This window comes from Caproicibacter fermentans (assembly GCF_014303955.1).
Taxonomy (GTDB): domain Bacteria; phylum Bacillota; class Clostridia; order Oscillospirales; family Acutalibacteraceae; genus Caproicibacter; species Caproicibacter fermentans.
Genome location: NZ_CP060286.1, coordinates 1,207,151 through 1,431,108 on the forward strand (window position 1 = coordinate 1,207,151; position 223,958 = coordinate 1,431,108).

The window sequence follows — 223,958 nt, forward strand, 5'->3', positions numbered from 1 at the left end:
GAATACGATCGGAAAGATCACCGTGGCCGCCAATATCTTTTTCGGCAAAGAAGCCTTGTTCGCAAAAGCGGGCTTTCTCAATGTCAAGAAAATGAACCAGGAGGCGCAGAAAGCCCTTGAATCCGTCGGTGTTTTCCACATTAAGCCGCGGGAAAATATTGACAAGCTGACTTTTGAAGACAGAAAACTGGTGGAACTGGCCCGCGCGTTTTATACCACGCCGAAGCTTTGGATCGTTGACGAAACCTCAACCGCCTTAACCGTCAACGGGCGTGACATTCTGTATAAATTGATGGAGAAACAGCGGGAAAGCGGCGGATCGGTGCTGTTTATTTCTCACGATATCGATGAGATTATGCGGATCTGCGATTCTCTTACCATCCTTCGCGACGGCGTCGTCACCGCGAAACTGGAGAAAAAAGATTTCAGCTCCGACACCATCAAGACTCTCATGATCGGACGTGACGTTTCAGGGCATTATTACCGGGAAGACAGTGGGGATGAAAGCTGCGGGGATATCGTGCTGGAAGCTGAGAATGTTTCGACGAAAGTCCTGAAAAACATATCGCTCTCCCTCCACAAGGGAGAGATTCTGGGGGTCGGAGGCCTGAGCGACTGTGGAATGCATGACTTGGGGAAAGTGCTGTTCGGATTAATAAAGCCGGATTCCGGGCGGGTCCTCAAGGGCGGAAGGCTCAAGGTTAGAAACGCGGCGTGGGCGGTGAAGGAAGGGATCGCCTATGTGTCGAAAAACCGAGACCGAGAATCCCTGATGACCATCTGCAGCATTAAGGATAATATCTGCCTGCCTTCTCTCAGGGATATCTCAAAGCATTATTTAATAACCAAAAAGAGCGAGAATGAACTAGCCGAAAAATGGTCCGGAAATCTCGAGGTCAAAGCCGGATCCATCAATGAGTACTGCAATGAGCTGAGCGGCGGAAACAAGCAAAAGGTCGTCCTCGCGAAATGGCTCGCAAAGGGATCGGACATCATGATTCTTGACTGCCCGACGCGCGGAATTGACGTTGGCGCAAAAGCCTCCATTTATCATCTGATCGAAGAGCTGAAAAAAAGTGGAAAATCCATTGTGCTGATTTCGGAAGAGCTCCCAGAACTGATCGGCATGAGCGACCGCATCGTGACGCTGCAGGACGGGAAAATTTCGGGTGAGTTTTACAGGACTGAGGGCTTGTCGGAAGCGAAATTGATTAAAAAAATGATATGAGGAAAGACTGATGGATAAAATTGTTGCTCAATTCAGCAGAAAAAAGAAATTGAACATGAGGGAAACCGTACGAAATTACTTCTCCTTAATCGGGCTTCTCATTGTAGCTGTGGTTTTTGAGATTCTGACAGAGGGCAACCTGCTCCAACCGCGAAACCTGATGAACATCTTCAACAATTTTTTCAGCATAGGTCTGGGAGCAATGGGCGTCGTTTTTCTCATGTCGCTTGGAGAGCTGGACCTCTCGGTGGGCGCAATCGCCGGTTTGTCCGCCGCGCTTGCCGCCTATGCGGCTCAGATCAGCCTGGTCCTGATCCTGCCCGTCGCCATTCTGACAGGAATCGCAATTGGATTGCTTAACGGCGTGATGATCGCGAGACTTCGGGTGGAATCCTTCATCGGCACATTGGCAATGTCCTTTGTGGCAAGAGGAATTACGACCTGGCTGTTAAACGGCTCGGTCGGCATCCCCATATCCCTGCGCGTCTTTGACCAGAATTCCGTCAAGATTTTCGTTTTCGTCGCGCTTCTTGCCGTATTGTTCCTTCTTTTCGAGTTTTCTCCTTACGGCAAACAATGCAGGTCCGTGGGCGCGTCGGTGGATGCGGCAAGGCAATCCGGCGTCAAAGTTGAAAAAGTTCGCACCATGGCGTTTATGATCTCCGGTCTGATGTGCGGTCTGGTCGGCTTTTTCAGTCTTGTCCGCACCTGCACGGCTTCTTCAAAAACGGGCAACGCCTTTGAATTTGATGTGCTTCTGGCCGTCCTTTTCGGGGGAATGCCTTTGACGGGCGGCTGGCCGGTCAAGTTCAGAGCCGCGATTTTAGGAAGCATCGCCATGTCGGTTATGAAAAACGGAATGTCCCTCATGGGAATCGACGGACTGACCCAGCAGATTGTCGAAGGCGTGATCCTGATCGCGATCGTCGTCATCGCATTCGACCGCAAGAGCGCGAACGTAATTAAGTAATCAACAAGATTAATATCTTGTTGATGATAAATGCTAATTGGATGATTAACGGGAGGTAAAAAATGAAAAAGGTACTGTCAATGATCCTGGCGCTTACTCTGACCGTCAGCATGTTTGCCGGCTGCTCAAGCAATACGGGAACTTCCAGCGGAGCTTCCTCCGCACCGGGCACGGCCTCATCCGGACAAGCCCCAAAGGAATTCAAGATCGGGTTTCCTTGGGCGACTTCATCAACAGACCCAACCTTTGTTTCCATTGTAACCAACGTCAAAGCCGCCGTTGAATCGGCGGGCGGCGAACTGGTCCTTGTTGAAAGCGACCTTACCGCCGATTCCCTTGTAAACAACGTTTCCGACCTCATCAGCCGCGGAGTCAACGGCATCATATTCATGCCGGCATCCGACTCGATGCTCCCGACGGTGGACCGCATGTGCTCCGACGCCGGCGTATATTATTCGACGATGTTCCGCACGATCAGCGACTCGACGATCCGCGATCAGATCTACAGCTCCAAGTATTTCGCCGGCGGATGCAATGAGGACGACGAAGAATGTGCTTACAACATCACAAAGACCCTCGCAAGCCAGGGTGTCAAAAATCTTTGCGTCATCAACATTGCAAAGGGCGACACCTCCTCTGACCTGCGTGACAGCGGCGTCGCCAAGGGGATCAAGGAAACCGGAATCAAGCTGCTCAACACCACCTACGGCATCACGGTCCAGACCGATATGACAAAGACCATCGAAAGCTATATTGCCGCGTACCCCGAGATGGACGGAATCCTGATTGCGGGAACTTACTGCCCTGCGGCTCTTCCGACCATTGAAAAAGCCCTGTCGGACCATAAGCTCGCAGGGAAAATCAAGGTGGGCAGAATCGACTTTGATTTTACCATGGGCCAATACTTCGCGGACAAGTCCTTCAACGTCGCATATGGAGGCCAGCAGCAAATCGACCCTCTGCTATCAACCGTGATCCTGGTCAACTCGGTCATCGGAACTCCGATTGTCAAGGACAAGCCGTTTAACCTTGTCACGAACTACCTCGAACTCACTTCCAAGTCGGAGGCAGACGATTTCCTCACCTATTTCCTGGGCGACACCCCTGTTTATACGTCCGATGAAATCAAGAAAAGCCTGATCAAATTTTACGATCCCAGCATTAGCGAAGACACATTCAAGAAAACAGTCGACAGCTTTACGGTGGCCGACGTGGCGGCAAGGCACAAGGATCTTGTAAAGAAATAAAGCATCTTTCGCCGATAAAAACGGTTTCACGCAGGGCGGGGCGCCGCAAAACGCCTTTGCCCTGTCTGAAAACCGGAAAGCCTTTTGCACCGAACTACTTTATGAGGATACGAACTGAGATGAAAACGACTCTGTTAAAAGATTTGAAAGCTTTACTTCTGCCCATCATCGTATATTGCGTGTTCCTGGCAATCTCTTTTGAAAGATTCAGCAATCTCAACGGTATTTATACGATTTTTCTTCAATCTATTATTCCGACCATGACCGCATACGCGGTCGCCTTTGGCTATATGTGCGGTATTTTTGACTTTACAATCGGTTCGCGTATTATCATAAGCGGTCTGATTGGAGGAATTATGTCTTCCTGGTTTGGACTGCCGGGACTGATTATCGGCTGCCTGGTTGCAAGCTTGGTCCTTTCTGCGGTTACAGGCATTTTAAACTGGGTCTGCAGAATCCCTTCCCTGATTTTGACGATGGCCCTGACAATGATCTATGAGATCGTCGGGAAAAATATTGCTGGAAAATTCAGCTTTATCAGCATCGACTACCAGCACGCCGTGCTGGGAGCTTCTCCCTATATTGTTTATGTACTTATTTTTGCAACGATTATATTTTATTTCCTGTTCAGTTTTACAAAATTCAGTTACCATATGAGAGCTGTCGGAAGTGACGAGGCCGTTGCGAAAAACACGGGGATCAAAACCCAATTTGTCAAATTTATGTCGTTTGTGATAGGTGGTATTTTTATAGCAATCGCGGCCATCCTGACCATCAGCCAGTCCGGCTCAATGGGAGCCCAGACTGGTCTTGGCAGTGCGACCCTGATCTTTAAGCCGCTGATGGGCATTATGATTGCGATCGTTCTGCAGCCACTTTGCAATATAACCTTTGGAATCCTGATCAGCCAGCTGACGCTCAACACGATCTTTATCGGACTGATTGCAGCCGGTCTGCCGGATACGTTCCAGAATATCTCTCTCGGCTTCTTCCTGCTTGTGGTTATGATTATTTCCAACAACGTCGGAGGCTCCAAAAATCTGCTGACAAAGCTTCACGCTCCGTTTGTAACCCGTGCAGAGACAGCAGCCGCGGGGTCGCAAACGAAAGGAGAATAAACAATGACTTTTCCCAAACTTTCAAAAGAAGAAATGACAGCGCGTCTTGCGCCTCCCTCGGGCAAGATCCGAATGGTTCTCGACACCGATACCTATAACGAAGTGGACGACCAGTTCGCTTTGTCATATGCATTAATGTCACCCGAAAAGCTTTCAGTGGAAGCGGTTTATGCGGCCCCGTTCTCCGGCACGTTCTTTGCCAGACTTCTGAACAAAGACGATGTCACAGTCCCTATGACTTTTGACCTTGCAGAAGGTTTGGAGCAGAGTTATCAGGAGATCATTAAAATTTTTGGAATGCTTGACCAGTCTCCGGAGGGCAAGGTATTCCGCGGCTCTTCGGAGTATATGAAAAACCCCGATCAGCCTGTTTACAGCGATGCGGCACGCGACCTGGTTAAAAGAGCTATGGCAAGCGATGATATTCTCTATGTCGTTGCAATCGGTGAAATCACTAACATCGCATCCGCAATCCTCATGGAACCGGAAATTATCAAAAAAATTATTATCGTCTGGCTGGGCGGCCATCCTCTTTACTGGCCTCACACTGTCGAATTCAACATTGGTCAGGACCCGATCGCTTCCCAAATTATTTTTAACAGTGGCGTTCCGCTTGTTCTGGTTCCCTGTATGGCGGTAGCATCCAACCTTACAACCACCGCAGCGGAACTTAGAGAAAACCTGATGGGAAAAAGCAGAATAGGCTCTTATTTATCCGATATCGTCATCCGTCAACTCAGTCCGCAGAATGCCGCTAACATGCTCAATCTTTTTCGGCTCACTTATCTGAAGGGCACGGACGATTACAGGCAGAGTACCGAAGAAGGTGTTCCGTTTGGCGCGATGTCTCCATCCAGGATCATCTGGGACATTTCTACAATCGGATATATGATCAATCCCATTTGGTGCCCTTCAACGCTTGTACCATCCCCGATCCTGACCGATGATCTTAGATGGGAAATGGATCCGTGCCGACACCTCATGCGAATCTGTAACTTTGTGTATCGTGACGGAGTCTTTGGGGACATGTTTGCAAAACTTAGTAAGGCGCCGAAATAAATAAGGACTAAGGATACACTGAAAAAATATCCTTTTGAAAACTGGTCTTTTCGGGCCTTCGGCGTGCCTAAAAGTTAAAAGCTTTCTGATTTGGGCGCAGTTCACCCGCAAACAGCGCCGGTTGGCCTGCGCCATCCGCCCGATGTGGAAACACCGATATCTTCGACCGGTTGGAAGTGGAACGGAAATTCAGCCTTGCCAACCGTAAACGCGGATTGGGGCTGAATTTCCTTTTTGATTGCTTTTACTTCCCCCTTCCGGAAAAAACGGTCCTTGTTCAGTTGACGTTATATAGCCATGATCAATTTACTGCTTTTCTTCCAATTTTTTGTTTTAGCACTGTTACTCCGGAGTATATTCCGATCAGCACAATGAAGATTTCCAGCCGCCCCAGCAGCATACCAAACATTTCGACGACCAATGTTCCCGTACCTGTGGCAGGTGTGGTTAAGCCGATAGAAAGTCCTACTGTGCCAAGAGCGGATGCAAACTCAAACATTGCCTCGACCAGCGAACACTTGGCCGTCACAGTGAGAAGCAATGTTCCGGAGATAAAAAGCCCGAGATAACAGGCTACAAAACCGGTTGTGTCAGATATCAAAGCGGAATCGATGGGCGTTTTTCCCTGGGCTCTGGTATAATAAGACGCTTCTACGCTTCTTGGCGGCAGGAGACGTTTTTTGATGTTTTGCGTGGTAATACGCAGCATAAGATAGACGCGGGACATCTTGATTCCTCCGGCTGTGGAACCGATTCCGCCTCCGATCAGCATCATCAGAATAAGGACGCCAACGGCAAGAGAGGGCCAGGATGTGTAACTCATGGTGGAGTATCCCGTTGTGGAAAGTGCGGAGGAGACATCAAACAGAGCGTGGCGCAGTCCCTCTCCAAGCCCCATATGGAGTCCGTTCATCAGGGAAAAAGCGGTGATCGGAATAAAAAGCAGGAGCAGCAGGAACATAAACTTTAACTCGCTGACCCGGAAAGCCCGTTTCCATTTGCCCGTTACCATCAACTGAAGAACCGCAAAATTTGTTGTTCCAATCAGCATAAGAACGACGGTGATAATCTCAATGGGAAAGCTGTTATATTCTCCAATGCTGTTCAGTTTTGTTGAAAAACCGCCGGTCGACAGCGCGCACATCGTATGGTTGATTGCATCGAACAATCCCATTCCGGCGATGACGTAAGCCGCCGTGCCTATAAATAAAAAAGCGTTATACATCAGGCAAATCGTTTGTGCCGTTTTTTTCAGGTTAGGCATAAGCTTGTCGGGATGGCCCTCGGCATTGTAAAGATTCATGGACTGTTTATCCTGAACGAGCATAATCATCATCATCACAAAGCCCAGGCCGCCGCAGAATTGCATAAAGCTCCGGTGAAACAGAAAAATATGCGGGGGTTGCCGACACGTCCATCACGGAAAGGCCGGTGGTTGTCCATCCGCTGACCGCTTCAAACAACGCCTGAACGAGTGCCAACTGCTTGCTGATAACAAAGGGAAACGCGCCAAACACAATGCCCCACCCCCATGCGAAAAGCACAGTCAGGCTACTGCGCTGCATGGAGGAGCGCCATTCAAATTTTGCGTCGTTCTTTTTCCCGATCAGACAGGCTGTTATGCCTGCCGCGATGGAGGCAAGAGAAGGCAGCGCAAACGAAGCTGCGTAGACCGCATCCTGCGGATAAAACGGCAGAACAATTAACGGCGCGGCAACGAGCAGGCCAATCAAAAGCATGAGTTTTCCGATACTGCTGCGATTTGAAAATTTGCGAATCAAGCTGCTTCACCGTCCCGTCAATTCCTGAATTGCCGCCATTTCCTGCTTGTCTGAGGAAATCAGGACGAGCATATCACCTGCCAGAATGCGAGTGTCTCCTCTTGGCACCATGGTCATATCCCCCCGAAGGATACAGCCGATAACGACCTGTTTCGGGAGGTTAATTTCCCATAGCTTTTTACCCACGGCCGGCGCAGTACCCGGAATGGGTACTTCGGCAATACTGACACGTCCTTCTCCGATGGGAACCAGGGTCGCGATTTTGTCCATGAAAGTCTGCTGTTCAATAATACCGGTAATGGCGGAAATCGCGCAGACGACGCTGTCAATCCCCATTTTGTAAAAGAAATCTGTCTTTTTCGGATCTGTGAGAAGCGCAACGGTTTTCTTTACATGGAATTTCTTTTTACAAAGCTCACAGACGACCAGATTATCCTCGTCCTTCGAGGTCAGCGCAATTGCAATATCAGCGTCGCCTGCATTGGCGTCTTCCAGAACAAACGGCCTTGTGCCGTCTCCGTTGATGACCGTCAGCTTTTCAACTTCAGCCAGTTTCATACAATCCTCATATGTATCGTTAATCACCGTTACATGATATCCCTTATTGATTAGAGAAGAAGCCAGGGATTTTGCCTTGTTTCTTCCTCCAATCAGCAACACTCTTGTTTTCATGCTTCTCCCTCCTGAGAATTGGCCGTAGACAGATCTGTTTTTGCTAAAATCTTATCAATTTCCTTGGCGGACAAAATAGCAGGGCAGATTGTATCGATCTCGAACTCACGATAAACGCATTCTCGTTCAGGATCATAAAGTCTGGCTATCACACGATCAATCTGAAATAATTCACGGGCTATTTGCGCTACCATGATGTTTGCGTTGTCATTATTTGTTACAGCAACAACAACGTCCGCTTTATTGATCTGGGCTTCCTGTAAGACTCCAAGATCCGTGGCGTCTCCGACTACTGTAAGCCCTCCATAGGAAGGCGACAGTTTGCGGAATGCGTCCTTGTTTTTATCAATAATCAGGACGTTACCGTCTTCGTCAGAGAGCGCATTCGCAAGATTTGCACCCAGCCTGCCGCAGCCGATCACGACGGTATAACGCTTGTTTACCTCTGTGTTTCCAAACGGTTTCATTTGCAATCTCTCCTGTCTACATGGCCAATGCCACGTTCATCATAATGGATCCTATACTGATCGTGCATTTCCTCCGGACAATCGCTTTCATCATACGCATAACTGCCATGTGAGAAGAAGGTCCCGAAGCTGTCGAGGTTTTGCCTTGCCGGCAGGTATGTGGGGTCAAGCGCCCAGGCGGCGCGAAACTGCTTCATTGCCGCAGGATGATCCCCCTGCTTTTCAAGCACTATGCCAAGCAGATTGTGTGGCTCCGGAGCATTCGGATATTTTTCCGCAGCACCGAAAATCAGCGTTTTGCATTTTTGAAACTCGCCATTATCTGCAAATGCTTTGACCGCATGACAAAGCGCTGTCAGTTCTTTTTTGCGCTCTGTTAGTTCCTGAGTCTTCATCGCAGCCAAGACCTCCTTCTCTTTTATTAAAACCAGCCCATAATGAATCCCAGCGGCAGCGCGATCAAATACACTGCCGCAGCGACGGCCAGAAGAGTGAAAAGCGGACCTCCAACAAAAACCGTGAGGAATGCGGCAAATGGGTGCAGCTTCATAAAATTTGAAATGTATGTATCTACTTTAGACTTGCTTCGGGCAGTTGCCTCAAATGTTTTCATAAATCAAAGCCTCCTTTGAAGCCTCATGGTTTCGTTGCAGTGTTATCTTAGCGCTTATCCTGTGACTTGGGTGTGAGAGGATACCGTTTTCTGTGAGAAAGCTGTGAGAAACAGAAAGGCCGCCTTGGGAATATCCCAAAGCGGCTGCTGTATTCCATCTACTCATCCACGAGCCGATAACCTACGCCTATCTCAGTTAATATATACCGTGGCCTGGCAGGGTTTTTCTCAATTTTTCTCCTGAGCCCCGCCATCAGCGCCCGAAGCGCCTGCGTATCCGTACCATATCCAACGCCATAAATCTCCTTTAAAATATATTTTGTCGTCAGTACTTTCCCGATGTTGTTAAAAAACAGGGCCAAAAGATCATATTCCATCGGTGTAACATGTAATTCCGCATCATCCAGATAAATCAATCGCTTGTCAAAGTCGATCTTCAGCTTTCCCACAGAAAGAATTGACTGCGTTTTGCTGCTTTCAATTTTATGCAGATGGCGAAGCGCAACGCGGATACGGGCCATAAGTTCCATGGCTGAAAACGGTTTTGTCAGATAGTCGTCCGCTCCACCGTCCAATGCCGCGGCCTTCTCTTTATCCTGATCGCGAGCCGAAACAACGATAATCGGCATCTCGGACCATTCGCGGACTTTTTTGATTACTTCCATGCCATCGAAATCCGGTAAGCCGAGGTCTAGCAGCATCAAATCAATCTGTCCGGATACAAGCTGAGAAAGTGCGTTCTGCGCTGTACCGGCCGTTGTGTAGGAAAAGCCCTCCTGCTTCAGCGCATAGCAGATGAAATTCCGGATTTGCGTGTCATCCTCCACAACGAGAATCTGTTCATTTCTGTTCAACACTGTTTTTCACCTCCATAGGCAGCGTAAACACAAACTCCGCGCCCGGTCCGTCATGCCTGTTATGGGCCGTAATCATTCCCCCGTGCGCCGATATGACAGATTTGCAAATGGCAAGCCCCAGGCCGACGCCGCGCAGTGCGTCGGCCCCTTTTGTGCGAGTCGTGTAAAACATTTCAAAGATATGAGGCAGATCTTCCTCCGCAATTCCTGTTCCACGATCCGCGACAGTAAAAACGGCAGATGCCTTATTTCTATCTTCTTGAACGCAAACCTCGACCTCTCCATTTGGCGGTGTGTGCTTTATGGCATTATCAATGAGGTTGACCAATGTCTGCTCAATCAGCCTTGCATCCATCGGAACAAGCAACACCTCGTCGGGAATCCGCACAACGATCTCATGCTCCGGTTCTCTCTTTGAAAAGGCCGCAACCGCAACTCCTACTACTTCCTCGACCGCTTCCGGTTGCTTATCCAGGATGAGCTTACCATCCTGAAGGCGTGTCAAATTGAGGATGTTTTCCACCATGGAGTGAAGCCAATCGGCATCCTTATAGATGTCTAAAGCCAGAGTGTAGCGTTCATCCTCTTTTTCGGTCATACCCATCAGCATTTCAGATGTGCCCATAATGCCGGAAAGAGGAGTGCGGAGATCATGAGAAATTGCGCGCAGAAGGTTCCCGCGATACCGCTCCTGCTCCGTTTCTTCCCTTGACTTCTGTTGCTCCTGCGCACTGCGGAAACGATCCATGGCAAGCGCGGCGCTTTCAATCATAGAGCGCAAAAGGCGCTTCTGCGGCTCGCTCATGGAAACGGCGATTTCTACAGGTATTCTCAGAACGCCCAGGATGGCTTCTCTGCCGTAAATCGGCCAATCATAAAACTCATCGCCTACATCATAAGCGGTTCGCAAACCTTCCATACGGTGTTTTAGTTCAGCGGTGTCCTCCACCTTACGCCGAACCTGTTTTCCCGCACACTGCTGTTGAACAAAGCTCTGTTCGGGTTGGCCTCTTTCGTCAAAGCAAAGGCAGGCGGCGCGGCAGTTCATAATGCTGCTGATCGTATCCGTAGTAATGCTGGCGATATCGGATACGTCTGAGGCGTCGGTCAGCCGATTGGTCAGCTGAAACAAAGCGCTCGTTTCAGCTTCTTTTTCCTGTGCTTCCAGAGCATTTTTCTTCACCTTGGAAGTCAGGGTGCTGGTAATAAATGCAGTTATTGTCATAATTACAAAAGTGATTAAGTAACTTGGATCATTAACGGAAAGCGTGTAGTATGGTTTGGTAAAAAAATAGTTGAATGTGCAGGTGGCAATGACTGATGCAACAATTCCATAAACGTATCCCCGAGTCAATCGAGCGGTTAACAGGATCGACAGAAGATAAACAATCACCACGTTTGTTTCAGGAAAGCCGGCATAGCGGAATAGCCATCCGATCCCTGTTGCGGAGGCAATTGTTCCAATTGTGATCAGCACGTAGCGAAAGCTGTTGATTAGTTCTCTACTTTTGAAGGTTGTCACTTTTCCTGTCTCCCCGCGTGCGGCAGTCAATCGGTTTTTCCGCTTTGATTGGAACAAGCCAAAGATTTCCTTTTTTTATAGCGCCGAGAATCCGCCCGGCTGTGCAGTAATAATTTACCATCCGGCTTGTGATTCCCCATTTTTCTCCTGCTTCCTTAACCGTCATATAATCCATGATCCATCACCTCATGAGAATTTGCAATCATTATATTTCATTTTCTCGAAATATGCAAGCAAACAAATGAGATTTGAGGATTTCGGTCAGCCGGGTACCAAGAGGCAAAGTGGTCTGCCGACGGAAATTGTTCCAGGACAATTCCAACTTCGGCGACGACAGAATTTCCGGCTGATGACATATTCGGTACTGTGCTCATGAAAAAAGACTTCCTTCCAGACTTGATTCATTCTTGTCTGAAAGAAAGTCTCCTGTAAAGTCTTGCTGCATTTTATTGATTTCCCTCTTGACTTTGCTAAGCAGGCTTTGTTTGGCGGGAAGTACGCATCTAAATAACATTTAGCTGTTGTATTTTCTGTTTAACCTGTCAAGTATCAAAAGTGACAAACATGCGCAGATAAACAGACTCAAAATACTTGTTATCATCTGAGGCAAGGTCGATTCATAATAGCCGGACACGCAAAAAGCAGCGGTTACGGGATAGATAAAGCGGGCCGTGTTCTGCATCCCGACGAACAGCCCTGCGAAAGAGTAAACCTCCGCAAATATCAGGGCAATCCAATATCCTTTTTTTAAGACCGCAACAATGGCAATAATCGGTGATATGGCGAAAAACAGGCAGATACCCTGCAAAAGATAAATTTTCAGGAAATTCAAGACAGCTGCCGATTTCAGCAGAGAAAAGTGCAGAGCTGCTTCTGTCGAAAAAGTAATGATAAACAAAAACGCATAAAGCAGCACGCTCATGAACGCGGCTAGAACCAGTTTCGCGCCGACAAGTCTTGAGAGCTTGACCGGAATCAATCGAAGAGATTTCATTGTATCGCCCTGTTCCTCCCGGCAAATCATATAGCTTCCCATGAGGGCGATGATTGCCGGCAGGACGAATATGCTTCCCAGTGACTGCGCGGCAGTCATGAACCATCCGGGTTCGTCCACGTATCTATGGCCCTGAAACAGAAACTGGCCCTGCATATACACAATCACGGATACCATGACCGCCGAAAACAGAGCGATCCATATTATTTTTGAACGGCGGAGTTTCATCCTTTCCGCCCATAATAATGTTTTCATATTGTCCGCCTCACTGTCTTTTCCTAAGAGTGACATCCGCGCAGATGATCGAAGCAATGCTCCATATTCCAATGCACAGAAACGCACTTTTTAGATCAATCGGCTGTTTCATCACGATGTCGGGCATATCCTTTATAACAATAGCCGTCATGCCCGACAGCGGATGAACGTACATATTCACCATCAGCAGAATAAAACCGAGAAACGTATAAACCAAGGTTACGCATATCGGCAGGATATACCCCTTCTGTGAAGCGGCGACCGCGAGGACGGGAAGCATCGCAAAGGGGGCCAGCGCACCGATTTCAAAGCACTTCAGAAATAGATAAGAAACACTGTCGGCGGTTAACGGTATCGTTCCGGGCAGTATTCCTGCCAGAATGGAACATACCGCCGTTATCATCATAAAGAGGACGGAATACAGAAATACGATCACGAATTTACTCAGGAAATACCCCAATTTGCTGATGGGAATAATCCATAGCTGTTTGAGCATATCGTTTTGATTTTCATCGTATAGAAGCATTGTTCCGAGAATTCCCAACACAGCCGGCAGAATGATCCACGACGTATAAGAGTAAGCCGACCACTTGTAAAACTGCATTGGAGTGATATCGGCCTTTTTTGCCGCGCCAAAATAAAATACCGCCAGCAGTGGCATCAGCAGGGAGGAAATCAACATAAGAAAGATGAAATTCTTCCGCCGGAGTTTCAGAAATTCCGTTTGAATTAAATTAAGCAATGCCTTCCCCTCCGGTAACTCTTTTGAAATAATCCTCCAGGGTGTCGTTGCAGAGCTGGGAACTGATCACCGAAATGTCTTCAAGCATCAGCGCTTTGTTGACTGCCGCCATATCAAGAAAAGTATCAAAAAGATGCAGCGTGTGGGCGTCCTGCACCGAATAGTTTTTGGTATGAAATTTGCGTTCCAATATTAAGGAAGCTTTGGCGGTATCGGAAACCTGAAGCAGAATGTATTTCCCATTCTTCTTTTTTAGTGCGGCCATGCTGTTTTCTTCCAGTAAAACGCCGTTGTTGATGATTCCAATGTCATCCGCAAGCAGTGAAATTTCCGAGAGAATATGGCTGGAAATTAAAATCGTCTTCCCACGCTCCACACTCAGGTCTTTGATAAAACTTCGAACTTCGGCTATGCCAATCGGATCAAGACCGTTTGTAGGTTCGTCCAGTATCAGCAATTCGGGATCATGCAGAATGGCATTTGCAATACCGAGGCGCTGTTTCATGCCGAGCGAATATTTGCTGAAAGTCTTTTTATCCCGATAGGGCAACCCTACGACTTCAAGGGCTTCTTGTACCGCACGGGGCTTCGTCGTCCCGCGCAGCTTTGCAAATATCTCCAGATTCTCCGTTCCCGTAAGATTCGGATAAAATCCTGGCGTTTCGATGATCGCTCCGATCCGGGGATAAATTTGTTTCTCGTTTCCCTTGACGTTCTTGCCAAATAGATCCGCTTCACCGGAAGTGATGGACACAAGGCCCAAAATCATTTTCATAATTGTGGTTTTGCCCGCGCCGTTGCGACCCAAAAGGCCGTAGATACGGCCCTTGCGGACATGAAGGTCAACACGGTTGACGGCCGTCTGCTCGCCGTAAACTTTCGTAATCTGCTTTGTTTCAATAACAGCATCGTTCATATGAAACCTCACTCTCCTCAATTGTTTTGCCTTTGCGTCTTCTGCGCTTGAGTTTTTGTAATTCAGTCTGGATTGTCGTTCCCATGGCTTGTCTCCCTTCCGTCTTCCAGTATATCGCTGAAACCTTGCCAAAACCTTGCCGGAACCTTGTTCTTTTCTTGTTTTAGGTAGAAGGAAAGCCCTGCGCGTCACAGGGCTTTCGGAAATACTATTGTGAATTTTGCGCCGCCTTCCGGTGGTCTATCCGCTTCTATTTTCCCGCCATGGATCATGACAAGTTCTTTTACAATGGACAGGCCAAGACCATTGCCACCCGCTGTACGGGATTCATCACACTGATAAAGCCTTTCAAAAATATGCGGCAGATCTTTTGGAGAAATCCCTTTTCCGTTATCCTGAACGATAATTAGCGCCTGTTTGTCATTTTCCAGAATGCTGACGGTCACATTGCTTGCTTCGCTGTGAACCAGCGTGTTCTGAAGAAGGTTATTGAGAATCCGGGTATAAGCATTCCTGTCAAGCCGGAGGATATACTCCGTTTCGGGAATCGAAATTTCATATCCGATTTTCCTGTCTTCCAACGCCGGTATCCAGTCGGCCAGAATATCTCGGGAAAGCTCGTTTAAATCGCAGTTCTCAAATTGAAATTTCTGTTCCTTTGCGTCCAGTTTTACCCACTCGAATAAATCTTCCACAAAGTCCTTCAAGTGATGGGCTTTATCCAAGGCCACGCCGATATATTCTTCTTTTTCTTCCCCAATTACCACTTTTCCCTGAATGGCTTCCAGATAACCAACCAGTGAGGTCAACGGGGTTTTGACGTCGTGGGACAAACCTGTCATCAGGCGTTTGTATGCTTGTTCCGCTTCCTTTAACCGGATAAGCTGTGCCTGATCGTTTGCGGCAATTTCGTTGATACTGTAGCAGATGGATTTCGTCATATCGTTCTTTCTTGTGAGAATCCGTCGGTTCAGATTTCCGGTTTGAATGTCTTTTAGAGCGTTTTCAATGATGTTTAATTGTTCCTGCACACGACATAGCCTTGTAACAAGGAAGATGACAGCGCAGCCAAAGGTGCAGGAGAGAACAAGAAAAAACAATGTCCAGTTCATGGACTACGCCTCCTTGTTGAACCGATAGCCGACGCCGTGGACGGTCAGAATATAAAAAGGATGATCGGCGTCAGGCTCGATTTTTTTACGCAGCTTACTAATAAAGGACATGATGTTGTTGTCATCATAAGCATATTCGCCGTTCCAAACCTGTGTATAAATCTGCTTTTTGGTAAAGACGCGGCCTTTGCTGGTCGCAAGGAAAAGAAGCAAGTCAAACTCTTTGCCGGTCAGGTCAATCTGTTCTCCATTCACACAGACCGTTCGGTTGCTTTTGTCGATGACCATATTTTTAAGATTCATCGTATCTTCCTGCAAAGGCTGATTGAATACGGTGTAACGCCGTATCAGAGAATCAATCCGCGCCATCAGTTCATGAATGCTGAACGGTTTTGTCAAATAATCGTCCGCTCCGAGTCGCAGCCCCGTTACTTTGTCAATTTCGTCGCCTTTTGCGGTCAGCATGAGAACCGGGACCGTACTGCTTTTCCGAATTTCAGACAAAACATCCAAGCCGCTCATTTCCGGCAGCATGACGTCCAGAACAATCAGTTGATGGTTCCCTTGCTTGACCATATTTAAGCCGTCAATACCCGAATGGGCAAGTTCGGCTGATACGTTTTCTTTTTCGGCGCACTTTTTTATCAACCGGCACAGTTCCTTGTCATCATCGACAACCAAAATAGAGTGTTCCATGCTTTCACCGCCTTTCCTTCAATTATATTTCCATAGATTCTATCATTCAAGTTACAAAGATAGCTGGATTCATGAAAATTCTCCGCTTTGTATGGGATACTCTGCCGTTCCATTCTTCATTGGTTGATTCATATGGTCTCATGTGTTCCAGTTTACAAAATTCCTCTTTTTTATGCAACTTTTAATTTACAACAACGCCTTACAAACTAAAGTTTGATACAATTGAACGACTTTTGAGTGCTACATTTGACTGCAAGAGTTTCAATTTGGAAAAATTTCAGATTACAACAGTTCAGGCACCGCGGGCTTATGCTGCTTGCTTTTTGCCCTTGTTTTTGGACGTCGCAACTCCATCTTTATAGCCTTTTGTGCAAAGCAGCATAGCAACTGACAAAGCTGTCATAAGAAGCAGAATACCGATTTCCGCCGAAAGATTAAAGTTGTGCGAGCCATCTCCCGTAAATTTAATAATTCCAAGTCCAGCGGTAATAGGGTAGTAATCCGTCAACGCTCTGCCTGCGATAAAAATGCCGCAAAAGCCGTAAACGAACGCTAATCCAGTCCCGGCAAGATACCCGTTTTGTTTTCGGCTGAAAAATATAATAATTGGTAACACGGCCAGATAACAACAAAGTCCTAACCCAACGAGTTGAAAGAGCGATTTTACTACAAGCGCCGGCAACATGTTTTCATGACAGAATAGCATTCCCAGGACAAATGTACATAGAAAGCTAAATAAGCCGTACAGAACGGTAACAATACCAACCACAATCACTTTTCCCGTCAGCAATTTACGGAATGGAATAGGTACCGTCAACATATTTTTCAACGTATGGTCAACGTACTCACGGTTTATGATATAACCTCCTATCAGAACAATCATAAACGGGAAAGCTAAACTGAAGTTGTTCCATATGACACTGTTCGTATAACTCTCATACGTAAGCGTTCCATTACCGCCGGTTTGCTGAAAAGCTGCTAAAAGTGCTGAAAATGCCACCGCCACAATGCCGATCCAACGAACACTGTAGCGTTTGAGCTTTTGAAGTTCCGTGATAATAATATTAATCATTGTGTAAGTTCCCTCCTAATCTTCCTGCTTTTTGTATGAAATTGAAATAAGCGGCATTGATATTGCCGCTATTAAAAACAATATGCCCGCACAGACAGGTGTGGATAACATATATGGTTTTCTTATTGCAAAGTATTCCGGAGAAAGTCCACTCCAATAGGACGACCACCAACGCATAATAACCGGGCCGGGCAAAATGTTAATAAATATACTGTTTGGGGCAAAACTCATCATATTCAGCGCTATGCCAAAATTGAGCACAGAGTAAAGGAATGCAATTATGATGGAGAAAATATAGCTTTTGTTAAAACAGACAATAAGAATCACCACGGGAAGGACTGAAACAAACAGCATAATGCCAAGAATGACACTTAGTCCTAACTTAAAAGCAACTCCTTCCACAGCGCCCACAACCAGTCCCCCGATGATTGTAGCTCCTAAGCCGGCCATGGAATATAATACGGCAACAATCAAAAGCACAGCCAGCTTTGCTGCTGCAAGTTTGGTTTTGGGAACCGGAACGGTCATCAGGTTTTTCAGCATGTCGCTGTCCCTTTCCATAAAGAACAGGACGCATGCCGCTACACTCAGTACGCATGGCAAAAGCAGAAAATTTCCGAACGTAACGACCAGCTTAAAAAGCTGTTCAAAATGCAGACTGTCTTTTGCTACCAATACGGTCAGGGGGATAGGAAAGAGACAGGCTGCCAATATAGAAAGCAGAATAAATCGCTGCCGTTTGATTTTGGCAAATTCGCATAGGATTAAATCAAGCAATTCCCTCACCTCCGGTGACCTGTTTGAAGTAATCTTCCAAGGTATCGTTTTGGGTATGCGCTTCTGAAACATTAAGACCGCTTTCTATCCATTTACGTGTAATAGCAGCTACGTCTATCTCTGTATCATAAAGCCGCAAATTACGGTCGTCATCAATATGAAAATTGGAAGTATGAAAGTCAGCCTCTAAAATCCGAGAGGCCTGGGACGTGTCCGTAACAATGAAATGAACATATCTGCTGTTTTTCTTCTCTAGTTCTTCCAATCCCTCTTCTTCCAGTAAAACACCGTGATCGATGATGCCAATGTCATCCGCTAACAAAGCCATTTCTGATAGGATATGACTGGAAATTAAAATCGTTTTACCCTGTTCTGCGCTAAGCCGTTTTATGAAATCACGGACTTCCACAATACCGATTGGGTCAAGTCCGTTGATGGGTTCATCCAAAATTAGAAGCTCCGGATCATGCAAAATGGCATTTGCGATGCCAAGCCGTTGTTTCATACCAAGCGAATACTGTGAGAACAGTTTTTTGTCCATATACGGCAGCCCCACCACAGCCAATGCGTTCTTAACGGCATTTGGGTTGGGCACTCCACGGAGTCTCGCCATAATCTTAAGATTTTCCGTCCCTGTGAGGTTAGGATAAAAGCCCGGTGATTCAATCAGGTTGCCAATTCGGGAAAGAATTTTCTTTTCATTCGTACAAATACTTTTCCCGAAAATACGCACTTCGCCAGATGTAGGACTTGTCAGCCCCAACAGCATTTTCATAGTTGTAGTTTTTCCTGCGCCGTTGCGTCCTAACAGACCGTAAATTCTGCCTTTCTTTACATGGATGCTTAAATTGGCAACACTTTTTTGTTCCCCATACTGCTTTGTCAAATTATTAGTTTCAATTACAAAATCACTCAAGATGTAAAACCCTCCTGTCATTTTTATAAATCCAATGTTATCCCCTCAACCTTGCATAAACCTTGAATGAACCTTGAATGAACCTTGAATGAACCTTGAATCTTATAGAGAAGTAAAAAAACCTGCCTTTCAGCAGGTTTTCTCATGAGCCAGCGGGAATTGCACGATAAATTCTGTTTGTTGATACGGTTCGCTTTGAACTGAAATCGAACCGCCCATCTTTTCCACAAGCTGCTGCACAATGGACAGCCCTAAGCCGCTCCCTTTTTTGAGAGCGTGCCGTATCACATTTATAAAGCCGCTCAAAAACATGCGGCAAATCCTGTTTGGAAATCCCCTTACCATCGTCTGCAACAGCGACCATTACATTGGCAGCAAGGAGAGAAACTTTAATTTTGACGTGGGTTGCTCTACTATGGGAGATTACATTCTGAATTAGATTATTTATAATACGGGTATAGGCATCTGTATCCAAATTGACTTTGATGCGTTTTTCCGGGATCTTTATATCGAAATCAAGTCGGTTGTTCTCAAAAATTGGGATCCAGTCTTTCAGTAGGTTTCTGGTAAGTTCTGCAAGCTCTACCTCCCGAATAGTAAAAGTTTCTTCATTGGAGTTCAGTTTAAACCATTCAAACAACACATCTACATAGTCTTTCATATCATGTGCCCTCAATCGGGCCGTTTCTATATATTCTTCCCGTTCCGCACCGACTACAATGCCTTTCTGCGCCGCGTCTAAATATCCAATCAGAGTTGTCAGCGGAGTACGCACATCATGGGAAAGACTTGTCATCAATTGACTGTTGGTTTTCTCCGCTTTTTTTAATTCAATGACCTGTTCTCGAAACTCATGAACAATATCATTCATTTTATAACAGATCATAGAAGTCATATCGCTGGGTTTTGCCAGTATTTTTCGATTACTGTTGCCTTGTGCAATGTCGTCCAGTGTTTCTGAGATATCATTCAGCTTCAACTTGACATTGTGTGCTTTGCGATAGAGTAGCATCGTTGAAATGACAGCAGCAACGGCAATAACCAACACGGCCACAAACAACGGAAACTTTATATCGATTCCGTCCATCATTATACCTCCTGACTAAAGCGGTAGCCTACGCCTTTCACTGTTTGAATATAAGTTGGATTATTGGGGTCAGGCTCTATCTGTTTTCGCAATTTGCTAATATATCCCATGATATTATTATCATCATAGGCATATGGCTCCTGCCATATTTCTTCATATATTTGCTGTTTGGTCAAAATCCTTCCTTGATTTCTGGCAAGGTAGCAGAGAATGTCAAATTCCTTTGCATGAAGCTCAACTTGCGAATCTCCAATGTGAACAATCCGGGCGTCCAAGTCGATCGTAAGCTTCTGAAAGGAAAGCAGGTGAGATTCTTTATCGGAGCCATTGAAAGTGGTATATCTGCGAATTAAAGATAAGACACGGGCAATAAATTCTTCGACATCAAAAGGCTTCGTCAGATAATCGTCAGCTCCGGAACGCAGACCGTTTACTTTGTCGGTATTGGCAGCTTTCGCTGTAAGCATCAGTACGGGGACGGCGCTCATTTCCCTTATTTTTTCAAGTACCTGAAATCCGTCCATTCCAGGCAGCATAACATCCAGAACAATAAGCTGATAGCTGCCTTTTGCCGCCATGTCCAAACCAGCCGTGCCAGTATAAGCAAGATCAGCTATGAGTCTTTCCTTTTCCACACATTTTTTAAGTAAATGACATAATCCCATGTCATCATCAATAATTAATATATTATTTTGCATTTTACGACCCCTATCATTTATCGCTTTATGGCTTTCTTCTTGCAGCAGAAGGCTTTTCTGCATCTTTTGGTATCGTCCATGCATGACCGAACCGGACAACTCCTTTTATTCGATTTTCCCCACAAAGATCCGTATCCTGCGTTCTGAGATACCCCATTTACCGCTGCCTGAAAACGGAATCAGTTCCGCTTTTTATCTTCCGTCAAATTTATTTCTTGTGAGGGATATATTGAGGAGAAAATGAATTTTAAATCTACTGGTTTTGGCTGTTCAGATACAACAAGTTCGACCCAACGGTTCGTCTATTATTGCATATTTGCTTTTCTGAATTTCGTCGGAGAAATTTTATAATGCCTGCTGAATAACCGATTGAAGTAACTGATACTGTCGAAGCCGCATTTCAGGGCGGTTTCAGTGATGTTCAGGTCTGTTTGTTTCAAAAAGCAGGCAGCCTTTTCAAGTCGAATTTCATTTACGTAATTGGTCAGTGTTTTCCCTGTGATCTGTTTGAATGTTCTGCAGAAATGACATGCACTGAGATTCGCCGAATCCGCGAGCTCTTTTAAGCGGATTTTTTTATCGTAGTTATCCTCAATGAATTGAAGAACCGTATTGAAGTGTTTCAGGGAGCGGGTCTTCTCCTCAAATTCTTTCTCCGACAGGATTTTGCAGACATAGCCCCGCAACAGCAACACAATCAACTGATAAATCGATGCCTTCACGGCAAGCTCGTACCCAACTTTCTTCGAATAATATTCCTGAAGGATCTTTGTTACACATTCCAACACCCCTGTGTCATTTTCGATCAGATTCCGGAAAGAAATCCGGTTGGAAGCCAGAGGGGCAAGATATTTTGTCTGCAACAAGTCAACCTGATTGCTGAACAAGAATGTCGGGTCTATGCGGATCACGTCAAATTCAAGGTCATTCGAAAGGCTTTCCAAGTAGTGCAGTTCGTTGCTGTTGATGACCACGATACTTCCGGGCGATACTTCGAAACGGTTGTGACCGCATTCAAGAAGCGCCTCACCTTTTACAAAGTAATAGAACTGCAGGTGCTCATGCCAATGTAACCAAATGTTTTCTCCGCGTTTTACATGATTCTTTTTAAAAATATCAACGCAAAAATCAGAATCCGGCATTTCTCGGAGCCAATAGGTATTTAAATTTTTCATTTAACCGCTCCATATCAATACAGTGCAAATATCAAGCAATATCATTCTTGTGAAACAGCGACATTTTCTCTATTATAGAACTTACGGTTGGCAATGTAAACCGCAAAATAATACATGATAGAGTAAAGAGGTCGACTTAAAAGATGTCAGAACAAATTGAAATCGATAGCGGCAAAAAAGGAATCACCCTGTTTGTCGTAATCGCCATGACCTTTATGGCCACTCTGGATTCCAGCATCGTGAATGTTGCTATGCCTGTGATGTCCGGTAAAATGAATGTACCGTTATCTTCCATAGAATGGGTGGTCGCCAGCTATTCCATCATCATATGTGCCACTCTGCTTTTTTTTGGACGGTTGGGAGATATCGTCGGCAAACCAAGAGTTTTTCAGTGCGGAACGGTTTTATTCACTGCCGGTTCCCTGCTTTGCGGACTGTGTCACTCATTCATACCTCTGATTATCTGCCGCTTCCTTCAGGGGATTGGCGCCTCCGCTTATATGGCAAACAATCAAGGGATTATTACCGAGCTGTACCCGAAAGAGGGACGCGGCAAAGCTCTGGGTATTCTGGCAACAGCGGTTGCGCTTGGGAACATGATCGGACCATCCGCCGGGGGATTCATTTTATCATTTGTGAACTGGAATTTTATCTTCTTGGTTAACGTTCCGATTGGTATTGCTGTTTTTCTGCTTGGCCTCAAGCATCTGCCCCGAAGCCTCAAAAACAGCGAACCAATGGATAAGACCGGAGCCGCGCTTCAATTCGGGGGAACGGTTTTATTGTTTGGAGCGCTCATTGAAGCACAGACTTCAGGGTTTGCCAATCTGTACATCCTGATGGCACTTCTTTTGGCAGCCATTTTTATTGTGGTGTTTAATGGGTTCGAGAAAAAATACAGGCAGCCGCTTCTGGACCTGACTATTTTTGAAAATCCGCAGTTCTCTTTAAATTTAATTTGTGCGTTTATATCTTTCGTCTGTATTGCTGCGTCCGCCATTTTGCTCCCATTTTATCTTCAGGATACCCTAAAATTGACTCCGGCGCAAGCCGGACTATTTATGATGCTGTCGCCGCTGATTCTTGCTGTTCTCTCCCCTATATGCGGCACACTTTCCGACAAAACCGGAGCGGAAGGACTGACTCTGTCAGGACTGCTTTTAATGGCGTCCGGTTTCTTTCTCATGTCGAGACTTACCGAGCATTCCTGGATTAATATCTGTGCGGTTTTTGTGTCCATTATGGCGGTGGGACAGGCTTTCTTCCAACCGGCGAATAATTCTCTGATTATGTCCACCTGCTCCAAAAACAAACTCGGAATCGTCGGCAGCGTCAATTCGCTGGTGCGGAATCTGGGGCAAATTGTGGGAATCACGCTTTCAACAACCTTGCTGTACAGTTTTATGAGTCGGAAGTTAAACATTCATGTTTCCGATTATATCAGAGGGAGAGGCGACGTCTTCGTCTATGGAATGAACCGTGTTTATCTGATTCTGGTTGCAATCTGCCTTTTGGGAGCTATGCTGACTGCAATTAGGCTTTTTCTGCCAAAGAAAAAAGGAATTCAATCCGGTGTTCACTGCGTTTAGCTTCGGGCTTTCCTCTATGATCTTACCCAGAACAATCAGACAAAGTTGACATTATTTTTTGAAGAGTGTAATATGTATAATTGCATAACATAGCATTTTTTGCTATGTTATGTGTTATATTAGCTGTTTTTCATAAAACTGGCACATCGAATTTATTTTGGGGTTGCTGGTGGAAGAGGTTTGGCAGGATAACCTGGTTACGATGCTGCAAAATTTTTACACAGATATTTGGCAGCTCATGGAGCGGGGAAAATTTATCGCTCCGGAACAGGAAATTTATTAAAAGGTGGTCAATTTTCATGAAAATTTTATTAACCGGTTTTGACCCGTTCGGAGGGGATAAGGTCAACCCAGCGTATGAAGCGGTAAAGCTTCTGCCGAAGAACATTGCAGGTGCTGATATCGTTACAATCGAAATTCCCACCGTCTATCAGAAAAGCGGCGAAGCTGTGGAAAAGGGAATTCGGCAATTTCAGCCTGACGTGGTTATCTGCATCGGCCAGGCCGGCGGGCGCTCAGGCATAACAGTGGAGATGGTTGCTGTCAACATAGCAGATTTCAGAATTGCGGATAACGAGGGAAATCAACCTCTGAACCAATCTATTTTGGAAGACGGCGAAAACGCGTACTTTGCCACAGTTCCGGTAAAGGCCATGGTGGAAAACATTAAAAAACACGGGATTCCCGCGCGGATTTCCTATACAGCCGGAACCTTCGTTTGCAATGACGTCTTGTACGAACTGCTCTACATGATTTCTAAAAAATATCCGAAGATCAAGGGCGGATTTATTCATGTGCCGTTTGCCCCGGAGCAGGTGCTGGAGCGCCCCGATGGCACAGCCAGCATGCCGGTGGAAACCTCTGCGAAAGCGCTGGAACATGCCATTGAAGCAGTTGTGCGGGAAGAAAGTAAGTAAGCAGGGTCTGTACCGGACATCGCCGTCCCCCGAAATGCGGGAACGGCGGGCAGGACTCTGCCTGGACGGTTTGCAACATTAAAGTGGTAAACTTTTATGAAGATAGAGTGAGCTATACTATGAAAATGAGGGATAGAGAATGGAATTTATCAAGCTATTAGGGATTTTAATTGTGATTGTTGGCTTTGCCATCAAGCTTGACCCAATTCTGATTGTTGTTTTGGCCTCGGTCGTTACAGCTCTGGTTGGCGGACTCGGAGCCGGTGGAATGCTAAGCACGCTGGGAACCAGCTTTGTTTCGAATCGCAGTATGGCAATTTTTATACTGATTATGATCGTTGTCGGAACACTGGAACGGAACGGAATGAAGGAAGCGGCAACTAAATTGATCAGCAAGGTTACAAGCGCGACCGCCGGTACCGTTATCGGTGCTTATGGTGTGATGCGTTCCTTCTTTGCCGCCTTTAATATCAGCTTCGGCGGTGTGGCTGGATTCGTGCGGCCGATCATTATGCCGATGGCCGTTGGTACGGTAGAATCCGCCGGCAAAAAAATTGATAAGAATTATGAGGAGAAAATCAAGGGGATGGCTTCCGGCATGGAGAACGTGGCATGGTTCTTTTTCCAGGTTCTGTTCGTCGGCGGGCCGGGCGCCCTGCTGGTACAGTCTTCGCTGAAGCCGCTTGGTTATCAGGTGGATTTGCTTGGTTTAGCGAAGGTGGAGATTCCGGTGGCTGTATTTGCTCTGATTGTGGCAATTGTGTATTACTATCTTGTGGATCGGAGATATTTAAAAAATCACCACAACGGTATTGCAGTCGGCGGTTCTCAGACTTCTTCAGATGAGGCTTCGTCTGAAGATAACATTGTAAGGGAATAAAGAGGAGGACGTCCTTTATGTCGTTTTTTATGGATCCCGATGTTTTGTTGGGACAGAAATTATTGGAAATTATTTATATCATCATTGGTTTGATTTGCCTCTACACGGCAGTGAAAAACGCAAAGGACCCGAAGAATCCGTCCCGTCTGGGAACTTCAATTTTCTGGGGCCTTCTGGGCATTGTAATAGCTTTCGGCAGATGGATTCCGGCTATGGTCAACGGTGCCCTTATCCTTGCCATGACGATCCCGGCCATTTTCAAAAGAGTGAAAATAGGCGGGCAGAATATTCCCAGCGTAGAATCAACCCGGAAAAAATTTGAACAAATTGGCATGAAAATTTTTATTCCGGCCCTTTCCATGGGTGTGTCCGCCATTCTTTTTGCCGTCTTTCTGCCAAAGCTTGGCGCCATTGTCGGTATTGGCGTCGGCGTGATTGTGTCAGTCATCCTCCTGATGACCTATTCGAAGGACAATACCCCGAAGGTCTTTTTGCAGGATTCTGAGCGCCTGCTTTCGGCAGTCGGGCCTCTCAGCATGCTTCCCATGCTGCTTGCCAGTCTCGGCGCCATCTTCACAGCGGCGGGTGTCGGGAAAGTCATTGCCGGCATGGTCGGCAGCATTATTCCAAAGGGGAATGTCAATGCCGGCATTGTTGTCTTTGCTGTCGGTATGATGTTGTTCACCATGATTATGGGCAATGCGTTTGCTGCTATTACGGTTCTGACCGTCGGCATTGGGGCACCGTTTGTTCTGGCGTTTGGCGCAGACCCCACGCTGATTGGAATGACTGCGCTTACATGCGGTTACTGCGGCACGCTGTGCACACCGATGGCAGCCAATTTCAACGTGGTACCTGTTGCCCTGCTGGACATGAAGGACCGGTTCGGTGTCATCAAAAATCAGATCGTGATTGCCCTGATCATGCTGGTGTTCCAGATTGGATATATGATTCTGATGAAATAATTCTGCACCGGCAAAGGCGAGAAAGACCGGTTGCCTTTTCCCGTGAGTAATATGCTCCCTTTATGGTAGACAGGGAAAAAAACACTGTTGAACATGAAGGGAGCATTGCTATGTCAAACGGACCGGAATGGACGCTGGGAGGTAAACCTTTTCTTTACGGCCTTATATCTGGCTGATCTGCACCGCAGCTCTGCTTTTCTGCCTGATTGTGGTCTGCGTGGTGTACTTTGGCGGATAAAATGAAAATAGAGCTGTAAAAAATAAGCCCCCCGGTTCCGAACCAACCGGGAGAGCTAAAAAGAGCTTTTATTACCATACCGTTATGGCCGTGCACAGCCACCCCCACTATAAAAGCCCTGATGAAATTATTATAACGGATTTTTAGAAAAAAGCAAGCCCACCGGAAAATTAATCCGATGGGCTCTAGCAGGAGCAGGAGAAGTGCAAAAACCTGCCCCCTGCATCAGAAGAGTGACTCCATACACAACTGAATATAATTAATATAGTCCGGTTTTAGGAGCTTGTCAAGGCTTAATTTTGTTTCAAATTGAATCCCACGAGCAGAGAGACAATTTTTTGCCCGAAGGTATAAAAACAGCTCAGAAATTTTAAATCTCTTCTTTTCTTTTTCTATCGGTTTTTGGAGTTCCTTTGGATTCCAATAATAAATATTCGTTTAATATTTTTATTCTGTGAAAGAGTCTTACTTATATGCCGACCATTTTCAACACTATATCCGAAGATGTCAATTTCATCTGCTGGCACTGTCCTCAATTCATCCAAATATTGATCAAAAAGCTGCCCGTCTGCTGAAACGCGCACGATACGTCCGGGCCTCCGGCAAGCGTCGCCGCCGCAAACACATACAGCCGGTAATCGCCATAATAACTCACCGCCTCGTTTCGAGAATAAGCATTCCTCGCAAAAGCGGTTTTGCTTTTTGTCATTAGTATCCTCCACTCAATTCTGTCCCGGCCGCTTTTCAATTTTTCGATCCGGGAGAGTTCAGGACGTTCGTTCTTCCAAGCAAATAATCAGTAGACACATGAAAATAGTCGGCTATCTTGCACAGCATCATTAAGCTTGGTTCACTAACTCCATTTTCCCATTTGTTATATCTGGTCCGCTCAACTCCAAGTCTCTCAGAAAGTTCTTCCTGCGTAAGCCTTCTTAATTCCCGCAATAATCTAAGCCGTCTGCCAAACATAGAACTACCACCTTTCATCAACTCATTTGTTTTCTTCGATGATGAATATTGTAGTGGCCTTTATTACAAACTGCTATTAAAAATTGCTGATCGTAACCGCCATTCATGATGCTTTCCAAGCCGTCCACTAATGGGCGATAAAGTTCTGGCGTCCATCCTTCATCGGGTGAGCGACTTTTCGTTTGCTCTAATATTTCTGCGCGCGTGCCTCTGCCGGGCCGTATATTGCCGCGTGGAATGCCGGTAATAACAACCCCCGCATGGATACCACCTCGTTTGGGGCATAAAAAGGACGGCCCGTAGGCCGTCCCGTAGAAATGCGTCCGCCTATGCAGACGCAAATTTTTAGTCATTTTTGTAGGCTTCAATAAGCTTTTTTAAGATCTCTGGAGTATAAGTTAATATTTCATTGGCATCACAAAAACATCCATCTGCTTTAGCTCTGCTCCAATACATTCTCGCTTCTTCATATTATGGTATTTGCACTCTTCTAAAAAACTCGTTTGCTATTTCCAACTTCCTGACCCGCCGCCGGTTCCTCCGACCGACGGTGCACCTCCATATGCTTGAAAGTGGCCAAGGAGTTTACTCTTCTCGCCGAGAAAATAAATGGAATAATACACAATTTCAGCGGAAAACCAATAAAAGGTTTTTGTCTCTCGAAATAATTTTTCAATATCATCAGTATAGAGATAACCACTGCCACAGCCAAAACCCAATCCGGCTATGCCTCCGGCGTCTCCAGAAAAGTATTGTTTAAAATCATGAATATGCACCTTCCATTGCTGATAAAAAATTACATCTATGATCGAAAAGTCCCCTGGGTACTTAGTGCTGGTAAATTTTATATCCTGCATAAAATAATCAATTTCTATGGTGCTCATCTTAGGCCGTAGTGCTTTCCTAAGATCAGATAATATTCTGCCCTGCGTTTCATGCTCATTCAATGTTTTAATTCTCCTTTTTTCTTCTTATTGTTGCTTTATTTGTTTATAATATACAAACGGAAAATATACGCACAAAGAATGGAAGGCCGACGTTTGCGCCCACCAATTTCGTCATGAGTACGTCTGCATGTTGGCCGAAGCTGAAATACCGGAGGCAATCGCGATCCAAATTGTTGGTCACGCAAACGAAAAATGATCCACGAAGTCTATAGGAGTCTCTAGCCTAAAATGATGGAGGATGCGCGGGCGAAATTAAACGCGCTTATTTTTTCGCCTACAACGCCTACCAAAACGCCTACTTAAAATGTTGCTTTTTGATTCCGATTCGTTCCGGCAGATTCTAAAGCAATATATAGTAAAACCCGCATAAATACTGGATTTTTCAGCACTCATGCGGGTCTAATTTATGGTGGAGATAACCGCGCGAAATCCGAACACATCTATTTCCTCGGCGGTATGCTCGTGCTGATGCTTAATCTCGCCGGCAGGAAGCGGTAAACTGAAAAAAAGAAAAAGGCCCGGCTCCCCAAAAGAGGAACCGGGCCTTTGCCGTTGTATCTGATTTACTGTTTATTATCCTGTTGCTGGACAATCTCTGCCGTTTTCTCTGCTGTCTCCTGCGCGGCTTCTTTCGGCTGCTCGACACTCGGGGAGGTAATGTTCAATGTGTCTGCGTTTACCGTTGATCCTGCCGCCGCTGCGTCAATCAGGCCCTCACCGACGATGTACGCAACGACGGTTGCGCCCGCCATGATGATAGCCGTGATCTGCGTCGCCTGCTCCTGGCCGCCCCCGAAGGTGATTACAAGCATTGCCGCGAACGACGCAACCGCCGCCCAAAATTTCCGAGAAGTTAATTTGCTTTTCCAATCCATAATTTATCTACCTTTCTGCCGGTTTTCCGGCTATCACGCCGTCACTTTTTGCGGCGGCTCTGTTGGCATTTGTTTGACACGCTCAAAGAGTACCGTTCCCGTTCCATTGCCTCCCAGCTTATGGTACGGGCCGTATAGGTATTCGAGGTTCTTTATGTCGTCTACCGAGGCGTAGCCTTTGCGCTCACAATCTCCGTAGTCGCGGTATATTTCAGCATGGAGCAGGGCGAGCATCCCTTCCTTTATGGCCGCCTGTTCTTCCTCCTGCTCCTTCTGCTTCCGTCGCAATCGGTTAAAAGCCCACCCCAATGCACCCGTTGCGGCACCAAATAAGGCGCCGAGCCAATATTTCATAATCCAGTCCCGCACAATCAACGCCCCTTACTCGATTTTTGCGACAAACTGTCGCGGGCCGCCGTTAATATAGATTCCGGTTTCGCTCCCCGAATTCCCGAACGGAACAAAGTAGTAAAACCAGTCGTTCCCGCTGTTGTAACGAGGCAGCACAGCGACGACGTTCGGCGTCCCCGCCACTACGTGCGGAGCAGACGGCGCGGTGATCTTTGCCTGATATGCCGACCCGCGCGCTATTTTTACGGTTCCCGACGTGTCGCAAGTGTACGGCGGGTTCGGAGTTTGTACGGCGGCGGCTTTTCCCCAGCCGTTCAGCCCGGCATTTTTGATGATCGACGGGAAATCGGTATAACAAATGTCGGTATCGCACGTTTTGGGAGCATTGCCCTTTACCCCCGGCCAATGGCCGCCTGTCTCTCCGATCTGATCCTGCCACATCGGAACGTCAAACTCCGGTTTGCTCACGCCGGGCCGTGCGTACCAAAACGTCCATTGTACAAGCTGATCCGGGAATAGGCGGTTAGCTCTCCAGTCTTTGTTGGAATACCAACCGGCAAAATATCCGGCTGCCTCCATGCCTTTGCAATAGGCTTTTATGATGTCCGTGATCGTCTGCTTCGGTGGAATCCCGCCGTGCCGTGCCTTGTATCCGTCTGCATCCTCCATATCGAAATAGATCGGATAAGATGGGCGCTTGCCTTTCAGGAGCCGGAGCGTATGCTGAATTTCGCTCGGCACTTCTCCGACCGTCATTGCATAGCTGTAAAGGTATGCGCCCCACGGTATGCCGAGACGTTCGCACTCTGAAACGTTCCTGCCGAATTGTCCGTCGTCCTGAGACTGGATGTCGTCTCCATATCCGCATCTGAGGATAGCATAATTGAGCCCTGCGGCTTTCGCCGCGGCCCAATCTACCGTCCCGTTATTGCTGGAAACGTCAATCCCTCTGTTTGTAGCCATTGCTATTCCTCCTCGTATAATAAGTTTTGTAGGGCGAAAACGCCCCAAAAATAGAATACCGGCAGGCTTTGAGATGCCCGTGATATAATGCTGTCAAGTCGGCAGGGACAAGCTCTAATTCCTCCTGTTGGGCCGTAAGGCTGCTTCACAGATAGTCTGTTCCCCTGAGCCGGAAGTTAGCTGCAAACTCATTAGCTGTTTGCCGGAAGCAAGGCCGCCCTTTTAGCAGTGAGGGATATCGCATTGGCCTTTTCCGGAATGATTCTAATACGCGAGGTTGCTGATGCTCCGGTTATCATGGGTATCTTAAAACCTGCCGACTTGAAAATCCCACTGTGGGGGAGGTGATATTTTTGAATCCACTTTACGTTGGCATTGATGTGAGCAGCAAAAATAACGTCGCTTACCTCATGAAGCCGGATGGAGCCAAACACAGCAGCTTTTCCGTGCAGAACAACCGTGGTGGTGCTAAACTGATGTCTGAGAGAATTGTGTCCGCACTTACCGCGATGCAGCTCAGCGACGTGATGATTGGCCTTGAGGCCACCTCCATCTATGGGGACTGCCTCGTTTATGCGCTCCGGGAAGATGGCAGATTGGGACGGTTTCAACGGAAGATCCATGTTCTCAATCCCAAGCAGGTCAGAAAGTTCAAGGAAGCCTATTCCGATCTGCCCAAGAACGATTTCGTGGATGCCTTCGTGATTGCCGACCATCTCAGATTCGGCAGAATTGCCTCAGAGGTTTACATGGACGATTATCGCTACAAGGCCCTTCAAACACTAACCAGAGCACGCTTTTTCTCTGTCCAGAACCTAACGCGGGAAAAGCAGCGTTTTGCGAATTACCTGTTTCTCAAGTGCTCTGGGTTGGCTCAGGAAAAAGTCCTTTCCCAAAATACCAGCGCCACCACCATTGCCCTGATGGAACGATTTGAGACAGTGGATGCACTGGCTTACGCCGACATAAAAGAGTTGACCGACTTCATCGTGAAATCTGGACGAGGGAGGTTTGCCAATCCAGAAGCTACCGCGAAGGCGGTGCAAACCGCCGCCAAAGGCTCCTACCGGCTTCCCAAAACCGTGAACGATTCTGTCAACCAGGCCATGTCGGTCTCGATCGCTGCCATGCGGGCATTGGAAAGCCAGATCAAGACGCTGGACAAGGCTATCGAGCAGCAGTTCGAGATCATCCCCAATACGCTGACCTCTGTCCCCGGTATTGGTAAGGTGTATTCAGCGGGTATTATTGCTGAGATCGGTGACATTCACCGCTTTCAGTCTCAGGCCTCTCTGGCTAAGTTTGCTGGCCTCGTTTGGTCTCAGCACCAGTCCGGAGACTATGAGGCTGAGAATACCCATCTAATCAAGTCCGGAAACCGATTCCTTCGGTACTATCTGCTGGAAGCTGCCAACTCTATGAGAAGATGCGACTCGGAGTTCCGGCGCTACTATGACCTCAAGTTCAAAGAGGTCAACAAGTTCCAGCATAAACGCGCACTCGCTTTAACTGCCAGAAAACTGGTTCGGTTGGTCTTTCGGCTGCTGAAAGACAACCGCCTGTACATTCCACCGGAAGAGTATTAAACTCTGATGGTATTGTTACCCTGTTTTTTAAATTGCAAGGGCAGGGCTTGAAAAGGTTTGCCTTTTTTATCCAGCCAGTACGTTTATGGTGGCTTTTTTATCCGTTCCATTTGCACTTACCCTCTTGACTTCATACCATTAGACTGTTCTTCCGGAAGCACCGGCCAATTGATGATATAAGGGAAGCCTTCCTGCGCCGGTACGTCCCGTAACGCCTGTTTGTATGCCTTCCATTCTGCGGTGATACAATACTGTGCGTCGCATTGATCCAGCAGGCCGTTCCGGTATTTTCGTACCTTCTCGGCCTCAGCCGCAAGCTCCGCGTCTTTTGCCTTTTTGAGCCATACGGCATAATTGTTTTCGATTTCTGCCGCAAGACCTGGGGAGCACGGAACGGTCAACACGTACTTTTCGCAACGCCATACCGTGACTTTTTGGCCGGTTCTTTCGTCAATTCCGGATTCCGCCCTTGCATTGTCGAAAAATTCAACGACGCTGTTTTCCCCTGCGTAAAGGATTTGGAATGCTTTTTCTGGCATTGCTCCGCTTTTAATTTCCATGCCCTCAATCTCCGATCATGTCGTGAAGTTCTTTGTACTGATCCTGCGTGATCCGGTCGAATGTCAGGAAAACGTCCATCTTATTCAAGACGTCCGTCTTGTCAAAGCCTCCGTTTTGGATCACCCGTTTCAGCAGATTGTAGGTTAAATCTGTCATTCAAGGTCGCTCTCCTTTACTCCGTTCTCCGTCAGTGTCATCCGGTAATCGAGGTCAAGGAGCATCATGGCGTTTGCTGCTTCCTGATCCCTTGCCTCCTGATCCACGACGGGTAATATTTCTTGACGCTCAATAACGAACCAGTAATAATATTTTTCGCCCTGCTGTTCCGTTTTGAATATATCCCCATCCGTGAAGTAGAGCACGGCCCCGTCTGCTATGCAGCCCGGATTTGTAAAAGTCACCGGCGCGTCACTCTGAACAATCAGGATGTCCCGCCATTCGTCATTTATTTGCAGTTTGTTTGTTGCGCAGGTCATTTTCTCCCTCCTTTAGGATGAAAACTTTCCGATATAGAACATCCATATCGTCTATGAGCTTGTGACAATCTCCATGTTTCGCATACGAGCGCCACGCCGTATAAATTTCGAGAACCTTTTCTTTGCTGATTTTCCCGGTCCAATAGAGATCGTGGAATTCGTGCAGCTTCCGGCGCATCTTCTGCACGCTCCGGCGACGCAATTTCTTTACGACCTTCCCGGTCCCCGTCAGGTATGTATGGAATCCGAGGAAGTCGATCCCGTTTGAAATAGGGAATATCTGCGTTTTCCCATTAAGCTCCAGCTTTTGGGTCCGCAGATATTCCCTGATTTTTGATAGGTAGAATTGTGCCTCCGGTTTCGAGCGGCAGATAATATAAAAATCGTCCATGTACCTGCCGTAAAATTTCGCTCCGAGCTGATCCTTTATCATGTGATCCATGCCATTCAAGGCGAGCAGCGCGAAAAACTGGCTTGTTTGGTTGCCTATGGGTACTCCCGGATTGCCCGTGCTGTCGATGATTTTATTCAGGATCTGCCGTATGTCCGGGTCCTTGACGATTTTCCAAAGCGTGGCTTTCAGTGGCCCATGTTGAATGCTCGCAAAATAATGGTGGATGTCTCCTTTTAGGATGAATCCGTCAGAACCATACATCCGATAAAACCGCCGCAAAAATCCCGTCATCCGGTCGAGCGCGAAGAAAATTCCTTTGTTCGTTTGGCTCGCGTAATTGTCCAGAATAAAATGCGGCTCTACTTTCGGTGCAAGAACATTATCACAAAGATCGTGCTGGATCACTTTGTCACGGAAGGAATTTGTCTCGATCAGCCTTTCCTTCGGTTCGTAAACCTTAAACGAATGGTATCCTGACGGCTGATACTTCCCCGTGCGGAGCTCCAGCGCAATAAGCTGAATCGCTTCGAGCAAATTCAGCTCGAATTTTTTGACCGCCTCCTTGCCTCCCTTACTCCGGCGTGCCTGCCGGTATGCGTTGTAGATATTGTTGAAATTGCAAAGCAAATCTAAATTTTCCATAAAAAGATATTCTCCGTCGCTCGATAGCCTCGGCCTGTTCCCACGCTTCGGCGTCGGCGGTCTTGTGTTTACCTGTGAACAGGAGGGATGCGGCTTCCTTTGGTGGCGGTGCACTGCTTTCGGTCTTTTGACTTACTCGATCTCGCTTTCCGCCAAATCGGGCGGACCCCGTTGTTGCCGTTGTAGGCGTTGTTGTTGTTCAGCGTGCCATCGGAGTTGACGATCCGGACGTTGTTCGCGTTAGTAGCTACAAGCCGCACCCCGTTATTTTCTCTGCATTACCTGCCTGTCGTGTTTTCTCCATGCAAGCAGCATATATTTGACATCAAGGACCTTCGTGTTCCATCCTCGTTTCGTCTCCTTTCCCTCTGCGTTGAAGCGGCCCGCAACCTGCTCCGATGTAACCAAGCCAATTTTGAGCGCGGTTTTAATATAAAACTCCATGAGCTTTATATTTGTCAAAGCGGAATTTTGTAGTCGCCGCCGTTCCTCCGCCTCTTGCGGAATTTTTAGATTCAAGTCGTTTGCCGTGACGATGTTCGCGTAAATTTCAAGGGCGGTGTCCTGCAAGCGGTTTAGGAGAGTAAACCGGTATTTCTTCGGCATCTTCGAGCTCCCGGTGATTTGAAAGGTCTCCTGAACCATTTCCTCGCATTTTGTAAGAAGATCAAAATTCGTCATGCGAGCGTATACGCCCCCGACCCATCCGGATTTAAAGATAACAAGACCGAAGAATCAAGAACACAAAGCGGGCGGACCCCGTAGTAGCCGTTGTAGGCGTAGTTGCCGTACAGCGTGCCATCGGAGTAGACGATCCGCGCGTTGTTCGCGTCAGTAGCGTATGGAGTGCGAAGCCAATAATATTGTGCTGCTCCCGCTGTGCCGCCGGTATGTGCTGCACAATCCGCTGTCTCATATGCGATTCTGGAATTATTGTCCGAAAATGCTTGAAGCTGCGAGCCTTCCGCAAAATCGGTTGACAGTCCGACCTCCGTCCCGCTCGGCAGCCATATCCTTGCGTTGAGCGTTTCTGTCCCGCTTCCGTCTGTTGAAGATTTCCCTACCGTGATTGTTTTGGTTTTGAGGTAGTTCTTTTCTTTTACCGAGAATCCGTTCAGGAATCCCGCCGCTGATTTGTACGGGTTTGCCGAAACAACGCTTGTGCTGTCCGGGGCCTGATCTACCGAGTGCTGCGCGACGTACCATGAACCGGCCCCCGCCTCTGAGTTGAGCCATTGATGAATATTGGAAAGCACATATCGGTTGTTCCCGTAATTTTTCCGGTCCGTGATGCTGTTCGATGGTTCTTTCGCGTCAAACGCATACCGAGCCAATACCCCATCGGCTACCAAGGTAATATCGCTTCCTGATTTGTTGGCGATCTTCATCACAATCGGATTCCCGAAGATGGTCCCGAATTTCAGCTTTGTGCCGACCGGGAAGGTCCCGAGCTGGTATCCATGCAGAGGCGTCATTGTGGCTACGCAATACTCGGTTTGATATTCCTTTTTCGAGTTATAAGAGAACGCCCGGTAATAATACTGCGTGCCATTCGTCAGGCCGGTATCTGTAAATGAGGTCCCAGCCCCGTCATAGATTTTCGTCCCGTCCAGCACCTTTGACGGATAGCCCCCGGTCTTGCGGATAATCACGACGCCTGCGTAATTGCTGTCGGAAGGTTTGCTCCACGTCAACCTTACCGAGGCGTCCCCGATGGTCGCATAGAAATTGTTGATTTGGGCGGCCAAGGTTCCATAGCCGCCCTGCTTAAAAAAAGCAGTTCCGCATCCGTTCGCTGCGCCCCACCCAAGCGGCGCATCATTTGACAAAGTGACTGTTACGGTTGCACCTACGACCCATGCGTCACTCGGCAAGGTCCCGCGCTTTGTGTCAAGGAGGCAGTATCCCTTCTCGTTTATAATGATCCTTGTTCCGTCCGGCGTGCTATCGTCTTTCGGGGTCTGAACCGCCTTAAACGTTACCTGGCATCCTTCGGAGAATATAAAATTTGGTATTGTCAATGTTTGTGACCACGCATCGGTTGACGTTACCGCTGTCGCACGATAAGAGGCCGTATTTCCTTTTACGGCCCCCGCCTGCGCTGCCGTCACTCCGTGAGGGTTTACTGCGGCCACGTGCGCGGCGAAGGCGTCAGCGTTGCCTTTGACCGTCTCCGTCGTCCTGCCGTCTCCTGCAAGATCGTTAATTTTGGCGAGCAGGTTTCCGGCTTCATCCGTTCCGAGGATTCCTTTCACGCTGTCGAACCATGCGGTGAAATCAGCCTCGTTTTCCGTCCTGAAACGCTGCAAATCCGCCTGAATCTGCTGGTATAGGGCCGCTGTGTCAACCTGATTTACAACACCCGTCACGATCCCGCATACGTCATTGTTCAGGCGGACGTCGGTAATCAAGTCCTGCGTGATTTCGGTTGTACCTGCTGGAATGCTGATCTCCGCGAGCTCCAGATCGTACAGCTCCGCGCTGCGTGTGAACGTCGGCGCTGTCGGATTGCTTGCGGGCGTCCCCTGAATCACCTGCGCGGTTATGGTGCGGGCGTTTATGTCTCGCCTGAGTACCACAATGTCCTTGCGGTGAAGAACGCCGTCAGCGTTGGCTACGGTCAGCAGTAGGGGACTATCATTGTAATATTTCTTCACCTTCCACGGCTGCCCGACAAACGCACGCCCGGCAGGTATCATAACCTGCATATTTCCGCCCGCTTGCACCGCGAGATCCCCATTGTAGACGCCGTGCGTCACGAAACCGCCCGCGTATTCGTCAAGGTCATCCTCGTTGTATTGGCGGTCGCCGTTGACGTCCGGCCAAAAATAACTGTGTTCTGCCATTTAGTCAATCACTCCCGAAATCCAATTTTTCCGGCAGCGGAGTACCGCATACCGGCGTTATTGTTTCAATGCCGTTTTCGTACACTTCTTCGACCTCCGTAACCCGTTGGTCGAGGCGGATTCCCCATTTTTCCATTGACACGACGTCGCCCAGGTCCCAATCCGTAAGGTATTGATAGTTCAGTGTGTCAACTGCATCGGCGCTGAAATTTTCCGCTTTGCTTGCCTCTGCGAGCTTTTCAAGCCCGCGCTGCCGGAGCTGTTCCCGGTACTGATCGTCGGTCATGTCCTCGCCCTTCTGGAGGTCGCGGGCGTCTACCCATAGCTCGCGCCGCGGCTCGCCGTTTGTTTGATCCACTTCGACGATCACCCGATCCGCTCCCTCGCCTTCACCGGCGACGTAAGCGTAATTTGCATAGCCCGTCGTATTGATTTCATACTTCGGGGCCTTTATGTTGGAATATTCGTCTGAAAAGAGCACTCGGGGAAGGGCGTGCTGTGCTATGCTCCGGTCTACTCCCTGATATACTTCAAACGCCCACGCCCTGCCCGGCACATCCAGTCTTGCCCGAAAGCCGAGTGTGGACGCCTTACTGAGCGCCGTGCAGACCGTCAGAGCGGTTTTTCCGGTTGCCTGAAAACTACACGTCGGCGCATATCCGGCAGCGGAGCCGAGCGTCAGGTGCGGCAGCGGACGCGCTGAAATCGCGTTGTCGGATACCGCCTTACGCATGGCGTCTTCTACCGCTCCGCTAAAAATTAGCGTTGGCGTGACGACGCGCTGATCCAGCATGGAGGACCCCATCCTCCCGGTCGCCGTAATTTCTTCGCTTGTGCTGCCTTCCGGCGTCTCTATCGACACGCCCTCGATTATTCCGGCTTCCTTCCTGTCCAGTCTGTGGATAATGTTTCCCGGCCATATGAGCGACAAATTGTTGAACGGTTCCGTTTCTCCCTTCTGGAGCTTTTGATAAACCGGACAATGGAGCTCGAATTCCCCCGGTTCAAAATACCTTCGCCTCCACCGAAGGGAGGCGAAGCTGTCGAGAACGCCCAACTGCTCTATGTCCGGACCATAAATGTATAAATCCATGTCACGCCCCCCAATATGCCTCTGTGCTCAATATGGATACGTTAAGGCTGTCGATTCCCTGATCGGCATTATACCGATACAAATTGTCCCCCTGCTGGGCCTGTAACCAGCGAGGGGGATATGCCATCATGTTATTGATATTAGTTGTCGCACCGCCGCTTATCAAGCGCACCCGCTTGTTTCCATCGCCGGTTGTAATTATGATTACGTCCCCGATGTGCATAGTCATAGGCTGATCCGCCGTCCCGATCTGCATCAGGTCGTGACGGTTCACATCGTACAACGACGGGTTCACGACCTCCCCGGAAGCAGAAAAGCGCACGGTCAAGCCCATAGGTACGGCGCTTCCGTTGTGGACGTTCCCGATCAGAGTATTCATTTTTTCAGCGACGACGAAAGGCGGATGAATTCTCAGAGGAAACGTAATTCTGCCTTGCCAAGTGGCAAGCTGCGTCAATTGGTCCTCTAAATCGTAAAATTTCGGGTCCGGGCATATAAGGGAAATCGTCGCCGCCCGGACCGTCCCGGATTCCTCAACCTCCACTTTTTCAACGTAGTATTCCGCCTTCCTTCCGACGTCGTTATCGTAATAATAGACCGTCCCCGCGGTCCTCGGCTGGAAAAAGCTATACAGCTTTTCCCGCTGTGCCTGATAGTCTCGAAAGATTTCTGCGGTGATTATCGGATTCCGCTTCTGCGCGGTCGCTCCGTTGTACGATTCTCCGTCCTGCCCGCTGTTCTTGCTGGTCGATACTTCATAATCGGCGGCGGAAAAGCCGCTTGTGTCAGCGAGGCGGAGCGGGTATCCGTCATATTTGAATTCGATTTTTGCTCCGAGCTGATTTTCACAGATTACCCGCTTCATGTCATCCCTTCCTTAACTTCAAAACTACCTGCTGCAATTCGTTCCGGGTTTTTCGCGCATGTTCAGCAGGAGACGGGACCTTACCCTGAAAATACTGGTTCACTTCGATTTTCTCCGTCCTGCCTCCGTCTTCTCCAGAGGCTCCGCCTGCCGTGCCGCCCGGATAGTCTGCGGGTATTGGATAATCCCCATATGCCGCGGCCATTGCCGCCCGCACCTGCGGGCCTGTGTCTACCGATGGAATCGCCGCCGTCATTGCCTGCATAACCGCTGAAATATTATCAGTGAAGCCTTGCCCGATTCCGAGCGCAATATTTTTCCCGATGACATCGGCAAACAACTGTGATGGGGAATGAATCTTCAAATGTGATTTGAAGCCGTCAACGATCCCCTGACAGAAACTCGAAATCCGATCATGAAGCCAATCGACAGCTCCCGTTATGCCATCCCAGATACCGTGAACAATGTTCTTTCCGATGTCCAGCATCTTTCCTGGGAGCTCCGACACGAATTCAATCACTTTACTTACGAACTTTGGGATCTCTGTCTGCGCTGTCGTAACCAAATTCCCAGCCCATTGAACGACTTTTGAAACCACGTCTGTTAAGAACGTCCAAATTTTGCCCGGAAGTTCAGAAAAGAACGTGCCGATATTACTAATCAAAATTGGTATTTGCGTGCGTACCGTATTAAGCATGTTTGCGCACCATTGCCCGATATTCGTTACCACCTGCACAAGAAACGCCCAAATTTTGCCCGGAAGCTGTTGGAACCACTGGATAATCCCGTTGATTATTTTCGGCAGTTCCGTTGTGACCCAGTTCCACGCATCCACCCCAAAATTGACAATCGACGCGAGCAACTGACCGATTGCGTAGCCGATCCGGTATGGGAGTTCATTGAACCACTGGATCACTGACTGAATCCATTGCGGGATTGTCGTCGTGAAGAACGAAATTATCCCATTCCATAGGTCTGTGAAGAACTGCCCTACCTGCGTCCATAGATTTGACCACCACGCCGGAATACCCTGAAAGAATGAGACAAGGCCATTCCACGCTTGAGGAATGGTGACGGTAAAAAATCCTACTATCGCATTCACTACTGTAGAAATAACGGTCTGTATCCCGTTCCAGATATTCGTTACTGCTATCCGGAAGCCTTCGTTTGTGTCCCAAAGGTGTTTTATGCCTAATACTAATAGGACAATGGCCGCTATGATTGCTAACACCAGTGCAACCATCGGATGTGCCATTAGAAGGCCTACGCCTTTTGTGATCCCCCCTATGCCTTGTGTTATTTTTCCTATTAAGATTAGAAGGGGACCAATTGCGGCAACTACTCCGGCCACGATTAGAATTACTTTTTGAGTAGCCGGTGAAAGTGCTGAGAATTTGCTGACAAGCTCCGAAACACTTTTTGCTATCTTTGTGATGGTCGGCGCAAGTATCTGCTGAATTTTAATGGCTGCTGTTTCAAGAGCACCTTTCATTTGCTCAATTGCGCCCTTTGTGTTTCCCTGCATGGTATCAGCCATTTTTTGGGCCGCTCCATCGGAATTTTGCAGGGAGGTCGTCATCTCGTCAAGGTTCCCCTTCCCATCTTTCAGGAGTACCTGCATCCCGGAAAGGGCATTCGTCCCCATAATCGTAGCGATGACCTGATCTCGCTGCTGTCCCGTCATTCCCGCGGTTTTCTCTCCAAGTTCACCAACAATTTGAGACAGCGGCTTCATTTTGCCCTGCGCGTCGTATGCGTTGAATCCGATCTCCTTCATGGCCGCCGCCTGTTCTTTTGACGGGTTCATGAGGTTAGTCAGCGCGCCGCGCAAGGTAGTACCGGCCTGTTCGCCTTTGATCCCTGCGTCCGCCATTTCGCCTATTGCCGCTGTGACAGATTCCAAGGACCACCCAGCGTTTTGCGCAACAGGCGCAATGTATTTCATGGCGTCGCCGGTATCCGCGACGGCGGCATTGGTATTCGCTGCGTTTTTTGCGAGGACGTCCGCGACGTGCCCGGCGTCGCCTGCGGCAAGGTTGAATCCGCGAAGCGTTGAGGCCGCAATATCCGACGATGTGGCAAGGTCTTCTCCGGAGGATGCCGCCAAGTCAAGCATACCTGGCATAGCCTCCGTAATTTCCTTTGTCGAGAAACCAGCGGAAGCAAGGTTTTCCATGCCTTCCGCAACCTCTGAGGCGCTGAAAGCCGTGTCCTGTCCGAGTTGAAGCGCCTGATCGTTCAATGATTTCAGGTCGCTTCCCGTCGCTCCTGAAATTGCCGAAACCCTCGACATCTGCGCTTCATAGTCGTCCCCGGTTTTAACTGCTGCGGCCCCAATTCCAGCTATAGCACCGGTTACAGGCAGGAGCTTTTGCCCTACTCCGCTGATTGTACTCCCGGCGCTGCTGATTTTTGATCCGGCTTCCTGTAAATGTATTCCGAGGACGCTGCCCGTTTCCTTTGCCTGCTTCTCCAAATCCTTTAGCTGGGATTCAGTCTTTTCAACTTCCCGCTGGAGTGCCCGGTATTTATCCTCTCCGAGCGTGCCGTTCTGCATCTGCTCCTGTGTTTGCTTTTCTGCTTCCTTCAAAGTAGTAAGTTTATCTTTTGTATTTGAAATTTCCTTCGCAAGCAGCGTTTGTTTTTGCCTCAGCAGATCGGTATTCGTCGGATCGAATTTTAGTTGCTTATTGACTTCTTTTAGCTCGCTTTGCAGGCTGCGCCCTGTTTTTTCAACGTCTTTCAGAGCGGTTGTCAGGGGCCCGGTATTCCCTCCGAGTTCAATAGTGATACCCTTTATGTTGTTCGCCATATTTTTTCACCACCTAAAAATGGGCGCAAAAAAGCAGCTACCGCAAAGCGGCAACTGCTTTATGAGGTTAATTTTTTTTACTTATTCAGCCTTTTGGTTCAGTTTCTCAATATTTTTGTTCAGCCGGTTCAACTGGTTCATGATGATCCAGTTTTGTTCAACAAGTGCGGAAAGATACGTGACTTTCGCCTGCTCTCCTGCATTTGCAAAACTAAGAGCCATTCCTGCCTTTAGAAGGCCGTTACCGGCTAAATCAGATGCGACCTGCTTCACGGTTTCAAGGTCTTTTGGATCGAGCTCATCAATGTGATATTTTTCCTGAAACTTCTGTAATTGTTCTTGCTGTTTTTCTTCTTTCGGCTTCCCACCAAACATGATTCACACACGCCCCTTTCAAATCTTAGTTCTATTATAGGCTAATCGTGTGTTATGTCAATGTTTTCCGAAGTGCTTGAGAAGGGCGTTCCTGTCCGGCTCCGTTTGATCGTGTAGCCAACAATCGTTTAGATATTTTCTACCGCTTTCGGTCTGCTGGCAATTATAGACTACGGCGTCATGCAAAAGCGCCCAAAACTCAAATACCGTCAGGTTCTCCAGCCTGTCAAAATCGTATCCGGTATAATCCCTAACTGTTTTTTCCTCTAATGTATTTGCTTCATAGTGCCCCTTACTTTCCCCTGTTGGAGCGTAAGGGATTTTCAGTTTGGGTCGTTCTGTTTGGTCTGGTTCATCCAGTCAAAAAAAGCATTTAGCAGCCCGATCATTTCATCAAAGTCCATTGCTTCCACATATTCGTTTGGTACTTTGTACCCTGATTTGTTTTTATTTAGCATTTTTCTGATGATGTCTCGGAGTTCTGCAATTACATTTTCGACTGTCTTTGTTTCTCCACTCTCAGCCTCTTTTGTTGCTTTTACCGCAATGTCCATCATTTCGCGCAACATTTTAAGCCGAGGCGGTCCTACCTCAACAACCGTGGTGTGTTCTTTCCCGTCTTCATCTTCTGCCGTGAGTTTTACCGAAAAATACCTTCTTGCGATATTTGTAATGTCATACATTTTCGTCCACCTTACGCTTTCGCCGTGACGGTTGCTGTCCCGGCCTTTTTGACCTTGCCGCTCCCGTCAACCTCTGCAATAACGATTCCGTCCCCGGTCGTTGCCGTGATTTCAGCCGTTCCGTCCCACGCCGTATATGCGCTCACCGTCGAGTTCAGGGACGGCATAGACACGGTTTCCGCTGTGTAATACTTATAACTGTTTCCGGACGTCAGGGCAGGGGATACGGTAATTTTCGTCTTTCCCGATGTCGTCCCCGCTGCCGATGTAACAGTCAGGACGCCCAGCGTTTCGCCTGTCGGATCGGTGACGTCCAGCAGGCAGAGCGTTCCTTCCGTGTCGTTCGGTTCTGCCGTAATCTCCGGCTCCAGCGTTGTTGCGTCATCCGGCGCATACTGCAACGATAGGCCGCCCGTGTTGGTGCCGACGATAGTAATTCGCACGTCCCCCAACTGCTTATCCGGATGGACAAAGCGGAAAAGGTGCTTTTTCCCGTCGTCGTTTTCGATTCCGCCGATCTTAATCGTCCGGCCGCCGTCCCTTTCCGTTATGCGGCAGGTCGAGCATAATGCGCTCAGTTTGCTATACGCCCATGCGATCAGCCCGAGTTTGAACGTGACTTCCTCCTCGGTCAATGTCGTGCGTTTCACTTTCCCCATATCATCAGTGAAACTTTTGGTTGTGGCCTTATAGGTCAGCGTCGCGCCTTTTTGGATAAAACCGAGACGATTCTCCGGCGTCTCTATCGCGTCGTCTTCCGGGATTTCTCCGGTATATGCAGTTTCGTAAATGAAGCCCGATCCTACCGGAATCCCAAATTTTTCAGAAGCAGCCATCTAAATAACCTCTCTTTCCAAAATGTCAAAATTGTAGACCGTCATGAAGCATTCTTCATCGGTCAACCATTGCTTTTCCTTTGTGTACTTGATCGCCTGCGTATCCAGCAGCGCCTCCAGCATCTTATTGTCTTCGCTGGTTTCGGAATACCGCTCCACGCTCAGGGAATGATTTCGGGAAAGGTTTTTCATATCCCCGCCGCCTCGCTCCGAATCGTCCAGATACACAATGTAAGGCATTTCCGGCACATCTTCACCCGGAGGAAACGCCGTTTCTGCCACCGGCTCCCCGGCCTGCTCCAGCCATGTTTTAATGTCCATTCTGCACTACCTCCAGCACCCGGAGCTCAAACGCCGCGTTTGCCTTTTTCTCGTTCTTTTCGATGTGCGGGAACGCCCGTGTTCTCCCGCCTCCGCGTTTCGCATGGCCTCTTTCCAGCAGATGTGTTAAGCGGTATTCCTGATTGTGGATCACCGTTCGCTTTTCCACCGGGTTTTCAAACGCCACGGTTACGCGCCATCCTTTTTGGTATTTACCAGTTGGCCCTACCGGACTATCCGCTTGCAGGCTTTCCCGGCACTCTTTTGCCGTAATGTCTTCCGCCTGTTTAATCCCTTCGGTGACTTCCTGAGTGTATTCCTGCAAATTGCGGACGATTTCGGCGGCGAGGTCGTCAACCGGAATCGTTGACATCGGACATCACCCCAATCTTTCGGAGCGTCAGAACCGTAGCGGGCGGGTTCGTGTCGTTCAAGTTCTGGAGCTGTTCAATTTTGTAACGCACGCCGGAGATTACCACATTGTGTTCCGGCGTAATTGAAAATTGCCTGGGGACCTGAATCAGCCGGTTGATTTCGGTACTGGCCGCGCGGGCAGCGAAAAATCGCTTGAATCCGGCCACCCGATCCCCAAAGCATAGTGTCATGATCTTTTTGTCAGGTTTGTTTCCCTTGACTGTATAAACTTCGCAATAACCGTTGTTGAATGTTAAAAACTCTGTCGGCGTCTGAATTTTCATTCCGGAACCACGGCCTTTCCCGCGCGTACCGCCTGAAATCCCTCGTTGATTTCAACAATCAGAATCTCCCGCCCGGCCCCTGCCGGGATGGTTTCGCCGTTCCATGCGGTCCAGCCGCTCCCCGGCGCACAAACATCCATTTGTTCCGGCAATTCTAATTCCGCTCCAACTGCATAGACATAGCTGTCCCCACTGTCCGGCATCGGCGTCACTTTCGCAACAACTCCGCTGTCGGAAGCTGATAACTGTACCGTCAGATCGTCGATAATCGCCGCCTGCGTCCTGAGATAAAGGTCTGTGAGCTCCGCCTGAAAATTCTTTTCAAAGACTTCCAATGCCTGCGAATTGGCATACCGGCAATAATCATAAAGCAAGGACCGCGGAAGGTCCTCAACCGTAAAATCGAGTGAAGCGCCCGCAATATTTTGTAGGCGCTTCATCCCGCGGTCGATGTATCCTTTGACCCTTGCATCCGTTTTGTCGTCCTGCCATGTAATGCTTAGATAGTCCTTTATAGCCTCCAGCAGAGCGTCAGGGGGCCCTGTGCCCGTCTCTGCCATAGTTCAACGCTCCTTTACGACGCCTGCTCTTTCGTCTTAACCACGCCGTCCACGGTCCCGACGTTGACTTTAAGGTTTGTCGGCGTCAACCCGGAAATGTCCGCAACAACAAAGGCGTTATTGTCGAGCGGGCGGCCATTGCCATACAACTTCGTAAGATAGGTGCGTTCGTCGTCAAGGAAGCGAAATTCGTCGGAATATTCGATCCGGCCTCCGCTGCCTCCTTTGCCGACGCCCATGAAATAGCGCGCGGCAAGCCCGAAAATTGCCTTGCCGTCCGGTACGTTTTCGTCCTGCACAATCTTAGAAGGATAGGGGAGGACGTTGTTTACATACGTTCCGTTCGGCGTCAGGAAGGTTGTAGCAGGCATGATTTTGTCGAAATACTCTTTCGAGTTCACGACAACAAGAAGCTGCTGGACCGCGCGCGATCTTCCGTTCGGGCCTGTTGCGATTGTTTTCGCAATGCCGCCGATGGTCTTCGGAAGCAGATCGGTAATTACAACGGCCTCCTTATCCGGATATACGCCGTCCACGACCGGAGCGTCGTCTGCTACATTTTTCAGCATCCCGATAGGCTGATCTTTCCCCGTGCCTGCAACAATTCCCTGGCAGAGGCCCGCGCCGTTGGCCTCAACCAACACCGCGCGGACATAAGCGTCCATCCACGCCGGGCCTGCGTCGAGCATGTCTTTGGAAATAACCATGTACGCGGTCAGTTTGTTTGTTCCGAGGTCGATTTTCCCGATTGCTCCATCCAGTTCTTTAGTGATCGCGGAGCCGAGCGGCCCCCATACGGCAAGCTGGATTCCCTTTTTGTTGACAATGAATTTCGTCAGTGTGGCCGTATTCTGCATGTTGATTGCTTCCAGAAGCGGGAACTGCGTCTTGATGTCCGAAAGCACGGAATCTATTACGGTCTGCGGGAAAGCATTTTCCTCCCCTTCAAATGCCTGCCGGACATCCGCTGTTTCGGCGCGGACCGCTTTTGCAAGCCGCTGGTAGAATTTTGTCTCCTTCTCCGTCAACTGGCGAACGCCGCGCTGCGCGAGGATGGATGTATCCTGCGTCTGCTGGAAGGACTTGAAGTCATTCAGCATATCCTCCTGAATCCCGACCGCAAATTCTGTAAGCGCCTGCGTAATGGCGGAAGGGTCTTCACTTTTCAGGGCATCCTCAAATTTAGTTTTGAGTTCCTGAGAAACAACATCTTTCGATTTCATAATTATTCTTTACCTCCATTTTTTCTAAACGCCGTCATCAGTTTTTCGGCGTTCGTTTTTTGTGCTGCGAATTGTTTCGGCACTTCCGGGATTGCTTTTCCTCTCAAAAATGCCATCATGGTTTGCTTCGCCTGTTCAAGGTGCTGATTTGCGGCTTCTGTTGCCGGGTCTTCTTTGCTGGCGATTTCATCCGCAAGCCCATACTGCACGCACTGTTCCGCTGTCAGCCAAGTTTGGTTATCCAGCAGTTGATTCAGCGTTTCCTCGGTGAGCTTGTTTCCAGCCTTTTCAAGGTAGCTGGAGCAGCTTGCTTTGTCGATCACGTCAACATCATTTGCGGCTTTTCTCAGTTCGTCCGAAGTCCCATACGCGCCCATAGAGGCGTGATGAATCATCATGAGGGTATTTGTCCCCATTATGACCTTATCCCCGCACATGGCTATAACGCTCGCAATAGAGCAGGCAAATCCGTCAACATAAACGGTTTTGTATGCCTTGCTGCGTTTTAGCAAATTGTAAATCCCGAGGCCCTCTTTGACTTCACCGCCATAGGAATTGATGTAGATATTGATTGCATCGACATTCCCCGCGGCCTCCAGAATTTCGCGGATATGGTTTGCTGATGTATCGCTCGGCTGCTTCTCTCCCGTCCACCAGTTTTCGCTATCGCCCTCGACATCATCGTAAAGATAAATATCAAGGGTATTTGCTTCCTGTTTTGCCGCCCAAATAGTCCTAATCGGTTTCGTCGTTTTCACCCCCTGTTTTAGCTGGCGGACTGTCCGCCAATGCTTCATAGTTCTTAGTCCGGACATACTGCTTACTCCACCACGTGTTTAATGGCGCATCTCCGATCTTCTCCCTGATTTCGTCCACATTGTAAATGCTGTCTGAGATCAGTTTGTCGGCCTGATTTGCAATTGAGAATATATCAATGTGCTTAATGCACGTAGTGTCAACTCTGAGATAGGTTCCGGCGAGAAAAGCGGTTTTTCCATACCGTTTGCGGTTGATCTCCGTCTGAATCAGATCGACAAGAGGATCAACGCATACGGTCAGGAGTTCATCTACCACCTTTTCCATATCGGCAATGTCTCCCTGCAATAGGGCAGGAGGCATCCGGAAAGCCTGTGCTGTCCGCGACATGGCTTCCTTTGTTATGTCTGATATGTCTTTAACCTCGCTCGTTGATTTTTTACTACCTTCGCCTGTGATTTCCTGATACTCTATACCTTTCGGCAGATCAACGACGGCGTTTTCAGCCTCGAAATAAGCCTTGAATTTGTGATTGAAAAGGTTTTTTAACTGTTCCTGAAACTTTTTATCTCCGCCGTTTGTACGGTCAATTTTTGCAACACCTTTGCGGCCACCTGCTCGCTTGTATTTTCCAACCGCCATGTTGAGCAGATCGGAGTAACCGTCCATGAGTTGCGAAAGCAACGCCCGGATGTCCTGATTATTCAGCTTAAAATACAGGACGTCCGGCATGTAAAAGGTCTTGTCGAATTTCAATGTCCCGCGGGTAACTCCGGTAAAACTGTTAGGGTAAACGGCGTACTCGTTTTGTGTAAAATCTTCTGCAATGATAAGCTGGCCGCCTACTTCGACAACCAATGCCTCATTAAAAAACAAGAGCCGAGAAATCAGCTCTTGCATAAATTGGCTGCTGTTTTGGTTGACGTTCGGCTCGACATTCCAGAGGTAATATTCATCCGCTTTTTTCTTTTTGCCCTTAATGTAAGTGCAAAACTCGCACTTAGCGATAAGTCCGGCAAGCATGTTTATTGCCATCTGGATTGAAAAATCTTCAATTGCGAGCTTGCATTTCTCCGCTTCCAGTTTTTGGTTGATATAGACCGTCGATTTGTCCCCGAAAAAGTCCCGGAGGAAATGTATAATGTTCAATCGCTCGCCCCCTCTCAGTAGGTATGAACTTCAAAGTCCCCGTCGTAATATTCTTCTCCGCTGTCCTCCAGATCGTCACTGGCGCTTACTGCGGCGACAAAGGCCATGAAGCCATCTGTTTTTCTGGATACTGCCTCTTTTTTCTGGAATATCATGTTTCCGTCTTTGTCTTTTGAAATACAGGCGTTGTATGTGTACCAGTTCATCAGGGGATTGTCTCCCCACTGAACTTCCTGTTTGTTGAATGCGCTGATAATAACCGGCGCATACCGCATTTGCGTGACGCGCTTCATCAGCAGAATGTTATTTGCTCCGCCTTTGTCAGTGTCGAATCCGACGTCTTTTAAGGCTTTTGTCATCAGCGTAAACCGGAAGTTATCCATTCCGATTTTCGTAATGTTGTAAATTTGGCCCATTTGCTGGAGCCATTCCGCTGGCATACTCGGCGGTACTTCCGGACCATCGACATACTCTAAAAGATTTTGCTGCTCCCATTCTTGCAGCGGAGCCTTTATTCTCGGAAGGTCCTTACTGGATTTGCAAATCCATGTATGCGTGATCCAGAGGTATTTCCCTTTGTATCTGAAAAGGAGCCCTGCCGCGATAAAGTCCCGCGTATCGGCGTAGTCAATGGCTCCCACGCAATCATAGCCGGTCAGATCCGGAAGCGGCTTATTTGCCGCCTTTATGTTTTCCCAATCGGTTACGCTCGCGTCTTCATAGGTCTGCGGCAGGTTCATCCGCTTTGTGACAAAATCGGAATTTGCAGTAGGATTTATTTTGTAGTCGGCATATTCGATCTCCATTTCCTGCTGGAGCGTTGGAAGGAACACATAGGACGGGTTTGCTTTCGGCCACATTGCCGGATTGTCAACTTCTTTGCGGTCATCCAACCTGCAAATAAACGGCAGCATCCCATTGTCTCCGATCCCGCCGTAAAGGATCTGCTCCGCCCGGACCTTCATGTCGTCGAGTGGACCACCGCGGACGTTTCCGTCCGTCGTTATGATCGTCTGACGCGGCATTGCCTTTTTCCCGAGGCCGGTTTTCGCCGTTCCAATCAGTTTGTAATTTTCATAGGCGTGCAGTTCGTCAAATACAACCGCTCCCGGCCTGCCGCCATCTTTCGTTTTTACGCCTGACGTCCGGTAACGGATTTTAGAGCCTGTTTTTAGGTTTGTAATACATTCGAGGTTCCAGTAAAAATAACGCTCCAGTTCCGCCTTGTTGTTCTCCAGAACCGCCCGCACGTCATCCGGACTGGTCCTCGCCTGATCTTCCGACGTTGCGAAAATATCCACATGGTAATCTTTTATCCCGTTGATCGGAGTGATCCAGCAGAAGGATTCAAACGATAGATAGCCATTCTTCCCAGCTCCGCGTCCGACGAGGATAAATAAAAGCGGCCACCTGAGAATACCAGGTGCCCGGTATGTGCAATTGTGAAGTGCGAAAACAAATTTTTCCCACTTTAATAACTCAAATGGAAAATACTTTTGCTGGTTCAAATATCGCTTTAGCTGCTGTTCGTCAACATATATTTTTTCCTCTCTGAAACATTTTTCAACATAATCGCAAAGGGCGAGCTGATCCTTGCATACTGGAATTTCCCCGGAGCGTACAAAATCAATATACTGCTGTATCTCAGCCGAGATCGTGATCGACATTATCCCCGGCACCGCCCACAACCGTTTCCGTGCTCAGGCCCAGCGTATCCAGTATGGCGATCATCTGCCTACTGTAAAGCAAAGCGTTCTTTACGGACGGATTATCTTTTTCGTAATCCTTCCCCGCCGCGGAAACTGCCGTGTAAGTTCTGCCCTTTTTCCGGATGTCTGCCTGCATTGCCCGCTCCTGTTTCCACATCCAGCAGTAATCATCAACGAGGCTGCGGTAAAGATCGACATCGGCCCCCTTTGCTTGAAGCTGTTTTAACAAGGAATCTTTAATTTTGGTGACGCTTGCCATGTCTGTACCGCTCCCTTTTTTGCTCAATTTTTCCCTCACGCGCGCGAGCGCCCGGTTTTGTTGACCCTGTTGCCCGTTCTCCCGTGTGCCGACCGCTTTTCAAATTTTCCGACCGGGGGGATTACCACCGTTCGTCATTCCACCTATATTTTTTCGTGTGGTGAATTTCGTAATGACAATTATCACATAGTGCCATGCAATTACTTTTCGTCAGCGCAAGCCACGGACATTGACGTACTGTCTTCACATGATGCACCGTTGTTGCTGGGACATAAAGACCTTTGGCCTTGCATAACTGGCACTCATGATGCTGTTCCTTTAGGACCTCTGCTCTCAGGTGTAACCACGCATGGCTGATATAGAAAGCGTGAAGGTCGTCCTTCGCTATTAACTGAGGAATCCATATCATAAGCTCTGCTGGCGTGTATGTTCTGTAACTGCATGACATTGTTATCAACCCTGAAATGATATAAGAAAAGCGCCCGCTCTAAAGCATGGCGCTTGTTCTTTCGTGACTTATTCGATTGCTTTTGTAAGCTCTCTTGACCTCGATTTTATTTCTTCTTTGCGTGCATTATATTCATGCACCTTTTCGGTGTACTCTTTATCCGTCAGATCCTTAGTGAATTCTGCTGGATACATTTCCTTTTGCCTGCGTATCAGCTTCCGGATTGTGGTATCCGTTGTTAATATTACATATTTCTTTCCACACTTCGGGCAGCGGAAATACGTCTGCTCTATGTCGTCCTTCACCTTTTGCTTTTTTATTTTTATTTTGGAATCATTGAAATTGAACCCGCATATATCGCACTTGATTCTTGTGCCTTTGCTCATAATACTACCTCACGTCTTATACGGAAGGCCGCACCACCGGAAGCAGCGCGGCCTTATTTCCCTGAACCCATATTCTTACGCTATCAGTATAACACGGCTTTTCGTTCTTGTCTGTCTACTTTTTTTTCAAATTGCATATAAAGCTGGTGCTCCGAAAGATAGAACCGCAAACTCTCCGATTGCTTTATTCCGTTTGTCGTATAGTGTTTGCCGAGTTGAGCAGCCGAAGATTTCACACATTTCATCTTTTCCCTTTTCTTCGATGTACCAAAGGGACAATATTTTTTTGCTTTCTTCTGGCAATTGGTTTATTACGTCGTCGATCTCTTTAATTTTAGCTTTAGTAATTGCTATGTCCTTTTGGATTTCAACGAGGTCCAGACAGTCAGTCATTGTGTTATTTACCATCCCGCCCGAAACATAAGGCTTTGCCGGATCAATGGCTGATGGAGGTTTCGGAGCCCCGGAATCAAGCAACCGGTTTTGCCTTTGGTTGAGATTGTGCAATGCTTTGTCGAGGTTCTTCCGGTTTGATAGGTTTTTTTCAGCCTCTTTGAAATAATTCATTCTTTCAGCCTCCCTTCTAATTCAGCTATGAGATCGGCGGCCTCGCGGCAAACCCCGCAAATATCGAAAGAGGAACCATCATTGCCCTGCTCGAAATCGGTAGCTATGGCCCTTAACTGCCTAATAATTTCCTGCTCCGGTTCCGCCTGTTGCCGCTGTGCTTGTTCTGGTTCTCTCTGCTCAGGCTGTGGTTCCCATTCCGGATGCCTTGCTTTATATTCCGCCGATTCCGCAAGTTCCTCCATGCCGTCTGGAAGATCGCTAATTGTCTGTTCCTCTTTGGCCTTTTCCCGATGCTCCTTTACGTCTTTTATCTCAATCGAACCTGATTCCCGGTATTTCTGCATTTCTCGGCCCTGCTCCTGCTCCGGCAGCCTTGAAAGCTCATATGCCGCCGTCGCGTTGATTTTACCGGCTTTAAATTCTTCCTTGAAATCCGGGGAAAGGTTTTTGTTTATGCTTTCCATGCGGCCCATCTGAGCAGGCGACACTTTCAGCATGTCGGCAACGATTTCCCGCATCCGCCCTTTGAATTTATACCCGTTCTGTTTAAGCTGGAGCAACAATTCCTTGATCCGCTTTGCCTGATACGTTTTTTCGTAATCCGTCAAATCACGCGCTGTCGAATTGGCAAAGAGCAACTGCAATTCCGAAATGATCGGATCGTTTGTCTTCTCGATTTTGCACGGAGCCGAGGCATATTCCGTTTTGCCTTGCTGTACCAGCAGTTTCAGCGCCTCCAGCCGACGTTCACCGCTGACGAGCTCATATGTTCCCGGTTCTGTTCCTTCCTTGACGACCAAATTATGCAGCAGCCCCACCGTCTCGATTGTGGCCGCCAAATCTTCAATATCCCGAATTCCGTATTTGTTATTTTCCGAAGGAATTATTTTATCAATCGGAATATTTCTGATTTCATCGTCCCGCTCCGTTTTTGGAGCTTTCGGCGCTTCTGCCTTTGATTGACTGTTCAAAAGGTCCGCCATACTGAATTTTGACATCGTATCCGCTCCTTTCGATTTGTGCTCTTTTCGGTCACGTTTCGCTTGCCCGGACGGAATCCGGAATATTACTGAATCGCTGAATAGCCGTGTCGTAGGTATTGTACTTCATTTCATCTTCCGCCTGCTGCCAAAGGGCCCGGTACTGCTTTTCGGGGATCGCCTCTTTTACCAGCCGCACGAAAATTTCCGTCTCCTGATTTTTTGCGATCTGATTTGCGGTTTTCCGGAATCCCTTTAGCTCGCTGATCTGCTTCTGCTTGATTGCTAATGCCTGCGTCGCCTGAATCCGCCATTTGTTCGTTTTGAAGTCCGGCCTGTACTCTGATTTGAAAATTTCAAGCTGTTTCATAATGTCCGTGATTTCTGCTTTTAGGTCCGCTATCTTGCGGTCGTAATAGCAAACGTCATACTCAAATTCGTAATGACACTTCGGGCAGACAAGATGAACCGGCTTCGGGTTTCTCCGGCTATCCAATCGCTCCGCCTCTTTTCTCCAGCCCCAGGTATTCATCAACCAGCGAGACGTAATCCCGTGCCGCTGTGCTGTTTTTGGAATATTCCTGCAATGGTTCCCCTGAGAAGGTCGTTTCTCCGACCTTTACCGTGTTCCGGATCACCGTCTGAAATACCGGGTATTTTGCTTCCCGCCGCAAAAGCTCTAATCCCTGCGTATTGATGTTGTTCCGCTGAAACATCGTGATAAAGCAGCCCGCGAAGTTTAGCCGCTCGTTTGCCTCTTTCACTTCCTCGACCTGCTCCGCGAGGACGTCGAGCCCGTCAAATGCGAATTTGTCGATCTTCACCGGCACTAACACGTCATCCGTAATCATCAGCGCGTTTATGACGCTGATGTTGACGTCCGGAGCATTGTCAATAAGGCAGTAATCATAACGACCGGTTACGGATTTCAGAGCCCTTTTGAGGCGCGTCTGCTGCGGTCGCGTCGTATCAATCAGGGCCTCTTTATTCGCTCTGAGCAGGCTCATGTTCGCGGGCAGGACGTCTAATCCGCTGTATTGCGTATGCTTGATAACGTCCGCTGCGTCAATGCCCTTGACCGTCAGAATCTCCGCCATGCTGGGATCGTCGTCGCTATGGAGGCTGAAAAACTTCGTACTGTTTGCTTGTTTGTCATTGTCGATCAGAAGGACCCGCTGTCCATGCAGGGAAGAAAGCACGAAAGCGATATTGATCGCGCTGACGGTCTTCCCGACGCCGCCTTTCAGGTTAATTATGCTGATCGTTGTCATTGCCCGCTGGCCTCCTTCTGTTTTTCGGCCTCTTGTGGCTCTGGCAGTTCCACAATTCGCCCTTCCTCCGCCTCTCTGATGATCTTCGGAACCAGCTTGTAGAGAATCACGGCATACTCTTTCGCCGCGAGCGCGTCCCGTAGGCGCTGGAAAATGTCATCCATCCTTTTCACGCTCCATTTCGTCCCGCAAATCCTGTTTGATGTAATAATCCCGGTTGAACCGTCTGCAAAGCATTTCGCATGTCTCCCCGAATTCTTTCCAGTCGATTTCAGAAGGCATGTAATTCAATTTCCCGATTTTGAAAAAGTCGATGAAATCGGCCTTTTCGATTGCTTCATACACCGTCTGAGGGTCGAATACCGGCTCGAAGCTCGCCCAGGTCCTTATTCCGCGCTTTTTGGCATCGTAAAGAGATATTACCCTGTCTATGTAGGCGCTCGCGCCCGGCTCGTTTTGGAGCGTCTGCCTTGCATTTCCCGCAATCGTAACGCCGAACCGGTCCCCGCTGTCCAGTAAATCAAAATCCCGCTCCGCCCGAATTCCGCCTTTCGTCAGAATTTGGACATGGTTCCCGCTGTCCTTGATCGCTTTGATAACCTCCCGCGTCGGCGTCGTGTCCAGCAGCAGGGGATAAGGGTCGCATGAAAAGCAAAGATGAATCGTTCGTCCCTTCATTTCTTTTCGCTCCAACTGCCGTCTTACCGCTTCGACGATTCCGGGGCGGGCCGCTGGGTTGTTGAATGTGCAAATACAGCCTTTCGGCGTGTATCGCTCTTTCATTTTTCGTGCGAAGCAGTAAACGCATCCATGATTGCAGCCGGTATAAATATTCACGGCCAATTCCCCATACTCGCGGGCGCGGCCTTTTGGCTCATAAATTGGATTATTCATCGTGAACCTCCTGCAATTTCTCCGCGAAATACTTTTCCCAGCACTCGAAGGCGTCGCGTTCGTCCCCGCACCTTTCGGCCTCTCCATTGCATTCCGGCCACTCCGGATCGTCCGGTCCCTCGGCAGGGCATCCGATTTCCGAAAAGAGCCTCTGACAGGCTATATCCAGCAGTTTTTTATTTCGGTCGCGTTCTTCGACGGCCTGATTGTATTTCTCCAGCAGACAATCAATTTTGCACCCGTCGCGGCACTTCTGGAGCTTGTGAATCTCTGCCGCCGCTCCCGTCAGGATAACCCGGATGATTCCGCGGAGCGTGTCTTTGTTTACGCTCATGAGCGTAGCGCCGTTGACGATCAGGTTCATCAGCCGCGGAGATTTCAGCGCATCTTCACCGAGTTTGTCAAGCCGTTTCAGGTCCTCGCGGTTTCGCTCGATCTTAACCTTTTGCATCACTTGTCAACCTCCTTATAATTTTCGCGGTCGAACTTTATTCCGAGCTGGTCAATCAGCAGCCGGTCCATGTGCTCCCAAAATATCGGATCGCCCTTTTGGTCGTCGGAAAGTCTGCTGATCCCGTCGATTACTGCGTCCAGCCTTCCCGCTCCGAATCCAAAATCGTTGTGAAGCACCGCGCAAAGCAGTTTGAACCACCGGCGCATTTCTGCCAAGCTGCGTCTGTCGCTGCCCGCTATGACATGCGCTTTCATGGTCTGCCTCCCAAATACTGCAAAATTACCTTTGACGCTGCCTCCCAGCCGTAGCAAACCGCTGTGAAATATCCTTGCCGTTTCAGAGCGCCCAGCCAATGCTTTTGATTTTCTGTCGGTTTGTTCCGGTCAACCTTCATTTCGATGTAAAGCCCGTGATAATCGCTGCGGGGAACCGGCAGGCAAACGTCCGGCACACCCGGCTTTAGGCCCTCTTGTTTCATCCGTGCGCCCGCGCTGCGGGACCGTTTGCCTTCGTTCGGAATGTGATACATCAATTCCAGTTCCGGGTATTGTCCCTCCATGAATTTAGCCCAGCGGAAAAGGCATATCTGCGTTACGCTCTCGCTTTGGTGTGTCGGATACAGCATGTTCCGCTCTCCTTTCATTGCCCGCCGCCTCGAACGCATAGACAAACGCATCCACCGCATCATTGCGGCGCGGCGGTCTTATGTCGCATAATGCGGAATGATCCGGCGCTGAGGCAAGGTCTATTCCCCAATCTGTTGCCGTGCTTTCAAAGCCTTTCCAATGAGCCAATATGTAAGATAGGCGTTTCAGCCGTTCCGCCTTTCCCCATTGCAGTATTCTTTGAAAATGGTTTGTCACCGTGCATTCCTTTACTACCTTTTGCATGATCGCTGCCCTGTTTCTCCAAGGGTACGGCTCCATGCGCTGAAAAGCGTCATAGGCTTTTTCATAAGATTTCAAAACACATTTACTTGCCGCCCATGTTGCGGCGGCGGCTTCATTCCTCTGTATGCCCTGCGCCATGAGTAGACGCATGAATCGCTTTTTCTTCATCTCCGCTCGCTTCCTATTACGGTAATCCCGTTTATGATTTCTTTTCCGGTCGCAACCGTGCGGCCAAACTCGCGGAGTGCTCCGTCGCTGTCTTTCCAGTCCGGCAGGAAGTACACGGCGTCGCAAGCGTCCAGCATGGCGCACGATATTTTCAAGTAGCTTTCGTGTGAGAACCCGCGCGGCGGCAGAATGGCAGGGGACATAACGATAAATCCCGCCGCCTCTAATTTCCGCTGTGCGCGTTCAAATTTTTCCCGATACTTTGGATCGCCTGTGATTTTCCCCGAAATGAATACCGTCTTGATCTGCTTCATGCCCTTTTGTCTCCCTTCAAAATGTCAAATATTGATTCCTGCCCGTCTATTTCCTCGCTCTCCGCTGGCAATGTGGCAGGCGCTCCTTCCTCCGGGGCCTGATTGCCCCAACAGTCCCAGCCCTCGGCGGTTTGCCGTGCAAATAGCTCTATACGTGTACCCCCCCCCCATGAGATCGACAATCTTTTTCCGGACTATGGGAGGCTTTGCCGAGTGTCTGGCGAGTGGTGCGAGGACCAACTGACTTACGCCCGCGCTGATCCGTTTTGGTTTCCCTTTTACGGCGATAAGGCACGGCTCCGTATTCCCGCGCGTCCAGCGTCCCAGCCCAAAGAAAAAGCCCTTTCCGGTCCGGTTTTCCTTCACCCATTGGAAACCTATCGTTTTGTAGGCAAACCCCCACGCTGAAATGACCTCCAGCGCCTCACGGAGCATCGGATATGTAGTCCATAGAAACAGGACGCAATTTTCGTCCGCGATCCGCTCGACCGGCAGGCTGCATATATCGTCTAATTTCATAGTCGGATAATGCCACTCGCACGCGCCGTGACATTTTTTGTCCTGATAACTCCACGGAGGATCGGCGTATATGATTTTGTACTTTTTGTCTGTTTTGAAAATATCAACGTACAAGAGTGTTACCCCCCCCCGCCATAAGCAGAGCTGTCCTTGAATTTCTTCCTCTTTTTTCGCCGGTCCATCATCAAAGGCGTGCTCAATCCGCCGCTGTGACATTTCCGCGTATTGAGGATTTATTTCGATCCCGATGTAGCCCCTTCCCGAGAGGACCGCGGCCTTTCCGGTCGTTCCCGCTCCGAAGAATGGATCAAGCACGGTCCCGCCCGCTGGACTTCCGGCCAATATGCACGGAGTAATAAGCTCGACCGGGAACGTTGCGAAATGTGCGCCTTTGAATGGCCGTGTCGATACGGTCCAGACATCCCGCTTGTTCCTTTTGGCGTGCAAAGCATAGGCGTTTCCGGATTTGGTACGGTAAAACGATTCCGGATCTGCCGTGTACTTATTCCCGCCATATCTCGGCGCTGCGGCCTTCATGGTCCCGTTGGTCTTTCCAGGCACCCGCGAGCTTCCAACCTGATTTTGTACGTCCTGATTCAGCCTTTCAATCGTGCTCTCCGCGACCGGCTCCGCTATGGCCTCGGCGTCGAAATAGTACCGCTGTCGTTTGCTCAGGAGAAATATGTACTCATGGGATTTCGTGCAGCGGTCCCGGACGCTTTCCGGCATCGGGTTTGGTTTCTCCCATACGATGTCCTGCCGGAGATACCAGCCGTCCGCGCGCAAGGCAAATGCAAGCATCCACGGAATCCCGATCATGTCTTTCGGTTTGCAATTTCCCCAGCCGACGCGAGCGGTCGCGCCCTGGCCGATCATTCCTCGATTTGTTCCCTGCTTGTAATGGCCTGCATTTTCCGGATACTCCGCGCCGCCTTTCCTGCTGCCCGCGTAACTGTCTCCGATATTGAGCCATAATGTCCCGTCGTCACGAAGAACGCGCCATACCTCGCGGAATACCATCACCAACCGCGAAACATATTCCTCCGGGGACGCCTCCAAACCGATTTGACCGGCAATCCCATAATCACGTAATCCGTAATAGGGCGGGGAAGTGACGCAACAATTTACTGTCCCGTCCGGAATTTGCCTCAGCCCCTCCGCTGCATCCGCCACTATGATTTTTTGGATCATCTGTTTTCACCAGTTTTCTTTTAGGTCATCCTGTCCGCTGTCCGAAATGCTTTCGATACATTCGGCAGTAAAGGTAATAACCGCCGATCTGTTCGTTGTATTTGATTTCGCAAGGGTAATCTTCGCTGTACGCATAGCCCTTGTATTTCCGCTCGAATATCTCTTTTAGGCGGTTCCGGTCGCGTACCATTCTTTCCACCATTGACCTTGTAAATTTTGAGTAGCTTCCTGTCGGCTTGTGCGTCCACGGTTTTAGGCCCTGACTTTGGCCCCATCGTTTTTTCCCTTTTGGATTTTTGATTATGTACGTCGCAAGTCCCGTCAGTCCACCAAAGTCTTTGATTACCAGTCTTCGCGTTTGCGGATATTCTCCGCCGTGCCATAGTTCTTCAATTTCATCACGATCAACGTCTCCGCCCATGATAATGTGCAAATGGTATTTTACTTCTGGTTCTCCTTTTTCGGCGCGGCCCGGTTTTGATTCAATAACGTAAATATATTTCAATGGTTTTTCCCCGCGCTTTTTTCGGCGGTAATTGATCCGCGCTATGAAGTTTGTCACCTGCCGTTTTGCGTCTTCCTCTGACGGCGGCTGCCGTTCATTGTCCCACCCGAAAGTTCCCCAAATGTCATTCATTGTAAAATTCGCATTTATCAGTCTGACGATCTTCTTTTTTGCATTCTTCTCATTAAGGTTTTGCTGTTCCTCCCTGCTGGGTCTGTGCTTCTTTGCCCGAATAAAGTCCTTGCGATTCAAAAATGATAGGAACGATTGAATTTCAATCATTTCCCCGGCTTTTGTTGAAACCGTCTTTTGCAGGCATTTAATGTCCCTTCCGATCAGCTCCGCATCCTCCGGTACGTCCTCAGAATAGACGGCTTCATAATCGTAATTGTCATAAGGCACCTTCGACGTCTCCTTCGCGCTTTTCTCAGGTTTCAAGGAAAAGATAATACCGATTACAAGCCCGACAAGCGCCACATACCGGCGCTTTTTTTGATTGACTTTCAACGCCGCGGTGATATAATATAAATGAAAAGGAAATATCCCGGCGCGGCGAATTTCTTAGAAAGCGGCGGCCTGCTTCACGGGCAGGCCGCTTTTTTCTACCCATTTCTGCATTGGATCAGCTTTGTTTCGTCTCAATTGGCATAATGAGGCCGACAAGATCGTCAAAATAGAAAACAAAAACAGTCGGCACTTGCATGACATCCTCTTTCAGTGGGGAATAGAGCTTGTAAATGAATTTGTCTCCGAACAATTTGAGATAATCGTTGTTCACCATCAGGCGGCATCCAGTTTTGTCTTCCAATACGGCACCGAGGCGATCCCCGGAAGGTTTGTAATACTTTACGTGCGCCTCCGGCTTGTTCACGCATTGCCTGCCGCATTCGACGATCTCGTTGATAGCTTGCGTCTTCTGCATCTTTTCCTCGGAAAGGTTTACGTCGTCTGAATCGTAAAGGACGGCTGCGATCCCGTTAGTCAGCCAAAGCTCGGTTGTGTCTGAAACGCTTTCGCGTATGTATCCGCCGTTGTGGAGCAGGCCGAGCAATAATTTATCCATGCGCTTGCGAAGTGCAACAATGTCTTTATTCCGGTTGTCGATCATTATTTCTGCGCTCCTTTCTGCCTATCGGTGCTGCGGATGCACACCGCGCAATGCTGATTTCATCCGACATCCGCCCGCACTCCCGGCAATGTGACATACAGATTAACGCTCTGTGAATTGGACAATGGACCCACGAATTAACTTCCTGAACCGATTTCCCGCATACCGGGCACGTTGTGTTATTGTAGATTGCCATATCTAAGAGACTGAGATTGAAGAATTAAGAGTGCAAAGCGGGCGGACCCCGCCGTTGCCGTAGCAGGCGTCGTAGCCGTACAGCGCGCCATCGGAGTAGACGATCCGGACGTTGTACGCGTATCCGTTCGCCGCTGTGGACCATGGCGTGATCGTCCACCACCAGTCATTCAACGAAGCAATCAGCTTCCGGTATTTCCGGTACTGCTCGCAACTGATAAGGCCGATCCTATCCGTGCTCTTGCCGTAATCGTCGAGGCCGTCGTCCGCTGTCAGGTCAAGCTCCATCGGCAGGAGGGCATCTTTATCCGCTCCGGCCTTAACGAGCTTTTCCAGAAACTTTTCATTCAGGAACTTCCGAAGGGAGCTTTCCTTCCAGTCGTTGTGATTGTCCTTGTCAAAGGCTTTGTCTCCAATGCTTCCGACCGCCAAGCAGAGCGCCCGGCCCTCCGCCTGTTCAAGTACCTGCCAATTCACGCCGCCATAGGTAAATGTTTTCCCCGGTTGAACCTCTTTGAGCTCATTCATTGTTTTTTCTCCTTTATAAAAATTTTGGTTTACTGACATAACGCCAACTTTGCGGGGCCCGTATCAATCCAAAGTCTGAAATCGGCTTCGGGGCGCTGTACCGGACCACCTGCGCGAGAAACCACGCATAGACTTTCCGCCCTTTTGCGTAATCGGTGATCTCCTGCACGCTTAAAAGGCTGAAACCCGTTACGGCGCTGAAATCGTGCAGGTAATCCACGCAATAACAGACGCATTCTCCGGTTACTGCGCCGCATCCTCCCTCGGATTTCGTTTCGTAAAGGAACGTGTGAAACGGGCATCCTCGGCGCGGCATACTCTTTCGGATGTCCGCCGTCTTTTCACCGTTCAGGATCTTCCGGTTCCAGTAAGGGTTTAGGCTCAATATTACATTTTCCGTCGTTTATCACCTCCCCCGTGTAGCGGTTCCGGCCCTGTCGCTCCAGCGTGTCGCCAATGCTGCGGCGGCCCTTCGCGTCCAGCCGGTCGATAAACCGCGTCCATGCTTCCAGCGGATTTTCAGTTTCGCATCCTGCGAGGCTTTCATCCACCGCGGCGTCTATGTATCCCGCGAGTTCCGCCCTTTTCATGGCCTCCGCCTCCTTCAAAATGTCATTTGCTCGCCCGCTGTGGCGTCTTTCAACAGTTCCTTCTTGACTTCCAGCCTTTGCAAGATCTTTTCTTCATCCTCATTGGTAAACCACTTTTTGTAATGGTGCATTTCCAAATCATCCAGACCATCAAAGCCAATTTCCAAGATTCTCTTTTCAAGGCGGCACTTTTTGTCGTCTAAGGCTTTATTCCGCCTTTCGTGCTTTTTAGCTTTTGCGGCCTTTTGCTGGTCACTGGCATGGATAACCTCTATACCTTCCTGAATATCTGCTAAGTCCTGCCTCAGATCGCGCACGTCGCGGCTCTCCGCCCTGAAATTCAAAAGCTGGATTGAAAAGTTCTGGTCATTGCGAAAGTCCCAGCGCTGCTTAAAATTAAATGATTCCGTCTTTTCTTTGATAATTCTCCATTTTGCATATTTGATGATTGCCTCGCAAATCGTCAAAGAAGCCGGATGGTCGAGCAACTTGATCCCTTTAGTTGCCGTTGTAATGACCTTATCCGGGAATAAGCCTTCGCCTTTTTCTGTGCGAGTAACTATTCGGTCGTAATAAACATTTCCCTTCTGAGGCAAAATTTCAGTCTGAAGGATAGGGCAGCGCCCGTCTTGCGAATAGCACGTCCTGGCACAGCCCACCGGGTCGTACTGGATATACCATTCTTTGGTTGTACGGCAATACCAACAGCAGTTTTTGCAGACACGACCATGATGGAGATCAAAAAAATTTGCAAATAACCGCTCTGATTCGTCCCATACCTCCCGGCTTGCTTTTTCTATGCTGCGTTCGTAGGAATAGGGTTCATTAGTTGAACGGCAGGCGCACATATACAGTTTTTCGGTTGCACGGCTACTCATGGGATGATCCCTGAGTAATTCATGGTTCAACTCGCATGGCTCCGGTCTGCAATATGGACATGTAATTTCTGGATTTCCATTTTCTGGCGTCCAGTCCACACCTGCAAAAGAGGTTGTTCCGTTCATAAAATGGCTTCCCTGAACCAGTAGACCGCACGGCGTCTTAAAAACCAAATTTTTCAGGTATTCTGGAGCGTATGTAAATCCTCCGTAGAACCAATTGTAAGGTTTTACATAATCAGGGAACCTCTCTCTGGTGTATCCCTCCGAGAAAAGCCGTTTCGTCAGTTCATTAGGTTCATGCTCTGGCTCCGTCCACATGTTTCATATCCCCTGACATGGAATCATGCCGAAATGCTCTTTCATGGTGTCTCTCAACCCGTCAGCGGTCAGATCGTACTCTTTGCAGATGCAGGATTCACAGACAGGGAATTTGTATTTCAGCGCCTTGCTGCATCGTTGATCCCATGTGTTGATCTGCTTCCCGCAAGAATGGCAATGCAGATCAAGCAGTCTGAAAATTCTTTGCCCTTCGACCGGATTGTCGATAATTTCGTAATCTTTAAGTCTGTGCGTTTCCTCTGGCGTCATTTCTGCACTACCTCCTTTTCAAACTTTAATTTCATCTGCTCTGGATATAGGTCAACTGACGGTTTCCTTTTTCCCGTCCAGCGCAAGCCTCCAGCCTCTCCGACGCATTTATAACCCGCCGCCTTGACGCTTGCCCCGTTTTCAGATTTCAGAATGTAGGTGATAACCTTTTTGTATCCCATTGCCCGCGCTGCTCTCCATGCCGCGGCGTAAAGCATACTGCAAGCATTCCGCGTTCCATCTGTGCAGAGCCGGGTAACTTCCAGCGTCCACCCATCATCAAGGTATCTGGATACGGGGCGTCCAACAATTGCCACTCCGACGATCTTTTCGCCGTCCGTACAACCTATTGAAAATTTGTGCCCTACGACCGGCCTATGGTGCCGATGGTATCTGCGAACGAATTCATTTGCTTCCGCAAGAGAAACGGGTACGATGTCAAGGCTCATTCGGACCCGACCTGAAACTCACATCCTGCGATTTTAGACATGAACTTCCGCGCCTTTTCCTGCCCGGCCTCTGTGTATTCGGGATAGCGGATACGGGCCGCTTCAAACATGTACTCCATCAGACCGGAGGCGAAAAGCTCATAGGGCGTATAGGCGGTATGGAAGTCCGACCGGTTCCCGTCGTACCCGTTGTATAGATTGAATGCAAGGCGCGTCACCCGCGCGCTGGTGCTGGTCTGCCACGGCTTGCGAATCGCATTGAACCGCGGGCAATGCTCCGCAAAATTGTAAATGTCCTTGATATTGTGGCGCGTCGTAGCCGTCAGGCCGAGCGCGTAAAACATGGCCTCGCGGTACGGATCGTCTTTCGTGCGGGTTTCCGAGATCATCCGCTCATAGAAAGCCTTGTGTTCATTGTCGAGGAAGTTCATAATTACCCTTCTTTCCGCCCGCTGACCTTACGTCGCGCTTTTAAGCGAGCCGATCAAATCGTTAGCCTCTTGCAGCAGACTTTTCAACCGCTCCGCCTTTTCTATTGCGTCATCCAGTCCGGAGGTATCTGCTCCGATTTCGATTGTGATTCCTCTTATGGTCCCTTTTTCCTCCTGATCTTCGCCGTCCTCGCCGTCGAAAGAAACCAAGATTGAAGAATCAAAATTGCAAAGCGGGCGGACCCCGCTGCTGCCGTAGTAGGCGTTGCCGTTGTACAGCGTCCCATCGGAGATGACGATCCGGACGTCGCACGCGTAGGAAGCAATCGTTGAGTACGGCGTGATCGTCCACCACCAGCCGTTCACCGGCGAAATAAGTTTCCTGAACTTTCGATACTGGTTGCAGCTTAAAAGGCCCACTCTGTCGATGCTGATCCCGTAATCATTGAGCCCGTCTTCTGAAACGAGGTCAAATTTCGTCTGGTGAATCGCATCCTCAGAAGCGCCGTTTTCGGTAAGGCTTTCCAGAAACTCGCCGTTGAGGTATTCCCGGAGTGAACTTTCCCTCCAATCGTTGTGATTTTCTTTGTCAAACGCCTTGTTTCCGATGCTTTCGGCTGCCAAGCAGAGCGCCCGGCCTGCCTCCTGTTCAAGTACCTGCCAATTCACGCCGCCATAGGCGAATTTTCCGCCCGGCTTGATTGTTCTAAGAGCTTTCATATATTTGTCCTTTCCGCCTTTCGGCTTAGATTTTTCGGCCTTCCGCGATTTTCCCGGCTGCGGAAGGTGAGCGCCGGTTATCCTAATTGCGCGCTGCTCCCGACGCGGATTATTTAATACCACAAATTGCTTTGGCGGCATATAAGGCGTTCGGGTTCCTGAGCCTTACCCAAGCTCGTTCTGACCGCGCCCAATGGAACCCGTTGCTTTTGAGCGCCTGAATTACCGTGCTGTCCGGCTTCTCATCGTGCCGGACCATAACACGGTTTGTGTCTGCGTCGCTGATTATTTCGCCGCCGTCGAATTTGATTGTTTCGGCTGGCATCTGATCCACCCGCTCCAAATGAGCGATCCGGTCTTTTATTCGCTTGATGTCCTTGCCGAGATAGGGGAGCGTGTACCACGGGGCCGGTTCTTTCCCTGCCGCCCGCGCCGCCTTGTTGCTGGCTTTCACCCGTTCCCGCTCCGCTTCCAGATCGGCAAGTTTGCTTTTGAGCTTTTCGATAGCCTCCGGATCGTCGCTGGAAATGGTGCTGTTGCTCTCCGCCGCCTCCGCCCGGCCTGCATAATAGGCGGCCTTTTCGTCTGCCTCAACCGCTTTTCCCAATGCGTTCCAGCTTTTTTCACGCAAGCGAGGAAGCGCCGGACGTCCTTCAATATTCGGCTGCCCGAAAGGAATATCCTTAACGAGATCATGGCTGCGCTTATATTGCCGGTCCGATTCCTCCGTTGCCTTCCGCGCCGCGCCGTTCAGCCGGTCGATCCGCGCCTGACGGCGTTCCTCATAATCTGCTCTGCCTGACATATGTAATCCTCCTTTGCCGCTGTGCGGCTATGAATTTCGGATATTCGGCAGGCAACCATACGTTTTCAAGTGCCACGCCTCATATTTTTTTACATTCTCAGGGTCCGAAAAATAGCGCCTCGCCATTTCAAGTACCTGCTCGGCTACATGGTCGCTTACCACGCATTTTTCGCCTTTTCTGTTCATTTGTGGTCAACCCTTCCTATTCGCTGAATCGTGCGGCGGGCATTTAGCCCGCCCTTTTCGCTTCGCTGACGAGCCGCGCGCCCTCAATCATATACAGAATCTTCATCTGCACCGATTCAGGGAGCTTTGCAATCTCCGCGGCCAATTCCCGGAGCTTTGCCATGCTGTCCGCCTCGGTGACGGCCTTTTCCCTGATTTCTTCCGCCATGTGTTTTCACCCCCTGTTTTCTGCCTCTGTTCCTACGCTGCAATATCATAATAATTCAGCGTAGGATATTTGTCAATACTTTTTGCAAAAAAATATTGCAACGTCGTATTTTATATGCTATTATTGGCTTAATGAAAGAAGGTGTGATTTTGGAAATTGGTAGTAGAGTAAAAATACTCCGCAAAGAGCTCGGTTTGAATCAAACTGAATTCGGAGAAAAAATTGGGTTTAAGCAAGCTGCTATTGGTCTTTGGGAAAACGGGCAGCGAGCGATTTCCGACAGCGCAATTTTGCTAATATGTGAGAAGTACAATGTTTCTGAAACCTGGCTACGAACCGGGAAAGGCGAAATGTTCAAGCGAGACGAGGACGCCGCTGTTTCCCAGCTTGCACACGAATTCTCATTAAGCACGTTAGGACAGGCAATCATTAAAGGCTATCTTCATTTAGGGGAACCTGAGAAGGCCGTAATCGGGGAATACATAAAATCAGTAGCGCAAGAGTACGAAAGGGCCGACACTGTTCACATCAGCGGGGATGAAGACATTGATCCTGACATAAAAAAAGAGCTTGACAGCTATCGTCAGGAGCTCGAACAGGAAAAAAAGTACCCAAACGTCGTCAGTTTCACAAGATACAGGAAAAGACGTCGTTTGAACGGCGGCGGGGGGAGCCAAAATAGTCAATAAAAAACCCTCTCAGCGTTGGTAACGCTGAGAGGGCAAATTGCAGTAAACCTTTATTATTTATTGGGAGGGTAGATTATGGGAAAATCACTTCAAAGTACGGCCTGCGCTGTTTCTGCGATAGTTACAATACCGCCGCTCGGTATATTTTTGATTTACAAATATCCTAAATGGTCCGTTCCCGTTAGAATCACGATCACAATCATAGCCGCCATTTGGTCTATATTTTGGGCGGTTATTATGGTGTTTGGATTTCCTTTCATTGACTTACTCTTTTTCCTGCTTTTTGCCTTTATTGTTTTTTTAGTCAATTCGCGCTCCACAAAATCCGATCCTTCGCCAATCGAGGATAAGCCTTATTTTGATAAGGAAAATCAACATCTTAATGTCCCTGCTCGTTACGGCGGCAACGAACTTGCATATCATTATGAAAACGTCGATGTTGCTGGTGCAAAGTACCGCAATCAGACTGTTGACGAATCATTACTCGGTAAAGAAATTTCATTTCTTCCTGAACCTGAGAACGAGCATGATTCCAGTGCATTAAAAATTATGTGTGGCAGCGCAATGTTGGGGTATGTGCATAAAGGCAAAATCCGCGATATGATTTTTGACTGGAAGAAACGAAACAATATGATCTTTTCCGTTGTAAGTCAAATCGATACTGAAAATAAAAGCATAAAATATTTCATTGCGTTTTATAAGCCGATTGATGTGTCTGCAATTTTGGACGCTTGCAAAGAAGAACTGAAAGATTCCAATAATGAATATTCTGATGATGAGGGGACGCTATGAAAACCGTAATCTATGCCCGGTACAGTCCGGGCGGCGGGCAGACCGAGCAATCCATTGAAGGGCAGATCCGGGAATGCAAGGATTATGCAAAGCTCCACGACCTGACTATCGTTGACAAGTACGTTGATCGGCATATCACCGGGAAAACGGACCATAGGCCCAATTTCCAGCGGATGATAAAAGACAGTGAAAAACACCTTTTTGACGCTGTGCTTGTCTGGAAAACGGACCGCTTTGCCCGCAATAGGTATGACAGCGCGATTTATAAAAACCGTCTGAAAAAGAACGGCGTCAAAGTCTTTTACGCAAAGGAAAACATACCGGACGGCCCGGAGGGAATCATCCTTGAAAGTATGCTGGAAGGCATGGCCGAATATTACAGCGCGGAGCTGTCTCAAAAGATCAAGCGCGGTATGCGGGAAAGCGCCCATAAGTGCCATGTTACGGGCGGATACCTTGCCCTGGGATATAAGATAGGGGAGGACAAGTCCTTTGAAATCGACGAGAAGCAGGCCCCTATCGTCAAAAAAATATTTGAAATGTATGACGGCGGCTCCACGGTTACGGACATTTGTCAGGAGCTAAATTCCATCGGTGTCAAAACCGCTCGCGGCGCGAAGTTCAATAAAAACAGTCTTCGCACGATTCTTAAAAATGAAAAATATATCGGCGTCTATGAGGCTCAGGGAGTACGCGTCGAAGGGGGAGTGCCCGCCATTATCGACAAAGAATTATTTGCGCGTGTGCAGGGCCGCATTGCCGAAAATCATCAATTCGGCGCGAGAAAAAAGGCCAAGGTCAATTACTATCTTTCCGGAAAACTCTATTGTGGCTCCTGCGGTGCGGGCATGGCCGGGGAGTATGGCACCGGCAAGCACGGCGAAAGGCACTATTATTATATCTGCACCAATAAAAAGCGTCTGAAAACATGTGACAGGCGAGCCGTCCGGAAAGACTGGCTCGAAAATCTCATTGTTGACGCTACCGAGGAATATATTGTGAATCCGGAGAAGCTGGACGCTATCGCCAAAAAGTGCGCGGAGATTCAGGCGCGCGACACGTCGCAAAGTGACGAGCTCCGTTATCTGAACAAGCAGCTTTCCGAAACGAAAGGCCGTATTGAAAATCTAATGGCCGCCATTGAGCAGGGCGTTGTTACAAAGACAACGAAAAAGCGGCTCTCCGAACTGGAGGCCGCTCAGGAAAAGATAGAGTACAACATCGAGGAATGCAGCATAAAACAACCGCATGTAGGCGAGCGGGAAATTCGTTACCTGCTTTCCCAATTTCAGCGGGAAACAGATGAGCCGCTGGAGGAATACAAGGAAAACCTGATCGAGTGCTTTGTAAATTCCGTTCAGTTATTCGACGATCACCTTGTCGTATTCTATAACCTCACAAATGAAAAGAACGAGCTCGAAAGCTCGTTCGTGAAGTTCTTCTCCGACCCCGGAAATCCAGATAATCCGGGCGTTTCCGGGGGTTCGGATATTGAACTGTTTGGTGGAGATGACGAGAGTCGAACTCGTGTCCGAGAATTGCTTGCCAGGGCCTTCTACGAGTGTAGCCGGTGATTTAACATTCCCTCAGCGCGGCGCCCAACGGCAGGCTTCGCGCTTTGGTAGCCTTTCAACCGTGACCGGGGTAAAGGCGTTCCCCGGTTCACGTTCACCGCTAATCGACGCTCTTATCCGGGCCGCGGTGCTCCCGGTAAGAACGGCAGTCTAATTAGGCTGCGTACGCCATCCCATAATTGTAGTTATAGTTAGCGTTTTCAGTTTTGTCATTTATTATTGCTTTGCGAAAATAAAGCATTCCGCATCGCTACTCGCTTACCCTGGTTGACAATCCCCGTCGAAGCCTTTACATCCCCATGTTATCGGATTAACGGTTACGATCCTTTATGGCGCGCTCCATATCACGTTTGGCCGCTCTTGCCGCCATATCGGCACGTTTATCATACAGCTTTTTGCCCTTGCAAAGACCAACCTGAACCTTAACCATTGAACCCTTCAAATAGACGGACAAAGGAATCAGCGCATACCCATCCTGCTTTACCAGTCCGAACAGTCTTAGGATTTCCTTTTTATGCATCAGCAAACGGCGAACCCGCATCGGATCCCGGTTAAAGATATTCCCGTGTTCATACGGGCTGATATGCATTCCTCTGATCTGCAGTTCCCCGTTGTCGACCGCGCACCAGGCATCCTTCAGGTTCACCTGACCATTGCGGATGGATTTCACCTCTGTCCCGCAAAGCTCGATGCCGGCCTCCATGCTCTCCTCTACAAAGTAGTCATGATAGGCTTTTTTATTTTTCGCAATCGTTTTAAAAGAATCCTTCTGCATAAAAAGCCCCTTTTCCCCGGGAATTAGAGAATATCATATTTCCCGCCGGTTGTCAAGAGTTATGTAAACCGGCGGAATTCAGATTTCGCTTCGGCCCTCCAGCGCGCGGGTCAGCGTAAATTCGTCCGCGTATTCCAGGTCTCCCCCGACGGGAATTCCGTAGGCCAGGCGCGTAACCTTCACGCCGAGCGGCTTTAAAAGCCGTGAAATGTACATGGCGGTAGCCTCGCCTTCAACGGTCGGATTGGTCGCCATGATAACCTCTGTGACTTTCGGGCCTGTCTCCCCGATTCTGGCCAGCAGTTCTTTCACACACAGCTGATCGGGTCCGATTCCGTTCAGCGGGGAGATGACGCCGTGAAGGACATGATAGACCGCGTTAAACTCGTGGGTGCGCTCCAGAGCGATCACGTCGCGGGGATCCTCCACAACACAGATCACGGAATGATCGCGCGCGGCATTGCGGCAAATCGGGCAAAGCTCCTCATCCGTCAGATTGCAGCATACTTTACAGTAATGGATTTTTTTGTGCGCTTCCAGAATCGCGTCCGACAATTCCTTGACGCCGTCGTCGGAAAGGCCGAGCACATAGTAGGCAAGCCGCTGCGCGCTTTTGCCGCCGATGCCCGGCAGCCGCTCAAACTGGTCGATCAGACGTGACAGGGGCGGAATATGATAGGCCGGCATCGCTTAAAAGAGCCCCGGGACATTCAGTCCGCCCGAGATTTTTTCCATTTGTTCCGTTTTGTCGTTCGCGGCGGAACGCAGCGCTTCGTTCACCGCGGCAAGAATCAGGTCGGAAAGCATTTCAACATCTTCCGGGTCCACAACCTCCGGTTTGATCTCCACCGATTTCACTTCCATCTTCCCCGTCACGGTCGCGCGCACCGCGTCCCCGCCGGAAGAGGCCGTGTATTCCTTTTCTTCCAATTCCTGAGTCGTCTGTGCCATTTGCTCCTGCAGCTTTTGCGCCTGACGCGCGATCTGCTGCAGATTGGACGCGCCGCCTCCGCCGTATCCCTGTGGCAGTCTTGCTTTCATCGTGATCTCCTCCTGTTATTTCGTTTCAACCGGAATCCCCTGATCCTCCGCCTTCTGCGCCAGCTGCGCGAGCGGGTCGTCCTCCGGGCTGTCCTTCTTCGGCTTCCGGTATGGGCCGAGATTGTAAGTCCGGCCCGTCACCTGCTGGATCGCCTTACGCATATTTTCGCGCTGTTCGGGCTTCCGAAGCAGCTTGAATGCAATTTCATTCGGGGCGTCGATCAGAACGTACTCCCCGCTGAGATAGGCGGTGGAACCGGTGAACGCCGCCGCGACCGTGTGAGAATAGCTTTTCAGGGCCTGTACGATTTCCGGCCATTCGGCCAGTTGTTCCGCGTCCGCTTTCAGTTCGCCGATCAGCTGCTCCGGCTCCGGCGAAGAGGCGGACCTCTTTTGGGGCGTTTCCGTGTCCCCCGGCGCCGGTGCTTCAGGGCAGCCGCCCGCGTCGGGCGGTTCCGGCTCTTTTCTTTGCGCCGCCGGGGCCGCCGCGCGCCGGGACGGCATCGCCGCTGTCCGCTGAGGGGGCGCTCCATGCTCCAGCGCCTCGATTCGCCGCAGCAGCGCCTGTGCGGAAGTATCCAGCCGCGGCGAACAAAGACGTATCATCGCAAGTTCGAATTCAACCCCGCCGGTCTCCGCCGCGAAACATTTTTTCAAGCGTCGCCTGCAGCGCGTCGATCGCGTGCAGGATTGTTTCAATCGAAATTGCCCTGGACTGCTCCGTCAGCTCGCCGTATTCCGAATCAGTCACCGCGAGAAGCGACCGGGGCTCTTTCATCGTTTTGATCAGCATCAGGCTGCGAAAATGGGAGGACAATTCCTCGCACAGCCTAGCCATATCCTTGGAAGAAGCGTGCAGGCGGTCGATCATCTCAAGCGCGGCGGCGGAATCCTGACGGCGAACCGCGTCGGCCAGCTCAAACAGATGATTCCGGCCGACAAGTCCGGCCGTTTCCACCACAACGTCCTCCGTCACCGTTTTGGCGCGGCCGAAGCACTGGTCCAGAATCGAAAGCGCGTCGCGCAGCGCGCCGTCGGCCAGACGGGCGATCAGAAGCGCCGCCTGCGGTTCAATGGAAGCGTCCTCGTGCTCCGCGACATAGGTGAGCCGTTCGGCAATCTCCTGCGGCGGTATTCTGTGAAAATCAAAGCGCTGACACCTTGACAGAATCGTCGCCGGCAGCTTGTGAACCTCGGTGGTGGCGAGGATAAAAATCACATGCGCCGGCGGTTCCTCCAGCGTTTTGAGCAGCGCGTTAAACGCGCCGACGGAAAGCATGTGCACTTCGTCAATAATATAAACCCGGTATTTCGCCGCGGCGGGCGTAAAATTCGCTTCTTCGCGCAGGGTGCGGATGCTGTCGACTCCGTTATTGGAGGCCGCGTCGATTTCGACGATGTCCATGACCGACCCGTCGTCGATCCCGCGGCAGATTTCACATTCCCCGCAGGGATCCCCGTCCTTCGGGTTCAGGCAGTTGACCGCCTTTGCCAGAATTTTCGCGCAGGTGGTTTTACCGGTTCCGCGGGAACCGGTAAAAAGATACGCGTGAGCGACACGACCGGACGTCAGTTCGTTTTTCAGCGTCTCGGTGACCTGCGGCTGGCCGACTACGTCGGAAAAGGACTTCGGCCTCCATTTTCTGTACAGCACCTGATACATGCCAAATCACCGCCCTCCAAAAACGGAAAGCAAGACAGGCCGCGATGCCGCGGCGCTCATGCGATTGGATATGCGGACGAACAGACTTAACTGCGTCGCACGGAGCAACTCCGCTTAATGCTGCTCGGTTCCCCGCCTGACATGGTTCACGGCGCCCCGCCGCACAGAGCCCGCCCGGCCGCATATCCCATCGCACGCATTTCTGCCTTGCTTTATTCTGCGTGTGTAAAGATCACGTTGTTATTATACCCTATTCTTCCCGAAAAGACAACCCGTATTTTATGTTTTCGGGTCATCCGGGGTGCCGGCCCCAATCATCTTCAAGGAACGTTCTGCCGCCTCCTTGGAAAAAACATCCGGGAGTTCCTCTTCCGGATTCCCAGGAGCCTCCGCCGCTCTTTTTCCGCGAGCTGCCCCCGCTTTCTCAGTGCTTGAGCATCGTTTTTCATAGATCCCCCTGCAGGGATGCGTACTGTTTTCCGCTATCATACCACATTGGAATCCAACCGGCAAGTTTGCGCGGAAAGACGTGACTCATGGCAGCATGCAGCATATGGATCTTGACAAGCTGATAAGCACATGGTATTGTTTCATTTAGATGAACGTCTAAACGATAGGAAATGACCGCTTGGCTCTTGCAAACACCTTCAAAGCACTTTCTGACCCAACGCGACGCGAAATTCTGAATCTTTTGGGGGTACGGCCGCTGTCTGCGGGAGAAATCGGCGCTCATTTCTCCATGACGGGGGCAACGGTTTCCCATCACCTGGCAATTTTGAAAGACGCGGGACTTGTTTTCGACCGGCACGAGGGAAAGTATATTTTTTATGAGCTGAACCTCTCCGTCTTTGAAGAAGTCTTGAACTGGTTTCAAACATTTTTGGATCAAAAAGGAGATTCCCATGAAGAAGCTGAAAAAAAGTGATTTGTTTTACTGGTTTTTCGCCGTTCTGCCATTTTTGATTTCAGCTGCGTTTTATCCCTATCTGCCGGATCAGATCGCGGATCACTGGAACAGCGCCGGCGCTGCGGACGGTTACAGTTCCAAAGCATTCGCTTTGTTTTTTACACCCGCGTTTTTGATGGCAGTCACCTTGTTCGTGGGACTGATGTTCCGCATTGACCCTCAGAAAGAAAATATTAATCGATCCGTAAAGCTTAAGACAACCGTACTCTGGTTCTTGGTTCTTTTGAACAACGCCGTCAATCTTCTTACGATTGCATATGCGTTTCACAAGCGGCTGAACACCACTGCGATTATTTTCTCCTTTTTGGGCGCGGGCCTTGCCGTCGCAGGCAATTATTTACCCAAATGCAAATATAACTATACGATGGGGATCCGGGTCCCGTGGACGCTTGCCAGCGAAAGCAACTGGGAAAAAACGCACCGCATGGCGGGGCCCATCTGGGTGGCGGGCGGTGTACTGATTGCGCCGATGATTTATTCCTACGCGATTTTCAGGCGCGGCAACTGAGAGGATTGAAAATTTTAAAGAACCAGAGATGATATTCATGATTTCTTTGTCCGTTTTATTGGCGTTTGCCTTTGCGGCGGTCTGCACGCTGATTGTTCCCGCAATCCTGCTTTTCGTACTTTGCCTGAAGCACAAAATCAGCCAAAAGCCCATGTGGATCGGCGCTGCGGCGTTTTTTGTCTCTCAAATCTGCCTGCGCCTGCCGATTCTGTCCGCACTGGGCAAGCAGGAGTGGTTTCAAGCCTTTGCGAAAAACAATTTTATCCCCTATGTGATTGCGCTCGCATTCACCGCCGGGCTGTTTGAAGAGGGCGCGCGTTATCTCGGCGCTCGTTATCTTTTGAAAAAGCAGCGGGCCTTCCGGGACGCGGTCGCGTTCGGGTTGGGCCATGGTCTGTGCGAAACCGTGCTGCTGGTCGGTCTGACGGAGGTTTCCAACCTGATTTTCTGTCTGATGCTGAACAACGGCACTCTTCCCGCATCCGCCCCGGCTCTAAAGCCGGCTGTCGACGCGCTTTTGGCCGTTGCGCCGTACACCGTTTACATGGCTGTCTGGGAACGTATCTTTACCGTCCTGTTTCATGTTTTCGCGTCCGTCCTGGTGTTTCTCGGCGTCAGAGAAGGAAAATTCCGCTTCTGGCTGTATGCGCTCGCCGCTCATACCCTGACGGATTCGGTCATCCCGCTTCTCTCGAAATACGGAACTGCCTGGGCCAGCGAATTTGCCGTCGGCATTGTCGGCGCTGCCGGCCTGTGGCTTGTATTTCAAATGCGTCCGGCGTTTCAGAAGAAAGAATTGACAGACGAAAGCGCATGATCCGCCCTTTTCCAAGGCCTTTTCGTATGTTATAATAGAGACAGGAAACGACAAAAAGGGCGGCGATTACAGTTGTATCAAACATGGGAAGAACTGGAGCACGCGTGTCTGAACTGCACCAAATGCGGACTGTGCGAAGGGCGTACCAACGTCGTATTCGGAATGGGAAACCGGGATGCAAAAGTCCTGTTTGTCGGCGAGGGGCCGGGCGAGCAGGAGGACCTGCAGGGCAGACCGTTCGTCGGGCGCAGCGGACAGCTTCTTGACAAAATGCTTGACGCGGTGGATCTCAGCCGTGACAAAAACATTTATATCGGCAACATCGTCAAATGCAGGCCGCCGAAGAACCGCGACCCGATGCCGGAGGAGCAGGAGCAGTGCATCGGCTGGCTTCGGAATCAGGTTGCGCTGATGAGGCCGAAAATTATCGTCTGTCTGGGGCGCATCGCCGCGATGAAACTGATTCGTCCGGATTTTAAAATCACGAAGGAACACGGATTGTTCACCGAAAAAAGCGGAGTCTTGATGACCGCGACGCTCCACCCCCGCAGCGCTTTTGCGCAACCCGAACAACAAGCCGGGCGCCTTCGAGGATTTTCTAAAGCTGCGGGATAAAATGAACGAGCTTGGAATTGAGTAATGTTTTCGTGAACCCGACAACAGAAAAGGGACAGGCATTTAGCCCGTCCCTTTTCTGTTCAGCTTTCCGTAATCACGCCGCCGTTCACGTGAATGACCTGACCGGTTACGCAGGCCGAGTCTTCGCAGGCCAGATAGACGTAAGCCGGCGCAAGCTCAAACGGCTGCGCCGCCCGACCGAGCGGCACATCCTTGCCGAAGGCTGAAACCCTCTGCTCATCGAAGCTGGATGGAATCAGCGGAGTCCATACCGGCCCCGGCGCCACGGCATTGACGCGGATGCCTTTGGACGCAATTGACTGGGACAGCGACCTTGTAAATGAAACGATCGCGCCTTTGGTTGCGGAGTAGTCAATCAGAGATGGATTTCCCTGATACGCGGTGACGGAAGCGGTACTGATGATGGAACCGCCCTGGTTCATATGAGGCAAGGCGGCTTTCGTCATATAAAAACAGCTGAACACATTTGTTTCAAAGGTGTTATAGAGCTGTTCGCAAGAAATCTGTTCCATACCGTTCTGCGGAAACTGCACCGCAATGTTATTGACAAGAACATCTATTTTTCCGAAAACGGACATGGCTTTGTCAATGACCTGAATCGCGCCGGATTCCTTGCGCAGGTCGCATTTCACCGCGGTGCACTGTCTTCCCGCCGCCTTTACCATTTGAAAAGTCTTGTCCGCATCCTCCTGCTCTTCCAAATAGGCAAATACAATGTCCGCGCCTTCCTTGGCAAAAGCGACCGCCACCGCCTGCCCGATCCCGCTGTCTCCGCCCGTAATGACGGCAACGCGGTTCTGCAGCTTCTGGCAGCCCCGGTAGGCGGGATTGTCGGTGACCGGCTGCGGATTCATCTGCTGCTGACAGCCCGGCTGTTTGCCCTGATGCTGGGCCGGAAAATCCATCGGCGTTGCCGCCGGGGCATTCTGATATGTGCTTTTGATGTCTGCCAAAATCATCAATCCTTTCACTTGTTTTTCCGGACAGAATCTGCCGGCTTAACGTCTAAAATAGTTTAGCCTTTTTTGCAAGCCCTATCCCGAAAAATAATGCCGCCCCTTTCGGGGCGGCAAGTGGAGAGAAAGTATTATGAAAAAAATTGGTTAATCCCCTTCGCGGGGAGACTTATAATCCATATTGATCTTATGTTCTCTTCTCTTTCGGAATAATCTTAGTATAAGGCCCCAATATGTCCGTGAAGTGAATCGAATATAAATGAAATAAGAAATATCTGTGAAGAAAGTAAGAATGAATGACTGATGAACATTTGAATGCTGCTCCCGTATATCGGGAAAAGGTATCGCGAATTGGAGGTTGCACATGGACAGAATTGCAGTATTGATCCCCTGTTACAACGAAGTGCGGACCGTGGCAAAGGTGATCTCGGATTTCCGGCGCACACTGCCGCAGGCTGTTGTTTACGTTTACGATAACAACTCGACGGACGGAACGGACCTTGCCGCCCGAGAAGCGGGCGCGGTTGTGCGGTACGAATACCGCCAGGGGAAAGGTCAGGTCATCCGCAGCATGTTCCGTGACATCGATGCCGAGTGTTATATTATCGCCGATGGGGACGACACCTATCCTGCCGAATGTGCCCGGCAGATGGCAAACATTATTTTAAATGAAAAAGCAGATATGGTAATCGGAGACCGGCTCTCCGCTACTTATTTTCAGGAGAATTCAAGGCCGTTCCACAGTGTTGGCAATACGCTGGTGAAAAGATCCATCAACTTCCTGTTTCACACGGACATCAGCGACATTTTGACCGGGTACCGCGCTTTCAGTTATGAGTTCGTCAAAACATTTCCGGTTTTATCAAAGGGATTCGAGATCGAAACGGAAATGACCATTCACGCTCTGGATAAAAATTTGGGAATTGAAAATGTCGTCGTGCCCTACCGGGACCGTCCGGCGGGCAGCGAATCCAAGCTGAACACGTATTCCGACGGGATCAAAGTACTGCGAACCGTGGTACGGCTGTATAAAAACTGCCGTCCGTTTCAATTCTTCGGATTTCTCGGCGGGCTGATGTTTTTGCTCGGCGCCGTCCTGATCGCACCCGTTTTCATCGAATATCTCAGAACAAGCCTGGTCCCGCGGATTCCCACCCTGATTGTCAGCGGTTTTCTGACGCTGGGCGCGCTGCTTTCCATTTTCTGCGGAGTAATACTGGACGTTCTGGCTCAGCAAAACCGACAGGACTTTGAACTTCGTTTGAATGAGTTTCACGAGATTCGCAGAATGAAGCACCACAAGACGAATCATGAAAATTGATCCTGACGGCCCGAAAACATCAAAAAAGCCGTCTCCCGAAGGAGGCGGCTTTTTTGAGTTCGATCTTACTCGATCACCTGGACATTGGCAGCGCGCAGCTTGCCGTTACGGGAATCCGTTTCAGTGTCATAGGAAACCTTCTGACCTTCGGAAAGAGTTTTATATCCGTCAGCCTGGATAGCGGAAAAATGTACAAACACATCTTCGCCGCCGTCGTCGTTGGAAATAAATCCATAGCCCTTTTCCGCATTAAACCATTTTACCGTGCCTTTATTCATTTCGAAAAGCACCTCCGATATTAGTATGTCCTAATGTGAAACTAAAAACTCACATCCAGCGCAAATCATTAAACGTTCAATGACTTACATAAAGATGTGAGTTCCATTGGCACATTTAGAAGACGGTACTCATTTTAACATAGAACCCGTTCTTTGTCAAACTGAATCTTATTAAAGCCTTAATTAAAAATTCCGTTTAATGTGCGGCAAGCCGGAGAAACTAACGAAAAAGAAAGGAGTATAAAATGGAACAGAATAAATCAAGCAAAGAAAACGAAGAACCAAGGCTGAAACTGAAAGACGATGTTTCTTTCATGGATGAACAGCCGGCTGCTTCCGCCATGGAATGTACCGGCCTGATGCCGTCTCTTCCCGCGACGGAAGACGAAGCCGAAAACTATTCCAATATCTATTCAGTCCCCGCGCCAAGGCAGATAGACGACCCGGAAATCCGAAGGAAGCCTCTTCGTCACCATAAAATCGGCGGAAAAAAATCCTAAGCCGAATTTTCCAAGCCGGTCCCGCAAAAACGGAACCGGCTTTTTAAAAAAGCGCAAAAAGAAGCCGCCTCGCCATAGCCTTACCAGCTATTTTGAGACGGCCCTAGAATTTACAACGTCAGCCCCAATGGGTGACGGTCAAAGTACGGGATGAAGAATTGCGGAAAGTTATTTCATGCTTTCCTCGTATTTCTTGACCATGTTCTTTACCATCTGGCCGCCGACAGAACCGGCTTCCTTCGTGGAAAGATCTCCGTTGTAACCCTGTTTCAGGTTCACACCGACTTCGGACGCAGCTTCCATCTTAAACTTATCCAGAGCTTCACGAGCTTCCGGAACAACATGTTTGTTACTGGACATAAAAGCAACACTCCTTCATTCAATCTTATTTCATTTCCCTTGCGTTTGCTTTACTATTTTGCGTTGTGATTTCTTTTTTATGAATGTAAATTTTTTCAATATCTAAAGATTATATTCCTTGAATGAATCCACGCCCGCAATCAGCAAAGCGGCGCATACCATAAGCAGCTGGTGGGGACTGATGAGCGTGTTGAATTTTGCGTTAAAATCGTGCGGCTCCAGCACCTGCCCGTCCAGCGTGTTCAGTGTTCTCTGAAGACTCAGAGTCGCCGTCCCGTCCTCCAGCCCCGCTATACTCAGGGTGTCCTTTGGGCTTGTGCCGCAGGTAACCGCGGTAGCTTCGGATCCTTTCAGCAGTGCTGCCGCATTGACGTTTTTTGATTCCAAAACATAAAGGAACCCCGGAGGGCATGGCAGCGGTTTTTGGGGTGGAAACCCATTTTTGAAAAGCACCATCCCTCTTTTCAGGCCGATTTCAGGTAATTTTTCGTATTCATATAAAAAATATTCCGGGGAAGAACCGTATTCCGAAACACGGTTCGGGCCGGAATATCTTACCCCTCCGTATTGTGGAAGTGCAGAAATCAGCGCCTGCGATACGGACGTGTCGTTCAGGTCTCCGCATAAAAAAATGTTTACCATGAATCATACGCCCCTGTTTTCAAAATTCTGAAAACAGTATTTACCTGCTCCGCTGAAATATGTAAGGTAATTGCCCCCAAATCGTTTTGGAGGTACTTATTTTTTTGACGGGGAATTTGGAATCTGCATTCCGGCCGGGTCAATCGTGTAATGATCCTTTGCAATCAGCTGGGAAACCGGAACAATGGTATATCCCTCCGACTGCAGTGTTTTTAAAACAGCCGGCAGCGCCGCGGGCGTGTTTTTGGCTCCGTTATGAAACAGAACAATGGAACCGGGTTTTACCTTTTTCGTTACGCGGTCAATAATCTGTTGCGGAGTGGGGTTTTTCCAGTCAAGAGAATCAACAAAAGATATAAAATTAACATTTGGGCTCTTCTAGGAATTTTCTGCAAATCCGCAGACGCGGCTGTCATTGTCCTGTTCCTGTTTTCCAGATTCAACGTCCAGCGTTTTATCCTATTCCTTTTCCTGCTGCTCCGCGGCTTTGCGGGCCGCCTCCCTTTCGTGAAACTCCTTGTAAATTTCGCAGATCCGCCGGTACGCGACCCGGTCGTCCTCCGGAGTTCGGTTCGGATTATGTACAACCTCACATTTCAGCGGCAACCCTATCACCCCCGAATCATTTTTATGTCCATCTGGTTGTACATCTTTCCGATAAATTTAATCCGGCTTTGCTTTGGCAAAGACGCCATGATCGATGCTGAAGAGTACTGTCATTGAAAAAATAATAAAAAATCGCAAAATATTCTCGTTTAACCACGCCGTTAATGATAAGATAAAGCCATTAAAAGTCTGTGCGAAATCGCAGCTTTCGTAACAGTTGATTCCCTGTTAGGAAATGAGCAAAAAAGAGCCCGTCACCACAGATCGTGACAGGCTGTTGGAAGATAACATAGAGCTTTTTAAAAAGTTGCCGATGGACAGAAAAAGCAGGCGCCCGACTCCCTTCGCTATCTGGTCGAGCATCAAGGGAAACCTACCGAAACAGCGTCTTAAACCGTTACTATGTATAAACCAGGGCCCCACCCTTTCAGCGGCCGCCTGAGAGGGCGATCCCATATCGGAGGATTTCAGAAATAGCGATAAAAAAACCCGCGCCGCAAACCCGGCGCGGGGGATTACTGCTCTGATTATTTGCTCTTCTTGAACAACGGAACTATTTGAATGCTGGCATCATCGGCCCATTCAATCAGGTCATTTACCGCGTTGCGGGTTACTTTCGTGTCTTCTTCCACGCTGGAAAGGCGCTCATCTATGGAACCCAACCGTTTTTCCATGGAACCCAACCGTTTTTCCATGGAATCCAACCTTTTTTCCATCGAATCCAAACGATTCCCCATAAAATCGAAACGTTTTCCCATAGAATCCAGTTGCCCGTTAATAGGCTGCAATTTCAAGTCCATAAGTTGGGCAATTGAATGCAAATCATTTTTGTCCAGCATGATAACACCGCCTTGTTCGTAAAGTATATCATTCACTCCTGCAAATTTCAAGATAAAAAAGGATTGAGATTGCTTATGATCGCCATTTACGCCCGCCAGTCCGTCGACAAAAAAGATTCGCTGAGCATCGACGGCCAGATTGAGCTATGCCGCAAAGAATGCAGCGAAGAGCCGGAGGTTTTTGCCGACCGCGGATATTCCGGCAAAAACACGGACAGACCGGCGTTCCAGAAAATGATGAAAGCCGTCAAGCGGGGAGAAGTTGACAAAATCATCGTTTACCGCCTGGACCGGATCAGCCGTTCCATCACCGACTTTGGGGCAGTATGGGATATGCTGAAAGAACACGGAACGGAATTTGTGTCGGTCAATGAAAAATTCGATACCTCCACCCCCGTCGGCCGAGCAATGGTTTATATCATCATGGTATTCGCCCAGCTTGAGCGTGAAACGATCGCGGAGCGAATCAAGGATAATTACTACCAGCGCGCAAAACGCGGCGTATACCCCGGAGGGCCGGCTCCGTTCGGATTCTCCGTAAAACGCACCGTATTGGGTGGAAAAGCCGCCTCCGTCCTCGTTCCCAACGAACACATCAAGACGGTCGAAGAAATTTTTGAGCGTTACGCTTATTCCGGGGTTTCGCTCGGCAGCATCGCCGCCCTGCTGGTCAAGCAGGGGATCACCGGAATCGGGCGCAAAACATGGGACAATGTGTCCATCAGCAGGATTCTTCACAATCCCGTTTACGTCAAGGCTGACGCCGACGTGTATTACTTTTACCGCGAAAAGGGCCTTGTCCTCTTTAATGAAATCGACGACTTTACCGGTAAAAAAGCGCTGTTCATCTGGGGCAGGCGGGACCGCGGCGCGAATAAGTACGCAAATCTGGACGAACAGCTTATCGCCCTTACCGCGCATGACGGAATCATTGATTCACGGACTTTCCTCGCCTGCCAGCGGAAGTTGGACAGCAATCGGCAGCTGAAGCGAACCGGATGCGGGAAATATACCTGGCTTTCCGGTCTGGTCAAGTGCGACCAATGCGGCTATTCGCTCAGGGTGATTCATACGCGCGGATATCTATATTTTTATTGCTCCGGTAAATCCAATCTGCACCTATGCGACGCAAAGCACACGGAGAGCGTCCGGGAAGTCGAAAATGAAGCCGCTGCACAAATTCAGGCGGAACTGGATCGCCTTGCAGACGCGCCTGAAAAGGATGAGCCGGTCGACAGCCATAACGCTGAAAAAATTGAAGTCGCCAAAATCGACGGTCAGATTGAAAACCTGATCGACCGTTTGGAAGAGTCTAATGAAATTACCATGCGTTATATGAACCAGCGTATCGCGGCTCTGGACTCCCGGAGAAGCGAGCTGCTGAACCTCATCAATACCGTTTCGAACCGCCCCCGTCCGAGTGTTCCGGATGTGCCGTTCGCAGAGCTGGACTTCGACGCGAAGAAAGCTATTGCTCACATGCTTGTCTCCCGTGTGGAGGCGGGACCTGAGCACGTGAAAGTCATATTTAAATAGTTAAGTACAACCTTTCCTTCCCTAAAAACAGGCGCGAAAAAGGCATCCGTTCAAAACGGATGCCCCATAATATTTTGTCCCGTGTTACGCCCGGGTTATCGACTGCTATCCCTGCTTTTGTTGTTTAGTCCTTAAAACAGTTTAAAATGACTCCAACGCCGAAATTAAAGCCTTCGGTTTGGCATGAAAAGTTAGGCTTGTTGAATATTTCCAACTTTTGTAGTGTAGCACGATTCATTGCTTTTGTCAAATAAAAAAAGAAACGGACGAAGGCTGTCCACATGATATTGATCAATTTCAATCTTTGAATACTATATGTTGATAACTCGGTTGAAATTGTGGATAGGAAAGAATGGCATTAAAATTTGCATTTTAACAAAAACCAACTTAAAGTTTACATAATCTTGCTTGCATTTGCACGTGTTTCAGCATATGATGGATTATAGAAAGGAGGAAAACCATGGGCGTTATATATGAAGTTATAAAACTTCCGGAAAAAGATAAGAAAAAATTTCTTGAAGGGATCATCAATCAGGAGGCATTTAAAAAATTTAATCCTGAAAAAATCAAGAGCCCAAAAGCAGGGGCCGGCAAATAGTACAAGAAACCGTGACGATAAAGTTACGGATATTTTTTTGCTCTTATTTCCTTTTATAGCTCAGCGCTGACCCGGGCGCGCCCTCAGCTGCAAACGAAAGTTTTTTATTTCCATATAATGTCATTGATTTTTTCACAGGGCTGTGGTATACTCTAGGAGTATTCTAAAATGTACGAAATGTCTCACATTTTTTGTAAGTCATTCACATTGTTGAAGATTTACAAAAAATGTGAGTTTTTTTTACGCGGCGGATACAATTTAATTTAATGGAGGTACCTGTTTATGAATAACGGTACAGTAAAATGGTTTAACGCAGATAAAGGCTATGGCTTTATTTCCAACGATGATGGCGGCGAGGATGTTTTCGTGCATTTCTCCGCTATCCAGTCTGACGGTTATAAATCATTGGAAGAAGGCCAGAAAGTAGTTTACGATACTGAAACGGATTCCCGCAACGGAAAGCTGCGCGCGTCAAACGTACGTATCGCATAAACCTCCGTTCCGCCCTATACGGGCGGTTCTTTTTCTTATTTTAGGTCGTCTAATTTTCGCCAAAACCGTTTGCTGTTTTGTTTGATGTAAACAGTGAATCTTTACGGAGGTCGAACATGAATCAAAACAACATCGTGGTTCTTAAAAGCAAACTTACCGTGTATACGGTCTGTTATCAAGAAGCGAAAAGAACCAAAGACCTAAAACGTATGATTCTTCTTGCGCCTATCATAAGCGACCTCCAAAACGAGATCGGAATTTTGGAAGAGTAACCTACGGGGGTGTTGCAAAATGAAAATTTTGCAACACCCCCGTTCATGTTGAAAAGTGATCTAAATACGAAGCTTTTGTTGAAAACTTTGCGAGACAAATCGTCGAAATAGGAATAGCAATGCTAAGCTCCGCCGTAAAGCGAAGCTGAAAAATCAATCATTTTCTGTTTTTCTGGAATCTACTCTTTTTGAAGGCAAAACAAATGTGTTTTTAACCTTCCTGTGTTGCATTTCGCACAGAGCTTGTTCAAGTTGTAGCCCATGCACAAAAGGTAAAGCTCCGTTGAAATGTTTGCCCGGCCCCGGGTAAGAAAGCGCTTGAATTTGCGGTTGCTTTTCAGAACGCCGAAGGCCCCTTCCACCTGGATAGAGCGGTTCATCCGAAGCGTAATTCCACGTTCGGTTTTAATGTTTTTCCGGGAATCGTCACTCAGGCGAACCAAATCCGTTTTCACTCTCAGTTCTTTCGGCGTGCCGCTTTTTGCCTTGCAGCAAGCTTCACGGCACGGGCAGCCGACGCAGCTATCGCACCGGTAATACGCCGTCGTTGGGAAATATCCCTGCCGATTCCGCTGCGTACTTTCGTGATGGAAAAGAAGCTTTCTGCCGGCCGCGCAGACATAGCAGTCTTGCTGTTTGTCATATTGCATATTCTCCCGGCGGCCGATCTGCTGCCTGAACTTTTTGCTTTTTTGTGCTTCGTAGTTGATGGGTTTGATGAAGCTGGTCTGCCCGTTTCCCTCCAGATACAGGTAGTTGTCCAGACTTTCATAGCCCGCGTCCGCCACAATATCCCGGTAGCGTTCCCCATGCTGCTGTTCGAGTCTGCGCAAAAAGGGTCGCAGCGTCCCGCTGTCCGTCCGGTTCGAAAAAGCCGCGGCGCCTGTGATGTACTCGCTGTTCACGGCAATCTGCACATTGTAGCCCGGTTTGAGCTGCCCGTTGCGCATATGGTCTTCCTTCATATGCATAAAGGTGGCATCCGGATCTGTTTTGGCATAACTGTTACGACTGTTTCCCATTAAAAACAGCTTCTTCTCATAGCCCTCCCACTTTTCCAGCAATGTAAAAATCTTCTCATACGCCCGCTGCCGGGGCGGCTTGCGGCGACCGGCTCCATGTACAAAATGAATTCCGTTTTTCTCACAGGCCGCCTTTTCCGATTTTACCAATTCACGGAACTTTTTCAGGGTCACATTGCCGGAAATTCCACGGCTTTCAAATTCCTCACGCACGGCATCCTTCACTTTGGCCAAATATTTCTCCGTCGTCTTGCGCCAGACAAACGTGTAGCGGTTCGCCCGGCTCTCCAGCTTGGTGCCGTCGATGAATACCTCGTCGTGCTCCGTCTCGCCCATCTGTTCCAGGCGCCGGACAAATTGGTAAAACAAATCTTCCACCGCTTCTTTGGTGCGTCCGGTGCGAAACCTCGCAAACGTGCTGTAGTCCGGCACCGGTTCTCCATTGAGCAGCCACATGAAGTCCACGCGTTTCCGGCAGGCCTCCTCCAGCTTTCGCGTCGAGTAGATGCCGCACATGTAACCGTACACCAATACCTCAAAGATGATCCGGGGTTCAGCCGCCGATTTCCTTCCCTGTGAAGAATAGGCGCGATACAGTTCCCTGTAATCCAGTTCCTCAAGCTGCGCGCTGGCAAGCCGTACCGGATCATCCTGCGGTATTGTTATTTCCATATCCATTGGGAGCGTCAACTGTTGATTTTTTCGCTCAAATCTGTTATGCTCTAAGAGCTTTTTATTTTCTTTCACAACTAAATTTTAAAGCAAAAAGCCGGAGCTGCCAATACCTTTTCGTATGGTTGCTCCGACTTTTTTTCGTGCCGTTTTGCAACACCCCCTTGTTTGTTTATGCTCTGCTTTGGCTGAAAGGGAAATATCTCCATGAAAATCAAAAGTTATAAAAAGGACTCGCCTGACTTTAAAAAAATTCAAGAAACGCTCGCCGCTGAATGGCAAGAGCGGCTCAAAAACGACTCACCAGAAAATCCTTTGAAAAGTAAAAATACAGAATGCAACGATTCCGACTGATCAGCCGCCCGTTTCGGGCGGCTGATTTTACATTTCGGACGAAAGGCTGCTGCATAAACATATTTATTCTTATATCATATGGTTCAACGTCCCATTGAACCGGATACATATTTAAATCCTGGGTGGATTTTACCACTGCATTATTGTAATCGCCGTATGGAGGCCTGAAAAGAATCGGGCTGACGCCTGTAACCGCTTTAATTTTATCATTGCAGGAAACAATCTGCTTTTTCATATCGGTTTCAGACAGCTTCGGCATATGGGGATGCGTATCGGAGTGGTTGCAGACTTCATGCCCCGCCGCCGCCAAAGCTTTTACAGAGTCCGGATATTTATCGACCCATGCGCCGACTACAAAAAAGGTCGTTTTCACATTGTATTGCTTTAAAATATCAATCAGGGTCTGTGTTTCCTCATTTCCCCACGCCGCGTCGAATGATATGGCGATTTTCTTTTCCTCCGTCTTTACATTGTAAATCGGAAGCAGCCGCTTGGCAGACGAGGCCTGTACGGCCTGCACGCTGCGAACTCCTACGGCGGCTGCCACTACGACGGCCAAAGCGCAGAACAGAACGGTGAGAATCCTTTTACGGGTAAAAGTAATGACACGCATAGTCTATTTCCCCTTTCTGTTTCAAAATATATGCGTATTAAGATAACATAAAACCGGTTTATCCGAAAATCCGTATTCTGTAAGGCGCGTTAAGATCCAGAAGGTCGTTTTCAAGCCATTGCAGGAACATGTTTCCGCCAAGCATATTGACGGTGATAGCTGCCGATCTGTTCCGGATCCGTCACCATACCGCCGAAAACGGCTTCCAGCGATCCCCGGATCACCATAACGATAGTTCGCAGCTCGTGGGAAATATTTGCCGTGAAATCCTGCCTGAGGCGATACAGTTTCTGGCTTTCCCGTCTGGCCGCCATGAAAAAGGCAGAGGCTCCGTTTGGGTTTCCCAAACGGAGCCTCTGCCTGCTTATTCCGTATTTTTAATTTCTTCCCGGAGGTCTTCAATATATGGTTCCAGCTTGTCCTTGCGTTCCTGATCATTTTCCTTCTCGGCCGTGTGATAATAAGCCAGGAACACCCTTAACTTGCTTTGCAGCGCAATCTTAGAGTTCACTTTCATTTTAGACCTCCCGTAATTCAATTTGATCTTAAAGTATTGTTTACATAATAACATAAAATTATGAATTTTTTATGAACAATTTAAGAGCTAACCACCCAGTGTTACATCACAATTCTGATACCACCGCAGAGCCTCATAAAAATGTGAAGGCTTAAAATCAGGCCAAAAATCGTCTATGATGTAAAAATCCGCATAAACCGACTGCGCAGGCAAAAAGCCGCTTAAACGTCTCCGCCCGCCCCACCTGATGATCAGATCCATTCTTGGAATTCCGGACGATTTGATCCGCCCGTTTTGTGCAAGGCCGTTTATATCCCACTCCCAGTCATAATTCACCAGAAAATTCAGATTGATCGTTCCCTTGCCGAAGCAAACCCTTCGGTTTGCGTATTTTTTCAGCTCCGTTGGGAAAGCAGGCGATTCCGCGTTTCCCACGACCAGCAAATTGGCGTCTTTGCCGCTTAAAAGTTCGACGGCATCCACACAGGCCTTCGTAAATGAGTCGCGCTGCTCTTTCGCCCTTTTATTATTGTCTTTGGTGAAGCCGTAAAAGGTCGCCTCTTTCACGCCGCATTCCAGCAGCAGACGATAAAGCTCAAATCCCGGCTGAATGCCGTGCCCATACCCGTCTTCTTTCCTTAATCCGTTTCTTTGGGCCCATCTTCTGTTTCCGTCCGGAATGATGCCGATGTGGGCGGGTATTCTTTTAAACTGTTCCATAAAAATCCCTTTAATTAAATCAGGAAATTATTACCAATCTGATTAATTCCTTATAATTCCTTTCAACTGATAACATTTTCCAGGAAATGATAAAATAGTGTAAAAAGGGGATGGACTTGTGATTAAGCTTCTGGACCATGAAAAAATTGATTTAAAGGCATTGGAAATCACAGACATTGTGGACATTGTCCTGTTGCAAAAATTTCAGGATAATTTCGCCAAAGGGATGAATTGCGCGAGCGTCACGGTTGACCGCGGCGGGAATCCGGTCACCCAACCCAGCTCTTACACAAAGTTCTGCACCGAATTTATACATAAATCCACAATCGGAGACAGACGCTGTGCGGAATCCCATCATCAAATGGGCTTAGAAGCCGCCAAAACCGGACGCCCCTGTATCGGCAACTGCCACGCCGGTCTGATCGATTTTGCGGCTCCCGTCATGGTGGGCGGCGAGCTTGTCGGCACCGTGCTCGGAGGGCAGTGCCTTGCCGGCAGCCCGGATGAAGAAATATACCGAAAGACCGCGCAGGAAATCGGAGTTAGCGAAGACGGGCTGGTGAACGCCGTTCATGAAATCGAAGCGACCAAATCCGAACGCATCTCGGCGGCGGCAGAAGTACTCTTTATTGTCGTAAATTCCCTCGCGCAAAGCGGCTACACAAGGCTGCAGCTGGAAACGATCGCAAAAAGACTTGCCGGCAAATTTGTTGAAATTTCCGCCACCTTGGAAGAACTCGCATCGTCTTCACAAAGTATTATGGGCGAGCAGGAAGATTTAAATCAGGAAATTGCACAGATAGGAAAATTTAATGCCGAAATCGGAAATATTCTTACGCTGATCAACAAAATAGCGATGAATACGAAAATCCTCGGCATCAACTCTTCCATCGAGGCGGCCCACGCGGGCGAATCGGGCGTAGGCTTTGCGGTCGTAGCCAGAGAGATCAAAAATCTTTCGGATAATTCCAAAGAAACAGCCAATGAAATTTCTTTGCTGACGGAAAAAATCAAAAAATCCATCAGCGAAACGGTAACCCATTCCGAAGTGACCCTGAGCACATCTCACGAGCAGGCAAAAGCGCTGGAGGACGTCTCCAACGCGGTCCAGCAGATCGTCCATCTTGCGGATGAACTGGACAACATGCTGAAAGACAAGGACGAACTCTAAATTTCCATAAAACAAGGATGCGCCGCACGGCCAAACAGCCGCGCGGCGTTCTTTTCGTCAGCCTTCTTTTACAATTTTCTCAAGGCAGTGAATCAGATCCTGAAGGCTGCGGATCTGAACATTCTGCTTCATGATCTCCGATTTCAAATCCTCTGACAGAGAATTAAATCGATCCTTCATTTTTGGGTCAATTTCAGTCATAAACACGATCACCCCGTCGATTAGCATTTCCCTTTCTTCAGAGAAAAACCATAAATCGGAGCGATCGCCTCCCAAAATAAAAATATTACATCCCGTGCTTTACGCGATCCCGCTCCTCGGCGCGTTTGGCGTTGTTCCAGCGGTCCATGGTCCCGACCAGATACCCTGTGATCCGGCGGATCCTCTCAAACGGAACCTGCTCCAGCTCATAGGACAGGTTCACATAGTCGCCGTCCGGCTCAATCCGCAGGGATTTGATGACTCTGCCCGGATTCTTCTGATTGACATACTGAATATAGTTATTGACCTCTGATTCTGCCAATCCATTCCCGGTAACCGTTACATTCGTCTGCATCTTCAAACAGCCTTCTTTCTTAATCTGTTTTCATATCATACAATATATTGACTGAATCGTCAATAGTAAATCTATATATAGTTTAACAATCTGCCGTACAAGCCCAAGGCTCCGGTCCATCCTGCCGGCCTTCGCCTAAAATTTACGAAAACTTAACGTTGTGAAACAAAATTTATGGTATGATATGGCTCTATGATTAGCCCAACTGACGCAAACTGTAACGACGATCCAATGATCAGCATCATAGTGAATTACATCCGGCCAAATTACAAAGCCCCGCGAGGTTTTGCTCTCGTCGTCGAGACGGACAGCCAAAGCTTGCTGATAACAACCGAAACGGGCAATTTTACTGAGGAGGGATTTGGTGGTCAAAAGAGCCCTGAAATCCGCCATCGGCGTCAGCCTTGGGGTAGCGATTGGCGGCACCGTTCTGCCCAGGCTTTTGCGCCCATGGTTTTACAACAATACCTATCCGCCCCTGTGGATTCATGCACTGCTAAATTTCAGTTTCGCTTACGCCACATGTTTTTTGATAGATCTTTTCGCTGAGTGGATCAAATCAAAAAGGAAAAGCTGAGGTTGAGGCTGCATCAAAAGGAGGGCCGTACCCGTTTATGCGGGTACGGCCCTCTCGCTGCATTGTTATGGAAATCAGTCTTTTGCTTTTGTCGCAACTTCTTCCGAAGCCTTTTTCACGAATTCAGAGAGGCTCATGGCGCCCAGGTCGCCGCTCTTGCGGCTGCGAACGGAAATTTCCCCGGTCTGAGCTTCCTTTTCGCCGATTACGAGCATGTAAGGAATTTTTTGAAGCTGCGCTTCGCGAATCTTGTAGCCGATTTTTTCATTGCGCGTGTCAAGTTCCATCCGCAGGCCCGCCGCGGCCAGCTCATCGGCCACCTTCCGGGCATATTCCTGCGTGCCGTCCGAAATCGGAAGCACCTTGACCTGAACCGGAGCGAGCCACAGCGGGAACGCTCCTGCATAATGCTCCGTCAAAATTCCGATAAACCGCTCGATACTTCCGAAAATAACGCGATGAATCATAACCGGGCGGTGCTTTTCGCCGTCGGCGCCGGTATAGGTCAGGTCGAACCGCTCTGGCATCTGGAAATCAAGCTGAATCGTGCCGCACTGCCAGGTTCTTCCGATGGAGTCACGCAGATGGAAGTCGATCTTCGGGCCGTAGAACGCGCCGTCGCCCTCGTTGACAACATAGGGCTTTCCGTTCGCTTTCAGAGCGTGAATCAGCGCGTCCGTCGCCATATTCCACTGTTCGTCGGTTCCCATGGAATCTTTCGGGCGCGTGGAAAGCTCAAGGTTGTATTCGAAGCCGAATACTTTGTAAAAACTGTCGATCAGGTCCATCACGCCGAGAATTTCGCCTTCGATCTGTTCCGGCGTCATAAAGATGTGAGCGTCGTCCTGGGTAAAGCAGCGAACGCGCATCAGGCCGTGCAAAGCGCCGGAAAGCTCGTGCCGATGCACCAGTCCCAGCTCCGCCACGCGCTCCGGAAGGTCGCGGTAGGAATGCAGCTTGCGCTTATAAACCAGCATTCCGCCGGGGCAGTTCATCGGCTTGATGCAGTAATCCCCGTCGTCGATCTTTGTCGTGTACATGTTGTCCTTATAATGATCCCAGTGCCCGGAGCGAAGCCAGAGGTCTTTGCTCAGGATGATCGGGGTGCGAATCTCCTGATACCCGTGCTTCGCGTGCTCCTCGCGCCAGAAGTTTTCAAGCAAGTTGCGCAGGACCATGCCCTTCGGCAGAAAGAACGGGAAGCCGGGGCCCTCGTCGTAAATATCGAACAGATCAAGGTCGCGTCCCAGCTTGCGGTGGTCACGCTTTTTCGCTTCCTCCATCATCGTCAGGTACGCGTCGAGTTCGGAGGCTTTCGGGAACGAAATGCCGTAAACCCTTTGCAGCATCTTATTGTTTTTGTCCGCGCGCCAGTAGGCGCCGGTGCAGTTGGTCAGCTTGACCGCCTTGACCTGACCGGTTGTCATCAGGTGCGGGCCGGCGCACAGGTCGACGTAATCGCCCTGCCGGTAAAAACTGATTTTTTCTCCCTTACCGGAATGTTCCCTGATCAGCTCCACCTTGTAAATCTGGTTTTCCTTTTCCATCAGTTCGATCGCTTCATCCGGGTCCAGCTCGAACCTCTCAAGCGGCAAATTCTGCTTGATGATTTTTTTCATTTCGGCCTCAATGGCGGTGAGATCCTCCGGGGTCAGCGTGCGGGGCAGATCAAAATCATAGTAAAAGCCGTTTTCAATCGCGGGGCCGATGGCAAAGCCCGCCTCCGGGAACAGGTGCTTCACCGCCTGCGCCATGATGTGGGAGGTGGTGTGCCAGTAAGCGCGTTTTCCCTCGGCGTCGTCAAACGTCAGAATCTCCAGGCTGCAGTCTTCGTTCAGCGGCGTGCGCAGATCAACCGTTTTTCCGTCGATTTTTCCGGCGCACGCGGCCTTATAAAGCCCGGCGCCGATGGATTTCGCAACCTCAGCAACGGTTGTTCCGCTTTCATAGTCGCGAAGGTCGCCTTTTAAACTGACATGAATCATCGTGTTACACTCCTTTGAAAAATAAAAAAAGCCCCGCCCCAAATCCTGGGGCAGGGTATTGATCCTGCGGTTCCACCCAATTCGGCAAAAGTCATGCTCCTGCCCTCCTTGCGGCCCGATAACGGCGGCAGCCGGCGCACCTTTTGCTATTTTCGCTTCGGTGTACACTCGGAGGCGGTAGTCTTCGTCCATCCTGCTGCATACGCTTTCAGCTCATAGCGCACGCTCTCTGAAGCGGGGTCCCGGACGAGGCTTCCTCGTCAACATTTTCGGCTTTTTCAGTTTTCATAAATCTATGAATAAAAGATCTTTTGTAATGATTATTATAGTAACACCTTATGCATAAAATGTCAACGTGGCATCCGCATTTCCGAATGATACTGCGATCATTTTGCAGCATGTCCTAAATTATGAAAACCCAGGAAGCATTTCTAAGCAAATTTCTTGACAGACCGGCATGGAAAGTAATACAATTATTTTCATGATGCAATATTTTGCATTTTATGGGATAACGCACCCATGATACCCAATTTCTATGATTTATTAAATTTTTATTATGAAGAAAAGGAAAAGGAGGTGCCAAAATTTGACTGTTACTCTCATTACCTGTATTATCGCTGTCGTCGCAGCCGCCGCCGTGGCCGCGGTTATTTCCTTCCTCGGGGGGTCGCTCACCGCAAAAAGATTGCGGAATATACCATCGGTTCGGCGGAACAGGAAGCAAAGCGGATAGTAAGCGATGCGATCAAGACGGCGGAAGCGAAGAAAAAGGAAGCAATTCTGGAGGGGAAAGATGAAATCCACCGCCAAAGGACGGAATCCGAGCGCGAACTGAATGAGCGCCGGAAAGAAATACAGCGGCAGGAACGCCGCATTCAGCAAAAGGAAGAGACACTTGACAAAAAGACGGAAAGTCTGGAGGCCAAGGATGAAATCCTGAACAATAAGCTGAAACACGCGGAGGAACGCCTCGGCGAAGCGGAAGCTTTGAAAAAGAGTCAGTTTGAAATGCTGGAACGGATTTCGGGTTTCACCAAGGATCAGGCAAAGGATTATCTTCTGAACAATCTTGAAAATGAGTTAACTCATGAAAAGGCTGTCAAATTGATGGAATTCGATCAGCAGACGAGGGAAGAATCGGAAAAAACCGCACGGGAGATTATTTCGACCGCAATTCAGCGCTGCGCCGCGGACCATGTAGCGGAAGCCACCATCTCCGTCGTACCGCTGCCGAATGACGAAATGAAGGGCAGGATTATCGGCCGCGAGGGAAGGAATATCCGCGCGATCGAGACCATGACCGGCGTTGACCTGATTATTGACGACACGCCGGAAGCGATTACTTTGTCCTGTTTCGAACCGGTCCGCCGCGAAGTGGCGCGCATCGCCCTGGAACACCTGATCGCAGACGGAAGAATCCATCCCGCGCGGATTGAAGAAACAATCGAAAAGGCTCGTCGAGAGGTGGACGCCACCATTAAGCAGGAAGGCGAGCACGCCGTGATTGAAGCCGGCGTCAACGGCGTACACCCTGAACTTGTTAAGCTGCTGGGACGGCTGCGTTACCGCACCAGCTACGGCCAGAATGTTTTGAACCATTCCCTTGAAGTCGCCTATCTTGCCGGCATGATGGCAAGCGAACTCGGGCTGGACCCAACCGTTGCGCGCAGAGCCGGTCTGCTGCATGATATCGGCAAAGCGCTGGATCATGAAATCGAAGGTTCCCATGTCGACATCGGCGTCGATATGGCTCGCAAATATAAGGAAAGCGACGCGGTGGTACACGCGATACAGGCCCATCACGGAGATGTTGAAGCCAAAACGATCGTCGCCTGTCTGGTTCAGGCCGCCGACGCAATCAGCGCGGCCCGCCCGGGGGCAAGGCGTGAAAACCTGGAGAACTACATTAAGCGCCTGGAAAAACTGGAGGCCGTTGCCTCCTCGTTTGACGGGGTCGACCGGAGTTACGCCATTCAGGCGGGCCGCGAAATCAGAATCATGGTAAAACCGGAATCCGTCGGCGATGACAAAATGGTGCTTCTGGCACGGGATATCTGTAAAAAAATCGAAAGTGATTTGGAATATCCGGGCCAGATAAAGGTTACCATAATCCGTGAGAGCAGAGCGATTGAATACGCAAAATGAAATTTCATCCGTCAGCTGAAGCTGCGGTGCAGACTCTGGCACAGGAGGAACGTCTCTCCTGTTCAAACATTTGGAACGAAAGGGGAACAGAGTGCTGTTCCCTCTTTTTTATCCATCTTTGGGGGTAATCAAGTGAATATATTGGCAATCGGAGACGTGGTCGGCAGCATCGGCTGCAATTTTCTGCGCAGTCATCTGCCGGCCGTCAAAAAGATGAAAGGGATCGATCTGGTCATCGCGAACGGGGAAAACTCCGCCGACGGCAACGGACTGACCCCCGCGTCCGTTCATCATCTGTTCGACAGCGGCGTGGATGTCATTACATCAGGCAACCACAGCTTCCGCCGCAGGGAGAGCTACGATCTTTACGATTCCTGCCCGGCCCTGCTCCGCCCCGCGAATTTCCCCTCGTCCGCGCCCGGAAAAGGTTTTGAAGTCATCGATCTCGGGCGGATTCAGGTAGGCGTTCTGAATCTGATCGGCGTTGTTTACATGGAAAGCATGGAATCCCCCTTCGACGCGGCCGACCGGATTCTCTCGGCGGGCGTGCCGAAAATCACACTGGTTGATTTTCATGCCGAGGCGACCGGAGAAAAACGTTCTCTTGCCTATTACCTAGACGGCCGCGTTACGGCGGTTTTCGGCACGCATACCCATGTGCAAACCGCAGATGAAACCATTCTCCCCGGCGGCACGGGGTATCTTTCGGATCTGGGAATGACCGGTCCGATTCAATCCGTGCTGGGGGTCAAACCGGAACTTATTATTCAGAAAATGAGGACGAAAATGCCGGTTCGTTTTGATCTGGCGGACGGCGACTGCCGGATTGACGGTGCTGTTTTTTCCATCGATGAAAAGACAGGAAAGACGATTTCCATCGAAAGGCTACAAATCTTATGATAAAGTTTGGCTATATTGCTGTCTAAATTTAGATTTTATAATTATTTTTTATAAAATATCTTGCAAAAACTTTTTTTTCGATTTATGATGTTACTATTAAAAAAGTTGGAGGATAGCTTATGGAAATCTTAAAAGTGTCGTCAAAATCGGCGCCTAATTCCGTTGCCGGCGCGGTTGCGGGGGTCATCCGGGAATCCGGCGCGGTGGAAATCCAGGCCGTCGGCGCCGGCGCCACCAATCAGGCTATCAAAGCCATAGCTATCGCGCGCGGTTATCTGGCACCATCGGGAATTGACGCAGTATGCACCCCGGCTTTTGCAAGCGTCACAATCGACGGCGAGGAACGCACCGCAATCAAGCTCATCGTAGAACCCCGGTAATACATGCCGATATCCTCACTTTACGTGGGGATATCTTTATTTTTTGCTTTCATTCCGGCAAATTATTAAGATTGAATCCAATGGAAGTGTATGGTATAATAGACGATATGAAACCGGATCGAACCGGCTTTTAACCGCTGTTAGAATTGAGGGAGTGCTGCCAAAGTGATAAACGGGATTGATTTAAAAAACGCTATCATATCCGGTGCAAATAATATAATCCGCTATAAAACATCGGTCGATGAGCTTAACATTTTCCCTGTCCCGGATGGAGATACGGGAACCAATATGTCCATGACGATGGGCTCCGCCGCCGCGGAGCTGGCTAAAACAACGCCGAGTTCCGTCGGGGAAGTCGCAAAGATCGCCTCCGGCGCCCTTCTGCGCGGCGCGAGGGGAAATTCGGGCGTCATTCTTTCCCTGCTGTTCCGCGGATTCGCGAAGGGCGTGGAGGGGATGGAGGAAGTCGGCGGCTCCGACCTTGCCACGGCTCTCGGCATTGGCGTGGAGGCCGCGTATAAAGCGGTCATGAAGCCGACCGAAGGCACGATTCTGACCGTTTCACGGATCGCATGCGAAGCGGGAAAGGCCGCCGCGCTTGACGGCGATGACCCCGTAGCGGTATGGGAAGCCATTTGCAGAGGAGCACAGGAAGCGCTTGCCAAAACTCCGGAGCTCCTTCCCGTTCTGAAACGCGCCGGCGTTGTCGACGCCGGGGGCAAAGGCTTGTGCCATATTTTTGACGGTATGCTGAGCGTGTTCCGCGACCACACCGTGATTTCAAACGAAACGCCGGAGGCGGAAGGCGATCAGCCCGGCAGGGACAGGACGTTGGACAGCGACTTTTTCCGCAATGCGGCCGCCGAATTCGACGAAGTGATTCATTTCACCTACTGCACTGAGTTCATTATCGGAAGGAACTCCGAATGCGCGAAAGACCCCCAGGACCTTCGCACCTACCTTGAGAGCATGGGCGACTGCGTCCTTGTTGTGGACGATGATGAAATCATCAAGGTTCACGTACACACGGAGGATCCCGGCAACGCGCTGGAAGCGGGCCTTGCCTACGGGCAGCTGCTGACGGTAAAGATTGATAATATGAAAGAGCAGCACCGGAAAAACGCCGAGGAAAACGAAGCCGCCAAAGCAAGGTCAGCGGCTCCGGAACCGGCGGAGCCGGTGGAAGAAGTCGGTTTTGTGGCGGTCGCCGCGGGCGAAGGGCTGCAAACGCTTTTTTCCGACCTTGGCTGCACTCAGGTGGTCAGCGGCGGGCAGACCATGAATCCAAGCACCGAGGAACTGATGGCCGCAGTTCTTGCGACTCCGGCGAAGACCGTCATCATTCTGCCAAATAACAAAAACATCATTCTGGCTGCTGAGCAGACCATTCCTCTGATTCAGGACCGGAAGGTGATTGTACTGCCGACCCGGACGATTCCGCAGGGCCTTTCCGCACTGCTGGCCTATAATCCGGACGGAAGCGTCGAAGTCAACACCGTCGGCATGATGGAAGCCGCGTCCGGCGTTGAGACCGGCACCGTGACGTTCGCGGCCCGCGACTCCGAATTCGGGGGAAAAAGAATCCGCGAAGGGGACACGCTGGGGTTGGTGAACGGCAAATTAAGCCTGATTGAAAAAAGCAAGGACGTGGTTCACGCCTGTTCCAAGCTGACACGCTCCATGGTGGGACGCGGAACCTCGTTTATCACGCTGATTTACGGCGCGGACGTGACGGAGGAAATGGCGAACGACGCGTATAACCGCATCAAGGCCAAAGTCAGCGGCGATATTGAAATCACCCTTGTCAACGGCGGACAGCCGGTCTACTACTTTATTGTTTCGGTTGAATGACAGCCATGCCCGCCTGATTCGGCAAAAAACGTTTTGCAGGTGGTAAAATGGCCAGCTTATACGGACAGGAAATACAAACACTGAAAGGCGTCGGCAAACGGCGCGCGGAGCTTTTTCGAAAGCTCGGCGCGCCGTCGGTCGGCGCTTTGCTGCGTCTGTACCCCCGAGCCTATGAGGACCTGAGCCACCCCTCACCCATCCGTACCGCTCCGCTGGGAACGCCCTGCGCCATCCGGGCAACCGTGATTCAGGCGCCCCGCGAGACTCGAATCCGCGGGGGAATGACGCTCTACAAGGCCCGTGCGGATGACGGGGAAAGCACTCTGGAACTAACCTTTTTCAACAACCGTTTCGTCATGAACCTGCTGCGGGAAAACGAAACCTATCTTTTTTACGGCAAAGTTACCGCTAATTTCCTCAAACGGGAGATGGCTTCGCCGGAGTTTTATCCGGCTGAATCCTGCCCCCAGGTTCTGCCCGTCTACCGCCGGACAAACGGCCTTTCCAGCCGGATGATCGGAAACGCGGTCCGCGAAGCGCTCCGTTTGCTGCCGGACCCGATCCGCGACCCGATTCCGCCGATGCTGCGAAAAGAGCATTCCCTTCCCCGCCTGGATTTCGCTCTGAAAAACATTCATTTTCCGGGCGACATGGAGTCGCTTGCGCTGGCAAGAAGGCGGTTGATTTTCGAAGAGCTTTTGGTTTTGCAGCTCGGTCTTTTGAAAATCGGGGGCCGTTCCCGCTCCAGAAGCCGGTTTCAGCTTCAGAAAGACTTCACAGCGGAATTTTACAGTCTGCTGCCTTTTTCGCCCACGGAAGCCCAGAAAAGGGCCGTTCGCGAAGCAATGGCGGACCTGCTCGGCGGTTTCCCGATGAACCGCCTGATTCAGGGGGACGTCGGTTCCGGCAAGACGGCCGTGGCCGCCGCCCTGTGCCACTCCGCGATTCGAAACGGCATGCAGGCGGCGCTGATGGCCCCGACGGAAATTCTCGCGCGGCAGCACGCGCAAACGCTTTCGGCACTGCTGTCCCCCGCGGGAATCCGGGTCGGCCTTCTGACCGGCTCTCTCCCCGCCGCCGAAAAGAAGAAGCTGCGCGCCGCGCTTGCCTGCGGTGAAATCGACCTGCTGATCGGCACGCACGCGCTGATTTCGGCCGAGGTAAAATTTCTTCGGCTGGGTCTTGTGGTTACAGACGAACAGCACCGGTTCGGAGTCACCCAGCGGGCGGCGCTCGCCGCGAAAGGCGGCCGCCCCCATATGCTGATTATGAGCGCGACGCCGATTCCCCGAACGCTCGCCCTGATGATTTACGGCGATCTGGATCTTTCCGTACTGGACGAGCTGCCGCCGGGCAGGCAGAAAACGGAGACCTACGCCGTAACGCCGGATTACCGCACTCGCGTTTTCAGCTTTGTTAAAAAGCAGATTCAAAAAGGCAGGCAGTCCTACATCATCTGCCCCACGATTGAGGAGGGCGGCAGCGATATGGCAAGCGTGACGGCTTATACGGAGCTTCTGAAGAACAAATGGCTGCCGGACTGCAGAATCGCCATGCTGCACGGAAAAATGAAGCCAAAGGAAAAAGAAGCGGTGATGGATCGGTTTTCCCGGGGGGAAACCGACGTTTTGGTTTCCACCACGGTCGTGGAGGTCGGGGTCGACGTGCCGAACGCCACGGTCATGCTGGTCGAGAACGCGGAACGCTACGGCCTTTCCCAACTGCATCAGCTGCGGGGGCGCATCGGGCGCGGGACCCACGCGTCAGCCTGCATCCTGATTTCCGCGGCACAGAATGACGAGGCTCTCGCACGGCTGAAAATTATGTGCTCCACCTCCGACGGGTTCCGCATCGCGGAGGAGGACCTGAAACTCCGCGGACCCGGAGACTTTTTCGGAAACCGGCAGCACGGACTTCCCGATTTGAGAATCGCGGATATGATGGCGGATATGGGCCCTTTGCAGGAAGCTCAGTCGGTCGCGAAAGAAATATTCGATTCGGATCCGGAGCTCTCCCTGCCGGAGCACCGGGGGCTGCGGGCAGAAGTAAGGCAGCTCTTTGAAAACTGGACGGATTGATATTTTTAGGCTGCGTTCGAAAAAACGCGGCCTTTTTTGATAGATTTGCACGGGCGCGTGCGAATTGTAAAGATGAGCGCGCCAATTTTGCAGGGAACGGCAGAAAAGGAGATAACATGTTTGATGCAAAAAGGATTAACCGTGAAAACTTTGTGGACCGACTGAAAGCGCGGGACGAACGGGCACTGGATTACGTGATCGATTCCTACGGCGGCATGATACGGTCCATTGTGCGAAAACGCCTGTCTGCTCTGCCGAACCAGTGGGAAGAGTGCGAAAACGACATTCTACTCGCGGTCTGGAACGAGATCAGCCATTTTGACAGCACAAAAAGCAGTTTCTCCGGCTGGCTGGCGGCGGTGTGCCGGTACAAGGCCATCGACTGCCTGCGCAGAAGCATAAAATACCGGAACGAGCTTCCTCTGAATTACGAGGAACTGGATTGCTCCGCCGCACCGCAGTCGGAATCCTGCAGTGAGGTACGCGAAGCGGTCCTGGATTTGCTCCGGGAACTGCCGGAAGAGGACCGCAGGCTGTTCTGGGACTGCTATGTCTGCGAAAAACCGGCCGACCAGCTCGCGCGGGAGCGGAACATCAAGGTATCCGCCTTATATAACCGTTTGTCCCGCGGAAGAAAAAAACTGAGACAAGTTAGGGAGGTAAAACCATGAAAAACATTTACGACCTGCTTAATGATGTGCAGGAGGGAACAGAAGGATATGAAAACCCGAAGCTGAACCGTTTTGAGAAAAATAAAATGAAGAACGGGTTTCGCCGCGCGGCGGGATTCTCCGCTTCAAGGTCGAGAACCCGTTGGACGGCTGCGGCGGCGTGTCTTGTCTGCCTGATCGGATTTTCCCAGACGGCTTTCGCGAAAACCGCGGTCAGCGGAATTCTTCAGACCATCAATCTGGGGCACAATATCGTTTACCAGGAGGACCCGAACGCGGAACCTTCGAATCCGGAAATCTATGACAAAAACGGGAACCTGATCACCAGCATGCCGGAGGGCAAAAGCGTTGATATCTATGATAAAAGCGGCAAAAAGCTCGGCACTATTTCAAACGGTGACCAATCGGACAATCGCGTCACCGAAAAAGACTTAAGTAAAGCCACCGCTCAGCTTTCTTTTCAGCCTCTTCTGCCCGCGGCAATGCCCTCCGGCTACTCGTTTGATTGTGCGAAACTTTATTCAGATGAGAACGGAAAAATCAGCGGCGACTATATCGATCTGTATTATAAAAACGGAAAAAAGCAAATTTTTGTACAGGAAAGATCCAACACCCCTGAAAACGGCACGGCAACCGCCGGCACGAACGTGAAACAGCTGAAAATTAACGGACATGACGCAGCTCTGGTCGACGGTGGTTCCATTGAGTGGGAAGCCGGAAAGGCAAGTGTTTTCATTGCTACGCAAAAAAATATCTCCGAGCAGGATTTGATTTCGTTCGCGGAATCCTTTCAGCAGTCAAAGTAATTCCTGCGTTACGGAAATCGCGATGTAAGCTTAATCGAGTAGGAGGGGGCGAATAGCCCCCGGGCTCTCACACCACCGTGCGTACCGTTCGGTACACGGCGGTTCCCAGGTTTACACCTTTACAGAAGCATAGCAGTCAAGGAAGAACGTGTAGCCTGCTTTCTTAAGGCGTTCCTTTGATATAGCAAGCTTCACGATGGGGCTGTCGGCGGCACGCCGATAGCCTTTTCTCGTGTTTGCCATGATTCCTGCGTTTCTTTGGGTTACCCCGAGTTTTCGCAGGTTGCGGTATTTGTTCTTTATCGTTTTCCAGCATTTCCAGATGTACGTCCGGGGCCTCACTCGCAGCCATTCATCGATGGCTGTGAGCAGGGTTTTCATATCCGCCAGTTTGAAGTAATTCACCCATCCCGTTACGAACCGCCGGATTCGTACTTTCTTCCACTCATATCCCTTGCCGTTCAGCTGTGCGCTTCCCGCCACCGGGCGCGTTCGGGTCTTTCACCCGCTTGAGTCTGCCCATGCCGGGCACACTATTAAATGCTCCGGTTCTGCGGACCGCAGAACCGGAGCATTGCATTATTTTCTGAAGTGACGTTTTAACGGAGCTTCCCAAGCAGGAAGGATCTGCTGAAATACCGCATAATTTTTGTAGGTGACCTTTCGGTCGATATGTAAGGAGCCGAAAAACCACTTTTCGTAGCCGACCTGCTTTGTAATCTGCTCAAAAAACGCTTCGAGCTGGTTTTTCCCGCCCGCTCCGGGTTCTGCGGGAGCGGCGCCCATTCTGGGCGGCGGAGTATGCGTCACAATATAATCCACCCTTTTTCCGGCGGCCTTCAGGTTTTCCGCGCCCTCGCGCATCTCCTCCATGGTCGGCATTTCCCTCGCCCACCATCTGCCCGCTTCCATGCGGAACTGCTTCTCGGTGCTCTCGCCGCCGCCGAACGCAAAAACCTTTTTCCCCTCGATTTCATAGACCTGGCCGCGGAGAAGGTGGTACAGATTTCCGCTGATCTGCCGGACTTTTCCTCCGTTCCACTCGGAAATCGGGTAGCTTTCCAGCAGGTCGAAATTTTCATGCGCTCCGTCCAAAAACAGGATGCGGTATTTCTTTTTGCCAAGCTTTTTCAGGGCCTTCTCCTCCCGTGCTCCCCCGTCCCAAAGAAAGCCGAAGTCCCCGCAGACGATCAGCGTATCACCCGCCCTTAATCTGCGCATCTGCGGGGAATCGAAACGGCTCATTTCCCCGTGCGTATCGGCGGTTAAATAGATCATACCGGTCTCCTCCATTATTTTATTCCCAAAGGGAACGCAAAGAATCGTTTTTTATGTGGCTTAGTTCTTTATCTTTTCGGAATTGGCTGTTATACTAAAGATAAGATCAACTAAAATAAATACGCGCCTAACCGGCTTTATTATCATATCACATCGGAGGCAAAATTTCCATGAAAAAAAGCTAGCGTCCCTGTTTTCCGTTCTGCTCGTCTGCTGCGTTCTGTTCACCGCCGTTCCCGCTCAAGCCGCGAGTTTTCCCGTCGACTTCGACACCTCCTGCGCGGCGATCGCCCTGGTGAATCTTGACACGGGAACCACCGTTTACCAGAAAAATGCGGACACCCGCAGGGAGCCGGCTTCCCTGACTAAAATTATGACCTACATCATCGTCAGCGAACATGTGAAAGATTTGCAGGGAACTCGGGTAACGGTATCCAAAGAAGTGGTCGACCGGCTGCTGGGAACAGGCAGCTCGATGTCGAACATCAGAGTGGGCAATGTGCTGACGGTTTATCAGCTGCTCAACTGCATGATGGTTCCCTCCGGAAACGACGCGGCTCTGGTCCTGGCCGATTATGTCGGAAACGGGAGCGTTGATAAATTCGTCGAGCTGATGAATGAAAAGGCGAAGGCTCTGGGCTGTAAGGGTACGCGTTTTGCAAACCCGCACGGGCTGCATAACGACCAGCACTACACAACCGCGAACGATCTGGTGAAAATTACCCGCTGCGCGATGAGCCTGCCCTACTTTATGCAGATCTGCTCCCAGACACGCTATACCTACAAGCCTGTCGGCGGGCCGGACGCGGGGAAGCAGATGCCGACGCTTTCCACGACAAACCTTCTCATCGACAAGAACGCCCTCGGCGGGAAATATTTCTACACCTACGCAAAAGGCATCAAAACCGGACATACGGACGAGGCGGGCTACTGCCTGATTTCGACCGCTTCCGCCTATGGCTACACCTATCTCTGCGTAGCGCTGGGGGCGCCTTCCGTCGACGCCAACGGCAAAGCGGTCACGGCGCGCGGCGAAATGCTCGACAGCGCGGCCCTCTACCGTTGGGCGCTGACAAAGCTGGAACTGAAAAAAATCGTCGGAACCGACCAGTCCCTGGGGGAAGTCAAGCTGAACTACGCCTGGCAAAAGGACAGCCTGCTGCTTTCAGCGGAAAAAAGCTTTTCCGCTATCCTGCCGAAGGACGTCTCTTCGAGCAGCATTATCATCAATAAAACCGTCCCGGACCATGTGGACGCGCCGGTGAAAAAGGGAGATGTCATCGGCAAGGCGACGCTCAAATACGCCGACCAGACGCTTGCCACCATCAACCTGGTCGCGTCCGAGTCCGCCGAGCGAAGCGAACTGCTGCACATGACCGACGTGGTGAAGTCGATTTTCACCTCCATTTGGTTCCTGATAATCGCCGCCCTGATTATTCTCCTTGTGGTCATTTATATTATCCTGACACTGATTTATAACCGAAAAAAGAAAAACATGCGCAAAGTGAAGAAATACAGAAAAATGTAATCCGCCTCATCGGTACCCAAAAGAACCGGACGCAGAAACGCCTATTCAGGCGCCTCTGTGTCCGGTTCTTTTTCCGCTTCCGCCGCGGGCAGAACAAGGGAAATTCTCGTTCCGATTTTTTCGCGGCTCAGGACCTCCATGTGTCCGCCGTGACGCTCGACGATCCACTTTGCGATAGAAAGCCCAAGCCCCGCGCCGCCGGTGGCACGGGCTCTGGATTCGTCGGTGCGGAAAAAGCGATCGAAAACCCTTGGAACCGCGTCCGGCTCAATGCCGATTCCATCGTCCTGAACCGTCAGGCGGACCTCCCGGTCCCGGCTCGCGACGGAAATTCGGATTGCGCCCCCGGCAGGCGTATATTTCACCGCATTGTCCACTAAAATCCGCATTGCCTGCTTAATCAGCGCCTCGTCCGCTTCGATCGGCGCAGGCTCCGCCTGAAGCAGGTAATCGTGCCCTTTGTCAATCATCTTCGTTTCGCGAAATACCCGTTTTGCAAGGACGGAAACGTCAAACCGCTCTTTCTGCAAAAGCATCGTATTGTTGTCTCCACGAGCCAGAAAGAGCAGCTGCTCCACCAGCTGCTTCATATTGTCCGTTTCGCTTTTGATTGCCTCTATGGACTCCTGAAGGGCTTTTTCGTCGTTCTTCCCCCAGCGGTCCAGCAGGCTGACGTACCCCTGAATCACGGCGATCGGAGTGCGAAGCTCATGGGAGGCGTCCGAGACAAAGCGCACCTGAGCGCGGTAGGATTCGTTGATCCTGTCCAGCATCGAGTTGATGGCACCCGCAAGGTTTTTGAGTTCATCCTGCGTGCTGTTTACCGCAATGCGGGTGTCCAGGCGCGACGCGTTGATCCCGTTGATTTTCCCGGCGAGCGTCTCGATCTCCTCAGGCGTAAACGGCCGGGACTGGTTCAGTCTGCGGGCCGTTTCGGCAAGCTCGGCAATCGGACGCAGCGTTTTTCGGATTCTTCCCGCGCGCGACCGCAGACCGAAAAAAAGCAGCAGCAGCTCGGCGGCCAGGAGAAGGATTAAAACCGTTTTCCCCTGATGAACCTCGCCGCTTAAATCGACCGTGACGACGCAGTCCCGCCCGTTTTTCCGAAGAGCAAGCGCGTAAGCCATTCCGTCAAGCCGGTGAAGCAGGGAAGCGCCGCTGCTTTCCGGGTAGGTCAAATAGCGCTCCCCCGACAGCGACGGGTCATAAAACAGCCTGCCGAGAAAAGCCGGTATCGCCGTGCCGTCCGGCTTTGTGCCGCCTTCCCTCACCGTCACTCCGCCGCTCTGGAAAACGTCCGGTTCATTGCGTTCAAAGGCGGAAACCGCGAGGACGGCGGCGCGCTCCGCCTGACCGGCCGAAACAAGGAACAGAGAAGCGGTAAACAGCAGATCGAGCGCCAGAAAAATTCCGATCATTTCGAAGAAAAAAACCGTGTTCAGCCGAAATACGATCGACCGTCTGGCGCGGTCCTCGGGAGGCTCTTTTCCGGTTTTCGGCGTATCATTCTTCATCTTTTATCACATAACCGACGCCGCGTACCGTGGAAATCAGCCTGATTCCGTATACGTCGTCGATTTTGGAACGTAAAAAACGGACAAAAACGTCCACGGCGTTGGTCTCCCCTTCATACTCATAGCCCCAGACATTTTCCAGCAGGACTTCCCGCGACAAAACCACGCCTTTGTTTTTCATCAGGTAACAGAGCAGATCGAATTCGCGCTTGGTCAGCGGAACGGAATTTCCGTTCACGGTTACTTTCCGGCGCGCAGGATCCAGTACAACGCCGAAAGCGGAAAGCTGTTCGCTTTCCGCCGGTGAGCTTTTTCGCAGGGCGCTGCGAATTCTGGCAAGGAGCTCTTCTGTTGCGAACGGCTTTGTAATGTAATCATCCGCGCCGCCGTCGAGTCCGGAAACTTTATCCATCGTACTATCCCTTGCGGTCAGCACGATCACCGGAACATCGAAAGAGCGGCGGATCCTTCGCAGGACCTCCATACCGCTCATTCCGGGAAGCATCAGATCCAGCAGGATCAAGTCAAAGCCGCCTGTCTCGGCAAGCTCCAGCCCGGTGCGTCCGTCCGCCGCCTTTTCAGTCGCATAGCCCTCGTAATTCAGCTCCATTTCGATAAACCGCGCGATCTTCTGCTCGTCTTCCACAATCAGAATTTTCCTGCCCAACCGATTCACCACCCGGCACTCAATTATTTTTTGTCATCGCAGATCGATTTTTTCAAATCGTCCGTCGCGTTCGCCACGCTGTCCATGGCGTGATTGACGGAATCCTTGCCAAGGTCCGGCCCCTGAAAGCGATAGCGCAGACCGAAGAACAACCCGACTATCATCAGCGGAAGCGAAACCCAGAATGCGAAAACAAGCAGCAGCACAAGAACCGTTACCGGAATGGAAGCCTTGCACTCGTTTCCCTTCAAAACCTCAAACGTGTTGCTGTTTCCCTTTTGGATCAATTTGAGGCAAAACCTGCCGATCCGTTTCAGCAGCCCGGAAAAGCTCTCTCCCCTGTCCGCTCCACGGAATTCACCCCCGCGCCTGTTTTTCGCTGTCGCGCGGAATCTCTTCCGCGCTGCTGTAAAACCCATTTCCCCGGGGAGCTTTCACTTTGCCCTGCTTCTCCAGATAAATCAGCGCTTCCAAAAGATCGCCGCCGGTAGCTTCCAGCGCCGCCTTCGCCTCATCATAGCTTACATTCGCCCGTTCCTTCAATTTTTCAACCTGCTCCAAAGTAACCATTTGATTTGTTCCTCCTTCGTTTCTGTATCTCTAGAGTAACAGGAACGACTTTAAGGACAATTTGAGGATCATTAAAATAGGATTAAAAACATTGTACGAAAACTTTTATTATTTTGCAAGACCAAACAGAAAAAGGCCGCCCCAAACAATCCACAGGATTGCCGGGGCGGTTCTTTTTTCCCGTTTTATGGTACAGGAGAACAACAGATGAACGAAACTTACTTTACTTCTACTTCTGCGCCTGCGCCTGTAAGTTTTTCCTTCATTGCTTCCGCGTCGTCTTTGGAAACGCCTTCCTTGACAGCTTTCGGAGCGCCGTCAACGAGTTCTTTCGCTTCCTTCAGGCCAAGGCCCGTAATCTCACGAACAGCCTTGATAACCTGAATCTTCTGCGCACCGGCGGACTTCAGGATAACATCAAATTCGGTCTTCTCTTCTGCGGCGGCAGCGGCGGCAGCCGGAGCGGCGGCAACAGCAACCGGAGCGGCGGCGGATACGCCGAATTCTTCTTCAAGAGCTTTGACGAGCTCGGAGAGCTCAAGAACCGTAAGGGATTTTACATCTTCAATCAGCTTTGCAACTTTATCAGACATAAGATAGAAACCTCCAAATTAATATATTTTTTTAAGCGGATGCCTGTTGTTTTTCGGCGATTGCGTTCAGAGCAACCACCAGTCCCTTGATCGTACCGTTGAGAACGGTGACCAAACCGGTAATCGGTGCGTTCAAGCCGCGAAGAGCCTGAGCGACCAGTTCCTCTTTCGAGGGCAGGGATGCAAGAGTTTTGATTTCGTCAGCGGTCGCGGCCTTCCCGTCAATAAAACCGGCCTTGATTTTAAAAGTGTCGCTCTTATCGGCGTAGCCCGCAAGGATCTTGGCCGGTGCGACATAATCTTCCGAATGTACGGCAATGGCGGTTGTCCCTTCCAGAACACCTTCAAGACCGGAAATACCGGAATCCTGCAGCGCCAGACGCAGAAGAGTATTCTTGACGACCTTGTACTGGCAGCCTGCTTCACGCAGTTCCTTGCGAAGCTTGGTGTCAGCTTCCACCGTAATCCCTTTATAGTTTACGATAACGCCCGTATGGGCTGCTTTCAGGCTTTCAGAAAGCTGGGAGACAGCCTGCTTTTTCCCTTCCAAAATCTTTTCACTTGGCAAATAGATTCACCTCCGTTGTTTCAGATCAACACGCAACGTAAAAGGCCTTTCCCGCTGCCGCAGAAAAGGCCTTCAACACACAAATGCATATCGAACCTTATTCTCGGCAGGCCGGAAAATCCATTAAGCATACAGCGCCTGCTGTCTTTGAATAAAGAAAAAACTATTGTTTTCAATTATTATAACAGAGAAAACAGTGAATGTCAATAAAAATCAAACGCCGAATTTGTTCGGGTTAATTTTCACGCCGGGGCCCATCGTGGACGCGACAACGCAGGACTTAATATACTGGCCCTTTGCGGCCGCCGGCTTCGCCTTGACAATCGCGCCGAGCAGGGCGTCGAAATTCTCGCGGAGCTTCTCGCTGCCGAAAGAAACCTTGCCGATTACGCAGTGAATAATATTGGACTTGTCGAGCCGGTACTCGATCTTACCGGCTTTCGCTTCGGTAATTGCCTTTCCAATCTCGCGGGTAACGGTTCCGGCCTTCGGGTTCGGCATCAGTCCGCGGGGACCGAGAATTTTACCCAAGCGCCCGACCTGGCCCATCATGTCGGGCGTGGTGATCAGGACGTCAAAATCCATCCAGTTCTCGCTCTGAATCTTCTGAACCATTTCCTCGGCCCCGACGTACTCGGCTCCGGCCGCTTCGGCTTCTTTCGCCGCATCGCCTTTGCAGAGCGCGAGCACGCGCACGGTTTTGCCGGTTCCGTTCGGAAGAACGATGGCGCCGCGCACCTGCTGGTCCGCATGGCGGCTGTCAACGCCGAGCTTTACGTGAATTTCGACGCTCTCGTCAAATTTTGCCGTGCCGGTCTTTACGCAAAGATCAAGGGCCTCATTCGCGTCATAAAGGCTGGAACGATCAATCAGCTTTGCGCTGTTGTTGTATTTTTTTCCGTGTTTCATTGGTTATCCTCCCTGTGAAGTGGTAAAATCGGATTCATACTTCCTCCCACCTGGGCCTTTGATCAGTCCGCGACTTCAACACCCATGCTGCGCGCGGTTCCGGCGACCATGCTCATGGCCGATTCAATGGAAGACGCGTTCAGATCGGGCATCTTGGTCTCGGCGATCTTACGGATCTGCTCACGGGTAATTTTAGCCACCTTGGTTTTGTTCGGCTGACCGGAAGCCGTTTCGATTCCGCAGGCCTTTTTGATCAGGACCGCGGCGGGCGGCGTCTTGGTGATAAACGTAAACGAGCGGTCGGCGTATACCGTGATGACAACCGGGATGATCATTCCCGCTTCGCCTTTTGTGCGCTCGTTGAATTCCTTTGTAAACGCCATGATATTAACGCCGTGCTGACCAAGCGCAGGTCCTACCGGCGGCGCCGGCGTAGCTTTGCCGGCAGGTATCTGGAGCTTAATAAAGCCCGTAACCTTCTGAGCCATTTTACTGCACCTCCAAAATTCGTGGTTGATGGCGGAACGGCTGCGCCGTCCCTCCCACAGGGGCGATGCCCCTCATAACAGGCGGGGAATCCGCCGTATTACCGAAAAATAAAATCATTCCATCGCCTGAGCCTGGTTCAGCTCAAGCTCAACCGGCGTTTCGCGCCCAAACATGGACACCGTAACGTGAACCCGGTTCTTTTCCTTGTCGACTTCTTCCACAACACCGACAAACCCTTCCAGCGGGCCGTCGATAATCTGGACCGAATCGCCGACATCGTAGGAAACCTCAATCTCTCTTTTCTCAACGCCAAGCCTTGCCACTTCCTCATCCGTTAAGGGAATCGGTTTTGAGGATGGGCCTACGAATCCGGTGCAGCCGCGGATATTCCGCACCACATACCAGGACTCGTCGGTTAAAATCATTTTTACAAGGACATAGCCGGGGAAGATCTTCCGCTCCACATCGCGTTTTTTGTCATCTTTGATTTCGGTGACGGTTTCGGTCGGAACCAGAATCTGCTGGATCAGGTCGTGAAGCTGGCGGTTTTCCACCGTTTTTTCAAGATTGGAGGCTACCTTGTTTTCATAGCCGGAATAGGTGTGGACCACATACCATCTTGCTTCCTCTGGCAAAGAAAACCCTCCGCTTCTTCAGATTATTTTGCGACGTTCATAATCAGCCCGAGCAGGTTGACCAGCAGCGTGTCCAGTCCGAAAACAAACAATCCGATTACGATAATGGTCGCCAGAACGACGCCGGTGTTTTTGAATACCGACCGCGGGGGTGGGCCAGACCATTTTCTTGGCTTCGCTTTTGGTTTCGCGAAAGAATTTAGAAATACTTTTGCCAGCTTTGGTAAAGAAGTTTTCTTTCTTTCCACTTTTATCGGCCATAATTTCTTTTGTCCCTCCGTCCGGATTACTTCGTTTCTCTGTGAAGCGTATGTTTCCTGCAGAACCTGCAGTACTTGGTCATCTCAAGCCTGTCCGGATCATTCTTTTTGTTCTTCATCGTGTCATAGTTGCGCTGTTTGCATTCTGTGCAGGCTAATGTTACCTTGGTTCTCATGACGGCACCTCCCGCTGTACGGAAAAAATTTTTAAGCCCCTGAAAGAAGCTTCGGCCTCCCTCAAAATAAACGGGCACAAAAAAATAACCCCTTTATCGAGGTATAGACATCATAGCACAATCGTTTTTTTCTGTCAAGTTTTTTTTAGTAATCATTTTATATTTTTTACACATTTTCCCATTTTGGACCGATTCTGAAAAAGGCGCGCAGCCGCAAAACGTTGAACCTTCTTTACGGCTGTGCTTTCCTTGTTTCGGAGTCATAGGAATCGTCAGCGGTTGAGCAAGGAATCCGCCGTGAATTTTTTCGGCTTCTTTTTCTTTTCCGGCTTTACTTTTTTCCCCTTCATCTTCAGGGCGGATTTGTAGCTTTTCAGCAGATCCTCGTTCATCTGGGCACGAACGCCCTCAACGGCCCTTTCCCCTTCGATCCCATTGAGGACGACAATCGTGATGATGGACCTCACGTCCATATCGCCCGCGATATAGAGGTCGTTCAAGAGCTGGCAGCAGCGCGCAATGCGGTCTTTTTCCGCCGGGTTGTTCACCAGGGCGTTGATCTTCGGAAGAAGCCGTTCCCTTGCAAACGTAACCGACCGGACGTCGCCGTAAACGGCTTTTTCTTCATTCAGCTCATCCTTCAGTTCGGGAAACAGCCCGACAAACCGATTGAAAAAGAACAGCGGATCGACGTTATTGTCGTCGTCCTTTTTGCGTTTTTTTCTCGCTTTAACCGCCGCCGTCTGCTTTGGGCCGGTGAGGGTTTCCGTAAAATCCTCCACAATACTCTGTGCCTGAGCCGGCGTGTCGGTATCCGGGTCGTAAAGCCACATGGAAAGGGTTTTCCACTGGCCGTTCGGCTCCTCGCCGTCCATGTCGCAGGTACGCAGCGTAAAGCGCTTGCCGTTCTCCTGATACAGAACGCTGTAGGCGGCTCCTTCCCCGAGGAATAGGACCTCGCGCCCTTCTTCCTTTTTTACTTCGCCTTCCGTTTTGCGGAACCCCTGGCCGTTCAGGGCCGTTTCAACACTGCCCGTCACCATTTCAAATACTTTTTGATCCATATGGTTCGTTCACTCCCGAATCTCAACTTTAACCTAACTTTTTATCTAAACTTTCCGTTCCATTTCCGTTCAATTTTTTGCTTACAGACAGTAATTATACTTGATTATACTACATAAACATTTTTTTGTCACCATACAATTTATAAGGTCCGTATTTCCGGAAATAAGCGATTGCGTGCGCGGCGGCGTTGTGCTATCATATATATTTGTAGAATTCTGTTTGCACAAAGCCTGCTTTTTTAAAAATGCTGCTCTGCAGGACTGTTTGCGGAATTGCAAAGCAGGTGCTGCAATGGAGGATGAAGGAATGAACCGTAAAAAAATTGCCGTCCTGTTTGGCGGCTGTTCTTCTGAACACGAGGTTTCCCGCGTTTCCGCGTATTCTGTGATCAGCAATCTTTCCAAGGAGAAATACGAAATCTACCGTATCGGAATTACCAAGGACGGGCGGTGGTATCTTTATGAGGGACCGCTGGATTCCATTCCCGACGGAAGCTGGGAACAAAGCGAACAAAAGCGTCCCGCTTACCTGACCCCGGACCGGGGAGCTGCCGGTTTCGCCGTGTGCGGGCCGGACCGAACCGAAATTCTGAAAGTCGACTGTGTGTTCCCCGTTCTGCACGGCAGAAACGGAGAGGACGGAACCGTCCAGGGCCTTCTGCAGCTTTCCGGACTTCCGTTTGTCGGCTGCGGAACCCTCAGCTCCGCCGTGTGCATGGATAAGGCGGTCACCCACACGCTTTTAGCCGGCGTCGGCATCAAACAGGCACAGTACCTATGGTTCTATTATTCCAGATATTTAAAGAACCCTGATAAAGTTCGCATTAAAATCGGCGCGAGGCTCGGTTACCCGGTTTTTGTAAAACCCGCGGGTTCCGGGTCCTCCGTCGGAGTCAGCCGCGTAAACAGCGAAGAGGAACTGGACGCCGCAGTCAGACTGGCTGCGACGGAAGGTGAAAAAATTCTGGTGGAGGAAGCCGTATCCGGGCAGGAAGTGGAATGCGCGGTACTGGGCAACGAAGAGCCGGAGGCCGCCGCGCTGATCGGCGAGATTGCCGCTTCCGCCGCTTTCTATGATTATGACGACAAATACAAATCCGGAAAATCGAGGCTGTATATCCCGGCGCGCCTTTCCGACGAAGTGACTCAGGAACTGCGCGCAATCGCCGTCAGAGCCTACCGTACTCTGGGCTGCCGCGGGTTTGCCCGAGTGGATTTCTTTGTGCGGGGCAAGACGGAGATTCTGCTCAACGAATTGAACACGATCCCCGGCTTCACCCCAATCAGCATGTATCCGAAGCTTTGGGAGGCCTCCGGTCTCTCCTACGGCGGACTTCTCGACCGGCTGATCGAACTGGCTCTGGAAAAAGCCTAAACCGTTCCTCATGGAACGAAACGGGCGGGAACGGAATCACCAATTACTTATCTATAGGAGTATAGAATGCAGGAGAACTATTTGATATCGATCAAAGGACGCCAGAGAGTCGACGACGAGACCGGAGAAGTGGAACTGACCACGTTCGGTTCCTATGTCCGACGAGGCGACAGCCGTTATATCGTGTATAAGGAATACACATCCGAGGATAAAAACACAACGAGAACGTCCATCCTGAAAGTAGACGGAGGAAACAAGGTGACGCTGATGCGCGGCGGTGAAGACAGCACCCGCCTGATTCTGGAACGCGGCAAGCGCCACCTTTGCCAGTACGACACCGAGTTCGGCAACATGATGATCGGCGTTTTTACCAGCCGGGTTCAGTCCGAACTCAATGATCTGGGCGGAAAACTGGAAGTCAGCTACACGCTGGACATCAACTCCAGCCTCTCCAGCCAGAACGAGATTTTCATCACCATCAAGGAGGCAAACAACAAGGATGTCGAAATTAGCGCTGCAGGCAACTGAACAACTGAGGGGCGCCATCCGCGAGGCCATGCAGAAGGCGATGGAGAGCGGGACCCTGCCCAAAGCTCCCCTGCCCGAATTTACCGTTGAAATCCCCGCGGACCGCACGCATGGGGACTGGGCAACCAACGCCGCCATGGTCGGCGCGAAAAGCTTTCGCTTCCCCCCGCGTAAAATTGCTCAGGCCATCGCGGACCATATCGACCTTTCCGGCACCTATTTCGACCGTTCGGAAATTGCCGGACCCGGCTTTCTGAATTTCTTTTTTAAAAGTCAATTTTACTCCGATGTTTTAAAAGACGTAATCGCCCTCGGCGACGGCTACGGCCGCAGCGATTTCGGTCAAAAGGAAAGAATCATGGTGGAATTTGTTTCCGCCAACCCCACCGGACCGATGCACATGGGCAACGCCCGCGGCGGAGCGCTGGGCGACTGCCTCGCCTCCGTTCTGGACGCCGCCGGATACGACGTCACCCGGGAGTTCTATGTAAACGACGCCGGAAACCAGATTGAAAAATTCGGGGCTTCGCTGGAAGCGCGCTATCTTCAGATTTATCTGGGGGAAGAAACCGTGGAGTTTCCGGAAGACGGCTACCAGGGGGACGATATCCGCGAGCGCGCAAAAGAGTTCGCCGGCGAAAACGGCGACCGCTTTGTCAAGGCGGATTCCGCTGAACGCCGCCGGGCACTGGTCGATTTCGCCCTTCCGAAAAATATCGGCAAGATGAAAACAGACCTGGAAAAATACCGCATTCGTTACGACGTCTGGTTCCGCGAAAGCACGATTCACGAAGACGGTGAGCTGCAGGAGACAATCGATCTTCTGAAAAACCGCGGCATGACCTATGAAAAGGACGGCGCGCTGTGGTACCGCGCGACGGCGCTCGGCGCAGAAAAGGACGAGGTCCTGATCCGCCAGAACGGAAACCCGACTTATTTTGCGGCGGACATCGCCTATCACCGCAACAAATTCTCAAAACGGGGCTTTGACCGCTGCATCGACGTATGGGGCGCGGACCACCACGGCCACGTCGCGCGGATGAAAGGCGCGATGGACGCCGTCGGGCTGGACGGCGGCAAACTGGACGTCGTTCTGATCCAACTGGTCCGGCTGGTGCGCGGCGGCGAAGTCGTCCGTATGAGCAAGCGCACCGGCAAGGCAATCGGGCTTGCCGATCTTCTGGACGAGGTTCCCGTGGACGCGGCGCGTTTCTACTTCAACCTGCGCGAAGCCACCTCCCAGATGGAATTCGATCTGGACCTCGCCGTACAGCAGGATTCCCAGAACCCGGTTTATTACGTCCAGTACGCGCACGCGAGAATCTGCAGCATCCTGAAAAATCTGGCGGCGGAAGGAATCTTTCCGCGCGACTGCACGGACGAGGAGCTGGCTCTGCTGAATTCGCCCGAAGAAATCGAGCTGATCCGCCATATTGCTTCGTTTACTTCCGAAATCGTCGCCGCGGCGCAGAATTACGATCCGGCGCGGATCACGCGGTATGTCATCGAGCTTGCGACATTGTTCCATAAATTTTACAACATGCGCAGAGTCAAGGGCGAAGAGGAGCCTTTAACCGCGGCGCGGCTTTTCTTGTGCCGCGCAACCATGACGGTCCTTCGCAATGTGCTTTCCATGTTTAAAATCACGGCTCCCGAAAGCATGTGAGCCGTTCAGAAATGCAGGTGTAAAGAAAGAAAAATGGAATTACTTGATCGGCTTCCTCTTCTTCTGGACCCGATTCCCGATTTTCACGCCGCCGGAATGCCGGCCGGCGCCGAACCAGAACTCTGGCTTACGGAGCACCCGGACGCGGCAAGGGATCTGCTGCGCGGATTTCTTGCCGCCGGGGCTCAGGTTCTGCGCGCGCCCACGCTGGCGGCGAACCGGTTCTGCCTGCCCGACTGCGACATCTCCGGACTGAACCGGCAGCTGCTTGACCTCGCCCGCAGCGCCGCCCGGCCCGGAATCCCCGTGGGCGGAGCAATCGGCCCCAGCGGTCTGTTTGTGCCGCCGCACGGCGAATCCGACTTTGACGATATTTTTGACGGATACCGGGAACAGATCAGGGCCCTGGACGAAGGCGGAGCCGATTTCCTTCTTTTGGAAGGATTTCACGCTCTTTCGGATCTTCGCGCCGCCCTGCTTGCCGCCCGAACCACCGGCCTTCCGGTGATCGCGCTGATGTCCGTTGATTCCGACGGGAATACCATGACCGGCGGAAGCCTTCTGCCTGGGCTGATCACCCTTCAGTCCATGGGGGCGGACGCGGTCGGACTCTGCTGCACCGCAGAGCCGGACCTTGCCGAACAGTTTGGGCGCGCACGGCAGCACGCGGCGGTGCCGTTTGCCGTCCGGCTTGAAGCCGCGGGTCTGTCTCCCCGGCAGCTGGCCGAGGCGGCCGTTTCGTTTTTAGACGCGGGCGTCGGATTCTTGGGAACGGGGACCGGGGCCGAGCCGGAACACCTGAAAGCCCTTGCGGAAATCCTAAAAGATTCCAGCCCCCCCATGCTGCCGGAAGAGCCAGACTGCGACGCCGCCGCCATTGAACAGGAAGCCTTTTTCCTGGGCGACGATATTATTCTAAGCGAACCGATCCGCTGCACCAGTTCGCTTGAAGACGACCTGATTGATCTGGACGACGAACAGGTCACCGCCGCGCTGGTAGAAATAACCGGCATGGACGACGCGGTTCTGCTCGGCACCGTCGGCGGCATGACCCGGCTGCCGATTGCGGTTCATGCAGATACTCCGACGGTTCTGGACGCAGCGCTGCGGTATTTTCAGGGCAGGCTGATCGTTGACTCCGACTGCCAGATTGAACGCGAAATATTGGAGCCGCTGGCCGCGAAATACGGCGCGATCATCTACTGAGCATCGTGCCTCCGCATCAATGCTCCGCCGTTTCCCCAGGCTCGGCTGAGTCCGGGCCGGAAGAGGGCCGCTCCGGCTCCATCCACTCGTCCCAGCTCAGGAAACCGAGGCACAGGGACGCAATCCCGAAAAAGCAGGCGACCACGCCGGTCGTCAGCGCCCAGTTTGTAATTCCGAACGGCCCGATCACCATGGAGATCATCGCGAGGACAAGCCCGATGTCGAAAAAAAGCATTGCGAGTCTTTCATTGCTCATTTCAGTTCCTCCAGTCCGTTTGCAAAATCAGCCAGCTGCGGAAGGGTCAGCCGCTCCGCCCGCGTTGCGGGGGGAATTCCGACATCCTGAAGCACCCGGAGCACCTGCTCCTTTTCAAGCCCCAGCCCAGAGGACACGGAGTTTAAAATCGTTTTTCTCCGTTTGCCGAACGCCGCGCGGACAAGGGCAAAAAAGCCTTTTTCACTGAGTACCCGAACCGCCGGTCCGCCGAGCACGTCCAGCCGGATCACGGCGGAATCCACATTCGGCCGCGGATAGAACGAAGTTCTGGGCACTTCGAACAGAATCTGCGGTTTCGCATAGTAGCTGACCGCCGCGCTCACGGCTCCGCAGTCCCGGCTGCCCGGCGGAGCACACAGCCGCCGCGCCGCTTCCTTCTGCACCATGACCGTCAGCGAGGACACGGGCAGCCGTTCCTCCAGAAACCGCATCAGCACGGGCGACGTGATATAATACGGCAGATTGGCGCAAACCGAAATTTTCATTGTGCCGAATTTTTCCTTCAACAGCTCCGCGAGGTCCAGTTTCAGCACGTCCCCCTGAACAATCTCCACATTCCGGCAGGAGCCCAGCGTTTCCCCAAGGACCGGCAGCAGGCCTTTATCCAGCTCCACCGCGACCACCCGGCCGGCCCGCGCGGAAAGCTCGCGGGTTAATACCCCGAAACCGGGGCCGACTTCCAGCACCCCTGTGGTTTCATCCGCTCCGCACTCCCGCGCCATGCGCGGGCAGACGGCCGGGTCGATCAGGAAATTCTGGCCCAGGGACTTTGAAAAGCGGAAGCCGTGCCGTTTCAGCACCGCCTGTATGGTTGAAAGGTCCGTCAACTCCATGCTGCTGATCCTCCGATCTCTCTTCTGCCTTTATTATAGCATACCCTGATCCGAATTTCCATTTCAAGCATTTCTGCGATTTACTGGGAGGACTTTTTATGAAGCGCACCGACAAGGCAAATTATTATCTCGACATTGCGGAGACCGTTCTGGAACGGGGGACCTGCCTGAGGCGCAATTTCGGCGCGATCATCGTCAAAAACGACGAAATTGTGTCCACCGGCTACACCGGCGCGCCGCGCGGCCGAAAAAACTGCATCGATACCGGAATCTGCGTACGGGAATCCTTAAAAGTTCCGCGCGGAGAACGTTATGAGCTGTGTCGTTCCGTCCACGCGGAAATGAACGCGATCATCAGCGCTTCGCGCGGGGACATGATCGGCGCCACGCTTTACCTGGTCGGCCGGGAGGCAGACTCCGGCGACTACGTTGCCCACCCCGCTCCGTGTTCGCTGTGCAAGCGGATGATCATTAACGCGGGCATCACCCGTGTCGTGGCGAGAAACACAGCCTCCGACTTCACCGTGACGGACGTGCAGGATTGGGTGGAAAACGACGAGTCCCTCGCCGGAACGTTCGGGTACTGACCCGCAATCGAAATCATCGGGGCTGTTGCAAAATGAATTTGCGATAGCAAATCGCACAACGGAATAGCCCTCAAAGCAAGAAAATGCGTCCTGAAACGGCTGACAAAGCCCGATCAAGGCGCATTTTTTGTGCATTATTTTTTATCAAAGCTGTTTTGCAACAGCCCCTTTTCCAAATGACGGTTATTTGCAAAACGGAGGCGTCTGCGCAAGTTCGGAATACAGCCTGCTGTATAGATCCGGCCGGAAATCCGGATAACCTGCTTCGTTATTCTGCACCAGGAACCGGGTCGCGAGCCCCAGATCAATCGTCGCGGTATACATTCCCTCTTCGTCGCAGCCGTCCTCATAGAACGGGATGCCCGCATAATAGTGCGGCTCCCGCTTATTTCTTGAGGGGCCGACGATACTGCTTCCGCCCCAGAACCAGTTTGTGAGGTCCGGGCCTCCCAGATTCGAGGAAGCGATGAACACGCCGTTCATGACCGAGGCAACTTCCAGCGAAGCCTTTGCCATAAAACGCCCGTGGCAGTGGGCGTGCGCCGTGCAGTTGACAATCAGCCTGGCGCCTTTTGCCACATAATAGCGCATCAGCTCCGGAAAATAGTAGGAATCAAAACAGATGGACACGCCGACGGGTCCCCAGGGAGTTTCCACCAGCACCGGTTCTTCGCCGCGCAGCGCCCAATTCGGCTCTGGCTGCGGAAGGTGAATCTTGCGGTACACGGCGCACAGTCCCTCCGGTGAAAAAATCGCCATGGAATTATAGAGTCCCTCCGGGGACCTCTCCGGCATGCCAAGAAACGCATACACGCCGTACCTGCGGGTCATCTCCGCGATTTCATCCGTAGCGGGGCCCGGAATTGTTTCCGCCAGACGGGCCTGCATCTTTTCTTCCTTCGGCGTCTCAGCCACGTCGTCATAACCGGTCAACACCATCTCAGGCAGGATGACCATGTCGGATCCCCGTTTGCCGGCGCATTCGATAAAACCTTTGATCCGGTTCAGATTTTGTTCTTTCTGCCCCCAAGCGGCGTTCATCGTGACAACCGATACCGTCAGCACATCCCCGTTCATTCTTCTTTTTCCTCCCGGTTGCCGGCCCTGTCCGCTTCGTCCCGCTTCCCAAACGCGCGGTCGGCCGCCTCCCGCGCAAGGTCAACCAGAATTCTTTCATTGTCGTCCCCGTCCTTTTGCGGTCTGGGCGGAATCTCCGCATAGACCTCCCCCACTCTGGACCGCATCCACAAGCCCGGGATGATCCTCATGGAATATCCGCAGCCCGGCTCGGTGATCCAGTCGTAAAACTCCGCGCGCGGAAGCCCGTACGCCGCAAGGATGCTCATCAGCACCCCGCCGTGCGCCACAAGGACCGCGGAAGTCATGCCGGAACGCATCAGACCTTCCGCAATCTTTTCAAAGGCCGCGCAGACCCGCCGGGAAAACGCCGCGCCGTCCTCTCCGTTCGGCGGCGTGACCGGCTCCCCGTTTCCGGCGATCCATTGGCGGAAACGGCTGTCTTCCCGCGCGATTTCTTCGGCCGTTTTTCCCTCCCAGTCCCCAAAATCACATTCCCGCAGATCGGGGATCAAAATCGGCTTGGCGTCCGGATATAAAATTTTCATTGTTTCGGTGCAGCGGCGCAGCGGACTGCAGAGATACGCCTGAGCCTGAGGGTATGAATGTTTTTCCCGCAAAGCGCGAAGATGCTCCGCCCCCTGTTCGGATAGAGGCAGGTCCGTTGAACCAATATACCTGCCCTGCTCGTTTCCTTCTGTCGTTCCATGGCGGATCAGATGAACGGTATAGGATTTCATAAAACTCTCCTTCAGCGCCGCCCCTGCCGTCCTGCTCAAGATACGGAAAGTATCAAAAGTCCCGGCACGATATCTAGCGGCTTTACAAATTGTTATATCTATTGTATACTTTACATTGCGTTTATTATACAGGATTCGACAGGGGATAGTCAAATGAACAACAATTTTGCCCGGATTATTACTTTGCTGCGCAAGGAACGAGGATACAGCCAGAAAAGAGCCGCCGGGGACCTCGGCGTTTCTCAGGCGCTGCTTTCCCATTACGAAAAGGGAATCCGTGAATGCGGACTTGACTTTGTAGTCCGGGTCGCGGACTACTACAGCGTATCCTGCGACTACCTGCTGGGCAGGACGCCGCACCGCAGCGGAGCAACGATTTCGGTGGAGGATATCCCCGAGCCGGACGCAGTGGGCAAGGAAAACACCCTGCGCGGGAGCCTGCTGCCGGTACTGAATAAAAAGCTGATCGCAAATTCCCTGAATATTATTTTCGGAATTTTGCAGAAATGCGGAAACAAGGCTTTGACCATGGAAATTTCCGCCTACCTGAATCTTTCCGTTTACAAGGTGTTCCGCATGCTGTATTCCGCGAACCTTAAAAATCCGCAGGGGCTCTTCTCGGTGCCCTTAAAGCTTGGCGCAGGACGGTCCGCGGCGGCGCAGCAGATCTCGCTGTCCAACGCGGAATGCCTGATTTCCGGCGATAAGGTGGATGAGATGGAGGGTGTGGATAAAAACGCGCTGCCTTCCCTTTCCCCCGAAAAGCTGTCCTCGGAATATCCCCTGTTTGCCTCTTCGCTCTTCAACCTGATTCAGAATTCGGAAGTTCGGATGGGAGCAAAAAAACAAACCAAATAAAATTATAGCACGGCCTTTGCCGTTTGAAAACGGCAAAGGCCAAAATCGGGCAAATGGAAGCCGGAGCGCGCAGCGCCCCGGCTTTTTTCAGGCCTTTACGAAAGCATTCCCATGCTGTATTTCCACGCAAGGATGCGCAGCACGGAATCGTTAAGCCTGTCCACACTGATCGTGCCGTCCTCCACGGCGGCGTACAGGGTGTTGAAGCTGTCTTTGATATCCGGTGTCAGTAAAAGATCGTTTCCCGCCTGAAACGCCTTCACAGCCGCGTTTTTACCGCCCAGAAAGTTCGTGACTCCCTTCATGGAGAGGTCGTCCGTCATGACAACCCCGGAAAAGCCGAGCGTCTCCCTCAGAATCCTGTGCACCTGCGGCGAAAGCGACGCGGGATTTCTGGAATCCATGCACTCAACGATATTGTGGCAGACCATCACACAGGGCGCGCCCGCCTGAATTCCCGCCTGAAACGGAAGAAAATCATACTGCTGAAAGGTCTGATAACTGCGCTTGTCCGTCGCAACGCCGGTATGAGTGTCCGCATTGTTTCCGTACCCCGGAAAATGCTTGAGCGTACAGGCAAGCCCCTGGGCTCGGTAGGCTTTCACAGAAGCCGTGACAAACTCCGCGGTCTGTTCGGCGTTCTGCCCGAAGGAGCGCGCATAGATAAAATCGGACGGATTGACGGAAACGTCGCAGACCGGCGCCAGGTTCAGATTCAGTCCAAGCGATTCCATCAGCCGGGACTTCTTCTCCGTGTCCTGTTTGATTCCGTCCAGTCCGCTTTGATGAAAAATCTGCTGGGGGGAACGGAATTTCTGCTCTGAAAGAGCGGGAAACTTGCTGATGCGCACCACCGTGCCGCCCTCTTCATCGCAGCAGAGAATCATCTTGATTTTACTGGAATTCTGATAGGAGGCAAGCGTTTTGCGGACCTGGTCGGCCGTTTTGCCTTCAAAGTCCCGTGCCGTCAGGCAGTATCCGCACGGCTGATAATCGTCGATCACCTTAACCTGGCCCGCGGCGGGACAGGTCACCAGGAAAACCTGGCCCACCTTTTCCCTGGTTGTCATTTTTGCCAGGCGCCGCTGCGCCGCCTCGCTGTAAGCCGAGAAAAGCCCTTTCACCGGGTTGTACTGCGTTCCCGAGGCCGCGGATAGGGAAGAAAGCGCCGCCGAGGAGGAAGGGAGAGAGGACGGCTGAGACACCTTGATTCCGCCGGCGGGGGGAAACATGCGGTCTAAAGCTTTGTCGGCAATCCTGTAAAAGCCGAAAGCCGCGGCGCCCACACAGAGAAAGAGCAATAGAAAAAGTATGGTCTTCCCCGCGATGCGCAGGCCTTTGGCACGCCGCTTTTTCATCGCTTTCCCTCCCCGCCGAGTGCATTAACCATTTTTCAGAAGGCCCCGGTACAGACGAATATACTCGTTCGCGGAACGGCCCCAACTGTAATCGCATTCCATAGCGCGCCGCATCAGGATTTCCCAGCCCTCCGGATTTTGGTAACCCTGAAGCGCCCGGCCAAGCGCGTGAAGCATATCGCCGGCGTCATAGGTCTGGAAGGTAAAACCGTTGCCTTCCCCGTCGCCGCTGTCGGTAACGGAATCCTTCAGGCCGCCGGTTTCCCTCACGACGGGAATCGAACCGTAACGTAACGCGATCATTTGAGAAAGTCCGCAAGGCTCGCTCTTGGACGGCATCAGGAAAATGTCGGACGCCGCGTAGATTTTGTGAGAAAGCTCCGGCACAAACCCGAAGCACGCGCACACGCGCCCGGGAAACCGTTCCTGAAGCTGCCGGAAAAAGGTTTCGTATTCCCAATCGCCGGAGCCGAGAATGACAAATTGGCAGTCCGTCGAGTTCAGCAGCTGATCCAACGAATCGCGCACCAGATCCAGTCCCTTGTGGGAAACCATGCGCGTCACCATGCCGATGAGCGGCGTCCGCTCGGATTCTGAAAGGCCTAACCTCTTTTGCAGTTGAGTCTTGTTCGCCGCTTTCCCGGACAAATCATCCGCGGAATAATTGGAATAAATCTCCGGGTCCGTCTCCGGATTATAAACCCCGGTGTCAATTCCGTTCAGGATTCCGCTCAGCTTCCAGTTCCGTTCCAGAAGAATGCTGTCCAGCCCATGGGAATACCACGGATCCAGGATTTCCGAAGCATAGGTTGGGCTGACCGTTGTGACGCGGTTTGCGCATTCGATCGCGCCCTTCAGAAAATTGATGCACTCACCGAACTGCAGCAGCGGAAGGGAGCTCTTCGGCAGCCCGAGAACATCTTCGAGAAGTTCTTCCCCGTATTTGCCCTGATATTGAATATTATGGATCGTCAGAACCGTTTTCATTCCGCGGAACCAGTCGGTATCCGCATAAAATGTGCTGTAATAAACCGGCACCAGCGCGGTCTGCCAGTCGTTTGCGTGAATGACGTCCGGCTTAAAGTCGATGTAGGGCAGCATTTCAAGCACGGCGCGGGAAAAAAAGGCGAAGCGCTCCGCATCATCGAAATGGCCGTACAGGCCGTGACGTTTAAAATAATACTGGTTGTCGATCAGGTAGTAAATCACGCCGCCGACATGAGTTTCAAAAACACCGCAGTATTGCCTGCGCCATGCGACCGGCACGGAGAGGCTGGTCAAAAATTTCATCCCGTCGCGCAGCTCCTGCGGAATGTCCTCGTAAAGCGGCATCACCACACGGCAGCCGATCAGGCGAAGCCTGAGCGCCTGCGGCAATGAACCGGCAACCTCCGCCAATCCGCCCGTCGAAGCAAATGGCAGTGCTTCGCTTGTACAGTACAGTACCTTCATTTCTAATACCCCCTTGCGTGAAATCGTTTATTCAAACAACGCTGCCCTTGCTGATAAAAATCGGGTAGGATTCAAACCCCAGCAGAGAGCGGTCGCTTTGGATCAGGACGTCTTTATCCGTGATGACGTACTTCATTTTGCACCCGGGCCGGATTTGTCCGTCCTGTAAAACGACGCAGTTTTCCACAACGGCACCCTTGCCGACCCGCACGCCGCGGAACAGGACACTGTTGCGCACCTCCCCGTCAATCACACAGCCGTCGGCGACCAGGGAATTCGAAACCTCCGAGCCAAGGCCGTACCGCGCGGGCATGTCGTCACGCACTTTCGTGTAGACCGGCCGGTTCGGATTAAACAGCTGCGCTCTGACATTCGGCTGCATCAGCTCCATATTTGCAGCAAAATAGGAAACGGGGGAACTGATGATGCGGGCATAGCCGCTGAACTCATAGGAATACATCCGCAGAGAGGACAGATTCCGCTGGAGCAGATCCCGCTTAAAGTTGTAAAGGTTGCGGCTGACGCAGTCGTCCACCAGGCGAATCAGGAGCTCTCGCCTGAGCAAAATCATTCCGATTCCATAACAGCATTCTCCATCGGTTCTCGGGTCGATCAGCAGATCGATCACGCGGCCGTCCGGGTCGGTTGTCAGCACCAGCGGTTCGACCAGTTTCCGGGGCAGCGGCCCGAAGCGGCAGACCAGCGTGACATCCGCATTTTTTCCGATATGGCTGGAAACCACATCGGAGTAATCGATGTTGCAGACAACATCGCTGTCCGTGATCAGCACCAGGTCCTCCTTGGAATTGGTCAGAAATCTCTTAATGGAAGCTAGCGATTCGACCCTGTTATTCACAAGACGGGTGTCGCCGAACGGCGGCAGAATGTACAGCCCCTCCCTTTTTTCTGGAGAGGTCCCAGGCCTTGCCGGAACCGAGATGATCCATCAGGGACTGATAATTGCTTTTTGTGACGACGCCGACTTTACTGATCCCGGAATTGACCATATTGGAAAGCGGAAAATCGATGAGACGATACCTGCCGCCGAACGGCACTGAGCCCATGGTCCGGATTTCCGTCAAATCGCGGAGCTTTTCTTCGTGCGTGTTGGAAAAGATCAGTCCCAGCACATTATTTCCTCGCATTTTTCACCGCCTCCTGTGCGAAAGATTCAGAATCAATCATGGACTTTGGCGCAACGACGGAGCCGGGCGGGATGGCGCAGCCGTTTCCCACAACCGCGACTCCCCATTCCTCCTTGTTGACAATATCCTCCGGACGCGCGCCGATCTTCGCACCGCCGCCGATGACGCATTCTTCCGCGACGATCGCGTACTGCACAACGGCCCCTTCCTCTATCCGCGTGTTCGGCATAATGATCGAGTCGCGCACCACCGCGCCGGGCGCGATGTAGACTCCGGAAAAAAGCACGGCAAAATCGATTTCGCCGTAAACGGTGCAGCCCTCCGCGACAAGCGAGTTCTGCACCCGGGCGCCCTTGGCGACATAATGCGGCGGCATGACCGGATTGCGCGTGAAAATCTTCCAGCTTTCTTCATTCAGGTCCATTGGAATATTCGGGTCCAGAAGATCCATGTTGGATTCCCACAGGCTGTCAATCGTACCGACGTCCTTCCAGTATCCTTCGAAGCGATAGGCAAAGATACGCTCGCCCGCGTTCAACATGGCAGGCAGAACATCCTTGCCGAAATCATTCGAGGACTTCGGCGCCGCCTCGTCCTCCTCCAGATAGCTTCTCAGCTTATTCCAGCTGAATACGTAAATTCCCATGGAAGCTTGGTTGCTTTTGGGCGCCTTCGGCTTTTCGTCAAATTCGTAGACGGAGCCGTCCGGGTTGGTATTGAGGATTCCGAATCGGGAAGCTTCCTCCATTGGGACCTCGATTGTCGCAATCGTACAATCCGCTTCCTTTTCCTTGTGGAACGCAATCATGCGGGAATAGTCCATTTTGTAGATGTGGTCGCCGGAGAGGACCACGACATAGTCGGGATTGTACCGCTCGATAAACGGAATGTTCTGATAAATTGCGTTGGCAGTACCCTTGTACCAGTCGGACCTGCGGCTGCGCTGAAACGGCGGCAGCACGTGAACCCCGGCGTTCATGCTGTCCAGATCCCAGGGCTGCCCGTTTCCGATATATTCATTTAATATCATCGGCTGATACTGGGTGAGAACGCCCACGGTTTCAATTCCGGAATTCACACAGTTTGACAGTGGGAAATCGATAATGCGGTATTTCCCTCCATAAGGCACGGCGGGTTTTGCAAGATTTTTTGTCAGCACCCCAAGCCTGCTGCCCTGACCGCCCGCCAGCAGCATGGCCACGACCTGTTGCTTCGGAAACATACTATTTCTCCTCCTTTTGACCGGATCTTTGTCCGCGCGCTTTCCGGCGTTCGCCGCCTTGACGCGGACGGGCCGGCCCCCCCGAAGATTTTGTCCTGCGGCGTTTGCATTTGAGATAAAAAACAGAAAGCGGCGGCAAAGTAAGACAAACGGACTGTTCGCAGCCGTGCAACGGTGTTTTAACGCTTTGAATGGAGGAACCGTTGCTGATGCCGCTGCCGCCGTACCGAACCGCGTCTGAGGAAAAGACTTCTTCATAAATGCCGTCATACGGCACCCCAATGGAGTAATTGTCCCGCCGAACCGGCTGGAAATTACAGACCGCGATCACTTCTTTGCCGGACCTGTCTATCCTGCGAAACGCGATCACACTCTGTGTATAATCGTCGTTGGAAATCCAGGAAAAGCCTTCCCATGTAAAATCTATTTCCCACAGCGCGGGCGTATTCAGGTAAAAATGATTCAGATCTCGGAAAAAACTCTGCTGTTTGCGATGCTGCTCATAATCCAGCAGCATCCAGTCCAATTCCTTCTGATAATCCCACTCAATAAACTGGCTGAACTCCGTTCCCATGAAAATCAGTTTTTTGCCCGGATGGGCCATCATGTAACACAGGAACGCGCGGACCCCGGCAAATTTCTGCTCGTAGTCACCGGGCATTTTATTGATGAGGGAGCTTTTTCCATGCACGACCTCGTCGTGGGAAATCGGCAGAATAAAGTTTTCGGAAAACGCGTAAAAGAAGGAAAAGGTGAGATTGTCATGGTTAAACGGTCGGTATACGGGATCCAGCTTCAGGTAATGGAGCATGTCGTTCATCCATCCCATGTTCCATTTGTAGTTAAAGCCGAGCCCGCCGGAATAAGTAGGGCGCGAAACCATCGGCCATGCGGTGGATTCCTCCGCAATCATCATCACGTCCGGGAAAAGGGAAAACACAGCCTCGTTGAGCTTTTGCAGGAATGCCACCGCCTCCAGGTTTTCCCTTCCGCCGTTGATATTCGGGACCCATTCTCCCTCTTTCCGGCTGTAATCCAGGTAAAGCATAGAGGCGACCGCATCCACCCGAATCCCGTCCACATGATATTTTTCCAACCAAAACACCGCGCTGGAAATCAGAAAGCTGACCACTTCGCTGCGGCCGTAATCGAACACGAGCGTTCCCCAGTCCTTGTGTTCCCCTTTCCGGGGGTCCGCATATTCATAACAGGGCGTTCCGTCAAACCGTGCGAGACCGAACGCGTCTTTTGGGAAATGAGCGGGAACCCAGTCGAGAATCACCCCGATTCCCGCCTCATGGCATTTTTCCACAAAGCTCATGAACTGTTTCGGTTCCCCGTAACGACTGGTCGGCGCGAAATACCCCGTAACCTGATACCCCCAGGAGCCTTCGAAAGGGTATTCGGTCACCGGCATCAGTTCCACATGCGTGTAGCCCATATCCTTCAGGTAGGGCAGCAGCTCGTCCGCCAATTCCTCATAAGTCAGAACGCTGCCGTCCGCGTGCCTCTTCCAGGAGCCAGGGTGAATTTCATAAATATTGACAGGCTGCCCGTAATGCGGTTTTGCCGTCTTGTGTCGCATCCATGCGGCATCCTTCCAGGGAAAACCTTCCAGATCGTAATACTTGGACGCTTTTCCCTCTCCTGACTCAAAGTGGTAGGCATAGGGATCGCTTTTATATAATTTTTTCCCATCCGGTGCGACAATACAGAATTTGTAGGAGTCAAATCGGTTCCATACCCCGGACAGGAAGCATTCCCATACTCCGCCGCCGACCCGTTCCAGGCAGTCAAGTCCGGCCTGCCAGCGGTTAAAATCGCCGACAATGGAGATTTCCGAGGCATTCGGTGCCCAAACGCGGCATATCATGCCTTCCCGCCCGTTTCTCACCGACTTATGTATACCCAGATAATCAAACGCCCTGGCATTCGTCCCTGCTAAGAATCCGGTCAGCGACGGGTCCATGCCGTTTTGCATCTCTTTCTTTTGCATTTAGCCTGACCCCCTTTTCTTATTTAATTTTATCATAGCACAATTTGGGAAAATATCAAGATAATTTTAGTTATTTTCAAGTGTTTTTCTTGTTAAGTTAGATGGTTTTTGTTTGTTTTGTTACAAAAGTTGAAGGATCTGTTTTATAATAAAATCTTTGTCTTTCATCATAGCACAGGGGATCTGTCGATTTCTGTTCCTCTCGGCGCTTTCGGACGGAAAATGGCGTGCTCCTTTTGCCCGCGCAGGAGGCATGAATGCAGCAGGATGAATTAAAACATAAAAAGCGCCTCTTACCGTAATCCGATAAGAGGCGCCTGAAAATCAAAACGGCAATCCGTTCTTTATTCGTGGTCAACCTTGAACATGTGCTTAATCAGTTCGAGGACCTTGTTGCTGTAGCCCCACTCGTTGTCGTACCAGGATACCAGCTTAACAAAATGATCGTTCAGCATGATACCGGCCTTCGCGTCAAAAATGGAGGTACGGGGATCACCGAGGAAATCGGAGGATACAACCATATCTTCCGTATAACCGAGAATGCCCTTCATCTCGCCTTCGGAAGCTTCCTTCATCGCGTCGCAGATTGCTTCATAAGTCGTGGGCTTTGCAAGGTTCACGGTCAGATCGACTACGGAAACATCCAGCGTCGGAACACGCATGGACATGCCGGTCAGCTTGCCCTTTACGGAAGGAATTACAAGAGCGCAGGCCTTTGCGGCGCCGGTTGTGGAGGGGATGATGTTGCCGGCCGCGGCACGGCCGCCGCGCCAGTCTTTCTTGGAAGGACCGTCCACTGTTTTCTGGGTTGCCGTGGTGGAGTGTACGGTTGTCATAAGGCCCTCTACAATGCCGAACTTGTCATTGACAACTTTGACAATCGGAGCCAGGCAGTTCGTTGTGCAGGACGCATTGGAGACAACCTTCATATCCTTCTTGTACATGTCAAGGTTTACGCCGCAGACAAATGTGGGCGTGTCGTCTTTCGCGGGAGCGGAAATAACGACTTTCTTTGCTCCGCCGGTCAGGTGAGCGGAAGCCTTTTCGGTGCTGGGGAATACGCCTGTGGATTCGACGACATATTCAGCCCCGACTTTTCCCCACGGAATCTGAGCGGGGTCCTTTTCCTCAAAAACAGAGATGGCTTTGCCGTTTACAACCAGCTTTCCATCTTCGGCTTTGACCTCCCCCTGAAAATGACCGTGCATGGTATCATATTTTACCATGTAAACCATGTAATCGGGATCGATAAAAGGATCGTTAATTCCTACGACCTCAAAAGTTTCGGGCTGAGCGACCGCCGCGCGGAACACAAGGCGTCCGATACGGCCAAAACCGTTGATGCCAATCTTGATGGACATAGATTGCTACCTCCTAATTCAATCAGACTTCTTTCTTTCAACACCTATTTTAGTACATTGGGAAAACTTTTACAAGCCTTTTGATAATATTTTAACTAGCTTTCTTCCGTTGTGGGGTCATTTCTGGAGTAAAACGGACTCGGACCCGCCGTAACAAATTTTATACCGCTCCCGCAGGCCTTGCGTAAAAAACCTGCATATTCGGAAATGGATCCTTCCGCGTTCAGCATCGGTTTGTTTCCCTGGCCGTCCGCGTCGGGGGGTTGTCAGCCGAGACGGGTCTTCAAGGCCGGCGGCTCCGGCCGGAACTGTTTCCGCTGCGGCGGGAACCGCCTGCAAAGCAGATAAAAAAGCGACGATATAGAATGCCAGCGCAATATTCGCCATGTGCATGCCGATGGAAACAACGCCCGCGGTGATGCCCGCGGCGAAAAACTGGATGCTGCTCGGAATTCCTGTCGCCAGTGCTATTAACGCCGCCGGCAGACCAACCATGTAAATCATTTTTCCACTTTTTGTACTTTCTATTCCTGTGAACAGTTTTGCCTGCGTAAACAGGAATAAAAGCAGAAAAACAACCGTAAATGTATGGTAGACATCCTCCGCCAGATTCACCACGGCAGAATAGGCAATAAACAGAACCACAAGGTACAAACATCCCCAAACCGAAGGAATCAGCGCCAGAAGCGGATGGCTTCCAATTTTACGCAGGCCGGTCGCAAGGTCGTAAGCCGTCAGCATTAAAACGGCTCCGGTCAGAATTCCGGCTCCGCAAAAAATCTGGTAAAAAATCTGCCCTTCCCCAAAAAAGCCGGCGGTTAATCCGACGACCGACTGAACGAGAACAAAGATTCCGGCGACCGCGCCCAAAACAGCGGCGACAACATTCCTGAGCGGTGCGGCGCTGATTTCAGCCCTCCCGTCCCGGCTGGAAAAATACGCTGTTAGAAAAGCTCCGGCAACCAGCAGTATGGACGCCGCTGCGACCGACTTTCCCCCGTCCGAATAAAACCCGGTCTGAGGATTCAGATATCGGAGCATCGAAAAAATTCTGATTGGGAGAACCAGAACCAGGGTACCCAAAAAAGCAATCCAAGCCCGTTTCATAGTGGTTTCCTCCATAATTTTAATTTCTTTGATCGATCGGAACATACGGAATGCTTTTCGAAAGCGAACGGTACGCCGGACGCATAATCCGGCCGCAGGTTTCCATTTCCTCAATTCGATGGGCACACCAGCCGGCAATTCTGGAAACGGCAAACATCGGCGTGTACAGATCGCTTGGGATTCCAAGCATTTCATACACAAGGCCGGAATAAAAGTCGACGTTCGCGCACATGACCTTGGGCTTTCCTGTTACTTTGGCAAAAACCTCCGGCGCGAGCTGTTCCACGCGCTCGAACAGGTCGAACTGGTCCTTCATCCCGCGCTTTTCGGCCAGCTTACAAGCCTGTTTTTTCAAAATGACCGCGCGCGGGTCGGACAAAGTGTAAACCGCGTGCCCGATTCCGTAGATCAGGCCGGAATGGTCGGGGACTTTTTTACGCAGGATTCTTTCGAGATAGTCGGAAACTTCCTCCTCGTCCTTCCAATCCTTAACGCCTTCCATCAGCCCGTTCATCATTGTCATGACCCGGTGATTCGCGCCGCCGTGCCGAGGGCCTTTCAGTGAACCGATCGCCGCACTGATCGCAGAATAAATATCGGTACCCGTGGACGAAAGCACCCGAGCCGTAAAGGTGGAATTATTCCCGCCCCCGTGCTCCGCGTGAATCAACATGCAGATGTCAAGCAGCTTCGCTTCCTCATCCGTAAACGACCGGTCCGGACGGATCGCGTTTAAAATCGATTCCGCCGTAGACTGATTCGGGTCCAAAGGATGAAAGTACATGCTTTTCTTATCAAAATGCCGCCGTTTTACCTGATAAGCATAGGTCATGATGGTTGGCAGGCGGGCAATCAGCTGAATCGCCTGACGCATGTTGTTTTCCAGCGAAAGGTTATCGGGATCGCCGTCATAGGAATAGAGCGCCAGAACAGACCGCGCGAGCTTGTTCATGACATTTTTGGAAGGCGCCTTGATGATCATGTCCTCCGCAAAATACTCCGGCAGTTCCCGGCAGCTGCTCAGCACCTCCCGGAAATTGTCCAGCTGGCTCTTGGTCGGCTGTTTTCCAAAAAGGAGCAGCCATGCGACCTCTTCAAATCCAAACCGGTTTTCAGCCGTGCATCCGTTTACGATATCATTCAGGTCAATTCCCCGGTAAGTCAGTTTTCCAACGTCCGGGATCAGCTCACCGTCGGCAATCAGATATCCGTGTACATTACAGATCAGCGTAAGACCCGCCATGACGCCCGTTCCATCCGGATTGCGCAGTCCTCGCTTCACCTGATAAAGTTCAAAATTCTCCGGGGAAATTCGGTTATTCGCACGAAACTCATTGCAAAGGGCTTCCAGTTCCGGACTGTGATTTTCCAGATTGATTTCCGTCATCATAGCACCTTTCTTTCTGTAATTAAAGTAAAAATAAAGCCGCAGCTCAAATGGAAGATCGTGCGGCCCAATGGAAATTTATTTAATTAATAAATGTATTTTATCCCACCGCACAAGTAAAGTCAAGTGATTTGCTGTATACATTGCCGCGGTATTTGCAATAAAATTTGTTATTAATTTCATTATTTGAGCTTATTATTCCTATGTATAATTATAAATGTATATAATTGCATTATAGCGATTCATAAAATGTATGGACACTAAGGAGGAACGCAAAATGCATCACCGCAGAGGAGAATTTCTTCTGGGATTTTTCCTTTTTCTGGCCATGTTTCTGATCCCCTTTGTAGCTTTCGGCAACCCGGCGGCAGGCAAGGCCGGTTCCAGTAAAAGCGAAAGTCCGGCGTCCAGCCACCCCCAGGAAACCGGCAGCTCGTTTCATATTCTTGACACCGCGACGAAACAAATCCTGACCGTAGGCGATCGGGAATTCATGACCGGAGCCGTTGCGGCGGAAATGTCCCCCAGCGCGGAACAGGAGGCGTTGAAGGCACAGGCAGTAGCCTGTTACACTTATTACTGCCGACTGCGCGAAAATCAAAAAAAGACACCCGATTCGTCGCTGAACGGCGCCGATTTCTCCGCCGATCTGCAGAACGGCCAGATTTATCTGACGGACGAACTTCGAAAAAAACGCTGGGGCACCCATTACGACGAATACGCTCAGGCCCTGAAAACCGCCATCGACCCGGTGTTCGGTCTGGTTTTGAAAAGCGGCGGGGAATTGATCGAGGCAACCTATTATGCAATCTCATCCGGGAACACGGAATCTTCCGCTGACGTTTGGGGCGGCGAACGTCCCTACCTCATCTCTGTCGCAAGCCCGGGAGACAGATTCGCCGGCGGATACCAGACCACCGTCACCCTGTCCTTAGAAAAAATGAAAGCCTGCATTTTATCCGCCGCTCCGGATGCGGATCTATCCGGCGATCCATCCGGCTGGGCGGGTACCGCCGAACGCACCGCAGCGGGTTCCGTAAAAACGATCCTGCTGGGAGGAAAAAGCGTAACCGGGAACAACGCGCGCGCGGCTTTCGGCCTCCGCTCCGCGAATTTCACCGTCAGTTATTCCAACGGGCAGTTTACCTTTTCGGTGCTTGGCTACGGCCACGACGTCGGGATGAGTCAGGCAGGCGCGCAATATATGGCAAAGCAAGGCGCCGATTATCGGCAGATTCTATCCTGGTACTATCCGACGACAACGCTTGCGGCCTAACAAAACAGGGCGGATAAAACCGCCCTGTCCCTTTCTCTACCTGCTGAGCTTATTCGCGATGGAGACATCGCAAAGCTGCTTTATACTGTAAATTGCTGCGGCCTGATCGATTCCGTTTTGTTGTATATATTTATAAATATCCAGATTGTAATAGCGTAAATCGATCATGTGGATTTCTGAGAAATTCTGCGACAGGTAAGGAATCATCGAATTTGCAAATGAGTCCTTGATCAAAAGCAGCTTGCCGCCCTTTGCCTCTGGATTCTTAACCACTGTTACCGAAGGATTTCCGCCAAGGTAAACAGAGTATTTGTCCTTACTGTTCAAATACTGATCCCAGTAAATCCCGAGATGCGTTTTTTTGCCGGTCACCTGTGTAACGGCGGATTTTTCCTTTGTATACGGGAGAACCAGCGTATCCGGCTTCTGCCATGTGTTGACCGCCTTGGAATAGAGCGTCCCATAAAATGGCTGCGGCACAGCCTGAAAAATAAACGCGCTTTTGGGCAGGCTGTCAAAGCCCATCGCGGCGGCAAGCGCCCGATAGCCGACGTAGGCCCCCTCGGTATTCCAGTGATGATCGGTTTTAAAATAGTAATCCCGACCCGTTTTCAAACTCAAGCTGGAAAACAGGTCGACTACCTTTGCTTTTCCTCCCACGGTCTGTTCCAGCTCCTCCAGTTCCTGATGCTGGTCATGGTTCGGCGCTGAGTACGGAAGGTTCTCAGACTGCTCCTGAGAGCCGGAGGGCACCGGAAGGATCGTGAGCCGCAAACTGGATTTTTCCGCGAATTGCGCGAGTGCTTCCGCGTTTTTCTGAAAGATTCCGGTTCTATCCGGCAGAAGAACCTCGTAAATATGATCGTTTTTTCCGAAGTATACGCCGCCCTCCGCGGGGATCGAACCGTAATCCGCCGCAAGGTCGCGCTTGCCGAGCATCAGCTGCTCCGCCGTATTCAGCGTGACAAAGGTATTGCGCAGCGGGAAATGGTCGCCGACGTAATTTTCAGCCGATTTCATAAAGCGCCCGTCCAAAACGGTGTCCAGAGTCGGAACCGGCGTCGGTTCCAGAGCTCTGTTTTCATTTTCCGAAAACGTCTGCTTCGGCGCAGCCGCCAGACAAAATATACCGGCTAAAATCGCGGCGGCAAGCAAGAACGCAGCCGCGAGTGCCGCCGGCCGGCAGACGAACCTTTTCAGTTGCACTTTTCTCAATCTGTTCATCAGCGTCCCCCGTCAAAAACGGAAATATAAAAACGGATTGTAGGAATTATCGACAAGAGCGGCAATCGAGAGCAGGAAGAGCACCGTCATACCCGCGCTTCGCAGCGCAAGCCCGGTTCTTCCCTTCCGGTCAAGCCACCCCAGCAGCCTGGCGGGATACGGCGTGCAGAACAGCGCCGCAAGCAGAAGGATCGGCGCGCCGGTGATCAGCGCGTACACGCCGAGGGAATCCGTCCCACCGGAAAAGCCGAACATCGCCGCGACCACGCCGCACGCGGCGCGAAGATCCGTGTACGAAAAGAACACCCATCCCACAACCGCCGCCAAAAATGCGTACAACCATTGAAAAAACACGGGAATGCGGTCCAGCCATTTTTGCAGGAACAATTTCTCACATATGATTAAAAAGCCCCAATACGCGCCCCAGACCGCAAAATTCCAGCTGGAACCGTGCCAGAAGCCCGTCAGAACCCACACGACGGCAAGATTCCGGACAAGCTTTACGGTGGAGCACCGGTTGCCGCCAAGCGGAATATAAAGGTAGTCGCGGAACCAGCGGCCCAGCGTCATGTGCCAGCGGCGCCAGAAGTCGGAGGCGCTGCGAGAGCTGTACGGCAGATTGAAATTTTCCGGCAGGATAAAGCCGAACATCCTGCCAAGGCCGATGGCCATGTCGGTATAGCCCGAAAAATCAAAGTAGATCTGAAAGGTAAAAGCAAGCGCGCCCAGCCATGCGCTTAAAGCGGAGGGATGCCCGAAATACTGAACCTTGTCCGCAATCAGCGCAAGATTGTTCGCAAGCAGCACCTTTTTAAACAGGCCGTGCAGAAACCGCAGCGCCCCCTCCGTCACATGCTCCATGGACTCCGTCCTGCCGCGAAGCTGCGCCTGCATCTCTTTATACTGGATGATCGGCCCGGAAATCAGGTGCGGAAAAAAGGACACGTAGGTTCCGAAATCGATCAGGCTTTTCTGCGCGGGCGCTTCGCCGCGGTAAATATCAATCGCATAGGAAAGGGATTCAAAGGTATAGAACGAAATCCCGATCGGCAGCGCGGCGGCCGGAACCGGAATCGAGAACGAAAACGCGGAATTCACGGTGGAAACAAACAGCGCGGCATATTTGAAATAAGCCAGCATGCCGAGGTTGACGCAAATCCCGAACACAAGCACCGCCCTGCGCGGGCCCGGACGGCCCGCAAATCGCTCCAGAAGCGTCCCCACCGCGTAATCGAACACGGCGGTGAACAGCATCAGGAACACATAAACCGGCTCGCCCCAGGCATAGAAGACCAGGCTGAACGCGAACAGGCACAGGTTTCTCCATTTGCGCGGCAGAAGATAATACGCCGCGAGCGAAACCGGAAGAAAGATAAAAATAAAAAACAGGCTGCTGAATAACATATGTATTTCGAGTCCTTTCCCCCGATTTTTTTATCCTAATCTATTTTATAAGTATTGACAAAAAAAAGCAAGAGAACGCGAAGATGTTTCTTCGCGTTCTCCCTTATCAGCCGCCTTGCTGTGTCCGTTTCAAAACTGCGCTGTACGGACCCGGCGGCTCCTTTTCAACGTCTCTTCCCATACGATTCGCACAAAGCGGCGGCCTGAGTTTTCACCCAAACCGCCGCCACGCAAATACAACTTACTAATTTGTTGAGTCAGTAATTGTTTTGTTTAGGGGGTTTTGCTTAGCCGACCTTAGCAACGTTCACCTTAGTGCCGTTAACATATACGCCGGTCTGTGCGCCTACAGCGCCGACAGCAGTAACTTTGAAGAAGTATGTGCTGCCGTTGTGTCCAACCAGTTCATAGTGGAACACATTGGAAGAACCAAGCGTAAAGGTCGGGGCCGCGCCGTTATTCGTGGTAATGCCATACTGGTAAGTGGCACCCTTTTTTCACGGTAAGAGCGGCAGTTGTGTCGCTCTTGAAGGTCTGGGAACCGGAAACGGTAACAACCAGAAGCTTCGTGCCGTTTACATAGATGCCGGTTGCTTTGCCGTTAGCATTTGCAGCGGCAGTGATCTTAATGAAATAATCGTTGCCGGATTTGCCAACGTTTGTAATGGAGCTGATGACACCAGCGGAACCAGCAGTCATGACCGGAGCTGTCGGAGCTGTGATCTTGAACTGATAGGAAGCGCCGGGAGCCAGTGTAAAGTCTTTCGTTGTGTCGGAAACAATTGCCGGAACTTCCGTAGCGGTAATATCGCAGGTTGCGTTGCCGTAATCAGAAGTATCAACAATATATCCGTCAGCATCATACAGATTCGCAGTCAGGGTCGTGTGATTTTCTGAAGCAAACGTGCTATCAATCGCATTCACAGTAACCGTTGCCGTATTACCGGAAGAAGTCATCGCGAACACGTCGCTGCTGCCGCCGTCGAGCTCCCAGCCGATGGTATAGCCTGCCGGAAGGGAAGTGCCGCCCGGATAAGCGGAAGCCGTAAAGGTTTCAGACTGGCCTTTCGCGATGCTGGAAGTGGATTTGTTGATCTGAAGTCCAGCAAAGTCAAGCGTATCAATCTTAAAAGTATCAACATTATTGCCTGCAGTCTTTGCAAGGGTAAAGCCATAGCAGCTAAAGTCGCCAACATCAACAGCATCAGAAGCAGCCTTGAAAACAGTCGTGCCGGCCGCAAGTGTAGAGTCGGAAAGCTTCAGTTTTGTGCTGGAAACGCTGCCGGTTACATACAAACTGCCGGCCTTCATCACCATGCTGCCGTCACCATCAATCGTATCAGCGGTAATTTTACCGGTGAATGTAATCGAAGTATCGGTATCGGCATCAATCGTATCAGCATTTACATCGCCGTTAACCGTAGCAGAAGTGTCACTGTTGACAGCATTGATCGTTGTGTTTGTTGCATTCTTAGGAGCAGGAATTGAGCCACTGAACGCATCATTGTCGTCGCCAAGAGATAATGTGCTCTCAAAAGAATCCATATCGATAGCCTTAACCGTCGCATCTGAACCCTTAACAGTAATTGTACCGTCTGCCGCTTTCTCAACAATGCCAGCAGCCGCAACGGCAGCTTCATTTGCATAAACCATAACAGAAGGAGCCTTCAAAGTCCCAGTTGCAATCTTTGTGTCGGAATCAGAAGACTCTACGTCGATATCATCGTCGGAAGTAACATCGCCGACAGTACCGCCGTAAACTTTAACCTCACCGTTACCGGAATCAGCGTCAGTCGTCTTAATGTTACCCGCATTACCACTGTTAATTGTTACATTACCTGTGGAACCGCTGGTAGTAATATCACCGACTTTACCATCTGCAAGTTCAACGTTGCCGGAATCAATATCCACATAGCCGACACGGGCATCGCCGATATTCAAATTGCCGACAGTTCCTTCAATGCCTTTAACATTTGTCTTTTCATCAACATTGACACTAGATGTGAGCGCTGGGAAAACCACAACGGAATTCGTAACATCCAAGTCTTTCGCAGAATCTCCAGAACCATCTTTCAGGTTCTCAATTCTGCTCTTACCGTTGTCTTTCTGGATTACATAGGTACCAGGAGTTCCACCGTAGGAGCCGCCGTCTCCGCCAGCAGCCGTATTAGCTGTGAGATTCTTAAGGGCCGTCTCAATATCAACCTTGTCATCCACTTTTGTCTTCAGGACATACTTGTCATCGGAGCTTGTGGAAACCTTGCCGGTTCCATCAATCTTCTTGAATGTGAACGCAACATTGGAAGTGCTGGCGTCCTTCGTAAAGAGGTTGGTCGCGGAATCATAAGTTTTAGAGGAGTCTTTCAGGGACTTACCAACTACAACCTGAAGCGCAGCGTCGGTTGTCTGAGAATCGAACGCATTTGCTGACAGACTATCATCAACGCCCAACAGGTGTACATTATCTGAGCCGCTTGTAATTTCCACGGAGTAAGCAACACCATTGAAATTGTCAGGCAATGTCACCTTATCTTTTGCCGTGGTCAGATAAACCGGCTGATACGTTGCAAGGGCATCTTTGCCATCGTCGTTTGTATCATCTGCAGCATTCGGTTCTGCGATAAAAAGTCCTACGCGCTTTTCTGTGTTCCTTGTTTTTGCAAAAGTTTTAAAATCGTCCGGTCCACAGCCCAAGTCGATTGCACCATCCTTGGCTTCACCAAAAACAATCTGACCCTTGTCGTAAACATGAACCGTTACATTTTTTCTGGCTTTGACGGTGTATTCATTGCCGTCATTGTCAGTATAATCGCCCTTGTACAGAACAGAAATAACTTCTGAACCGGATTTGCTGGCACTCTTCAGTTTCAGCGTAGCAGTATCATCGTTGTCGCCGCTGAGCTGAAGCGAAACAAGGCTGTCACCTGAAACATGGGAAATCGCGCCGACCTTCGGATTATCAACTGCTTCTCTGGTGTTTGTCTCGATAGTATCGCTGTTCCCATTCACCAAGAAATCGTTCAGGTCAATTTTCCGGCCACCGCCATTTACAAGGTAAATGTCGTCGTGAGCCTGCTTATTGACGATTCCGCTCATGCTTTTTGTGGAAGCAGAAGCGAGGGTTACTGGAAGGCTTGAGGCAATCAGCGCTAATGAAAGCAGTGCTGCCAGAGCTTTTCCTCTGAATTTTTTCATCCTTTTTTGTCCTCCTTAAAATAGTTCGTTGTGCATTTGCGTGTGCTATGAGAATTTTAACATACATCTTAGCCGCGGACCGGAAGGCCCTTGACTGAAAACGATACCCGCTTTCCCCGCGCCCCACAGCGCGCCTGAGCGCGGCGACCACAAGCACCGCTCATATGTTTAATTGGATTATAAGATATTTGGTACTTAATGTCAAGTACATTGTGGATATATTTTTTAATAAAATTTGCACTTTCGCTATGATTTTTACAGATTTTAAGCCAAATTCTTCATTTTCTCCGGAAGAAATTGGAAGTGCGGCGATGAGATTTTTTTACCGGCTCAGACAGCCGTCCGCGGGATGTCCCCGCTTAGGAATTTTATGCCGGTTTCTTTGGAAAAATTCCGTGAAAATTTTTCCCATGCCCTAAAAATTTTTTTGTGCCCGCCGACCGGCGTCGCAAAGACAGGAAAGATTCTTTTCGCGGGACACCACGCGGACACGGCAAGGGGGCCGGGCGCCGGGGCGGGCCGCGGCGGGGCAGCGGACGGGCAGGATCGCCCCGCCGGGCGGCGCGCCGCACAGGGCCAGGCGGTTGCAGCAGGAACCGTATTCCTTATAATAAGAACAGGCCGCGTTCCCGGAGCAGTGGCGGACGGCGGGCAGTTCGGCATAGCCGGAAGCGATTTCGCCGCCGCCCCGGTACGGCCCGTTGCTGATGAGGATGTGGTCCGCCGCGATTTCCAGCGGGAAGAAATACCCCGCCGTGCCGTGGTGCGGCGCTTTCAGCACGGAATACCCGTCGTACATCCGCGCGGAAGCCGCGAGGATGCTTTCCGGCGGCGCGTCCCCCGTCATCAGGATGTCGTCCGGGCCGGGGCCGCCCCGCCGCACGTTCTGAAACACCGCGCAGGCGGCGTTCAGCGCTCCGGAGTACGCGTCCTGCGTTTCCCCGGCAGCCAGCAGCGCCGCCGCGTCCCCGGCGCAGGGCAGCAGGAGCAGCTCGGGGATCAGGGCTTCGATCCGATTGTACAGCGCCCGCGTTTCCTCCGCGTCCTCCCCCCGCACCGGCGAAGCGGAGCACATATGATGGTAGGAAGCGCAGAAGCGCTCCCGCAGCGCCAGAAACTCCCGCGCGCACGGCGGCAGGAACGGCGCGGAGAGCATCGCGTCCAGCGCGTCCACGGTTTCGGTCAGCTCCGGCGGAAACACAAACCCGGTTTCCGGCGGCCAGATCACCTCGTACTCCGCCCCGTCCAGAAAGAACCCGTCCCCCTCCCGCACGGGGAACACGGCTCCGGCCCCCGCGCGCCGCGCGGCGCGCGTAAACAGCGTGAGGACGGAGACATTCACCCGCGCGTAGCCGGTCAGGCGGCTTAAAAACACCGCGGCGTACAGGGCGAATTCCAGCAGAATGGGCCGGCCCTCCTCCCCGCCCGGAGGAACCGGCAGGTACAGCGCGCCGAAATAGCCGGGCGCGGCTTCCAGAATCCTCCACAGGCCGCACAGATGGTCGCGGTGGCAATGGGTCAGAAAAAACGAGCGGCTTTCCGCTTCGCGGTACCGGGGAATGATCGAATCCGCGACATACTCGTAAAATCCCGGCCCGTTTTCCCCCAGCTTCAGATTACTGCTGCCGCAGTCGACCATCAGGATTCCGCCGCGGTCGCCGCCCAGAACGATACATTCGCCCCAGCCGACGTCGTGCAGGTCAATCCAGCGCACCCGCGCCCTCCGTTCCGTCGGATTGAGCCTGTGTGCGGCTCCATCCGGAGTAAAATTCGCCGTCGCGCCACTCGCCGGAACGCACGACCCGCCCGCCCCGGTATTCGGTGCCCTGCCCGTGGCGCTTGCCGTCCTTCCATTCCCCGGTGTAGAGCAGGTTGCCCTCCATGTCGAACGCGGAACCGCGCCCGGGGACGCCGTCCTTCCACCGGCCGATGAACACGGAGCCGTCCGAGGAGCCGAACGCGACCCCCATGCCGTCGCGCAGATTCCGCTTCCAGTTCCCGGCATAGCACAGCTTTCCGGATTTATAATAGTACACGCCGAAGCCGTCGCGCTTGTCGTCGAGGTACCCGCCCTCGTACGCGGTGTGCCCGTTTTCCATCTGCGTGCGGCCCTGCCCCTGCCGCAGCCCGCCGATCAGCTCGCCGAAATACAGGTAGCTCTCCGCTTCGCTGATGACGATGCGTTTCGCGGGAATCAGGCCCTCGCCGAAGAGGGGTTCGATCCGCGCGGATTTCTTCTCCAGATTTCTGGTATGAACCACTTTTCCGCCAAGTCCCTTGGCGGCCACTCCGTATTTGGTCGGCGCGGGCCGCGGCGGAGCGGCTGGATTTGGCAGGGGGGCGGGCTCCGGCGCGGGCATGGGATTCGGAACCGGCCGGGGAACGGGCGGTTCAACCGAAAAAACCTCCCGGTCGACCGCGTAATCCGAAGAATCCAGGTCCTCCGGGGCGTGCGGGGCAGCCGCGAGGGCGGCAAACGCGGGCACTGCCGCCCGTGCAAAATCAGCCGGGCCTTTTTCTTCCGCCCGTTCGGGAACGGTACCGTCGTTTCGTATGTAGGAAAATTCCAGCTTCGCGTCGCCGTCCGTCTCCGTCCAGTCGGGGTCGGGAACGCCGCCGTTTTCCTCCAGCCGCCGGAAAAGGGCAAGGCGCTTTTCCCGTTCCGCCCTCCCGCAGTAGCAGAAAAGGCCCTCGTTGGTGCGAGCCAGCACCTTGGGCTCGCCGCCCGCGGCGCTGTTGACATAGCTCTGCGCCGCCGTTCCGGGAGCCACCGGGCAGGGAAGCAGCTCCTCCCGGCGGTACCTGCCGGAGGTCGCATCGAATAAAAGGAGTTCAATGCCGTTCCCGCCCGGGCGCAGAACGGCTTCCGGCCTGCCGGGGGTCCCGGCGAAATACGCGGTGCGCAGCCACTCAAGATGAGTCCCGTACACCGATTCGGATACGATTTCTCCGGAAAGGTTCCGGCTGACAAGGCAAAACCCGTCCGGGCGGCGGAACGCCTCCTGCACCACGGTTTTGCCGGAAATCTTGCGCCAGCGGAATTCCCCCCCGCCGATCTTATAGCGCGTGCGGACAATCCGCCCGGCTTCCACCCCGCGCGCCGAGCCTTTCGCCGGGCTGCCGGAAAACGCCTTTTCCCGCGCGGCGGCCAAAAGAGAATCCCTTTCCCCGCCGCCGTCAAACGGGCGATAGGATACCGTATGGAAGACAGTCTGCAAAGGATTTTCCGCCATGGGTTCAGGACCCCTTTCCCTAGGAAACTCTTCCCTTTTTCTTTTCTTGTTCTATCCTACCTTATTTCCAAGGAATTTTCAAGGATTCCACCAAATTCTCACGGTGGAACAATTATGAAACAATTTTTCCAATTCTTCGCGCCTCTCAATATACTATTTCTATTAATGATGGACTCGCCGGCGAAGCCCCGCACGCAAAAGGGTTGCGCAAAGGAAGGAGGACGGGCTATAATAAGTCCGTCCCCCTCGGGTCTTGATTCATAATCCTACTTAAACAGATACTGCATGCTGTCCATCAGTTCCCCGACCGTATGCAGCGTTTTGTTCGCGCGTTTACGGAAGCCGCGGTTGTTTTTCATCATCTGATTCCCAACCGTCGCAAGAGCCATTCCGGCGACAAGGCCGGTGCCGATCCCGCGGACAAAGCCCATGGTTTGCTTATACATTTTATAAAACCTCCAAACACAGAAAAAAGTATGAGTAAAATAAATGAGATTACACCCTTTCATTATTCTGCCTCTTTTCTTTCGAAATATTGAAGTGAAACGCTGGAAAAGCTGTCCTGAAAATCACACATTTTTTTCATAAAAAGGAGAATACTATGCCGGAACTGAATATTGTCATGGTGGAACCGGAAATTCCGCAGAACACCGGAAACGTCGCGCGAACCTGCGCCGCGACGGGCGCGCGGCTGCACCTAGTCGGGCCGATGGGGTTTCAGATCGACGACAAAAAGCTGAAGCGCGCCGGGCTGGATTACTGGCACCTTCTGGATATTACCTGTTACGAGAGTCTTTCCGAATTTTTCAGCCGCAATACCGGTAATTTTTTCTATTTTTCCACCAAAGCGCAGCACGTTTACACGGAGCCGGCCTATCCGGACGGGTGCTACCTCGTCTTCGGGAAAGAAACCGCCGGGCTGCCGGAAAAGCTGCTCTACGAGAATCCGGACTCCTGCGTCCGGATTCCGATGAGGAACAACCCCGGCGCCCGCAGCCTGAACCTTTCGAATTCCGTCGCGGTCGGCGTGTTCGAGGTTCTTCGCCAATGGAATTTTCCCGGCATGCTGTGCAGCGGGCAGCTTCGGCAATATCACTGGTAATGAATCCCCTTTTCTTCCAAAATTCGTGCCAGTGCAAACCCGGAAATGCTTGAAAATGCCATTCGTTGGTTGTATAATAGAAAAAGTTTGTTAGAAAGGTAACAATATCGAAAAGATCTCCCAAAATTCTGCCTGTTGAGAAGGAGAGGTATCTGATGAACGCTTTAAACAAAAAAACCGTAGAGGATATTGACGTAAAGGGTAAGCGGGTTCTGGTCCGCTGCGACTTTAATGTTCCGTTTGACTCGGAGGGAAACATCTCCGACCCGAAGCGGATCGACGAAGCCATGAAGACAATCCGCTATTTGAGGGACCATGGCGCGAAAGTGATTCTTTGCTCTCACCTGGGCCGCCCGAAGGGCGAGTTCAACCCGAAATTTTCCCTCGCGCCGGTCGCAGGCTATCTGTCTAAAAAGCTGGGCGCCGAGGTTAAGATGGCAAAGGACGTTATCGGGGAAAGCGCGAAGAGCATTGCCGCCGGCCTGAAGGACGGCGAAGTGGAGCTTCTTGAAAACGTCCGCTTCCACAAGGAAGAAGAAAAGAACGACCCCGCCTTTGCAAAGGAGCTGGCTTCCCTCGCGGACATCTATGTCAACGACGCGTTCGGAACCGCGCACCGCGCGCACGCCTCCACGGCGGGCGTCGCGGATTATCTGCCCGCCGTGTGCGGATACCTGATTCAAAAGGAAATCACCATTATGGGCGGCGCGCTCGCGAACCCGAAACGCCCGTTTGTCGCGATCCTCGGGGGCGCGAAGGTATCGGATAAGATCGGCGTCATCACCAATCTGCTGGATAAAGTGGATACGCTGATTGTCGGCGGCGGCATGGCCTACACCTTTATGAAAGCGCTCGGTTATTCCATCGGATCCTCTCTGTGCGAAGAGGACAAAGTCGGCCTTGCTTCCGACCTGATGGCTAAGGCGAAGGAAAAGAACGTGCGTTTCCTGCTGCCTGTGGACAATGTGGTCGCCGACGAATACGAAAAGGACGCTCAGTACAAGACCGTCAATTCCGATACAATCCCGGACGGCTGGATGGGCCTTGATATCGGCGAGAAAACCCGCAAGCTGTTCGCGGACGCCGTGCGCGGAGCCGGAACCGTCGTCTGGAACGGCCCGATGGGCGTGAGCGAATGGGAGCATTTCGCGGGAGGCACCGTCGCCGTCGCAAAGGCGGTTGCCGACAGCGGCGCCGTTTCGATCATCGGCGGGGGCGATTCCGCCGCCGCGGTTGAAAAGCTTGGCTTTGCGGAAAAAATGACCCATATTTCAACAGGCGGAGGCGCGTCTCTTGAATTCCTGGAAGGCAAGGAACTGCCCGGAATCGCCTGCCTGAACGATAAATAAGGCGGAAGGGGCGGCAAACCGCCCCTTCCTTTTCATTCGCGTTTATGATGATACAGGAGGCTACAGTCATGAATAAAAAGCTCAGAAAAGCAGTCATCGCGGGGAACTGGAAAATGAATAAAACCCCGGAAGAAGCAAAAAAGCTGGTCGGCGCCATTCTGCCTTTGGCTAAGGACGCGGGATGCGAAGTCGTCGTCTGCGTGCCGTATGTGGACCTGTTCCCTGTTTTGGAAGCCGCGAAGGGCTCCTCCGTCGGCGTAGGCGCTCAAAACTGCCACTGGGCTCCTTCCGGCGCATTCACGGGCGAGGTGTCCGCTCCGATGCTCGCTTCCATGGGCGTACAGTACGTCATTATCGGCCACAGCGAACGCCGCACTTATTTCGGTGAAACGGACCTTACCGTCAACCGGCGGATCCGCGCGGCTCTTGACGGCGGACTTTCCGCAATCCTCTGCGTCGGCGAATCACTGGAACAGCGCGAACAGGGGATTACCTCCGAACTGGTCGCCATGCAGACAAAGATCGCTTTGGGCGGCGTTTCCGCAGAAGAGCTGAAACGGATCATCATCGCGTACGAGCCGATCTGGGCAATCGGCACGGGCAAAACGGCTACCGCCGAACAGGCGAACGAAGTCTGCGCGACCATCCGCGCTACGGTGGCTTCCCTGTATGACTCGTCTGCAGCGAACGCCCTGACCATCCAGTACGGCGGTTCCATGAACGCGAAGAACGCCGCTGAGCTTCTCGCGCAGCCGGATGTTGACGGCGGCCTGATCGGCGGCGCTTCCTTAAAGCCGGACGATTTCGCCCAGATTATCAAAGCGGCCGGAAAGTAAAGCCATAAAAGGAGTACAGGAATGAAAAAGCCTCTGATTCTTATGATCTTGGACGGATTCGGCATCGGGCCGGAATACGGCAATGCCATCAAGGCGGCCTCCACCCCGAACCTCGACCGTCTCTTCGCAGAAAATCCGCTGACACAGATCGGCGCTTCCGGCATGGACGTCGGCCTTCCCGACGGGCAGATGGGAAATTCCGAGGTCGGGCATACGAATATCGGCGCCGGCCGCATCGTTTACCAGGAATTGACCCGGATTACCAAATCGATCCAGGACGGCGACTTTTTTGAAAATCCCGCCCTGCTCGGCGCAGTGGACACCGCCGCTTCCTCCGGTCACGCGCTGCATCTGATGGGCCTGCTGTCCGACGGCGGCGTCCACAGCCATAACAGCCATCTTTACGCCCTTTTGAAGCTTGCAAAGCAGCGCGGCTGCAAAAAGGTGTATGTTCACGCGTTTTTGGACGGCCGCGACGTACCCCCCACCTCCGGAAAAGATTTTATTCTGGACTGCCAGAACAAAATGCGGGAAATCGGCATCGGCAAAATTGCTACCGTGACGGGCCGTTATTACGCGATGGACCGCGACCGCAGATGGGAACGCGTCGAAAAAGCCTATGACGCTATGGTTCTCGGCGAAGGCGTACAGAACCGTGATCCCGCCGCCGCGGTGGAAGCATCTTACAAAAACGACGTGACGGACGAATTCGTCATTCCGGTTGTCTGTGAGAAAGAAGGCTGCATCTCATCCGGCGATTCGGTCGTTTTCTTCAATTTCCGTCCGGACCGCGCCCGTCAGATTACCCGTACCTTTGTCGATCCCGATTTCGACGGGTTTGAACGGGCGAACGGTTTCTTCCCCCTTCATTTTGTCTGCATGACGCAGTACGACGCCACGATCCCGAATGTCGAAGTCGCCTTCCGCCCCCAGCAGCTGAAAAACACGCTGGCGGAGGTCATCAGCCAAAACGGAAAAACGCAGCTGCGCATCGCTGAAACGGAAAAGTACGCCCATGTGACGTTTTTCTTCAACGGCGGCGTGGAAACCGTTACTCCCGGGGAAGACCGTGTGTTAATTAATTCTCCTAAAGTCGCGACTTACGATCTGAAACCGGAGATGAGTGCGTATGAGGTGACGGACGCGCTGGTGGAACGGATTCGCAGCGGCAAATACGACGTGATTATTTTAAATTTTGCGAACTGCGATATGGTGGGCCACACCGGGATTTTCGACGCGGCGAAAGCCGCCGTGGAAGCCGTGGATGCCTGCGTCGGCCGCGTGATCGAAGCGATTCGGGAAATGAACGGCGTTGCTCTGATTACGGCGGACCACGGAAACGCCGAGCAGATGGAGGAGCCCGACGGCTCGCCCTTCACCGCGCATTCGACAAACCCGGTTCCGTTCTGCGTTGTCGGTTATCCGTGCAAGCTGCGCTCCGGCGGTCGGCTGGCGGATATCGCCCCGACGATGCTGAAAATCCTGGGGCTCCCGCAGCCGCCCGAAATGACAGGAAAAAGCATCATTCAATAAATAAGACAGTTACGAACAAGAGGATGATCCTTTTACGGATGATCCTCTTTTCTTTTTCCTGTATGGTAAAACATCCGGGATTCGATCCCTTCAAATACCGCAGGGTTTATTTTCCTCGTTTTATCTCCTCTTGTATTGACTCGGAAGAACTGAACGATATAATGAAAGCAGATAAGATTTCCTTCATACAAAAAATCTGACAAGGGGATGAGGTTACGAAAAAGATCGAAATGATTATCCGCCCGGAAAAGCTGGAAGAGGTAAAGGCCGTTCTCAACAACCTTTGCATTTATGGCATGACGGTCACGATGACCTCCGGATGCGGAAACCAAAAGGGCATGAAAGAAGTTTACCACGGAACCGTTTATAATCTGAACCTTCTCCCGAAGGTCAAGGTGGAAACGGTTGTGCACGACGAGATCGTAACCGAACTGATTTCTAAAATCTGCGAGGCCGTTAAAACGGGAGAAATTGGAGACGGAAAGATATTCGTGTTCCCTGTGGAAGAGGCGGTTCGCATTAGAACCGGTGAAAGCGGAGACGACGCAATTTGACGGACTGAGCCTTCTCAAACCGAATTATCATAAGAAGTACGCGGAGCCCTTTCAAAACGGCTCCGCATTCATTTTCAAGTGAAAGCCGGTTGACATCTTCACCTATAAAAAAGTACAATTTATGAAAATTGAATCAAAAGCAGGGAGCTTGTGATACAGGCTGAGAGGAAGTTAGCGTGAACTTCGACCCGTTAACCTGATTTGGATAATGCCAACGAAGGGACTTTATTTCCGTTACGAAGAAAGCGGGATATGCCTTTTCGGCATATCCCGCTTTCTTTATTCTAATGATTGAAAGATCGGAAGGGAATTTTAATGAAGACTTGAGAAAAATCGTATTGACCGGGAACGGGAATCCTGGGGGCGCTGGCCGCATACCCCGTCGCCGCTTATCTTCTGTCGGCTCCGGCGGCCCTTTTCACTTATGTTCTGCCCTTTATGGTCAGCTCTTTAATTGGTTCTGCTATTTCCGTCGTGCTGCTGAAAATTCTTGAGCGGACAAAACTGTTCGATCTGGCCCATTCTTATCATTTCTAATTTAGGCAGCCGTTTTCCGTTCAGGGTAGACAAGAAACGGAACCGTCCGGTTCGTTTTTTTCTCTGAAAACGGCTCTTAATCTTTCTTTTTTCTGGAGAGATTAAGAACCGACAATCCGTAAAAAACGACTGCGGAAGCCAGCAGGACCACAACGCTGACCCATGGCGCAAGTTCCTGTCCCCCCACGGAAAACTCTATGCCCATATATTCCTTGAATTGCCGCACCGTATCAGACGGAGCCCCCGCAAAGGCCGTTTTCATCGGGGCCTCCATCATCACCTGACGAAACAAAAGCGCCGCATGAGAGGGTGGAAACAGCTTGATCACCGTCTGCACCGAGGCGGGAAGTTCCCCTATGGGAAGATAAATGCCTGTCAAAAATCCGATCAGAGTTCCTATGATGCTGCTTGCCGTTCCAAACGCGTTTTGACTGTTAAAGAAAGACACCAAAAAGCATACCAGGGAGGTATTCGTCAGAGTCGCGAGCAGAATCAGGCCGAAAACCGTAAGCAGACTTTCCGCGGAAAGCCACTCCCCGCCTTTCGAGGTGATATAAAATTCCGCTAAAACGGCGGTAATCAGCGACATGATCACGCCGATCAAAAATGAGCTTCCGATATATCCCGCCGCGATTCCGCTCCGCTTCACCGGAGAAGCAAAAAAATCCCGGTCGATTCTGCGCGTTTTGTCTTCGATCATAATTCCGAAGGCTCCCATGGTCGTCGTCACGGATACAACGGACAGAAGTCCCGCCATCAGCCAGCTGTTCATCAGATAATCCACCGAAGGAATCCCTGTAAGCTGGCTCGGGAGCCACACACCGCCCAGAAAAAGCGCATACAGGCCGATGATGATGATGACCGCCAGAAGGGAAAAGAACACCGCGCTTTTGTCTCGAAAATAGAGCTTTACATTCCGTCTGATTAAAACGCTCATTCTCTTAACTCCTTTCCGGTGATGCCGATGAACGCCTCGTCCATCGTTCCCTGCAGAACCTCAAAGCTTTCAATAAACGGTTCGCAGCGTTTTAGCACCGGAATCGCGCTTACGGTATCCGGAAGTTTTACGATTACTTTTCCGCCGGAAACGGCAAAGTCCGCTTTCACTTCTTCCAGCACGCCACGAAGTTCTTTTTCATTTTGTGTGCTGATTTGAAGCGTATCACTGGCAAATCGCGTCTTAAGCTCCGCCGGCGTCCCTTTTGCGGCTGCTTCTCCATGGTCGATCACAATGACATAGTCGGATTCAGCAGCTTCTTCCATGTAATGCGTCGTCAAAAAGACGGTCAGCCCGGTTTCCGTCTGCAGCTTTCGAACGGTTTCCCAGATATTCCTTCTGGACTGCGGATCGAGCCCGGCCGTGGGCTCGTCGAGAAACAGAATTTTCGGCGTATGGAGCAAAGCACGGGCGATATCGGCTCTGCGCTTTTGCCCACCCGAAAGCTTCTCGTACGGGCGGTCCATAACCTCATTTAGTTCCGTAACCCGGGCCGCGTCGGAAACAGCCCGTTGAATCGCCGCTTTTTCCTTTGTGTAAAGCCCCGCGCGAATCGTGAGGTTTTCCCGTACGGACAGAAGCGAATCGAGCATATTTTCCTGAAACACCACGCCGATTTCCCGACGGATATTCCGGCTGTTCCGGCTGTTCCGGCTTAAATCCATCCCGTCGATCGTCACCGTTCCGCCGTCGTAGCTGAGAAGCGTGCAGAGGATTTGTATCGTCGTCGACTTTCCGGCGCCGTTGGGGCCGAGAAAAGAAAAAAGCTTTCCCCTCTCCACATAAAAGCTGATTCCTTTTACAGCCTCAATATTCCCGAAATTTTTCTTCAGCCCGTTGACCTCAATCATCTTGTTCAATGCGATAACCCCTTTCTGCAACTACTGTATCAAAGGGACGGGAATTGTGCAATCAAAAAACGGTATGCTGCGCTTATATGGACGCAAACTGTAAAAAAAGCATGGTAAGCCGCGCGAACTTCTCCCGTGCCTTTAAAATTTAGCGGGTATGGTACCGTTCCTTCAGCTTTCGGTTCAGACGGTCCGACAGCTTTTTGTCCCTGAGTACTGCGGCAAACAGGACGATGACGTAAACGGCCAGAACACACAATAGGAACACAGCAACCTCTCCTGCTTTATCCAGACTGATCCAGTCCCAGAGCGACGCAAAATACAGCAGTATGAGGGCAAGGACTGCCATGTGGACGATTCTTCTGATGAAATACCGGCGTTTGCTCAGTTCCCTGCGCGACCAGAACAGAAAGAGAGGCAGGTCGCCGACAACGGCCATCAGCAAGATTCTGCCGATGTCTTTCACGGTAAACACCGCCCCGGGGTTGAGCAGGGCACAGTAAAGATACATGGAAGCGACAACCCCCGTTGTAATTACAAAAAAGGACCTGAACATTGCTTTGAGCAATTCATCAAGACGCACCGCTGATTCCTCCTATATACCGAGTCTCTTTTTCAAATCGCCTATGTACTGCCGGGATATCACCACTTTTTCTCCGTTATCCAAGAGCGCTTCAAACCGTCCGCTGAAAGCGGGACTGAGCGACCGGATTTTCATTAAATTGAGAAGAACCGATTTGGAGGCACGCAGAAAGTTGCCGGCCGACAGGGCCTCCTCCAGCTCGTAAAGCTTTTGTTTTGACTCATAAACTTTCTTTTTTTCATATACGAATGTTTTATTGTCAACAACTTCAATATAATAGATATCCGAGGGCTTAATACGGTAAATCTCATTTCCCTCATAGGCAACCATGGCATCCTGAGATTTAAAAATGGAGATTGCCCGCAGGATTTCCGGCGACATTTCCCGGCAGCGTATCAAAATCTGCTCCTCTTCGCCTTCTTTGGGCTCTTCAATAACGATTCTCAATTCTTTCACCCCCGCGCGCAAGTTTGATGAAATTATACCATAAAAATTGCATTTGAGAAGAAGGATTTTTCTTGGAATTTGACGAGTACCGGCACGGGAAAACGGTTAGAATTGAAATAGGTTGAAAAAGATGTTAAAATATCGATATTATTACCGCCGGGAGGGGTATCCATTGCAAAACAGGAAAATGGTCTCCGTTTTCCTTGCGCTCGCCGTTCTTTTGCTTTCCATGACGGGCTGCAAAAACAGCAGGCCGTCAAACGCGGACAAAACAATTTTATATGGCCTGAAAAGCGACCCGAAAACGCTGGATCCGCAGATTGCCTCGGACTCCTCGTCCATTATTGCGATCGGGGCACTTTTTGAGGGACTGGCAAGACTCGGCGCGGACGGAACCGCCAAACCCGGAGTGGCCGAATGGTGGCAGGCCAACACGGACAGCACGGAGTTTACCTTTTACCTGCGCGGCGACGCAAAATGGGGTAATAAAAAGCCCGTTACCGCGAACGACTTCGTTTACGCTTTCCAACGGGCCGTATCCCCGCAAACGGGTTCGCCGGTCGGCTCGCAGATGTTCTGCCTGAAAAACGCCCGGCAGATCAGCTCCGGAAAGCTGCCGCCGGAAAAGCTGGGGGTCTCGGCCGTGGACAGCCACACGCTGAAAGTCAGTCTGGAATATTCCTATCCGGATTTCCCCAAGCTGACGGCGAATGCCGTTTTTATGCCCTGCAGCCGGGATTTTTTCGAATCGACCTCCGGCCGCTACGGACTTGAAGCCTCCTATGTTCTGGGAAACGGCCCGTTCCGTATCGACGGAAAATACGGCTGGGCACACGACCAATATCTGAATCTGAGGCGCTCCGCAACCTATACCGGCGGCACGGTTCCCCTGCCGTCCAACGTTGATCTTCAGATTGAGGGGGACGACCTTGACCTGAGCGATCCTGTGGCCGCGTTAAAAAACGGGGTCGTAGACGCCGTTTCGGTCTCCGCCGCTCAGGCCGGAAAAGCTTCGGCCGGCGGCTGCTCCATCGTATCGTTTGAGGACACGACCTGGGGGCTTTGTTTTAACACCTCTTCCAATCTAATGAAAAACGTGAATGTCCGCAAAGCCTTTGTTCAGGCGCTTGACCGGAAAAAAGTCCTGTCGCATCTGCCGCAGGACACGTCTGCCGCGGATTCCATTCTTCTGCCCGGCACCGCATTTTTGGGGCAGAACTACCGGAAACTGGCAGGCGACCCGTTCCTGCTTTCCCAGGATGCTGGGGCCGCGCAGACCCTTGCGAACGGGCTAGGGGAACTCGGATTTTCCAAGGAAGACAAAATGGAATCCGTCAGCGTTCTGTGCCCGGATGATGATGAAAACGTTAAGCTGATGCTTAACGAAATGATTATATCCTGGAACTCACAGTTTCACAATTATTTTAATATGGAAGCAATGGACAAAAGCGATCTTCTTGCCAAGGTGAAGTCCGGGGACTATCAAATCGCGCTTGCTCCAATCACTCCCGACAGCGACGGGCCTCTTTCGGTTTTGTCCCTGTTCCGCAGCGGAGCCGACGGGAACTTTACGAAATACAGCAACACCGCGTACGACGCCCTGCTCTCCAAGGGGGAAACCGGAGACGGGGTAAAGGCCGCCGACGACTACGCTGCGGCGGAAGAATATTTGAGCCGTCAGGCCGTGTTCTATCCGCTGTACTACGGCAAACGTTATTACGCCATGGCGAAGGGCGTGACCGGAATTGTGTTCCACCCCTATCAGGGCGGCGTCGATTTTATCGGCGCGGGCAAGGAATAAAAAAATGCGGCAGACCGCCGCTCTGGGGCTCCCAGGGCGGCGGTTTTTTTCGTTCGATCGCATCAAGAATGCGGAAACAAAACTCCCGATTTCCGATAAAATGGATTAGAAACAGAATTCGAACGGTGAAAGAAGGAGATTATATGTATTCCGATTCCCGCGCGCCCGTCGGCACCTTGGAGTATATCCGGCGAAACCGCGGCGTCAACGCCTGCAAAAGGCGTTTTCAGGAAATCATCGGAAAGCAAAAGGAAGCCGCGCCGCGCCTGCTGAATGACGAGGGGCTGCGCTTTGCAACCCTGTTCTCGCTGAAACCGCAGATTGAAGAATCCGGACTGAAGGACGGACTCAGCGAAAAAAACAGGGCTGCGCTGCAGATTTGTGATAAAGTTCTGGAAGAAAAAAAGGCACTGCCCGGCGGCGGAATTTCTTATACGGACGAAAACGTTCACGCCGCTTTTTTATGGATCTTCCAAACGGGAGCGGAAAACGACGGGCTGAGCGACGATTACGACGAGATTCTTGATCTTTCGGCCTCCGTGCTGACGAGAAGATACCGCGAGACGTCCATACTGCCCGGACTGGCGGCCCTTATTTTCCGGCGCAACCGCAAAAAGGGATATCTGCACGACCTGATCTGGGCCTTTTTCCAGTCGCACGACCCGAATGCGCTGCGGTATCTCGCGCCGTACCTGCGTTCCGCGAACGCAAGGGACCGGGAACTTGCCCACCTGCTCCTGCATCTTCCGGACATCGGCGCGGATTCCCGCCGATGGGAAACCCAGTACCGAAAATTCATGAAGTGGCTGCAGGACAACAGCCCTTATCTGTATTTTACGGGAGAAAGCCTGCAAAGCTCCAATCAGCCGGAAATCTGTGGCCTTGACCGGGAGGCAAAATATCTGTGCAAACAGATTTCCCCGCGCAAGCGCACTCCGGTCGATCCGCTGACCAGTCAGGAAAAAGAATCCCTCAGCTGTTTCGCACAGGCGGAGGAAAGCGAGCAGACCGTCCTTTCCGATTATTCCAAAGCCCTCCATGCCAGCAATCCGGAGTCCTGGAACCGGTGGATACACCTTCCGGTAGAAGAGCAGCTTCGACTTGCGAAAAACGGAACGGGGAGGCGGCTGGTATGATTTTTATCGCCGGAAAGCAGATCACGTCCGAAGAACTCTCGAATCTGACCCATGAAAATACGGAGCGCTCCATTCTTTCTCAGCTTGCGTCCGCCGAAGAAAAGCTTGATTACGATTCCAGTGAACAGCTGGTATTCGAACTCCGCCTGCGCGCTCAGACCGTTGCCGCCGCAAAGGAACTGGACAAAAGCGGCATGGATTTCGCGATCTTCCGCAAGTCCAGATGCAATCCTGATTTCTGGGACCGCACGGCGGAAGGCGGTTTTCGTCTGAAAAGCGGCGCGAAGCCGAGTGAGGCGATTTCGGACATTTTTGATCATGGACGCAAATACGCGACGGAATGCGCGACCGCCATGGTCATCGTCTATTACCGCGCTCTTCTTGCCGTACTGGGTGCGGACCGGTTCAATCAGGTCTTTCCAAAAATAGAACTGATGAACTGGCATCATCTCGACCGGCTTCTCCGAGATGTCGGCCTGATGAAAAAGTACCCGTTCTATCTTCCGGGCGACCGACGTTACTTCGCCAATCCGGACGTGGACCCACTGACCCCGGAATGGCAGGGTGAAAATGTCATCGACTTAAACGGGAAACTATATTACGGCCATGGAGTCGGAATTTACGACGCGGATACCATCATCAGGTCCCTGAACCAAAACAGAATTGAGGACGCGGATGAAACCGCCTATCTGATGGATTCTGCGGGACGGCCCGATTTTAAAAACCTGTACCGGATTTCCCAGAATCACTGAGCTTTTTCCTCACGGACTTCCACCCGGTTTCCTCCCTGCTTTTTCGCCGAATACATGAGATCGTCCGCCTTTTGGACCATGGAATCCAGCGTGGAGCCTTCCTCCATTTCCGCTAAACCGAAGCTGCAGGTAATATGTATTTTACCGGCGAACCGGTTCTTTTCAATGGCGAAGCGGATCCGGTTCAGGATTCCCGCGGCATTATTCCGGTCGGTTTCCGGAAACAGGATCACAAATTCATCCCCTCCCCACCGGACCAGAAGATCGGGGCTTCTCAAATGAGCGCGGATCACATCGGCCAGCTCGGCAAGAACCCTGTCCGCAATCGAATGCCCGAACTGGTCGTTGACGGATTTGAACCGGTCTATGTCAAACAGAGAGAGCGAAAGGGGCCTGCATCGCCCGAGGCAGATTTTCTGCCACCTGGCAAATTCCGAAAAAAGCCGGTTTCTGCTGGAGGCCTTTGTCAGCTGGTCGGTATAGCTGAGCTTCATCAGCTGAGCTTTGGAAAGAAATTCGCCGTATTGCTGCCGGTCCCTTCCCAACGCGAAAATGGAACAGATCAAAACGGTGGCGGCAAAATAGATGACCGCCGCCATCAGCTCGTCTATACTCAGGCCGCCGAGCTTTCTCCAGGAAAAATAGAGAAAGCCGGCCATCCCAACGGTCGACACGGCAAGCATATTCCGGTACCGGTTCGGAACCAGAAAAAAGGCCAGCAGAAGGATGTACAGCCCCGCCGCCTGAACCATAAAATTCGGCGGGTCGTACTGAACCAAAACGAATAGAAAGATCGCGACCGCGAGAAGCTCCATCCCCGTTGTGCAGCGGTAAAAGGACCTGTATCCCCTGGCTCTGGAGCAATACAGGGAAAAAAGGACGAGAAGGCCTGTGAACAGGGTGCGGAACAACGCAATGAGCAGCTTGCTCAGCGGGCTTTTTACAAAAATCAAATCCGGAATTAAAAGCGCTTCATTGAATACGCCGACAGCGAGGCAAACCTGATTGATGTATTTTCGGCTGGAGATGAGCTGGTAATTAAAGTACGCCGTTCTGCGCCCCGGCTTCACGTCATGTCCTGAGGACTTCAATCGGATCCTGCCAAACTCCTGTTTCCCCATTTTCCCACACATCCTGTCCTTACTTTCGTTCCAGCGAATAACCGTTTATTTGCTTCCTCTGATATTATTATAATATTGAATTAACACCGAGTAAAGTCCCGTTAGCCCCGTTCCCGAAAAAAAGGTTGACAAAAGCGGCATCGTAGAATAAAATAGGGAAAGATTACAGCCGGTAAAATGCGGATGTAGGCCCGTTTTACAAAAAAATATTACGGAAGCCGTACGCCAATGAGGGCAGGGCAAAGAACCGTAAAGTAAATGATACAGAAGTCATTTAACTCGCTGTTTAGGTTAAGTGGCTTCTTTTTTATTCAGAACCGGTCCTCTTTAGCGCGCTATCATCCGGATTCGCAGCCGACAATAAACAGTTTGTGGAGGTACCTGCATGAAAAACATTGGGTATTATAATGGAAAAACCGGCCCGATTGAGGAAATGACCATCCCCATGAACGACCGTGTCGTCTATTTCGGCGACGGCGTGTATGACGCCACTTACGCGGTAAACCATGTCATCTTTGCGCTCGAGGACCATATCGACCGGTTTTTTCGCAGCTTTTCCAAGCTGAAAATTCCGTTCGCGATGTCGAAAGAAGAGCTTGCAAAAACACTGCAGGATCTGGTCAATCAGGTGGATAACTCCGAAAGCCTGATGGTTTACTGGCAGACCACACGCGGCACCGGAATGCGCAACCATGTTTTTCCCGACGGCCCGGCAAACCTTTTTGTCACCATCCGTCCGAATCCGCTGACGGCGATCGACAGGACCCTCAAGCTGATTACCGTGGAAGACACGCGGTTTTTGCACTGCGATATTAAAACGCTGAACCTGATTCCAAGCGTTATGGCCGCTCAGGCGGCGAAAGAAGCCGGCTGCCAGGAGGCGGTGTTCCATCGCGGCGAAATCGTCACGGAGTGCGCGCACAGCAACGTCTCCATCATCAAAAGCGGCGTTTTTTGCACGGCTCCGCTCAACAACCTGATTCTTCCCGGCACCGCCAGAAAACATCTGGTCGCGCTTGCTGCGCAGGTCGGAATGCAGGTCAGTGAAAAGCCCTTTACCGTCGCCGAGCTGATGGACGCCGACGAAGTCATCGTACATAGCTCCGGCACCCTGTGCAACGCCGCTGTGGAAATCGACGGCAAAAGGGTCGGCGGGCGCGCCCCCGAGCTGCTCAAAAAGCTGCAGGACGCCGCTGTAAAGCAATTTGAGGATTATACGAAGGTGAAATTCGCGGATTACGCAAAATAAGAGCGAAAGGATCGTCGTGACTGAAATGAATCAGGAAACATTAACCGAATGGAACGTCGGCCAGAATCTTGACGACCTGATGAATCTGGACCCCCGCGGATACGGGGTCTGCCGGATTCTGTACGACGGGTCGCGAAAGCTCGCCGGTGAACCGTTAACCATGCACGCGGCAAAAAAGCTGATGGAAACGGTCCGGGAAGGTGACGAAGTCCTTATTCTGACCGGTTTTGTTCTGACCCCTTCCCTCTGCGCCGAAACGGACGGAATTATCGGCGCCATGCTTCTGGCAAGAGCGCTTGAAAAAGCGTTCCGCGCGGTTCCCGTCCTTGTCTGCCCGGAAGAAAACGTTCCGGCCGTGAAGGCGATCGCCCCGCTGACCGGCCTTCATCTTTACGAATCCGTCGAGGAAGCAAAGCGCTTTCCCTTTTCCATGGCGTTCCTGACTTTCCCGAAGGAAGCGGAAAAGGCGGCAGGCCGCGCGGATGAAATCATCGCACAGGGGCTCCCTTCCGCTGTTGTCAGCATTGAAGCTCCCGGAGCGAACGCAAAGGGCTTCTATCATAACGCCGTGGGAAAAGACGTCACCCCGTTGGAAGCGAAAGCAGATATTCTGTTTGAAAAGCTGCAGCAAAAAGGTGTTGCAACCATTTCTATCGGGGATCTCGGCAACGAGCTTGGACTCGGCACGCTGGGCGACCATTTGAACCGTTATATTCCCTACGCCGCGCCGGGCTCCTGTTCCTGCGGATGCGGGGGCGGGCTGGCCGCCGCGACCAGGGCCGGAACCGTCCTGACCGCGACGGTTTCCAACTGGGGCTGCGACGGAATGATTGCCGCGCTCGCGTTTCTGATGAAGAATCCGGAGATTCTTCATGACGGAGAGCTTCTCGGGGAAACGATCAAAACCGCTTCCCGCTGCGGAATGGTCAATATGGACGGTTCCCTGACCCCTGCGGTGGACGGCTTCGGCCTGAAAATGAACGTGCTGATTCTGGAGCTGATGCGCGAATGCGTCACCTACGCTTTGGATTACGCAGGATATGAGCCGGGGAAAACCTGGTTTCGAAAGGTGCTTGAGTTGGGATTTTTTCAGTGAGGAGGTTACTGTAAATGCAGGAGCCCAGAATCCTGATGGCGGGGGACAGTGCCCTCACGGTTGAATTCGGCAATGAAATCAGTGAGGAAATCAACGGTAAAGTCCTCGCGCTGGGCCGCGCTCTTCGGCAGTCCGGCCTCAAGGGTATCACGGAAACGATACCGACTTACCGTTCTCTTTTAATCTGTTACGACCCTTGCGTGATCCGCTATTCTTCGTTAAAGTGCAAGGTCTCCCGCCTTGCGAACCACCTTGGCTCCGCCGCTTCCGGCGCGGGCCGGATTGTCGAAATCCCCGTCTGCTACGGGGGAGAATTCGGCGAGGACCTGCCGGATGTTGCGGCCCACGCGGGTATGGCGGAGGACGACGTCGTCCGGATTCATTCTTCAAAAGATTATCTGATTTACATGCTGGGCTTTCTGCCCGGCTTTGCCTATCTTGGGGGAATGGATCCCCGGATTGCGACGCCCCGCCTGAAAACGCCGCGCGTGAAAATCCCGGCGGGTTCCGTAGCCATCGGCGGCGAACAGACCGGCATCTACCCCATCGCTTCCCCCGGCGGGTGGCGGCTGATCGGCAGCACACCGGTAAAGCCCTATGACCCGAACCGGGAGGACCCGATTTTGTACCGGGCCGGGGATCGGATCCGTTTTGTCCCGGTGCCGCGCGAAGAATACCTGCGGATTCACTCCCTTTCGGAAAAGGGCGAATATCAGTGCGTCGTCCGGGAAGGGGGCTCCTCCGATGGGGATTGAAATGATAAAACCCGGGCTTCTGACCACCGTGCAGGATTTTGGGCGCACCGGTTACCAAAAGCTTGGCATTTCTCCCTCCGGCGCGCTGGACCGCAAAGCCATGATTCTCGCAAATCTTCTGGTGGCAAATTCCGCCGGTGAAGCCGTGCTGGAAATCACCATGATGGGACCGGAGCTTCGTTTTACCGCGGATAATTTTGTCGCGGTGACCGGAGGGGACCTGTCGCCTGTACTCAACGGAGCGCCGATGCCGCGGTACGCCGCCATTCCGGTAAAGGATGGGGATGTTCTTTCCTTCGGCCCCGCCAAAAGCGGCTGCCGCGCTTACCTTGCGTTCGCCGGCGGCCTCAAACTGCCGGTTGTCATGGGCAGCAAATCAACCAACCTGAAATGCGGATTCGGAGGCTACGGGGGACGCAAGCTGCAGGCGGGTGATGCCATCGCATTTTCTTCGCCGAAAAAGGAACTGCCCTTTTTTCCGCTCCGCACGCTGGAGGCCCCGTCTTTCGGCGGCGAAACGATCCTGCGGGTGATTTTGGGCCCGCAGGAAGACGCTTTCACCGAGGAAGGAGTCCGTACTTTCTTTGAGGAAACCTATCAGGTGACGCCCCGGTTTGACCGTATGGGCTGCGCGCTGGACGGTCCCGTCGTCGAATGCAGGGACAAAGCGGACATCATATCCGACGGAATCCCCGCAGGAGCCGTTCAGATTCCCTCGAGCGGCAAGCCGATCATCATGCTGGCAGACCGCCAGACGACGGGCGGATACACCAAAATCGGCACAGTGGCGTCGGTTGATCTTTCCCTGCTCGCGCAGTGCCGCCCGGGCGATTCCGTACGGTTTCAGCGCATTTCCGTCGGGGAAGCCCAAAAGCTGCTGCGGAAAGAGACAAAAAAGCTCAGTAAGCTGAATCGGTATTTGAACGAATAAACGAAAAAAGACCCGCCGGGCCGAAGAACGCTCAGCGCGTCCGTCCCGGCTGTTGAAACGGAGGTTGAACGAATGGATCTGACAACGATGGCGCCGTCGGAGGTTCGCGGGCTGATCCGCAAGGGCGAAATTACCGGCCCGACCGCCGGCATGTGCGCCGGATACGCGCAGGCAAATCTGGCCGTGCTTCCAAAAGAGCTTGCATACGATTTTCTTTTGTTCTGTCAGAGAAATCCAAAGTCCTGTCCTTTGCTTGAGGTTTCGGACGCGGGCAGCAGAGAGCTGCATGCCATTGCACAGGGCGCCGATATCGCCACCGACATTCCGAAATACCGCGTCTATGAAAACGGCGTGATGGTGGAAGAACGCACCGACGCCTCCCGTCTCTGGCGGGACGATTTTGTCAGCTTCCTGATCGGCTGCAGCTTTTCCTTTGAGGCGGAGCTGCTGGAAGCGGGCATCACGGTGCGCCATATCGAAGAAAACCGCAATGTTCCGATGTTCCGTACGAACATCGACTGCGTACCCGCCGGTATTTTCAGCGGCAAAATGGTTGTCTCCATGCGCCCCCTCCCCCATGACGAGGTGGTGCGCGCCGCGCTGATTACCGGAGGAATGCCCCGGGTGCACGGCGCTCCGGTTCACATCGGTTCACCGGAAGCAATCGGCATCAAAGACATCAATCACCCGGACTTCGGCGACAGCGTCACCATCCGCGACGGAGAAGTTCCGGTTTTCTGGCCCTGCGGCGTAACCCCGCAGTCGGTGATCATGAATGTGAAGCCGAAAATCGCCATTACGCACTCACCGGGGCATATGTTTCTTACGGATGTAAAAAACGTACAGCTCAAATACTGAGGAAAGGGGAAATTACCGATGAACCGCATTGATTTAAACTGCGATTTGGGGGAAAGCTTCGGCGCCTATCAGCTTGGCATGGACGAGGAAGTCATCCCGTTTGTTTCCTCCGCCAATGTCGCCTGCGGCTTTCACGCATCCGACCCCGTCGTGATGCGAAAAACCGTTGAGCTTGCGGGAAAAAGCGGAGTCTGCGTGGGGGCGCATCCGGGATTTCCGGACCTGATGGGATTCGGCCGCAGAAACATGAAGGTTTCTCCGGCGGAAGCGAAGGCTTACGTTCAGTACCAGATCGGCGCGCTTTCCGCATTCTGCCGGGCCTGCGGCGTAAAGCTGGTCCACGTAAAAGCGCACGGCGCCCTGTACAACATGGCGGGCAAGGATTATGATCTTGCAAAAGCCATCTGCGAGGGCATCGCCGAGTTCGACGGCAGCCTGATTCTGCTGGCCCTTTCCGGCAGCGAAATGATCCGCGCCGCGAAGGACACCGGCATTCGCGCTGCGAGCGAGGTTTTCGCGGACCGGGCCTATGAAGAGGATGGTTCCCTGGTGGCCAGAACGAAGCCGAACTCCATGATCACGGACGAAAACGAGGCGATCCGCCGTGTTGTCCGCATGGCGAAAGAGGGTAAAGTCACGGCCGCGACCGGAAAAGATATTTCAATTCGGGCCGACTCCGTCTGTGTCCACGGAGATAACGCCCATGCGCTGGAATTTGTTCGGAAAATCCGTTCCGCGCTGACGGCGGAAGGAATTGAAATCGCCCCGCTCGCCCAGATTGTTTCTTGATATTTTAAAGCATAACCTGAATATTTTCTTAAAATTTTTTGTTTTTTTTAGAATCGAATCAAAAGCCTTGACGGCTTTTTCATCTTCTTTTATAATTCATACTATCTGAATCAGGACAGCTAATTTCCTGCATCTAAGCCCTCCTGCGGCGACACGGGAAATGCTTTCGATTGCGCGGGGAATCAACGGTCTGTGCAAGACCGCACAAAAGCACTGCGCTCCGCTGAAGAAGCGGCGGAATTGCAGAGCGGCAAAGAAAACTCATAAAAGTAAATATCGGATGAAGATTCCGGGAGAGACCGTCTGTCACAGACGGCGCCGAAGGGGAACGCAAAAACTCTCAGGCAAAAAAACCGGGATCCGACGAAACTCCGGAAAGTCCATCGGACACCGAAGAGGCAATTCCCGGTCGGGAAGAATCTTTCAGGTTGATCAACGGAGGCATACGGCAGGAAGTCCTGCCGTATGCCTCCGTCCTTTTTTGTTTGATACCACTGTGGAAAGAAGAGAACAATATTATGGAAAGCAAAACCCCTCTTTACAACCGGCATGTCGCCGCAGGCGGCAAAATTGTCCCGTTCGCGGGGTACCTGCTGCCCGTTCAGTATCCCTCCGGCGTCATCGCCGAGCACATGGCGGTGCGAACCGCCGCGGGGCTGTTCGACATCTCCCATATGGGAGAAATCATTCTTGAGGGCAAGGACGCCCTTGCAAACCTCCACCATATCCTGACCAACGATTTTTCCGGCATGTACGACGGCCGCGTCCGCTATACCCTGATGTGCTATGACGACGGCGGCGTGGTAGACGATCTGGTCGTGTGCCGCATGAGCGAAAGCAAATATCTGCTGGTCGTCAACGCAGCGAACCGCAAAAAGGACGCGGAGTGGATCAAAGCCCACCTGAAAGGCGACGTTCGGTTTGAGGACATCTCCGATCATGTCGCGCAGATCGCCCTGCAGGGCCCGAAAGCGCCGGAGATTCTAAAAAAAGTGGCCGATGAATCCTCCATCCCACAGAAATATTACACCTTTGTGGAAAAAGGCACCGTCGGCGGAATTTCCTGCCTGGTCTCCCGCACGGGGTACACCGGCGAATTGGGCTATGAGCTTTACTGCGCCCCGCAGGACGCGGAGCGTCTGTGGGATCTGCTCCTGGAAGCGGGCAGGGAATACGGGCTGATTCCCTGCGGGCTCGGCGCCCGCGACACGCTCCGTCTGGAGGCCGCCATGCCGCTTTACGGCCATGAAATGGATGAAACGATTAATCCGTTCGAAGCCGGACTTTCGTTCGGCGTCAAGATGGATTCCCACGATTTTATCGGCAAAAATGCGTTAGCCGGTAAAATTCAGCCATCCCGCGTCAGGGTCGGTTTAGCGGTTACCGGGCGAGGAATCGCCCGCGGCGGCGAACCCGTGCTCATCAACGGAAAAGCGGTGGGAAAGACCACTTCCGGTACCTTCTGCCCGTTTCTGAAATCGGCTATTGCGATGGCATTGATCGACTCCGGGAATACTGAAGCCGGAACCGACGTGGAGCTGGACATTCGCGGCCGCCGCGTGTCGGCGCAGATCACCGCATTGCCTTTTTATAAACGAGCAAAATAATATTTTCTCCCTACCGAAACCCGTTTTTAAAAATCACCGGTCGAATTTTAAGGAGGAACTGATATGAATCTGCCAGAAGAACTCAAGTACACAAAGTCCCATGAATGGGTCAGCTATCTGCCGGACGGCAGCGCTAAAATCGGCTTGACCGACTTTGCGCAGAAAGAACTCGGAGACATTGTTTTCGTCAACCTGCCGCAGGAGGGCGATTCCGTGGAGGCCGGAGCTGCGTTCGCGGACGTGGAATCCGTTAAAGCCGTTTCCGACGTTTACTGCCCGGTCACGGGAACGGTTCAGGCAATCAACGAAGAACTGCTCGACGCGCCCGAACAGCTGAACAAAGCCCCCTATGAGTCCTGGATGGTACGGGTCGGCGACATCTCCAAAACGGAGGAACTCCTTTCCGCCGGCGAATACCTCACATTCCTGTCCGGAAAAGAAGGAGACTAACGGTATGGGTTCTTACATTCCTTCCACCCCGGAAGAGCAGAAAGAGATGCTTTCCGCCGCCGGATTCGATTCCTTTGACGGCTTGTTCTCGCAGATTCCGGAATCGGTCCGCCTGAGCCGCCTGCTCGACCTGCCGCAGGGTCTCTCCGAACTGGAAGTGCGGCGGAAAATGACCGCGATCGCTTCGGAAAACAAGGTGTTTCCCACCGTATTCCGCGGGGCCGGCGCGTACCGGCATTACATTCCCGCCGCCGTCACCCGCATTACCGCGAACGAGACCTTTCTGACCGCCTATACCCCTTATCAGGCGGAGATCAGCCAGGGGATTTTACAGTCGATTTTCGAGTACCAGACCATGATCTGTGAACTGACCGGCATGGAAGTTTCGAACGCCTCCGTTTACGACGGCGCAAACGCCGCCGCGGAAGCCGCCGCGATGTGCCGCGACCGCGGGCGCACGACGGTCTATGTTTCCGCGGCCTCTCATCCGGATACCATTCGGACCATTCGGACTTACGCGTTCGGCGCGGACACTCAGGTTTGCCTGGTTCCCGAGAAGGACGGCGCGACGGACGCTTCCGCCCTGAAAGACCTGCTGGAACAGGACAAAACCGCGGCATGCTTCTTTTTGCAACAGCCGAACTATTTCGGAACGATTGAAGACGCAGCGGCATTGGGTGAAATTGCTCACGCGGCCGGGGCGAAATTCATTATGGGATGCAACCCGATCTCCCTCGCTGTTCTGAAAACACCCGCCGAATGCGGAGCGGATGTCGCGGTCGGCGAAGGTCAGCCGTTCGGTATGCCGCTCGGCTTCGGCGGCCCGTATCTCGGCTTTATGGCCTGCAAAAAGGCGATGATGCGCCGCCTGCCCGGCAGAATCGTCGGCCAGACCTCCGACGACGCCGGCAACCGCGCGTTTGTATTGACGCTTCAGGCGCGCGAGCAGCACATCCGCCGGGAAAAGGCGCTGAGCAACATCTGCTCCAACGAAGCGCTCTGCGCGCTGACCGCGTCCGTCTACCTGAGTACAATGGGTCCGGACGGACTCAGAGCGGCGGCGGAGCAGTGCTATTCCAAAGCGCATTACGCCGCTAAGAAAATCGGCGCGGTCAAAGGCTTTGAGCTGAAGAACCAAACAGAATTTTTCCATGAGTTCGTCACCGCCTGCCCGAACGTGCAAAAGACACTCGAATTACTGGAACGGCACGGCATTCTGGGCGGTCTTCCCCTGCCGGACGGCGGACTGCTCTGGTGCGTAACGGAATGCAACTTCAAAGAGGAAATCGACCGGCTTGCCGAACTGCTGGAGGAGGCGGAACAAGAATGAATTTGATTTTTGAAGAAAGCCGCGCGGGCCGCGGATGCACGATTCTTCCGGCATGCGACGTGCCGGAAACCGCCCTGCCGCAGCAATTCGCGCGCAAGGCTCCCCTTCGTCTTCCGCAGCTGTCGGAAAACGACCTGAGCCGCCATTACAGCGCGCTCGCGAAGCGTTCGTTCGGCGTCAACGACGGTTTTTATCCCCTCGGTTCCTGCACTATGAAATATAACCCAAAAATCAACGAGGAAATGGCGGCATTGCCCGGATTCACGGAAATTCATCCTCTTCAGCCCGCTCACACGGCTCAGGGATGCCTGAAAGTACTGCATCTGGCGGAAAAATTTCTCTGCGAAATCACCGGGATGGATGAAATGGTCTTTCAGCCTGCGGCGGGCGCCCACGGCGAATACACGGGCCTGCTGCTGATCAAGGCCTGGCATCATTCCCGCGGCGACCAGAAGCGCACCAAAATCATCGTGCCGGATTCCGCGCACGGCACCAACCCGGCAAGCGCGGCCATGGCGGGCTACACCATTGTGAACATCCCGTCCGGCCCTGACGGCTGCGTCGACCTGGAAGCGCTGAAAAAAGCCGTCGGCGACGATACCGCAGGGCTGATGCTGACCAACCCGAACACGCTCGGCCTGTTCGATAAAAACATTCTGCAGATTACGCAAATTGTCCACGAAGCGGGAGGATTGTGCTTCTATGACGGCGCAAACCTGAACGCGGTGGTCGGCGTCGCGAGACCCGGAGACATGGGCTTCGACGTGATTCACCTGAACCTGCACAAAACATTTTCCACTCCTCACGGCGGCGGCGGTCCCGGCGGCGCGGCGGTCGGATGCAAATCTTCTCTTGCCCCGTTTTTGCCCGTGCCCCGCGTCGCGGAGCACGACGGGAAATTTTATCTCGACGACAACCGCCCGCAGAGCATCGGCAGTGTCAAATCCTTCTACGGCAATTTTCTTGTCATCGTGCGCGCTTTGACCTATCTGCTGACGCTTGGGAAAGAAGGCGTCCCTCAGGTTGCGGAAAACGCCGTTTTGAACGCAAACTACCTGATGGCGCTGCTGAAAAAGCGGTATCAGGTGGCCTACGACGTTCCCTGTATGCACGAATTTGTTCTTTCCCTGCAGGACTTAAAGGATTCCTGCGGCGTGACCGCGATGGACGTCGCGAAATCCATGCAGGACCTTGAAATGCACCCGCCGACCATGTATTTCCCGCTGATTGTGCACGAGGCCCTGATGATTGAGCCGACCGAAACCGAGTCAAAAGAGACGCTGGACCGGGCCGCCGAAGCTCTGCTCGAGCTGTACGAAAAGGCGCTTGCCAACCCGGAAGCTATGCACCGTGCCCCGGAAAGACGCGTGATCGGACGCCCGGACGAGGTGGAAGCCGCAAGGCATCCTGTGGTGAAATACGAATATGATTCATAACGCGTTACTCTGCACAACCGACCATCTGATTCCGTACCGGAATCTGGCTTTGGAAGAATACCTGATGGACACTGTTCCCGAGGGTACCTGTATTCTTTATCTATGGCAGAACCAGAACACCGTAGTCATCGGCCGGAACCAGAATTGCTGGAAGGAATGCCGCGTGAAAGAACTGGAAGCCGACGGCGGGCACCTTGTCCGCCGCCTTTCCGGCGGAGGAGCGGTCTTCCACGACCTGGGCAATCTGAATTTTACGTTCCTGGTTCGTAAAGAAGACTATGACGTTTCCCGCCAGCTCGATGTGATTCTGCGGGCCGTTTCCGCCTGCGGGATTCAGGCCGAAAAATCCGGCCGCAACGACATCACGGTCGACGGGCGCAAGTTTTCCGGCAACGCATTTTATTTCAGCGGGGAAAGCGCCTATCACCACGGCACGATCCTGATCGATGTGGATAAGGAGAAAGCGGGAAGATACCTGAGTGTTTCCGCGGAGAAAATCCGCTCCAAGGGAGTTGATTCCGTTCGGTCGCGCATCGCGAACCTGAATGAGTTTTGTCCCGGACTAACCGTAAATGATATGAAACGGGAGCTTTCAAAGGCGTTTGGCCAGGTTTACGGAACAGAGCCGAAAATCATCTCTCCGGACTCGATTGACGAGCGGCGCGTAGAAGAACTGCGGCTAGAATTTTCGGATCCGGATTGGATCTATGGCGTTCAGATGCCGTTCTCCTGCGAGTTTTCCAGTCGTTTTTCCTGGGGCGGCGTAGGAATCGGACTGCGGGTTCAGGGCGGCGTCATTGCCGGAGTGCAGGTTGACTCCGACGCAATGGATGAGGAATTCATCCGCCGGATCCCGCCGTGCCTGACCGGCTGCCCGTTTTCTTCCGAAGAAGCGGTCAAACGGCTTCGCACGGAATTTTCCGGTGAATCCGAGGAGCGCAGCCAATACGAAGCGGATATTGAGCGCTTGCTTATCGAACAGCAGTTTTAAAACAGCCCGCAGGCAAACAAAACCTGCGGGCTTACTCTTAAAAAGGAGCATCCGTATGAAGAAAAAATATGATTTGGCGGTGATCGGGGGCGGCCCCGCCGGTTACGAAGCCGCCATCCGTGCCGCCCAGCTCGGTTTTTCCGTCGCGCTGATCGAAGCCCGCGACGTGGGTGGAACCTGCCTGAACCGCGGCTGTATTCCTACAAAAGCGATCCTTCACTCTTCCGGGCTGTACCGTGAAGCAAAAAAATTCAGTGAAATCGGCCTTGCGGCGGACGGCCTTTCCTTTGATTTCGGCGCCATTCTGCGCCGAAAAGACCAGGTGATTGCGGAATTGCGCGCCGGAATTGAAAAGCTGCTAAAAGCAAACGGGGTCGACTGTTTTGAGGGCAGAGGTTTTCTGGAAAGCGCGGAACAGATTACCGTAACGGGATCCTCCGGCACGCAGGAACTAAGGGCCGACAAAATTCTTCTGGCAACCGGCTGCGCACCGTCCGTTCCCCCGATTCCCGGGGCAGAACTGCCCGGCGTTGTAACAAGCGACGGTCTTCTGGAGCTCGATGCCCTCCCCCGCCGTCTGGTCATCATTGGGGGCGGCGTCATCGGCGCGGAGTTTGCCACCGCTTTTTCCGATCTGGGCTGTGAAGTGACAATCGTGGAGGCCATGCCCCGGATTCTGCCGACCATGGACCGTGAGATTTCTCAAAGCCTTTCCATGATTCTCAAAAAGCGCGGCGTGCGGGTTCACTCTTCCGCAAAGGTGGAGCAAATTGCCGGGGATTCTCCGCTTGTCTGCCGGTTCACGGAAAAGGAGACGGAAAACCGTGCGGAAGCGGACCTTGTCCTGATTGCAGTCGGCCGCAAACCCGCGACCAATGATCTTTTCACCGAAGGACTCGGAATAAAAACGGAAAAAGGATTTATCTTGACCGACGGGCACCACGAAACAAGCCTGCCCGGCGTCTTTGCCGTAGGGGACGTGACCGGGGGAATCCAGCTTGCCCACGCCGCTTCCGCCCAAGGAATCGAGGCGGTGGAGTACATGGCGCAGGGAACGGAACCGGCTCGCCCCCGCGCAATCCCCTCCTGCGTCTACACAAGCCCGGAAATCGCCTGCGCCGGCCTTTGCGCGGACGAGGCGAAACAGGAAGGCATCGAGGTCACCGTCGGCAAGGCGCTGACCGCTTCCCTTGGGAAATCGGTCATCGAGCGCAGTGAGCGCGGCTTTGTCAAGCTGGTGTTTGAAAAGCAGTCCGGCGCGCTGATCGGCGCGCAGCTGGTGTGCGAACGCGCGACCGACCTGATTGCGGGCCTGGTGCAGGCGATTGACCGGCGCGCGACGGCGCGCGAGCTGGCCGGCGTGATTCGCCCGCACCCCACCTTCTCGGAGGCTGTAACCGAAGCGGCGGAGGACGCGCTGGGCGGCGCGATCCACGCGATGCCCCGTGTAAGAAGAGCCTAGCCTGTTTCTCGAAAAAATCATACCCTCAGCGTACTATTTTGCACATTTCCTTGCAGAGTTTAACCCTGACTGGTAAAATAATACTATAAGAATATTTGACTAAGGGGGAACCTGCATGATGAGAAAAACTCTTGCGGTTTTTACGGCTGTTCTTCTGATTTTGATTCCAATCAACTGCTTCGCGGCGTCAAACGGTGCAATGAATTTAAAAGCTGGGCAGACCATAACGCAGTCGGGAGCCTATTACAATGACGGAGTTCTATATCTGGAGTTGGAACCGGTCTGCCGGTATTTGAGCTACACGGTCACTCCGGCCGATGCCGACAGCGACATCCGCCTGACAAACGGTTCCGACACCATAAAGATTGACCCGGCCGGAAATCAAATCGTGAAAGACGGGCATACGCTCAATGTCTCCTATCTGTCCCCCGAGGATACGCTGGGCGGCGGCTGTATGCGGTTAAACGGCAGGCTTTATATGCGTTCCGACCTGCTGTCCCATCTGCTGGGGCTCGACGTGCAAACCAACGAAACGCAGAAAACCGTCACGGTGCGCGGAATCATCCAAAATGTCCTGAACATTGAAACGAAGCGAAACGATCTCTCCGAAGGCCTGCTGACGGCAACTATTCAGTACCCGGTGCTGTCCGGTCCGTGGAGCGCGCATGCGCTTGAGACCATGAACGGAATCTTCAAGCAGGCCGCGGATTCCGCCGTGGACCAGGGACGCAAAAACTCAAAGGAGCTTGAAAACATTGCGGCGATTCAAAAAGCCTCCGGCAACGAATACGGCGGCACGATGCAATGCTCGGTCTATTTCGACTACGATATCAAGTACAGCCAAAACGGCCTGTTCAGCGTCGTTCTGAGCAATTACCAGTATGCGGGCGGCGCGCACGGTTCGACCATACAGACCTCGTACGCCTTCGATCTGAATACGGGCAAACAGCTCGCCCTTTCCGATTTCATGAAGAAAGACAGCGGGTATCAGAAATTTTTCGACGCAAAAGTACGGAACGAAATCGACTCGCGCGTGAAAGAAAAAATATTGTTTGAAAATACTCCTTTTCAAACGCTCGGCGACAATCCTGATTTTTACCTTTCCGGCGACGGGATCACCTTCTACTTCCAGCAGTACGAATATTTCCCCTATGCGGCGGGAATTCAGGAATTCCCGGTTCCGTTTGAAACCATTTCTCAAATGCTGAATCCATCGTACAGCCGCCTTTCCCAAAAGCTGAATCGAACCGCATAACAGAAAAAGAAAAGCGGTATTTAAGGGGCACTTCATGGTGCTCCTTTTTTATGTTTTCCCGGCGCCCTCACGCAAACCAACTTCCTGTCACGTTCCGCCCCCGAACTACTTACTATACCAGTAAAGAAGAAACGGTTCCATTCGTGACACAAAGGAACGGAGGCTCGGAATGTCAATCAGTCTTTGTATGATTGTAAAAAACGAGGAAGAAAACCTTACAAGGTGTCTGAACAGCGTGAAAGACCTTGTCAGTGAAATAATTTTGGTGGATACGGGCTCCACAGACCGCACCGTTTCAATCGCGCGGGATTTCGGGGCCTCCTTTTTCTCTTACCGGTGGAACGACAGTTTTTCAGACGCCAGAAACTACGCCCTCTCAAAGGCGGCCGGAAGCTGGATTCTCGTCATGGACGCGGATGAGGAGCTGGAGCCGGAAGACCGTAGCGCACTGATTGCTCTCGCGCGGGAAGAGGACGGCGCTTCTGAAGTCTTCTGCGGTAAAACGCTCTGCTATTCGGGGGACCGGGCGGACTGCTGCAACCTTCTGGTCACCATGAACGTCCGGCTGATCCGAAACGGCAAAGGGTACCGCTATGTAGGGCGCGTTCATGAGCAGCTCTCGGGTCCCGAAGGCCCGCCGCGCATGACCGCTTCGGGCATTCGGTTCTACCATTACGGATATTTATCCTCTCAGATTGAAAAAAAGAGAAGCACGGGCGCAATATCGCCCTGATTCAAAAGGAGCTGGAAGACAGTCCCGGCAACGGCTTCATGCTTTTCAATCTTGGCAATGAATACCTCGCCCTTGGAAAAGCAGAGGACGCCATGGATTGTTATCGTGAGAGTTACCGGACTCTGGACCCCGCTTACGGATACGGCACCATGCTTCTCACACGGATGATTCTGTGCTGCGAACAGCTTGGCAGAGACGAAGATCAGGCGCGGTATATTCTGGAGGGGCTCCGGCTGTATCCGCGGCTGACCGATTTTGAATACCTAAGGGCGTGCATGCTGCACCGTCAGGGCAAGCTGCTGAAAGCCGTTCGATCCTGCCGCAAGTGCATCCGCATGGGCCCGCCGCCTTCCGACATGAACAGCGTCTACGGCGTCTCCTCCTTTAAGCCGTATCACCGGCTGTCCGTGTTATATGAACAGCTTGGGGAACCGGAGCTCGCTCTTCGTTACTGCCGTAAAGCCATTCGCCTGAATCCCCGCGACCGGGAAGCGTTTGCCCGCATGGCATATCTGCTGTTCGCTAAGGGCTGCACCCCTGTTCAGGTTAAGTCGAGCCTTTTGCGGCTGTCGGATAAAGACTTCTGTTCTTTTTTGATGCTGTCCGATCTGTTTTACGACCGGCGGATGTACCTTGAGGCCCTGCAGTTTGCCGTCAGGGCGCAAAAACGGGCGCCGGCATGCTGCACCGCCGCCCGTTATGATGAAGGAGTCTGCCGGTTTTTTCTGGGGCAGTACCGGCGCGCGTACCGGTGCCTGTCGCGGACTCCCGATGTACGCGCGGACAGCCGCGCCGCATTCTTCCGCGCCCTTTGCAGCCTGGTGGACCCCTCCGCGGCGCCTGTGGAGACAGATGAGCTATCCTTCGGGCTCTCTGCCGCCGACGCCGCTGCCGCGACCGCGTTTCGGGCGCTGCTCAAAGGGGAACCCTGCCCGATCCTGAGCAAAAACCGGAAGGAACCGCATCTCTGTGCGGACTCCATTTTCGGTCTGCTGGAAATCCTGCTGCGGGGCGGCCTGCTAAACGAATTTACAAAAGCCGTACAGCTTCTGAATCAGATCGACGATCGCGGCGTTCTGATTCGACTCGGCAAGCTGTGCTATCGATACGGTTACGCAGAGCTGGCGTGCCGCGAGCTGAAACGCTCGATCTGCGTCACCGGCGAAATCGATGCAGAAGGGCTTTCGATTCTTTCGAAAACACTCGCCGCCGCGGCCAAGGGTTAAATGGAACTCACAAAATTCCGTTCAGAAAACCTTCGACCTTTTGTGCGTCGGCGTACCCCTTCCGATACATCTGCTCCATACATTCCCTGTTTTTCGTCAGCGTCTTCATTCCGCAGCAGTCGTCCGGGGCAAGAATCAGCGCACTGCCCCGCCCGGCATATTTCTTTGCCAGCGCAACACCGTCATTGTACTTCCGATACCGGTGGGAAAGGCAGTCCGCCGCAACCGGATATTTTCGTCTTAAAAGCCTGACCATGCGGGCATCATCCTTCTGCGCGCGGATAAAATTCAAAGGCTTGGTCAGAATCACCACCACTCTGTCGCATCCGTCGTCAAACGCTTTTTGAACCGGGACGGGATCTGCCAGCCCTCCGTCAAAGCAGGGGATGCCGTTGACCAAATACGGCTCGCAAACGCCCGGGATACAGGACGACGCTTTGAGAATATCGTAGTGATCCTGTTTCATGTCCGTTTTATCAAAATAAATGGTTTCTCCCGTCTCAGCTTTCAGCGCAACGGTCTTCATCTCGCCGGCGAACCGTTCGATCTCTTTGAAATTCAGAGGGTCTTCTCCGTCCTGATTGGAAAGATCGCCGTAAACGTAATCCATATTGATGTAGGAACCCGTATGGACCAGATTCTTTAAGCTCATATATTGCCTGCGGAAGGAGTATTCCGTATAGAACCGGTAATTTCTGCCCTTCTGTTTTCCCAGGTAGGATGCGATGTTCGCGCTGCCGGCGGAGACGCCGATACAGTAATCGAACTGAATTCCCTGCTCCAGACAGCAGTCAAAAACACCGGCCCCATAGATCCCCCGCAAACCGCCGCCCACATCAACAACACCGTTCATCTTATGTCGCTCCTTTAAACTGATCTTCCGAAGATGATTCACTCTGTTTCTCTAAAGAAAGCGGGGAAGCAGCGCCGTACACGGAATCTGACTTTGCCGGTTTATGTAAGGCTGACTTCTCCGGCGTAACAGGTTTCAAAAATCCGCCGGATTTCCCCCGGACGGTTTGTCTGCCCCAGCGCCCACATCAGCTTTGTGACCGCAGCCTCGGTCGTCATGTCATAGGCCTGCAGCACCCCCGACTCCAGGACCTTCTGCCCCGCCTGATAAATGGTAAAATCGCTCCGTTCGTAAAGGCACTGGCTGCAAACCACGACCGGAATGCCGGACTGCACCACCTTGTGCAGTTTGGAAATCAAGTCGCGGCGGACAAAATTCAGGCCACCCGCGCCGAACGCTTCAATCACGATTCCCTTGTACTGCATTTGCAGCAGCATATCGAAGATTTCCGGATTTAAGCCCGGCGTCAGCTTGATTAAAATGACGCCGTCGCAGAGGCGGTCTTCCAGCTGAAAATCACCCGAAGGCTTTTGCAGGACGGCCTCGTTCAGATTCAGCCCTGTGGAATCCACCATCGCCGCGTAGGGGCAGTTGACGCTTTCAAAGGCGTCGAATCCCGTCGTGCGCACCTTGACCGCCCTGGTTCCCAGAATGATTTTTCGGTCGAACGCGACGAAAACGCCCGCCCTTCCGCTGGTTGCCATAGCAAAAGCACAGCGCAGATTTTCAACGCCGTCGGTCAGCGGGTGCCGGATCGGGAGCTGAGAACCGGTCAGCACAACCGGAACCGGAATGTTCCGAAGCATAAAGGACAGCACCGAAGCGGTATAGGCCATGGTATCCGTTCCGTGGGTCATGACAATGCCGTCGTACTGCTGAAACCGGGAAGCAACGGCACGCGCCATCCCCTGCCACTCCTCCGGCTGGATATTGGAGCTGTCCAGCTGGTACAGGTTTTCTATTTGAAGCTGGTTTTCCGCGGCAAGCCCGTTCAGGTATGCCGCAAGCAGGCGGCCGTCCATCGCGGGAACCAAGCCTTCCTCGGTCGGTTCGGAGGCGATCGTCCCGCCCGTAGTCAGCATCAGAATTCTTTTCATACGGCCTCCAGATTCACTTGTCAAAACAATTATTATATCAATTATGGCATGAACAGAAAGCAAAGTAAAGAAACAGAACAGAAAATATTTTACTCGGATCATTGGAAAATCCGTTCATATAAAACAAAAAGAAAGTCCCCGCTTTCTTCGGAGACTTTCCATGCGGGTACACGGCCGCGGAAAAGGGGCAGTGATTTTGGGTTAGCGGTGTGCAGCCGTTTTCCGGAGAACGGCGACCAGCGCCGGAATCACAATAATTTGAAGAACGATTCCGGGGATTGCGTTCAGAAACGCCCCGCCGAGAAACATCACCCAAGTGAACCCTTTTCCAGCCGCCTGATACAGAAAAATACTGGCTCCGCCCCAAATGACGCGGCCCAAAATCATGGACAAAATCAGAGCGGCGTAAATTGACGAAATCGTCTTCGGGAACTTTCTGTAAAAAAATCCGCTGAAAAAGCCGTATGAGGCAAGCTCCAGCGCCATCGCCGCCGCGGTCGGGTAAATCGGGGGCATACCGAACAGAACGGAACGGAACAAAGGCGTGATCAGCCCGACCAGCAAGCCGTAAGGCCAGCCGCATAAGAATCCGCAGAGAAGGACCGGGATATGCATCGGCAGCAGCATTGAACCAATCTGAGGGACCTGCCCCGTGAGAAAGGGCAGCAACAGGCCAAGTGCCAGAAACAGCGCGGAAAAAATCAGATTTTGCACCGAAGACAAACCTTCGGCATGAGATGCAAGTGCTTTTTGATTGGATTCCATAATTTTTCCTCCCAATATAAGTTGGCCTTCCCTTGGGAAAGAAAAATATCTTCATGATACTTTAATCTTTTGTATGTTCAGCCTGAACAAAATTGACCGTCGTCGAGACGGCGGATTCAATATAACGGGACAGGGGCAGCTCCGGGATTCCGGCGACCATGCAGTTGCATTTGCTGATGGGAATCAGAATTTTTTTGGCATGGCTTTTTCCCACCGCCGCCGACATGGCAGGCGTGATTTCCCCAAAAAGGGAATCCGCGATCAGGATTCCGATCGGTCCCAGGATAAGATCGGCCCAGGCGCTGCCGAAAAGAACCGGATTTTCGCCTGTGGCACCGGCGTCGGCCCCGGCTTTCAGCATTGCCGCCGTGGCAATGCTGTTTGTGCCGACCGCGGTAACCGGCTGCTCCGGCAGAGCTTTGCGAAGCTGAGCGATCAACTGTTTTCCAAGGCTGCCCCCCTGGCCGTCGATGACTAAGATATTCATATCGTTTCCTTTCTGCCGCCTTCCTGGCGGCAGGCCTTTTCGGCCGGTCCGGCATAAATGAAAACAGCCTGAGCGTCTTTTCTTATTTTAACCAGAAGCGTCGGTCAGTTCAATAGTATTTTTCATATTTGCCTTTGATTTCGCAGAAATTCATTCGCCGTTGAGCCTTTACTTGCGTGCGAAAGTTGGATATACTGAATTCATTAACAGGTGGTGGTTCGATGAAAAGGTGCATTGTAACTGCCGGAATAGTTTGCAGTTTTACAAAATGAAGTAAGGAGCATGAAAATGACTATTCCGGAAAAAAGCATTTATCCCCGCGGCGACCATGAAACCGTATTTTTAAAGAACGTTGTGAAAGACCCCAATATCGCGGTCGGAGATTATACGTTCTACAACGATTTCGTAAACGACCCGACCCGTTTTGAAAAAAACAATGTCCTTTATCATTATCCCGTCAACCGGGAAAAGCTGATAATCGGGAAATTCTGTTCCATCGCGTGTGGCGCCAAATTTATCTTTACAAGCGCAAACCACACGTTACAGTCGCTTTCCACCTATCCGTTTCCGATCCTCGCGGACGAATGGGGGCTGGACTGGAAAAACGTCACCGAGGCCTGGGATAACAAAGGGGACATTGTCATCGGCAACGACGTTTGGATCGGCTATGAAGCCGTCATCATGCAGGGCGTGACGATCGGCAACGGCGCGATCATCGGTACAAGGGCCGTCGTCACAAAAGACGTGCCGCCCTATGCCATCGTCGGCGGCGTCCCGGCAAGGGAAATCAGAAAGAGATACGACTTAAAGACCATCGCCATGCTGCAAAAGCTCGGGTGGTGGAACTGGCCTTATGAAAAGATTCGTAGACACTTATGGGAAATCATGAGCGGCAAGGTCGAGAAAATAACGAACGAATAACGGATTTTTCGGCCGGGCGCTCCGGAAACGGGGCGCCCGGCCGCCGCATTTCCTGTGTGATCTGATCACGGAACCTGATTTGCAAGGGAGTATAATAAAAACATACTATTTATGAAAAGGGAGTTTCACCATGATTTTCGGCCTTGGAAAGTCCGGAGAAAACAGTGCAAAAGACAAGACGCTGATTGTAAAAATCAGCCGCTGCCCGCAAAATCACCCCTGCCCTTCCGTCAGGGTTTGTCCGGTCGGGGCGCTGCATCAGGAGGGCTATCATGCGCCCACCGTCAATTCCGACAAATGCATCCGGTGCGGGAAATGTGTAAAATCCTGCCCCATGCGTGCTTTAAAGCTGGAATAAAGACTGTATTGGAGAACGAAAATTCGATTTGACAGAATCCGTGAAGGAGGAGATGAACGGATGTTTCAAATTGCAGGCATACTGGCCGGCGGTGTTCTGGGCTTTCTTTATTATAAAAAGGTGGGATGCCCTACGGGCAGATGCCCCATTACGTCGAATCCCTACGGTTCCACTCTGTACGGCGCGGTCATGGGGCTGTTGGTCGGCTCTTTCTTTTAAATCTGCTCGAAACACACGGGGGCTGTTTAGCCTCGTCGTAAAAAAACGTACAAAAAATGCGCTTTGACTGGGCTTTTAAAGCCGTCTCAAAGCGCATTTTTTTGCTTTCAGGGTTATTGGTTTGTACAGTTTGCTATCGCAAATTCATTTTGCACAGCACCTTTCTTTTGATCCGCAGCATCCGGCGGCTTGTAATATCTGGCAATTCCACGTATAATAAAGCTGAAAATTTCTATCCCGCCCCCGCCGCGCGCGGTTTGCATCTGTATACAATCCTCAAGAGAGTCAAATATAAAAAGGAAAACCTGTCGGAAAGGACGTCCAAAATGGAACTCAACAAAAGCAACATGAAGAATCTGGCGCTTTTGATCGCCTTTGGCATCGTATTTTTCATGGTCCTGAAAAATTTATACCTGCTGCCCTGGCTGATCAATTCCGTTTCCAACATCATCGGCCCGGTTCTTGCGGGCTTCGCCGTCGCCTTCGTGATCAACGTTCTTCTCGTTCCGATTGAGACACGTCTCTTTTCTCCGCTGAACCGGCGGTACAAAAAAGTCTGGCCGAAAATGAGGCGGGCCGCCGGCATTTTTCTGTCCCTTGTCATTGTATTCGGTTTGATCGCGCTGATTATGCTGATCGTGATTCCTGAATTGGTCCGCACCATCACGAATTTGACCAACAACATACAGCCCTTTTTTAACGAACTGCAAAACAGCCTCGCGAAAATCGACCGCGACCACCCGGAAATCGCCGGGTATTTTAAAAACCTGAATATCGACTGGACCAATCTCAGCCAGATGATTGCGGGATACGGACAGAAATTCGCCAGCAGCCTGGTCGGCTCCAGCGTTTCGATGATGGGGATGATTTTTCACGGCGCCATCTCTTTCGTTCTGACCTTCGTCATTTCCGTCAACGTCCTGGCTCAGAAGGAACGCCTTTATCATCAGGTCAAACGGGTCATGTACGCTTACCTGCCCCAAAAACATGCGGACTCCGTATATCATGTCCTTCATTTGACGAACCGCGCTTTTTCCAACTTTATCGCGGGCACCTGCACCGAAGCCTGCATTCTCGGCTCGCTTTGTTTTGTCGGAATGAATCTGTTCCATTTCCCCTACGCACTGCTGATTTCGGTCTTTGTCGCCTTTATGGCGCTGATCCCGATTTTGGGCGCGTTTTTCAGCACCGTCTTCGGCGCTCTTCTGATTCTGATTGTCAATCCGATTCAGGCGCTCTGGTTCATCATCTATTTCGTGGTCCTGCAGCAGTTGGAGGGCAACCTGATATACCCCCGTGTGGTCGGTTCCAGAGTCGGCCTTCCGGCGCTGTGGGTACTGGTCGCCGTCACGATCGGCGGCAACGCGTTCGGCATTCTGGGAATGCTCATCAACATTCCGGTCTGTTCCGTACTGTACACACTTCTCCGTGAAAATGTAAACAAAAGAATGCGCCGGCCGAAGGAACAGCCGTCCCCCGACCCGGAATAAAATCCATATCCGTAAAATGAACGGGTTACAGGTTTTCGCCTGCAGCCCGTTGATTGTTTGCCGCTATACTTTTTTAAAAAATAAATTATAAGAAACAGAAAAAGGGGATTGACCTTAACACAATGACAAGGTGTAAGATAGTTCAGGAATCGATTCCCAGGAGGCAAGCATGTTTACAATCGGAGAGTTTTCAAAGCTGAGCCATATTTCGGCACGGATGCTGCGGCATTATGACGCCATTGGCCTGCTGCGTCCCGCGCACGTCAACGAGCAGAACGGTTATCGGTATTACGACGCCGCGCAGCTGCCCGTTCTTCTTCAGATTGAAACTCTGAAGGACTACGGATTTTCGCTTTCTGAAATTTCGGAATTGCTGGTGCTTTCCCGGGAAGCGCTGGCAAAAAAAATCCATGCAAAGCGGCTGCAGGCATACGACGAATTGCATAAGCTTCGAAAAACTCTCCGACGAATGGAAGACGATATCATCAATATGGAGGGTAACCGTATGGTTCAGGAAAAATACCACGTCATTGTGATGGATACGCCCGCTCAAAGAGTATTCGGGCTTCGCAAAACAATCAGTATCGCGGAGGTTCACGACCTGTTTCAGGAATTGCTGCGGGAAGCCGACCGACGGGGTCTGAAACGCGCCGGCGCAACCCAGCTGCTGTATCACGGAAGAGAATTTTCCTATGACAGCATGGACGCGGAAGCACAGGTTCAGGTTTCCGGAGACGGGCCGGACGTTCAGGAAATCCCCGCACAGCTTTGCGTCGCAACCACGCATGTCGGTCCTTACGAGACCGTAAAATACGCTTACGACGCCATCTGCGATTGGATGGCCGGGCATCCCGAATATCAAATCAGCGGTCCGGCCATCGAACGGTATCTGAAAGACGAGCATTCCGTTTCCGACCCGGATGAATATGAAACCGGAATTCTGTTTCCGGTAACAAAAGCCGAATAAATCCCTCGCGTGTTCAGGCGGCTCGCCCGGTTCAGGACGACAGCTTCTCGTGACCGCCGTCTTTTCCAAATACCCGGCGAATAAACGGCACCTTGACGCGAATCGCGCTTTGCGGGCAAAGCTCCTGGCAGCAGTAGCAGCGGATGCAGCGGTCATAACGGTACGACGGCGGATTACTTTTATTGCCGTCGTGCCAGTCGACCGCTTTCGGCGTTACGGGGCACATTTTAACGCAGACGCCGCATTTAACACATTTGTCCGCTATGATATACGGCCTGGGCACGAGAGCGTTTTTGATGACCGCCATGCCGCCGCCCGACCGTCCGGCTTTCATCGGCTTCCGATTGACCCGGAAATCATTCGCAACAAAGCTGTCGACCGGGTCCCCGAGCAATTCGATTTCCTCTTGCCGGCATGTGCCCAATCCCATTTCCATGCCGGCCTGATTCGTTAAAACCAGTTCCGGATCCAGATTCATCAATCTGCAAACCGTAGCATCCAGCGCAACGGGGTCCGCCGACAGCAGAAGCACATTCATTTTCCGGGGGTTCCTCCCCGCGGGCCATTGCCTTCCATCGCCAGTATGCCGTCCATGATAAAAAGCCTTGGACGGATATAGGAATTCAAATCGATCAGCATTCTGGCAAATGCCGCGGCGTCCGGAATCCGGACATGAAATTCCCCTTTCCTTGTTCCGGGAATGCATCCGAACTGATTTTTGACCGCCCCGGTTACGCGTTGAAAGGCATGGGTCTTCATTTTGGGCAGGCTGACGACGCCGTCGCTGTCGAGCACCCCGTTCGCGATCGTAAACTTTTTATTCTGACGTCCCTCGGAAAAAAACACTTCGCGTCCGGATTGAAAATCTGCCGGGGCAATGCCAAGCTCCGCGGCAACAGCCTCGATTCCGCTCCGTTTCGCCGCGTGCTCCGGATTCTGAAAGGCCGGTGAATCTCCATAAGTGAGCTCCGCCCCCGCCTTTTGAAATATTTCGGCAGCCGCTTTGAAAACAGACGGGTGCGTCGTAACACATTTTTCGGGAGGATCCGCGGAAAGCCAGTTGGGTTTCAGCAGGATTTTCTCACCTGCCGACACAAATCCGTCAGGCCCCCCAAGCAAATCGATCCCCTTTTGAACCGCTTCTTTCACATGACCGAAATCATAGTCCCCGCAGCGGACCAACGCAACCTTAGATTTGCTCATTACGATTCTCCTTTGTAACTATCTCTCTAACCGCAGTGTGGCACACGGCAGATACTTTGTCAAGCGCTTTTCAGTTTTATTCGTGGAATTTTCGCCGGCGCATACTGGCACAACAAGAAAACAGGCATGACCCTCGTAGAACAAGTGGTCTGCCTGTTTCTTTATTTTGTCTTAGCGCTCCTAATCTCACTATCAGCAGGTGAGAGCGGGCTTTCGTCAGTCCTCTTTTTTCCCCGGGGCAATCAGGTGCCTTGACACGGCCGCAAACGAATTCTGCGGCAGGAAAGAACTTCCCGCCGCATTCACGGATGGATAATCCCAGCCGCCATTGGAAAGGATCAGAGAAAACGCGGCTTTCTTTGCGTTCTGAAGATGCTCCGCCATATAGCGGGCCGCCTGCTCGAACTGATCGGACATAACCGCGTCCAGTATCCTGATATGCTCCTGATTCGACCTCTCCATTCTCTCCTCTATCTTTTTTCCGGACAGAATGCGGATTCGGCAATTTTGGACCTGTATGTTTTCATACGTCTGGATTAAGTACTTGTTTTGCGTGGCGGATATAAAAATATGATGAATCTCATCATCAATCTGATAAGCCTCGTCAATATTTCCAAACGAATTATTCTGAGAGTAATAATTTTTATAGTTCAGAAGCGTTGCTTTATCAATTTTATCCGCGTACCTCTCAATCGCAAACGGCTCGATCAGCAACCTGACTTCATAAATAGAGCTGATTTCATTAATGGATAAATCGGACACAACGATTCCTTTTTTGGGCAGAATCCTCACCAGATTTTCCTGCTCCAGCCGACCGATCGCGTCCCGAATCGGCGTCCTGCTGACTCCGATTTCTTTCTGAAGAATATTTTCGTTTAGGAAGGTGTTGGGAAGATATTCGCAGGATACAATCTTCTCCTTAATCATATGATAGGCTTTTTCTTTTAAACTGTTTGCACTCACATTAATATCCTCTGGAATACATGTTGTATTTCACATGCGTATTTTTGTTGGTATTATATCATGCTCGAGAAAAAATTTCAAGCATTATTTTTCCATTTAAAGAACGCAAAAGGTCTCTTTCAACAAAATATTGTGAAATTTAAAAACATTATTGACAATTTAATGAATGCGGTTTATTATTTGATGTATACAACAAGGTATACATTTACGTATAACAGGGAGGATTTACGATTGGAAAGACTTTCGAAGAATACATATTCCGGCAGCAAAGAAAACCCCATTAAAGTATTGCAGTACGGCGAAGGAAATTTTCTGCGCGCATTTGTCGACTGGCAGATAGAACAGATGAATCAAAAGGCGGATTTTAACGCCGGCGTCGCCATCATTCAGCCTCTGCCACAGGGAAACGCAGCTCTTCTCAACGAGCAGGACCGCCTGTACACGCTTTTTCTGCAGGGGATGGAAAACGGAAAACCGGTCCGCACCCACAGCGTGATCGGCTGCGTAAACAAAGCAATCAATCCCTATGAAAATTATCAGGATTATCTTTCCCTGGCCGGATGCGAAACCCTGCGTCTGGTGGTTTCAAACACAACGGAGGCAGGAATCGCTTTCGACCCGGCCTGCGGCCCGGACGATGCTCCTCCAACCTCTTACCCCGCGAAGCTGACGCAGTTCCTGTACCGCAGATATCAGGTTTTCGGCGGAGCGAAAGATAAGGGGCTGATCGTGATCCCCTGCGAGCTGATCGACCGCAACGGGGAAAAACTGAAAAAATGTGTTTTGCAGTACGCGGAGCAGTGGAAGCTGGAACATGGCTTTATTGAATGGCTCAATCAGTCGAACACCTTTTGCTGCAGCCTCGTGGACCGGATTGTGCCGGGATACCCGAGAGACACCATTGATGAAGTGACAAAGGAGCTTGGATACATAGACAAGGCGGTCGACGTAGGAGAGCTGTTCCACCTTTGGGTCATCGAAGGCCCCAAATGGATTTCGAACGAAATTCCGTTTGAAAAGGCCGGGCTGAATGTGAAGGTTGTAGCGGATATGACGCCATACCGCACCCGGAAAGTCCGCATCCTGAACGGCGCGCACACGACCCTGGTTCCGGTCGCCTACCTGCTTCATTTGGACACGGTCGGCGAAGCGGTCGACGACGCGCTGGCCGGCAAGTTTCTTACGCAGGCCGTCGAGCGGGAAATCATCCCGACGCTCGACCTGCCAAAGCAGGAACTGGAAGACTTTGCGAAAGCAGTTTTTGATCGCTTCCGCAATCCGTTTGTCAAGCACTACTTAATGAGCATCGCTCTGAATTCTTTCTCGAAATACGAAACCCGCGTCCTGCCCTCTTTGCTGGAATACCTCTCGAGGACAAAAGAACTGCCGAAGCATCTGGTGTTTTCGCTCGCCGCTCTATTGGAATTTTACCGCGGCAAACGCGGCGAAGAGTCCATTGCCCTGAGCGACGAAGACGCGGTGCTTGAACTGATGAAAAAGCAATGGGCGGCTTACGACGGAACGGAGAAATCTTTGCTGAATCTGGTCCGCGGTGTTTTGTCGTTCGAATCCGTCTGGAAGCAGGACTTAAACCTGGTGCCCGGATTGACAAACGCGGTCGCGAAGGATCTGTCCGAAATTGAAAAATCCGGCATGAAAAAGGCGGTTGAACAGATCGTGCAGGGATCCTGAGTATGAATAAAGCAATCAAGATTAACGACAAAGACAATGTCGCCGTGGCTTTGTGCGACCTGAAAAAAGGCGAACCGGTCGAACTCGGCGGCAAAATCATAACGCTAGTGGAAACTATCGCCCGGGGACATAAATTCGCGCTTTCCGATCTTTCGGCGGATTCCGAAATCATCAAGTACGGTTTCCCGATCGGCCGTGCGAAACAGAATATTCCACGCGGAGCCTGGGTTCATTCCCACAACATGGCGACGGGCCTTAACGCTGCCGCAGACGAGTACCGTTACCGGAAAACGCCCCTGCCGGCGGACGTTCCAAACCGCAATTTGACGTTTGACGGCTTTCGCCGCGCAGACGGCTCCGCGGGAATCCGCAATGAACTGTGGATTGTACCCACCGTCGGATGCATCAACGGAACGGCTGAACTGATTGTTCGCCGATTCAGAGAAAAGCACAGTCCGGCGCATGCCGAAGCAATCCGAATTCTGAAACACAATTACGGCTGCTCCCAGCTGGGAGATGATTTATCCGCTACAAGACGCCTTCTGGCGGACTTTACGCGGCACCCGAATGCGGGCGGGGTTCTGATTCTCAGCCTTGGCTGTGAGAGCAACACGCCCGAAAGCTTCCGGCAGGAGCTCGGCTCTTTTGACGAAAGCCGCGTCCGTTTTCTTGTCGCTCAGGAAACGGATGACGAAATTGAACGCGGCGCCGATTTATTGGCGGAGCTGAACGACCGAATGGCCGGCGACCGCAGGGAACCGATTCCTTTGACGGAACTGCGGGTCGGCATGAAATGCGGGGGGTCCGACGGACTTTCCGGCATCACTGCAAATCCGCTGATCGGCCGGTTTACTGATTTTCTTGTTTCACAGGGCGGCACGGTGATTTTAACGGAAGTACCGGAAATGTTCGGCGCGGAAACAATATTGATGAACCGCGCGCGGGACAGCGGCGTCTTTCAAAAAGCCGTCGGTTTAATCCGCAATTTCAAAAAATACTTTACCGACGCCGGGCAGCCGGTTTATGAGAATCCGTCTCCCGGCAATAAAGCCGGAGGAATTACGACTCTGGAGGAAAAATCGCTTGGCTGCATTCAAAAAGGCGGGTCGGCCGAAGTGGAGGACGTCCTTCCCTATGCGGGACGAATCACACAGAAAGGGCTGAATCTGCTTTGTGCGCCCGGAAACGATCTGGTTTCCGCCTCCGCCCTAGCCGCAGCGGGCTGTCAAATGGTTCTGTTTTCAACAGGAAGAGGGACGCCGTTCGGAACGGTTGTTCCGACTATCAAAATTTCAACCAATACGCAGCTTTCGGAAAGAAAGCCGCGATGGATTGATTTTGACGCGGGTCCGATCGCGGCCGGCAAAAAAGCGGATGATCTGTGCGGCGATCTGACCCGGCTTGTTTTGCAAACTGCCTCCGGGCAGCAAACATGCAGCGAAAAATATGACTTTGCCGAGATTGCCGTCTGGAAAAACGGAGTCACCCTGTAATCCCGTTTTTTCAGACAGGTTAACAGTCTTATCCCGGAAGGGAGGAAAATCAGAAAAGCAGTCCATGTGGGAATTATTAAAAACAAGATATGAAATTTGTTAATTGGAGGAGTTTATTATGAACAAGGCAATTTCCATCCTGCTTGCAGGCACATTGGCATGCACAAGTATTCTTGCGGGTTGTTCTTCCGGTCAAGCATCAAGTTCGGCAGCCCCGACTTCAGCCGGGAATTCCGCGGCGGCTTCCGCCGATTCCAGCGGTAAATCATACACATTCCGTTTCTCCGAAATTCAGGCGACGACACACCCGGCTTCCCAGGCAGACGCAAAGTTTGTGGATCTGGTTCAGGAAAAATCGAACGGCAGAATCAAGATTCAGGTTTACTACAATGCTCAGCTCGGCGATGAAAAATCAGGCGTGCAGCAGGTGCAGTACGGCGGACTCGATTTCACCCGCGCAAGTCTTGGTGTTCTGTCCGGATTTGACCAGGAGCTGAACACTTTATCCCTTCCGTACCTGTTCTCCAGCAGTGACCAGATGTGGAATGTGCTGAACGGCGATATCGGCAAAAAATTCCTCGATGGAATCTCAAGCTCCAAGATGGTCGGCCTGTGCTGGTACGACGCCGGTTCCAGAAACTTCTACACCAAAAAACCGGTAACAGACCTTTCGGGTCTTAAGAACATGAAAATTCGCGTGCAGGAATCCAGCCTGATGATGGATATGGTCAAGGCACTCGGCGCCAGCCCAACCCCGATGGATTACGGCGAGGTTTACTCCGGCCTTCAGAACGGCGTCATCGACGGCGCGGAAAACAACCTTCCGTCCTATGAATCCACCAAGCATTACGAAGTTGCCCCCAATCTGCTTCTGGATGGTCACAGCCGTCTGCCGGAAATGATGCTGTGTTCGCAGAAGACCTGGGATTCTCTGTCGCCCAGCGACCAGAAAATTATTCAGGAATGTGCCGAAGAAGCTTCCAAGGTAGAGCGTCAGCTGTGGGCTGATTCCGAAAAGAGCGCCCTGGATGAAGTAAAATCCAAGGGCGTCAAGGTAACGGAGCTTTCCGCGGATGAACTCAAGAAATTCCAGGATGCCGTACAGCCGCTGTATGAAAAATACGCCAAGGACAACTTGGATCTGATCAAGCAAATCCAGAACACGAAATGACTTTTCGATCCTCAGTCATGAGCCGCTTTTTCCGCGGCTCATGACCCTTAAATAAGGAGAACTCTATGAACACCAAGAAAAATCCGCTCGACCGGCTGATGTATGGTATTTCCTTTCTGTTCGATTTTATTTACCGGATTTTGGAGGAGTATTCCAAAATTGTAATGCTGGTCATCGTTCTGATCGTCAGCGCGCAGGTCATCTGCCGCAAATTTCTGGGTTTCAGTATTTCCTGGTCCGACGAGGTTGCCCTGCTTCTTATGGTATGGATGGCATTTATTTCTATGGCAATCGGAGTAGAAAAGAAGCTGCACATCGCCATTGAAATGTTCTTTAAAAAATTTCCCGCTCCCATTCAAAAGATTCTGAATGTTATTAACAGCCTTGTCACCGTCCTGTTTGGCGTTACGCTGATTGTTTACGGCGTCAGGATGACGCAGGCTTCGATGGGTTCCATTCTTCCGGCGACCGGCTGGCCCGGCGGCACCCTGTACATTATGATTCCGGTTTCCGGGGTTTTCATCTGTTACTACGCACTGATCGATCTGTTCCATTTGGAACGGTTCCGGCACAGGGAACTGGAAGAAGGCTTTCAAAAGGAGGAAAACACATGAACCTCAACTTTGCCATTGCTCTCCTTCTGATCAGTTTCGTCATCTTTATCATCTGCAAAATGCCGGTCGCCATCGCGCTGGCCAGTTCCACCGCAATCACCATGCTGTATCTGCAGATCCCGGTTATGACGCTGGTCCAGCAAATGAGTAAATCCATCGACAGTTTTTCCCTCATGGCGATTCCGTTCTTCATTTTTGCCGGCGAACTTATGGGGGCGGGCGGAATCTCCGACCGGCTTTTAAAATTCGCCAACGTGATCGTCGGCCGTCTGCGCGGCGGACTCGCGCATGTGAATGTTCTGGCCAGTATGTTTTTCGGCGGAATATCCGGTTCCGCCGTCGCCGATGTTTCTTCCCTTGGCTGTATTGAAATTCCGATGATGACGGACGCAGGCTATGACGAGGATTTTTCCGTCGCTGTAACGGTGACCAGCGCCTGCCAGGGCGTTTTGATTCCGCCGAGCCACAACATGATTATTTATTCCCTTGCGGCGGGCGGCGTTTCCATCGGCGCGCTGTTCATGGGCGGGGTTATTCCGGGGATTCTTCTCGGGGTGTGCCTGATGATCGTCTGCGGGATCATTTCCGTAAAACGGCAGTACCCAAAGGGGGAAAGAGTTAAACTGCGCGACGCCCTGAAAATCACACGCGACGCCATTCTGGCGCTCGGCACCATTATCATCATCATGGGCGGCGTTGTTTCAGGCATTTTTACCGCTACGGAATCCGCGGCGTTTGCGTGCATTTACGCATTCATTATTTCCGTATTTTTTTATCGCGAATTGAAGGTGCGGGAAATCCCCAGACTTTTGATGAACACCATAAGAACCCTTGCCGTTGTGTTCAGCCTGATAGCTTCTGCCGGAGCATTCGGCTGGCTGCTTGCTTATTTGCAGGTTCCGATGCTGATTTCCAATTTTCTGCTTTCCGTAACCACCAACCGTGTGATTGTGTTTCTGCTGATTAATCTGATGCTGCTGGTACTCGGCTGCTTTATGGATATGGCGCCTCTGATTCTGATCGTTACGCCGATTCTTCTTCCGGTTGTGGAGCAGTACGGAATGAATCCGGTCCAGTTCGGCGTCATGCTGATTCTAAACCTCGCGATCGGCCTGTGCACGCCTCCGGTCGGCGGCGCACTGTTCGTTGGTTGCAGCATCGGTAAAATCTCCGTTGAAAAAGTAACCGTGGCAATGCTTCCAATGTATGCCGCCATGCTGATCGCACTGATGCTGGTTACCTTTATCCCTGCCATTTCGCTTTGGATTCCGGGCCTGCTGTGAGTCCCGCGCGGGTGCCTCGGCGCGCCTTTTCGCATATCCGTGGGAATCTTTCGTATTCGTCTATTGCAATCTGTTTTCAGAAAGGATGTCAAGATGAAACCGTTTATGGATGAGGATTTTTTGCTGACTAACGATACGGCAAAAGCCCTGTTTCATGAGTTTGCCGAAAAAATGCCGATCATCGACTTTCACTGCCATATCAGCCCGAAAGAAATTGCGGAAAACCGCAATTTCGAAAATATTTCGCAGGTCTGGCTTGGCGGAGATCATTATAAGTGGAGAATCATCCGCTCAAACGGCGTGGATGAAGCCGAAATCACCGGCTCTCAAAGCTCCGACCGCGTAAAATTTCAACGTTTTGCCGAAGCGCTGCCACGCGCCATTGGCAACCCTATGGTTCACTGGACCCACTTGGAGTTAAAGCGTTACTTCGGCTGCAATCAGTTTCTGACAGCGGAGTCTGCGGAAGATATCTGGAATCTGTGCAATAAGAAGCTGCGCGAAGATTCCCTTTCGGTACGGGGCATCATTCACCAGTCAAACGTGAAAGTGATCGCAACAACAGACGACCCCGCAGACAACCTGTGCTGGCACAAAAAGCTGCGCGGCGACCCCACATGTGATTTTCTCGTCGTACCTTCCATGCGTCCCGACCAGGCGCTGCGGGTGGAAAAACCGGAATTTGCCGCTTACATACAAAAGCTATCCAAAGCCGCCGATACTCCGATTCATTCCATAGACGACCTGTTCTCCGTACTCGCCGCGCGCATTGATTTCTTTGATTCCATGGGCTGCCGCGCTTCCGACCACGCTCTGGAGTATCTTTTCTGCCGGGCGGAGAGGAGCCGCCAAAGCGGACACGGTTTTCAGGAAAGCCCTGAACGGGGAGTCCCTCTCGACGGAAGAAATTGAAGCCTACAAAACAGAGCTGCTCCTGTTTTTGGGGGAACAATATGCAAAACACGACTGGGCGATGCAGATTCATTACAATGCGCTGCGCAACAACCGAACCAGTCTGTATCACGTGCTGGGCCCCGACACCGGCATGGACTGTATCGGCACCGCCGCCTGTGCGGATGGTCTGGTCGCGTTTCTGGATGCTTTGGACGCCCGCTGCGGTCTCCCGAAGATGATTCTTTATTCGCTGAATCCAAATGACAATGCGATGCTCGGCAGCGTGATCGGCAGTTTCCAGGGCCCCGGTGTACGCGGAAAAATTCAGCATGGCTGCGCGTGGTGGTTCAATGATTCCAAAGCCGGCATGGAAAACCAGCTGACCAGTCTTGCAAATCTTTCCCTTCTGGGCAATTTCGTAGGCATGGTGACGGATTCCCGCAGCTTTCTCTCCTATACCCGTCATGAATATTTCAGGAGAATCCTGTGCAATCTAATCGGTTCCTGGGTGGAAAACGGAGAATATCCCAATGACAAAAAAATGCTGGAATCCATCATAAAGGGAATCTGCTATGAGAATGCGAAAGCATATTTTCATTACGATGTTTGACCCGGCAAAATTCTGTCGCACTCCGTTTGAATTTTATTGGGATTTGCATTAAGATATAGGTGAATTTTGGTGCATGTCAAACCGGTTGTCCTCAATCGGTGCTGCTGCACCATTTTACTTTACGCTGAAAGAAGGAACATGATCATGAGAGACTTGGATTTTGAGGTAATGCATGTCGGATTCAACTGCAAGGACACGGCAGAGGCACAGCAAACGGCTGACTTATTACTCAGCCTGTTTGGCTTTTCGGAAACAGACACGCCGATTTCTGTTTTTTCCAGTTCCAAAATTGAGATTATGAAAAAGAAGGGCGCCGGAACCCTCGGGCATATCGCCATTGGAACCACCGACGTTCCGGAAGCAAAAAAATATCTGGAAGGCAAGGGAATCGAATTTGACGACGGCACGGCAGCCTACAACGAAAACGGAGAATTAAAGCTGATCTATCTAAAAAATGAGATTGCCGGATTTGCATTTCATCTGCTAAAAAAATAAGCTGATTTTGAAGGATGGGAAATTACATTGGTACAGACTTTATGCTGTCCCGACAGCTCCGCCCGACTGGACTGTTATCCTGCCTCTTCTGAACGGATTCTGCCCGCCGTCGTCATCTGCCCCGGCGGCGGATATTCCTGGCTCTCTCCCAGAGAAAGCGGGCCGGTTGCCGAAATGTTTCGTCAAAACGGATTTCACGCATTCGTACTCAGATACACGGTGGAAAATCCCCCCCTTGGCTTTCGGCCGCTGCGGGACCTGTCCTGGGCTGTTAAGGAGGTCAGAGAATCTTCCGGCGAGCCGTATGTTGACCCCCATCGGATCGCGGTCTGCGGCTTCTCGGCAGGCGGTCATCTGGCGGCCAGCCTTGGGGTATTCTGGAACAATAAAGATATTTTTCCGGACGCTTCTCTATGGGAGCGTCACAGGCCAAATGCTTTGATTCTGGGATACCCCGTCATTTCTTCCGGCCCCTTCGCTCATCGTGAAAGCTTTGAGCGCCTTTTCCAAGCTAAGGAAAAGCAGTCCCTTTTCTCATTGGAAAAGCAGGTGTCTGACAACGTCCCGCCGACTTTTCTTTGGCATACGGTTCAGGACGGAGATGTCCCCGTTCAGAATTCAATGCTGTTTTTTAACGCCCTTGTGGAACATCACATTCCCTGCGAACTTCATCTGTTTCCGAAAGGGGTGCATGGCCTTTCGCTGGCGACGCCCGAGGTCGAAGAACCCGAAAAGGGCCGCTTCGCAGATCCTCACGTTGCATCATGGAGTTCTCTGTGCGTCGAATGGATGCACCAGACTTTTATCCAACTATAATACTCATAGCTCAATTAACGCGGCGGGAATCGATTCCCGCCGTGTTTCTGATTCCGCAGACCATATTGCCTCGGCAATACTACCGGGAATTTCCACTCCCCCGCCAATCCCAAAAATCCTGTAAGATCAGGCCAGGGATTTCCCGCGACGCTGCTCTTTTTAAAGATTGCAACGAACCGTTAAAGAAGAAATCACTGTGCTGTTTTACACCGATCTTACATTTTTTGCCTGTCCTTTTAATATTCATTCTATAGAATAAATACGAAAACTTATTTTCTTATTGGTAGAGAGGACGGGAAGCGAATGCAAAAATTATGGAGCAAGCCGGTGTCACTGTTTTTATCCATGGCACTGGTGCTCAGCGCAGTATCGGTTTCACCGGGCATTTTGGCAAAAGCGGAAACAGAGACTCTGGCATCGTGGAATATTTCCAGCAACCCCTCCGAGGCACCGTCGGAAGCAAAAATTTATGCGACGGACGGCGCTTTCAAGGATTCCGGTTTTTTATCGACAAACGCCGCCGGGAGTTGGGGCACCAGCACACAATATTTCCTTGCGGCAAGCGGATTTGACGGTGAGCCCGGTACAAAATACTGGCAGGTCAGTCTGCCGGACGAAACGAAGGACTCCACCCGCATAGCAGTCTCGGCCGGCTTTCGGCGGTCCAAAACCGTTACCGCAAATTGGAAAGTTCAAAGTTCCAAAGACGGCGATTCCTTTTCCGATGTGGCGAACGGCGATTTCACCATCAGCGCCACTTCGGGCGGCGTAAAAGCCGTTACTTTCGGCAGCGGGGACACCGCATTGAGTTTGCCCGACGGCACCATCGCGGTCCGGTTCACTCCCGCGGATAACGGCACGACTTCAAGCGGTGGAACCTGCTATATCAACGACATTATCGTCACCGGCCAAACAGGAGGCGGCGGCAGTACGGAAACCGTTGTGTTCACGCCGAGCAGCGCGCCGGACTCCAACGGCTACGTGCCGGGGGGAACCACGGTGAAGCTTACCGCAACGACCGACGCCGCGATTTATTACGAACTCAATCCCGGAAACAATGAGCCGGGCGACGGAACAAAGTACCGGGATCCGATTCAAATTCACGACACCACAACGATCCGCGCCTGGCTGGACGGAGGCAAAGATCATCCGCAGACGCGGACGTACAAAGTGGACAACGCGGTCGTCAACACGATCGGCGACGCCAGAAAGGCCGGAGAAGGTCACACCGTTACCCTGACCGGCATTGCGACACATCCTTATGCCAATTCGTCGTTGGGGCTGTACATACAGGACGCGACCGGCGGCATTGAGCTGTTCGGCGACAGTGTTCTAAAGGACGCAGGGATTCAGCCCGGCGACACCGTTGAGGCCACCGGCGACACGGCTGTTTATAATAACAATCTCGAGCTGAAAGTCACCGGCGTCAAAATCACGAAGACGCCCGGGGAAGTACCTGCGCCGAAGGACGTCTCCATTTCAGCCATCGGCGAATCCACCGGCGGGTTGCTGGTGAAAATTTCCGGGGCCGTTGTCTCCGATCTGTCGGAAGACAGTTATAAAAACGCTAATTTCACACTAACTCAGAACGAAAAAACACTTTCCGCAGAAATGGACAGCAGGCGCGGCGACGACTATTCCGCCGTTGCGGCCAAGGTTTCCAAAGGACAGACTGCGGATTTCACAGGAATCCTCCAAGGTTATCGCGGCGCTTACACCCTGCAGCTGCTCGGCGCGGACGGCATCACCAATGTTAAAGACTCCACGCCGGAAACTCCGCAGGCCGCTCCCGTAACCGCGGATCCCGGCAGCAGTGTAAACGCCAAGGTCGGCGATACGGTCAAGCTTTCCTGCGCGACCGCAGACGCGAAAATCTATTATACGCTGGATCCGGCCGCAGCGGACGACAACTATTTGCTTTACGACGCGAACACGCCGATTACGCTGACAGCTTTGCCGGCCACCCTGACGGCGTACGCGGCAAAGGACGGTCTCAAGAACAGCGAAAAGTCCGTCTTTACTTACCGGGAAAAATTTACAGGAACTTATCACATCTACTTTGGACAGCTGCATTCCCATACGACGCTTTCGGACGGTGTGGGCAGTATCACACAGGCCTATGACCATGCTTCTAAAGCTAAAAACCTGGATTTTGAGGCTGTCACAGATCATTCGAACTATTTTGAAACCGCATCCGAAGCCCAGGCGCACAAAAACACGATTCTGGACGGCTCCGGCAGCGAAAACTGGAAAGAAGGTCATGCCGCCGCGAAGGCGATTACGGATGAAAAAATTCCAAACCCGGATAGCGCCGACGATCCCGGCTCCACTTTTCTCGGCATTTACGGGTATGAAATGACTTGGAGCGACGGTTCCGGCCACATCAACACCTTTGACACGCCGGGCTTTGAAGACCGGCAGAACCCAACCTACTGCAACAAAAAGCAGTCGGCGTCCAACCCCTGCCGGCCTGGACGCGTACTATAAAACCCTGACAACCGTACCGGATTCGATCTCTCAATTTAACCATCCGGGGACCACGTTCGGTGATTTTTATGATTTTGCCGACTACAGTCCAACGTTCGACAAGCTGATCAATTTGATCGAAGTCGGCAACGGCGAGGGGCCGATCCGCGGAGTCGGGTATTTCCCCTCCTATGAATACTACACCCGCGCGTTGGATAAGGGCTGGCACGTGGCTCCGACCAACAATCAGGATAACCACAAGGGCAACTGGGGCGACTCCAATACGGCCCGCAGCGTCATCCTGGCCCAGAGCCTTACGGAAGAAAACCTGTACGACGCGCTGCGCAACCGCCGTGTGTACGCGACGGAGGACAATGACCTGAGCATTTATTACACCGTCGACAGCGCAGTCATGGGCAGCGAAATTTCGGTGAAAAAAGGCGAAAGCCTGTCCTTACACGCGGACCTTTCCGACCCGACCGACAAGAGCATCGGCACGGTCGAAGTCATCGTCAACGGCGGCCGTGTCGCGGCGGAAAAAGAGATAAGCTCCAGCAAAGCCTCGGTTGATTTTTCCATTCCGAACAACTACTCCTACTACTATCTGCGCGTAACCGAAGCGGATAAAGACATCGCCGTCACCGCCCCCGTCTGGACCGGAGAAGTCGATAAGGCCGGCATCGCCTCCGTTTCGGCGGACACCGACCTGCCGATCAAGGGCGAACCGGTCAACATTACGGCATCCCTCTTCAACAACGAGACCTCCCCCCTGACGATTGATTCGCTGGAGTACAAGATTGGCGACGAGGTGATTCGAACCGTGAGCGGCAGCGGCTTAAACGGCGGGGCAACCCTCGATTCCCTTGGGACAAAGAACGATTCGTTCCGCTATACGCCAAAATCGGCGGGAAGCACAACCATTCACGTCACATTAAAGGGAACGCTTGGCGGAACCTCCAAAACCTACACGAACGCTTTGCTGATGCAGGTGGCTGACCCGGGCGCCGTGACAAAAGTCATCATTGACGGCACTCACTTTAACGACTATGTCACCGGCTATTACAGCCAGAGCATGGGAAATGTTACAAAAATTGCGGCGGACGACGGAACCCAGATTAAAGTTGTCGCCGACCGGATTACCCCGGAAACGCTGAAAGGCACGCAGTTGCTGGTCATCTCCGCCCCGGCCAAAAGCAGCGGTACCAGCAAGGCCGGCGACGCCTACCAGCCGCAAACCTTCAGCGACGATTTCATCCGGATGGTGAAAGAATATGTACAAAACGGCGGAACCGCCGTGATCTGCGGCCTGTCCGATTATTCCGACAGTCCAAACGATCCGTATACTTCCGCCGCGCAGGTGAATTCCCTGCTGAAAGGCATCGGCGCGACAAGCACCATTTCCAACGACGAAGTGGTCGACCAGGATCAAAACGGCGGTCAGCCGTATCGCCTTTATTTCCAAAATTACAACACGGATTCCCCCTACATGAAAGATGTTTCTCCCGACCAGAAATACAGCTTTTACAGCGGCTGCACGGTGAACGCAGGCAAGGGCGCCACACGGCTGGTTGATGGATTTGACACGACCTATTCCATCAATTCGCGGGCATCGGACAGCGCCTGCGAATCCGGAATCCCCGTTTCCTCTCCCACAGCCGTCTATGACGAAAGCAACGCGGTTAAGAAGAAGGGAAACGTCTGCGCGCTGGCGGAAGAACCGGTCGGGAACGGCAAAGTCTTGATTGCCGGCACCGTATTCCTCTCCGATTTTGAAGTAAAAGCGGATAAGGACAATTACGAGGACCTTGATTATGCAAATAAAACCATCTTCGGGAACATTCTGGATTCCGTTAAGACCGACATTCCAACCACTTCCATCGCGAGCGTAAGGGCCACCGGCGAAACCGGAGCCGTCTATGCGGTGGAGGGGATCGTAACGGCCGGCAGCGAAGCGCCGAACGCCTTTACGGACACCGTCTATCTTCAGGATTCGACCGGCGGAATCGATATTTACCCCATCGCGAACGGCAGCGGAATCAAAGTGGGCCAGAAACTGCGCGTCGTCGGCCATGTCGATTCGTATCAGGGCGACAAGGAATTAAAAATCGGCAGCGGCGTCGAAGGTTATGAAGTGATCGACACGGCGGAAAAACCCGTCTCTCCCGTTTCCCTCAGTGTGGCGGACGCCTCCGATTACACCTCACGCGGAGGCAGTCTGGTCAAAGTGACCGGGACAGTCTCCGACCTTAAAAAACTCGGCGGAGTGATTCAAAGCTTCACACTGAATTCCGGCTCCGGCAAAATCCGTATTCTGATCAACGGTTACATCTCGCCGGATATCGACCTCAGCGGTCTGGTCAAAGAAAACGCCGCCGTCAGCGCGGTTGGCCTGGTTTATATGGACCCGGACGGCGTCTGCCTGCGAGTTCGCGACCGTAATGAAATCACGCCGGCCGGCGGCACGGACGGCGGGGACTCCGGGCATCATCGCCGTTCCGACGACGATTCCTCCCCGAAAAAGGGTACCGTCATTTCCTCCGCGACAAATTCGACGGTCGCCACTTCCACGGTTGGCGGAAAAACCGTCGCGACGGTTACCGGCAGACCGGATTCCGCCCCCGTCGTCAGCGGAAACCGCGCGGATATCACTATCACCGTACCGTCTTCCATAACATCGGAAATCTCCGGCGCAACGCCGCAGCATCCGGCGCTTATCAGAATTGAGCCGGCTTCGGCAGATCTCGTTTCCCAGTTCGACAGCAGCGCCGTAAAGACGGTCGGGATCCGTATCCGCATTCCTTCCGAAATCGTGACGGGTAAAAACGCCGGGCTGTCTCTCTGCCTTCCCAAGGAGGTTTTGAGCAAAGCGAAATCCACCCTGAAAAACATCGTCCTGTCTGTGGAGGACGCCGGCGGAAAGGAACTGTATTGCTGGGATTTCACAGGATCTGCTCTGAGCGCTTCGCCGGTTTCTCCCGCTGCGGACCTTGACCTTGCCGTAAGCCTTGGGCCTGCGGAATCCGGTTCGGCAGAGGCAAAGATCATATCCGACAACGCACCCGGCGGGATCGGCGTCGTTTTGAAATTCGGCGAAAACGGCCTTCTTCCCGCCCCGGCCAATGTTCATCTCTACGTCGGGGGCCAGCAGGGAATCCGGCCGAATTCCACCGTCTACCTGTATTACTTCAATCCTCAGGCGAATATACTGGAACCGCTGCCGGACGGGAAATACACGGTGGACGCGAGCGGTACTGTCACGATCCGGATCGTTCACTGCTCCGAATATATTCTGATGCCCGGCGCGGCCGCACATTCTTATCCGGTTCAGACCGACACGACCTATCCGGTGGGCCTGAAGCAGGGCGAAAGCTATACGTTCGCCGTAACCGCTTCGAACGGCACGGAGCCCGCCTTGAATGTGGGCGACGCCTCCGTGTTCACCGCGTCGGTCAGACGGAAAAAGGGCGTCTGTTATGTCACGGTGAAGGCCATCGGCAAACCCGGTGAAGTCACCGCCCTGTACAGTACGCTGAACGGAAAAAAGCCTGTCACGCTGTGCTACCTTTTCGTGAAGGGTTGATCAGGAATTTAAAAAACGGTCCGGTCAAAAAAGCGATAGGAAGCCGTCCGCTGGGGCACAGCCGGGCGGTTTCCATTTTTCCGCACGGAAGAGTGAGAGAAAATATGAAAAAGAACATCCGGTCTATCCTTATCATCCGGGAGCCAAAGAAAGCGTTATGCCTGCGCGCTGCCGTCATTCTGGTGTTCCTCATCGCTGCGGCGGGGCTGATCGCCGCATTCGGCGGATTCCGTCTCCTGACACTGTCCGGACAGGGCGGCGATTCGGATTTCGTCTCCGCCAAAGTGCTGGAAATTTCAGAAGACAACACTTCGACCGACCCCGCCTCCGGAGGCCGGCGGGTCGGCGAGCAACAACTGAAAATTCAGATTCTTCAGGGGCCGCACAAGGGAGAAGTGATGGAAACGCCCAATTATCTGAGCGCGCTTCACAATGTTTACGCACACCAGGGCTCCCGCATCGTTGTTCGAATCGATACCCAGAAAAGCGGCAGCTATGCGGCTTCCGTATACAACTACGACCGCTCCGCCGTACTTCTGGGAATCACGTCTTTTTTCCTCCTGCTGCTCTGCGTCGCCGGAGGAAAAAGGGGAATCCGGTCCATGTTTGGGCTTCTCTTTACCATGAGCTGCGTCTTCTTTCTTCTGATTCCCATGATTTTAAATGCCGTTTCCCCCGTGCTGGCCGCAGTTGTGATTGCTTTGCTGACTTCTCCGGTCTGCTTTCTTCTGCTTGCCGGGTGGAATGGAAAGGCGGTTTCCGCCATGCTGGGCACGGCGGCCGGCGTAGCGTTCTCCGGCCTGTTTTCGGCAGCCGCCGGGGCGGCTGCCGGCATGAACGGTTTCAATATGCAGGAAGCGGAGTCGCTCCTGCTGCAAACCGGGAAATCCAATATTCAGATTGACGGGCTTTTAGTCGCCGGAATCATCGTATCCTCGCTGGGCGCCGTGATGGATATTGCAATTTCCATTGCCTCGGCGGTCAGCGAGCTTCACGCGGCAAGTCCAAAAATGGAGGCAAGGAAGCTGTTTCGCTCCGGGCTGAGCATCGGCCGCGATGCGATGGGGACCATGGCGAACACGCTGATTCTCGCATTCACCGGCTCCTCCCTGAATATGCTGGTGCTGATCGGGTCTTACGGCATTCCGTTTTCACAGCTGATCAGCACCGATTTGATCGGGGTGGAACTGCTTCAAAGCATTGCCGGATGTATTGGAATCATTCTGACGGTCCCTCTGGTGGCGCTGATCAGCTCCCGCGTTGAGCTGCTTGCAAATCCCGGTCCTGTTTTAAAAAAAGACGCCGGCCGTCATTAAATGCTCTTCTTATGCGGCAGTCAGATGAATTTCTCGGGGCAAGGTATTCCGCCGCGCGGCCCGCGCTCTGAAGCGGGCACCTTCCTGTAACCGGCGTATAAAGGATGGATTTTTCAGCAGCAAATGCAAAAGCAATCGTCCTGTATAGAAACAATGCGCTTTGAGTAGGCTTTTAAGCCGATCAAAGTGCATTTACGTATGGCCGGTCATGAATCTCATTTGTGCATCTGTCACAAAGCGTTTCCTTGACAATTCGTAAAATATAAACTATGATACCAATAGATTTATCGATTCGGATACGAAAAGGAAGGAAAGTATTTGAAGTATTTGTCCATACGGCAGCCGTATGAAATTTTAGTCGGCGAAGGATCTTTCCCCTCTTTTCGCCCGGAAGAGGGAGAAGTTCTCTTAAAGATGCTCTACGGCGGGATTTGCGGAAGCGATTTAAGTACATACCGCGGCATCATGGCCTATGCCTCCTATCCCCGCATCCCCGGGCATGAGTTCTCTGCGGAAATCGTGGAGATCGGCCCAAACGAAAGGGGGCTGAAGCGGGGAATGGTGGTAACGGCGAATCCCTACTTTCACTGCGGCCATTGCTATTCCTGCCAAAGAGGATTGGTAAACTGCTGTGAAACCAACGAAACGATGGGCGTGCAGAGAGACGGTTCCTTCCGGGAATATTTCACCATGCCTGCCGACCGGCTGTTCGACGGCGAGGGAATCCCCCCTCGGCAGCTGGCTTTGATCGAACCGTTCAGCATTGGGTATCATGGTGTCAAAAGAGCGGATGTGAAATCCGGTGATAAAGTTCTTGTCGTCGGCGCCGGGACAATCGGGGTTTTAACGGCCGTGTCCGCTCAACTGATGGGCGCGGAAGTGTATTTAAGTGATATTGATCCGGCTAAACTTGAGTTTGTCCGCACCAATTTCGATTTTGCGGGAACCTTGCTGAACGACAGCAGCGAACATTTTCAGGAGCAGGTTCGCTCCATTACAAACCATAACGGGTTCGACGTCACTGTGGAAGCGGTGGGACAGCCCTCTACCTTTCAAAACTGCATCGACGCCGCCGCTTATGGCGGAAGGGTCGTACAGATTGGGGTCGGCAAAAAGAGTCTGGAATTCAATTTTACTGTGATTCAGAAAAAAGAACTGAATATTTTCGGGTCACGAAACGCGCGAAACGACGATTTCCGGCACCTGATTCGCGCGGTCGGCGACGGAAAATTGAATATTGAACGGGTCATAACGAACGTTTACGACTTTACCAGAGCTGCCGACGCGTTTTCTGATTTTGACAGGAACACCGGGAAAATGATGAAGGTTTTACTGAAATTTTGCGATGAAAGCAGCCATTGAAACTTTAACATCAGACCCCATGTGCGGCAAACCGCCGCCCGGATAAAATCCCGGGCGGCGGTTTTGCATGCGTATTCCCTTTGCGGCTGCTCTGTGTTCAGACCAGCATATCCAGGATGTGGTTCGAAGGGGCACTTTCCTGCATGCTCTGAATCAGTGAAATTCCCTCCGTCTGTTCCATGTCAAGGGTTTTCCTCAGTACGGTGGTCCCGACTGCCTGTTGGGTATTCGCCATGCTCATTGCCATACTGGCGTCTGCGATGCTACCGACATCCATAACCGATTCTCCTTTCTAAGGGACAATTTAAAAATTACCGCCGTTCCAGCCCCAGTGCTGAACTTCCTCGTATTTTACATAGATGCGTTTGGCGCCGACGCCGAGTTCCCTGCCCAGAATTTTTGTAATTTCAGCCGTCAGAGCATCATAAGCCGAATCCGGCGCCTTGCCGAAAATCTTTACTTCGACGAAAGCGGCTGGTTCCTGACTGTTCCCCTGGAACGCAATGCGGCAGTTGTCTTCAAAGGTCAGCATCAGCCAGCTATCCGATTTTCCGGGAATCAGCGCAATCGCATTTCCCAGTTCTTTTTTCAAGGTCTCTTCTTTTTCAGGTGAAATGCCCACGTTTACTTTTGTCTGGATGCAAGGCATGTTTGGATTCACTTCCCATCTTTTTCCTTTATTGTATCACACCGAAAAGGATACGGCAAGTTTTCAACAAGCAATCTTCCCGCCGCGTATCTGAAATTCCGTTTATTTTCCGGCATACGGATCTGGACAGAATTGATTTCATCCGCCAGCCCGGTCAGCCTGCGGTCAGCACATGGAAGCTAGGAGCTAACCCCCGCATCCGCTGCAGCCGGAGCATGGCGAAAATCCCGCGACGTACGGAACATGCAGGATTGTGAAAGCACATTCCGCAAGAGAATAGCGATGCACCTTTTCGCAGGTCAGCCGAACACCCCCGTCCTGAAACTCGACCTGAACCGGCAGGGTCACGGTTGTCTCGTCATCAAGCGGATTTGTCTTTTTCAAAGGCAGCACTCTTTCGAGCCGTGCATCCGGCAGTTGAACGATGATCTCATCCGTTACCGTCGAAAGCCGTGCAACGCTTCCGCCGGGTTCCAGACAGAGGGAATTGCGGTCGGCGGTCACAACAACCGGATTACTGTCGAAAGCGTGCAGGACACCGATCGGTGTGGCAACGGGAGTTGGTTCCGCAGGCTCCATCGACTGCAGCCTGCCGTCTTCATACAGAGAAAATCCGCCGCGTATTTTCACCTTTCCTAAAGGCGTCTGCAAGGTGATCCTTTCACAGGGAAACAGCGTAATGCTCTGAATACTGCCTCCCGGATAAAAATGAATACTGATCATCTTTGCAGAAAATTCCCCGAAATCAAAAGAAAAGTGAAGAGGTACCGCTAGTTTTTCCTCATCCGCCTCCGACCAGAATCCTGAAATCTTCCCGTTCAGCGGAAAAACGCGGCAGACGGAACCGTTCTCATAAAATGTGACCAGCTCGGCCGGAAATTCTCCGATCGGGGAAATGACTCCGGCCTGCTTCTCCAAAACGACCCGCTTGATCGCTCCGTCCGGGTAAAACCCGACCGCCTTTCCGTATTTTCTTCTCGCGTTTTCCGGGCCAAAGCGCGGAACCAGGGTTCCGCAGCCGGTTTCCACGTGGTTTTCGCACTCAAAGCTGCAGCTTTTCAATGTTCCGCCGCTGTAAAACTCTTCATCAAAGCAGCCGGCCAGACGACCGTAACGGGTATCGATTTCCATACTCGGTCCCTCCTTCTCCACAGGTTGCCGGTTCCATCGTAACCCGTCCCGCCTGTTCCGCTTCAAGCGCAATACGTTCCAGCAGTCCGGGGGAAAACCGGCCCGCCTTGAGGATCAGAAATCCTTTCCGGCCAAAGATCCGGTAAAACAGCCTGTTCCCCGTTTTTTCCACCAGAATTTCAGCATGCAGCTTTTTCGTTAGATCGGTAATCTTATCCCGGAGACAGGATAGAGACTTTGCCGCGGTTTCTCCCGTACCATTCAAATCAACCGAAATTGAACCCATCTGATTTGCCTCCTTAAATTGCAGTTTTTATTATTAAATTATTCAGCATGATTTCTTTTTAGATCAAAGAACTTTGGATAATTCGAAGTGATTATTCATATCAATCAATATAACAATAGGACCTTCACTTCCAATAGTCAAGGAATATCGCAAAATATTACGATGTTTAGAACTATTATCCAAATTCTAGAAAAATTGTCAGGCATTCTCTATGATTTGATGTATTGCTGAAAAAAGAATAAATCGATATACTTTTATGCAACAAGTCACAGAATCATCAACTCCGAATTTTCGCCCCGGAACACTTTGCCGGCCGGAGTTCGGACGCGGACACAAGAGTTAGGAGGCTGTCACAATGCGGCAAGTTGCCATTTACGGAAAAGGCGGAATCGGGAAATCCACAACAACGCAGAACCTGAACGCGGGCTTGGCGGAAATGGGAAAACACATCATGATCGTCGGCTGCGACCCAAAGGCAGATTCGACCCGGCTGATTCTCGGGGGGCTGGCTCAGCAAACCGTCCTTGACACGCTCCGGGAGGAGGGCGAGGACATCGACCTGGGCTATGTGATGAAAACCGGATACGGCGGAATCAAGTGTGTCGAATCCGGCGGACCGGAGCCGGGCGTCGGGTGCGCGGGAAGAGGAATCATCACTTCAATAAACCTGCTGGAACGGCTGGGGGCCTATACCGCCGATCTCGACTATGTGTTTTACGACGTTCTGGGCGACGTTGTGTGCGGCGGGTTTGCCATGCCGATCCGCGAAGGAAAGGCGCGGGAAATCTATATTGTGGCCAGCGGAGAAATGATGGCGCTTTACGCCGCGAACAATATTTCGAAAGGGATTCAAAAATATGCCTCCACCGGCGGCGTGCGGCTCGGGGGGATCATCTGCAACAGCCGCAAAGTGGACGGAGAAGCGGAGCTGGTGGAGGCATTTGCCAAAGAGCTTGGCACGCAGATGATCCATTTCGTGCCGCGCGACAATATGGTGCAACGGGCGGAAATCAACAAAAAGACGGTGATCGAATACGCGCCGGAATCCGACCAGGCTGCCGTTTACCGGGAACTTGCCAGAAAAATCGACGGCAACGATATGTTCGTCATTCCGAAGCCGCTCAAGCAGGAACGCCTGGAACAGATATTAATGGACCACGGAATGATGGATATCGCATAAGACTGGCCAAAAGCCGGAGAGGAGGATTTTGAAATGGTTTTAGTCAGGGCAATCATCCGACCGGAGAAAATGGGGACCGTACTGTCCGAATTGATGGCCGCGGGATTTCCGGCCGTCACAAAAATGGATGTCTACGGCAGGGGCAAACAAAGAGGGATTACGGTGGAAGACGTGCATTATGACGAAATTCCGAAGGAGATGCTTCTGGCCGTCGTCCGTGACGAAGACAAAGACGATGTGGTCAAGGTCATTCTGCGAAACGCGCGCACCGGGACGAAAGGAACGTTCGGCGACGGAAGAATCTTTATTTCTCCCGTGGAAGAGGCTTTTACCATCAGCACCGGAAAGGCCGGTCTGTAAGGAGGGTGGTCGGAATGAAAGAGATTATGGCGCTGATCCGGCTCAACATGATCGGCCCCACAAAAGAGGCGCTTTCGAAAGCGGGTTTTCCTTCCTTTTTCTGCCGGAAATGTCTTGGCCGGGGAAAGCGGAGTCTTGACCTGAGCACGCTGAAACTGATGGTCGAAAGTGAAATGCAGATTCCCGCAACCCCCTACGGCGAAGCGCTGACGGAAAGCGCGCGGCTGATTCCGAAACGTCTTTTTACGCTTGTGGTCGACGACGGCGAGGTGAAAAAGGCGGTCGATACAATCATCCGCGCGAATCAGACGGGAAATCCCGGGGACGGAAAAATTTTCGTGCTTCCGGTGGCGGAAACATACAAGGTGCGTACGGCGGAATTTTCCGCGGACCGCCTGATTTAACGGGGCGCGGTGGAAAAAGCCGGCCGGGAAAGGACTGGTATCGTTGGAAGAACGAACTCGGATTTTGGATCAGTACGGGGCCAGAGTCTATAAAAACAGAAAAGAACATGTCGTACAGGTGGAAAACGCCCCCAGCAATCAGAGCATCGCGGCAAATTCCCGCTCGGTCCCGGGAATCATGACAAACCGCGGATGCTGTTACGCAGGGTGCAAGGGCGTGGTGCTCGGCCCGCTCAAGGACGTGGCCATCATCACGCACGGCCCCATCGGATGCGGTTTTTACAGCTGGGGAACCCGCCGCAACAAGGCTACGCCCGTTGACGGAAGAAATTTTCTGGAGTACTGTCTGTCAACCGACCTGCAGGAACCGGATATCGTGTTCGGCGGGGAAAAAAAGCTGAAGCAGGCGATCCGCGAAGCCGTCGGCATCTTTCACCCGAAATGCGTCATGATCTGCTCCACCTGTCCGGTCGGCCTGATCGGCGACGATATTCAGGCTGTGGCGGATTGGGCGCAGCAGGAATTTTCCATTAAATGCCTCGCGTTCAGCTGCGAAGGGTATAAAGGCGTCAGCCAGTCCGCCGGGCATCACATTGCGAACAACGGCCTGATGAAATATATCGTTGGGTCGGGCGACGCACCCCCCGCCAAGCGGTTTTCCGTCAATATTCTGGGCGAATACAATATCGGCGGGGACGAATGGGAGATCGCCCGCATTCTCAAGCGGATCGGTTACGACATCGTCGCGACGTTCACCGGCAACGGCAGCTATGAAACGATGAAAAATGCCCACATAGCCAGTTTGAATCTGGTTCAATGCCACCGGTCGATCAATTACATCGCGGAAATGATGAAGGATAAATACAATATCGACTGGATCAAGATCAATTTCATCGGTCTTGGGGCCATATGCAAATCCCTGCGGGACATGGCAAAGTACTTCGGAGATCCGGACCTGACGGCCCGTACCGAGGCGGTGATTGCCGACGAGCTTTCCGAGATCCAGGACGACATCGATTATTACCGCGAAAAGCTGAAAGGAAAAACGGCCGGAATTTTTGTCGGCGGTTCGCGGTCGCATCATTACCAGAACCTGCTGGCCGATTTCGGCGTTCACACGGTGATTGCCGGATATGAGTTCGCGCACCGCGACGATTATGAAGGGCGAGGTATCCTGCCCAACATCAAAGAGGACGCGGACAGCAAAAACATTGAACAGCTCCACATGCAGCCGGACGAAAAGCATTACCGGATGATTGTTTCCAAAGAGCGGTTCGAAGATCTGAAGCAGGAAATTCCGCTCGCGGATTACGGCGGAATGATTCATGAGATGAACGACGGCAATATGGTAATCGACGATTTCAACCATTTCGAAACTCTGGAGCTGCTGCGTCTGTTCAAACCGGATTTCTTCTTTTCAGGTATCAAGGACAAATATATCCTGCAAAAGGCGGGCGTCGTTTCCCGCCAGATGCATTCCTACGATTACAGCGGGCCTTATGCGGGATTCCGCGGAACCGTAAATTTCGCCAGGGATATCTCTATGGGCCTGAACGTCCCCGTGTGGGGCTACGTGACACCCCCCTGGAAAACGGAACCGACCCTTACCGGAAGGCTGACGCATCCGGAGGAAGAGAGGCAGGGAAAGAAAAATGCTTAACATGACGCCGAAAGAAATGAACGAACGGACCGCACTCCGGATCAATCCGTGCAAAGTCTGCCAGCCGGTCGGCGCCATGTACTGCGCGCTCGGCGTTCACGGCTGTATGCCGCACAGCCACGGTTCCCAGGGATGCTGCTCCTATCACCGGACCTATCTCTCCCGCCACTTCAAGGAGCCGGCCATCGCCTCCAGCAGCTCGTTTACAGAGGGCGCCTGCGTGTTCGGCGGCAACAGCAATCTGAAGACCGCCGTCAAAAACATCTTCGACATCTACGATCCGGACATTATCGCCGTACATACCACCTGTCTGAGTGAAACCATCGGCGACGACGTCAAATCCTATCTTCAGGAGATGGAGATTCCCGAAGGAAAATTCATTGTCCATGCCAACACGCCGAGCTACGTCGGCTCCCATGTCACCGGGTTTTCCAACATGATGAGCGGGTTTATCAGCTATCTGGCGCATTCAACGGGAAAATCAAACGGAAAAGCCGCAATCTTTCCGGGTTTTGTGAACCCCGGGGATATGCGCGAGCTGAAGCGAATCGCCGCTCTGATGCGGGCGGACTGTATTCTGTTCCCCGACACCAGCGGCGTTATGGATTCCCCGATGACCGGCTCCTATGAAATGTATCCGCGGGGCGGAACAAAAATCGAGGAGATCGCCGCTCTCGGGGACTGCGACAGAGTTTTCGCTCTGGGTGAGCTGACAAGCGCCCAGCCCGCCGCCGACCTGGAGCGAAAATGCAAGGTTCCGCACACGCTGCTCCCCTACCCGATGGGCATCGGAGCGACCGACTCCTTCGTCATGGCGCTTTCCCGGCATATTCGCGGGGAGGTTCCATACGCGCTGGAGGAGGAACGCGGGCAGGCAATCGACCTGATGATGGATGCCCACCCGTATTATTACGGGAAATCCGCCGCAATTTACGGCGATCCGGATACCGTGCTGGGGCTGACAAGTCTGACGCTTGAAATGGGGATGATCCCCAAGTATGTCATTACCGGAACACCCGGCGAAGCGTTCGTCACAAAGGCAAACGCCCTGTTCACCCAATTCGGGACGGAGGGCTGCACGGCAAAAGCCGCGGCCGACCTTTTCGAGCTGCACCAGTGGATCAAGAACGACCCGGTGGATCTTCTGATCGGCGGTTCGCACGGAAAATACATCGCCCGCGCGGAGGATATTCCAATCGTGCGCGCCGGGTTCCCGATTCTGGACCGCTACGGACATATCTATCAGCCTCTGGTGGGATACCGCGGCGTGATGCGTCTGGTAGAAAAAATCGCAAACGCAATGATGGACCGCAGGGACCGCGACTGCGCGGATGAAGATTTTGAAATGGTTATGTAGGAATCATCCTACTATTTTCTGTGAATACCGCAAAGGTGCGAGTACCTTTGCGGTATTTCTGTATTTTTGGAGGCGATCGATTGCAGACAACCGGAATTCTGGAGGAGCGCAAAAGCTCCATCCTGCTGAAAAACAGAAAGGGCAGCCGGGCGCCGATCACATGCGACCGGGCAAGCGTAGCCGGCGCGGTGAGCCAGCGTGCCTGCGTATACTGCGGCGCCCGCGTAGTGCTTAACCCAATCACGGACGCATTCCATATTGTTCATGGACCGATCGGCTGTGCGAGCTACACCTGGGATATCCGCGGCAGTCTGACCAGCGGTTCGACCCTGTTCCGCAACAGCTTTTCCACCGACCTTCGGGAAAAGGATATCGTGTTCGGCGGCGCCGAAAAGTTAAAGGCCGCCATCGATGAAATCATGGAAAAATACGCGCCCAAGCTCATTTTTGTCTATGCGACCTGCATTGTCGGCGTCATCGGTGACGACGTGGAAGCGGTCTGCCGTCAGGCGGAAAAGACCTATCACAACCGCGTCATCCCCGTAAAGGCGCCGGGGTTTTCCGGGACCAAGTCGCAGGGTTACAAACTGGCATGCAACGCCATCTTGCAGCTGCTTGCGCCGCATGAAAACCAGCCGAAGCAAAACGGAATCAATATCCTTGGGGATTTTAATCTGGCGGGCGAAATCTGGATCATTCAAAATTATTTCAGGGAAATAGGCGTTCCGGTCATTTCCACCATGACGGGGGACGCAAATTACGAAACGCTGATCCGCGCGCCTTCCGCCAGACTGAACCTTGTACAGTGTGCCGGGTCCTCCCTGTACCTTGCGCAAAGGATGGAGGAAAAGATGGGAATCCCTTTTTTGAAAGTCAGCTTTTTCGGAATAGAGGACACCACGAATTCCCTGCTTCAGGCCGCGAAGGCGCTGGGAGATAAAGAAACCACAGCACGCGCGGAGGCGTTCACCAAAGAGCAGAGCGCAAAAGTCAGAGCCGCCATCGCGCCGTACTGTGAAAAGCTGCGCGGAAAACGCGCCGCCATCTATGTGGGCGGCGGATTCAAAGCGATTTCGCTGATTCGTCAGTTCCGCGAGATGGGCGTTGAAACCGTGGTTGTCGGAACGCAGACCGGCAAACCGGAGGATTATGAAACCATTCAGAGTCTGGTAAATCCGGGCACGGTGATTCTGGACGACACAAACCCGACGGAGCTGGAAGCCTTCATCCGCAAAACGCACGCGGACCTTCTGGTCGGCGGCGTAAAAGAACGGCCGCTCGCCTACAAGCTGGGAATCGCATTCTGCGACCATAACCATGAGCGCAAGCACGCGCTCGCGGGGTACGAGGGCGTTGTAAACTTTGCACAGGAAATCAATCTGTCCGTGAACAGTCCCGTGTGGCAGGCAGTTTCCTCCCGGACGATATAATCATGGAAAACAGAAAGGAGTTACGCTTATGGGGGCAAATCTGGTTCAGCTCAACGTAAACCCCTGCAAAATGTGCATGCCGATGGGCTCCCTCACCGCTTTTTTCGGCATTCGCGGCTGCATGACCATCCTGCACGGGTCGCAGGGATGCAGCACTTATATCCGCCGCCACATGGCGACGCATTACAATGAGCCGGTGGATATCGCCTCTTCTTCGCTGACCGAGCAGGGGACCGTGTTCGGCGGGGCGGACAATCTGATTCGCGGGCTTGAAAATCTGATTCAGCTTTACCACCCGGAGGTCATCGGCGTTGCGACCTCCTGTCTTGCGGAGACAATCGGCGAAGATGTACCCGCCATTGTTGAAACCTTTCGGCAGAAACACCCTGAGCTTGACGCAGCGCTGATCACGGTCCCGTCCGCCGGTTACTCCGGGACTCAGTACGAGGGTTTTTTCAGAACTCTGCGGGCCGTTGTCTCCCAAGTCGAGATGGACACTCGTCCGAACGGGAAAGTGAACGTCATCACGGGAATGATCTCTCCGGCGGATACGCGCTGGCTGAAATCGCTTTTGGAAGGGATGGGCGTCGAGGCGATTCTTCTTCCCGACCTTTCTGAAAATCTTGACGGCGGCCACGGTGATTCCTACAGCCGCCTTCCGATGGGCGGCACGCCGATTTCGGAAATTGGGCTAATGGGCGGCGCGCGGATGACTCTGGAGCTCTCGGCGTTTCAGAACAAGGACACGTCTCCGGCTCGGGTCCTGAATGAAAAATACGGAGTCCCGTTTCTCCGCCTTCCCCTGCCCTGCGGGCTTGCCGCCACGGATGCGCTCATCCGTGAACTGAAAAAGCTGGGCGGAACGGTTTCGGAAGGACTGAGGAAAGAGCGCGAACGATACCTCGACGCGATGATCGACTCCCATAAATACAACGCGCTCGCCCGCCCCGTAATCTGCGGGGAACCGGATTTCGTCCGGTCGGTCGTCGGCCTCTGCTGTGAAAACGGCGCGGTGCCGGTCGTTGCGGCAACGGGCTCGGACTGCAAGGGCTGGGAAGAAAGCATACGTCCGCAAATCGAAAAAGCCGCCTCCGTTCAGCTTGTGAAACGGTTCTCCGTCTTAAACGACGCGGATTTTGATGAAATTGAACACGCCGCGAGGGAAAACGGCGCCAATCTGATCATCGGCAGCTCCGACGCGCGTCGGGCCGCCGCCAACCTGGGGCTTGACCTGGTGCGCCACAGTTTCCCGGTTCACGACCACGTCGGCGGGCAGCGCCTGCGGATGCTGGGGTACGAAGGGTCGCTTCAGCTGCTGGACCGCATGACAAACACGCTGCTGTCCAAACGGAACTCACGTTTTCGCGGCGAACAGTATGAAAAATATTATCGGGGTGCGAAAGAGACTTCGCCCCCCGATGAAACCGCCGAAAGCCTTGCTCTTCGAACGGCAAAACACCCATGCTTTACCTGCGCCGAGGGGAAATATGCCAGAATGCACCTTCCCGTCGCGCCGGAATGCAATATTCAGTGCGGCTACTGCGTGAGAAAATTCGACTGCCCCAACGAAAGCCGGCCCGGCGTCACATCGGGCATTCTGACCCCGGAGGAAGCACTGGAAAAATACAAGCGCGTCAAGGAAAAAATTCCGAACCTGACCGTGGCCGGCATCGCAGGGCCGGGAGACGCGCTCGCGAACTTTCCCGAAACCTCGGAAACGCTTCGCCTGATCCGCGCGTATGACCCGGACGTCACCTTCTGCCTGTCGACAAACGGCCTGATGCTTCCGCTTTACGCGCAGGAGCTGGTCCGGCTCGGCGTAACGCATGTGACCGTCACCCTGAACACCGTAAGTCCTGAGACCGGGGCAAAGATTTACTCCCATATCGATTTTATGGGAAAACGGTATTACGGCGAGGAAGGGGCTTCCATCCTTCTCGCGAACCAGCTTTCCGGGCTGAAGCTTCTCTGCTCGCTCGGAGTCGTCTGCAAGATAAACATCGTTCTGCTCAGCGGCATCAACGAAAATGAAATTGCAGAAGTCGTGAGAACGGTAAAACAGCTTGGCGCCAAGCTGACCAACATCATGCAGCTTGTTCCGGTCAAAGGCAGCGCGTTTGAGCATCTTTCTCCCGTCCCAAACCGAAAGCTGGCGGACCTCCGGCGGGAATGCGGAAAAATTCTGCCCCAAATGCTTCATTGCCGTCACTGCCGCGCCGACGCAATCGGGACGCTCGACAACGACCGTTCCATTGAATTCCGGGAAAAACCTCAGCAAAAGTCAGAAGCTCCGCTCCGGTTTGCCGTTGCGGCGCGGGACGGCAAACCGGAGCCCACATGCGAGGCTGACGCCATACCGGAGCAGAAGTTGAGCGGGCACGGCATCAGGCTGTTTACGACTTACGACAAGATGGAACACGCGGTCAAAAACGGGGCAAAGCAGATGACAGGAGGGATTGAAACATGAATCGGCCGAAGCATCATATTTTCGTCTGCACAAGCAGCCGGATCAACGGAACGCAGAGGGGATTCTGCTGCACAAAAGACTCCGCCGCCGTCGCCCGGCGGTTTCAGGAGGAAATTGAGGAGCGCGCACTGGAGGGCGAAGTGACGGTGACAAACACAGGCTGCTTCGGGCTTTGTGAGAAAGGCCCGGTCGTCGTGGTGTATCCGGAGGGCGTGTGGTACGGCAACGTAACCCCAGAAGACGTCGAGACCATTATGGAACAGCACATCGAGGGGGATGAACCCGTTCAGTCGCTGATGATCTGACGGGGACGTTTCCCCGTTTTGGAACAGGAGGGATTTGGGAATGATTCGAGTAACGGACAAAACTTTGAGTTGTCTGGATTGCTATCAGGCGTCGCCAGGTCAGCTCGGCGAGCTTTGTGAGCTTCTATTGGAACTGGGAACGGATTATATCGAACTCTCAGAAAACGCATACCGAAAAATCGGAGCACTGCCGCGCGGCGGAAAATACATTCTCAAATTAGACGATCTGTCGGAGGTTCCCAGAATTCCGGAAATCGGATTCTACGTGTGCCGGATAAACGGCGGCGCCGTCAGACCGGATGTGATCCGCGAGGTACATATTAACGGAATCAGTGAAATCCCTTTTCTCCGGCAGTGCCGTGTTCTGCCCTATGTGCGCGTAACCGGTCTGGACGATTTAATGTGCCACAACGCAGACATGGCGTACCGGCAGATTGTAAAAAACCTCTCCGGAAAAATCGAGTTCTGCCCGGAAAACGGCTATGCCTGTGCGACGGCCGCCGCGGTGGAATGGATTCTGTTCGGGGAGCGGAACGTGGTCACCGGTTTTAACGGCATCGGCGGATTCGCCCCGACGGAGGAAGTTTTTCTTGCCCTTCGCCTGCTCGCCCGGTATAAGCCCACTCAGGATTATTCCGCGATGCCGCGCGCAAGCCGGCTGTTGGAAGAAATCACCGGAATTCCGGTTCCAAGGCACAAGCCGGTAATCGGCGAAGAAATTTTTTATGTGGAAGCCGGGATTCATGCGGACGGAGTCGCGAAAAACCCAAGAATTTACGAGCCCTACAAACCGGAGCTGGTCGGTGCGCAGCGAAGGCTTGTCATCGGCAAGCATTCAGGAAAAGCCTCCGTCGCGCTGAAAATGCGGGAAATGGGACTCGCGGCTTATTCCGATGAGATTTCTCAAATTGTGCAGTTGGTTCGCCGGGTCAGCGTCGCCAAGCGGAGAAGCCTGACGGACGGTGAATTTCTTGAACTGATAAAAACGAATACCCGGGAAGGGGGTGAATGCGGTGAAACCAAAAAAGAAGCTGGTTGACACCACCCTGCGCGACGGTGAGCAAAGCCCCGGCTTCGCCATGACAACGGAGCAGAAAGTCAGAATCGCTGCCATGCTGGACGACGCCGGAATCGACCAGATTGAAGCGGGAATCCCCGCGATGGGGTCCTATGAGCAGGATACCATACGGGAAATCGTCCATAGAAAGCGCAATTCCAGAATTTCCGTGTGGAGCCGCATGAATGCCGATGAAATCAAAGCCGCATCCTCGTGCGGACCGGATATCATCCATATCGGCGTACCCGTTTCCTATGTTCAAATCTATTCCAAGCTGCGGCGTAATAAAAGCTGGCTTCTTAAAACAATGCTGTCCTGCGTCGAGCTCGCCCTTTCCGGGGGCGCCGAGGTGACGGTCGGCTTTGAGGATGCGTCCCGGGCGGACCCGACCTTCCTGATTACGCTGTCAAACGAGCTGCGGCAAAAAGGAATCAAGCGCGTCCGCTTCGCCGATACGGTCGGGGTACTGAGCCCCTCCCGTGCGTTTCAGGCTGTTCAGGAATTGATTCAGTATACCGGCATGGAGGTTGAGATCCACGCTCACAACGATTTGGGCATGTCCGTTGCAAACTCCCTTGCCGCCGCAAAAGCGGGGGCTCTTTATATTGACACAACCATTTTCGGCATCGGCGAACGGGCTGGAAACTGCAACATGTCGCAGTTTGTCCGCGTCTGCGAACCTGCTTTTTCCATTCGGCCCAACCGCGGCGAGGCCAGGGAGGTTGAGCGAAAAGCCAGCGAAGTTCTACTGAAAAAGCAAAGGAACGGTTCTTATGAAATGTGGAATTAGAAAATTTCTGTTCGTTTTCTGCGCGGCGATCCTATTTGCTTCCAGCGGGCGCAGCGGGAAAGCGGCCTCTTCCGAAATTCAAAAACTCTGGCCGCGGCGCTTCCGACCGGCTGTAATCTGCGCTATGCCGGCTTCCGGGCGCACTGCCGGGATCCCATCGGAAAGGACCGATAAAGCCAACGAGATCCGGGGAAACAGGGAATGTGATATGATCTATTTGCTGAATCTGTCCGCTATACTGCTTGCCGCAAAAGAGTCCGGCTTGACCTTGCATTCATAGCCGCAGGCCCTGACCCATGCGACAAGCTCCGGAATCAATTTACCGGTCTTTCCATTGGAACCTGCGTCAACGTGAATACAAATATTAATTTTACTCGAATCCAAATTCATTTTTTGACAAAGGTCTTCAAATCTCGACAGCACCCTGTCCGCATACATCAGGCTCATATTGGTTTCGTAAAGAAGCTTTTGCCTGATGTTGTCGATCTTGTTGATTCTGAAAACATCGTAGAAAAAGATTCCGCCATGACCGATATTCTGAACGGCGACTACAACCACTATCTTGGTATCGGAAAAATTCTGGCTGTCCGTTCCTACAGTCAGGTTAAATCCCTCGGATGTTTTGCTGTTCGTCCGGATGTAATTTGCTATGATATTGATCATTTGCTCGTCGCTGCATTTCCCGTAGGTTGGACTGATCATCGCGTTATTCCTTTCTGTCATGAAATATAAAATCTGAATCCCGTCAAGTGCATTCCGCCTTCCGGCACGGGCTTTTGTTGAGAGCCGCTCTTCTTTTACCCCAGATTATATCACGCAGGCGGGGATTGTTCCACCTATCGGCGGATCAATTTTTGATATTTCCCCCGAAGGCCGTTCAGCTGGTCGATCCTAGCCATGAAATCATGTGATTTCATGGCTATTTTAATAATCAGGCTGTCCACTACGGCCATCGCGCTTACCATGGAGTGGTACTCCGTCGGTTCTCCCCGGTAGCAATAGAGAAAAGCCTCCGTGTTTTGAAGTCCGTCCGACAACAGGTCGCTGAACACGACACAGGAGTATCCTACGTTTTGCCTGTGCTGCATCAAAACAGTCGTTTCCGCAAGAACACGGCTGAAACAGAAAAGAATTACCAGATCCTCCTTTCGAACATTGTTCAGGGATTCATACAGGGAAGAACCGCCCTCCAGAAAGATCGGTTCCATGCCGAACCGCCGCAGCCGGTACCTCATGACAAGGGCAACCCCATAGGAAGCATCCGGAGCAAAAATATAGATTTTCGGCGTTTGGGTAATCAGTCGGGCCGCCGTGTCCATTGCTTCCGGGGAAATCAGCCGCAGCGTTTTTTCCAGCGCCTCTATGTTTTTAAGAATCAGTTCGGACGTCGTCCGGTCGGAGTCCGGCAGCGCGGACAGCGTCTTTTTTACTTTGGAAACCGGAGTCGTGCTGTTTTGGGAAACCAGCTTTCGTTTTAACTCCTTCAAACTCGCATAGCCAATCTTCGGCCAGAACCTGCCGATGGTCGCCGGGCTGACGCCGATTTTGGCGGATATCTCGCTCGCCGTTTCAAAATACAGCGTGTTTTCGTGACTCATCAGATAATTCAGGATGATATGGTCTGCTTTGGTAAAATCAGCTTGATTCACATCGGACAAATCCATCCCTATTCCTCCTCGTATAATAAGTTTTGTAGGGCGAAAACGCCCCAAAAATAGAATACCGGCAGGCTTTGAGATGCCCGTGATATAATGCTGTCAAGTCGGCAGGGACAAGCTCTAATTCCTCCTGTTGGGCCGTAAGGCTGCTTCACAGATAGTCTGTTCCCCTGAGCCGGAAGTTAGCTGCAAACTCATTAGCTGTTTGCCGGAATCAAGGCCGCCCTTTTAGCAGTGAGGGATATCGCATTGGCCTTTTCCGGAATGATTCTAATACGCGAGGTTGCTGATGCTCCGGTTATCATGGGTATCTTAAAACCTGCCGACTTGAAAATCCCACTGTGGGGGAGGTGATATTTTTGAATCCACTTTACGTTGGCATTGATGTGAGCAGCAAAAATAACGTCGCTTACCTCATGAAGCCGGATGGAACCAAACACAGCAGCTTTTCCGTGCAGAACAACCGTGGTGGTGCTAAACTGATGTCTGAGAGAATTGTGTCCGCACTTACCGCGATGCAGCTCAGCGACGTGATGATTGGCCTTGAGGCCACCTCCATCTATGGGGACTGCCTCGTTTATGCGCTCCGGGAAGATGGCAGATTGGGACGGTTTCAACGGAAGATCCATGTTCTCAATCCCAAGCAGGTCAGAAAGTTCAAGGATGCCTATTCCGATCTGCCCAAGAACGATTTCGTGGATGCCTTCGTGATTGCCGACCATCTCAGATTCGGCAGAATTGCCTCAGAGGTTTACATGGACGATTATCGCTACAAGGCCCTTCAAACACTAACCAGAGCACGCTTTTTCTCTGTCCAGAACCTAACGCGGGAAAAGCAGCGTTTTGCGAATTACCTGTTTCTCAAGTGCTCTGGGTTGGCTCAGGAAAAAGTCCTTTCCCAAAATACCAGCGCCACCACCATTGCCCTGATGGAACGATTTGAGACAGTGGATGCACTGGCTTACGCCGACATAAAAGAGTTGACCGACTTCATCGTGAAATCTGGACGAGGGAGGTTTGCCAATCCAGAAGCTACCGCGAAGGCGGTGCAAACCGCCGCCAAAGGCTCCTACCGGCTTCCCAAAACCGTGAACGATTCTGTCAACCAGGCCATGTCGGTCTCGATCGCTGCCATGCGGGCATTGGAAAGCCAGATCAAGACGCTGGACAAGGCTATCGAGCAGCAGTTCGAGATCATCCCCAATACGCTGACCTCTGTCCCCGGTATTGGTAAGGTGTATTCAGCGGGTATTATTGCTGAGATCGGTGACATTCACCGCTTTCAGTCTCAGGCCTCTCTGGCTAAGTTTGCTGGCCTCGTTTGGTCTCAGCACCAGTCCGGAGACTATGAGGCTGAGAATACCCATCTAATCAAGTCCGGAAACCGATTCCTTCGGTACTATCTGCTGGAAGCTGCCAACTCTATGAGAAGATGCGACTCGGAGTTCCGGCGCTACTATGACCTCAAGTTCAAAGAGGTCAACAAGTTCCAGCATAAACGCGCACTCGCTTTAACTGCCAGAAAACTGGTTCGGTTGGTCTTTCGGCTGCTGAAAGACAACCGCCTGTACATTCCACCGGAAGAGTATTAAACTCTGATGGTATTGTTGCCCTGTTTTTTAAATTGCAAGGGCAGGGCTTGAAAAGGTTTGCCTTTTTTATCCAGCCAGTACGTTTATGGTGGCTTTTTTATCCGTTCCATTTGCACTTACCCTCTTGACTTCATACCATTAGACTTTGTTCCATTATACTGTCCTTGATCAAAAATGAAAATTAAATTTCATTTAAATTTATATGAAAAACATTAAACAAATCATAACCATCCGATAACATTGACTTAACGCGCCGGCTTTATGATGAGCTTGTCATTTAGGGGGAAACAGCCGTGAATCAAATCTTTTTTTCTTCAACGCTCATGTGGAACGCTGCGCTGCCGGAGCTGTTCCGAGCGGCGCGTGAATTCCAGGCGGAAGGCATCGAGCTTTGGGCGCAGCAGTTCGACAGCAGAGGATACAGGGAAGCGGAATGTCTCAGCCTGCTGGATCGCTGTCCGCTTCCAATTTTTGTACACAGCAAAACCTGGGATTTGAATTTTGCATCGGTGAACCGGCGAATCCGCAGAGCCTCGCTGGACGAAATCAGGAATTCCATTGATCTGGCGGCAAAATTGCACGCCCGGGAACTGACGGTGCACCCTCCCCGGGAATCCCTTTGCGGAAACCGTCCGCTTTATCAGGAGCTAGCCTATCGGGGATTGGAAGAAATCTTCCGGTACGCGAGTCGATCTGGCGTCTCGGTTTCTCTTGAGCTGATGGAAAAAATCCCAAAGGAGATCATGACAACTCCGGACGACGTCCGGGAAATCACCCGCGGCCTCTACCGCGAATTTTCCTATACGGTCGATGTTGCTCACTGCGATAATGAAAAAGAGCTGTTCAATCATCTTCGGGACCTCCCCAAGGTCTCGAAAATCCACATCAGCAACCGCCGGGGCGCGACGTACCACACGCTTCTTTCGGACGGCGATTTTTCTTTTAGAAGATTGTGGCCGGCATTGGAACGCAGCGGCTTTCCATTGGTCATTGAGGGCTTTGACGCTTCCGGCCAATACACCATGCTTCGCGAAAATATTAAATATATTCAAAAGCTGAAGGAGAATCTGCAATGAAAACAAAAACCAAGCTGGCAGCCGGCATTCTCGCTCTTTGCATGGCGGCAAATTTTTCAGGCTGTGCCGGGAACGGCTCGGCTTCCTCCCAAACGAACACGGCGCCGTCATCAAGCAGTTCGGCAGCATCGTCGCAGAAGGATACTTTAAAAGGGAGCGTAACCATCTACACCTCGCAGCCGGAGCAGGATATTCAGGCGCTGATTCAGGCTTTCAACAAAAAGCAGCCCGAGATCAAAGTCAACGTCTTCCGCAGCGGAACGGAAGAAGTCGTCAGTAAAATTCTCGCGGAAAAAAAGGCCGGGGCGGTAAAAGCCGATCTGCTTCTGGTGGCGGACGCGGCAACCTTTGAATCCCTGAAATCGGCCGACCTGCTGATGAGCTACGCTTCCCCGGAGCTGAAAGGAATCAGCAGCGATTACTATGACGCGGACCATACATACACCGGAACCAAAATTATTTCCACGGGAATCGTGATTAACACCGACCTGGTGAAAAAACCGCCGGCGGGGTACAAGGACCTAAAGTCCGCCGATTACAAGGACAATCTGGTGATGCCGAGCCCGCTGTATTCCGGCGCGGCGGCATACAATCTCGGGGTTCTGACAAGGACGGACGGAATCGGCTGGGATTTTTATCAGTCTTTGAAAACAAACGGCGTATCCGTTCAGCAGGGTAACGGTGCCGTGGAAAAAGCGGTGCTCGCCGGTCAGAAATCCTGCGGCATTGTAGTGGATTATCTTGCGCTTCGCGACAAGGCAAAGGGCGCGCCGGTCGATTTCATCTACCCCAGCGAGGGCTCTTTAAGCGTCACCGAACCGATTGGAATTGTCAAAGGTACTCCGAACGAGCGCCAGGCCAAGGCCTTTGTGGATTTTCTTCTGTCCGACGGCGGCCAGGCGGCAACCTCGCAAATCGGCTATACGCCCATTAAATCCGGAGTAAAGGCTCCCGACGGGTTTCAATCCGTCGATCAAATCAAAAATCTGACGTATGATCTTTCAAAACTTGTTCAGACACGAGACAGCGATAAAGAAAAATTCAGCAAAATGTTCGGTTAACGAACCGGGATGATAAAAAGCCGGGCTGCGGAAAACCGCGGCCCTTTTTGGAGATTATCAGAAATGAAAAAAAGGAACCTGCTCTATCAGGCGCTCGGCTGTGCCGCCGTCGTTTTTCTGTTCCTTGTTCCCTTATTCCGACTGGTCCTGATGAGCCTGTCGCAGGGCGGCGGATATGGCTTTGGGAACTATGCCGCGCTGTTTGAAGATTCACGAACCATTCGCGCAATCGGAAACACGGTTGTAATCGCGCTGGTCTCAACGCTTTTGTCGACCGCTCTGGGCGTTTTGTTTGCTTTTCTGAACGCCTATTGGAATCTGAAAAGGAAAAAGCTGCTCGAATTGCTCGTGCTCGCCCCTTTCATCATTCCATCCTACGTCATCACCATTTCCTGGACCAGCGTTTTAACGGGCAACGGCGAACTCAACCGCGTTCTGCGCCTGCTGCATCTTGGACCGGTCAATCTGTATTCGCTTGGCGGCATCATTTTTGTTCTCGGCATCTGCAACATTCCGCTCGTTTACCTGACGACCGTCAACACGCTTCGGAAAATTCCCAGAGAGCTGGAGTGGGCTGCCAGGGCAGCCGGCTGCGGCCGGTGGGAAACCCTGTTTCGAATCGATCTGGCTCAGGCCGCGCCGGCAATCCTCGGCGGAAGCGTACTGGCGTTCCTTTCATGCATGGATAATTTTTCAGTGCCCGCTTTTCTGGGAATTCCCGCTTCCATCCCGGTACTCAGCACCTATATCTATGAAAAGGCGATCGGTTTCGGTCCCGATTCGTTTTCCCTCGCTTCCGCGCTATCCGTGCTGCTTTCCGTTGTGGCGGTTTCCGGATCACTTGCCATGACCGCCTTTGCCGGAAAAGCCAGGCAGACGGACAGCATCCGCCTCGATTTTTCCCCGCGCATCTTTCTGAACCAAAATGCGCGCAGACGCGTCGAGTGGTTCGGCATCACGTTTTTTTTGCTGCTTGATCTGGTTCCTCTGCTGAATATGACGGCCGCGTCCTTTCAAAAAGTTTACGGGCAGCGCTTTTCACTCGCAAACCTTTCCTTTCAAAGCTACCGGTTCCTGTTTACGAACAGCGGCGTGCTGAACGCCCTTTGCAACAGCTTGTTTCTTTCGTTGACCACATGCGCGTTGTGCATTCTCATCGGCACGGCGGCCGCCTACCAAAAATTACGCGGCAAAGGCACCGCGGTTCGCCTGCTGGAATTCTGCGCGTCGCTGACCTATGCGATTCCCGGCATTGTGCTTGCCCTCGCAATGATCTTCCACTGGTCGATGATTCCGGGTGTCTACGGCAGCATTTGGATTCTGATCGCGGCCTACCTTACACGTTATCTGATTCTTCAGATCAAAGGCAGCACCGCGGCCATGCTTTCCATTCACCCGTCCCTGGAAGAGGCGGCCCATGTCGCCGGCGGCGGAAAAATCAGAATGTGGAAAAAAATTCTGACTCCTCTGCTTTTCAGGCAAACCTTATCCAGCTCCCTTTTGATTTTTGTCTCCTCCCTGACGGAAATGACGCTGTCTTCCATTTTGGCCTCCGCCGGAACCAAAACCATCGGGCTGACCGTTTTCAACTTTCAGCAGTCCGGCGACTACAACATTGCGTATGCGTTCTCCGTTCTGATCGTCATTCTGATTCTTTTCGGCTACGGCCTGATTCAGTACGTATGCCGGGAATCCGGCGGAAAGAAAGAACGATCGCCGGAGCACGATGCCGAAGGATCCCATTCCAGCCATAAAGACGCCTTAAAAAAGATGGAGGAGAGCATTTTATGAGCCTGAGAATCACACATTTGTCAAAACTATATGGAAAAAACATTGCTCTGTCCGACGTATCCATAGAAATCGGCGACGGGGAATTTCTCTGTATTCTTGGGCCCTCCGGCTGCGGAAAAACCACGCTGCTCAGGTTGGCGGGCGGCTTTGAAACGCCATCCTCAGGCTCCATTCTTTTAAACGACACACTTTACTCCTCCCCTGAGCAATGTCTCCCGGTCGAACGGCGAAATCTTGGAATGGTATTCCAGTCCTTCGCCCTCTGGCCGAATATGACGGTTCGCCAGCACGCGGAGTTTCCCCTGCTCCGGAAAAAATACGCCCGGATGGACGCGGCGGAAAAGAACAGGCTGATCGATCAGGCGCTCGAAAGCGTTGGGCTGTCAACTCTGTCGGACCGTTACCCCGACGAACTGTCCGGCGGGCAGAAGCAGCGCGTCGCCCTTGCCAGGGCCATTATCACAAGGCCGAAAATTCTTTTGATGGACGAACCGCTCAGCGCGCTGGACGCGGAGCTGAAGATCAGCATGAGAAAAGAAATCCAGGATATCCACCGAATGACCGGGGCAACCATCCTGTACGTTACGCACGACCAGAACGAGGCGCTCGCGATGGCGGACCGCATGATGATTATGAAAAACGGCAGAGTGGAACAGATCGGTACCCCGGAAGAAATTTACCTTCATCCCCGCACGGCCTTTACGGCAACCTTTGTGGGAAAATACAATCTGTTGCGCGGCATCTGGGACCGCGACAAATTTTACGAAGAAAGCTCCAACGCGTGTTTTCACGACCGCACGACCTGTTCGGAGTTAAAAGAGCAGAACCTGTTTCCCGTTCGTCCGGATCAATTCCGAATTGTTAAGCAGGGAGACGGAATAGAGGGAAAAATCACAAACCGGCAGTACTGCGGGCGTGAGATTCACTATTCTGTCGACTGTTCGGGCAGACCGGTCACGGTCTACGCCCCCGTGCGGGAAGACTACGATCTGAACGACACGGTCGTCCTGATCAAAAAGGAGGAAACAGATTGAAAGCGCTTTTTGATCTGCATACGCACACGCTTGCAAGCAGCCACGCGTTCAGCACCCTCAGGGAAAACATCGAATCGGCACGGCAGAAAGGGCTTTTGGCGGTCGGAACCAGCGACCACGCGGAAAAAATGCCGGGTGCAAATCCCGCCCTTTTCAGCAATTATAAAGTTGTTCGGGAATCCTTCGAGGGCGTCCGGGTTTTCTGCGGGATCGAAGCAAACATCTGTGATTTTGAAGGCACAATCGACGTAGACGACTCCCTGCTCCAAAAACTCGATTATGTGATCGCAAGCCTTCACTCCCCCTGTATTCAGAGCGGAAGCATCCGGCAGAACACGAACGCCCTGATCCGAGCAATGGAAAATCCATCTGTAAAAATCATCGGCCATCCCGACGACAGCCGCTACCCATTGGATTACGGGGCGCTTGTTTCCGCCGCTAAAAAACGCGGAACCGCTCTGGAACTCAACAATTCCTCCCTGATCCCCGGCTCGACCAGAGTCGGTGCAAGAGCAAACGCCAAAAAACTTTTGGAAGCCTGTAAAAGAAATCGAGCGTCCGTCGTCATTGGGAGCGACGCTCACATCTGGTATGACGTGGGACGTTTTGAGGAGGCGTTTGCGCTCATCAACGAGGTTGGATTTCCCGAGGAATTGGTTCTGAATCTTAGTTTTGACGGCCTTAAAATGATTTTGAATTCAAAATCGCACAGGATATCTCCGGTCTTCTAAAATCCGCCGACCGCAGCGCACCGTTTCATGGAAAGCTGCTCCTCGGGGATTTCCGGAAGCCGGGTTCCCCTCGATTCCATGACAATTTTATGACGATTTTCCCGGACAGAGTCCTCACAAGCAAATTTTTAAGAAATGTCAAGTCTTGAATAGACCCGGGAATCCGAGTAGAATTATTATTTGTGTCATACGGAATCGAAAGGACAGATTGAATGGACGAAATTAAGCAAATCTATTGTGGCGACAGCTACACCGCGTTTTTAAGCTATTGCGATCTTCACGGTTTTAAACGAATGCGTGACCTGATGGGCTGCAGGTTTGAAGAGCTGCCGGAATTAATTCACCTTTCTCCCATGCTGCTCAGCCGGATCAAGGCCATCTGCGTTCTTTATTTTAGAAAGCATCCGGAATGTCTGGTTGGCGCTAAGACCAAAACAAAGGCCTCTTCCTCCAACACGGAAGATCTGGCGGACCGGCTGCTCGTCGTTTTCCAGCAAAACGCAAATAAACTCATTCATATCTCCGATCTTTCAAAAGCGATCGGAAAGGGCGTCAGGCGAAACGACATCATTCATGTTCTGGAGCACCAGACATGGTGCAAAATCGTGGATAACACCACGTTTTTTTATGCCCCAAAAGACTGAACGGGGCGGGAAGTAAAACAAAAAGGGATGCCGATCTGTTTTTTCAGACCGGCACCCCTTTGTTTTGCCCACCGTGATGACAGGCGGAAGTCCCGAACGCGGAATCGCCGACCCGCGTCCGCGCAAGTTCGACCCGCATTGTCTCCCTTTTGCCCGGCTTTCGCCGGACTTTTCAATAACCTTCGGCTCCAGTGCGCCTTGATTCGCAGAACGGGGTTCATTCGATTACTTTGATCCAACCCTTCGGTCCTTCGACCCGGCCCATCTGAATTCCAGTTAACGTGTCGTACAGCTTCTTTGTAATCGGCCCCATATTCTGCATTCCGCTCGGCATGCAGATTTCCTTCCCGTGGTCCACAATTTTGCCGACCGGCGAGATGACGGCCGCCGTGCCGCAAAGGCCGCATTCGGCAAAGTCCTTGACTTCCTCAAAGTAAACTTCTCTTTCTTCCACTTCAAGGCCAAGATAATCCCTGGCAATTTCCAAAAGGGAAAGTCTAGTAATCGACGGGAGGATGCTGCCGGACTTTGGCGTTACAATTTTATTGTCCTTTGTGACAAAAATAATATTTGCGCCGCCGGTTTCCTCAACCTTGGTATGAGTCGCCGCATCAAGGTACATATTTTCGTTGAATCCGTTTTTATGCGCCGTAACAATCGCGTGAAGGCTCATGGCATAATTCAGCCCCGCCTTGATATGCCCGGTGCCGTTCGGCGCCGCCCGGTCAAAGTCGCTGACGCAAAGGGTCAGCGGGCGCGCGCCTCCTTTGAAATACGGCCCGACCGGCGTTGAGAAAATGCGGAACTGATATTCGTCGGACGGGGCAACGCCGATCACCGGGCCGCTTGCGAACATATACGGGCGTACATAAAGCGTCGCACCGGAGCCGAACGGCGGAACATAGCCCGCGTTCGCCTTTACGGTCCGAACGACCGCGTCGATGAACCTTTCCGGCGGAAACGTCGGCATTTCCAGTCTTTTCGCGCTGTTTTCCATCCGTTTCGCATTCATGTCGGGACGAAACGCCACAATTCGCCCGTCCTCCGTCGTATACGCCTTCAGGCCTTCGAAACAGGACTGGGAATACTGCAGAACGCCGGCGCACTCGCTGATTGTCACGGTATCGTCTTCGGTCAGCTTTCCCTCGTCCCATGCACCGTTACGGAAATTCGAAACGAATCTCTTGTCTGTTTTTCTATAACTGAAATCAAGATTCGCCCAGTCGAGATTTTTCTTTTCCATCTTAAACGACCTTTCTGTATTTTATTAAAAGTACTGTAAATACTGCCAATTGAGCGGCCATCCGCGTAAACGAAAAGCCCTAAGCCAAAAAGCTTAGGGCGAATCTGAAATCCGTGGTACCACCTAATTCAGAGAAGATGTGTTCTCTGCACTCATCAGCAGAGCAAAAGCACTGCTTTCCGCGCTAACGGTCGGAGTTCCGGTAAAACTTAGCGAATGGATTCGTTCGGTTCAACAGCTCGGAAACGACTTCCCTGTTTTTTTCACGAAGATTTACACCGGCCATCTTCTCTCTGCGCGTCCAAAAACGGGTACTGCTCTTCTTCTCAGCTTTTGATATTTTTTAATTGAAGCTATTATAGCTCGAACCCGTCAAAAAGTCAACGCTGCAAGCAAATTTGATTCCGACTTCATTTTGGCGGCCAATCCTTACTTTCGCCTTCATATGATTTCTCCATGATTTTTTACATCGCGGGAAGCTCGTCGCGTTGTCTGCACGGCCTGCTCTGGCGAGAGTCCCTAAAGCATCAGTTCTGTGGAAAACGCAATCACGGCATGACCGATTATTTTAACTTCCGCGGGTTTGCCTTTCTCGATTTTTACCTGGACCTCCATTGTGCCCGCCCGGCCGATCGCCTCGCCTTGTACCGCGTGAAAAGCAAGCAGAGCCCCGTCATGATCCGCCAACCCATAGTGAACCAAGTAAGCGCCGAGAGGCCCGTTTGCGTTCCCCGTTACAGGGTCCTCCTCAATTCCAATCGCAGGCGCAAACATTCTTCCGTGTATCATCGGCGTTTCGCTCCGGTTCATGGTAAAAACATAATACCCATTGCAGCCGATCTCCTGACTCAGTTTTACAAGCCCGGCCATATCGGGCTGCAAACGATGCAGCAGATTGATATCCCGAATGCCAACCATTACTTTGGAATGCCCCGTCGACGCGATTGCAACCGGGCAGTTTTCAAGGATATCGCTTGAACGAATCCCCAACGCGTCGGTCAGTGCCTGCTTTGCCTTACCCGGCAGCTCATCATGCACTTTTATTTTCCCCTGCGTCATGACGATTTTGTAGTCGTCGTTTTCCCTTATGATGTCAACCGGTAAAATCCCGGCGCCGGTTTTTTGCAATACCCGCGCCGTGCCGAAATGGTTTTCGACCGCTCTTGCATAATGCGCGGCGATGGTGGCATGGCCGCAGATCGGAACTTCTTTTAAGGGGGTAAAAAAGCGGACCCCGACATCGTAAGCGTCGTCTTCCGATTGAAAAATGAAAGCCGTTTCAGAATTATTCAGCTCGCGCGCTATTTTCTGCATCTGCCGGTCCGATAATCCGTCCGCGTTGGTAACCACCCCGGCGGGATTTCCGGACAGCTTTTCCTGCGTGAATGAGTCGATTTGATAAACGCGATAAAGATTTTTCATCATGTCCTCCGTTTCCGGTATTTCCGTCTGTACCAATCAAATCTTATGGAGGCCGGCGCCGGTTTTTTCAGCCGTTTTCTTGCGTCTCTTATCTTCGTACATGAAAAGATCAATCCGTTTCATAAACTGCTGAACCGACATTCCGGATTCCCGGTCATAAACGCCGAACCCCACGCTGAAATTGATTGAATACGGAAATTCCGTCCGTTCATTGAATGTTCTCGTGTTCGTTTTCAACCGTTTTACCGCGTCGGTTAAATCGCCGCCCTCTTTGATTTTTAAAACGACGACAAACTCATCCCCTCCAAAGCGGCAG

General features: G+C 51.7%; 243 protein-coding genes, 2 other RNA genes, 5 pseudogenes, 3 riboswitches and 2 other annotated features (2 of these 255 running past the window's edge). Of the genes and pseudogenes, 99 read left to right on the forward strand and 151 right to left on the reverse strand.

Annotated elements, in window-relative coordinates; genetic code table 11:
* The 5 genes from HCR03_RS05920 to HCR03_RS05940 all read left to right on the forward strand — a co-directional run.
* A protein-coding gene (locus HCR03_RS05920) for a sugar ABC transporter ATP-binding protein (protein WP_156989910.1) crosses the window boundary here: on the forward strand, positions 1-1,228 show its 3' portion. It extends 269 nt beyond the left edge of the window; the window shows 1,228 of its 1,497 coding nt (coding positions 270-1,497); its start codon lies off the left edge, out of view; the stop codon is at positions 1,226-1,228.
* 10 nt (positions 1,229-1,238) lie between these two features.
* Complete coding sequence (locus HCR03_RS05925; protein ID WP_187037095.1) at positions 1,239-2,198, forward strand: ABC transporter permease; 960 nt, start codon at positions 1,239-1,241, stop codon at positions 2,196-2,198.
* 62 nt (positions 2,199-2,260) lie between these two features.
* On the forward strand, positions 2,261-3,445 hold the full coding sequence (locus tag HCR03_RS05930; RefSeq protein WP_066647383.1) for a sugar ABC transporter substrate-binding protein: 1,185 nt from the start codon (positions 2,261-2,263) through the stop codon (positions 3,443-3,445).
* 119 nt (positions 3,446-3,564) lie between these two features.
* Positions 3,565-4,563: an ABC transporter permease gene (locus HCR03_RS05935; protein ID WP_066647380.1), complete on the forward strand. Its 999-nt coding sequence runs from the start codon at positions 3,565-3,567 to the stop codon at positions 4,561-4,563.
* 3 nt (positions 4,564-4,566) lie between these two features.
* Positions 4,567-5,622, forward strand: a complete 1,056-nt coding sequence (locus tag HCR03_RS05940; RefSeq protein ID WP_156989911.1) for a nucleoside hydrolase — start codon at positions 4,567-4,569, stop codon at positions 5,620-5,622.
* A 301-nt stretch (positions 5,623-5,923) separates the two neighbouring features.
* Here the strand turns inward: HCR03_RS05940 and HCR03_RS05945 are convergent, their stop codons facing one another.
* The 20 genes and pseudogenes from HCR03_RS05945 to HCR03_RS06035 form a co-directional block, all read right to left on the reverse strand.
* Positions 5,924-6,961: a TrkH family potassium uptake protein gene (locus HCR03_RS05945; RefSeq protein WP_267459236.1), complete on the reverse strand. Its 1,038-nt coding sequence runs from the start codon at positions 6,959-6,961 to the stop codon at positions 5,924-5,926.
* A complete protein-coding gene (locus tag HCR03_RS19695) occupies positions 6,933-7,361 on the reverse strand; it encodes a hypothetical protein (RefSeq protein ID WP_228725120.1) in 429 nt (142 codons plus the stop codon). Before HCR03_RS19695 ends, HCR03_RS05945 begins: the two co-directional genes overlap by 29 nt.
* Positions 7,362-7,409: 48 nt before the next feature.
* Positions 7,410-8,075: a potassium channel family protein gene (locus HCR03_RS05950; protein ID WP_156989913.1), complete on the reverse strand. Its 666-nt coding sequence runs from the start codon at positions 8,073-8,075 to the stop codon at positions 7,410-7,412.
* A complete protein-coding gene (locus HCR03_RS05955; protein ID WP_066647374.1) occupies positions 8,072-8,542 on the reverse strand; it encodes a potassium channel family protein in 471 nt (156 codons plus the stop codon). The genes HCR03_RS05950 and HCR03_RS05955 overlap by 4 nt, the downstream gene beginning before the upstream one ends.
* The gene (locus HCR03_RS05960) at positions 8,539-8,937 is read right to left on the reverse strand and encodes a tetratricopeptide repeat protein (RefSeq protein WP_066647372.1); all 399 of its coding nucleotides are present in this window, start codon (positions 8,935-8,937) and stop codon (positions 8,539-8,541) included. Before HCR03_RS05960 ends, HCR03_RS05955 begins: the two co-directional genes overlap by 4 nt.
* A gap of 26 nt (positions 8,938-8,963) precedes the next feature.
* On the reverse strand, positions 8,964-9,155 hold the full coding sequence (locus HCR03_RS05965; protein WP_066647369.1) for a hypothetical protein: 192 nt from the start codon (positions 9,153-9,155) through the stop codon (positions 8,964-8,966).
* Between the two features lie 158 nt (positions 9,156-9,313).
* Positions 9,314-10,009 (reverse strand): response regulator, encoded by a 696-nt coding sequence (locus HCR03_RS05970; RefSeq protein WP_407926856.1) that lies wholly within the window; start codon positions 10,007-10,009, stop codon positions 9,314-9,316.
* A complete protein-coding gene (locus HCR03_RS05975; protein ID WP_066647357.1) occupies positions 9,996-11,534 on the reverse strand; it encodes a DUF4118 domain-containing protein in 1,539 nt (512 codons plus the stop codon). Before HCR03_RS05975 ends, HCR03_RS05970 begins: the two co-directional genes overlap by 14 nt.
* Positions 11,515-11,709, reverse strand: a complete 195-nt coding sequence (locus HCR03_RS05980; protein ID WP_187037096.1) for a DNA-binding protein — start codon at positions 11,707-11,709, stop codon at positions 11,515-11,517. Before HCR03_RS05980 ends, HCR03_RS05975 begins: the two co-directional genes overlap by 20 nt.
* Positions 11,710-12,048: 339 nt before the next feature.
* Positions 12,049-12,783, reverse strand: a complete 735-nt coding sequence (locus HCR03_RS05985) for an ABC transporter permease (RefSeq protein WP_066647353.1) — start codon at positions 12,781-12,783, stop codon at positions 12,049-12,051.
* 10 nt (positions 12,784-12,793) lie between these two features.
* On the reverse strand, positions 12,794-13,525 hold the full coding sequence (locus HCR03_RS05990) for an ABC transporter permease (RefSeq protein ID WP_187037098.1): 732 nt from the start codon (positions 13,523-13,525) through the stop codon (positions 12,794-12,796).
* Positions 13,518-14,441, reverse strand: coding sequence for an ABC transporter ATP-binding protein (locus tag HCR03_RS05995; RefSeq protein WP_066647347.1), 924 nt, complete (start codon positions 14,439-14,441; stop codon positions 13,518-13,520). The genes HCR03_RS05990 and HCR03_RS05995 overlap by 8 nt, the downstream gene beginning before the upstream one ends.
* A 188-nt stretch (positions 14,442-14,629) precedes the next feature.
* On the reverse strand, positions 14,630-15,553 hold the full coding sequence (locus HCR03_RS06000) for a sensor histidine kinase (RefSeq protein ID WP_187037100.1): 924 nt from the start codon (positions 15,551-15,553) through the stop codon (positions 14,630-14,632).
* Positions 15,554-15,556: 3 nt separating this feature from the next.
* Entirely contained in the window at positions 15,557-16,249 is a 693-nt protein-coding gene (locus HCR03_RS06005; RefSeq protein WP_066647343.1) for a response regulator transcription factor, read from the reverse strand.
* Between the two features lie 307 nt (positions 16,250-16,556).
* Positions 16,557-17,321, reverse strand: a complete 765-nt coding sequence (locus HCR03_RS06010; RefSeq protein WP_156989920.1) for an ABC transporter permease — start codon at positions 17,319-17,321, stop codon at positions 16,557-16,559.
* A gap of 15 nt (positions 17,322-17,336) precedes the next feature.
* Positions 17,337-18,098 carry an ABC transporter permease gene (locus tag HCR03_RS06015; protein ID WP_066647341.1) on the reverse strand — a complete coding sequence of 254 codons (762 nt, stop codon included), beginning with the start codon at positions 18,096-18,098 and terminating at the stop codon, positions 17,337-17,339.
* On the reverse strand, positions 18,091-19,014 hold the full coding sequence (locus tag HCR03_RS06020; protein WP_066647340.1) for an ABC transporter ATP-binding protein: 924 nt from the start codon (positions 19,012-19,014) through the stop codon (positions 18,091-18,093). Before HCR03_RS06020 ends, HCR03_RS06015 begins: the two co-directional genes overlap by 8 nt.
* Positions 19,015-19,143: 129 nt before the next feature.
* Positions 19,144-20,101 (reverse strand): annotated as a pseudogene (locus HCR03_RS06025) (sensor histidine kinase).
* A gap of 2 nt (positions 20,102-20,103) precedes the next feature.
* Positions 20,104-20,799, reverse strand: coding sequence for a response regulator transcription factor (locus HCR03_RS06030; protein WP_187038027.1), 696 nt, complete (start codon positions 20,797-20,799; stop codon positions 20,104-20,106).
* 305 nt (positions 20,800-21,104) lie between these two features.
* Positions 21,105-21,974 (reverse strand): AraC family transcriptional regulator, encoded by an 870-nt coding sequence (locus HCR03_RS06035; RefSeq protein ID WP_187037102.1) that lies wholly within the window; start codon positions 21,972-21,974, stop codon positions 21,105-21,107.
* Positions 21,975-22,117: 143 nt separating this feature from the next.
* Here HCR03_RS06035 and HCR03_RS06040 point away from each other — a divergent pair, with 143 nt between their 5' ends.
* The 4 genes from HCR03_RS06040 to HCR03_RS06055 all read left to right on the forward strand — a co-directional run bounded on the left by HCR03_RS06040 (position 22,118) and on the right by HCR03_RS06055 (position 26,325).
* Positions 22,118-23,563, forward strand: coding sequence for an MFS transporter (locus tag HCR03_RS06040; protein ID WP_187037104.1), 1,446 nt, complete (start codon positions 22,118-22,120; stop codon positions 23,561-23,563).
* 299 nt (positions 23,564-23,862) lie between these two features.
* Positions 23,863-24,480, forward strand: a complete 618-nt coding sequence (gene pcp, locus HCR03_RS06045) for a pyroglutamyl-peptidase I (protein WP_066650052.1) — start codon at positions 23,863-23,865, stop codon at positions 24,478-24,480.
* A gap of 139 nt (positions 24,481-24,619) precedes the next feature.
* Positions 24,620-25,360, forward strand: coding sequence for a DUF969 domain-containing protein (locus HCR03_RS06050; protein WP_066650049.1), 741 nt, complete (start codon positions 24,620-24,622; stop codon positions 25,358-25,360).
* 17 nt (positions 25,361-25,377) lie between these two features.
* Positions 25,378-26,325 carry a DUF979 domain-containing protein gene (locus HCR03_RS06055; protein ID WP_066650046.1) on the forward strand — a complete coding sequence of 316 codons (948 nt, stop codon included), beginning with the start codon at positions 25,378-25,380 and terminating at the stop codon, positions 26,323-26,325.
* A gap of 770 nt (positions 26,326-27,095) precedes the next feature.
* Here HCR03_RS06055 and HCR03_RS06060 read toward each other — a convergent pair.
* From HCR03_RS06060 to HCR03_RS06090, 7 genes are all read right to left on the reverse strand, one after another.
* Positions 27,096-27,272: a hypothetical protein gene (locus HCR03_RS06060; RefSeq protein WP_156990786.1), complete on the reverse strand. Its 177-nt coding sequence runs from the start codon at positions 27,270-27,272 to the stop codon at positions 27,096-27,098.
* A gap of 35 nt (positions 27,273-27,307) precedes the next feature.
* Complete coding sequence (locus HCR03_RS20500) at positions 27,308-27,550, reverse strand: helix-turn-helix domain-containing protein (RefSeq protein WP_083210277.1); 243 nt, start codon at positions 27,548-27,550, stop codon at positions 27,308-27,310.
* Positions 27,550-27,885: a hypothetical protein gene (locus HCR03_RS06070; RefSeq protein ID WP_187037106.1), complete on the reverse strand. Its 336-nt coding sequence runs from the start codon at positions 27,883-27,885 to the stop codon at positions 27,550-27,552. The genes HCR03_RS20500 and HCR03_RS06070 overlap by 1 nt, the downstream gene beginning before the upstream one ends.
* A gap of 153 nt (positions 27,886-28,038) precedes the next feature.
* A complete protein-coding gene (locus tag HCR03_RS06075) occupies positions 28,039-28,479 on the reverse strand; it encodes a VapA/VapB family virulence-associated protein (RefSeq protein ID WP_187037107.1) in 441 nt (146 codons plus the stop codon).
* Positions 28,480-29,042: 563 nt separating this feature from the next.
* Positions 29,043-29,354, reverse strand: coding sequence for a hypothetical protein (locus HCR03_RS19705; protein WP_228725121.1), 312 nt, complete (start codon positions 29,352-29,354; stop codon positions 29,043-29,045).
* 33 nt (positions 29,355-29,387) lie between these two features.
* Positions 29,388-29,642, reverse strand: coding sequence for a hypothetical protein (locus HCR03_RS06085; RefSeq protein ID WP_187037109.1), 255 nt, complete (start codon positions 29,640-29,642; stop codon positions 29,388-29,390).
* 93 nt (positions 29,643-29,735) lie between these two features.
* Positions 29,736-30,668 (reverse strand): glycoside hydrolase family 25 protein, encoded by a 933-nt coding sequence (locus tag HCR03_RS06090; protein ID WP_187037111.1) that lies wholly within the window; start codon positions 30,666-30,668, stop codon positions 29,736-29,738.
* 353 nt (positions 30,669-31,021) lie between these two features.
* On the opposite strand from HCR03_RS06090, the gene HCR03_RS06095 reads away from it, so the two are divergent.
* Complete coding sequence (locus tag HCR03_RS06095) at positions 31,022-32,254, forward strand: IS110 family RNA-guided transposase (RefSeq protein WP_187034258.1); 1,233 nt, start codon at positions 31,022-31,024, stop codon at positions 32,252-32,254.
* Positions 32,255-32,370: 116 nt separating this feature from the next.
* Here the strand turns inward: HCR03_RS06095 and HCR03_RS06100 are convergent, their stop codons facing one another.
* The 50 genes and pseudogenes from HCR03_RS06100 to HCR03_RS06340 all read right to left on the reverse strand — a co-directional run bounded on the left by HCR03_RS06100 (position 32,371) and on the right by HCR03_RS06340 (position 65,791).
* A complete protein-coding gene (locus HCR03_RS06100) occupies positions 32,371-32,814 on the reverse strand; it encodes a tail fiber assembly protein (protein WP_187037113.1) in 444 nt (147 codons plus the stop codon).
* 4 nt (positions 32,815-32,818) lie between these two features.
* The gene (locus HCR03_RS06105; protein WP_187037115.1) at positions 32,819-32,971 is read right to left on the reverse strand and encodes a hypothetical protein; all 153 of its coding nucleotides are present in this window, start codon (positions 32,969-32,971) and stop codon (positions 32,819-32,821) included.
* Positions 32,968-33,291 (reverse strand): hypothetical protein, encoded by a 324-nt coding sequence (locus HCR03_RS06110; RefSeq protein ID WP_187037118.1) that lies wholly within the window; start codon positions 33,289-33,291, stop codon positions 32,968-32,970. The genes HCR03_RS06105 and HCR03_RS06110 overlap by 4 nt, the downstream gene beginning before the upstream one ends.
* The gene (locus tag HCR03_RS06115; protein ID WP_187037119.1) at positions 33,257-34,327 is read right to left on the reverse strand and encodes a reverse transcriptase domain-containing protein; all 1,071 of its coding nucleotides are present in this window, start codon (positions 34,325-34,327) and stop codon (positions 33,257-33,259) included. The genes HCR03_RS06110 and HCR03_RS06115 overlap by 35 nt, the downstream gene beginning before the upstream one ends.
* A gap of 68 nt (positions 34,328-34,395) precedes the next feature.
* Positions 34,396-34,587, reverse strand: a complete 192-nt coding sequence (locus tag HCR03_RS06120) for a hypothetical protein (protein WP_187037121.1) — start codon at positions 34,585-34,587, stop codon at positions 34,396-34,398.
* A 4-nt stretch (positions 34,588-34,591) separates the two neighbouring features.
* On the reverse strand, positions 34,592-35,008 hold the full coding sequence (locus HCR03_RS06125; RefSeq protein ID WP_187037123.1) for a four helix bundle protein: 417 nt from the start codon (positions 35,006-35,008) through the stop codon (positions 34,592-34,594).
* Positions 35,005-37,173, reverse strand: a complete 2,169-nt coding sequence (locus tag HCR03_RS06130) for a DUF6273 domain-containing protein (protein ID WP_187037125.1) — start codon at positions 37,171-37,173, stop codon at positions 35,005-35,007. Before HCR03_RS06130 ends, HCR03_RS06125 begins: the two co-directional genes overlap by 4 nt.
* A gap of 4 nt (positions 37,174-37,177) precedes the next feature.
* Positions 37,178-38,266 carry a siphovirus ReqiPepy6 Gp37-like family protein gene (locus HCR03_RS06135; RefSeq protein WP_187037126.1) on the reverse strand — a complete coding sequence of 363 codons (1,089 nt, stop codon included), beginning with the start codon at positions 38,264-38,266 and terminating at the stop codon, positions 37,178-37,180.
* A gap of 1 nt (position 38,267) precedes the next feature.
* Entirely contained in the window at positions 38,268-39,131 is an 864-nt protein-coding gene (locus tag HCR03_RS06140; RefSeq protein ID WP_187037128.1) for a phage tail domain-containing protein, read from the reverse strand.
* A 1-nt stretch (position 39,132) separates the two neighbouring features.
* The gene (locus HCR03_RS06145; RefSeq protein ID WP_187037130.1) at positions 39,133-41,943 is read right to left on the reverse strand and encodes a phage tail tape measure protein; all 2,811 of its coding nucleotides are present in this window, start codon (positions 41,941-41,943) and stop codon (positions 39,133-39,135) included.
* Between the two features lie 81 nt (positions 41,944-42,024).
* Positions 42,025-42,318: a hypothetical protein gene (locus tag HCR03_RS06150; protein WP_187038182.1), complete on the reverse strand. Its 294-nt coding sequence runs from the start codon at positions 42,316-42,318 to the stop codon at positions 42,025-42,027.
* A 323-nt stretch (positions 42,319-42,641) separates the two neighbouring features.
* Positions 42,642-43,001, reverse strand: a complete 360-nt coding sequence (locus tag HCR03_RS06155; protein ID WP_187037131.1) for a hypothetical protein — start codon at positions 42,999-43,001, stop codon at positions 42,642-42,644.
* Between the two features lie 11 nt (positions 43,002-43,012).
* Positions 43,013-43,837 carry a hypothetical protein gene (locus tag HCR03_RS19710; RefSeq protein WP_228725122.1) on the reverse strand — a complete coding sequence of 275 codons (825 nt, stop codon included), beginning with the start codon at positions 43,835-43,837 and terminating at the stop codon, positions 43,013-43,015.
* Positions 43,838-44,158, reverse strand: coding sequence for a hypothetical protein (locus tag HCR03_RS06165; protein WP_187037133.1), 321 nt, complete (start codon positions 44,156-44,158; stop codon positions 43,838-43,840).
* On the reverse strand, positions 44,148-44,531 hold the full coding sequence (locus HCR03_RS06170) for an HK97 gp10 family phage protein (RefSeq protein ID WP_187037135.1): 384 nt from the start codon (positions 44,529-44,531) through the stop codon (positions 44,148-44,150). The genes HCR03_RS06165 and HCR03_RS06170 overlap by 11 nt, the downstream gene beginning before the upstream one ends.
* A complete protein-coding gene (locus HCR03_RS06175) occupies positions 44,512-44,856 on the reverse strand; it encodes a hypothetical protein (RefSeq protein ID WP_187037137.1) in 345 nt (114 codons plus the stop codon). Before HCR03_RS06175 ends, HCR03_RS06170 begins: the two co-directional genes overlap by 20 nt.
* Positions 44,853-45,416: a hypothetical protein gene (locus HCR03_RS19715; protein WP_228725123.1), complete on the reverse strand. Its 564-nt coding sequence runs from the start codon at positions 45,414-45,416 to the stop codon at positions 44,853-44,855. The genes HCR03_RS06175 and HCR03_RS19715 overlap by 4 nt, the downstream gene beginning before the upstream one ends.
* Positions 45,417-45,430: 14 nt before the next feature.
* Positions 45,431-46,639, reverse strand: a complete 1,209-nt coding sequence (locus HCR03_RS06185) for a phage major capsid protein (protein ID WP_187037139.1) — start codon at positions 46,637-46,639, stop codon at positions 45,431-45,433.
* Between the two features lie 2 nt (positions 46,640-46,641).
* Positions 46,642-47,397: a head maturation protease, ClpP-related gene (locus tag HCR03_RS06190; RefSeq protein ID WP_228725124.1), complete on the reverse strand. Its 756-nt coding sequence runs from the start codon at positions 47,395-47,397 to the stop codon at positions 46,642-46,644.
* A complete protein-coding gene (locus HCR03_RS06195; RefSeq protein ID WP_267459220.1) occupies positions 47,375-48,418 on the reverse strand; it encodes a phage portal protein in 1,044 nt (347 codons plus the stop codon). Before HCR03_RS06195 ends, HCR03_RS06190 begins: the two co-directional genes overlap by 23 nt.
* Positions 48,419-48,558: 140 nt before the next feature.
* Entirely contained in the window at positions 48,559-50,211 is a 1,653-nt protein-coding gene (locus HCR03_RS06200) for a terminase TerL endonuclease subunit (protein ID WP_187037145.1), read from the reverse strand.
* Positions 50,189-50,512 (reverse strand): P27 family phage terminase small subunit, encoded by a 324-nt coding sequence (locus tag HCR03_RS06205; RefSeq protein WP_187037147.1) that lies wholly within the window; start codon positions 50,510-50,512, stop codon positions 50,189-50,191. Before HCR03_RS06205 ends, HCR03_RS06200 begins: the two co-directional genes overlap by 23 nt.
* Positions 50,513-50,633: 121 nt before the next feature.
* Positions 50,634-50,960, reverse strand: a complete 327-nt coding sequence (locus HCR03_RS06210; protein ID WP_187037149.1) for an HNH endonuclease — start codon at positions 50,958-50,960, stop codon at positions 50,634-50,636.
* 68 nt (positions 50,961-51,028) lie between these two features.
* Positions 51,029-51,346 carry a hypothetical protein gene (locus HCR03_RS06215; protein ID WP_187037151.1) on the reverse strand — a complete coding sequence of 106 codons (318 nt, stop codon included), beginning with the start codon at positions 51,344-51,346 and terminating at the stop codon, positions 51,029-51,031.
* A 126-nt stretch (positions 51,347-51,472) separates the two neighbouring features.
* On the reverse strand, positions 51,473-51,913 hold the full coding sequence (locus tag HCR03_RS06220; protein ID WP_187037153.1) for a DUF1492 domain-containing protein: 441 nt from the start codon (positions 51,911-51,913) through the stop codon (positions 51,473-51,475).
* Positions 51,910-52,914 (reverse strand): ParB/RepB/Spo0J family partition protein, encoded by a 1,005-nt coding sequence (locus tag HCR03_RS06225; protein WP_187037155.1) that lies wholly within the window; start codon positions 52,912-52,914, stop codon positions 51,910-51,912. The genes HCR03_RS06220 and HCR03_RS06225 overlap by 4 nt, the downstream gene beginning before the upstream one ends.
* Before the next feature lie 34 nt (positions 52,915-52,948).
* Positions 52,949-53,392 carry a hypothetical protein gene (locus tag HCR03_RS06230; RefSeq protein ID WP_187037157.1) on the reverse strand — a complete coding sequence of 148 codons (444 nt, stop codon included), beginning with the start codon at positions 53,390-53,392 and terminating at the stop codon, positions 52,949-52,951.
* On the reverse strand, positions 53,385-54,167 hold the full coding sequence (locus HCR03_RS06235; protein WP_187037159.1) for a ParA family protein: 783 nt from the start codon (positions 54,165-54,167) through the stop codon (positions 53,385-53,387). Before HCR03_RS06235 ends, HCR03_RS06230 begins: the two co-directional genes overlap by 8 nt.
* On the reverse strand, positions 54,164-54,331 hold the full coding sequence (locus tag HCR03_RS06240) for a hypothetical protein (protein ID WP_187037161.1): 168 nt from the start codon (positions 54,329-54,331) through the stop codon (positions 54,164-54,166). Before HCR03_RS06240 ends, HCR03_RS06235 begins: the two co-directional genes overlap by 4 nt.
* Complete coding sequence (locus HCR03_RS06245) at positions 54,324-55,061, reverse strand: radical SAM protein (RefSeq protein ID WP_187037163.1); 738 nt, start codon at positions 55,059-55,061, stop codon at positions 54,324-54,326. Before HCR03_RS06245 ends, HCR03_RS06240 begins: the two co-directional genes overlap by 8 nt.
* On the reverse strand, positions 55,054-55,512 hold the full coding sequence (locus tag HCR03_RS06250) for a hypothetical protein (protein ID WP_187037165.1): 459 nt from the start codon (positions 55,510-55,512) through the stop codon (positions 55,054-55,056). Before HCR03_RS06250 ends, HCR03_RS06245 begins: the two co-directional genes overlap by 8 nt.
* Positions 55,512-55,769: a hypothetical protein gene (locus HCR03_RS06255; protein ID WP_187037167.1), complete on the reverse strand. Its 258-nt coding sequence runs from the start codon at positions 55,767-55,769 to the stop codon at positions 55,512-55,514. The genes HCR03_RS06250 and HCR03_RS06255 overlap by 1 nt, the downstream gene beginning before the upstream one ends.
* Positions 55,766-56,140 carry a VRR-NUC domain-containing protein gene (locus HCR03_RS06260; RefSeq protein ID WP_187037168.1) on the reverse strand — a complete coding sequence of 125 codons (375 nt, stop codon included), beginning with the start codon at positions 56,138-56,140 and terminating at the stop codon, positions 55,766-55,768. Before HCR03_RS06260 ends, HCR03_RS06255 begins: the two co-directional genes overlap by 4 nt.
* 146 nt (positions 56,141-56,286) lie before the next feature.
* The gene (locus tag HCR03_RS06265) at positions 56,287-56,427 is read right to left on the reverse strand and encodes a hypothetical protein (protein WP_187037170.1); all 141 of its coding nucleotides are present in this window, start codon (positions 56,425-56,427) and stop codon (positions 56,287-56,289) included.
* 142 nt (positions 56,428-56,569) lie between these two features.
* A complete protein-coding gene (locus HCR03_RS06270; RefSeq protein WP_187037172.1) occupies positions 56,570-56,887 on the reverse strand; it encodes a DUF4406 domain-containing protein in 318 nt (105 codons plus the stop codon).
* A gap of 24 nt (positions 56,888-56,911) precedes the next feature.
* Complete coding sequence (locus HCR03_RS19530) at positions 56,912-57,622, reverse strand: MT-A70 family methyltransferase (protein ID WP_456236870.1); 711 nt, start codon at positions 57,620-57,622, stop codon at positions 56,912-56,914.
* Positions 57,605-58,597 (reverse strand): annotated as a pseudogene (locus HCR03_RS06275) (DNA-methyltransferase); the annotation flags it as partial. The gene HCR03_RS19530 and the pseudogene HCR03_RS06275, both read right to left, overlap by 18 nt.
* A gap of 25 nt (positions 58,598-58,622) precedes the next feature.
* Positions 58,623-59,504 carry a hypothetical protein gene (locus tag HCR03_RS06280; protein WP_187037174.1) on the reverse strand — a complete coding sequence of 294 codons (882 nt, stop codon included), beginning with the start codon at positions 59,502-59,504 and terminating at the stop codon, positions 58,623-58,625.
* 220 nt (positions 59,505-59,724) lie between these two features.
* Positions 59,725-60,210: a hypothetical protein gene (locus tag HCR03_RS06285; RefSeq protein ID WP_187037177.1), complete on the reverse strand. Its 486-nt coding sequence runs from the start codon at positions 60,208-60,210 to the stop codon at positions 59,725-59,727.
* A gap of 198 nt (positions 60,211-60,408) precedes the next feature.
* The gene (locus HCR03_RS06290) at positions 60,409-60,933 is read right to left on the reverse strand and encodes a DUF6273 domain-containing protein (RefSeq protein ID WP_187037179.1); all 525 of its coding nucleotides are present in this window, start codon (positions 60,931-60,933) and stop codon (positions 60,409-60,411) included.
* A 13-nt stretch (positions 60,934-60,946) separates the two neighbouring features.
* On the reverse strand, positions 60,947-61,318 hold the full coding sequence (locus tag HCR03_RS06295) for a hypothetical protein (RefSeq protein ID WP_187037181.1): 372 nt from the start codon (positions 61,316-61,318) through the stop codon (positions 60,947-60,949).
* Positions 61,275-61,523: a hypothetical protein gene (locus tag HCR03_RS06300; protein ID WP_187037183.1), complete on the reverse strand. Its 249-nt coding sequence runs from the start codon at positions 61,521-61,523 to the stop codon at positions 61,275-61,277. Before HCR03_RS06300 ends, HCR03_RS06295 begins: the two co-directional genes overlap by 44 nt.
* 14 nt (positions 61,524-61,537) lie before the next feature.
* Entirely contained in the window at positions 61,538-62,527 is a 990-nt protein-coding gene (locus HCR03_RS06305; protein WP_187037186.1) for a hypothetical protein, read from the reverse strand.
* 198 nt (positions 62,528-62,725) lie between these two features.
* Entirely contained in the window at positions 62,726-62,992 is a 267-nt protein-coding gene (locus HCR03_RS06310; protein WP_228725127.1) for a hypothetical protein, read from the reverse strand.
* The gene (locus HCR03_RS06315; RefSeq protein ID WP_187037187.1) at positions 62,989-63,441 is read right to left on the reverse strand and encodes an XF1762 family protein; all 453 of its coding nucleotides are present in this window, start codon (positions 63,439-63,441) and stop codon (positions 62,989-62,991) included. The genes HCR03_RS06310 and HCR03_RS06315 overlap by 4 nt, the downstream gene beginning before the upstream one ends.
* Positions 63,438-63,872: a DUF6075 family protein gene (locus tag HCR03_RS06320; RefSeq protein WP_187037189.1), complete on the reverse strand. Its 435-nt coding sequence runs from the start codon at positions 63,870-63,872 to the stop codon at positions 63,438-63,440. The genes HCR03_RS06315 and HCR03_RS06320 overlap by 4 nt, the downstream gene beginning before the upstream one ends.
* Positions 63,873-63,899: 27 nt before the next feature.
* Entirely contained in the window at positions 63,900-64,592 is a 693-nt protein-coding gene (locus HCR03_RS06325) for a DUF6273 domain-containing protein (RefSeq protein WP_187037190.1), read from the reverse strand.
* A gap of 109 nt (positions 64,593-64,701) precedes the next feature.
* Positions 64,702-65,397, reverse strand: coding sequence for a DUF3560 domain-containing protein (locus tag HCR03_RS06330; protein WP_187037192.1), 696 nt, complete (start codon positions 65,395-65,397; stop codon positions 64,702-64,704).
* Between the two features lie 27 nt (positions 65,398-65,424).
* Positions 65,425-65,583 carry a gas vesicle protein GvpG gene (locus HCR03_RS06335; RefSeq protein WP_187037194.1) on the reverse strand — a complete coding sequence of 53 codons (159 nt, stop codon included), beginning with the start codon at positions 65,581-65,583 and terminating at the stop codon, positions 65,425-65,427.
* A 43-nt stretch (positions 65,584-65,626) separates the two neighbouring features.
* Positions 65,627-65,791, reverse strand: a complete 165-nt coding sequence (locus HCR03_RS06340) for a hypothetical protein (RefSeq protein ID WP_187037196.1) — start codon at positions 65,789-65,791, stop codon at positions 65,627-65,629.
* A 149-nt stretch (positions 65,792-65,940) separates the two neighbouring features.
* On the opposite strand from HCR03_RS06340, the gene HCR03_RS06345 reads away from it, so the two are divergent.
* From HCR03_RS06345 to HCR03_RS20505, 3 genes and pseudogenes are all read left to right on the forward strand, one after another.
* Entirely contained in the window at positions 65,941-66,480 is a 540-nt protein-coding gene (locus HCR03_RS06345; RefSeq protein WP_187037198.1) for a helix-turn-helix domain-containing protein, read from the forward strand.
* A gap of 75 nt (positions 66,481-66,555) precedes the next feature.
* Entirely contained in the window at positions 66,556-67,272 is a 717-nt protein-coding gene (locus HCR03_RS06350; RefSeq protein ID WP_187037200.1) for a hypothetical protein, read from the forward strand.
* Positions 67,269-68,195: pseudogene (locus HCR03_RS20505) on the forward strand (recombinase family protein); the annotation flags it as partial. The gene HCR03_RS06350 and the pseudogene HCR03_RS20505, both read left to right, overlap by 4 nt.
* Before the next feature lie 578 nt (positions 68,196-68,773).
* On the opposite strand, the gene ssrA reads toward HCR03_RS20505, so the two are convergent.
* The 7 genes from ssrA to ffs all read right to left on the reverse strand — a co-directional run bounded on the left by ssrA (position 68,774) and on the right by ffs (position 72,501).
* Positions 68,774-69,145: a transfer-messenger RNA gene (gene ssrA, locus HCR03_RS06365) on the reverse strand.
* Positions 69,146-69,156: 11 nt separating this feature from the next.
* The gene (smpB, locus tag HCR03_RS06370; protein WP_187037202.1) at positions 69,157-69,621 is read right to left on the reverse strand and encodes an SsrA-binding protein SmpB; all 465 of its coding nucleotides are present in this window, start codon (positions 69,619-69,621) and stop codon (positions 69,157-69,159) included.
* Between the two features lie 78 nt (positions 69,622-69,699).
* Positions 69,700-70,308, reverse strand: a complete 609-nt coding sequence (recR, locus tag HCR03_RS06375) for a recombination mediator RecR (protein ID WP_187037204.1) — start codon at positions 70,306-70,308, stop codon at positions 69,700-69,702.
* A 3-nt stretch (positions 70,309-70,311) separates the two neighbouring features.
* Positions 70,312-70,662: a YbaB/EbfC family nucleoid-associated protein gene (locus HCR03_RS06380; protein ID WP_187037207.1), complete on the reverse strand. Its 351-nt coding sequence runs from the start codon at positions 70,660-70,662 to the stop codon at positions 70,312-70,314.
* A gap of 15 nt (positions 70,663-70,677) precedes the next feature.
* Positions 70,678-71,319, reverse strand: a complete 642-nt coding sequence (locus tag HCR03_RS19725) for a hypothetical protein (protein ID WP_228725129.1) — start codon at positions 71,317-71,319, stop codon at positions 70,678-70,680.
* Entirely contained in the window at positions 71,282-72,325 is a 1,044-nt protein-coding gene (gene dnaX, locus HCR03_RS19730) for a DNA polymerase III subunit gamma/tau (RefSeq protein ID WP_228725130.1), read from the reverse strand. The genes HCR03_RS19725 and dnaX overlap by 38 nt, the downstream gene beginning before the upstream one ends.
* Before the next feature lie 75 nt (positions 72,326-72,400).
* An RNA gene (ffs, locus tag HCR03_RS06390) (signal recognition particle sRNA small type) lies at positions 72,401-72,501 on the reverse strand.
* 452 nt (positions 72,502-72,953) lie between these two features.
* Here ffs and HCR03_RS06395 point away from each other — a divergent pair.
* The 4 genes and pseudogenes from HCR03_RS06395 (at position 72,954) to HCR03_RS06410 (ending at position 75,257) form a co-directional block, all read left to right on the forward strand.
* On the forward strand, positions 72,954-73,250 hold the full coding sequence (locus HCR03_RS06395) for an autorepressor SdpR family transcription factor (protein WP_156990581.1): 297 nt from the start codon (positions 72,954-72,956) through the stop codon (positions 73,248-73,250).
* The gene (locus HCR03_RS06400; RefSeq protein WP_187037209.1) at positions 73,228-73,800 is read left to right on the forward strand and encodes an SdpI family protein; all 573 of its coding nucleotides are present in this window, start codon (positions 73,228-73,230) and stop codon (positions 73,798-73,800) included. The genes HCR03_RS06395 and HCR03_RS06400 overlap by 23 nt, the downstream gene beginning before the upstream one ends.
* Before the next feature lie 37 nt (positions 73,801-73,837).
* Entirely contained in the window at positions 73,838-74,617 is a 780-nt protein-coding gene (locus HCR03_RS06405; RefSeq protein ID WP_066650003.1) for a YhfC family intramembrane metalloprotease, read from the forward strand.
* Between the two features lie 72 nt (positions 74,618-74,689).
* A pseudogene (locus HCR03_RS06410) lies at positions 74,690-75,257 on the forward strand (uracil-DNA glycosylase).
* Positions 75,258-75,315: 58 nt separating this feature from the next.
* On the opposite strand, the gene HCR03_RS06415 reads toward HCR03_RS06410, so the two are convergent.
* Entirely contained in the window at positions 75,316-76,161 is an 846-nt protein-coding gene (locus HCR03_RS06415; protein WP_228725181.1) for an SDR family oxidoreductase, read from the reverse strand.
* Between the two features lie 415 nt (positions 76,162-76,576).
* Here HCR03_RS06415 and HCR03_RS06420 point away from each other — a divergent pair, with 415 nt between their 5' ends.
* A complete protein-coding gene (locus HCR03_RS06420; protein WP_066649997.1) occupies positions 76,577-77,533 on the forward strand; it encodes a glycosyltransferase family 2 protein in 957 nt (318 codons plus the stop codon).
* A gap of 65 nt (positions 77,534-77,598) precedes the next feature.
* Here HCR03_RS06420 and HCR03_RS06425 read toward each other — a convergent pair whose 3' ends face one another.
* Complete coding sequence (locus tag HCR03_RS06425; protein ID WP_066649990.1) at positions 77,599-77,811, reverse strand: cold-shock protein; 213 nt, start codon at positions 77,809-77,811, stop codon at positions 77,599-77,601.
* Positions 77,812-78,056: 245 nt separating this feature from the next.
* Here HCR03_RS06425 and HCR03_RS06430 point away from each other — a divergent pair, with 245 nt between their 5' ends.
* A complete protein-coding gene (locus tag HCR03_RS06430; RefSeq protein WP_066649987.1) occupies positions 78,057-78,311 on the forward strand; it encodes a hypothetical protein in 255 nt (84 codons plus the stop codon).
* 168 nt (positions 78,312-78,479) lie between these two features.
* Here the strand turns inward: HCR03_RS06430 and HCR03_RS06435 are convergent, their stop codons facing one another.
* The 4 genes from HCR03_RS06435 to HCR03_RS06450 form a co-directional block, all read right to left on the reverse strand.
* On the reverse strand, positions 78,480-78,671 hold the full coding sequence (locus HCR03_RS06435) for an alpha/beta-type small acid-soluble spore protein (RefSeq protein ID WP_066649984.1): 192 nt from the start codon (positions 78,669-78,671) through the stop codon (positions 78,480-78,482).
* A gap of 102 nt (positions 78,672-78,773) precedes the next feature.
* On the reverse strand, positions 78,774-79,313 hold the full coding sequence (locus HCR03_RS06440; protein ID WP_066649983.1) for a hypothetical protein: 540 nt from the start codon (positions 79,311-79,313) through the stop codon (positions 78,774-78,776).
* A 459-nt stretch (positions 79,314-79,772) separates the two neighbouring features.
* Positions 79,773-79,919, reverse strand: a complete 147-nt coding sequence (locus HCR03_RS06445; RefSeq protein WP_156990578.1) for a hypothetical protein — start codon at positions 79,917-79,919, stop codon at positions 79,773-79,775.
* A 527-nt stretch (positions 79,920-80,446) separates the two neighbouring features.
* Positions 80,447-80,758 (reverse strand): hypothetical protein, encoded by a 312-nt coding sequence (locus HCR03_RS06450; protein ID WP_187037214.1) that lies wholly within the window; start codon positions 80,756-80,758, stop codon positions 80,447-80,449.
* 75 nt (positions 80,759-80,833) lie between these two features.
* Between HCR03_RS06450 and HCR03_RS06455 the strand changes: the two genes are divergently transcribed.
* The 4 genes from HCR03_RS06455 to HCR03_RS06470 all read left to right on the forward strand — a co-directional run bounded on the left by HCR03_RS06455 (position 80,834) and on the right by HCR03_RS06470 (position 83,656).
* Complete coding sequence (locus tag HCR03_RS06455; protein ID WP_187037215.1) at positions 80,834-82,294, forward strand: recombinase family protein; 1,461 nt, start codon at positions 80,834-80,836, stop codon at positions 82,292-82,294.
* A 460-nt stretch (positions 82,295-82,754) separates the two neighbouring features.
* Positions 82,755-82,892: a hypothetical protein gene (locus HCR03_RS06460; protein ID WP_156990577.1), complete on the forward strand. Its 138-nt coding sequence runs from the start codon at positions 82,755-82,757 to the stop codon at positions 82,890-82,892.
* 282 nt (positions 82,893-83,174) lie between these two features.
* Positions 83,175-83,384 carry a cold-shock protein gene (locus tag HCR03_RS06465; protein WP_066649973.1) on the forward strand — a complete coding sequence of 70 codons (210 nt, stop codon included), beginning with the start codon at positions 83,175-83,177 and terminating at the stop codon, positions 83,382-83,384.
* A gap of 116 nt (positions 83,385-83,500) precedes the next feature.
* The gene (locus HCR03_RS06470; protein ID WP_166525111.1) at positions 83,501-83,656 is read left to right on the forward strand and encodes a hypothetical protein; all 156 of its coding nucleotides are present in this window, start codon (positions 83,501-83,503) and stop codon (positions 83,654-83,656) included.
* A 179-nt stretch (positions 83,657-83,835) separates the two neighbouring features.
* On the opposite strand, the gene HCR03_RS06475 is transcribed toward HCR03_RS06470, so the two are convergent.
* The 5 genes from HCR03_RS06475 to HCR03_RS06495 form a co-directional block, all read right to left on the reverse strand.
* Complete coding sequence (locus HCR03_RS06475; protein ID WP_187037217.1) at positions 83,836-85,356, reverse strand: IS1182 family transposase; 1,521 nt, start codon at positions 85,354-85,356, stop codon at positions 83,836-83,838.
* A gap of 283 nt (positions 85,357-85,639) precedes the next feature.
* A complete protein-coding gene (locus HCR03_RS06480) occupies positions 85,640-86,317 on the reverse strand; it encodes a polysaccharide deacetylase family protein (protein ID WP_066649970.1) in 678 nt (225 codons plus the stop codon).
* A 110-nt stretch (positions 86,318-86,427) separates the two neighbouring features.
* Positions 86,428-86,664: a histidine kinase dimerization/phospho-acceptor domain-containing protein gene (locus tag HCR03_RS06485; protein WP_066649960.1), complete on the reverse strand. Its 237-nt coding sequence runs from the start codon at positions 86,662-86,664 to the stop codon at positions 86,428-86,430.
* Between the two features lie 17 nt (positions 86,665-86,681).
* Positions 86,682-86,834, reverse strand: a complete 153-nt coding sequence (locus HCR03_RS06490; protein ID WP_156990576.1) for a hypothetical protein — start codon at positions 86,832-86,834, stop codon at positions 86,682-86,684.
* 87 nt (positions 86,835-86,921) lie between these two features.
* Positions 86,922-87,554, reverse strand: coding sequence for an undecaprenyl diphosphate synthase family protein (locus tag HCR03_RS06495; RefSeq protein WP_066649959.1), 633 nt, complete (start codon positions 87,552-87,554; stop codon positions 86,922-86,924).
* A gap of 118 nt (positions 87,555-87,672) precedes the next feature.
* Here HCR03_RS06495 and HCR03_RS06500 point away from each other — a divergent pair, with 118 nt between their 5' ends.
* On the forward strand, positions 87,673-88,725 hold the full coding sequence (locus HCR03_RS06500) for a PocR ligand-binding domain-containing protein (protein ID WP_187037219.1): 1,053 nt from the start codon (positions 87,673-87,675) through the stop codon (positions 88,723-88,725).
* A 57-nt stretch (positions 88,726-88,782) separates the two neighbouring features.
* Here the strand turns inward: HCR03_RS06500 and HCR03_RS06505 are convergent, their stop codons facing one another.
* Both HCR03_RS06505 and nrdD read right to left on the reverse strand, forming a co-directional pair.
* Positions 88,783-88,953, reverse strand: a complete 171-nt coding sequence (locus tag HCR03_RS06505) for a molecular chaperone GroEL (protein ID WP_228725132.1) — start codon at positions 88,951-88,953, stop codon at positions 88,783-88,785.
* A 58-nt stretch (positions 88,954-89,011) separates the two neighbouring features.
* Positions 89,012-89,281 (reverse strand): anaerobic ribonucleoside-triphosphate reductase, encoded by a 270-nt coding sequence (gene nrdD, locus HCR03_RS06510; RefSeq protein ID WP_066649957.1) that lies wholly within the window; start codon positions 89,279-89,281, stop codon positions 89,012-89,014.
* Positions 89,282-89,645: 364 nt separating this feature from the next.
* Here nrdD and HCR03_RS06515 point away from each other — a divergent pair, with 364 nt between their 5' ends.
* On the forward strand, positions 89,646-89,858 hold the full coding sequence (locus HCR03_RS06515) for a hypothetical protein (RefSeq protein WP_066649955.1): 213 nt from the start codon (positions 89,646-89,648) through the stop codon (positions 89,856-89,858).
* A 74-nt stretch (positions 89,859-89,932) separates the two neighbouring features.
* Here the strand turns inward: HCR03_RS06515 and thrS are convergent, their stop codons facing one another.
* Positions 89,933-91,843 carry a threonine--tRNA ligase gene (gene thrS / locus HCR03_RS06520; protein ID WP_187037220.1) on the reverse strand — a complete coding sequence of 637 codons (1,911 nt, stop codon included), beginning with the start codon at positions 91,841-91,843 and terminating at the stop codon, positions 89,933-89,935.
* 576 nt (positions 91,844-92,419) lie between these two features.
* On the opposite strand from thrS, the gene rny reads away from it, so the two are divergent.
* The 7 genes from rny (at position 92,420) to HCR03_RS06555 (ending at position 100,674) form a co-directional block, all read left to right on the forward strand.
* The gene (gene rny, locus HCR03_RS06525; RefSeq protein WP_407926839.1) at positions 92,420-93,988 is read left to right on the forward strand and encodes a ribonuclease Y; all 1,569 of its coding nucleotides are present in this window, start codon (positions 92,420-92,422) and stop codon (positions 93,986-93,988) included.
* A 132-nt stretch (positions 93,989-94,120) separates the two neighbouring features.
* Complete coding sequence (locus HCR03_RS06530; protein ID WP_187037224.1) at positions 94,121-94,888, forward strand: TIGR00282 family metallophosphoesterase; 768 nt, start codon at positions 94,121-94,123, stop codon at positions 94,886-94,888.
* A gap of 119 nt (positions 94,889-95,007) precedes the next feature.
* Positions 95,008-95,268, forward strand: a complete 261-nt coding sequence (locus HCR03_RS06535) for a stage V sporulation protein S (protein WP_066649941.1) — start codon at positions 95,008-95,010, stop codon at positions 95,266-95,268.
* Between the two features lie 165 nt (positions 95,269-95,433).
* A complete protein-coding gene (locus HCR03_RS06540) occupies positions 95,434-97,119 on the forward strand; it encodes a DAK2 domain-containing protein (protein ID WP_187037226.1) in 1,686 nt (561 codons plus the stop codon).
* Positions 97,120-97,166: 47 nt separating this feature from the next.
* Positions 97,167-99,197 (forward strand): ATP-dependent DNA helicase RecG, encoded by a 2,031-nt coding sequence (recG, locus tag HCR03_RS06545; RefSeq protein ID WP_187037228.1) that lies wholly within the window; start codon positions 97,167-97,169, stop codon positions 99,195-99,197.
* Positions 99,198-99,313: 116 nt separating this feature from the next.
* Positions 99,314-99,868 (forward strand): sigma-70 family RNA polymerase sigma factor, encoded by a 555-nt coding sequence (locus HCR03_RS06550; protein ID WP_066649938.1) that lies wholly within the window; start codon positions 99,314-99,316, stop codon positions 99,866-99,868.
* On the forward strand, positions 99,865-100,674 hold the full coding sequence (locus HCR03_RS06555) for a DUF4367 domain-containing protein (protein WP_156990572.1): 810 nt from the start codon (positions 99,865-99,867) through the stop codon (positions 100,672-100,674). The genes HCR03_RS06550 and HCR03_RS06555 overlap by 4 nt, the downstream gene beginning before the upstream one ends.
* Positions 100,675-100,785: 111 nt before the next feature.
* On the opposite strand, the gene HCR03_RS06560 is transcribed toward HCR03_RS06555, so the two are convergent.
* Together HCR03_RS06560 and HCR03_RS06565 are read right to left on the reverse strand one after the other, a co-directional pair.
* Entirely contained in the window at positions 100,786-101,157 is a 372-nt protein-coding gene (locus HCR03_RS06560; protein WP_156990571.1) for a group II intron maturase-specific domain-containing protein, read from the reverse strand.
* Between the two features lie 96 nt (positions 101,158-101,253).
* A complete protein-coding gene (locus HCR03_RS06565) occupies positions 101,254-101,952 on the reverse strand; it encodes a metallophosphoesterase family protein (protein ID WP_187037230.1) in 699 nt (232 codons plus the stop codon).
* Positions 101,953-102,247: 295 nt separating this feature from the next.
* Between HCR03_RS06565 and HCR03_RS06570 the strand changes: the two genes are divergently transcribed.
* A complete protein-coding gene (locus HCR03_RS06570; protein WP_267459221.1) occupies positions 102,248-103,480 on the forward strand; it encodes a D-alanyl-D-alanine carboxypeptidase family protein in 1,233 nt (410 codons plus the stop codon).
* Positions 103,481-103,521: 41 nt separating this feature from the next.
* Here HCR03_RS06570 and HCR03_RS06575 read toward each other — a convergent pair whose 3' ends face one another.
* From HCR03_RS06575 to HCR03_RS06625, 11 genes and pseudogenes are all read right to left on the reverse strand, one after another.
* Entirely contained in the window at positions 103,522-104,994 is a 1,473-nt protein-coding gene (locus tag HCR03_RS06575; protein WP_187037231.1) for a sensor histidine kinase, read from the reverse strand.
* Positions 104,984-105,661 carry a response regulator transcription factor gene (locus HCR03_RS06580; RefSeq protein WP_187037234.1) on the reverse strand — a complete coding sequence of 226 codons (678 nt, stop codon included), beginning with the start codon at positions 105,659-105,661 and terminating at the stop codon, positions 104,984-104,986. Before HCR03_RS06580 ends, HCR03_RS06575 begins: the two co-directional genes overlap by 11 nt.
* A gap of 23 nt (positions 105,662-105,684) precedes the next feature.
* A pseudogene (locus tag HCR03_RS06585) lies at positions 105,685-106,231 on the reverse strand (DUF4342 domain-containing protein).
* Between the two features lie 218 nt (positions 106,232-106,449).
* Positions 106,450-106,824 (reverse strand): 50S ribosomal protein L7/L12, encoded by a 375-nt coding sequence (rplL, locus tag HCR03_RS06590; protein ID WP_066649917.1) that lies wholly within the window; start codon positions 106,822-106,824, stop codon positions 106,450-106,452.
* 31 nt (positions 106,825-106,855) lie between these two features.
* The gene (gene rplJ / locus HCR03_RS06595) at positions 106,856-107,392 is read right to left on the reverse strand and encodes a 50S ribosomal protein L10 (RefSeq protein WP_187037235.1); all 537 of its coding nucleotides are present in this window, start codon (positions 107,390-107,392) and stop codon (positions 106,856-106,858) included.
* A gap of 28 nt (positions 107,393-107,420) precedes the next feature.
* Positions 107,421-107,561 (reverse strand) — a sequence feature (ribosomal protein L10 leader region).
* 44 nt (positions 107,562-107,605) lie between these two features.
* Entirely contained in the window at positions 107,606-108,301 is a 696-nt protein-coding gene (gene rplA, locus HCR03_RS06600) for a 50S ribosomal protein L1 (protein WP_066649911.1), read from the reverse strand.
* Positions 108,302-108,363: 62 nt separating this feature from the next.
* Positions 108,364-108,789, reverse strand: coding sequence for a 50S ribosomal protein L11 (rplK, locus tag HCR03_RS06605; RefSeq protein ID WP_066649909.1), 426 nt, complete (start codon positions 108,787-108,789; stop codon positions 108,364-108,366).
* A 114-nt stretch (positions 108,790-108,903) separates the two neighbouring features.
* The gene (nusG, locus tag HCR03_RS06610) at positions 108,904-109,425 is read right to left on the reverse strand and encodes a transcription termination/antitermination protein NusG (protein ID WP_066649906.1); all 522 of its coding nucleotides are present in this window, start codon (positions 109,423-109,425) and stop codon (positions 108,904-108,906) included.
* A 23-nt stretch (positions 109,426-109,448) separates the two neighbouring features.
* Positions 109,449-109,673: a preprotein translocase subunit SecE gene (secE, locus tag HCR03_RS06615; RefSeq protein WP_228725133.1), complete on the reverse strand. Its 225-nt coding sequence runs from the start codon at positions 109,671-109,673 to the stop codon at positions 109,449-109,451.
* A 38-nt stretch (positions 109,674-109,711) separates the two neighbouring features.
* Positions 109,712-109,861, reverse strand: coding sequence for a 50S ribosomal protein L33 (rpmG, locus tag HCR03_RS06620; RefSeq protein WP_066650113.1), 150 nt, complete (start codon positions 109,859-109,861; stop codon positions 109,712-109,714).
* A gap of 272 nt (positions 109,862-110,133) precedes the next feature.
* Positions 110,134-110,925: a DUF7674 family protein gene (locus HCR03_RS06625; RefSeq protein WP_187037237.1), complete on the reverse strand. Its 792-nt coding sequence runs from the start codon at positions 110,923-110,925 to the stop codon at positions 110,134-110,136.
* 307 nt (positions 110,926-111,232) lie between these two features.
* Here HCR03_RS06625 and HCR03_RS06630 point away from each other — a divergent pair, with 307 nt between their 5' ends.
* The 4 genes from HCR03_RS06630 (at position 111,233) to HCR03_RS06645 (ending at position 115,700) form a co-directional block, all read left to right on the forward strand.
* On the forward strand, positions 111,233-112,300 hold the full coding sequence (locus tag HCR03_RS06630) for a D-alanine--D-alanine ligase family protein (RefSeq protein ID WP_187037239.1): 1,068 nt from the start codon (positions 111,233-111,235) through the stop codon (positions 112,298-112,300).
* Positions 112,301-112,381: 81 nt separating this feature from the next.
* Positions 112,382-112,828: a DUF1934 domain-containing protein gene (locus HCR03_RS06635; RefSeq protein ID WP_228725134.1), complete on the forward strand. Its 447-nt coding sequence runs from the start codon at positions 112,382-112,384 to the stop codon at positions 112,826-112,828.
* Positions 112,800-114,494 (forward strand): arginine--tRNA ligase, encoded by a 1,695-nt coding sequence (gene argS, locus HCR03_RS06640; RefSeq protein ID WP_066649894.1) that lies wholly within the window; start codon positions 112,800-112,802, stop codon positions 114,492-114,494. Before HCR03_RS06635 ends, argS begins: the two co-directional genes overlap by 29 nt.
* Before the next feature lie 33 nt (positions 114,495-114,527).
* Positions 114,528-115,700 (forward strand): homocysteine S-methyltransferase family protein, encoded by a 1,173-nt coding sequence (locus tag HCR03_RS06645; protein ID WP_066649891.1) that lies wholly within the window; start codon positions 114,528-114,530, stop codon positions 115,698-115,700.
* A 16-nt stretch (positions 115,701-115,716) separates the two neighbouring features.
* Here HCR03_RS06645 and HCR03_RS06650 read toward each other — a convergent pair whose 3' ends face one another.
* Positions 115,717-115,956, reverse strand: coding sequence for a hypothetical protein (locus tag HCR03_RS06650; RefSeq protein WP_187037241.1), 240 nt, complete (start codon positions 115,954-115,956; stop codon positions 115,717-115,719).
* On the reverse strand, positions 115,953-116,810 hold the full coding sequence (gene rsmA / locus HCR03_RS06655; protein ID WP_187037243.1) for a 16S rRNA (adenine(1518)-N(6)/adenine(1519)-N(6))-dimethyltransferase RsmA: 858 nt from the start codon (positions 116,808-116,810) through the stop codon (positions 115,953-115,955). Before rsmA ends, HCR03_RS06650 begins: the two co-directional genes overlap by 4 nt.
* A 98-nt stretch (positions 116,811-116,908) precedes the next feature.
* Between rsmA and HCR03_RS06660 the strand changes: the two genes are divergently transcribed.
* A complete protein-coding gene (locus tag HCR03_RS06660; protein ID WP_066649882.1) occupies positions 116,909-117,397 on the forward strand; it encodes a deoxycytidylate deaminase in 489 nt (162 codons plus the stop codon).
* Positions 117,398-117,580: 183 nt separating this feature from the next.
* On the opposite strand, the gene HCR03_RS06665 is transcribed toward HCR03_RS06660, so the two are convergent.
* Together HCR03_RS06665 and HCR03_RS06670 are read right to left on the reverse strand one after the other, a co-directional pair.
* Entirely contained in the window at positions 117,581-118,474 is an 894-nt protein-coding gene (locus HCR03_RS06665) for a carbon-nitrogen hydrolase family protein (protein ID WP_187037245.1), read from the reverse strand.
* Positions 118,471-119,214, reverse strand: a complete 744-nt coding sequence (locus HCR03_RS06670) for a histidine phosphatase family protein (RefSeq protein ID WP_187037247.1) — start codon at positions 119,212-119,214, stop codon at positions 118,471-118,473. The genes HCR03_RS06665 and HCR03_RS06670 overlap by 4 nt, the downstream gene beginning before the upstream one ends.
* A gap of 153 nt (positions 119,215-119,367) precedes the next feature.
* Here HCR03_RS06670 and HCR03_RS06675 point away from each other — a divergent pair, with 153 nt between their 5' ends.
* Positions 119,368-120,072 carry a helix-turn-helix domain-containing protein gene (locus HCR03_RS06675; protein WP_187037249.1) on the forward strand — a complete coding sequence of 235 codons (705 nt, stop codon included), beginning with the start codon at positions 119,368-119,370 and terminating at the stop codon, positions 120,070-120,072.
* A 95-nt stretch (positions 120,073-120,167) separates the two neighbouring features.
* On the opposite strand, the gene HCR03_RS06680 is transcribed toward HCR03_RS06675, so the two are convergent.
* The 9 genes from HCR03_RS06680 to HCR03_RS06715 all read right to left on the reverse strand — a co-directional run bounded on the left by HCR03_RS06680 (position 120,168) and on the right by HCR03_RS06715 (position 131,103).
* Positions 120,168-121,430 carry a glycoside hydrolase family 3 protein gene (locus HCR03_RS06680; protein WP_187037251.1) on the reverse strand — a complete coding sequence of 421 codons (1,263 nt, stop codon included), beginning with the start codon at positions 121,428-121,430 and terminating at the stop codon, positions 120,168-120,170.
* Positions 121,431-121,454: 24 nt separating this feature from the next.
* Positions 121,455-122,882, reverse strand: a complete 1,428-nt coding sequence (gene glgA, locus HCR03_RS06685) for a glycogen synthase GlgA (RefSeq protein WP_066649874.1) — start codon at positions 122,880-122,882, stop codon at positions 121,455-121,457.
* A 31-nt stretch (positions 122,883-122,913) separates the two neighbouring features.
* Entirely contained in the window at positions 122,914-123,738 is an 825-nt protein-coding gene (locus HCR03_RS06690) for a GlgC family sugar phosphate nucleotidyltransferase (protein WP_267459222.1), read from the reverse strand.
* Entirely contained in the window at positions 123,731-124,027 is a 297-nt protein-coding gene (locus tag HCR03_RS19735) for a sugar phosphate nucleotidyltransferase (protein ID WP_228725135.1), read from the reverse strand. The genes HCR03_RS06690 and HCR03_RS19735 overlap by 8 nt, the downstream gene beginning before the upstream one ends.
* Complete coding sequence (locus HCR03_RS06695) at positions 124,014-125,249, reverse strand: glucose-1-phosphate adenylyltransferase (RefSeq protein ID WP_066649870.1); 1,236 nt, start codon at positions 125,247-125,249, stop codon at positions 124,014-124,016. The genes HCR03_RS19735 and HCR03_RS06695 overlap by 14 nt, the downstream gene beginning before the upstream one ends.
* Position 125,250: 1 nt before the next feature.
* Positions 125,251-127,245 (reverse strand): 1,4-alpha-glucan branching protein GlgB, encoded by a 1,995-nt coding sequence (gene glgB, locus HCR03_RS06700; protein WP_187037253.1) that lies wholly within the window; start codon positions 127,243-127,245, stop codon positions 125,251-125,253.
* 344 nt (positions 127,246-127,589) lie between these two features.
* Entirely contained in the window at positions 127,590-128,606 is a 1,017-nt protein-coding gene (gene gap / locus HCR03_RS06705) for a type I glyceraldehyde-3-phosphate dehydrogenase (protein ID WP_187037255.1), read from the reverse strand.
* Positions 128,607-128,723: 117 nt separating this feature from the next.
* Positions 128,724-129,713 carry a hypothetical protein gene (locus HCR03_RS06710; RefSeq protein WP_187037257.1) on the reverse strand — a complete coding sequence of 330 codons (990 nt, stop codon included), beginning with the start codon at positions 129,711-129,713 and terminating at the stop codon, positions 128,724-128,726.
* 19 nt (positions 129,714-129,732) lie between these two features.
* A complete protein-coding gene (locus HCR03_RS06715) occupies positions 129,733-131,103 on the reverse strand; it encodes a citrate/2-methylcitrate synthase (RefSeq protein WP_083210272.1) in 1,371 nt (456 codons plus the stop codon).
* A 274-nt stretch (positions 131,104-131,377) separates the two neighbouring features.
* Between HCR03_RS06715 and spoIID the strand changes: the two genes are divergently transcribed.
* A complete protein-coding gene (spoIID, locus tag HCR03_RS06720) occupies positions 131,378-132,376 on the forward strand; it encodes a stage II sporulation protein D (protein WP_187037259.1) in 999 nt (332 codons plus the stop codon).
* A gap of 36 nt (positions 132,377-132,412) precedes the next feature.
* On the opposite strand, the gene HCR03_RS06725 is transcribed toward spoIID, so the two are convergent.
* The 6 genes from HCR03_RS06725 to HCR03_RS06750 form a co-directional block, all read right to left on the reverse strand.
* On the reverse strand, positions 132,413-133,600 hold the full coding sequence (locus tag HCR03_RS06725; protein ID WP_066649853.1) for a DHHW family protein: 1,188 nt from the start codon (positions 133,598-133,600) through the stop codon (positions 132,413-132,415).
* 12 nt (positions 133,601-133,612) lie between these two features.
* Positions 133,613-135,004, reverse strand: a complete 1,392-nt coding sequence (locus tag HCR03_RS06730; protein WP_066649850.1) for an MBOAT family O-acyltransferase — start codon at positions 135,002-135,004, stop codon at positions 133,613-133,615.
* A 456-nt stretch (positions 135,005-135,460) separates the two neighbouring features.
* Complete coding sequence (locus HCR03_RS06735; RefSeq protein WP_187037261.1) at positions 135,461-138,199, reverse strand: autotransporter outer membrane beta-barrel domain-containing protein; 2,739 nt, start codon at positions 138,197-138,199, stop codon at positions 135,461-135,463.
* A gap of 415 nt (positions 138,200-138,614) precedes the next feature.
* Complete coding sequence (locus HCR03_RS06740; protein WP_187037263.1) at positions 138,615-139,913, reverse strand: ComEC/Rec2 family competence protein; 1,299 nt, start codon at positions 139,911-139,913, stop codon at positions 138,615-138,617.
* Positions 139,900-141,432 carry an MORN repeat-containing protein gene (locus HCR03_RS06745; RefSeq protein WP_187037265.1) on the reverse strand — a complete coding sequence of 511 codons (1,533 nt, stop codon included), beginning with the start codon at positions 141,430-141,432 and terminating at the stop codon, positions 139,900-139,902. The genes HCR03_RS06740 and HCR03_RS06745 overlap by 14 nt, the downstream gene beginning before the upstream one ends.
* 266 nt (positions 141,433-141,698) lie before the next feature.
* Positions 141,699-141,878, reverse strand: a complete 180-nt coding sequence (locus tag HCR03_RS06750; protein ID WP_066649843.1) for a hypothetical protein — start codon at positions 141,876-141,878, stop codon at positions 141,699-141,701.
* A gap of 155 nt (positions 141,879-142,033) precedes the next feature.
* On the opposite strand from HCR03_RS06750, the gene HCR03_RS06755 reads away from it, so the two are divergent.
* The 6 genes from HCR03_RS06755 (at position 142,034) to HCR03_RS20510 (ending at position 147,343) form a co-directional block, all read left to right on the forward strand.
* Entirely contained in the window at positions 142,034-142,534 is a 501-nt protein-coding gene (locus HCR03_RS06755) for a tRNA (cytidine(34)-2'-O)-methyltransferase (protein ID WP_187037267.1), read from the forward strand.
* A 155-nt stretch (positions 142,535-142,689) separates the two neighbouring features.
* Positions 142,690-143,883: a phosphoglycerate kinase gene (locus HCR03_RS06760; RefSeq protein ID WP_187037269.1), complete on the forward strand. Its 1,194-nt coding sequence runs from the start codon at positions 142,690-142,692 to the stop codon at positions 143,881-143,883.
* 68 nt (positions 143,884-143,951) lie between these two features.
* The gene (gene tpiA, locus HCR03_RS06765) at positions 143,952-144,719 is read left to right on the forward strand and encodes a triose-phosphate isomerase (protein ID WP_187037270.1); all 768 of its coding nucleotides are present in this window, start codon (positions 143,952-143,954) and stop codon (positions 144,717-144,719) included.
* Positions 144,720-144,740: 21 nt separating this feature from the next.
* Entirely contained in the window at positions 144,741-146,252 is a 1,512-nt protein-coding gene (gpmI, locus tag HCR03_RS06770; RefSeq protein ID WP_187037272.1) for a 2,3-bisphosphoglycerate-independent phosphoglycerate mutase, read from the forward strand.
* A 230-nt stretch (positions 146,253-146,482) separates the two neighbouring features.
* A complete protein-coding gene (locus tag HCR03_RS06775) occupies positions 146,483-146,806 on the forward strand; it encodes a P-II family nitrogen regulator (protein WP_066649831.1) in 324 nt (107 codons plus the stop codon).
* A gap of 130 nt (positions 146,807-146,936) precedes the next feature.
* Positions 146,937-147,046, forward strand: a riboswitch (TPP riboswitch).
* 156 nt (positions 147,047-147,202) lie between these two features.
* Complete coding sequence (locus HCR03_RS20510; RefSeq protein ID WP_407926857.1) at positions 147,203-147,343, forward strand: hypothetical protein; 141 nt, start codon at positions 147,203-147,205, stop codon at positions 147,341-147,343.
* A 76-nt stretch (positions 147,344-147,419) separates the two neighbouring features.
* Here HCR03_RS20510 and HCR03_RS06785 read toward each other — a convergent pair whose 3' ends face one another.
* The 4 genes from HCR03_RS06785 to HCR03_RS06800 form a co-directional block, all read right to left on the reverse strand.
* Complete coding sequence (locus HCR03_RS06785; protein WP_156990557.1) at positions 147,420-148,280, reverse strand: ABC transporter permease; 861 nt, start codon at positions 148,278-148,280, stop codon at positions 147,420-147,422.
* Positions 148,277-149,191: an ABC transporter ATP-binding protein gene (locus HCR03_RS06790; RefSeq protein WP_330601179.1), complete on the reverse strand. Its 915-nt coding sequence runs from the start codon at positions 149,189-149,191 to the stop codon at positions 148,277-148,279. Before HCR03_RS06790 ends, HCR03_RS06785 begins: the two co-directional genes overlap by 4 nt.
* 148 nt (positions 149,192-149,339) lie before the next feature.
* Positions 149,340-149,774: a DUF3021 family protein gene (locus HCR03_RS06795; RefSeq protein ID WP_066649825.1), complete on the reverse strand. Its 435-nt coding sequence runs from the start codon at positions 149,772-149,774 to the stop codon at positions 149,340-149,342.
* 12 nt (positions 149,775-149,786) lie between these two features.
* Positions 149,787-150,230: a LytTR family DNA-binding domain-containing protein gene (locus HCR03_RS06800; protein WP_228725136.1), complete on the reverse strand. Its 444-nt coding sequence runs from the start codon at positions 150,228-150,230 to the stop codon at positions 149,787-149,789.
* Positions 150,231-150,393: 163 nt separating this feature from the next.
* On the opposite strand from HCR03_RS06800, the gene HCR03_RS06805 reads away from it, so the two are divergent.
* From HCR03_RS06805 to HCR03_RS06815, 3 genes are all read left to right on the forward strand, one after another.
* The gene (locus HCR03_RS06805) at positions 150,394-152,022 is read left to right on the forward strand and encodes a peptide ABC transporter substrate-binding protein (protein WP_187037276.1); all 1,629 of its coding nucleotides are present in this window, start codon (positions 150,394-150,396) and stop codon (positions 152,020-152,022) included.
* 143 nt (positions 152,023-152,165) lie between these two features.
* Positions 152,166-153,158 (forward strand): hypothetical protein, encoded by a 993-nt coding sequence (locus HCR03_RS06810; RefSeq protein WP_066649823.1) that lies wholly within the window; start codon positions 152,166-152,168, stop codon positions 153,156-153,158.
* Entirely contained in the window at positions 153,155-153,910 is a 756-nt protein-coding gene (locus HCR03_RS06815) for a protein-glutamine gamma-glutamyltransferase (RefSeq protein WP_066649822.1), read from the forward strand. Before HCR03_RS06810 ends, HCR03_RS06815 begins: the two co-directional genes overlap by 4 nt.
* On the opposite strand, the gene HCR03_RS06820 is transcribed toward HCR03_RS06815, so the two are convergent.
* On the reverse strand, positions 153,904-155,031 hold the full coding sequence (locus HCR03_RS06820; RefSeq protein ID WP_066649819.1) for a GGDEF domain-containing protein: 1,128 nt from the start codon (positions 155,029-155,031) through the stop codon (positions 153,904-153,906). The genes HCR03_RS06815 and HCR03_RS06820 overlap by 7 nt on opposite strands.
* A gap of 385 nt (positions 155,032-155,416) precedes the next feature.
* Between HCR03_RS06820 and HCR03_RS06825 the strand changes: the two genes are divergently transcribed.
* The 15 genes from HCR03_RS06825 to HCR03_RS06895 all read left to right on the forward strand — a co-directional run bounded on the left by HCR03_RS06825 (position 155,417) and on the right by HCR03_RS06895 (position 171,199).
* A complete protein-coding gene (locus tag HCR03_RS06825; protein ID WP_066649816.1) occupies positions 155,417-156,280 on the forward strand; it encodes an aminotransferase class IV in 864 nt (287 codons plus the stop codon).
* A gap of 25 nt (positions 156,281-156,305) precedes the next feature.
* On the forward strand, positions 156,306-157,376 hold the full coding sequence (locus tag HCR03_RS06830; RefSeq protein ID WP_066649813.1) for a DUF4392 domain-containing protein: 1,071 nt from the start codon (positions 156,306-156,308) through the stop codon (positions 157,374-157,376).
* A gap of 14 nt (positions 157,377-157,390) precedes the next feature.
* Entirely contained in the window at positions 157,391-158,131 is a 741-nt protein-coding gene (pxpB, locus tag HCR03_RS06835) for a 5-oxoprolinase subunit PxpB (protein ID WP_187037279.1), read from the forward strand.
* Entirely contained in the window at positions 158,121-159,062 is a 942-nt protein-coding gene (locus HCR03_RS06840) for a 5-oxoprolinase subunit C family protein (protein ID WP_066649807.1), read from the forward strand. Before pxpB ends, HCR03_RS06840 begins: the two co-directional genes overlap by 11 nt.
* A gap of 72 nt (positions 159,063-159,134) precedes the next feature.
* Positions 159,135-159,920: a putative hydro-lyase gene (locus tag HCR03_RS06845; protein WP_187037281.1), complete on the forward strand. Its 786-nt coding sequence runs from the start codon at positions 159,135-159,137 to the stop codon at positions 159,918-159,920.
* A gap of 18 nt (positions 159,921-159,938) precedes the next feature.
* The gene (locus HCR03_RS06850; RefSeq protein ID WP_187037283.1) at positions 159,939-160,709 is read left to right on the forward strand and encodes a LamB/YcsF family protein; all 771 of its coding nucleotides are present in this window, start codon (positions 159,939-159,941) and stop codon (positions 160,707-160,709) included.
* A gap of 280 nt (positions 160,710-160,989) precedes the next feature.
* Positions 160,990-161,075: riboswitch (glycine riboswitch) on the forward strand.
* Positions 161,076-161,078: 3 nt separating this feature from the next.
* Positions 161,079-161,150: riboswitch (glycine riboswitch) on the forward strand.
* Positions 161,151-161,227: 77 nt separating this feature from the next.
* Positions 161,228-162,316, forward strand: coding sequence for a glycine cleavage system aminomethyltransferase GcvT (gene gcvT / locus HCR03_RS06855; protein ID WP_187037285.1), 1,089 nt, complete (start codon positions 161,228-161,230; stop codon positions 162,314-162,316).
* Between the two features lie 63 nt (positions 162,317-162,379).
* Complete coding sequence (gene gcvH / locus HCR03_RS06860; RefSeq protein ID WP_066649799.1) at positions 162,380-162,766, forward strand: glycine cleavage system protein GcvH; 387 nt, start codon at positions 162,380-162,382, stop codon at positions 162,764-162,766.
* A 4-nt stretch (positions 162,767-162,770) separates the two neighbouring features.
* Positions 162,771-164,096, forward strand: coding sequence for an aminomethyl-transferring glycine dehydrogenase subunit GcvPA (gene gcvPA / locus HCR03_RS06865; protein WP_187037288.1), 1,326 nt, complete (start codon positions 162,771-162,773; stop codon positions 164,094-164,096).
* Positions 164,093-165,532, forward strand: coding sequence for an aminomethyl-transferring glycine dehydrogenase subunit GcvPB (gcvPB, locus tag HCR03_RS06870; protein ID WP_066649791.1), 1,440 nt, complete (start codon positions 164,093-164,095; stop codon positions 165,530-165,532). Before gcvPA ends, gcvPB begins: the two co-directional genes overlap by 4 nt.
* On the forward strand, positions 165,522-166,523 hold the full coding sequence (locus HCR03_RS06875; protein WP_187037291.1) for a lipoate--protein ligase: 1,002 nt from the start codon (positions 165,522-165,524) through the stop codon (positions 166,521-166,523). Before gcvPB ends, HCR03_RS06875 begins: the two co-directional genes overlap by 11 nt.
* 55 nt (positions 166,524-166,578) lie before the next feature.
* Positions 166,579-167,985 carry a dihydrolipoyl dehydrogenase gene (gene lpdA / locus HCR03_RS06880; RefSeq protein ID WP_187037293.1) on the forward strand — a complete coding sequence of 469 codons (1,407 nt, stop codon included), beginning with the start codon at positions 166,579-166,581 and terminating at the stop codon, positions 167,983-167,985.
* 115 nt (positions 167,986-168,100) lie between these two features.
* Positions 168,101-169,240 (forward strand): DUF3298 domain-containing protein, encoded by a 1,140-nt coding sequence (locus HCR03_RS06885; protein WP_187037295.1) that lies wholly within the window; start codon positions 168,101-168,103, stop codon positions 169,238-169,240.
* 169 nt (positions 169,241-169,409) lie between these two features.
* A complete protein-coding gene (locus HCR03_RS06890; RefSeq protein ID WP_187037297.1) occupies positions 169,410-169,973 on the forward strand; it encodes a glycosyltransferase family 2 protein in 564 nt (187 codons plus the stop codon).
* 38 nt (positions 169,974-170,011) lie between these two features.
* Complete coding sequence (locus HCR03_RS06895) at positions 170,012-171,199, forward strand: tetratricopeptide repeat protein (RefSeq protein WP_187037299.1); 1,188 nt, start codon at positions 170,012-170,014, stop codon at positions 171,197-171,199.
* Between the two features lie 7 nt (positions 171,200-171,206).
* Here HCR03_RS06895 and HCR03_RS06900 read toward each other — a convergent pair whose 3' ends face one another.
* The 4 genes from HCR03_RS06900 to HCR03_RS06915 form a co-directional block, all read right to left on the reverse strand.
* Positions 171,207-172,052, reverse strand: coding sequence for a patatin-like phospholipase family protein (locus HCR03_RS06900; RefSeq protein WP_187037300.1), 846 nt, complete (start codon positions 172,050-172,052; stop codon positions 171,207-171,209).
* Between the two features lie 101 nt (positions 172,053-172,153).
* Positions 172,154-173,149, reverse strand: a complete 996-nt coding sequence (locus HCR03_RS06905) for an asparaginase (RefSeq protein WP_187037302.1) — start codon at positions 173,147-173,149, stop codon at positions 172,154-172,156.
* A gap of 201 nt (positions 173,150-173,350) precedes the next feature.
* On the reverse strand, positions 173,351-173,914 hold the full coding sequence (locus HCR03_RS06910; protein ID WP_066649771.1) for an ECF transporter S component: 564 nt from the start codon (positions 173,912-173,914) through the stop codon (positions 173,351-173,353).
* Positions 173,915-173,975: 61 nt separating this feature from the next.
* Entirely contained in the window at positions 173,976-174,401 is a 426-nt protein-coding gene (locus HCR03_RS06915; RefSeq protein ID WP_066649768.1) for a DUF3842 family protein, read from the reverse strand.
* Between the two features lie 288 nt (positions 174,402-174,689).
* Between HCR03_RS06915 and HCR03_RS06920 the strand changes: the two genes are divergently transcribed.
* The 5 genes from HCR03_RS06920 to HCR03_RS06940 all read left to right on the forward strand — a co-directional run bounded on the left by HCR03_RS06920 (position 174,690) and on the right by HCR03_RS06940 (position 178,356).
* Positions 174,690-175,322: a CatB-related O-acetyltransferase gene (locus HCR03_RS06920; RefSeq protein WP_187037304.1), complete on the forward strand. Its 633-nt coding sequence runs from the start codon at positions 174,690-174,692 to the stop codon at positions 175,320-175,322.
* Between the two features lie 130 nt (positions 175,323-175,452).
* Positions 175,453-175,680 (forward strand): 4Fe-4S binding protein, encoded by a 228-nt coding sequence (locus HCR03_RS06925; RefSeq protein WP_156990547.1) that lies wholly within the window; start codon positions 175,453-175,455, stop codon positions 175,678-175,680.
* Between the two features lie 60 nt (positions 175,681-175,740).
* On the forward strand, positions 175,741-175,899 hold the full coding sequence (locus HCR03_RS06930; RefSeq protein ID WP_139104158.1) for a DUF6132 family protein: 159 nt from the start codon (positions 175,741-175,743) through the stop codon (positions 175,897-175,899).
* Between the two features lie 326 nt (positions 175,900-176,225).
* Positions 176,226-177,389, forward strand: coding sequence for an AI-2E family transporter (locus tag HCR03_RS06935; protein ID WP_187037306.1), 1,164 nt, complete (start codon positions 176,226-176,228; stop codon positions 177,387-177,389).
* A 169-nt stretch (positions 177,390-177,558) separates the two neighbouring features.
* Positions 177,559-178,356, forward strand: a complete 798-nt coding sequence (locus tag HCR03_RS06940; RefSeq protein ID WP_066649762.1) for a MerR family transcriptional regulator — start codon at positions 177,559-177,561, stop codon at positions 178,354-178,356.
* 31 nt (positions 178,357-178,387) lie between these two features.
* Here the strand turns inward: HCR03_RS06940 and HCR03_RS19740 are convergent, their stop codons facing one another.
* The 3 genes from HCR03_RS19740 to HCR03_RS06950 all read right to left on the reverse strand — a co-directional run bounded on the left by HCR03_RS19740 (position 178,388) and on the right by HCR03_RS06950 (position 180,522).
* Positions 178,388-178,894 carry a 4Fe-4S binding protein gene (locus tag HCR03_RS19740; protein ID WP_228725137.1) on the reverse strand — a complete coding sequence of 169 codons (507 nt, stop codon included), beginning with the start codon at positions 178,892-178,894 and terminating at the stop codon, positions 178,388-178,390.
* Positions 178,891-179,559, reverse strand: coding sequence for a DUF362 domain-containing protein (locus HCR03_RS19745; protein ID WP_228725138.1), 669 nt, complete (start codon positions 179,557-179,559; stop codon positions 178,891-178,893). The genes HCR03_RS19740 and HCR03_RS19745 overlap by 4 nt, the downstream gene beginning before the upstream one ends.
* Positions 179,560-179,775: 216 nt before the next feature.
* The gene (locus HCR03_RS06950) at positions 179,776-180,522 is read right to left on the reverse strand and encodes a GntR family transcriptional regulator (protein ID WP_066649756.1); all 747 of its coding nucleotides are present in this window, start codon (positions 180,520-180,522) and stop codon (positions 179,776-179,778) included.
* A gap of 231 nt (positions 180,523-180,753) precedes the next feature.
* Here HCR03_RS06950 and HCR03_RS06955 point away from each other — a divergent pair, with 231 nt between their 5' ends.
* The 13 genes from HCR03_RS06955 to HCR03_RS07010 all read left to right on the forward strand — a co-directional run bounded on the left by HCR03_RS06955 (position 180,754) and on the right by HCR03_RS07010 (position 198,314).
* Complete coding sequence (locus HCR03_RS06955; protein ID WP_228725139.1) at positions 180,754-182,214, forward strand: tagaturonate reductase; 1,461 nt, start codon at positions 180,754-180,756, stop codon at positions 182,212-182,214.
* Between the two features lie 2 nt (positions 182,215-182,216).
* Positions 182,217-183,707, forward strand: coding sequence for a UxaA family hydrolase (locus HCR03_RS06960; RefSeq protein WP_187037308.1), 1,491 nt, complete (start codon positions 182,217-182,219; stop codon positions 183,705-183,707).
* 118 nt (positions 183,708-183,825) lie between these two features.
* Positions 183,826-184,878 (forward strand): TRAP transporter substrate-binding protein, encoded by a 1,053-nt coding sequence (locus HCR03_RS06965; protein WP_187037310.1) that lies wholly within the window; start codon positions 183,826-183,828, stop codon positions 184,876-184,878.
* A 65-nt stretch (positions 184,879-184,943) separates the two neighbouring features.
* Positions 184,944-185,492 carry a TRAP transporter small permease gene (locus tag HCR03_RS06970; protein WP_187037312.1) on the forward strand — a complete coding sequence of 183 codons (549 nt, stop codon included), beginning with the start codon at positions 184,944-184,946 and terminating at the stop codon, positions 185,490-185,492.
* The gene (locus HCR03_RS06975; protein WP_156990541.1) at positions 185,489-186,775 is read left to right on the forward strand and encodes a TRAP transporter large permease; all 1,287 of its coding nucleotides are present in this window, start codon (positions 185,489-185,491) and stop codon (positions 186,773-186,775) included. The genes HCR03_RS06970 and HCR03_RS06975 overlap by 4 nt, the downstream gene beginning before the upstream one ends.
* A 93-nt stretch (positions 186,776-186,868) precedes the next feature.
* Positions 186,869-187,687 (forward strand): glucuronate isomerase, encoded by an 819-nt coding sequence (locus HCR03_RS20515; protein ID WP_407926840.1) that lies wholly within the window; start codon positions 186,869-186,871, stop codon positions 187,685-187,687.
* Positions 187,653-188,279, forward strand: a complete 627-nt coding sequence (locus tag HCR03_RS20520; RefSeq protein ID WP_407926858.1) for a glucuronate isomerase — start codon at positions 187,653-187,655, stop codon at positions 188,277-188,279. Before HCR03_RS20515 ends, HCR03_RS20520 begins: the two co-directional genes overlap by 35 nt.
* Before the next feature lie 144 nt (positions 188,280-188,423).
* The gene (locus HCR03_RS06985; RefSeq protein WP_187037314.1) at positions 188,424-188,774 is read left to right on the forward strand and encodes a VOC family protein; all 351 of its coding nucleotides are present in this window, start codon (positions 188,424-188,426) and stop codon (positions 188,772-188,774) included.
* Positions 188,775-188,801: 27 nt separating this feature from the next.
* Positions 188,802-189,590, forward strand: a complete 789-nt coding sequence (locus HCR03_RS06990) for an alpha/beta hydrolase (protein ID WP_228725140.1) — start codon at positions 188,802-188,804, stop codon at positions 189,588-189,590.
* 303 nt (positions 189,591-189,893) lie between these two features.
* Complete coding sequence (locus tag HCR03_RS06995; RefSeq protein WP_187037316.1) at positions 189,894-192,077, forward strand: chitobiase/beta-hexosaminidase C-terminal domain-containing protein; 2,184 nt, start codon at positions 189,894-189,896, stop codon at positions 192,075-192,077.
* A complete protein-coding gene (locus HCR03_RS07000) occupies positions 191,998-195,636 on the forward strand; it encodes a hypothetical protein (protein ID WP_187037319.1) in 3,639 nt (1,212 codons plus the stop codon). Before HCR03_RS06995 ends, HCR03_RS07000 begins: the two co-directional genes overlap by 80 nt.
* Before the next feature lie 104 nt (positions 195,637-195,740).
* A complete protein-coding gene (locus tag HCR03_RS07005; RefSeq protein ID WP_066650065.1) occupies positions 195,741-196,952 on the forward strand; it encodes a YibE/F family protein in 1,212 nt (403 codons plus the stop codon).
* 318 nt (positions 196,953-197,270) lie between these two features.
* Positions 197,271-198,314, forward strand: a complete 1,044-nt coding sequence (locus HCR03_RS07010; protein ID WP_187037321.1) for a zinc-binding alcohol dehydrogenase family protein — start codon at positions 197,271-197,273, stop codon at positions 198,312-198,314.
* Between the two features lie 97 nt (positions 198,315-198,411).
* Here HCR03_RS07010 and HCR03_RS07015 read toward each other — a convergent pair whose 3' ends face one another.
* The 4 genes from HCR03_RS07015 to HCR03_RS07030 all read right to left on the reverse strand — a co-directional run bounded on the left by HCR03_RS07015 (position 198,412) and on the right by HCR03_RS07030 (position 200,380).
* Complete coding sequence (locus HCR03_RS07015) at positions 198,412-198,591, reverse strand: YjfB family protein (RefSeq protein ID WP_066649737.1); 180 nt, start codon at positions 198,589-198,591, stop codon at positions 198,412-198,414.
* 27 nt (positions 198,592-198,618) lie between these two features.
* Complete coding sequence (locus HCR03_RS07020) at positions 198,619-198,975, reverse strand: phenylpyruvate tautomerase MIF-related protein (RefSeq protein WP_407926841.1); 357 nt, start codon at positions 198,973-198,975, stop codon at positions 198,619-198,621.
* A 174-nt stretch (positions 198,976-199,149) separates the two neighbouring features.
* Positions 199,150-200,094 (reverse strand): hypothetical protein, encoded by a 945-nt coding sequence (locus HCR03_RS07025; protein ID WP_187037323.1) that lies wholly within the window; start codon positions 200,092-200,094, stop codon positions 199,150-199,152.
* Positions 200,051-200,380, reverse strand: coding sequence for a hypothetical protein (locus tag HCR03_RS07030; RefSeq protein WP_187037325.1), 330 nt, complete (start codon positions 200,378-200,380; stop codon positions 200,051-200,053). Before HCR03_RS07030 ends, HCR03_RS07025 begins: the two co-directional genes overlap by 44 nt.
* 355 nt (positions 200,381-200,735) lie before the next feature.
* Here HCR03_RS07030 and nifH point away from each other — a divergent pair, with 355 nt between their 5' ends.
* From nifH to HCR03_RS07080, 10 genes are all read left to right on the forward strand, one after another.
* On the forward strand, positions 200,736-201,560 hold the full coding sequence (nifH, locus tag HCR03_RS07035) for a nitrogenase iron protein (protein WP_066649726.1): 825 nt from the start codon (positions 200,736-200,738) through the stop codon (positions 201,558-201,560).
* A gap of 33 nt (positions 201,561-201,593) precedes the next feature.
* On the forward strand, positions 201,594-201,920 hold the full coding sequence (locus HCR03_RS07040; RefSeq protein ID WP_066649723.1) for a P-II family nitrogen regulator: 327 nt from the start codon (positions 201,594-201,596) through the stop codon (positions 201,918-201,920).
* Between the two features lie 14 nt (positions 201,921-201,934).
* Entirely contained in the window at positions 201,935-202,324 is a 390-nt protein-coding gene (locus HCR03_RS07045; protein ID WP_066649721.1) for a P-II family nitrogen regulator, read from the forward strand.
* Between the two features lie 43 nt (positions 202,325-202,367).
* Complete coding sequence (locus HCR03_RS07050) at positions 202,368-203,984, forward strand: nitrogenase component I subunit alpha (RefSeq protein WP_187037327.1); 1,617 nt, start codon at positions 202,368-202,370, stop codon at positions 203,982-203,984.
* Positions 203,977-205,341 carry a nitrogenase component 1 gene (locus HCR03_RS07055; protein ID WP_187037329.1) on the forward strand — a complete coding sequence of 455 codons (1,365 nt, stop codon included), beginning with the start codon at positions 203,977-203,979 and terminating at the stop codon, positions 205,339-205,341. Before HCR03_RS07050 ends, HCR03_RS07055 begins: the two co-directional genes overlap by 8 nt.
* Before the next feature lie 80 nt (positions 205,342-205,421).
* Positions 205,422-206,771 (forward strand): nitrogenase iron-molybdenum cofactor biosynthesis protein NifE, encoded by a 1,350-nt coding sequence (gene nifE / locus HCR03_RS07060; protein WP_187037331.1) that lies wholly within the window; start codon positions 205,422-205,424, stop codon positions 206,769-206,771.
* Positions 206,772-206,799: 28 nt separating this feature from the next.
* A complete protein-coding gene (locus HCR03_RS07065; RefSeq protein WP_187037333.1) occupies positions 206,800-209,238 on the forward strand; it encodes a nitrogenase component 1 in 2,439 nt (812 codons plus the stop codon).
* Complete coding sequence (locus HCR03_RS07070) at positions 209,235-209,543, forward strand: 2Fe-2S ferredoxin (protein WP_156990530.1); 309 nt, start codon at positions 209,235-209,237, stop codon at positions 209,541-209,543. Before HCR03_RS07065 ends, HCR03_RS07070 begins: the two co-directional genes overlap by 4 nt.
* A gap of 40 nt (positions 209,544-209,583) precedes the next feature.
* Positions 209,584-210,582, forward strand: a complete 999-nt coding sequence (locus HCR03_RS07075; protein WP_156990529.1) for a homocitrate synthase/isopropylmalate synthase family protein — start codon at positions 209,584-209,586, stop codon at positions 210,580-210,582.
* Positions 210,557-211,390, forward strand: a complete 834-nt coding sequence (locus tag HCR03_RS07080) for a beta/alpha barrel domain-containing protein (RefSeq protein ID WP_187037336.1) — start codon at positions 210,557-210,559, stop codon at positions 211,388-211,390. Before HCR03_RS07075 ends, HCR03_RS07080 begins: the two co-directional genes overlap by 26 nt.
* A gap of 213 nt (positions 211,391-211,603) precedes the next feature.
* On the opposite strand, the gene HCR03_RS07085 is transcribed toward HCR03_RS07080, so the two are convergent.
* Positions 211,604-212,092, reverse strand: a complete 489-nt coding sequence (locus HCR03_RS07085; RefSeq protein WP_066649708.1) for a ribonuclease H-like YkuK family protein — start codon at positions 212,090-212,092, stop codon at positions 211,604-211,606.
* Between the two features lie 134 nt (positions 212,093-212,226).
* Positions 212,227-213,054: a MurR/RpiR family transcriptional regulator gene (locus HCR03_RS07090; protein WP_156990528.1), complete on the reverse strand. Its 828-nt coding sequence runs from the start codon at positions 213,052-213,054 to the stop codon at positions 212,227-212,229.
* A gap of 353 nt (positions 213,055-213,407) precedes the next feature.
* Between HCR03_RS07090 and HCR03_RS07095 the strand changes: the two genes are divergently transcribed.
* The 7 genes from HCR03_RS07095 to HCR03_RS07125 all read left to right on the forward strand — a co-directional run bounded on the left by HCR03_RS07095 (position 213,408) and on the right by HCR03_RS07125 (position 220,977).
* Complete coding sequence (locus HCR03_RS07095) at positions 213,408-214,640, forward strand: IS110 family RNA-guided transposase (RefSeq protein ID WP_187037338.1); 1,233 nt, start codon at positions 213,408-213,410, stop codon at positions 214,638-214,640.
* Between the two features lie 293 nt (positions 214,641-214,933).
* Positions 214,934-215,716: a sugar phosphate isomerase/epimerase family protein gene (locus HCR03_RS07100; RefSeq protein WP_187037340.1), complete on the forward strand. Its 783-nt coding sequence runs from the start codon at positions 214,934-214,936 to the stop codon at positions 215,714-215,716.
* The gene (locus HCR03_RS07105; protein WP_066643970.1) at positions 215,713-216,777 is read left to right on the forward strand and encodes an ABC transporter substrate-binding protein; all 1,065 of its coding nucleotides are present in this window, start codon (positions 215,713-215,715) and stop codon (positions 216,775-216,777) included. Before HCR03_RS07100 ends, HCR03_RS07105 begins: the two co-directional genes overlap by 4 nt.
* Before the next feature lie 63 nt (positions 216,778-216,840).
* Positions 216,841-218,568, forward strand: a complete 1,728-nt coding sequence (locus HCR03_RS07110; protein WP_187037343.1) for an ABC transporter permease — start codon at positions 216,841-216,843, stop codon at positions 218,566-218,568.
* Positions 218,565-219,602, forward strand: a complete 1,038-nt coding sequence (locus HCR03_RS07115) for an ABC transporter ATP-binding protein (RefSeq protein WP_187037345.1) — start codon at positions 218,565-218,567, stop codon at positions 219,600-219,602. Before HCR03_RS07110 ends, HCR03_RS07115 begins: the two co-directional genes overlap by 4 nt.
* Positions 219,599-220,333, forward strand: a complete 735-nt coding sequence (locus HCR03_RS07120; protein ID WP_187037346.1) for a phosphatase — start codon at positions 219,599-219,601, stop codon at positions 220,331-220,333. Before HCR03_RS07115 ends, HCR03_RS07120 begins: the two co-directional genes overlap by 4 nt.
* Before the next feature lie 212 nt (positions 220,334-220,545).
* The gene (locus tag HCR03_RS07125) at positions 220,546-220,977 is read left to right on the forward strand and encodes a hypothetical protein (protein ID WP_187037348.1); all 432 of its coding nucleotides are present in this window, start codon (positions 220,546-220,548) and stop codon (positions 220,975-220,977) included.
* Positions 220,978-221,194: 217 nt separating this feature from the next.
* Here the strand turns inward: HCR03_RS07125 and HCR03_RS07130 are convergent, their stop codons facing one another.
* From HCR03_RS07130 to HCR03_RS07140, 3 genes are all read right to left on the reverse strand, one after another.
* Complete coding sequence (locus tag HCR03_RS07130; protein ID WP_187037350.1) at positions 221,195-222,220, reverse strand: branched-chain amino acid aminotransferase; 1,026 nt, start codon at positions 222,218-222,220, stop codon at positions 221,195-221,197.
* A gap of 91 nt (positions 222,221-222,311) precedes the next feature.
* Positions 222,312-222,557: a binding site (T-box leader), on the reverse strand.
* 182 nt (positions 222,558-222,739) lie between these two features.
* Positions 222,740-223,642 (reverse strand): PhzF family isomerase, encoded by a 903-nt coding sequence (locus tag HCR03_RS07135; RefSeq protein WP_187038043.1) that lies wholly within the window; start codon positions 223,640-223,642, stop codon positions 222,740-222,742.
* A 36-nt stretch (positions 223,643-223,678) separates the two neighbouring features.
* On the reverse strand, positions 223,679-223,958 hold the 3' portion of the coding sequence (locus HCR03_RS07140) for a GGDEF domain-containing protein (RefSeq protein ID WP_267459223.1). 170 nt of this gene lie beyond the right edge of the window; the window shows 280 of its 450 coding nt (coding positions 171-450); its start codon lies beyond the right edge, outside the window — the gene reads right to left on this strand; it ends in the stop codon at positions 223,679-223,681.

What these genes read in the sequence shown, in the direction of transcription:
- HCR03_RS05925 (WP_187037095.1), top strand. Translation starts at nt 1,239, where the DNA reads ATGGATAAAATTGTTGCTCAATTCAGCAGAAAAAAGAAATTGAACATG.
- HCR03_RS05930 (WP_066647383.1), top strand. Translation starts at nt 2,261, where the DNA reads ATGAAAAAGGTACTGTCAATGATCCTGGCGCTTACTCTGACCGTCAGC.
- HCR03_RS05935 (WP_066647380.1), top strand. Translation starts at nt 3,565, where the DNA reads ATGAAAACGACTCTGTTAAAAGATTTGAAAGCTTTACTTCTGCCCATC.
- HCR03_RS05940 (WP_156989911.1), top strand. Translation starts at nt 4,567, where the DNA reads ATGACTTTTCCCAAACTTTCAAAAGAAGAAATGACAGCGCGTCTTGCG.
- HCR03_RS05945 (WP_267459236.1), bottom strand. Translation starts at nt 6,961, where the DNA reads ATGATGATGATTATGCTCGTTCAGGATAAACAGTCCATGAATCTTTAC.
- HCR03_RS19695 (WP_228725120.1), bottom strand. Translation starts at nt 7,361, where the DNA reads ATGCTTTTGATTGGCCTGCTCGTTGCCGCGCCGTTAATTGTTCTGCCG.
- HCR03_RS05950 (WP_156989913.1), bottom strand. Translation starts at nt 8,075, where the DNA reads ATGAAAACAAGAGTGTTGCTGATTGGAGGAAGAAACAAGGCAAAATCC.
- HCR03_RS05955 (WP_066647374.1), bottom strand. Translation starts at nt 8,542, where the DNA reads ATGAAACCGTTTGGAAACACAGAGGTAAACAAGCGTTATACCGTCGTG.
- HCR03_RS05960 (WP_066647372.1), bottom strand. Translation starts at nt 8,937, where the DNA reads ATGAAGACTCAGGAACTAACAGAGCGCAAAAAAGAACTGACAGCGCTT.
- HCR03_RS05965 (WP_066647369.1), bottom strand. Translation starts at nt 9,155, where the DNA reads ATGAAAACATTTGAGGCAACTGCCCGAAGCAAGTCTAAAGTAGATACA.
- HCR03_RS05980 (WP_187037096.1), bottom strand. Translation starts at nt 11,709, where the DNA reads ATGGATTATATGACGGTTAAGGAAGCAGGAGAAAAATGGGGAATCACA.
- HCR03_RS05985 (WP_066647353.1), bottom strand. Translation starts at nt 12,783, where the DNA reads ATGAAAACATTATTATGGGCGGAAAGGATGAAACTCCGCCGTTCAAAA.
- HCR03_RS05995 (WP_066647347.1), bottom strand. Translation starts at nt 14,441, where the DNA reads ATGAACGATGCTGTTATTGAAACAAAGCAGATTACGAAAGTTTACGGC.
- HCR03_RS06000 (WP_187037100.1), bottom strand. Translation starts at nt 15,553, where the DNA reads ATGAACTGGACATTGTTTTTTCTTGTTCTCTCCTGCACCTTTGGCTGC.
- HCR03_RS06005 (WP_066647343.1), bottom strand. Translation starts at nt 16,249, where the DNA reads ATGGAACACTCTATTTTGGTTGTCGATGATGACAAGGAACTGTGCCGG.
- HCR03_RS06010 (WP_156989920.1), bottom strand. Translation starts at nt 17,321, where the DNA reads ATGATTAATATTATTATCACGGAACTTCAAAAGCTCAAACGCTACAGT.
- HCR03_RS06030 (WP_187038027.1), bottom strand. Translation starts at nt 20,799, where the DNA reads ATGCAAAATAATATATTAATTATTGATGATGACATGGGATTATGTCAT.
- HCR03_RS06035 (WP_187037102.1), bottom strand. Translation starts at nt 21,974, where the DNA reads ATGAAAAATTTAAATACCTATTGGCTCCGAGAAATGCCGGATTCTGAT.
- HCR03_RS06040 (WP_187037104.1), top strand. Translation starts at nt 22,118, where the DNA reads ATGTCAGAACAAATTGAAATCGATAGCGGCAAAAAAGGAATCACCCTG.
- pcp (WP_066650052.1), top strand. Translation starts at nt 23,863, where the DNA reads ATGAAAATTTTATTAACCGGTTTTGACCCGTTCGGAGGGGATAAGGTC.
- HCR03_RS06050 (WP_066650049.1), top strand. Translation starts at nt 24,620, where the DNA reads ATGGAATTTATCAAGCTATTAGGGATTTTAATTGTGATTGTTGGCTTT.
- HCR03_RS06055 (WP_066650046.1), top strand. Translation starts at nt 25,378, where the DNA reads ATGTCGTTTTTTATGGATCCCGATGTTTTGTTGGGACAGAAATTATTG.
- HCR03_RS06060 (WP_156990786.1), bottom strand. Translation starts at nt 27,272, where the DNA reads ATGACAAAAAGCAAAACCGCTTTTGCGAGGAATGCTTATTCTCGAAAC.
- HCR03_RS20500 (WP_083210277.1), bottom strand. Translation starts at nt 27,550, where the DNA reads ATGAAAGGTGGTAGTTCTATGTTTGGCAGACGGCTTAGATTATTGCGG.
- HCR03_RS06070 (WP_187037106.1), bottom strand. Translation starts at nt 27,885, where the DNA reads ATGACTAAAAATTTGCGTCTGCATAGGCGGACGCATTTCTACGGGACG.
- HCR03_RS19705 (WP_228725121.1), bottom strand. Translation starts at nt 29,354, where the DNA reads ATGGATTGGAAAAGCAAATTAACTTCTCGGAAATTTTGGGCGGCGGTT.
- HCR03_RS06090 (WP_187037111.1), bottom strand. Translation starts at nt 30,668, where the DNA reads ATGGCTACAAACAGAGGGATTGACGTTTCCAGCAATAACGGGACGGTA.
- HCR03_RS06100 (WP_187037113.1), bottom strand. Translation starts at nt 32,814, where the DNA reads ATGGAAATTAAAAGCGGAGCAATGCCAGAAAAAGCATTCCAAATCCTT.
- HCR03_RS06105 (WP_187037115.1), bottom strand. Translation starts at nt 32,971, where the DNA reads ATGACAGATTTAACCTACAATCTGCTGAAACGGGTGATCCAAAACGGA.
- HCR03_RS06110 (WP_187037118.1), bottom strand. Translation starts at nt 33,291, where the DNA reads ATGACCTGCGCAACAAACAAACTGCAAATAAATGACGAATGGCGGGAC.
- HCR03_RS06115 (WP_187037119.1), bottom strand. Translation starts at nt 34,327, where the DNA reads ATGGAAAATTTAGATTTGCTTTGCAATTTCAACAATATCTACAACGCA.
- HCR03_RS06125 (WP_187037123.1), bottom strand. Translation starts at nt 35,008, where the DNA reads ATGACGAATTTTGATCTTCTTACAAAATGCGAGGAAATGGTTCAGGAG.
- HCR03_RS06130 (WP_187037125.1), bottom strand. Translation starts at nt 37,173, where the DNA reads ATGGCAGAACACAGTTATTTTTGGCCGGACGTCAACGGCGACCGCCAA.
- HCR03_RS06135 (WP_187037126.1), bottom strand. Translation starts at nt 38,266, where the DNA reads ATGGATTTATACATTTATGGTCCGGACATAGAGCAGTTGGGCGTTCTC.
- HCR03_RS06140 (WP_187037128.1), bottom strand. Translation starts at nt 39,131, where the DNA reads ATGAAGCGGGTAATCTGTGAAAATCAGCTCGGAGCAAAAATCGAATTC.
- HCR03_RS06145 (WP_187037130.1), bottom strand. Translation starts at nt 41,943, where the DNA reads ATGGCGAACAACATAAAGGGTATCACTATTGAACTCGGAGGGAATACC.
- HCR03_RS06150 (WP_187038182.1), bottom strand. Translation starts at nt 42,318, where the DNA reads ATGTTTGGTGGGAAGCCGAAAGAAGAAAAACAGCAAGAACAATTACAG.
- HCR03_RS06155 (WP_187037131.1), bottom strand. Translation starts at nt 43,001, where the DNA reads ATGTATGACATTACAAATATCGCAAGAAGGTATTTTTCGGTAAAACTC.
- HCR03_RS19710 (WP_228725122.1), bottom strand. Translation starts at nt 43,837, where the DNA reads ATGGCTGCTTCTGAAAAATTTGGGATTCCGGTAGGATCGGGCTTCATT.
- HCR03_RS06165 (WP_187037133.1), bottom strand. Translation starts at nt 44,158, where the DNA reads ATGGACATTAAAACATGGCTGGAGCAGGCCGGGGAGCCGGTGGCAGAA.
- HCR03_RS06170 (WP_187037135.1), bottom strand. Translation starts at nt 44,531, where the DNA reads ATGTCAACGATTCCGGTTGACGACCTCGCCGCCGAAATCGTCCGCAAT.
- HCR03_RS06175 (WP_187037137.1), bottom strand. Translation starts at nt 44,856, where the DNA reads ATGAAAATTCAGACGCCGACAGAGTTTTTAACATTCAACAACGGTTAT.
- HCR03_RS19715 (WP_228725123.1), bottom strand. Translation starts at nt 45,416, where the DNA reads ATGGCAGAGACGGGCACAGGGCCCCCTGACGCTCTGCTGGAGGCTATA.
- HCR03_RS06185 (WP_187037139.1), bottom strand. Translation starts at nt 46,639, where the DNA reads ATGAAATCGAAAGATGTTGTTTCTCAGGAACTCAAAACTAAATTTGAG.
- HCR03_RS06195 (WP_267459220.1), bottom strand. Translation starts at nt 48,418, where the DNA reads ATGCTTGCCGGACTTATCGCTAAGTGCGAGTTTTGCACTTACATTAAG.
- HCR03_RS06200 (WP_187037145.1), bottom strand. Translation starts at nt 50,211, where the DNA reads ATGTCGATCACGATCTCGGCTGAGATACAGCAGTATATTGATTTTGTA.
- HCR03_RS06205 (WP_187037147.1), bottom strand. Translation starts at nt 50,512, where the DNA reads ATGGCAAGCGTCACCAAAATTAAAGATTCCTTGTTAAAACAGCTTCAA.
- HCR03_RS06210 (WP_187037149.1), bottom strand. Translation starts at nt 50,960, where the DNA reads ATGTCATGCAGTTACAGAACATACACGCCAGCAGAGCTTATGATATGG.
- HCR03_RS06215 (WP_187037151.1), bottom strand. Translation starts at nt 51,346, where the DNA reads ATGAGCAAAGGCACAAGAATCAAGTGCGATATATGCGGGTTCAATTTC.
- HCR03_RS06220 (WP_187037153.1), bottom strand. Translation starts at nt 51,913, where the DNA reads ATGAATTATTTCAAAGAGGCTGAAAAAAACCTATCAAACCGGAAGAAC.
- HCR03_RS06225 (WP_187037155.1), bottom strand. Translation starts at nt 52,914, where the DNA reads ATGTCAAAATTCAGTATGGCGGACCTTTTGAACAGTCAATCAAAGGCA.
- HCR03_RS06235 (WP_187037159.1), bottom strand. Translation starts at nt 54,167, where the DNA reads ATGACAACGATCAGCATAATTAACCTGAAAGGCGGCGTCGGGAAGACC.
- HCR03_RS06240 (WP_187037161.1), bottom strand. Translation starts at nt 54,331, where the DNA reads ATGGATGACATTTTCCAGCGCCTACGGGACGCGCTCGCGGCGAAAGAG.
- HCR03_RS06245 (WP_187037163.1), bottom strand. Translation starts at nt 55,061, where the DNA reads ATGAATAATCCAATTTATGAGCCAAAAGGCCGCGCCCGCGAGTATGGG.
- HCR03_RS06250 (WP_187037165.1), bottom strand. Translation starts at nt 55,512, where the DNA reads ATGCAAAAGGTTAAGATCGAGCGAAACCGCGAGGACCTGAAACGGCTT.
- HCR03_RS06255 (WP_187037167.1), bottom strand. Translation starts at nt 55,769, where the DNA reads ATGAAAGCGCATGTCATAGCGGGCAGCGACAGACGCAGCTTGGCAGAA.
- HCR03_RS06260 (WP_187037168.1), bottom strand. Translation starts at nt 56,140, where the DNA reads ATGCTGTATCCGACACACCAAAGCGAGAGCGTAACGCAGATATGCCTT.
- HCR03_RS06270 (WP_187037172.1), bottom strand. Translation starts at nt 56,887, where the DNA reads ATGAAGCAGATCAAGACGGTATTCATTTCGGGGAAAATCACAGGCGAT.
- HCR03_RS19530 (WP_456236870.1), bottom strand. Translation starts at nt 57,622, where the DNA reads ATGTCACAGCGGCGGATTGAGCACGCCTTTGATGATGGACCGGCGAAA.
- HCR03_RS06285 (WP_187037177.1), bottom strand. Translation starts at nt 60,210, where the DNA reads ATGATCGACAACCGGAATAAAGACATTGTTGCACTTCGCAAGCGCATG.
- HCR03_RS06290 (WP_187037179.1), bottom strand. Translation starts at nt 60,933, where the DNA reads ATGAATGAGCTCAAAGAGGTTCAACCGGGGAAAACATTTACCTATGGC.
- HCR03_RS06300 (WP_187037183.1), bottom strand. Translation starts at nt 61,523, where the DNA reads ATGAAAAGGGCGGAACTCGCGGGATACATAGACGCCGCGGTGGATGAA.
- HCR03_RS06305 (WP_187037186.1), bottom strand. Translation starts at nt 62,527, where the DNA reads ATGAACGGAACAACCTCTTTTGCAGGTGTGGACTGGACGCCAGAAAAT.
- HCR03_RS06310 (WP_228725127.1), bottom strand. Translation starts at nt 62,992, where the DNA reads ATGACGCCAGAGGAAACGCACAGACTTAAAGATTACGAAATTATCGAC.
- HCR03_RS06315 (WP_187037187.1), bottom strand. Translation starts at nt 63,441, where the DNA reads ATGAGCCTTGACATCGTACCCGTTTCTCTTGCGGAAGCAAATGAATTC.
- HCR03_RS06320 (WP_187037189.1), bottom strand. Translation starts at nt 63,872, where the DNA reads ATGAACTTCCTCGACAATGAACACAAGGCTTTCTATGAGCGGATGATC.
- HCR03_RS06325 (WP_187037190.1), bottom strand. Translation starts at nt 64,592, where the DNA reads ATGAAAGCTCTTAGAACAATCAAGCCGGGCGGAAAATTCGCCTATGGC.
- HCR03_RS06330 (WP_187037192.1), bottom strand. Translation starts at nt 65,397, where the DNA reads ATGTCAGGCAGAGCAGATTATGAGGAACGCCGTCAGGCGCGGATCGAC.
- HCR03_RS06335 (WP_187037194.1), bottom strand. Translation starts at nt 65,583, where the DNA reads ATGAACAGAAAAGGCGAAAAATGCGTGGTAAGCGACCATGTAGCCGAG.
- HCR03_RS06340 (WP_187037196.1), bottom strand. Translation starts at nt 65,791, where the DNA reads ATGGCGGAAGAAATCAGGGAAAAGGCCGTCACCGAGGCGGACAGCATG.
- HCR03_RS06350 (WP_187037200.1), top strand. Translation starts at nt 66,556, where the DNA reads ATGGGAAAATCACTTCAAAGTACGGCCTGCGCTGTTTCTGCGATAGTT.
- smpB (WP_187037202.1), bottom strand. Translation starts at nt 69,621, where the DNA reads ATGCAGAAGGATTCTTTTAAAACGATTGCGAAAAATAAAAAAGCCTAT.
- recR (WP_187037204.1), bottom strand. Translation starts at nt 70,308, where the DNA reads ATGCCGGCCTATCATATTCCGCCCCTGTCACGTCTGATCGACCAGTTT.
- HCR03_RS06380 (WP_187037207.1), bottom strand. Translation starts at nt 70,662, where the DNA reads ATGAAAGCAAGACTGCCACAGGGATACGGCGGAGGCGGCGCGTCCAAT.
- dnaX (WP_228725130.1), bottom strand. Translation starts at nt 72,325, where the DNA reads ATGTATCAGGTGCTGTACAGAAAATGGAGGCCGAAGTCCTTTTCCGAC.
- HCR03_RS06400 (WP_187037209.1), top strand. Translation starts at nt 73,228, where the DNA reads ATGAAGAAGCTGAAAAAAAGTGATTTGTTTTACTGGTTTTTCGCCGTT.
- HCR03_RS06405 (WP_066650003.1), top strand. Translation starts at nt 73,838, where the DNA reads ATGATTTCTTTGTCCGTTTTATTGGCGTTTGCCTTTGCGGCGGTCTGC.
- HCR03_RS06415 (WP_228725181.1), bottom strand. Translation starts at nt 76,161, where the DNA reads ATGGATTTTCCGGCCCAGCATCAGGGCAAACAGCCGGGCTGTCAGCAG.
- HCR03_RS06420 (WP_066649997.1), top strand. Translation starts at nt 76,577, where the DNA reads ATGGACAGAATTGCAGTATTGATCCCCTGTTACAACGAAGTGCGGACC.
- HCR03_RS06425 (WP_066649990.1), bottom strand. Translation starts at nt 77,811, where the DNA reads ATGAATAAAGGCACGGTAAAATGGTTTAATGCGGAAAAGGGCTATGGA.
- HCR03_RS06430 (WP_066649987.1), top strand. Translation starts at nt 78,057, where the DNA reads ATGGAACAGAATAAATCAAGCAAAGAAAACGAAGAACCAAGGCTGAAA.
- HCR03_RS06435 (WP_066649984.1), bottom strand. Translation starts at nt 78,671, where the DNA reads ATGTCCAGTAACAAACATGTTGTTCCGGAAGCTCGTGAAGCTCTGGAT.
- HCR03_RS06440 (WP_066649983.1), bottom strand. Translation starts at nt 79,313, where the DNA reads ATGGTAAACATTTTTTTATGCGGAGACCTGAACGACACGTCCGTATCG.
- HCR03_RS06450 (WP_187037214.1), bottom strand. Translation starts at nt 80,758, where the DNA reads ATGCTGGACAAAAATGATTTGCATTCAATTGCCCAACTTATGGACTTG.
- HCR03_RS06455 (WP_187037215.1), top strand. Translation starts at nt 80,834, where the DNA reads ATGATCGCCATTTACGCCCGCCAGTCCGTCGACAAAAAAGATTCGCTG.
- HCR03_RS06460 (WP_156990577.1), top strand. Translation starts at nt 82,755, where the DNA reads ATGGGCGTTATATATGAAGTTATAAAACTTCCGGAAAAAGATAAGAAA.
- HCR03_RS06465 (WP_066649973.1), top strand. Translation starts at nt 83,175, where the DNA reads ATGAATAACGGTACAGTAAAATGGTTTAACGCAGATAAAGGCTATGGC.
- HCR03_RS06470 (WP_166525111.1), top strand. Translation starts at nt 83,501, where the DNA reads ATGAATCAAAACAACATCGTGGTTCTTAAAAGCAAACTTACCGTGTAT.
- HCR03_RS06475 (WP_187037217.1), bottom strand. Translation starts at nt 85,356, where the DNA reads ATGGATATGGAAATAACAATACCGCAGGATGATCCGGTACGGCTTGCC.
- HCR03_RS06480 (WP_066649970.1), bottom strand. Translation starts at nt 86,317, where the DNA reads ATGCGTGTCATTACTTTTACCCGTAAAAGGATTCTCACCGTTCTGTTC.
- HCR03_RS06490 (WP_156990576.1), bottom strand. Translation starts at nt 86,834, where the DNA reads ATGAAAGTGAACTCTAAGATTGCGCTGCAAAGCAAGTTAAGGGTGTTC.
- HCR03_RS06495 (WP_066649959.1), bottom strand. Translation starts at nt 87,554, where the DNA reads ATGGAACAGTTTAAAAGAATACCCGCCCACATCGGCATCATTCCGGAC.
- HCR03_RS06505 (WP_228725132.1), bottom strand. Translation starts at nt 88,953, where the DNA reads ATGCTAATCGACGGGGTGATCGTGTTTATGACTGAAATTGACCCAAAA.
- nrdD (WP_066649957.1), bottom strand. Translation starts at nt 89,281, where the DNA reads ATGCAGACGAATGTAACGGTTACCGGGAATGGATTGGCAGAATCAGAG.
- thrS (WP_187037220.1), bottom strand. Translation starts at nt 91,843, where the DNA reads ATGATTCATGTCAGTTTAAAAGGCGACCTTCGCGACTATGAAAGCGGA.
- HCR03_RS06535 (WP_066649941.1), top strand. Translation starts at nt 95,008, where the DNA reads ATGGAAATCTTAAAAGTGTCGTCAAAATCGGCGCCTAATTCCGTTGCC.
- recG (WP_187037228.1), top strand. Translation starts at nt 97,167, where the DNA reads ATGGCCAGCTTATACGGACAGGAAATACAAACACTGAAAGGCGTCGGC.
- HCR03_RS06550 (WP_066649938.1), top strand. Translation starts at nt 99,314, where the DNA reads ATGTTTGATGCAAAAAGGATTAACCGTGAAAACTTTGTGGACCGACTG.
- HCR03_RS06555 (WP_156990572.1), top strand. Translation starts at nt 99,865, where the DNA reads ATGAAAAACATTTACGACCTGCTTAATGATGTGCAGGAGGGAACAGAA.
- HCR03_RS06565 (WP_187037230.1), bottom strand. Translation starts at nt 101,952, where the DNA reads ATGATCTATTTAACCGCCGATACGCACGGGGAAATGAGCCGTTTCGAT.
- HCR03_RS06575 (WP_187037231.1), bottom strand. Translation starts at nt 104,994, where the DNA reads ATGAAGAATGATACGCCGAAAACCGGAAAAGAGCCTCCCGAGGACCGC.
- rplL (WP_066649917.1), bottom strand. Translation starts at nt 106,824, where the DNA reads ATGTCTGATAAAGTTGCAAAGCTGATTGAAGATGTAAAATCCCTTACG.
- rplA (WP_066649911.1), bottom strand. Translation starts at nt 108,301, where the DNA reads ATGAAACACGGAAAAAAATACAACAACAGCGCAAAGCTGATTGATCGT.
- rplK (WP_066649909.1), bottom strand. Translation starts at nt 108,789, where the DNA reads ATGGCTCAGAAGGTTACGGGCTTTATTAAGCTCCAGATACCTGCCGGC.
- rpmG (WP_066650113.1), bottom strand. Translation starts at nt 109,861, where the DNA reads ATGAGAACCAAGGTAACATTAGCCTGCACAGAATGCAAACAGCGCAAC.
- HCR03_RS06625 (WP_187037237.1), bottom strand. Translation starts at nt 110,925, where the DNA reads ATGGATCAAAAAGTATTTGAAATGGTGACGGGCAGTGTTGAAACGGCC.
- HCR03_RS06630 (WP_187037239.1), top strand. Translation starts at nt 111,233, where the DNA reads ATGAACCGTAAAAAAATTGCCGTCCTGTTTGGCGGCTGTTCTTCTGAA.
- argS (WP_066649894.1), top strand. Translation starts at nt 112,800, where the DNA reads ATGTCGAAATTAGCGCTGCAGGCAACTGAACAACTGAGGGGCGCCATC.
- HCR03_RS06645 (WP_066649891.1), top strand. Translation starts at nt 114,528, where the DNA reads ATGGAATTACTTGATCGGCTTCCTCTTCTTCTGGACCCGATTCCCGAT.
- HCR03_RS06650 (WP_187037241.1), bottom strand. Translation starts at nt 115,956, where the DNA reads ATGAGCAATGAAAGACTCGCAATGCTTTTTTTCGACATCGGGCTTGTC.
- rsmA (WP_187037243.1), bottom strand. Translation starts at nt 116,810, where the DNA reads ATGGAGTTGACGGACCTTTCAACCATACAGGCGGTGCTGAAACGGCAC.
- HCR03_RS06660 (WP_066649882.1), top strand. Translation starts at nt 116,909, where the DNA reads ATGAAGCGCACCGACAAGGCAAATTATTATCTCGACATTGCGGAGACC.
- HCR03_RS06665 (WP_187037245.1), bottom strand. Translation starts at nt 118,474, where the DNA reads ATGAACGGGGATGTGCTGACGGTATCGGTTGTCACGATGAACGCCGCT.
- HCR03_RS06670 (WP_187037247.1), bottom strand. Translation starts at nt 119,214, where the DNA reads ATGAAATCCTATACCGTTCATCTGATCCGCCATGGAACGACAGAAGGA.
- HCR03_RS06675 (WP_187037249.1), top strand. Translation starts at nt 119,368, where the DNA reads ATGAACAACAATTTTGCCCGGATTATTACTTTGCTGCGCAAGGAACGA.
- HCR03_RS06680 (WP_187037251.1), bottom strand. Translation starts at nt 121,430, where the DNA reads ATGAAAAAGCGGCGTGCCAAAGGCCTGCGCATCGCGGGGAAGACCATA.
- glgA (WP_066649874.1), bottom strand. Translation starts at nt 122,882, where the DNA reads ATGAAGGTACTGTACTGTACAAGCGAAGCACTGCCATTTGCTTCGACG.
- HCR03_RS19735 (WP_228725135.1), bottom strand. Translation starts at nt 124,027, where the DNA reads ATGCGAGGAAATAATGTGCTGGGACTGATCTTTTCCAACACGCACGAA.
- HCR03_RS06695 (WP_066649870.1), bottom strand. Translation starts at nt 125,249, where the DNA reads ATGTTTCCGAAGCAACAGGTCGTGGCCATGCTGCTGGCGGGCGGTCAG.
- glgB (WP_187037253.1), bottom strand. Translation starts at nt 127,245, where the DNA reads ATGCAAAAGAAAGAGATGCAAAACGGCATGGACCCGTCGCTGACCGGA.
- gap (WP_187037255.1), bottom strand. Translation starts at nt 128,606, where the DNA reads ATGTCCATCAAGATTGGCATCAACGGTTTTGGCCGTATCGGACGCCTT.
- HCR03_RS06710 (WP_187037257.1), bottom strand. Translation starts at nt 129,713, where the DNA reads ATGAAACGGGCTTGGATTGCTTTTTTGGGTACCCTGGTTCTGGTTCTC.
- HCR03_RS06715 (WP_083210272.1), bottom strand. Translation starts at nt 131,103, where the DNA reads ATGATGACGGAAATCAATCTGGAAAATCACAGTCCGGAACTGGAAGCC.
- spoIID (WP_187037259.1), top strand. Translation starts at nt 131,378, where the DNA reads ATGCATCACCGCAGAGGAGAATTTCTTCTGGGATTTTTCCTTTTTCTG.
- HCR03_RS06725 (WP_066649853.1), bottom strand. Translation starts at nt 133,600, where the DNA reads ATGAACAGATTGAGAAAAGTGCAACTGAAAAGGTTCGTCTGCCGGCCG.
- HCR03_RS06730 (WP_066649850.1), bottom strand. Translation starts at nt 135,004, where the DNA reads ATGTTATTCAGCAGCCTGTTTTTTATTTTTATCTTTCTTCCGGTTTCG.
- HCR03_RS06735 (WP_187037261.1), bottom strand. Translation starts at nt 138,199, where the DNA reads ATGAAAAAATTCAGAGGAAAAGCTCTGGCAGCACTGCTTTCATTAGCG.
- HCR03_RS06745 (WP_187037265.1), bottom strand. Translation starts at nt 141,432, where the DNA reads ATGGCGGAAAATCCTTTGCAGACTGTCTTCCATACGGTATCCTATCGC.
- HCR03_RS06750 (WP_066649843.1), bottom strand. Translation starts at nt 141,878, where the DNA reads ATGTATAAGCAAACCATGGGCTTTGTCCGCGGGATCGGCACCGGCCTT.
- HCR03_RS06755 (WP_187037267.1), top strand. Translation starts at nt 142,034, where the DNA reads ATGCCGGAACTGAATATTGTCATGGTGGAACCGGAAATTCCGCAGAAC.
- HCR03_RS06760 (WP_187037269.1), top strand. Translation starts at nt 142,690, where the DNA reads ATGAACGCTTTAAACAAAAAAACCGTAGAGGATATTGACGTAAAGGGT.
- tpiA (WP_187037270.1), top strand. Translation starts at nt 143,952, where the DNA reads ATGAATAAAAAGCTCAGAAAAGCAGTCATCGCGGGGAACTGGAAAATG.
- gpmI (WP_187037272.1), top strand. Translation starts at nt 144,741, where the DNA reads ATGAAAAAGCCTCTGATTCTTATGATCTTGGACGGATTCGGCATCGGG.
- HCR03_RS06775 (WP_066649831.1), top strand. Translation starts at nt 146,483, where the DNA reads ATGATTATCCGCCCGGAAAAGCTGGAAGAGGTAAAGGCCGTTCTCAAC.
- HCR03_RS06785 (WP_156990557.1), bottom strand. Translation starts at nt 148,280, where the DNA reads ATGAGCGTTTTAATCAGACGGAATGTAAAGCTCTATTTTCGAGACAAA.
- HCR03_RS06790 (WP_330601179.1), bottom strand. Translation starts at nt 149,191, where the DNA reads ATGATTGAGGTCAACGGGCTGAAGAAAAATTTCGGGAATATTGAGGCT.
- HCR03_RS06810 (WP_066649823.1), top strand. Translation starts at nt 152,166, where the DNA reads ATGTATTCCGATTCCCGCGCGCCCGTCGGCACCTTGGAGTATATCCGG.
- HCR03_RS06815 (WP_066649822.1), top strand. Translation starts at nt 153,155, where the DNA reads ATGATTTTTATCGCCGGAAAGCAGATCACGTCCGAAGAACTCTCGAAT.
- HCR03_RS06820 (WP_066649819.1), bottom strand. Translation starts at nt 155,031, where the DNA reads ATGGGGAAACAGGAGTTTGGCAGGATCCGATTGAAGTCCTCAGGACAT.
- HCR03_RS06825 (WP_066649816.1), top strand. Translation starts at nt 155,417, where the DNA reads ATGAAAAACATTGGGTATTATAATGGAAAAACCGGCCCGATTGAGGAA.
- HCR03_RS06830 (WP_066649813.1), top strand. Translation starts at nt 156,306, where the DNA reads ATGAATCAGGAAACATTAACCGAATGGAACGTCGGCCAGAATCTTGAC.
- pxpB (WP_187037279.1), top strand. Translation starts at nt 157,391, where the DNA reads ATGCAGGAGCCCAGAATCCTGATGGCGGGGGACAGTGCCCTCACGGTT.
- HCR03_RS06840 (WP_066649807.1), top strand. Translation starts at nt 158,121, where the DNA reads ATGGGGATTGAAATGATAAAACCCGGGCTTCTGACCACCGTGCAGGAT.
- HCR03_RS06845 (WP_187037281.1), top strand. Translation starts at nt 159,135, where the DNA reads ATGGATCTGACAACGATGGCGCCGTCGGAGGTTCGCGGGCTGATCCGC.
- HCR03_RS06850 (WP_187037283.1), top strand. Translation starts at nt 159,939, where the DNA reads ATGAACCGCATTGATTTAAACTGCGATTTGGGGGAAAGCTTCGGCGCC.
- gcvT (WP_187037285.1), top strand. Translation starts at nt 161,228, where the DNA reads ATGGAAAGCAAAACCCCTCTTTACAACCGGCATGTCGCCGCAGGCGGC.
- gcvH (WP_066649799.1), top strand. Translation starts at nt 162,380, where the DNA reads ATGAATCTGCCAGAAGAACTCAAGTACACAAAGTCCCATGAATGGGTC.
- gcvPA (WP_187037288.1), top strand. Translation starts at nt 162,771, where the DNA reads ATGGGTTCTTACATTCCTTCCACCCCGGAAGAGCAGAAAGAGATGCTT.
- gcvPB (WP_066649791.1), top strand. Translation starts at nt 164,093, where the DNA reads ATGAATTTGATTTTTGAAGAAAGCCGCGCGGGCCGCGGATGCACGATT.
- HCR03_RS06875 (WP_187037291.1), top strand. Translation starts at nt 165,522, where the DNA reads ATGATTCATAACGCGTTACTCTGCACAACCGACCATCTGATTCCGTAC.
- lpdA (WP_187037293.1), top strand. Translation starts at nt 166,579, where the DNA reads ATGAAGAAAAAATATGATTTGGCGGTGATCGGGGGCGGCCCCGCCGGT.
- HCR03_RS06885 (WP_187037295.1), top strand. Translation starts at nt 168,101, where the DNA reads ATGATGAGAAAAACTCTTGCGGTTTTTACGGCTGTTCTTCTGATTTTG.
- HCR03_RS06890 (WP_187037297.1), top strand. Translation starts at nt 169,410, where the DNA reads ATGTCAATCAGTCTTTGTATGATTGTAAAAAACGAGGAAGAAAACCTT.
- HCR03_RS06895 (WP_187037299.1), top strand. Translation starts at nt 170,012, where the DNA reads ATGCTTTTCAATCTTGGCAATGAATACCTCGCCCTTGGAAAAGCAGAG.
- HCR03_RS06900 (WP_187037300.1), bottom strand. Translation starts at nt 172,052, where the DNA reads ATGAACGGTGTTGTTGATGTGGGCGGCGGTTTGCGGGGGATCTATGGG.
- HCR03_RS06905 (WP_187037302.1), bottom strand. Translation starts at nt 173,149, where the DNA reads ATGAAAAGAATTCTGATGCTGACTACGGGCGGGACGATCGCCTCCGAA.
- HCR03_RS06910 (WP_066649771.1), bottom strand. Translation starts at nt 173,914, where the DNA reads ATGGAATCCAATCAAAAAGCACTTGCATCTCATGCCGAAGGTTTGTCT.
- HCR03_RS06915 (WP_066649768.1), bottom strand. Translation starts at nt 174,401, where the DNA reads ATGAATATCTTAGTCATCGACGGCCAGGGGGGCAGCCTTGGAAAACAG.
- HCR03_RS06920 (WP_187037304.1), top strand. Translation starts at nt 174,690, where the DNA reads ATGACTATTCCGGAAAAAAGCATTTATCCCCGCGGCGACCATGAAACC.
- HCR03_RS06925 (WP_156990547.1), top strand. Translation starts at nt 175,453, where the DNA reads ATGATTTTCGGCCTTGGAAAGTCCGGAGAAAACAGTGCAAAAGACAAG.
- HCR03_RS06930 (WP_139104158.1), top strand. Translation starts at nt 175,741, where the DNA reads ATGTTTCAAATTGCAGGCATACTGGCCGGCGGTGTTCTGGGCTTTCTT.
- HCR03_RS06935 (WP_187037306.1), top strand. Translation starts at nt 176,226, where the DNA reads ATGGAACTCAACAAAAGCAACATGAAGAATCTGGCGCTTTTGATCGCC.
- HCR03_RS06940 (WP_066649762.1), top strand. Translation starts at nt 177,559, where the DNA reads ATGTTTACAATCGGAGAGTTTTCAAAGCTGAGCCATATTTCGGCACGG.
- HCR03_RS19740 (WP_228725137.1), bottom strand. Translation starts at nt 178,894, where the DNA reads ATGAATGTGCTTCTGCTGTCGGCGGACCCCGTTGCGCTGGATGCTACG.
- HCR03_RS19745 (WP_228725138.1), bottom strand. Translation starts at nt 179,559, where the DNA reads ATGAGCAAATCTAAGGTTGCGTTGGTCCGCTGCGGGGACTATGATTTC.
- HCR03_RS06960 (WP_187037308.1), top strand. Translation starts at nt 182,217, where the DNA reads ATGAATAAAGCAATCAAGATTAACGACAAAGACAATGTCGCCGTGGCT.
- HCR03_RS06965 (WP_187037310.1), top strand. Translation starts at nt 183,826, where the DNA reads ATGAACAAGGCAATTTCCATCCTGCTTGCAGGCACATTGGCATGCACA.
- HCR03_RS06970 (WP_187037312.1), top strand. Translation starts at nt 184,944, where the DNA reads ATGAACACCAAGAAAAATCCGCTCGACCGGCTGATGTATGGTATTTCC.
- HCR03_RS06975 (WP_156990541.1), top strand. Translation starts at nt 185,489, where the DNA reads ATGAACCTCAACTTTGCCATTGCTCTCCTTCTGATCAGTTTCGTCATC.
- HCR03_RS20515 (WP_407926840.1), top strand. Translation starts at nt 186,869, where the DNA reads ATGAAACCGTTTATGGATGAGGATTTTTTGCTGACTAACGATACGGCA.
- HCR03_RS06985 (WP_187037314.1), top strand. Translation starts at nt 188,424, where the DNA reads ATGAGAGACTTGGATTTTGAGGTAATGCATGTCGGATTCAACTGCAAG.
- HCR03_RS06995 (WP_187037316.1), top strand. Translation starts at nt 189,894, where the DNA reads ATGCAAAAATTATGGAGCAAGCCGGTGTCACTGTTTTTATCCATGGCA.
- HCR03_RS07005 (WP_066650065.1), top strand. Translation starts at nt 195,741, where the DNA reads ATGAAAAAGAACATCCGGTCTATCCTTATCATCCGGGAGCCAAAGAAA.
- HCR03_RS07015 (WP_066649737.1), bottom strand. Translation starts at nt 198,591, where the DNA reads ATGGATGTCGGTAGCATCGCAGACGCCAGTATGGCAATGAGCATGGCG.
- HCR03_RS07025 (WP_187037323.1), bottom strand. Translation starts at nt 200,094, where the DNA reads ATGGAAATCGATACCCGTTACGGTCGTCTGGCCGGCTGCTTTGATGAA.
- HCR03_RS07030 (WP_187037325.1), bottom strand. Translation starts at nt 200,380, where the DNA reads ATGGGTTCAATTTCGGTTGATTTGAATGGTACGGGAGAAACCGCGGCA.
- nifH (WP_066649726.1), top strand. Translation starts at nt 200,736, where the DNA reads ATGCGGCAAGTTGCCATTTACGGAAAAGGCGGAATCGGGAAATCCACA.
- HCR03_RS07040 (WP_066649723.1), top strand. Translation starts at nt 201,594, where the DNA reads ATGGTTTTAGTCAGGGCAATCATCCGACCGGAGAAAATGGGGACCGTA.
- HCR03_RS07045 (WP_066649721.1), top strand. Translation starts at nt 201,935, where the DNA reads ATGAAAGAGATTATGGCGCTGATCCGGCTCAACATGATCGGCCCCACA.
- HCR03_RS07055 (WP_187037329.1), top strand. Translation starts at nt 203,977, where the DNA reads ATGCTTAACATGACGCCGAAAGAAATGAACGAACGGACCGCACTCCGG.
- HCR03_RS07065 (WP_187037333.1), top strand. Translation starts at nt 206,800, where the DNA reads ATGGGGGCAAATCTGGTTCAGCTCAACGTAAACCCCTGCAAAATGTGC.
- HCR03_RS07070 (WP_156990530.1), top strand. Translation starts at nt 209,235, where the DNA reads ATGAATCGGCCGAAGCATCATATTTTCGTCTGCACAAGCAGCCGGATC.
- HCR03_RS07075 (WP_156990529.1), top strand. Translation starts at nt 209,584, where the DNA reads ATGATTCGAGTAACGGACAAAACTTTGAGTTGTCTGGATTGCTATCAG.
- HCR03_RS07085 (WP_066649708.1), bottom strand. Translation starts at nt 212,092, where the DNA reads ATGATCAGTCCAACCTACGGGAAATGCAGCGACGAGCAAATGATCAAT.
- HCR03_RS07090 (WP_156990528.1), bottom strand. Translation starts at nt 213,054, where the DNA reads ATGGATTTGTCCGATGTGAATCAAGCTGATTTTACCAAAGCAGACCAT.
- HCR03_RS07105 (WP_066643970.1), top strand. Translation starts at nt 215,713, where the DNA reads ATGAAAACAAAAACCAAGCTGGCAGCCGGCATTCTCGCTCTTTGCATG.
- HCR03_RS07110 (WP_187037343.1), top strand. Translation starts at nt 216,841, where the DNA reads ATGAAAAAAAGGAACCTGCTCTATCAGGCGCTCGGCTGTGCCGCCGTC.
- HCR03_RS07115 (WP_187037345.1), top strand. Translation starts at nt 218,565, where the DNA reads ATGAGCCTGAGAATCACACATTTGTCAAAACTATATGGAAAAAACATT.
- HCR03_RS07125 (WP_187037348.1), top strand. Translation starts at nt 220,546, where the DNA reads ATGGACGAAATTAAGCAAATCTATTGTGGCGACAGCTACACCGCGTTT.
- HCR03_RS07130 (WP_187037350.1), bottom strand. Translation starts at nt 222,220, where the DNA reads ATGGAAAAGAAAAATCTCGACTGGGCGAATCTTGATTTCAGTTATAGA.
- HCR03_RS07135 (WP_187038043.1), bottom strand. Translation starts at nt 223,642, where the DNA reads ATGAAAAATCTTTATCGCGTTTATCAAATCGACTCATTCACGCAGGAA.